Source organism: Methylocaldum gracile (genome assembly GCF_053646815.1).
In genome coordinates, this window is sequence record NZ_CM132196.1 from 1,537,876 (window position 1) to 1,767,082 (window position 229,207).

The 229,207-nt window shown below is 58.6% G+C and carries 205 protein-coding genes, 5 tRNA genes and 1 pseudogene (1 of these 211 cut by a window edge); 82 read left to right on the top strand and 129 right to left on the bottom strand.

Going from position 1 to position 229,207, the window contains the following annotated elements:
* The 10 genes from ACWJJK_RS06730 to ACWJJK_RS06775 form a co-directional block, all read left to right on the top strand.
* Positions 1–2,457, top strand: the 3' end of a protein-coding gene (locus ACWJJK_RS06730; protein WP_454128772.1) for a PKD domain-containing protein. 5,382 nt of this gene lie to the left of the window's left edge; only the last 2,457 of its 7,839 coding nucleotides appear in the window; its start codon lies off the left edge, out of view; it ends in the stop codon at positions 2,455–2,457.
* Positions 2,458–2,493: 36 nt separating this feature from the next.
* Positions 2,494–2,856 (top strand): hypothetical protein, encoded by a 363-nt coding sequence (locus tag ACWJJK_RS06735; protein ID WP_077730713.1) that lies wholly within the window; start codon positions 2,494–2,496, stop codon positions 2,854–2,856.
* A 121-nt stretch (positions 2,857–2,977) separates the two neighbouring features.
* Positions 2,978–3,961: an RHS repeat-associated core domain-containing protein gene (locus ACWJJK_RS06740; protein ID WP_077730712.1), complete on the top strand. Its 984-nt coding sequence runs from the start codon at positions 2,978–2,980 to the stop codon at positions 3,959–3,961.
* A gap of 2 nt (positions 3,962–3,963) precedes the next feature.
* Positions 3,964–4,254: a hypothetical protein gene (locus ACWJJK_RS06745; protein ID WP_077730711.1), complete on the top strand. Its 291-nt coding sequence runs from the start codon at positions 3,964–3,966 to the stop codon at positions 4,252–4,254.
* A 231-nt stretch (positions 4,255–4,485) separates the two neighbouring features.
* A complete protein-coding gene (locus ACWJJK_RS06750; RefSeq protein ID WP_077730710.1) occupies positions 4,486–5,388 on the top strand; it encodes an RHS repeat-associated core domain-containing protein in 903 nt (300 codons plus the stop codon).
* A 16-nt stretch (positions 5,389–5,404) separates the two neighbouring features.
* Positions 5,405–5,986, top strand: coding sequence for a hypothetical protein (locus ACWJJK_RS06755; RefSeq protein ID WP_077730709.1), 582 nt, complete (start codon positions 5,405–5,407; stop codon positions 5,984–5,986).
* Positions 5,987–6,077: 91 nt separating this feature from the next.
* A complete protein-coding gene (locus ACWJJK_RS06760; RefSeq protein WP_077730708.1) occupies positions 6,078–7,205 on the top strand; it encodes an RHS repeat-associated core domain-containing protein in 1,128 nt (375 codons plus the stop codon).
* Positions 7,206–7,281: 76 nt separating this feature from the next.
* On the top strand, positions 7,282–7,776 hold the full coding sequence (locus ACWJJK_RS06765; RefSeq protein ID WP_139841062.1) for a hypothetical protein: 495 nt from the start codon (positions 7,282–7,284) through the stop codon (positions 7,774–7,776).
* 83 nt (positions 7,777–7,859) lie between these two features.
* The gene (locus tag ACWJJK_RS06770) at positions 7,860–8,222 is read left to right on the top strand and encodes an RHS repeat protein (protein ID WP_077730706.1); all 363 of its coding nucleotides are present in this window, start codon (positions 7,860–7,862) and stop codon (positions 8,220–8,222) included.
* A 274-nt stretch (positions 8,223–8,496) separates the two neighbouring features.
* Complete coding sequence (locus ACWJJK_RS06775) at positions 8,497–8,853, top strand: hypothetical protein (RefSeq protein WP_077730705.1); 357 nt, start codon at positions 8,497–8,499, stop codon at positions 8,851–8,853.
* A gap of 318 nt (positions 8,854–9,171) precedes the next feature.
* Here the strand turns inward: ACWJJK_RS06775 and ACWJJK_RS06780 are convergent, their stop codons facing one another.
* The 6 genes from ACWJJK_RS06780 to ACWJJK_RS06805 form a co-directional block, all read right to left on the bottom strand.
* The gene (locus tag ACWJJK_RS06780; protein WP_077730704.1) at positions 9,172–10,593 is read right to left on the bottom strand and encodes an alanine/glycine:cation symporter family protein; all 1,422 of its coding nucleotides are present in this window, start codon (positions 10,591–10,593) and stop codon (positions 9,172–9,174) included.
* 563 nt (positions 10,594–11,156) lie between these two features.
* On the bottom strand, positions 11,157–14,477 hold the full coding sequence (locus ACWJJK_RS06785) for a PAS domain S-box protein (protein WP_454128773.1): 3,321 nt from the start codon (positions 14,475–14,477) through the stop codon (positions 11,157–11,159).
* An 866-nt stretch (positions 14,478–15,343) separates the two neighbouring features.
* The gene (locus ACWJJK_RS06790; protein WP_077730701.1) at positions 15,344–16,111 is read right to left on the bottom strand and encodes an alpha/beta fold hydrolase; all 768 of its coding nucleotides are present in this window, start codon (positions 16,109–16,111) and stop codon (positions 15,344–15,346) included.
* A complete protein-coding gene (locus ACWJJK_RS06795; protein WP_454128774.1) occupies positions 16,098–17,363 on the bottom strand; it encodes a glycosyltransferase in 1,266 nt (421 codons plus the stop codon). The genes ACWJJK_RS06790 and ACWJJK_RS06795 overlap by 14 nt, the downstream gene beginning before the upstream one ends.
* 5 nt (positions 17,364–17,368) lie before the next feature.
* Positions 17,369–18,205 (bottom strand): HAD-IIB family hydrolase, encoded by an 837-nt coding sequence (locus tag ACWJJK_RS06800; RefSeq protein WP_086134148.1) that lies wholly within the window; start codon positions 18,203–18,205, stop codon positions 17,369–17,371.
* Positions 18,202–20,664: a sugar phosphate nucleotidyltransferase gene (locus tag ACWJJK_RS06805; protein ID WP_077730698.1), complete on the bottom strand. Its 2,463-nt coding sequence runs from the start codon at positions 20,662–20,664 to the stop codon at positions 18,202–18,204. The genes ACWJJK_RS06800 and ACWJJK_RS06805 overlap by 4 nt, the downstream gene beginning before the upstream one ends.
* A gap of 221 nt (positions 20,665–20,885) precedes the next feature.
* Here ACWJJK_RS06805 and ACWJJK_RS06810 point away from each other — a divergent pair, with 221 nt between their 5' ends.
* The 3 genes from ACWJJK_RS06810 to ACWJJK_RS06820 all read left to right on the top strand — a co-directional run bounded on the left by ACWJJK_RS06810 (position 20,886) and on the right by ACWJJK_RS06820 (position 26,779).
* Positions 20,886–23,303 (top strand): sucrose synthase, encoded by a 2,418-nt coding sequence (locus ACWJJK_RS06810; RefSeq protein ID WP_086134149.1) that lies wholly within the window; start codon positions 20,886–20,888, stop codon positions 23,301–23,303.
* 137 nt (positions 23,304–23,440) lie between these two features.
* A complete protein-coding gene (locus tag ACWJJK_RS06815; RefSeq protein WP_086134150.1) occupies positions 23,441–23,950 on the top strand; it encodes a MarR family winged helix-turn-helix transcriptional regulator in 510 nt (169 codons plus the stop codon).
* A 309-nt stretch (positions 23,951–24,259) separates the two neighbouring features.
* A complete protein-coding gene (locus ACWJJK_RS06820) occupies positions 24,260–26,779 on the top strand; it encodes a mechanosensitive ion channel domain-containing protein (protein WP_156879805.1) in 2,520 nt (839 codons plus the stop codon).
* A 251-nt stretch (positions 26,780–27,030) separates the two neighbouring features.
* Here ACWJJK_RS06820 and ACWJJK_RS06825 read toward each other — a convergent pair whose 3' ends face one another.
* The 10 genes from ACWJJK_RS06825 to ACWJJK_RS06870 form a co-directional block, all read right to left on the bottom strand.
* Positions 27,031–27,582 carry a hypothetical protein gene (locus ACWJJK_RS06825; protein ID WP_156879806.1) on the bottom strand — a complete coding sequence of 184 codons (552 nt, stop codon included), beginning with the start codon at positions 27,580–27,582 and terminating at the stop codon, positions 27,031–27,033.
* Positions 27,583–27,762: 180 nt separating this feature from the next.
* Positions 27,763–28,998 (bottom strand): patatin-like phospholipase family protein, encoded by a 1,236-nt coding sequence (locus ACWJJK_RS06830; protein WP_077730692.1) that lies wholly within the window; start codon positions 28,996–28,998, stop codon positions 27,763–27,765.
* Between the two features lie 54 nt (positions 28,999–29,052).
* Positions 29,053–29,226: a YqaE/Pmp3 family membrane protein gene (locus ACWJJK_RS06835; protein ID WP_086134154.1), complete on the bottom strand. Its 174-nt coding sequence runs from the start codon at positions 29,224–29,226 to the stop codon at positions 29,053–29,055.
* Between the two features lie 252 nt (positions 29,227–29,478).
* Entirely contained in the window at positions 29,479–29,628 is a 150-nt protein-coding gene (locus ACWJJK_RS06840; RefSeq protein ID WP_156879807.1) for a hypothetical protein, read from the bottom strand.
* Between the two features lie 266 nt (positions 29,629–29,894).
* The gene (locus ACWJJK_RS06845; protein WP_454128775.1) at positions 29,895–30,128 is read right to left on the bottom strand and encodes a glycine zipper family protein; all 234 of its coding nucleotides are present in this window, start codon (positions 30,126–30,128) and stop codon (positions 29,895–29,897) included.
* A gap of 57 nt (positions 30,129–30,185) precedes the next feature.
* Positions 30,186–30,308 (bottom strand): hypothetical protein, encoded by a 123-nt coding sequence (locus ACWJJK_RS06850; RefSeq protein WP_276205397.1) that lies wholly within the window; start codon positions 30,306–30,308, stop codon positions 30,186–30,188.
* 19 nt (positions 30,309–30,327) lie between these two features.
* Positions 30,328–31,335: a formylglycine-generating enzyme family protein gene (locus ACWJJK_RS06855; protein WP_454128776.1), complete on the bottom strand. Its 1,008-nt coding sequence runs from the start codon at positions 31,333–31,335 to the stop codon at positions 30,328–30,330.
* A gap of 27 nt (positions 31,336–31,362) precedes the next feature.
* A complete protein-coding gene (locus tag ACWJJK_RS06860; RefSeq protein ID WP_454128777.1) occupies positions 31,363–33,717 on the bottom strand; it encodes an arylsulfatase in 2,355 nt (784 codons plus the stop codon).
* Positions 33,718–33,983: 266 nt separating this feature from the next.
* Complete coding sequence (locus ACWJJK_RS06865) at positions 33,984–34,730, bottom strand: hypothetical protein (protein ID WP_434113424.1); 747 nt, start codon at positions 34,728–34,730, stop codon at positions 33,984–33,986.
* Between the two features lie 90 nt (positions 34,731–34,820).
* On the bottom strand, positions 34,821–35,396 hold the full coding sequence (locus ACWJJK_RS06870; RefSeq protein ID WP_077730686.1) for a MarR family winged helix-turn-helix transcriptional regulator: 576 nt from the start codon (positions 35,394–35,396) through the stop codon (positions 34,821–34,823).
* Positions 35,397–35,894: 498 nt separating this feature from the next.
* On the opposite strand from ACWJJK_RS06870, the gene ACWJJK_RS06875 reads away from it, so the two are divergent.
* The 5 genes from ACWJJK_RS06875 to ACWJJK_RS06895 all read left to right on the top strand — a co-directional run bounded on the left by ACWJJK_RS06875 (position 35,895) and on the right by ACWJJK_RS06895 (position 41,125).
* The gene (locus ACWJJK_RS06875) at positions 35,895–37,259 is read left to right on the top strand and encodes a KamA family radical SAM protein (RefSeq protein ID WP_086134158.1); all 1,365 of its coding nucleotides are present in this window, start codon (positions 35,895–35,897) and stop codon (positions 37,257–37,259) included.
* A 607-nt stretch (positions 37,260–37,866) separates the two neighbouring features.
* The gene (locus ACWJJK_RS06880) at positions 37,867–38,691 is read left to right on the top strand and encodes a hypothetical protein (protein WP_454128778.1); all 825 of its coding nucleotides are present in this window, start codon (positions 37,867–37,869) and stop codon (positions 38,689–38,691) included.
* Positions 38,692–38,766: 75 nt separating this feature from the next.
* Positions 38,767–39,789: an HAD family hydrolase gene (locus ACWJJK_RS06885; RefSeq protein WP_454128779.1), complete on the top strand. Its 1,023-nt coding sequence runs from the start codon at positions 38,767–38,769 to the stop codon at positions 39,787–39,789.
* A gap of 402 nt (positions 39,790–40,191) precedes the next feature.
* Positions 40,192–40,803, top strand: a complete 612-nt coding sequence (locus ACWJJK_RS06890; RefSeq protein ID WP_156879812.1) for a hypothetical protein — start codon at positions 40,192–40,194, stop codon at positions 40,801–40,803.
* A 46-nt stretch (positions 40,804–40,849) separates the two neighbouring features.
* Complete coding sequence (locus ACWJJK_RS06895) at positions 40,850–41,125, top strand: sulfatase/phosphatase domain-containing protein (protein ID WP_454128780.1); 276 nt, start codon at positions 40,850–40,852, stop codon at positions 41,123–41,125.
* Between the two features lie 318 nt (positions 41,126–41,443).
* Here ACWJJK_RS06895 and ACWJJK_RS06900 read toward each other — a convergent pair whose 3' ends face one another.
* Together ACWJJK_RS06900 and ACWJJK_RS06905 are read right to left on the bottom strand one after the other, a co-directional pair.
* A complete protein-coding gene (locus ACWJJK_RS06900; RefSeq protein WP_077730680.1) occupies positions 41,444–41,785 on the bottom strand; it encodes a PadR family transcriptional regulator in 342 nt (113 codons plus the stop codon).
* A gap of 80 nt (positions 41,786–41,865) precedes the next feature.
* Positions 41,866–43,227, bottom strand: coding sequence for an APC family permease (locus tag ACWJJK_RS06905; protein WP_156879813.1), 1,362 nt, complete (start codon positions 43,225–43,227; stop codon positions 41,866–41,868).
* A 269-nt stretch (positions 43,228–43,496) separates the two neighbouring features.
* On the opposite strand from ACWJJK_RS06905, the gene ACWJJK_RS06910 reads away from it, so the two are divergent.
* The 3 genes from ACWJJK_RS06910 (at position 43,497) to ACWJJK_RS06920 (ending at position 46,366) form a co-directional block, all read left to right on the top strand.
* Positions 43,497–43,853, top strand: a complete 357-nt coding sequence (locus tag ACWJJK_RS06910) for a DsrE/DsrF/TusD sulfur relay family protein (protein ID WP_077730678.1) — start codon at positions 43,497–43,499, stop codon at positions 43,851–43,853.
* A 197-nt stretch (positions 43,854–44,050) separates the two neighbouring features.
* The gene (locus ACWJJK_RS06915) at positions 44,051–45,094 is read left to right on the top strand and encodes a cytochrome-c peroxidase (RefSeq protein WP_454128781.1); all 1,044 of its coding nucleotides are present in this window, start codon (positions 44,051–44,053) and stop codon (positions 45,092–45,094) included.
* Positions 45,095–45,682: 588 nt separating this feature from the next.
* Positions 45,683–46,366, top strand: coding sequence for a hypothetical protein (locus ACWJJK_RS06920; protein ID WP_156879815.1), 684 nt, complete (start codon positions 45,683–45,685; stop codon positions 46,364–46,366).
* A gap of 345 nt (positions 46,367–46,711) precedes the next feature.
* Here ACWJJK_RS06920 and ACWJJK_RS06925 read toward each other — a convergent pair whose 3' ends face one another.
* The 8 genes from ACWJJK_RS06925 to ACWJJK_RS06960 form a co-directional block, all read right to left on the bottom strand.
* A complete protein-coding gene (locus ACWJJK_RS06925) occupies positions 46,712–47,524 on the bottom strand; it encodes a substrate-binding domain-containing protein (protein WP_156879816.1) in 813 nt (270 codons plus the stop codon).
* Positions 47,521–49,311: a methanol/ethanol family PQQ-dependent dehydrogenase gene (locus tag ACWJJK_RS06930; protein ID WP_156879817.1), complete on the bottom strand. Its 1,791-nt coding sequence runs from the start codon at positions 49,309–49,311 to the stop codon at positions 47,521–47,523. The genes ACWJJK_RS06925 and ACWJJK_RS06930 overlap by 4 nt, the downstream gene beginning before the upstream one ends.
* A 183-nt stretch (positions 49,312–49,494) precedes the next feature.
* A complete protein-coding gene (locus tag ACWJJK_RS06935; protein WP_156879818.1) occupies positions 49,495–49,851 on the bottom strand; it encodes a c-type cytochrome in 357 nt (118 codons plus the stop codon).
* The gene (locus ACWJJK_RS06940) at positions 49,848–50,372 is read right to left on the bottom strand and encodes a c-type cytochrome (protein ID WP_156879819.1); all 525 of its coding nucleotides are present in this window, start codon (positions 50,370–50,372) and stop codon (positions 49,848–49,850) included. Before ACWJJK_RS06940 ends, ACWJJK_RS06935 begins: the two co-directional genes overlap by 4 nt.
* Positions 50,373–50,449: 77 nt before the next feature.
* Positions 50,450–51,463 (bottom strand): mechanosensitive ion channel family protein, encoded by a 1,014-nt coding sequence (locus tag ACWJJK_RS06945; RefSeq protein WP_077730670.1) that lies wholly within the window; start codon positions 51,461–51,463, stop codon positions 50,450–50,452.
* 101 nt (positions 51,464–51,564) lie between these two features.
* Entirely contained in the window at positions 51,565–51,750 is a 186-nt protein-coding gene (locus ACWJJK_RS06950; RefSeq protein WP_086133500.1) for a hypothetical protein, read from the bottom strand.
* Positions 51,751–51,756: 6 nt separating this feature from the next.
* Positions 51,757–52,290, bottom strand: coding sequence for a DUF421 domain-containing protein (locus ACWJJK_RS06955; RefSeq protein ID WP_077730668.1), 534 nt, complete (start codon positions 52,288–52,290; stop codon positions 51,757–51,759).
* A gap of 175 nt (positions 52,291–52,465) precedes the next feature.
* Positions 52,466–52,903, bottom strand: coding sequence for an amidinotransferase domain-containing protein (locus ACWJJK_RS06960; RefSeq protein WP_156879820.1), 438 nt, complete (start codon positions 52,901–52,903; stop codon positions 52,466–52,468).
* Positions 52,904–53,229: 326 nt separating this feature from the next.
* Here ACWJJK_RS06960 and ACWJJK_RS06965 point away from each other — a divergent pair, with 326 nt between their 5' ends.
* The gene (locus tag ACWJJK_RS06965; protein WP_086133502.1) at positions 53,230–54,834 is read left to right on the top strand and encodes an FAD-binding oxidoreductase; all 1,605 of its coding nucleotides are present in this window, start codon (positions 53,230–53,232) and stop codon (positions 54,832–54,834) included.
* 182 nt (positions 54,835–55,016) lie between these two features.
* On the opposite strand, the gene hpnR is transcribed toward ACWJJK_RS06965, so the two are convergent.
* Positions 55,017–56,570 carry a hopanoid C-3 methylase HpnR gene (gene hpnR, locus ACWJJK_RS06970; RefSeq protein WP_434130735.1) on the bottom strand — a complete coding sequence of 518 codons (1,554 nt, stop codon included), beginning with the start codon at positions 56,568–56,570 and terminating at the stop codon, positions 55,017–55,019.
* Between the two features lie 532 nt (positions 56,571–57,102).
* The gene (locus tag ACWJJK_RS06975; RefSeq protein ID WP_454128782.1) at positions 57,103–58,407 is read right to left on the bottom strand and encodes an alpha/beta hydrolase family protein; all 1,305 of its coding nucleotides are present in this window, start codon (positions 58,405–58,407) and stop codon (positions 57,103–57,105) included.
* Positions 58,408–59,671: 1,264 nt separating this feature from the next.
* Between ACWJJK_RS06975 and ACWJJK_RS06980 the strand changes: the two genes are divergently transcribed.
* A complete protein-coding gene (locus ACWJJK_RS06980; RefSeq protein WP_139841022.1) occupies positions 59,672–60,193 on the top strand; it encodes an acyltransferase in 522 nt (173 codons plus the stop codon).
* A gap of 22 nt (positions 60,194–60,215) precedes the next feature.
* Here ACWJJK_RS06980 and ACWJJK_RS06985 read toward each other — a convergent pair whose 3' ends face one another.
* The 10 genes from ACWJJK_RS06985 to smbP all read right to left on the bottom strand — a co-directional run bounded on the left by ACWJJK_RS06985 (position 60,216) and on the right by smbP (position 67,806).
* The gene (locus ACWJJK_RS06985) at positions 60,216–60,710 is read right to left on the bottom strand and encodes a hydrogenase maturation protease (protein ID WP_454128783.1); all 495 of its coding nucleotides are present in this window, start codon (positions 60,708–60,710) and stop codon (positions 60,216–60,218) included.
* Positions 60,707–62,002, bottom strand: coding sequence for a Ni/Fe hydrogenase subunit alpha (locus ACWJJK_RS06990; RefSeq protein WP_454128784.1), 1,296 nt, complete (start codon positions 62,000–62,002; stop codon positions 60,707–60,709). Before ACWJJK_RS06990 ends, ACWJJK_RS06985 begins: the two co-directional genes overlap by 4 nt.
* Positions 61,999–62,778 (bottom strand): NADH-quinone oxidoreductase subunit B family protein, encoded by a 780-nt coding sequence (locus tag ACWJJK_RS06995; RefSeq protein WP_347258197.1) that lies wholly within the window; start codon positions 62,776–62,778, stop codon positions 61,999–62,001. The genes ACWJJK_RS06990 and ACWJJK_RS06995 overlap by 4 nt, the downstream gene beginning before the upstream one ends.
* A 1-nt stretch (position 62,779) precedes the next feature.
* Entirely contained in the window at positions 62,780–63,613 is an 834-nt protein-coding gene (locus ACWJJK_RS07000) for an FAD/NAD(P)-binding protein (RefSeq protein ID WP_119629439.1), read from the bottom strand.
* A gap of 8 nt (positions 63,614–63,621) precedes the next feature.
* Entirely contained in the window at positions 63,622–64,719 is a 1,098-nt protein-coding gene (locus tag ACWJJK_RS07005) for a 4Fe-4S dicluster domain-containing protein (RefSeq protein WP_086133506.1), read from the bottom strand.
* 194 nt (positions 64,720–64,913) lie between these two features.
* Positions 64,914–65,876: a substrate-binding domain-containing protein gene (locus tag ACWJJK_RS07010; protein WP_454128785.1), complete on the bottom strand. Its 963-nt coding sequence runs from the start codon at positions 65,874–65,876 to the stop codon at positions 64,914–64,916.
* A 38-nt stretch (positions 65,877–65,914) separates the two neighbouring features.
* A complete protein-coding gene (locus ACWJJK_RS07015) occupies positions 65,915–66,469 on the bottom strand; it encodes a DsrE family protein (RefSeq protein WP_166642542.1) in 555 nt (184 codons plus the stop codon).
* A gap of 37 nt (positions 66,470–66,506) precedes the next feature.
* The gene (locus tag ACWJJK_RS07020; protein ID WP_077730658.1) at positions 66,507–66,971 is read right to left on the bottom strand and encodes a YgaP family membrane protein; all 465 of its coding nucleotides are present in this window, start codon (positions 66,969–66,971) and stop codon (positions 66,507–66,509) included.
* 105 nt (positions 66,972–67,076) lie between these two features.
* On the bottom strand, positions 67,077–67,286 hold the full coding sequence (locus ACWJJK_RS07025; protein ID WP_434130731.1) for a hypothetical protein: 210 nt from the start codon (positions 67,284–67,286) through the stop codon (positions 67,077–67,079).
* A 118-nt stretch (positions 67,287–67,404) separates the two neighbouring features.
* A complete protein-coding gene (gene smbP / locus ACWJJK_RS07030; protein ID WP_077730656.1) occupies positions 67,405–67,806 on the bottom strand; it encodes a small metal-binding protein SmbP in 402 nt (133 codons plus the stop codon).
* Positions 67,807–68,247: 441 nt separating this feature from the next.
* Here smbP and ACWJJK_RS07035 point away from each other — a divergent pair, with 441 nt between their 5' ends.
* Positions 68,248–68,667: a hypothetical protein gene (locus tag ACWJJK_RS07035; RefSeq protein WP_133717184.1), complete on the top strand. Its 420-nt coding sequence runs from the start codon at positions 68,248–68,250 to the stop codon at positions 68,665–68,667.
* A gap of 12 nt (positions 68,668–68,679) precedes the next feature.
* On the opposite strand, the gene ACWJJK_RS07040 is transcribed toward ACWJJK_RS07035, so the two are convergent.
* The 31 genes from ACWJJK_RS07040 to ACWJJK_RS07190 all read right to left on the bottom strand — a co-directional run bounded on the left by ACWJJK_RS07040 (position 68,680) and on the right by ACWJJK_RS07190 (position 101,292).
* Positions 68,680–69,582, bottom strand: a complete 903-nt coding sequence (locus ACWJJK_RS07040) for a sulfotransferase domain-containing protein (RefSeq protein WP_086133509.1) — start codon at positions 69,580–69,582, stop codon at positions 68,680–68,682.
* Positions 69,583–69,867: 285 nt separating this feature from the next.
* Positions 69,868–70,161, bottom strand: coding sequence for a hypothetical protein (locus ACWJJK_RS07045; RefSeq protein ID WP_077730653.1), 294 nt, complete (start codon positions 70,159–70,161; stop codon positions 69,868–69,870).
* Between the two features lie 71 nt (positions 70,162–70,232).
* Entirely contained in the window at positions 70,233–71,453 is a 1,221-nt protein-coding gene (locus ACWJJK_RS07050) for a cytochrome-c peroxidase (RefSeq protein ID WP_077730652.1), read from the bottom strand.
* Positions 71,454–72,530: 1,077 nt separating this feature from the next.
* Positions 72,531–73,208, bottom strand: a complete 678-nt coding sequence (locus tag ACWJJK_RS07055; RefSeq protein ID WP_156879826.1) for a hypothetical protein — start codon at positions 73,206–73,208, stop codon at positions 72,531–72,533.
* A 28-nt stretch (positions 73,209–73,236) separates the two neighbouring features.
* The gene (locus ACWJJK_RS07060) at positions 73,237–74,517 is read right to left on the bottom strand and encodes a hypothetical protein (RefSeq protein ID WP_156879827.1); all 1,281 of its coding nucleotides are present in this window, start codon (positions 74,515–74,517) and stop codon (positions 73,237–73,239) included.
* On the bottom strand, positions 74,514–75,290 hold the full coding sequence (locus tag ACWJJK_RS07065; RefSeq protein ID WP_156879828.1) for an outer membrane lipoprotein-sorting protein: 777 nt from the start codon (positions 75,288–75,290) through the stop codon (positions 74,514–74,516). Before ACWJJK_RS07065 ends, ACWJJK_RS07060 begins: the two co-directional genes overlap by 4 nt.
* 27 nt (positions 75,291–75,317) lie before the next feature.
* On the bottom strand, positions 75,318–76,544 hold the full coding sequence (locus tag ACWJJK_RS07070; RefSeq protein ID WP_156879829.1) for an FtsX-like permease family protein: 1,227 nt from the start codon (positions 76,542–76,544) through the stop codon (positions 75,318–75,320).
* A complete protein-coding gene (locus ACWJJK_RS07075; RefSeq protein WP_086133513.1) occupies positions 76,535–77,251 on the bottom strand; it encodes an ABC transporter ATP-binding protein in 717 nt (238 codons plus the stop codon). The genes ACWJJK_RS07070 and ACWJJK_RS07075 overlap by 10 nt, the downstream gene beginning before the upstream one ends.
* 59 nt (positions 77,252–77,310) lie before the next feature.
* Positions 77,311–77,982, bottom strand: coding sequence for an SDR family oxidoreductase (locus ACWJJK_RS07080; RefSeq protein WP_156879830.1), 672 nt, complete (start codon positions 77,980–77,982; stop codon positions 77,311–77,313).
* Positions 77,976–78,785: an SDR family NAD(P)-dependent oxidoreductase gene (locus ACWJJK_RS07085; RefSeq protein WP_077730645.1), complete on the bottom strand. Its 810-nt coding sequence runs from the start codon at positions 78,783–78,785 to the stop codon at positions 77,976–77,978. The genes ACWJJK_RS07080 and ACWJJK_RS07085 overlap by 7 nt, the downstream gene beginning before the upstream one ends.
* Positions 78,786–78,816: 31 nt before the next feature.
* The gene (locus ACWJJK_RS07090; protein ID WP_086133516.1) at positions 78,817–79,416 is read right to left on the bottom strand and encodes a tetratricopeptide repeat protein; all 600 of its coding nucleotides are present in this window, start codon (positions 79,414–79,416) and stop codon (positions 78,817–78,819) included.
* A gap of 49 nt (positions 79,417–79,465) precedes the next feature.
* Positions 79,466–80,995: an FAD-dependent oxidoreductase gene (locus ACWJJK_RS07095; RefSeq protein ID WP_454128786.1), complete on the bottom strand. Its 1,530-nt coding sequence runs from the start codon at positions 80,993–80,995 to the stop codon at positions 79,466–79,468.
* Positions 80,992–81,309 (bottom strand): hypothetical protein, encoded by a 318-nt coding sequence (locus ACWJJK_RS07100; RefSeq protein ID WP_434113379.1) that lies wholly within the window; start codon positions 81,307–81,309, stop codon positions 80,992–80,994. Before ACWJJK_RS07100 ends, ACWJJK_RS07095 begins: the two co-directional genes overlap by 4 nt.
* A gap of 3 nt (positions 81,310–81,312) precedes the next feature.
* Complete coding sequence (locus tag ACWJJK_RS07105; RefSeq protein WP_434113377.1) at positions 81,313–81,744, bottom strand: hypothetical protein; 432 nt, start codon at positions 81,742–81,744, stop codon at positions 81,313–81,315.
* Between the two features lie 11 nt (positions 81,745–81,755).
* Positions 81,756–82,943 carry a beta-ketoacyl-[acyl-carrier-protein] synthase family protein gene (locus ACWJJK_RS07110; protein WP_454128787.1) on the bottom strand — a complete coding sequence of 396 codons (1,188 nt, stop codon included), beginning with the start codon at positions 82,941–82,943 and terminating at the stop codon, positions 81,756–81,758.
* 14 nt (positions 82,944–82,957) lie between these two features.
* Positions 82,958–83,695 (bottom strand): MBL fold metallo-hydrolase, encoded by a 738-nt coding sequence (locus ACWJJK_RS07115; RefSeq protein WP_454128788.1) that lies wholly within the window; start codon positions 83,693–83,695, stop codon positions 82,958–82,960.
* Positions 83,688–84,431: a 3-oxoacyl-[acyl-carrier-protein] reductase gene (gene fabG, locus ACWJJK_RS07120; RefSeq protein ID WP_454128789.1), complete on the bottom strand. Its 744-nt coding sequence runs from the start codon at positions 84,429–84,431 to the stop codon at positions 83,688–83,690. Before fabG ends, ACWJJK_RS07115 begins: the two co-directional genes overlap by 8 nt.
* A 4-nt stretch (positions 84,432–84,435) precedes the next feature.
* Positions 84,436–85,644: a beta-ketoacyl-[acyl-carrier-protein] synthase family protein gene (locus tag ACWJJK_RS07125; RefSeq protein WP_077730638.1), complete on the bottom strand. Its 1,209-nt coding sequence runs from the start codon at positions 85,642–85,644 to the stop codon at positions 84,436–84,438.
* A 41-nt stretch (positions 85,645–85,685) separates the two neighbouring features.
* On the bottom strand, positions 85,686–85,955 hold the full coding sequence (locus ACWJJK_RS07130; RefSeq protein WP_077730637.1) for an acyl carrier protein: 270 nt from the start codon (positions 85,953–85,955) through the stop codon (positions 85,686–85,688).
* 41 nt (positions 85,956–85,996) lie between these two features.
* Positions 85,997–87,937: a thiamine pyrophosphate-dependent enzyme gene (locus ACWJJK_RS07135; protein WP_166642544.1), complete on the bottom strand. Its 1,941-nt coding sequence runs from the start codon at positions 87,935–87,937 to the stop codon at positions 85,997–85,999.
* 2 nt (positions 87,938–87,939) lie between these two features.
* A complete protein-coding gene (locus tag ACWJJK_RS07140) occupies positions 87,940–88,803 on the bottom strand; it encodes an ACP S-malonyltransferase (protein ID WP_454128790.1) in 864 nt (287 codons plus the stop codon).
* 68 nt (positions 88,804–88,871) lie between these two features.
* Positions 88,872–89,693, bottom strand: coding sequence for a 2-oxoacid:acceptor oxidoreductase family protein (locus ACWJJK_RS07145; RefSeq protein ID WP_077730634.1), 822 nt, complete (start codon positions 89,691–89,693; stop codon positions 88,872–88,874).
* 1,049 nt (positions 89,694–90,742) lie between these two features.
* Positions 90,743–91,138, bottom strand: coding sequence for a hypothetical protein (locus ACWJJK_RS07150; RefSeq protein WP_454128791.1), 396 nt, complete (start codon positions 91,136–91,138; stop codon positions 90,743–90,745).
* A gap of 474 nt (positions 91,139–91,612) precedes the next feature.
* Positions 91,613–92,761, bottom strand: a complete 1,149-nt coding sequence (locus tag ACWJJK_RS07155; protein WP_086133525.1) for a Fic family protein — start codon at positions 92,759–92,761, stop codon at positions 91,613–91,615.
* A gap of 44 nt (positions 92,762–92,805) precedes the next feature.
* Complete coding sequence (locus ACWJJK_RS07160; protein ID WP_454128792.1) at positions 92,806–93,765, bottom strand: hypothetical protein; 960 nt, start codon at positions 93,763–93,765, stop codon at positions 92,806–92,808.
* A gap of 50 nt (positions 93,766–93,815) precedes the next feature.
* Positions 93,816–96,854: a type I restriction endonuclease subunit R gene (locus tag ACWJJK_RS07165; protein ID WP_454128793.1), complete on the bottom strand. Its 3,039-nt coding sequence runs from the start codon at positions 96,852–96,854 to the stop codon at positions 93,816–93,818.
* A gap of 144 nt (positions 96,855–96,998) precedes the next feature.
* Positions 96,999–97,466, bottom strand: coding sequence for a GxxExxY protein (locus ACWJJK_RS07170; RefSeq protein ID WP_454128794.1), 468 nt, complete (start codon positions 97,464–97,466; stop codon positions 96,999–97,001).
* Positions 97,463–98,701, bottom strand: coding sequence for a restriction endonuclease subunit S (locus ACWJJK_RS07175; RefSeq protein WP_454128795.1), 1,239 nt, complete (start codon positions 98,699–98,701; stop codon positions 97,463–97,465). Before ACWJJK_RS07175 ends, ACWJJK_RS07170 begins: the two co-directional genes overlap by 4 nt.
* Positions 98,698–100,293 carry a type I restriction-modification system subunit M gene (locus ACWJJK_RS07180; RefSeq protein ID WP_454128796.1) on the bottom strand — a complete coding sequence of 532 codons (1,596 nt, stop codon included), beginning with the start codon at positions 100,291–100,293 and terminating at the stop codon, positions 98,698–98,700. Before ACWJJK_RS07180 ends, ACWJJK_RS07175 begins: the two co-directional genes overlap by 4 nt.
* Positions 100,294–100,347: 54 nt before the next feature.
* On the bottom strand, positions 100,348–100,680 hold the full coding sequence (locus ACWJJK_RS07185; protein ID WP_156879840.1) for an HVO_A0114 family putative DNA-binding protein: 333 nt from the start codon (positions 100,678–100,680) through the stop codon (positions 100,348–100,350).
* 435 nt (positions 100,681–101,115) lie between these two features.
* The gene (locus ACWJJK_RS07190; protein ID WP_454128797.1) at positions 101,116–101,292 is read right to left on the bottom strand and encodes a hypothetical protein; all 177 of its coding nucleotides are present in this window, start codon (positions 101,290–101,292) and stop codon (positions 101,116–101,118) included.
* Positions 101,293–101,295: 3 nt separating this feature from the next.
* Here ACWJJK_RS07190 and ACWJJK_RS07195 point away from each other — a divergent pair, with 3 nt between their 5' ends.
* The 5 genes and pseudogenes from ACWJJK_RS07195 to ACWJJK_RS07215 all read left to right on the top strand — a co-directional run bounded on the left by ACWJJK_RS07195 (position 101,296) and on the right by ACWJJK_RS07215 (position 102,707).
* Positions 101,296–101,496, top strand: a complete 201-nt coding sequence (locus ACWJJK_RS07195; RefSeq protein ID WP_454128798.1) for a hypothetical protein — start codon at positions 101,296–101,298, stop codon at positions 101,494–101,496.
* Positions 101,486–101,650: pseudogene (locus ACWJJK_RS07200) on the top strand (DUF2924 domain-containing protein); the annotation flags it as partial. The gene ACWJJK_RS07195 and the pseudogene ACWJJK_RS07200, both read left to right, overlap by 11 nt.
* 31 nt (positions 101,651–101,681) lie before the next feature.
* Entirely contained in the window at positions 101,682–102,068 is a 387-nt protein-coding gene (locus ACWJJK_RS07205; protein ID WP_434113358.1) for a recombinase family protein, read from the top strand.
* Positions 102,069–102,141: 73 nt separating this feature from the next.
* Positions 102,142–102,264, top strand: a complete 123-nt coding sequence (locus ACWJJK_RS07210; RefSeq protein ID WP_454128799.1) for a hypothetical protein — start codon at positions 102,142–102,144, stop codon at positions 102,262–102,264.
* Positions 102,261–102,707, top strand: a complete 447-nt coding sequence (locus tag ACWJJK_RS07215) for a hypothetical protein (RefSeq protein WP_086133532.1) — start codon at positions 102,261–102,263, stop codon at positions 102,705–102,707. Before ACWJJK_RS07210 ends, ACWJJK_RS07215 begins: the two co-directional genes overlap by 4 nt.
* A 248-nt stretch (positions 102,708–102,955) precedes the next feature.
* On the opposite strand, the gene ACWJJK_RS07220 is transcribed toward ACWJJK_RS07215, so the two are convergent.
* The 4 genes from ACWJJK_RS07220 to ACWJJK_RS07235 all read right to left on the bottom strand — a co-directional run bounded on the left by ACWJJK_RS07220 (position 102,956) and on the right by ACWJJK_RS07235 (position 106,010).
* Positions 102,956–103,031 (bottom strand) — tRNA-Ala (locus ACWJJK_RS07220).
* A gap of 588 nt (positions 103,032–103,619) precedes the next feature.
* On the bottom strand, positions 103,620–104,219 hold the full coding sequence (locus ACWJJK_RS07225) for an HD domain-containing protein (protein WP_454128800.1): 600 nt from the start codon (positions 104,217–104,219) through the stop codon (positions 103,620–103,622).
* Between the two features lie 111 nt (positions 104,220–104,330).
* On the bottom strand, positions 104,331–105,248 hold the full coding sequence (locus tag ACWJJK_RS07230) for a threonine ammonia-lyase (RefSeq protein WP_454128801.1): 918 nt from the start codon (positions 105,246–105,248) through the stop codon (positions 104,331–104,333).
* Positions 105,249–105,446: 198 nt separating this feature from the next.
* Positions 105,447–106,010, bottom strand: coding sequence for a hypothetical protein (locus ACWJJK_RS07235; RefSeq protein ID WP_454128802.1), 564 nt, complete (start codon positions 106,008–106,010; stop codon positions 105,447–105,449).
* A gap of 258 nt (positions 106,011–106,268) precedes the next feature.
* Between ACWJJK_RS07235 and ACWJJK_RS07240 the strand changes: the two genes are divergently transcribed.
* Together ACWJJK_RS07240 and ACWJJK_RS07245 are read left to right on the top strand one after the other, a co-directional pair.
* Positions 106,269–107,279 (top strand): PQQ-dependent catabolism-associated beta-propeller protein, encoded by a 1,011-nt coding sequence (locus ACWJJK_RS07240; protein ID WP_454128803.1) that lies wholly within the window; start codon positions 106,269–106,271, stop codon positions 107,277–107,279.
* A 784-nt stretch (positions 107,280–108,063) separates the two neighbouring features.
* Complete coding sequence (locus ACWJJK_RS07245; protein ID WP_454128804.1) at positions 108,064–108,186, top strand: hypothetical protein; 123 nt, start codon at positions 108,064–108,066, stop codon at positions 108,184–108,186.
* Positions 108,187–108,445: 259 nt separating this feature from the next.
* On the opposite strand, the gene ACWJJK_RS07250 is transcribed toward ACWJJK_RS07245, so the two are convergent.
* A complete protein-coding gene (locus tag ACWJJK_RS07250; protein ID WP_454128339.1) occupies positions 108,446–109,801 on the bottom strand; it encodes an ISL3 family transposase in 1,356 nt (451 codons plus the stop codon).
* Positions 109,802–109,857: 56 nt separating this feature from the next.
* Complete coding sequence (locus tag ACWJJK_RS07255; RefSeq protein ID WP_454128340.1) at positions 109,858–110,199, bottom strand: hypothetical protein; 342 nt, start codon at positions 110,197–110,199, stop codon at positions 109,858–109,860.
* A gap of 249 nt (positions 110,200–110,448) precedes the next feature.
* Between ACWJJK_RS07255 and ACWJJK_RS07260 the strand changes: the two genes are divergently transcribed.
* Positions 110,449–113,331, top strand: coding sequence for a leucine-rich repeat domain-containing protein (locus tag ACWJJK_RS07260; RefSeq protein ID WP_454128805.1), 2,883 nt, complete (start codon positions 110,449–110,451; stop codon positions 113,329–113,331).
* A gap of 217 nt (positions 113,332–113,548) precedes the next feature.
* Entirely contained in the window at positions 113,549–113,824 is a 276-nt protein-coding gene (locus ACWJJK_RS07265) for a hypothetical protein (RefSeq protein WP_086133537.1), read from the top strand.
* Positions 113,825–114,172: 348 nt separating this feature from the next.
* Here ACWJJK_RS07265 and ACWJJK_RS07270 read toward each other — a convergent pair.
* The 4 genes from ACWJJK_RS07270 to uvrC all read right to left on the bottom strand — a co-directional run bounded on the left by ACWJJK_RS07270 (position 114,173) and on the right by uvrC (position 116,831).
* Positions 114,173–114,246, bottom strand: a tRNA-Cys gene (locus tag ACWJJK_RS07270).
* A gap of 54 nt (positions 114,247–114,300) precedes the next feature.
* A tRNA-Gly gene (locus tag ACWJJK_RS07275) sits at positions 114,301–114,376 on the bottom strand.
* Entirely contained in the window at positions 114,367–114,990 is a 624-nt protein-coding gene (pgsA, locus tag ACWJJK_RS07280; RefSeq protein WP_077732488.1) for a CDP-diacylglycerol--glycerol-3-phosphate 3-phosphatidyltransferase, read from the bottom strand. The genes ACWJJK_RS07275 and pgsA overlap by 10 nt, the downstream gene beginning before the upstream one ends.
* A gap of 2 nt (positions 114,991–114,992) precedes the next feature.
* Positions 114,993–116,831, bottom strand: coding sequence for an excinuclease ABC subunit UvrC (uvrC, locus tag ACWJJK_RS07285; RefSeq protein WP_086133538.1), 1,839 nt, complete (start codon positions 116,829–116,831; stop codon positions 114,993–114,995).
* 447 nt (positions 116,832–117,278) lie between these two features.
* On the opposite strand from uvrC, the gene ACWJJK_RS07290 reads away from it, so the two are divergent.
* The gene (locus ACWJJK_RS07290; RefSeq protein WP_454128806.1) at positions 117,279–118,559 is read left to right on the top strand and encodes an MFS transporter; all 1,281 of its coding nucleotides are present in this window, start codon (positions 117,279–117,281) and stop codon (positions 118,557–118,559) included.
* 9 nt (positions 118,560–118,568) lie between these two features.
* Here ACWJJK_RS07290 and lplT read toward each other — a convergent pair whose 3' ends face one another.
* Together lplT and ACWJJK_RS07300 are read right to left on the bottom strand one after the other, a co-directional pair.
* The gene (gene lplT / locus ACWJJK_RS07295; RefSeq protein ID WP_077732485.1) at positions 118,569–119,729 is read right to left on the bottom strand and encodes a lysophospholipid transporter LplT; all 1,161 of its coding nucleotides are present in this window, start codon (positions 119,727–119,729) and stop codon (positions 118,569–118,571) included.
* The gene (locus tag ACWJJK_RS07300; protein WP_454128807.1) at positions 119,726–121,876 is read right to left on the bottom strand and encodes an AMP-binding protein; all 2,151 of its coding nucleotides are present in this window, start codon (positions 121,874–121,876) and stop codon (positions 119,726–119,728) included. Before ACWJJK_RS07300 ends, lplT begins: the two co-directional genes overlap by 4 nt.
* Before the next feature lie 145 nt (positions 121,877–122,021).
* On the opposite strand from ACWJJK_RS07300, the gene ACWJJK_RS07305 reads away from it, so the two are divergent.
* The gene (locus tag ACWJJK_RS07305) at positions 122,022–123,020 is read left to right on the top strand and encodes an alpha/beta hydrolase (protein WP_077732483.1); all 999 of its coding nucleotides are present in this window, start codon (positions 122,022–122,024) and stop codon (positions 123,018–123,020) included.
* Positions 123,021–123,092: 72 nt separating this feature from the next.
* Here ACWJJK_RS07305 and ACWJJK_RS07310 read toward each other — a convergent pair whose 3' ends face one another.
* Entirely contained in the window at positions 123,093–123,806 is a 714-nt protein-coding gene (locus ACWJJK_RS07310; RefSeq protein WP_454128808.1) for an autoinducer binding domain-containing protein, read from the bottom strand.
* 157 nt (positions 123,807–123,963) lie between these two features.
* On the opposite strand from ACWJJK_RS07310, the gene ACWJJK_RS07315 reads away from it, so the two are divergent.
* From ACWJJK_RS07315 to ACWJJK_RS07345, 7 genes are all read left to right on the top strand, one after another.
* On the top strand, positions 123,964–124,404 hold the full coding sequence (locus ACWJJK_RS07315; RefSeq protein WP_454128809.1) for a DUF4902 domain-containing protein: 441 nt from the start codon (positions 123,964–123,966) through the stop codon (positions 124,402–124,404).
* A gap of 85 nt (positions 124,405–124,489) precedes the next feature.
* Entirely contained in the window at positions 124,490–125,047 is a 558-nt protein-coding gene (locus ACWJJK_RS07320; RefSeq protein ID WP_454128810.1) for an acyl-homoserine-lactone synthase, read from the top strand.
* A gap of 203 nt (positions 125,048–125,250) precedes the next feature.
* On the top strand, positions 125,251–125,394 hold the full coding sequence (locus tag ACWJJK_RS07325; RefSeq protein ID WP_454128811.1) for a hypothetical protein: 144 nt from the start codon (positions 125,251–125,253) through the stop codon (positions 125,392–125,394).
* A 68-nt stretch (positions 125,395–125,462) separates the two neighbouring features.
* Positions 125,463–126,728, top strand: coding sequence for a radical SAM protein (locus tag ACWJJK_RS07330; protein ID WP_454129034.1), 1,266 nt, complete (start codon positions 125,463–125,465; stop codon positions 126,726–126,728).
* 10 nt (positions 126,729–126,738) lie between these two features.
* The gene (locus ACWJJK_RS07335) at positions 126,739–127,227 is read left to right on the top strand and encodes an N-acetyltransferase family protein (protein WP_454128812.1); all 489 of its coding nucleotides are present in this window, start codon (positions 126,739–126,741) and stop codon (positions 127,225–127,227) included.
* Positions 127,227–127,865 carry an ABC transporter ATP-binding protein gene (locus ACWJJK_RS07340; RefSeq protein WP_454128813.1) on the top strand — a complete coding sequence of 213 codons (639 nt, stop codon included), beginning with the start codon at positions 127,227–127,229 and terminating at the stop codon, positions 127,863–127,865. The genes ACWJJK_RS07335 and ACWJJK_RS07340 overlap by 1 nt, the downstream gene beginning before the upstream one ends.
* The gene (locus tag ACWJJK_RS07345) at positions 127,840–128,637 is read left to right on the top strand and encodes an ABC transporter permease (protein ID WP_454128814.1); all 798 of its coding nucleotides are present in this window, start codon (positions 127,840–127,842) and stop codon (positions 128,635–128,637) included. The genes ACWJJK_RS07340 and ACWJJK_RS07345 overlap by 26 nt, the downstream gene beginning before the upstream one ends.
* A gap of 469 nt (positions 128,638–129,106) precedes the next feature.
* Here ACWJJK_RS07345 and ACWJJK_RS07350 read toward each other — a convergent pair whose 3' ends face one another.
* From ACWJJK_RS07350 to surE, 6 genes are all read right to left on the bottom strand, one after another.
* On the bottom strand, positions 129,107–131,413 hold the full coding sequence (locus ACWJJK_RS07350; RefSeq protein WP_454128815.1) for a Tex family protein: 2,307 nt from the start codon (positions 131,411–131,413) through the stop codon (positions 129,107–129,109).
* A gap of 74 nt (positions 131,414–131,487) precedes the next feature.
* Entirely contained in the window at positions 131,488–134,166 is a 2,679-nt protein-coding gene (locus tag ACWJJK_RS07355; RefSeq protein ID WP_454128816.1) for a bifunctional acetate--CoA ligase family protein/GNAT family N-acetyltransferase, read from the bottom strand.
* A 7-nt stretch (positions 134,167–134,173) separates the two neighbouring features.
* Positions 134,174–135,370, bottom strand: a complete 1,197-nt coding sequence (locus tag ACWJJK_RS07360) for an iron-containing alcohol dehydrogenase (RefSeq protein ID WP_454128817.1) — start codon at positions 135,368–135,370, stop codon at positions 134,174–134,176.
* On the bottom strand, positions 135,367–135,981 hold the full coding sequence (locus ACWJJK_RS07365) for a DedA family protein (protein ID WP_077732479.1): 615 nt from the start codon (positions 135,979–135,981) through the stop codon (positions 135,367–135,369). Before ACWJJK_RS07365 ends, ACWJJK_RS07360 begins: the two co-directional genes overlap by 4 nt.
* Before the next feature lie 36 nt (positions 135,982–136,017).
* Entirely contained in the window at positions 136,018–136,677 is a 660-nt protein-coding gene (locus ACWJJK_RS07370; protein ID WP_077732478.1) for a protein-L-isoaspartate(D-aspartate) O-methyltransferase, read from the bottom strand.
* A complete protein-coding gene (gene surE / locus ACWJJK_RS07375; protein WP_077732477.1) occupies positions 136,674–137,429 on the bottom strand; it encodes a 5'/3'-nucleotidase SurE in 756 nt (251 codons plus the stop codon). Before surE ends, ACWJJK_RS07370 begins: the two co-directional genes overlap by 4 nt.
* A gap of 357 nt (positions 137,430–137,786) precedes the next feature.
* Between surE and ACWJJK_RS07380 the strand changes: the two genes are divergently transcribed.
* Together ACWJJK_RS07380 and ACWJJK_RS07385 are read left to right on the top strand one after the other, a co-directional pair.
* On the top strand, positions 137,787–138,713 hold the full coding sequence (locus tag ACWJJK_RS07380; protein WP_086133561.1) for a ZIP family metal transporter: 927 nt from the start codon (positions 137,787–137,789) through the stop codon (positions 138,711–138,713).
* Positions 138,714–138,725: 12 nt separating this feature from the next.
* Complete coding sequence (locus tag ACWJJK_RS07385) at positions 138,726–139,433, top strand: TMEM165/GDT1 family protein (protein ID WP_240502650.1); 708 nt, start codon at positions 138,726–138,728, stop codon at positions 139,431–139,433.
* A gap of 223 nt (positions 139,434–139,656) precedes the next feature.
* Here the strand turns inward: ACWJJK_RS07385 and ACWJJK_RS07390 are convergent, their stop codons facing one another.
* Complete coding sequence (locus ACWJJK_RS07390) at positions 139,657–139,860, bottom strand: type II toxin-antitoxin system VapB family antitoxin (RefSeq protein WP_077732474.1); 204 nt, start codon at positions 139,858–139,860, stop codon at positions 139,657–139,659.
* Between the two features lie 208 nt (positions 139,861–140,068).
* Between ACWJJK_RS07390 and ACWJJK_RS07395 the strand changes: the two genes are divergently transcribed.
* The 5 genes from ACWJJK_RS07395 to ACWJJK_RS07415 all read left to right on the top strand — a co-directional run bounded on the left by ACWJJK_RS07395 (position 140,069) and on the right by ACWJJK_RS07415 (position 145,051).
* Positions 140,069–141,577, top strand: a complete 1,509-nt coding sequence (locus ACWJJK_RS07395; protein ID WP_077732473.1) for a flagellin N-terminal helical domain-containing protein — start codon at positions 140,069–140,071, stop codon at positions 141,575–141,577.
* Positions 141,578–141,701: 124 nt separating this feature from the next.
* Entirely contained in the window at positions 141,702–142,091 is a 390-nt protein-coding gene (locus ACWJJK_RS07400; protein ID WP_168175539.1) for a flagellar protein FlaG, read from the top strand.
* 115 nt (positions 142,092–142,206) lie between these two features.
* On the top strand, positions 142,207–144,258 hold the full coding sequence (gene fliD, locus ACWJJK_RS07405; protein ID WP_086133545.1) for a flagellar filament capping protein FliD: 2,052 nt from the start codon (positions 142,207–142,209) through the stop codon (positions 144,256–144,258).
* A gap of 16 nt (positions 144,259–144,274) precedes the next feature.
* Positions 144,275–144,706 (top strand): flagellar export chaperone FliS, encoded by a 432-nt coding sequence (gene fliS / locus ACWJJK_RS07410; protein ID WP_077732470.1) that lies wholly within the window; start codon positions 144,275–144,277, stop codon positions 144,704–144,706.
* A 24-nt stretch (positions 144,707–144,730) separates the two neighbouring features.
* A complete protein-coding gene (locus ACWJJK_RS07415; protein ID WP_086133546.1) occupies positions 144,731–145,051 on the top strand; it encodes a flagellar protein FliT in 321 nt (106 codons plus the stop codon).
* A 57-nt stretch (positions 145,052–145,108) separates the two neighbouring features.
* Here ACWJJK_RS07415 and ACWJJK_RS07420 read toward each other — a convergent pair whose 3' ends face one another.
* Entirely contained in the window at positions 145,109–145,933 is an 825-nt protein-coding gene (locus ACWJJK_RS07420) for a cytochrome C assembly family protein (protein WP_077732468.1), read from the bottom strand.
* 94 nt (positions 145,934–146,027) lie between these two features.
* Between ACWJJK_RS07420 and ffh the strand changes: the two genes are divergently transcribed.
* Complete coding sequence (gene ffh, locus ACWJJK_RS07425; RefSeq protein ID WP_077732467.1) at positions 146,028–147,386, top strand: signal recognition particle protein; 1,359 nt, start codon at positions 146,028–146,030, stop codon at positions 147,384–147,386.
* A gap of 64 nt (positions 147,387–147,450) precedes the next feature.
* Here ffh and ACWJJK_RS07430 read toward each other — a convergent pair whose 3' ends face one another.
* The 13 genes from ACWJJK_RS07430 to ACWJJK_RS07490 all read right to left on the bottom strand — a co-directional run bounded on the left by ACWJJK_RS07430 (position 147,451) and on the right by ACWJJK_RS07490 (position 158,047).
* Complete coding sequence (locus tag ACWJJK_RS07430; protein WP_156879852.1) at positions 147,451–148,374, bottom strand: 2-dehydropantoate 2-reductase; 924 nt, start codon at positions 148,372–148,374, stop codon at positions 147,451–147,453.
* Entirely contained in the window at positions 148,371–149,069 is a 699-nt protein-coding gene (gene hda / locus ACWJJK_RS07435) for a DnaA regulatory inactivator Hda (RefSeq protein ID WP_156879853.1), read from the bottom strand. Before hda ends, ACWJJK_RS07430 begins: the two co-directional genes overlap by 4 nt.
* A gap of 85 nt (positions 149,070–149,154) precedes the next feature.
* Positions 149,155–149,754 carry an NAD(P)H:quinone oxidoreductase gene (gene wrbA / locus ACWJJK_RS07440; protein WP_077732494.1) on the bottom strand — a complete coding sequence of 200 codons (600 nt, stop codon included), beginning with the start codon at positions 149,752–149,754 and terminating at the stop codon, positions 149,155–149,157.
* Between the two features lie 73 nt (positions 149,755–149,827).
* Positions 149,828–150,175: an arsenate reductase (glutaredoxin) gene (gene arsC / locus ACWJJK_RS07445; RefSeq protein ID WP_454128818.1), complete on the bottom strand. Its 348-nt coding sequence runs from the start codon at positions 150,173–150,175 to the stop codon at positions 149,828–149,830.
* Between the two features lie 111 nt (positions 150,176–150,286).
* Positions 150,287–150,745, bottom strand: coding sequence for a CBS domain-containing protein (locus ACWJJK_RS07450; RefSeq protein WP_133717238.1), 459 nt, complete (start codon positions 150,743–150,745; stop codon positions 150,287–150,289).
* Between the two features lie 84 nt (positions 150,746–150,829).
* Complete coding sequence (locus tag ACWJJK_RS07455) at positions 150,830–151,633, bottom strand: undecaprenyl-diphosphate phosphatase (protein WP_133717239.1); 804 nt, start codon at positions 151,631–151,633, stop codon at positions 150,830–150,832.
* 9 nt (positions 151,634–151,642) lie between these two features.
* Positions 151,643–152,683, bottom strand: coding sequence for a tRNA pseudouridine(13) synthase TruD (gene truD, locus ACWJJK_RS07460; protein ID WP_086133551.1), 1,041 nt, complete (start codon positions 152,681–152,683; stop codon positions 151,643–151,645).
* A 3-nt stretch (positions 152,684–152,686) separates the two neighbouring features.
* The gene (ispF, locus tag ACWJJK_RS07465) at positions 152,687–153,163 is read right to left on the bottom strand and encodes a 2-C-methyl-D-erythritol 2,4-cyclodiphosphate synthase (protein WP_077732460.1); all 477 of its coding nucleotides are present in this window, start codon (positions 153,161–153,163) and stop codon (positions 152,687–152,689) included.
* Complete coding sequence (gene ispD / locus ACWJJK_RS07470; protein WP_454128819.1) at positions 153,151–153,864, bottom strand: 2-C-methyl-D-erythritol 4-phosphate cytidylyltransferase; 714 nt, start codon at positions 153,862–153,864, stop codon at positions 153,151–153,153. The genes ispF and ispD overlap by 13 nt, the downstream gene beginning before the upstream one ends.
* Positions 153,865–153,876: 12 nt before the next feature.
* Positions 153,877–154,233 (bottom strand): cell division protein FtsB, encoded by a 357-nt coding sequence (gene ftsB / locus ACWJJK_RS07475; protein WP_077732458.1) that lies wholly within the window; start codon positions 154,231–154,233, stop codon positions 153,877–153,879.
* 26 nt (positions 154,234–154,259) lie between these two features.
* Positions 154,260–155,543 (bottom strand): phosphopyruvate hydratase, encoded by a 1,284-nt coding sequence (eno, locus tag ACWJJK_RS07480; protein ID WP_077732457.1) that lies wholly within the window; start codon positions 155,541–155,543, stop codon positions 154,260–154,262.
* Between the two features lie 45 nt (positions 155,544–155,588).
* The gene (gene kdsA, locus ACWJJK_RS07485; RefSeq protein WP_086133553.1) at positions 155,589–156,410 is read right to left on the bottom strand and encodes a 3-deoxy-8-phosphooctulonate synthase; all 822 of its coding nucleotides are present in this window, start codon (positions 156,408–156,410) and stop codon (positions 155,589–155,591) included.
* Positions 156,410–158,047, bottom strand: coding sequence for a CTP synthase (locus ACWJJK_RS07490; protein ID WP_133717243.1), 1,638 nt, complete (start codon positions 158,045–158,047; stop codon positions 156,410–156,412). The genes kdsA and ACWJJK_RS07490 overlap by 1 nt, the downstream gene beginning before the upstream one ends.
* A gap of 235 nt (positions 158,048–158,282) precedes the next feature.
* Here ACWJJK_RS07490 and ACWJJK_RS07495 point away from each other — a divergent pair, with 235 nt between their 5' ends.
* Positions 158,283–158,570: a DUF4156 domain-containing protein gene (locus tag ACWJJK_RS07495; protein WP_168183759.1), complete on the top strand. Its 288-nt coding sequence runs from the start codon at positions 158,283–158,285 to the stop codon at positions 158,568–158,570.
* Here ACWJJK_RS07495 and tilS read toward each other — a convergent pair.
* The 4 genes from tilS to zwf (ACWJJK_RS07515) are packed head-to-tail and all read right to left on the bottom strand — an operon-like array spanning position 158,567 to position 163,247.
* On the bottom strand, positions 158,567–159,931 hold the full coding sequence (gene tilS, locus ACWJJK_RS07500; protein WP_454128820.1) for a tRNA lysidine(34) synthetase TilS: 1,365 nt from the start codon (positions 159,929–159,931) through the stop codon (positions 158,567–158,569). The two genes, ACWJJK_RS07495 and tilS, sit on opposite strands and share 4 nt — an antisense overlap.
* Positions 159,932–159,980: 49 nt before the next feature.
* On the bottom strand, positions 159,981–160,946 hold the full coding sequence (gene accA, locus ACWJJK_RS07505) for an acetyl-CoA carboxylase carboxyl transferase subunit alpha (protein WP_077732452.1): 966 nt from the start codon (positions 160,944–160,946) through the stop codon (positions 159,981–159,983).
* A gap of 31 nt (positions 160,947–160,977) precedes the next feature.
* A complete protein-coding gene (locus tag ACWJJK_RS07510) occupies positions 160,978–161,697 on the bottom strand; it encodes a dienelactone hydrolase family protein (RefSeq protein ID WP_077732451.1) in 720 nt (239 codons plus the stop codon).
* Positions 161,698–161,756: 59 nt separating this feature from the next.
* A complete protein-coding gene (zwf, locus tag ACWJJK_RS07515) occupies positions 161,757–163,247 on the bottom strand; it encodes a glucose-6-phosphate dehydrogenase (protein ID WP_086133558.1) in 1,491 nt (496 codons plus the stop codon).
* A gap of 158 nt (positions 163,248–163,405) precedes the next feature.
* On the opposite strand from zwf (ACWJJK_RS07515), the gene ACWJJK_RS07520 reads away from it, so the two are divergent.
* On the top strand, positions 163,406–163,996 hold the full coding sequence (locus tag ACWJJK_RS07520; RefSeq protein ID WP_454128821.1) for a DUF4202 domain-containing protein: 591 nt from the start codon (positions 163,406–163,408) through the stop codon (positions 163,994–163,996).
* 24 nt (positions 163,997–164,020) lie between these two features.
* Here ACWJJK_RS07520 and ACWJJK_RS07525 read toward each other — a convergent pair whose 3' ends face one another.
* Together ACWJJK_RS07525 and ACWJJK_RS07530 are read right to left on the bottom strand one after the other, a co-directional pair.
* On the bottom strand, positions 164,021–165,304 hold the full coding sequence (locus tag ACWJJK_RS07525) for an FCSD flavin-binding domain-containing protein (RefSeq protein WP_454128822.1): 1,284 nt from the start codon (positions 165,302–165,304) through the stop codon (positions 164,021–164,023).
* Positions 165,305–165,312: 8 nt separating this feature from the next.
* Positions 165,313–165,633 (bottom strand): c-type cytochrome, encoded by a 321-nt coding sequence (locus tag ACWJJK_RS07530; RefSeq protein WP_454128823.1) that lies wholly within the window; start codon positions 165,631–165,633, stop codon positions 165,313–165,315.
* A gap of 487 nt (positions 165,634–166,120) precedes the next feature.
* Between ACWJJK_RS07530 and amoC the strand changes: the two genes are divergently transcribed.
* From amoC to ACWJJK_RS07550, 4 genes are all read left to right on the top strand, one after another.
* Positions 166,121–166,906, top strand: a complete 786-nt coding sequence (gene amoC, locus ACWJJK_RS07535; protein ID WP_454128824.1) for a bacterial ammonia monooxygenase, subunit AmoC — start codon at positions 166,121–166,123, stop codon at positions 166,904–166,906.
* A gap of 139 nt (positions 166,907–167,045) precedes the next feature.
* Complete coding sequence (gene amoA / locus ACWJJK_RS07540; protein WP_086132856.1) at positions 167,046–167,789, top strand: bacterial ammonia monooxygenase, subunit AmoA; 744 nt, start codon at positions 167,046–167,048, stop codon at positions 167,787–167,789.
* A gap of 110 nt (positions 167,790–167,899) precedes the next feature.
* Positions 167,900–169,144: a bacterial ammonia monooxygenase, subunit AmoB gene (gene amoB, locus ACWJJK_RS07545; protein WP_086132855.1), complete on the top strand. Its 1,245-nt coding sequence runs from the start codon at positions 167,900–167,902 to the stop codon at positions 169,142–169,144.
* Between the two features lie 210 nt (positions 169,145–169,354).
* On the top strand, positions 169,355–170,134 hold the full coding sequence (locus tag ACWJJK_RS07550) for a TatD family hydrolase (RefSeq protein WP_347258160.1): 780 nt from the start codon (positions 169,355–169,357) through the stop codon (positions 170,132–170,134).
* Here ACWJJK_RS07550 and ACWJJK_RS07555 read toward each other — a convergent pair.
* The 3 genes from ACWJJK_RS07555 to ACWJJK_RS07565 are packed head-to-tail and all read right to left on the bottom strand — an operon-like array spanning position 170,131 to position 174,026.
* Positions 170,131–171,249 (bottom strand): aminotransferase class V-fold PLP-dependent enzyme, encoded by a 1,119-nt coding sequence (locus tag ACWJJK_RS07555; protein ID WP_454129035.1) that lies wholly within the window; start codon positions 171,247–171,249, stop codon positions 170,131–170,133. The genes ACWJJK_RS07550 and ACWJJK_RS07555 overlap by 4 nt on opposite strands.
* A 32-nt stretch (positions 171,250–171,281) precedes the next feature.
* Complete coding sequence (locus ACWJJK_RS07560; RefSeq protein WP_077732201.1) at positions 171,282–172,106, bottom strand: undecaprenyl-diphosphate phosphatase; 825 nt, start codon at positions 172,104–172,106, stop codon at positions 171,282–171,284.
* Positions 172,107–172,139: 33 nt separating this feature from the next.
* A complete protein-coding gene (locus ACWJJK_RS07565) occupies positions 172,140–174,026 on the bottom strand; it encodes a potassium transporter Kup (protein ID WP_077732202.1) in 1,887 nt (628 codons plus the stop codon).
* A gap of 785 nt (positions 174,027–174,811) precedes the next feature.
* Here ACWJJK_RS07565 and tpiA point away from each other — a divergent pair.
* The 9 genes from tpiA (at position 174,812) to ACWJJK_RS07610 (ending at position 182,376) form a co-directional block, all read left to right on the top strand.
* Positions 174,812–175,564: a triose-phosphate isomerase gene (gene tpiA, locus ACWJJK_RS07570; protein ID WP_077732203.1), complete on the top strand. Its 753-nt coding sequence runs from the start codon at positions 174,812–174,814 to the stop codon at positions 175,562–175,564.
* Positions 175,565–175,575: 11 nt separating this feature from the next.
* Positions 175,576–175,956, top strand: coding sequence for a preprotein translocase subunit SecG (gene secG / locus ACWJJK_RS07575; RefSeq protein ID WP_077732246.1), 381 nt, complete (start codon positions 175,576–175,578; stop codon positions 175,954–175,956).
* A 23-nt stretch (positions 175,957–175,979) separates the two neighbouring features.
* A tRNA-Leu gene (locus tag ACWJJK_RS07580) sits at positions 175,980–176,064 on the top strand.
* 74 nt (positions 176,065–176,138) lie between these two features.
* The gene (tgt, locus tag ACWJJK_RS07585) at positions 176,139–177,266 is read left to right on the top strand and encodes a tRNA guanosine(34) transglycosylase Tgt (RefSeq protein WP_133719027.1); all 1,128 of its coding nucleotides are present in this window, start codon (positions 176,139–176,141) and stop codon (positions 177,264–177,266) included.
* 24 nt (positions 177,267–177,290) lie between these two features.
* Positions 177,291–177,635, top strand: coding sequence for a preprotein translocase subunit YajC (gene yajC / locus ACWJJK_RS07590; RefSeq protein ID WP_077732205.1), 345 nt, complete (start codon positions 177,291–177,293; stop codon positions 177,633–177,635).
* Positions 177,636–177,703: 68 nt separating this feature from the next.
* Entirely contained in the window at positions 177,704–179,548 is a 1,845-nt protein-coding gene (gene secD / locus ACWJJK_RS07595; protein WP_086132783.1) for a protein translocase subunit SecD, read from the top strand.
* Between the two features lie 32 nt (positions 179,549–179,580).
* The gene (secF, locus tag ACWJJK_RS07600; protein ID WP_347258161.1) at positions 179,581–180,519 is read left to right on the top strand and encodes a protein translocase subunit SecF; all 939 of its coding nucleotides are present in this window, start codon (positions 179,581–179,583) and stop codon (positions 180,517–180,519) included.
* 244 nt (positions 180,520–180,763) lie between these two features.
* A complete protein-coding gene (locus ACWJJK_RS07605) occupies positions 180,764–181,654 on the top strand; it encodes a M28 family peptidase (protein WP_434113307.1) in 891 nt (296 codons plus the stop codon).
* Between the two features lie 11 nt (positions 181,655–181,665).
* Positions 181,666–182,376, top strand: a complete 711-nt coding sequence (locus ACWJJK_RS07610) for an HhH-GDP family DNA glycosylase (protein ID WP_086132782.1) — start codon at positions 181,666–181,668, stop codon at positions 182,374–182,376.
* A gap of 101 nt (positions 182,377–182,477) precedes the next feature.
* Here ACWJJK_RS07610 and mmoC read toward each other — a convergent pair whose 3' ends face one another.
* Both mmoC and hcp read right to left on the bottom strand, forming a co-directional pair.
* Positions 182,478–183,515 (bottom strand): aromatic/alkene monooxygenase hydroxylase FAD-binding subunit MmoC, encoded by a 1,038-nt coding sequence (mmoC, locus tag ACWJJK_RS07615; protein WP_077732208.1) that lies wholly within the window; start codon positions 183,513–183,515, stop codon positions 182,478–182,480.
* 224 nt (positions 183,516–183,739) lie between these two features.
* A complete protein-coding gene (gene hcp / locus ACWJJK_RS07620; RefSeq protein WP_454128825.1) occupies positions 183,740–185,404 on the bottom strand; it encodes a hydroxylamine reductase in 1,665 nt (554 codons plus the stop codon).
* Positions 185,405–185,516: 112 nt separating this feature from the next.
* Here hcp and ACWJJK_RS07625 point away from each other — a divergent pair, with 112 nt between their 5' ends.
* Both ACWJJK_RS07625 and ACWJJK_RS07630 read left to right on the top strand, forming a co-directional pair.
* Positions 185,517–186,206: a Crp/Fnr family transcriptional regulator gene (locus ACWJJK_RS07625; RefSeq protein ID WP_156881610.1), complete on the top strand. Its 690-nt coding sequence runs from the start codon at positions 185,517–185,519 to the stop codon at positions 186,204–186,206.
* Positions 186,207–186,704: 498 nt separating this feature from the next.
* On the top strand, positions 186,705–187,598 hold the full coding sequence (locus tag ACWJJK_RS07630; RefSeq protein WP_454128826.1) for an NAD(P)/FAD-dependent oxidoreductase: 894 nt from the start codon (positions 186,705–186,707) through the stop codon (positions 187,596–187,598).
* 49 nt (positions 187,599–187,647) lie between these two features.
* Here the strand turns inward: ACWJJK_RS07630 and ACWJJK_RS07635 are convergent, their stop codons facing one another.
* The 5 genes from ACWJJK_RS07635 to ACWJJK_RS07655 form a co-directional block, all read right to left on the bottom strand.
* Positions 187,648–191,085 carry a DUF748 domain-containing protein gene (locus ACWJJK_RS07635; RefSeq protein ID WP_077732213.1) on the bottom strand — a complete coding sequence of 1,146 codons (3,438 nt, stop codon included), beginning with the start codon at positions 191,083–191,085 and terminating at the stop codon, positions 187,648–187,650.
* An 888-nt stretch (positions 191,086–191,973) separates the two neighbouring features.
* Positions 191,974–192,762 carry a CpsD/CapB family tyrosine-protein kinase gene (locus ACWJJK_RS07640; RefSeq protein WP_077732214.1) on the bottom strand — a complete coding sequence of 263 codons (789 nt, stop codon included), beginning with the start codon at positions 192,760–192,762 and terminating at the stop codon, positions 191,974–191,976.
* Between the two features lie 109 nt (positions 192,763–192,871).
* Positions 192,872–194,623 carry a GumC family protein gene (locus ACWJJK_RS07645; RefSeq protein ID WP_454128827.1) on the bottom strand — a complete coding sequence of 584 codons (1,752 nt, stop codon included), beginning with the start codon at positions 194,621–194,623 and terminating at the stop codon, positions 192,872–192,874.
* A 17-nt stretch (positions 194,624–194,640) separates the two neighbouring features.
* Positions 194,641–195,960, bottom strand: coding sequence for a hypothetical protein (locus tag ACWJJK_RS07650; RefSeq protein ID WP_454128828.1), 1,320 nt, complete (start codon positions 195,958–195,960; stop codon positions 194,641–194,643).
* 75 nt (positions 195,961–196,035) lie between these two features.
* The gene (locus ACWJJK_RS07655) at positions 196,036–196,620 is read right to left on the bottom strand and encodes a polysaccharide biosynthesis/export family protein (RefSeq protein WP_454128829.1); all 585 of its coding nucleotides are present in this window, start codon (positions 196,618–196,620) and stop codon (positions 196,036–196,038) included.
* A gap of 331 nt (positions 196,621–196,951) precedes the next feature.
* Here ACWJJK_RS07655 and ACWJJK_RS07660 point away from each other — a divergent pair, with 331 nt between their 5' ends.
* Complete coding sequence (locus tag ACWJJK_RS07660) at positions 196,952–199,348, top strand: tetratricopeptide repeat protein (RefSeq protein WP_454128830.1); 2,397 nt, start codon at positions 196,952–196,954, stop codon at positions 199,346–199,348.
* Between the two features lie 88 nt (positions 199,349–199,436).
* On the opposite strand, the gene ACWJJK_RS07665 is transcribed toward ACWJJK_RS07660, so the two are convergent.
* Entirely contained in the window at positions 199,437–200,258 is an 822-nt protein-coding gene (locus ACWJJK_RS07665) for a hypothetical protein (RefSeq protein WP_454128831.1), read from the bottom strand.
* Positions 200,259–200,472: 214 nt separating this feature from the next.
* On the opposite strand from ACWJJK_RS07665, the gene mscL reads away from it, so the two are divergent.
* The 3 genes from mscL to ACWJJK_RS07680 all read left to right on the top strand — a co-directional run bounded on the left by mscL (position 200,473) and on the right by ACWJJK_RS07680 (position 202,070).
* On the top strand, positions 200,473–200,919 hold the full coding sequence (gene mscL / locus ACWJJK_RS07670; RefSeq protein ID WP_077732220.1) for a large-conductance mechanosensitive channel protein MscL: 447 nt from the start codon (positions 200,473–200,475) through the stop codon (positions 200,917–200,919).
* 8 nt (positions 200,920–200,927) lie between these two features.
* Positions 200,928–201,890: a cation diffusion facilitator family transporter gene (locus ACWJJK_RS07675; protein ID WP_347257865.1), complete on the top strand. Its 963-nt coding sequence runs from the start codon at positions 200,928–200,930 to the stop codon at positions 201,888–201,890.
* A 103-nt stretch (positions 201,891–201,993) separates the two neighbouring features.
* Positions 201,994–202,070, top strand: a tRNA-Pro gene (locus tag ACWJJK_RS07680).
* An 821-nt stretch (positions 202,071–202,891) separates the two neighbouring features.
* On the opposite strand, the gene ACWJJK_RS07685 is transcribed toward ACWJJK_RS07680, so the two are convergent.
* The 4 genes from ACWJJK_RS07685 to ACWJJK_RS07700 form a co-directional block, all read right to left on the bottom strand.
* Positions 202,892–204,157 (bottom strand): hypothetical protein, encoded by a 1,266-nt coding sequence (locus tag ACWJJK_RS07685; protein WP_454128832.1) that lies wholly within the window; start codon positions 204,155–204,157, stop codon positions 202,892–202,894.
* Positions 204,158–204,261: 104 nt separating this feature from the next.
* Positions 204,262–205,824: an MBOAT family O-acyltransferase gene (locus tag ACWJJK_RS07690; RefSeq protein WP_454128833.1), complete on the bottom strand. Its 1,563-nt coding sequence runs from the start codon at positions 205,822–205,824 to the stop codon at positions 204,262–204,264.
* A gap of 510 nt (positions 205,825–206,334) precedes the next feature.
* Positions 206,335–206,667, bottom strand: coding sequence for an EthD family reductase (locus ACWJJK_RS07695; RefSeq protein ID WP_434113284.1), 333 nt, complete (start codon positions 206,665–206,667; stop codon positions 206,335–206,337).
* Positions 206,668–206,782: 115 nt separating this feature from the next.
* On the bottom strand, positions 206,783–207,364 hold the full coding sequence (locus ACWJJK_RS07700; protein ID WP_077732236.1) for a TetR/AcrR family transcriptional regulator: 582 nt from the start codon (positions 207,362–207,364) through the stop codon (positions 206,783–206,785).
* 330 nt (positions 207,365–207,694) lie between these two features.
* Here ACWJJK_RS07700 and ACWJJK_RS07705 point away from each other — a divergent pair, with 330 nt between their 5' ends.
* Positions 207,695–208,159 (top strand): S1 family peptidase, encoded by a 465-nt coding sequence (locus tag ACWJJK_RS07705; RefSeq protein WP_454128834.1) that lies wholly within the window; start codon positions 207,695–207,697, stop codon positions 208,157–208,159.
* A 159-nt stretch (positions 208,160–208,318) separates the two neighbouring features.
* A complete protein-coding gene (locus ACWJJK_RS07710; protein WP_454128835.1) occupies positions 208,319–209,113 on the top strand; it encodes a hypothetical protein in 795 nt (264 codons plus the stop codon).
* A gap of 284 nt (positions 209,114–209,397) precedes the next feature.
* Here ACWJJK_RS07710 and zwf (ACWJJK_RS07715) read toward each other — a convergent pair whose 3' ends face one another.
* From zwf (ACWJJK_RS07715) to ACWJJK_RS07725, 3 genes are all read right to left on the bottom strand, one after another.
* The gene (zwf, locus tag ACWJJK_RS07715) at positions 209,398–210,873 is read right to left on the bottom strand and encodes a glucose-6-phosphate dehydrogenase (RefSeq protein WP_077732239.1); all 1,476 of its coding nucleotides are present in this window, start codon (positions 210,871–210,873) and stop codon (positions 209,398–209,400) included.
* 785 nt (positions 210,874–211,658) lie between these two features.
* On the bottom strand, positions 211,659–212,372 hold the full coding sequence (locus tag ACWJJK_RS07720; RefSeq protein WP_454128836.1) for a methyltransferase family protein: 714 nt from the start codon (positions 212,370–212,372) through the stop codon (positions 211,659–211,661).
* 27 nt (positions 212,373–212,399) lie between these two features.
* Complete coding sequence (locus ACWJJK_RS07725) at positions 212,400–213,308, bottom strand: alpha/beta fold hydrolase (protein WP_454128837.1); 909 nt, start codon at positions 213,306–213,308, stop codon at positions 212,400–212,402.
* Positions 213,309–213,798: 490 nt separating this feature from the next.
* Here ACWJJK_RS07725 and ACWJJK_RS07730 point away from each other — a divergent pair, with 490 nt between their 5' ends.
* The 3 genes from ACWJJK_RS07730 to ACWJJK_RS07740 all read left to right on the top strand — a co-directional run bounded on the left by ACWJJK_RS07730 (position 213,799) and on the right by ACWJJK_RS07740 (position 216,856).
* Positions 213,799–214,227, top strand: a complete 429-nt coding sequence (locus ACWJJK_RS07730) for a PRC-barrel domain-containing protein (protein WP_077732243.1) — start codon at positions 213,799–213,801, stop codon at positions 214,225–214,227.
* A 110-nt stretch (positions 214,228–214,337) separates the two neighbouring features.
* Positions 214,338–214,895, top strand: coding sequence for a DUF308 domain-containing protein (locus ACWJJK_RS07735; RefSeq protein WP_086133739.1), 558 nt, complete (start codon positions 214,338–214,340; stop codon positions 214,893–214,895).
* A 323-nt stretch (positions 214,896–215,218) separates the two neighbouring features.
* Complete coding sequence (locus ACWJJK_RS07740; RefSeq protein WP_454128838.1) at positions 215,219–216,856, top strand: reprolysin-like metallopeptidase; 1,638 nt, start codon at positions 215,219–215,221, stop codon at positions 216,854–216,856.
* Between the two features lie 138 nt (positions 216,857–216,994).
* On the opposite strand, the gene ACWJJK_RS07745 is transcribed toward ACWJJK_RS07740, so the two are convergent.
* A complete protein-coding gene (locus ACWJJK_RS07745; RefSeq protein ID WP_077732250.1) occupies positions 216,995–217,387 on the bottom strand; it encodes a diacylglycerol kinase in 393 nt (130 codons plus the stop codon).
* A 400-nt stretch (positions 217,388–217,787) separates the two neighbouring features.
* Here ACWJJK_RS07745 and ACWJJK_RS07750 point away from each other — a divergent pair, with 400 nt between their 5' ends.
* From ACWJJK_RS07750 to ACWJJK_RS07770, 5 genes are all read left to right on the top strand, one after another.
* Entirely contained in the window at positions 217,788–219,371 is a 1,584-nt protein-coding gene (locus ACWJJK_RS07750; RefSeq protein ID WP_454128839.1) for a SulP family inorganic anion transporter, read from the top strand.
* On the top strand, positions 219,368–220,240 hold the full coding sequence (locus ACWJJK_RS07755) for a hypothetical protein (RefSeq protein ID WP_210024222.1): 873 nt from the start codon (positions 219,368–219,370) through the stop codon (positions 220,238–220,240). Before ACWJJK_RS07750 ends, ACWJJK_RS07755 begins: the two co-directional genes overlap by 4 nt.
* 360 nt (positions 220,241–220,600) lie before the next feature.
* On the top strand, positions 220,601–220,954 hold the full coding sequence (locus tag ACWJJK_RS07760) for a BON domain-containing protein (protein ID WP_077732393.1): 354 nt from the start codon (positions 220,601–220,603) through the stop codon (positions 220,952–220,954).
* 253 nt (positions 220,955–221,207) lie between these two features.
* A complete protein-coding gene (locus ACWJJK_RS07765) occupies positions 221,208–223,598 on the top strand; it encodes a glycoside hydrolase family 65 protein (protein WP_347258114.1) in 2,391 nt (796 codons plus the stop codon).
* Positions 223,595–224,491, top strand: a complete 897-nt coding sequence (locus ACWJJK_RS07770) for a universal stress protein (protein WP_077732388.1) — start codon at positions 223,595–223,597, stop codon at positions 224,489–224,491. The genes ACWJJK_RS07765 and ACWJJK_RS07770 overlap by 4 nt, the downstream gene beginning before the upstream one ends.
* Here ACWJJK_RS07770 and ACWJJK_RS07775 read toward each other — a convergent pair.
* Positions 224,488–225,249, bottom strand: a complete 762-nt coding sequence (locus ACWJJK_RS07775; protein WP_133716539.1) for a beta-phosphoglucomutase family hydrolase — start codon at positions 225,247–225,249, stop codon at positions 224,488–224,490. The genes ACWJJK_RS07770 and ACWJJK_RS07775 overlap by 4 nt on opposite strands.
* A 453-nt stretch (positions 225,250–225,702) precedes the next feature.
* On the opposite strand from ACWJJK_RS07775, the gene ACWJJK_RS07780 reads away from it, so the two are divergent.
* Positions 225,703–228,879 carry a cation-transporting P-type ATPase gene (locus ACWJJK_RS07780; RefSeq protein ID WP_454128840.1) on the top strand — a complete coding sequence of 1,059 codons (3,177 nt, stop codon included), beginning with the start codon at positions 225,703–225,705 and terminating at the stop codon, positions 228,877–228,879.
* Positions 228,880–229,207: the final 328 nt, after the last annotated feature.

Sequence of the window (229,207 nt, forward strand, 5' to 3'; positions counted from 1 at the left end):
CCGGACGGCACGGTGCTCGATCGCCTGTTCAAGACCACTGGCGAGGAGACCGTCACCGCCCCAGACGGCACCCTCACCACAGTTCTGGAAGGCCCCGATCCACGCTTCGGCATGCAGGCGCCGGTGGCGGCTTCGACGACCGTGAAAACCCCGAGCGGTCTCACCGCCACAGTGACCAGGAACCGCACCGCCACCCTGGCCGATCCCAGTAATCTTCTGAGCCTCACCACCTTCACCGAGACCCGGACGGTGAACGGCAAAACGTCTCAAACGGTCTTCGACGCCCTCAGCCGGACCTTTACCGCCACCTCGCCCGTGGGACGGACCCTCACCACGGTCGTGAACGACCGGGGCCGACCGGTGAGCCGCCAAGTGCCCGAACTGGCGCCGGAGCAGTTCGTCTATGATGCCCGCGGACGGCGGCAAGAGGCGATCCGCGGCCAGGGCATAGACGCACGCACGGTGCATTACGACTACTACGCCGACGGCCCGAGCCAAGGCTGGCTCCACACCGTCACCGATCCGCTCGGTCGAACCGTGAGCTACGAGTACGACCTGGCCGGCCGGGTTACCCTCAAGACCCTGCCCGACGGCCGGTCCGTGCAGTTCGGCTACGATGCCAACGGCAATCTCACCTCGCTCCTGCCGCCGGGCCAGCCCGCGCACCTCTTCGACTACACGCCCCTCGACCAGACCGAGCACTACACCCCGCCCACGGTCGAGGCGGCGGACCCGGCCACCCACTACCAATACAACCGGGACAAGCAACTCACCCAGATCACCCGACCCGGCGGCGAGACCGTGACCTTCGCCTACGATGCGGGCGGACGGCTCCAGAAGGTGACGGCGCCCCACGGCGAGACCACCTACGCCTACGATTCCGCCGGGCGCCTGCAAGCCCTGACCGCACCGGGAAGCCTCGGGCTCAGTTATGCCTATGACGGCGCGCTCCTCACCCAAACCGCCTGGACCGGGTCCATCGCTGGCACGGTCGGCTACGCCTACGACACCGACTTCCGGATCAAGGACATCAAACTCAACGGCGCCGATCCCATCGCCTACGGCTACGATGCCGACAGCCTGTTGATCTCGGCCGGTGCCCTGACCCTGACGCGCCATGCCCAAAACGGTCTCTTGACCGGCACAGCGCTCGGGACGGTCACCGACAGCCTCACCTACAGCGGTTTCGGCGAGGTGCAAGGCTACACGGCCAATGTCGACAGCAGCCCCGTCTTTTCGACTGGCTACACCCGAGATGCCCTCGGCCGGATCACCCAGAAGACCGAGACCGTCAACGGCCAGACCGATACCACCGTCTACACTTACGACCTCGCGGGCCGCTTGACTGAAGTCAGGAGAAACGGGACCGTCCAGGCGACCTACGGCTATGACGCCAACGGCAACCGGACCCACCTCAATGGGCTCGAAGTCGCCAGCTACGATGCCCAGGACCGGCTCACGAGCTACAACGGGACCGCCTTTGCCTACACCGCCAACGGCGACTTGAAAACGAAAACGGTGGGCGGGCAGGTCACCGGCTTCAGCTATGATGTGTTCGGCAACTTACGGCAGGTGACCCTGCCGGGCGGTACGGTGATCGACTACCTGATCGACGGACGCAACCGACGGATCGGTAAAACGGTGAACGGCACCCTGGTCCAAGGTTTCCTCTACCAGGACGGGCTCCGCCCGATCGCGGAACTGCATGGCCAGAACCAGATCGTCAGCCGCTTTGTCTATGCCGATAAGGCCAACGTGCCGGCCTACCTGATCCGGGGCGGCAGCACCTACCGGATCATCTCGGATCACCTTGGGAGTCCCAGGCTCGTCGTCAACACGGTCGACGGCACCGTCGTCCAGCGGCTGGACTACGACGCCTGGGGCCAAGTCATCCTCGACACGAATCCCGGCTTCCAGCCGTTCGGCTTTTCCGGCGGCCTCTACGACCGCGACACCGGCCTGGTCCGCTTCGGCGCAAGGGATTACGATCCGGAAACAGGACGCTGGACGGCCAAGGATCCGATTCGGTTCGAAGGAGGCGATGCGAATCTGTATGCCTATGTTCTGGATGACCCGATAAATTGGATTGATGCTCTTGGGCTGGCAGGCGAAAAATTGCCGATCTCTCCGGGCAGTCTAGTGCTAGATTTACTATTTCACGTCAATGAATTAGGAAACGGTGAGCTTCCGGTTCAGCCCCCTGCTGGACTGCCACCTGATTGGATATTGAAGCCAACCAAAAAGGGAGGTGGACTCCAATGCATTAATCCAAACAACCCTCACGAGCGGTTCCGATTTATGCCAGGAAATCCTAATAGTCCAAATCCGGCTCAACAGAAGCCATATTTCAAATACACGAAAGATGGTACAGCTTACGATATTAATGGGAATCCCGTTAATACGAATTCCCCGGAAGCTCACATTCCTATAAACGAGTTTAAATTCCCATTCCCATGATTCAAAGAGAAGAATGGTCGTAAGAGGGTTTTTGCCATGATGGACAGAGAAAAATGGATTTCAGGGATCTTATCAGTCATTGGTAACATCGCAAATGCAGAAAAGCAGTATAGAGCATGGGTCCTTCATGAGAATATCTGTTTTCCCTCGTTAGATGAAATCTATTGCCAGATTTTTGATGACTACGATCTTGATAACCTAATTGATAACTATGCGGATCAATTTGGATTAACAAGCCAACAAAAAGTAAGCCTCAATAGATTAAGAAATCTTCTAAATAGTTTCGATTATGAGGCAATAGAAAATATTGATATAAAAGTTTTACTTGATAGCCAAGAGTGGAGTGTCATTACCCACTCTGCCTCTGAAGTTTTACACGAACTGAGCCAATGTATATGAGCTCGGGAGGAATGATCTGTGCAATTTGGCGAGCCAGCTCGCATAGGATGCGCCGAGGCACGAACCGCATCGATCGCGAACTTACGGTCATGACGCCAACAGCGACCTGTAAACGAAAACGGTGGGTGGCCAGGTCACCGCCTTCAGCTATGATGCGTTCGGCTACTTAAGACACGTCACCCTGCCGGACGGCACGGTGATCGACTACCGGATCGACGGCCAACACCGGCGCATAGGCAAGCAGGTGAACGGGACTCCGGTCCAAGGCTTCCTCTACCAGGACGGGCTCTGCCCGATCGCGGAGCTGGACGGTGAGAACCAGATCGTCAGCCGCTTCGTCTATGCCGATAAGAGCCACGTGCCGGCGTATTTGATCCGGGACGGCCACACCTACCGGATTATTTCCGATCACCTCGGCAGCCCCCGACTGGTCGTCCACACCGCAGACGGCACCGTGATGCAGCGGCTCGACTACGACGCCTGGGGCCAGATCATCCTCGATACGAACCCGGGCTTCCAGCCCTTCGGCTTTGCCGGCGGCCTCTACGACCGCGACACCGGCCTGGTCCGCTTCGGTGCGCGGGATTATGATCCGGAGACGGGGCGCTGGACGGCGAAGGATCCGATACGGTTCCGCGGCGGCGATAGTAATCTCTATGCCTATGTTCTGAATGATCCGATCAATTGGGTTGATCCTTTAGGGCTTGTTAACACCGATCCTGCCAGCCCTTTTGGCCCATTCGGTCCGGGAGGTGGGGGTGGCGGTGGTGGCGGCAGTGGTTTTGGCGCCGGTTTAGGGGGAGCTAAATTTGCGCCCCCTGCAAGTGCGCCAAGCGGTAGAAATGGATTTCCGTTACAAAATGCTCCATATCAACAAACTCGTAATCCGGATGCAGTTGTCAATGGTCGCCGGTATTGCGGACATGCACTAGATCAGATGCAGAATCGTGGTTTAACACCATCAGTTATTGAAGACACAATTAAGAATGGCCAACGTTCGCCAGATCCTATTCCCGATCGAACGAGAATTTACAACTCAGACAATAACATCACCGTAATAGTTGAGGGTAATGACGTTGTTACCGTAATTCCAGGGAAGCGATAGCTGTGAATGAACACGATATCCGGCAATTAGCATTAATGCATAAGCAGATTGACTCCTATACCAAAGGGACAATTGGCTTGAGCGCTTTGATAGGTGATCTTATTTTTTTGAGAGATGCACTATCGAAAGTGGAGTCAGATTGGGAGCATCAATTTACAAGTTGTATCTCAGATTTGGAGTCGGCATGGTCATATGCGCTTGAAAAAAATAATGGTGTTCTGGACTCCATTAGCGAAAAGGTTGTAAATGAAGCTCTTTTCAAGTTGCGTCAACTACTGGAACAGCCCGCATAGGTTGCGCTGAGGCACGAAGCGCATCGGTCGCGGAACTCAACGGCCAGAACCAAGTTGTCAGCCGCTTCGTCTATGCCGATAAGCCGGCGTAGATACTGTTATACGGGTCAAGCGCCATGAAGCCCGCGTAGGATGCGGTGACGCAGGAACCGCATCGTTCGAGTTCACGATCGATGCGCCTCCTTCGTCGGCACATCCTACGCGGGCTATGCCTACACCGCCAACGGCGACTTGAAATCGAAAACGGTGGGCGGGCAGGTCACCGGCTTCAGCTATGACGTGTTCGGGAACTTACGGCAGGTGACCCTGCCGGACGGTACGGTGATCGACTACCGGATCGACGGGCGCAACCGGCGCATCGGCAAGCAGGTGAACGGCACTCGGGTCCAAGGCTTCCTTTACCAGGACGGGCTCCGCCCGATCGCGGAACTGCATGGCCAGAACCAGATCGTCAGCCGTTTCGTCTATGCCGATAAGAGCCACGTGCCGGCGTATTTGATCCGGGACGGCCACACCTACCGGATTATTTCCGATCACCTCGGCAGCCCCCGACTGGTCGTCCACACCGCAGACGGCACCGTGATGCAGCGGCTCGACTACGACGCCTGGGGCCAGATCATCCTCGATACGAACCCGGGCTTCCAGCCCTTCGGCTTTGCCGGCGGCCTCTACGACCGCGACACCGGCCTGGTCCGCTTCGGCGCAAGGGATTATGATCCGGAGACGGGGCGCTGGACGGCGAAGGATCCGATTCGGTTTGCCGGTGGGGACACCAACCTATACGGATATGTATTGAATGATCCGATAAATTCTATTGATGCCGAAGGCACATTATCCCCAGCGGCAGCCATTGGTATTATTGCTACTGGCTATGCAATTTATAACGTCATAGATAATCTTATGACCGCACAAAATGCAGCAAAGAAAGCAAATGACGCAGGGAAACAAAGACATCAAGAGCTAGATAAGTTATTAAAAGGGGAGCCAAACAATGCTGAAAAAGCAGACGATAAATACCAAGATGCCACAAAGCAGCTAGCAAAAGATGCATCAGAATTCGGTGTTGCTAGCAAGAAGCTTGAATTCAATTTCGGTAACAAATTGCCAAAGATAGCCTCAAAGCGCTGCCCTTAATCTAAGCAATTAATTAATGAGCATGACAATTAACTCGAATTCTATCGCTAAGGTTTTGATCGTAATTGGGGTCGCGTTTCTAGTTAACTACTTTTCCAACCATATCTTAAGATATGGTTGGAAAATGTGGATAGGAAAAGAGATTTGTTGGCGTAACATAAAGCTATTTGTCGATGATGATTATTTTGTTTTCCCAAATACTGATTCATCTTTATTTTCAATTTCGAATGATCAGCCTATATTAATCGGTAAATTTGACACATCTAAAACAACCTTCCCTAATGAAAGCTATATTATGATTGGAGATGCAAAATTTGATATTGACCGATTATCAGAAGCATTAAGTAAGTTGTGTGCAAGAATAAACTGCGAGAACTATAAGAAATACTCCTATATTGAGAATGGCGTGCCTGTAACATGCATTCAGTTCGAAGGTACTTCAGAGACTTTGGATAATCGGCAGTTCCACGTATTTTGCAAAGTGCAAGCAAGCAAGATTTTAGTTGAGTATCACGGAAGTCAAGACAATTTTGATGAGTTCAAAACACAACAACAGCAGACTATAAAAGCTATTGCAACGAGCGTAATCAACCCGTAAAAGGGTTAGCCCGCGTAGGGCGAAATAGCGTACTCGCGTATCCCAATCGCAAACGGTTGTCCGGGGAGCGCCCGGATAACCCTTCCGCCGTATGAGAGCGGTCCATTCGGCGCATTACGCTGACGCTAATACGGTATCTACACGAGCTGAAGTCAGGCAGAACGGAGCCGTCCAGGCCACCTACGGCTATGACGCCAACGGCAACCGGACCACCGTCAACGGTGTCGAAGTCGCCACCTACGACGCCCAGGACCGGCTCACGAGCTACAACGGAGCCGCCTACGCCTACACCGCCCACGGCGACTTGACATCGAAAACGGTGGGCGGGCAAGTCACCGGCTTCCGCTATGACGGTTTCGGTAACTTAAGGCAGGTGACCCAGCCGGGCGGCACGGTGATCGACTACCGGATCGACGGCCAACACCGGCGCATCGGCAAGCAGGTGAACGGGACTCCGGTCCAAGGCTTCCTCTACCAGGACAGGCTCCGCCCGATCGCGGAACTGCATGGCCAGAACCAGATCGTCAGCCGCTTTGTCTATGCCGATAAGGCCAACGTGCCGGCCTACCTGATCCGGGGCGGTAACACCTACCGGATCCTCACGGATCACCTCGGTAGCCCCCGGCTCGTCGTTAACACGGCCGACGGCACCGTGATGCAGCGGCTGGACTACGACCCTTGGGGCCAGGTCATCCTCGACACGAACCCCGGCTTCCAGCCCTTCGGCTATGCCGGCGGCCTCTACGATCGCGACACCGGCCTGGTCCGTTTCGGCGCGCGGGATTATGATCCGGAGACGGGGCGCTGGACGACGAAGGATCCGATAAGGTTTGCCGGCGGGGACACTAACTTATACGGATATGTCTTGAATGACCCGGTGAATTGGATCGACTCGGATGGGCAACTTTTTCAGCAAATAGCGGCCGCTGTCGTTGTTATTGCTGCTGGAAAAGCAATTTATGATTTTATCGACGCGTACTCAGAAGGTATGCGAGACGCGGAACGCGTGAAGAAGGCTAAACGTGACGACGATGAAGTGATGAGCAACATTCTAGCGGGCAAACCAATCCCGAAGAATTATTGCCCAAATGCAACCTCTGATGCGATTAAGGACCTGACGAAATCAGCAGCAGACGCTGCGCTGAAAGGCGCACAGGTTCCTGGGACATATGCTGGAGGAGCTCTTGCTGACCCCGTCCCAACATTCAAAGACCCTTAAAGATCGCAACCAAATTTCTTGCTCTATGAAAATTCGGCGGAGTTTCGTTCTTCTTGTCGCAGTGTGCATAATTTCGTTGGCATCGTTTGACATCGACAGGAGTGCTTTATTTGTCCAGAAATATTTGAGGATATATGACACGATTTTCGTTGGAAGTGCTATTGTTAATCGTCCAAAAAACTGGGTAGTCTCATATTCAAAGGAAAAGAGCTCGAAACGCGGATTTATTTACGGTATTTTTCCTGCTATTAATGCTGACGAAGCGGTTGATGAAGTTATTTATGTTTTCGAGAAGGTCAGCGAACCTAATAAGAAAGTAATATTTTCTGAGCTTGGTCCTTCAATGGTCAGAAAAGCTAACGATGTAATGGTTATGCTTGAAAAGGAGCCAAGCCATAACCCTTATACTCGTGTTCAGGTGTTCGGATTTGATGCTATTCTTAAAAAAAATAATAGGAATTCTGAGAAGCAATATACAATTAACATTCCGGATCTTTCGGTATTTATCGTTACGGAATGTTTAGAAGATTTGCCGGAGTTTAAAATCACTGGTCAGAAGAATCTGCATTGAATGCGGTGAGCCACGAAGTGCCCTTCGATTAAACTCCGCATAGGCATCGATCGCGAACTTATACCTACACTGCCAACGGCGACTTGACATCGAAAACGGTGGGCGGGCTGGTCACTGGCTTTACCTATGACCTGTTCGGCAACTTAAGGCACGTCACCCTGCCAGCCGGCACGGTGATCGACTACCGGATCGACGGCCAACACCGGCGCATCGGCAAGCAGGTGAACGGGACTCCGGTCCAAGGCTTCCTCTACCAGGACAGGCTCCGCCCGATCGCCGAACTGGACGGTGAGAACCAGATCGTCAGCGCCTTCGTCTATGCCGATAAGGGCAACGTACCGGCGTACCTCATCCGGGGCGGCCACGCCTATCACATCATTTCCGACCACCTGGGGAGCTCCCCGCTCGAGCATTTTCATACCTACTGTACGGGTACTTGCGAGTAGGTCGGAAATCCTTTTCCGACGGTACAGTTGGGCCAACGGGTTCGTCGGCAAAGGATTGCCGACCTACGACTGTAGCACCCTGTAGGTCGGGAGTCCTTTCTCGACGCCACGCCCCGGCCGAGCGTCTGTCTATTTCAGCGTGCATCTCCAGCCGTCCGACGAAAACCAGGATGCAAGATTAACGAAAGAGTTATTCCGCTCGTACTGCCAAGATATACCAACACCCGGCAAGGTGTTTTTTACAGCGGATCTGGTCGGTAACGAACCGAGGAGCATGCCTATCGGCATCCGGATCGTCGAACAGGAGTTTACGGGCGGCGATGAAAGCGATGCTGAAAACTTCAAGGATCTGCGCACCATATCGGAGGTTCTCGCCAAAACTTATTCCAAAGGTGTCATCGAATCGCATTTTGACCTTGATACGAATGGGTATTACGCGATCTACCTGATCAAGGGTGGAACAGATGCCGTTCCGGAACAAGACATACTGAGAATCCCGCTCAATGTCGGCGCCGACTCCGGCGTAGAGCGCTTGACGACACGAATCGTAAGCCTGTTCGGTATCGCATCGGGCCTAGCGCTGATTGGCTTTGCGGCGTCTCGATATCGGCGAAGGCGCAAGACTCTGTAGATGGCCGTCCGAGGCCTTTCTTGAACGATGGATCGAAAGACGCGTTACCGATTTTGCAACACGGGTAACGACAATACCTATTAAGGTTAATGACGCGATCAACATCAGGTCTTCTCCCACGCATTTGGACGATTATGCAAAGGCAAAGGTTTGCATAAGGTCGAACGCCGCGCATTGATCAATCTCATCGTAATCTGCCGGCACTCGGCCAATTCCTGCGGACCGGCAAATACCGGTGGCGGCGAGGCCACATTCAGGTCTGATCGGCCGTTCTTGCTCGTTGACCGCTTTGGGCGAAACTTGCGAGCCGCCGTTCGGTCAGGTGCGGGGATCTCCCGATGTTGCCCGAGCAGACCGTCGCGCCTTAGGCGAAGACCTGGCGGCTGTTTCAGGCGCCGCGCTACTCTCAGGCCGGCTTTCCTGTTTGAAATAGCGGTTGGTTTCTGCCTTGATGACTTTCGACAGCAATAGGAGGCCGATCAGGTTGGGAATGGCCATCATGCCGTTCATCAGGTCGGAGAAGTTCCAGACGAATTCCAGGCTGGTGGTGGCGCCAACGATTACGGCGGCAACGAAGAAGATGCGGTAGATGCGGATGGAGCGCGGCCCGAACAGGTATTCCACCGCTTTTTCGCCGTAGTAATTCCAGCCTATCAGGGTGGAGTAGGCGAAAAGCGCCGTGGCGAGCGCGACGATGAAGGTCCCGGTACTGCCCAACGTTTCCGCCATGCTGGCGCTGGTCAGTTCTCCGGCACTGACGTCTTGCATCCATGGGTTCGCGGTGAGGATCACCAGGGCGGTCATGGTGCACACCACCAGGGTGTCGATGAAGGTTTGCGTCATGCTCACCAGCGCCTGCTTGACCGGACCGTCGGTGCGCGCGGCCGCTGCCGCGATGGGCGCCGAACCGAGTCCGGATTCGTTGGAGAACACGCCGCGTGCGATGCCGTAACGCATGGCGGTGGCGAGGGTGGCACCCGCGAAGCCACCACCGGCCGCGATCGGATTGAAGGCGTGGTAAAAGATCAGGTACAGCGCATGCGGAATTTCGGCGGCATTGAGGACCAGCACCACCAGCGCGGCGCCGATGTAGCCGACGATCATGAACGGAACCAGCAGCGAGGTGAACCGGCCGATGGAGCGGACGCCGCCCAGGATCACCAGTGCCGTCAGTACCATCAGCACCAGGCCCGTTGTGAGTGGAGTAATGTGAAAGGTGCTTTCGAGTATCCTGGCGGTGGAATTGGCCTGCGTCATGTTGCCGATACCGAAGGTGGCCAGCGCGGTAAAGACCGCGAACAGTCTGCCCAGCCAAGGCAAGCCGGCACCCTTGGCCAGATAGTACATCGGCCCGCCGCGCATGCCGTACTCTCCCTTTTCGCGGTACTTGACCGCCAGCACCGCCTCGGAATACTTGGTGGCCATGCCCACCAGACCCGTCAGCCACATCCAGAACACCGCGCCGGGACCGCCGAGGGTGATGGCCGTGGCAACACCGACGATGTTGCCTATGCCTACCGTGGCCGCAAGCGCCGTCATCAGCGCGGCGAAATGGCTGATATCGCCGGCGTGGCCGTGATCCTTCGCGAAGATAAGGCTAAAGGCTCGGGGCAGGGCGCGGAACTGCACGCCGCGCAGCAATATCGTCAGGTACAGCCCGGTTCCCACCAACAGGGCGAGCATGGGTGGTCCCCATACCCAGCCCGATAATGTGGCAATCAGCGTTTCGATTTCGCGCATGGATTTTCCTTGAAGGGTTTCGGACAGTATACGGAGGAATGCCGTTTCAAGGCTTATTCCATCCGACACTCAAGTGAACATTAGAGCGGCTGTCGGATTGGTTTACGGCTTGTGGGAGCGGGCTTTAGCCCGCGATGAAGCGATTATCGCGGGCTAAAGCCCGCTCCCACACTAGAGCGTTTTCCGAATCGGTGTAAGGGATTCGGATATGTAGGTCGGCAATCCTTTGCCGACGAACCCGTTGACCCAACTGCACCGTCGGGAAGGGATTCCCGACCTACTCGCGAGTGCCCGTACAGTAGGTATGAAAATGCTCTAAGGCCATTTGCAATCAATCATCACGTACGAATGGAAACTGCTCTAATCGCAGGGTGAGTTAGCCCCTCGGCTTCGCTCGGGACAGGCCCTTCGACAGGCTCAGGACAGGCTCCGCGTAACCCACCGGTTCGAGGCCGCTCGGTGGGTTACGGCCTCGCGGCCTAAACCCACCCTAAAAAAATCCTTATTGAAAGCGATGCGAGCACGGCGGCGGTCTTCGTTCTGACCATCGCCGTTAGGGGCGATCAGCGTCGGGTCCAGGCCAGCGGCAGGCGGACGACGAACTCGCTGCCTAGGCCGGGGCCTTCGCTCCTCGCTTCGACCGAACCGCCGTGCAACTCGACCAGGTGGCGCACTAGGGACAGCCCGAGGCCGAGCCCGCCTTGCGACCGGTCGATGGAACGGTCCGCCTGGGTGAACAGATCGAAGACATGAGGCAGCATTTCGGCCGAGATGCCGATGCCTTCGTCGCGGATGCTCACCACGGCATCCGGCCCTTGCCGCTCCGCCAGGAGCCAAACGTGTCCGCCCGCTGCCATGTACTTGGCGGCATTGTTAAGGAGATTCGACAACACCTGAGTGAGCCGCACCGGATCGGCGTCGAGGCACACGGGTTCCGGCGGGAGCGAAACTTCAAGCGTGTGGTTGCCGGCCTCGATGAGTGCCTGACTGGTCTCGACGGCATGGCCGATGATGGTCGCCAGATCGACCCGCTCCATTTTCAGGGCGATCTTGCCTTGAGTGATGCGCGATACCTCCAAGAGATCGTCCACCAGCCGGACCAGATGATTCACCTGCCGTTCCATCATCGTGAGCAGCGTCTGGGTGCGTTCCGTCGCAGGGCCCGTGCCGTCGGACTTCCGCAGCACGTGCAGACCGGTGCGGAGCGGCGCCAGCGGGTTTCTGAGCTCGTGAGCCAGCATCGCCAGAAACTCGTCCTTGCGGCGGTCGGCCTTGCGCAGGGTCTCCTCAATCAGTTTGCGCCGAGTGATGTCGTTGAAAAGAACCGCCACTTTTCTTTCGGATGGCGCGCCAATCCGAAACGCGTACACGTCGTAATGGCGATGAAGTTGCGCGGCGGAACTTTCGAAGCGCATCGGTTGGCCCGTCAGCGCGATCTTTCCGAAAATCTCGAACCAGTGTTCCTCCAGCAAAGGGGCGATTTCCCGTATTCGCCGGCCGACCGCGTCCCGAATTCCGGTCTGCCGCTCGAAAGCCGGATTGACGATGAGGAACCGGTAATCCACGGGTCTCTCGCTTTCGTCGAACAACACTTCGATGGTGCAGAAGCCCTCGTCCATGCACTCGAACAGAGTGCGGTATTTCTCTTCGCTCTCGCGCAACGCTTCCTCGGCCCGCTTGCGATCGATGAGATCGGCGGCTTGCCGGGCGAGAATATCCAACAGGCGCAAATCCCGCTCGGACGGCTGGTGCGGGCGGCGCCAGTGCGTGGAAATCATGCCCACCAGCTTGCCGCTCCGCGAGAACAGGGGCGTCGTCTGGCAGGCATGAATTCCGGTTTGCAGATATGTCGCGAGATCCTCGGTGCCCTGCATGAAATCGCAGTTCTCCAGGTCCGGCGCGATGACGCGCCGGCCCGTGCGCAAGGCCGCGCCGCATGTCGAATCCGAGGAGTCAGCGCTTACCCATTCCCAGAACTTTGCCGCTTGCGGATTGAACCCGCGGAACGCCAGCAGCCGAAGCTCGCCGCCGCGGCCGCGCTCGGGGTAGAGCATCTGCATGCTCGCGTATTCCGAGTGCATGATGTGCGCCGCCGCGTCGATGATTTTTTCGTAGAGGGCCTGGATGTCGTCCTCGTGAAGAAGAGCTGCGCTGATGCTCTGCAGGAGCCGAGTGTCCTGCAATTCCGCCTCGAGCTGGGCCCGGTTCTCGCGCAATGCTTCCTCGGCTTGTTTGCGCTCGGTGATATTGCTGGCGGCACCGAACCATTCGACGATATCGCCATCCGCACTCATCAGCGGAACCGCACGCGAAAACGTCCATCCCAAGCTGCCGTCCGCTCGTCGGACGCGATGCTCGAGCTCAAAAATGCTCTTGGTCCGGATGGCTTCTCCGATGGCGGCGACGACCTGCGGCTGGTCGTCCGAGGGAATGTATTTCTGAAGCCAATTTCGGCTCGGCTCTTCCGTGTCGGCTAGGAAATCCCGGCCGTAAAGCTGATACATCTCGGTCCAATCCGAGCTCATGCGATAGATCGTCTGGGAACTGGCCATCACCAGAGCGCGGAAACGCTCTTCGCTCTGGCAAAATGCTTCCTGAGCCCGTTTGAATTTCGTCGTCTCGCGCAGCGAAAAGACGAGGCCCGCAGTCGCTCCGTCGTTACCCTTGACGGGCGTCAGGCTCCAGTCCCAATAGGTGGTGCCGCGTTCGGGCTGATCGGGGAAAACGAAGGGCCTGTCCTTGTAAAACACTGCATCGCCGGAATCCCGGACTTTTCGGAAGATCGCCTCGTTTTCCGCGTTGGGATACAAGGCGAAATGGTTGTTGCCCACCATGTCCTCCGGTCTCATCCGGCAGGTTTCGGCATAGGCCGGATTGACCCAGACGAAGTTGAACTGCCGATCGAGAAAGACCAGCATCACATCGGTGGTCCGCAGGACACTATCCAGCAGGCTTTGCTCCCGTCGCAACGACTCCTCGACCTGCTTGCGTTCAGTGATGTCCTGGATGGTGCTGAGGAGAAGCGTCTGGCCGCCGATGCCGACCCAATCAACGTTGAGCGACAGAACGAGCCTGGCCCCGGACCTGGACTTGTGCGTGATTTCCACGTCGCGTACTGCCGCGCGCTGCCGGAGTTCGGAGGCTATCCGGCCCCGTAACCATACGTCCGGGATGCCCAGGTGCCCGCTGTTCTTGCCCAGCACCTCTTCCCGGTTGCACTCGAAGATCTTCAGAAACGCGTCGTTGACGGCTACGAGGGTCCGTTCGGGCATCTTCGTCAGCGCCATGCCGAAGGGGGTCTTGTCGAAGATGGCGGAATAACACTCCTCGCGCTCGCGGGCCGCGTCGGCTTCACGCCGGATGTGTGCCGCATCCGGGCGGGCCTCGGCCCCGGTTTCCCTCCCCCCTGCGTCGACGGGCGACGTCTCGGCTCGAGGCTCTTGTTCCGCCCGGACTGGCCCGGCTACATCTTCGACGTGGTGAATGATATAGAGGACGTCGCCATTTTCATCGAGCACCGGCGTGTTCGAGGATTTCGAGAAACGGCCCTCGAACCCGCCGCCCTGTTCGGGCCTGCGGATATCGTGCTGCCGCATGGCCTGGGCGTCGGGGAGGCGGTGCCGCAGCACGCGTTCAAACGAGGCCCGGCTGTTCGCCTCCGGCCCGAACGGGCTGTCGGGATTGTCGGGGAAGACTTCGAAGACCGGCCGCCCCACGATCTCCTCGCGCCGCTTCCTGGTTGCCCGCAGATAGGCGTCGCTAGCCGCCAGGATGGTGAAATACGGGCTGTCGGGTGCCAGCACCAAAATACAGGCCGGGACGGACTGGAAAAGGACCTGGAAGTCGGGGCGCGATGCCGGTATATCGCGCTCAGCCGTGCTCATGCTTTTCCCTCCTGCCGTTTCAGCGGACAGGGTTGCGGCTGGCAACGCCGGGTGGACAGCTGCGCGACCGGCCGCACCGCGAGCATGTCCGCCCCGGCCGGACGCGGTCGCCGTGCGCCGAAACCTCGGTGCATCACGTACGGCGTTCCGCCAGCGAGCGGGAAAGCCGGTGCAATGTCCGGCTGCATTGGGGCCAGGCCGGGGATAACGCGGCCCGGGACCCGGGGCGGTAGGGAAGCATTAAAGTTGAACATCACGGGAGCTACTTGGCACTAAGTTGCGGCGCACCCGCCGGATGGCTTTTCAAAAGTGCCCGAGGGCGAACAGGAAGAAGTGGAGGATCTGGAGCGGGGCCATCCAGTTCGGCTTTATTTCAGAGGCGTAATGGGTGCGCGCACATAGACCCGTTTCGGATGTCTTGCGGACGGCGACCGAACTATAGCCCACATCTTGAAACATCTTGAATTTTGAGGCGTTCCCTCGGCTCATTGGACGCGCCCATAGAAGTCGTAATCACCTTCATCAACCCTATAGAGGACCTCGAAAAACCGCCTTCCCGGCGGTTTTTCTCTTCGCCAAGCCCAAACGCGGTTTGGGCTTGGCTTACGTTTTCAACTGCTTACGCGGCTGAAAACGACGGGGCATCCCTGACCCGTACGAGCACCTCGAAGTTTTTCGAGGTGCCCTATAGCGATATTCATCTGAACGGGCGCTCATTTTCGCATTAGGCAGGACGCAAAAAAAGAGCCGATGGCTTTACGGTAATTGAACGGACGAGCATGGGGCGGGGAGTTCGCGTCACGGTTACATCCGCCACACGCGGCAGATTTCGAGGTCTGCCGCCGCAGTTCAGGTTTTTTGTGGCGTTACTCTTGAGTCGGTAAGCCGCGTTCAGTTTCCAAAAACCGTTTGATATGCGGAAGAACGAGATCGCTGCGGACGAAGCTTTCGGTATGCTTGAGACCGGGCAACGGGACGAAGGCGGCGTGAGCGATGTGTTTGGCGCATTCCCGGACGGCCGGATATCTCGCATCTTCCTCTCCGACGAGGAGCAGGCACGGCATGGCCATGGTCGGGAGGACGTCTTCCAGTGCCGGCCGCTCTTGCGCAGCGGCCGCGAGCGCCCGCAGGTCGTTGGCCAGCACAAGTGGCCTCAGCTCCGGCGGGATGCGCTGTTCCAGGACGGACTCGAGAGCGGTGAGGAAAGCTCCGGGGTCCGCGCCGTCGATGTGCCGGAAGGCGTCCCAGCTTTGGTCGGCATAGGGATGCGCTCCGACGACGAGCAGGGCGTCGACGCGTTCGGGCGCGTATTTCGCCATGCCGAAGCCAATCCAGCCGCCCATCGAAAAGCCGAGGAAGTTCGCTTTCGGGATCTTTAAGGCATCGAGCACGGCGACGACGTCCGCCACCCGGTTCGGCAGCGCATAGGCAGCCGGGTCGTGCGGCTTGTCGCTGGCGCCGTGGCCGCGGGCGTCGAGCAGAATGCACCGGTTATCGCGGCACAGTGCCCGGACATACCCGAACTGGCGCCACGCCTCGGAACTGCTGGTAAATCCGTGGTGCAGCACCAGCGGCGGTCCTTCGCCTTCCGCCTGGTAATGGATGCGAACGCCTTGGCTGTCAACGTAAGGCATGGGCGTCGTCCCGAATCGAGCGATAAACGTCCGCTATGGCGGACGCGACCGACGGCCAGGCGTAGCGGGTCCGGGCTCTTTCGGCCGCGGCGGCGCGCATGCGGCGGCGTTCGTTCTCGGGTGCCAAGAGGGCGTCGAGAATGCGGGCGGCGAATGCGGGAGGGTCCGCGGGATCGGCCAGATAACCGTTCACGCCGGGTGTAACGATATCGGTGGGTCCGCCGTGTGGCGTGGCGATCACCGGGGTTCCGGAAGCGAAGGCCTCGACCAGCACCAGCCCGAAAGGCTCATAAGGGGAAGGGCAGAGGAACAGGTCGGCCGCCGCGTAATACTGAAATAGTTCCTGATCGGTCAGGCGGTGAAACCAATGGATCGCGTCCGTGACCTGAAGCTCGTTCGCCCGCCCGAGCAGGGCGTCGCGATAGGCCGATTCGTCGGGCGAGGGCTTTTCCGGGCCGATCGGAATCAGGAAAGTCACGGTTTTGCCGGCGTCCCGCAGGGTTTTGACGACCTGGGGAATGGCCTCGATCAGCTCGAGAAAGCCTTTGCGGGGATCGAGCCGGCCGACCGTGAACAGCAGATAATCGGAGCTGAAGCCGAGCTGGCGTTGAAGCTTCGTCTTTTCCAGGCACAGGTGGAATGCTTCCGTGTCCACGCCTCCCGGAACGATGCGGACCTTCTCGGCGCTTGCTCCGTAGCGCCCCGTCAACGCGTCCCGCTCGGTCCGGCTGAGCGCGATGACGGCATCGGCCGCGTCCAGGATCTTTTTTTCCGCGCGGATTCGAACATCGTAGCGGAACTTCGAGCCGTCCGGGGTGGGATCGGGTACGCGGTCCCGTTTCAGGAGCCCCAGGGAGTGGCTGGTAAACAGCAAGGGCTTGCCGAGAGCGAGACTCGCCATGAGCGCGCTTGCGCCGCCGTCCCAATAGTGGCCGTGGATGGCATCGGCATGCCTCAGCCAGGTGGTCTGCCTGAATAGCGTATGCTCGACGAATTCCGCGAGATGGGGGCCCATGTCCTCCTTGCGGAGAAAGCCATCCGGCCCCATCGGATAGCGGAAAATCGTGGCGCCGTCGCAAATGTCCTGGCGCACCGCTTTCCCGCCCCAGCGGCGGGTGTAGACCCGAACCTCGTGTCCCTGGCGGGCGAGCTGTTCCGCCACGCGAGCCTCGTAAATGCATTGTCCGCCCGCATCCGGTTCGCCGGTTACGGCCAGGGGGTCGCTATGGGGGCAGAAGAAGGCAATCCGCATCGCTGCTACCGTTGGGTGTCTCGTTTGGCTTTCGAGCCGCTCGCAGCGAGCGGCCATAATCCGTAGTGGCGAAGTCCCTGGATGATGCCGTCGCCGTAGAACGCGTCGGCGATAAACAATCGGGCGCTATCGTTACGCTTTTGCTGCTCGGAAGCCTGAGCCCGGACGTCTGCCGGAGTATTGCCGACCAGAACGCCGCACACGCCCGAGAGCAGCGCGTCGAGATCGTTCCCGGAATCGCCCGCGAAGAAGATGCGGTCGCCGGCCAAGCCATAGCGCTCGGCGACGTACCACAAGGCGTGGGATTTCCCGGCATTGGCGGGAATGATGTCGAGCAAAGCCCGTCCGGAGGATTCCTCGATGCTGGAAATCATCTGCAAATCGTTTCTCACCGCCCGGACCCGATACATGATTTCCGCCAGCAGCTCCCGGCTGACTGGCTCCGGGTAATAGAAGCTGAACTTGTGCGGTCCTTGCTTTTGCGGCTCCTGAGGCGCCAGGCGCGAGATCCTGTAAAGCGACCGGCGCAAGGCTTCGCGGTCTAGCGGCGGTCCGAGCCGGCTTTGCCATTCGCGATCCTGCGCGCCCGTCTGATCGTAAACCTCGGTGCCGACGTTGCAGATCCACCAGGTCGGCTGCGGCAGCCGGAAAACGGCCTGTCCCTGTTTGGCCAGAGCCAGATAGCGTCCGCTGACGACGCAGATAGGGCAGTCGGCTTCGAGCAGAGTCCGAAGAAGCGCCTGGGTCCGCTCCAGGCAGCCGGAGTCCGGAAGTTTGCCGGTATTGGGCAGCAGCGTGCCGTCCAGGTCGGACGCGAATAAGAACGGAACGCCCGCGCTCATGGAATCAGACTCCGTACGCGCTGGCTGACCTCTTGTTCCAGTTGCACGAGCCGCGCGGTGTTGGACGCTTCCATGCTGATTTCCAATTGCGGGGCGTCCGCGCTCGGCAATACGTAAACCCAATCGCCGTCCAGATCGAGCCGCACGCCTTCGGGGGCGGCATTCATGCGAGCTTCCGGTCGTTGACTCAGTTCGCGCATCACGCGCCCGATGTGATCCCAGGGACAGTGTAGAATCAGGCGCCGGCAATGGCTGATCGGGATCTGGCGCTCGAAATCGTGCAGGGTCAGGTGTTCCCTGCCGAGGAATTCGAGCAGCCGAAGAGACGCCGCAACCGCGCCATAGCCGAGATAGAAGTGGACGAAATGCAGCCAAACGCCTTCGGATTGCATGGCTTTCTTGACGGCATTCAGTTGGGCCGCCGGCTCCTTGTGCGTAATGATCAGTCGCCGCACTCTGGCGTCCGCCAGCTCGGCCAGAAATTTCGGATGATCGGGCGGCAGGAAGACCGGCTCCTCGGGCGGAGCGCCGATGATGAAGGCTGCGGTCAGGAGCTCCTGCGTCCGTTCCGCCCGGTGTATCGTTCCCAATTCGTCGACCAAGGTCAGTTGTTCGCCGCTTCGCTCGATGATCAGGGCGATCTTCCGGTTGAGCCTGGCGATCTCCGCGATCGGTTCGTAGGGTATGGCGGAGACATCCGAATTTTCTCTACATTCGCTCTCGAGATGATGCAAGCCGTTGCTGCCGAGCAGGTCGCCGAGTATCCGCGCCAGATTGCCTTCCCGGCAGTAATGGAGTACGCGATCGACCCAGGGTTGGGTGGCGGATCGGCTGAGATGCTGGCGAAGGTGTTCGGCATATCGTTCGTCGACGCGGCCGGGATAAGTCAGGTTACCGACGTTCTCGATGGACACCTTGGGAAACTCGGCCCGGTAGAACATCGCTTCGATCTTGCGGCGCGCGCTGCGCAGCAAAGGCAAACCGTCGGTGTCGAAAAGCTCGATGACGGCCACGCTGGGGTGCTCGTCCGAAATGCGGATATGGACGCCGCCGCTCAAATGGCGGCCGAAGCAGGTGATGAAGCGCGTCTCCGGCAGGCTGGCCTCTTCCAGGTCGTCGATATTGACGCCCACCGCCAGAAGACCGGAGATGAACGCCCGCTTGATCAGCCGGGAGAATGGGTGCGCATCGCGGGCGACCGCCACTCGGGCGCCGCGCTGAATCCAGCTGCCGAAGGCCTTGCCCAGCGCCGCCGCATATTCCGGCGTGATGTGGAGATTGGCCAGGCCGCTGACGCCGCGCGATCCGAAAATCGAAGGACGCAGCAGCGATTCCCAGACCAGGTTTTCGCGTATCGTCGTGTTGCTGTTGATTTCCTTGTCGGGCCAGATCGAAACGCCGGGTATGACCACGACCTGGCGTCCGAGATGGCAGCGGGAGCCGATGATCGCGTCGTCGCCGATCTCGCAGCGGGCCTCGATGACGGTGCTGCCGCCGACGATGCAGTTGCGCAGGTCGCTCGACTCGCCGACGAACGAGTTTTTCATGACGATGCTGCGGTTGACGGTCGCCCTCGCGTCGATTTCGACGTCCGGCGCGATGACGGAATACGCGCCGATCTTGACGCCGGATCGGATCCGTACGTTGTCGCCTATCCAGCAGGGCGAGCCGAGCTCCGCGTCCTTGGCGATCCGCGCGCCGTCGCCAAGCCATATCCGTTCTCCGATGAGATTTCCGCCGAGCGGCAGACGGACCTTTCCGTCGAGCAGGTCCCAGTGCGACTGCTTGAGCTGATCCAGGGTGCCGATATCGCTCCAGTAACCTTCCGCGACATAGGCGAACAACGGAATCTCCTGTTCCAGGAGTTTCGGAAAAAGGTCGCTGGCGAAATCGTATGGAATGTCCTCGGGTATCGCCTCCAGGATTTCCGGTTCTATGAGGTAAATGCCGGTGTTGACGGTGTCGCTGCACAATTCGCTGAGGCCTGGTTTTTCCAGGAAACGGACCACGCGGTCGTCCTCGCCGGTTACGACGACGCCGAACTCGCCGGGGTCCGACACCCGTTTCAGGCACAGGCTGACTTTTGCGCCCTTGGCCTTGTGAAAGGCCCAAAAGGCTTCGAGATCGAAATCCGTCAGCGCATCGCCGGCGATGACGAGAAACGTCTCGTCGAGGAAATCCGCGCCGAGCTTGACCGAGCCGGCCGTTCCCAGCGGCTTGTGTTCCAGGGTGTAGTGCAGGTTCACGCCGAAATCGCCGCCGTCTCCGAAATGGTCGCGGATGGCGCGGGGCCGGTAATGCAGTGTTGCCAGCAAATCGGTGAAACCGTACGAGCAGAGATGCCGCGCGATGTGCTCCATGATCGGCTTGCCCAGCACGGTGACCATCGGTTTCGGTATGTTCTCGGTAATGGGTCTTAGCCGTACTCCCTGACCCCCGGCAAGAATGACTGCTTTCATGAATGATCTCCCGCACCGAGTTGGATCGATTTCTGATGATGGCTCATAATTTGATTTCAAAATGTTTGTTGGGATTTGTCAACCTCGTTGATTGCGGATGACAAGATAACCATATGTTAATGATATGGTGGGTGCGGACGAGGCTCCAGAATTGACAGGAAGTGCAAGCTGAATAATTATTTGACATCAAAATAAAAGAGACCGGATCAGTGGAAACGCTTATGACTGAAAAAACGCGGGGCGACGATTTGATCGTGCAATTGCGCGCGTTTCTGGACGCCAGCCCCACCGTGGGCCATCGGGTGCTCCATCAAATTCGAAAACTGGAGCGCGGTTTTTTGCAGCGTTCCGATCTCTGCGACGCTTTCGCCGACGTTTGCACCGCGGAAGATGCGCCCGAGGGGCTAAAGCAAACGCCCTTGGCAAAAACCATACGCTTTACTCAGGAGGCCGCGCTTAACGACGCCTGGGTCTATCTTGCCATCCGGCTTCGCATCGCCACCTGGCGCTATGTGCGCATCGCGCTCGAAGGGCTGACGGTCGAGGAGGTGACGGTGCAGGACTTTCTGCGTTTCAAGGAAGGCTTGGCGACGAGGCAGCACGATATAGACGAATGGCTGCTGGAAATCGATTTCGGGCCGTTCTCCCGCGAGTTTCCAAAGCTCCAGGAGGCGAGATCGATAGGCCGCGGCGTGGAGTTCTTGAACAAACATCTGTCCCGGCAACTGTTCGACGAATTGGGCGAGGGCGGCGAACGCATCTTGAATTTTCTGAGCATTCACTCGTTCCGTGGCCAGACCCTGATGCTCAACGAGCAGATCAGGAGCGTTCGCGACTTGCGCAGGGCCTTGCGCCAGGCCGACGACATGCTCGCCGGCCACGAGCCTTCGGCGACCTGGGAGGAAGTGGCGGCGGCCTTGCGCGCCCTAGGGTTCGAGACCGGCTGGGGGCGCGAGGTCTCTCGCATCCGCGACACCATGAGCCTGCTTCAGGATCTCCTCGAGGCGCCCGATCCGCGTGGATTGGAAACCTTTCTCGCGCGTTTGCCCATGGTCTTCTCGCTGGCGATCATTTCGCCGCACGGCTATTTCGGTCAGGCCAATGTGCTCGGCCGTCCCGACACCGGCGGGCAGGTGGTCTACATCCTCGATCAGGTGCGCGCCCTGGAGACCGAAATGCGTTCCCGCCTGTTCGAGCAGGGGCTCGACATCGAGCCGCAAATCGTGGTGGTGACGCGGTTGATACCGCAGGCGGAGGGGACCAGCTGCGACCAGCGGCTCGAGCCCATTTCCGGAACGTGCAACGCCCGGATACTCAGGGTACCTTTCCGCAACGTGTCCGGCGAGATCGTGACGCACTGGATTTCCCGGTTCGAGGTCTGGCCTTATCTGGAGCGTTATACCCTGGACGCGGAGCGCGAGCTGCTCGCCGAACTGGGCGGGCGTCCCGACTTGATCGTCGGCAACTACTCGGACGGCAATCTGGTTGCGACCCTTCTGTCGCAACGCCTGGGCGTGACCCAGTGCAACATCGCCCATGCCTTGGAAAAGACCAAGTATTGCCATTCCGATCTGTTCTGGCAGGATAACGAATCCCAATACCATTTTTCCTGCCAGTTCACCGCCGACCTGATCGCGATGAACGCGGCCGACTTCATCATCGCCAGCAGCTATCAGGAAATAGCGGGTACCCGCGACAGCGTGGGGCAGTACGAGAGTCACGCGGCGTTTACCATGCCCAAGTTGTTTCGGGTCGTGAACGGGATAGACGTCTATGATCCGAAGTTCAACATCGTTTCGCCGGGCGCCGATGCGGCGGCTTATTTCCCCTACACCGCCGCCGACCGGCGCCTGCCCCATCTGCATGCAGAAATAGAGGAGCTGATCTACGGCGAGGCGGAGAAGGCCGACGCACGCGGGGTCCTGCATGAGCGGGACAAGCCGCTGCTGTTCACCATGGCGCGGCTGGACCACATCAAGAACATCGCCGGACTGGTGGAATGGTTCGGCGCTTCCGAGAAGCTGCGCGGGGAGGCCAATCTGCTGGTGATTTCCGGTTACGTGGATCCGGAACGTTCTTCCGACACCGAGGAAATCGGACAGATCCGGCGCGTGCACGCCTTGTTCGACCGGTACGGGCTGGACCGGCAGGTGCGCTGGCTGGGCCTCAGACTGCCCAAAAACTTGGCCGGCGAGCTTTATCGCTACGTGGCGGACAGCCGCGGGGCTTTCGTCCAGCCGGCCTTGTTCGAGGCCTTCGGACTTACGGTGATCGAGGCGATGGCTTCGGGCCTCCCCTGTTTCGCCACCTGCTTCGGCGGGCCTTCGGAGATCATCGAGGACGGACTATCCGGCTTTCACGTCGATCCGAATCATGGCGATGCGGCGGCGGAACGCATCGCGCGTTTCTTTGCCAGAGCGCGCAACGAGCCGGAATACTGGGCGCGAATCTCGGAGGGAGCGCTCGCGCGGGTTGCCCAACGCTATACCTGGCAGCACTATGCCGAGCGGATGATGACCTTGTCCCGAGTCTACGGCTTCTGGCGCCACGTGACCGACTTGGAGCGCCGGGAGACCCAGCGTTATCTTCAGGCTTTATACAGCCTGCAATTCCGCCGTCTGGCCCAAGCCATGGCCTGATTTCGAGCACGTTTTAGCCTATGGGAATTAAAGAACAATTTGTAGGTCGGCAATCCTTTGCCGACAAGTCCGTTGTGTCGGCAAGGGATTGCCGACCTACCTCGGGCGCTACGCCAAACCGGAAAATGTTCTAGCGTATGGAAATTAACGAACAAGTATTGATAGAGCTCCGGCGCATCGTCCGTGCGCTCGATCTGCAATCCAAGCAGTTGCAAAAGGTGGGACTGACCGGCTCTCAGTTGATGGTTTTGCGCGCCTTGACGAAACAAGGGCCTTTGACGGCCAATCAACTCAGCCAGGCGGTCAATCTGAGTCAAGGGACGATCACCACGGTGCTCGACCACCTCGAACTCAAGGCCCTGATCCGGCGCGAGCGCAGCGCGGAAGACAAGCGGCGCCTGACCATCACCCTCACCGACTCCGGCCGGGAGGCACTCCGGCATGCGCCCTCGCTGCTGCATGTCGACTTCGTGGCCGCTTTCCGGCAATTGAACGACTGGGAGCAGACTCTCATCCTTTCCAGCCTGCAACGGGTCGCCGGCATGATGGATATGTCGCGCGTCAAGCCCAAGCCGGTTCACGATGCCGAATGCATCGAAGCGGGTTTGCGGTTCCTCACCGACGATGCCGAGGATGCGGGATGCTGACGAGCCGGCTGGTGGGGCGGCCTCTGGCCGCGGGTTAATCCGGGGCAGGGATGCCCCGGCGCGGCGACAAGCCGCGTGAGCCCAGGCCGGGCGTGTACCGGCCTGGGCGGCGGCCCGAAATACCAGGAGGGTATTTACGGGCCTGATTAATAAATTCCGCTCCCGAACATTATTGATCGGCCCCTGTTCAAGATCGTACGAGGTACTGCAACCCAAAACGCTTTGCAACATGTAGCGTCCGGCATCACGCCGTCACGCCAAACGCATTAATTCGAACCAATAAACGCTATCAAAATGGGGGGGTACTTAATGGGTCCTTCAAAAAGAACCCTATATCGATCCGTAATCGATTTGTCGCTGGGGATGCTCGTTTTCTGGCTGGCCCAATCTGCGCTGGCTCAGGAGACGGCTCAGCCGGCGCCGGGCGAGGCCGAGGCGGCGAAACCGGCTCTTTCGGCAGAAGAAGCCTTGAATCCGGTCGATCGCATCAAGGCCGGCCGACAAGAGGTGGCGTCCGCCATGGAGTCGGTCCGAAAAGCCATGGATGCGGGATCCGCATCCGGATCGGACAGGGCTGCCGTACTGAACCAGCAGCTGGAAACCCTGAAACAGCTCGATTCCGTCTTCGAGCGGCAGCTCGCGGCGCAGCAGGAAATCGAGACGCTGGCGGTCGAGGAGCGGAAATACCTGGAAGCTGCGAAAACGCTCGAGACCAGCGATGATCCGGTGCCGGTGAGCGAACTGGATAACGCGTCGTCCGAGTTGAGCGCACAAACGGCGCGCCTGTCCGCGTTGAGAGCCGCCGTCGATCAGGCTAACGCTCAGGTCGAGCAGGCGCGGGCGGCTGTGGCCGGGAAGCAAAAGGAACTGGCCGCCGACGAGGGCGAGAAGGCCGCTTCGTCAGACGGGGAGCCCGATTCCCTGCGTTTGCAATCGGCCCGGTGGGAACTTAAGCAGGCCGAGGAAACGCTGCGGCTCGGTGAATTGAACCTGGAAAGGGAAAAACGAAAGCTGACCGTTGCCGAAGCATCCGTGAAGCTGCTCGAACGGCGCCTGAGCCTATTGGCCGGCCGCGTACAATTCACCGACAAGGAGCTCGAGGAGCGGCTGCAGCAAATCGAGAAGGAAGAACTCGAACTGAAGCGCGAATTGAGAAGAATGGATGGCCAGCAGATCGCCAACGAAAGTCGTCTGCACGATGCGAGGCAGCGTATGGCGAACGCGCCCCTGGACAAACTCGGGGAGCTGTCGGAAGAGGTCGAAGCGCGGCGTTTGGCCAAGGAATCCTTGGAAACGAAGATTTCCGGTTTAAACAAGCGTGTGGAGCTGATCGGAACGTGGAATACGGCCTGGCGGCGGCGTCACGCCGTCATCAACGGTTTCGGCAAGCCCGTGGAATGGGTGAAATGGAAGGAGGAAGCGGTCGACGCCCTGGCCGCGCTCGATCAGACCGAACGCGCCGTGATTCTTTTGCTCCAGGACTGGAAAAAGCAACTGATCTCGATCGAGAACAAGCTTTCCAATTCGGAGCGCGACGGCGGAAGTTCCGCGCGCTGGCTGGAACAGCAGCACCAATCGGCGGAATCGCTGATCGACCACTTGCGCGATCAGGATGCTTATCTCGAAAAGACCCGCGGCCTGCTCCAAAAAGTCGTCGAGTCGGTCAACGACCGTACCGAGCACCGAAGCTGGCGCGAGCTGGCGGAGTTGGTCCTGGATACGGAATTGAACGGCAACCGCGTGCGCGACTGGGGTTTGGCGCTGGTAGCAGTGTCCGGGCTGTTCAGCCTGCTGGTGTTCGTTCGGAATTTTCTCATCTCAGCTTTGCAGCGTTATCTCGAGCGTCGGCAAAACGTTCTGATCGGCGAGTTCTTTGCCGGCGTCCGGCAAACCCGCACGGTCTTTTTGCTCATGGTCTCGGTGTTTGCGTCGACGCTGCTGCTGCGCCTGGATCCGACGCTCAGCGGCATCATACGCAAACTGACCATCGTCACGCTGCTCTTCCAGGTTTCCACCTGGGTGAGCTACTTCCTCAGAGTTTGGGTCTTCGACTATTTGGGCAAAAAAACCAAGCGTGACCAAACCAGCCTGGGAGCGCTGTCGATTTTCAATTCGCTCAGTCAACTGGCGGTCTGGTCGCTGGCGCTGCTGCTCGCGCTGCAAAATTTCGGCGTGGATATCACGGCGCTGGCGGCCGGTCTCGGAATCGGCGGCGTCGCGGTCGCGCTGGCGCTGCAACGGATACTGGGCGATCTGTTGTCCTCGCTGTCCATCGCTTTCGACAAGCCCTTCGTGGCCGGCGATTTCATCATTTTCGATCAGCTCATGGGAACGGTCGAGCACATCGGTATCAAGACCACCCGCATCCGCAGTCTCGACGGCGAGCAGATCATCTGCGCGAACAGCGATCTGCTGAATACCCGGATTCGCAATTTCAAACGCATGCGGGAGCGGCGCGTGGCGTTTCAAATCGGGCTCGTTTACCACACGCCATACGAAAAGCTGGTCAAGGTCCCAAGCCTATTGCGGAATGCCGTCGAGGCCCAGGCCAACGTCCGTTTCGACCGCGCCCATTTCAAGGCTTACGGCGAATTCTCCCTGCTGTTCGAAGTCGTTTACTACGTTCTGAGCGCCGATTACAACGATTACATGAACGTGCAGCAGGGCATCAATCTGATGATTTTCGAATCGTTTCAGAACGAGGGATTGCAGTTCGCGTTTCCCACCCGTGCCTTGTACCTGCAAGGCGTACCCCAAACCGGCGAAGCGGCGCTGTCGGCCCTCAAGTCCGGCGAAGGGAAAACGACCGCACAGCTGCGCGCGGGTTAACGGCTGGGCGATTCGGCGCTGCCGGCCAGCAGTACCCGATGCCGAAGCCGCCGGATCGCCGTCCAAAGCCGAGGCTGCCAGCTTTTCGCGGCTATGGACTCGTTCGTATCTCTTAAGCCTGTGCTCGGTAGCAGGTATCTTCGTCGGCAAAGGATTGCCGACCTACGAATGCTTGAATCAATTTACCGTAGCCGAAGGCGCCAGCGACTTCCGCCACGCCTGTTTTGTCGTACGAGCGAAATGAAAACGCTCTATCGAGCGGGATGATAGAGCAGGCTCGGATCGTGCAGGGCGTTTCCGATAATCAGGCTGGTGTGCCAGGTCGGGCGGTATCGCCGCGTATCGGCCAGATACCGGAGCGATACGCGGGTATCCTCGTCTTCTCTGGAAAACACCGCGACTCTCCCGGTCCTGGCCTGCTCTTCGGTCAGCGTCCATGCATCGCCCAGGCAAGCCCCGACGGCCTTCTTGCCTTCTTCGAAACTCTGCCGGGCAGCGGCTTCGTCGGTTTTGTTCCACAGGCAGTAATAATGTTCGTTGCCGCTCCATTTCCACACCTCGCAGGCCGTATCGGGAAAAATGCTTTCCGCATCCCAGCGGTCGCCGAGGCGGTGTATGCTCTTCGCGCCCTTGATGTTTTCGAAGCGATTGTCGGCCTCGGCGATGACCGCTTTCAGGCGGGAACAGGCGTCTCCTTCGGTCGCGGTTTCCCGCCCGCCGGGCTGGCTCGCGCATGAGACGGCCATTACGGCAAGCATCGGCAGAATCGCGCGCAAGCCAAAAGCACTGATTCGTACGCCCATGTCGTTCTCCTTTCCTAGAGCAGTTTCCATTCGTACGTAAGGATGGCCTTAGTGCGGGAGCGGGCCGAAAACCAATCCGACAGCCGCTCCAAAATCAATCAATCCGACCGCGACCGGAGCGCCCCGGTGCCGTCCGTTCGACTTGAATTCCGATGCCGTCGCGGCTTCCGAGCATTCCGCTCAAGGCGGCTCGGTGCGCCAACTCGAAGGATTCGCACCCATGCGTTCCCCGAGGTCCGCCAGGGCGTTCATCGTTTCCTTTACGAACACGCCCGGTTTCGGCGGCGTCCAATCGGCGGGAACCGAGATGACCCGGATCTCGACATCGGCGCCTCTCTTCAATTTCGAAATCTCGGCCAATGCGTAAAGATGGCGTAGCGCGTTGACGGTAGCCGACTGGGTCGCCAGGTTGGTGCTGCGGCGCATGATGGCGGCCCAAGTCTGCCGGGTGATTTGCGGCAGAAAACGGAACTGGTTGTTGAGGATGACCCAGTAACGCTGCTTGGGGATCGGCAGGTCCGGGTAAGTCTTCTTCCAGACCGCCGAAAAGCTGTCTTCGTCGTGCGTTCTCGCGCCATACAGGATATTTCCGGTCACGCCTCCATCGACATACAGCCGGCCGTCGATCTCGCGCGGCGGGAAGACGCCGGGCACCGCGGCCGACGCGAGGAGGATGCGGTGCACCCGATCCACGTCACCGGTCCGGAGAGCACTTCTCGCTTCCTCGACCACGTCCCAGGCGCGCATGTCCCCATCATCGAGATTGGTGGTATTGACCAGCAGCATACGGTTGCGCCTGCCTTCCCGGACGATGCGGTTCAGAAACTCCGAATCGATCGCTTCCGCGATATCCCGCTCCAGCCCCGGAATGCGGGTGAACGACGCGTAGCGCGGCAGGAAGAACAGAAGCCCTCGAAGTTTCACGATGTCCGGACGCGGTTCGCGGTACATATTCAGGACCTGATCGATGGTCCGCTCGGTTCCGAGAAAAGCGAACGGCGCGATCAAGGCGCCGGTGCTGACGCCGGTCACGACGTCGAATTCGGGACGTGCCATGGGCCCCTTCGGAACCCGTCCCCAGCCCTTGAGAAAGCCCGCGCCGAAGGCTCCCCAGTCTCCGCCTCCGGAGATCACGAGAGCGTCGATTACAGGCGGTTCGGATCTGACACCCAGGACATAGTCGTCGTACTCCTGCTTGGCCCGCGTGACGAGCCGCGGCGTGAATCCCTTGATTTCCGCGTTGACCAGACGGTCGCTGGCCTCTCGGGCGCTGAGCAGTTCCTGCTGCGAAAGCGACGGACGCAAGGCGGGACCGCAGCCCGCAGCCAGGATCAGCAGGACGAACAGCAGGCACTTGAAAAGGTTTCGGACACTCATGATCGCGAGCACGACGCGACCGACGATCAGGCTAGCCATCCTGCCAATGCCGGCGTTTTGGCGGATAACTCGCCGGTCGGCGGCCGTTTCCGGTCAACGAGTGAGGATGATGTAAAGAGCGTGAATGACGCCTGGGACGAAGCCCAGCATCGTCAGCAGAATATTCAGCCAGAAGGCGCCTGCAAGCCCGACTTCCATGAAGACGCCCAGCGGCGGGAGAAGAATGGCGAAGATAACCTTGAAAACATCCGTGAAGGTGACCGTCATGATAAGACCTCGCGTTGAAGTTCTGGAGGATTGAATGCAATCCGGTCAAGGCAATGCGAAGGGACTCTTTCGTTTTGACCGAAGCGGCGCCGAAAAAATTGCGTTCCAGCGTGCCTGAATCGGAACCCGAGCCGGCGCCAAAGCTTTCCCGGATGTATCGGTTAGGCTGACTATCAGCGTCCCGGCTGGCAAGGGCTCGAATTTTCGCTATCGCTGCATCGCTTTCCGACGAAGCGAGTGAAACTAGCCCCGTTATCCTGCGGCGCCGATAGCCGACGAAACGGCGCGAAGGATGACACGGTCGAAACGCTGCACGATACCGGCATCGAAACGGATGTTGATCCGCCAGGGCATATACGGCCGAATCCGATCCTTGCCAAGAAGGCATTGTCTTGCGGACATGGGGGCTTTGCGCTTGCGGCCATTATTGGTTGTCGAATGAAGGAGCGGAAATACGGGCATTAACGTATCCGTCGGAGCACGACGGGTTTCGCGCCGGACTCGCTTTCCTTGATCTTGCCCGATTCGAAGGGTATGGCTAATGCCGATGGACGTTCCTCGTCAAAGGTCGACGATCATTCGTTCGATCCTGTCCACATCGATATTCGAGTCGTCGGCGGCGCGGTGTTTTCCATCTTTCCCGGCATGCGTCCCGAGTGGCCCGGCGGTTACGGATTGGTTTGCGGTTGTGGCTGGCGTCCCTGCCGATAACCCTGCTCGTAAGCCCGTTGTTCGGACTGTTTGTGCTTGTCGTAGAGATAACTGCCCACCAGTCCGGTGCCCGCGCCGATGGCGGCGCCCAGGCCGGCGTTGCCGGCGATGGCACCGATCGCCGCGCCGGCGCCGGAAAACAGCACGGTCGCCAGGAGGATGGCTTTGGAAAAGAAGGTAGAGGCTCGCATGACAGCGCCCTCCATGGGTTGAAAAGCAGAAACTTCGGAAATCCTCGGTTGGACGCATCATGCCGCCGCCCCCATTCTCGCCAGCAGACCCAGCAGGATGAACACCCCGACCAGAGCCGGCGTCAAGGCGACCAGAAACCCCGGCATACAGCCCGGACGCTCGCCGACTCCGGCGATCACGCCGAACTCCAGGCTTCACTTACGGCTCGGTTTGGCCGGTTCTGCCTGTCGCCCGCACGATGCAGCGGAAGCCCACATGGCAGGTGGAGGTATCGACCGGTTCCGGGAAGCGGGCCGCCGGGCGGTAGCGGCGGCAGTAATTCTCCGCGCAGAGATGGGAACCGCCCTTGAGCACCTTGCGCGGAATCCGGATCACGGGCTCACAGGGATCGAAGCTAGCTTCCTCCCGTCCGCCGCGCGGATTCCTGGGAACGCAGCAGGCCGCTTGCCGCGCGGACGGGTGGCCGGGTTCGTACCAGTCGGCGGTCCATTCCCAGACATTGCCGATCGTGTCGTACAGGCCGTATTCGTTGGGCGGAAAGGCTCCCACCGGGGAGGTGCCCTCGTAGCCGTCGACGACGAGGTTTTCCCAGGGAAACCGCCCCTGCCAGTAATTGGCCAGCATCCTGCCCTCCGGCGCCAGTTCCTCGCCCCAGGCATAAGCTGCGCCGTCCAGCCCGCCGCGGGCGGCCCGTTCCCACTCGGCTTCAGTCGGGAGCGCCTTGCCTTCCCAGCGGGCAAAGGCCTCGGCGTCGGCAAAAGTGACGTGGACTACCGGATGCCGCTCCAGCCGTTCGAGGGAACTCTCGGGGCCTCGCGGATGCCGCCAGTCGGCGCCTTTCATGTAGGACCACCAATTTCCGATGTCGCGGAGATTCACCGGCCCCGGCGGCTTCACGAACACCAGCGAACCGGCGTAGATCATGTGCGGCAAGGCGCCGGGGTAATCGGCCGGATTCGGCGGGATTTCGGCGAAGGTGACATGCTCGGTGGCGGCCACGAAGCGGGCGAACCGCTCGTTGGTCACCGGAAAGCGGTCCATCCAGAAACCGTCCACCGCTACCCGGTGCGCCGGGGCTTCCTCGGGATAATGCCGGTCCGATCCCATCAGAAACGTGCCGCCGGGGATCCAGACCATATCGGGGAAGGGCGGCTCGGGGGCAGGGGAGGCGAAGCGGATCGCCGTCTTGGCTTCGGTGTGGATCATGGTTGAAATCCTTGTACCGTATGCCTTTCACTGCCGGGTGATGATCGCCCGCAATTCCGCCTCCTTGTCCTCGATCAGTTCGCCCGACACGTCCACCGTTACCCGGTTCAGCTTGCCGCTGAAGGCGAACGGCACTTCATATCGGGAGGTCACCGGAGACGCCGCGTCGTGGCCGCAGGTCAGCCCTTCGCCCAGGCTGATGAGAAGCGGTACGGTGACGGGAAGTTCGGCCTGTCCGACGAGTTTGCCGTCGATGTAGAGCTGGCCGCGGCCCGGCGCGCCTTTGCCTTGGGCGAGGTCGGGCCGGCCGGTGGGTTCGAACTCGAAGCGCAGCTCCGCCTTTCCCTGCGGTACCTCCGCGTCGGATTCGACCGCGAACTCCTCGGTGCCGACGTAGTTGTGCACGTAGCACAGCTTTTTGTCCTTGACGAAGAACGAGTACCCGCCGGTACTGCCGCCGTGGGCCAGCAGCACACCCTCGGCGCCATCGTGGATTTCTACCTCTGCGCTAATGCTGTGCGGCCGGTTGAGGACCTTCACCGCCACGTTATCGGGTACGGGCGAGGTATCGGGATAATAGATGTACCGCTGCCTGCCCCGGGTAAGCTGGGGACGTTCCTCGGCGAATCGCTGGGTGCCGCGGCTGTCGAGGGGCAGGACCTTGTATTTGCCCGCTTCGACATACCACATGGCGATCATTTCGATCAGTTTGTCCCGGTGCTGATCGGCCAGATTGCGGGTTTCGGAGAAATCTTCCGCCACGTGATACAGCTCCCAGCCGTGGGCATCCAGTTCGCGCAGTTTTTCCTCGGTAATCTCCATCTGTCCGAAGGACATTCCGGACTCGGCAAAGGAGGGCCCCGGAACGGGGCATACGGCGCGCCAGCCGTCGTGGTAGATCGATCGGTGGCCGAACATCTCGAAATATTGGGTGACGTGGCGGTTTTCCGCCTTCCCCTCGTTAAAGGTATGAGCAAAGCTCACGCCCTCGATGGGCGATTGGGCGACGCCGCGGATTTCCGCCGGCGGCTCGATTTGTAAGGCATCCAGTACCGTCGGCAGCAAATCGATGGCGTGAGCGTATTGCGGGCGGATTTCCCCTTTTGCCCGGATCCCTTTCGGCCAATGCACGATGAAAGGATCGCTGACGCCTCCACGGTAGGTTTCCCGCTTCCAGCGCTTGAACGGGGTGTTGCCCGCCCAGGTCCAGCCCCAGGGGTAATGATTGAAATACTTCGGGCCGCCCAGATCGTCCAGCGCCTTGAGATTGGCTTCCAACGACTCCGGCACATTGTTGAAGAACTTGTTTTCGTTGACCGAGCCGGTGGGGCCGCCCTCGGCGCTGGCGCCGTTGTCGGAGATCACCATCACCAGGGTGTTGTCCAACTCGCCCAGGCTTTCGATGAAATCCAGCAGCCGGCCAATGTGATGGTCGGTATGCTCCAGAAACCCGGCGAAGACTTCCATCATGCGGGCGTAGAGCTTTTTCTCGTCCGGCGTAAGGCTGTCCCAGCGGGCCACGTCGGGGTCGTGGCGGGATAGTTCGGTGCCCGGCGGAATAAGGCCCATGTCGAGCTGTTTTTGGTGGACCTTGTGCCGGTAAGCTTCCCAGCCGTCGTCGAACTGCCCCCGGTAGCGGTCGGCCCATTCTTTCGGCACGTGGTGCGGAGCGTGCATGGCGCCGCTGGCGAAATACAGGAAAAACGGCTTGTCGGGAGCCGCCTGCTTGGCATCGCCGATGAAACGGATGGCCTGATCCGCCAGGTCTTCGGTGAGGTGGTAGCCTTCTTCCGGCGTTTTGGGCGGTTCGACCGCGTGATTGTCGTGGACCAGGTCCGGGTAATACTGGTGGGTATCGCCGCCCAGGAAGCCGTAATACCGCTCGAAGCCCCGTCCCAGCGGCCAGCGGTCATAGGGCCCGGCGGCGCTGATCTGCTCCGCCGGGGTGAGATGCCATTTGCCCACCGCGAAGGTGTTGTAGCCCTGGCGCTGGAGAATCTCCGACAGGAAGCCGTTTTCGAAGGGAATGATGCCGTTCGCGCCCGGATAGCCCATGGAGCCCTCGGTGATGCAGGCCATCCCGTTGGAATGGTGGTTGCGCCCGGTCAGAAGACAGGACCGGGTAGGCGAGCACAGCGCGGTGGTGTGCATATTGCTGTAGCGAAGGCCGTTCGCCGCCAGCCTGTCGAGGTTCGGCGTCCGGATGGGCGAACCGTAACATCCGAGCTGGCCGTAACCGGTGTCGTCCAGCACGATGAACAGCACGTTCGGCGCTCCCGGTTTGGCCCACAGCGGCTCCGGCCATGCGGGCGAGGAGGTCTCGGGCGTGCGGCCGACGACGCCGGGAAAAGTGGTTCCGGGTTTGTATTCCTTCAAAGACATGTCGTGCCTCCACTTGCAATGCCTTGCGGGCGGTTTGGTCGATTTTGGGGACAGCGTCAATCCATCACGCGGTAGCTTTCCGCCCCGAGGTGTGAAATGCGGACGGCCCTAAGAAGATGACGAAATTGATCGGCACCGGTCACTGTTATCCATGGTTTCGCTCCTTGAGCCGGAAGTGCTGCGATCAAATGTTTATTTTTGTTAACGTCGACTGTAAATGACATCTGTACGAGCACGTAGTCATCTTCGACGCGGATGGCACGGGCTCAGTGCGCCTGGATAGGAACCCGAGCCGGCGTCAGAGCTCGTCCGGATGTATCGGTTAGGCTGACTATCAGCGTCCCGGCTGGCAAGGGTTCGAATTTTTGGAAATACAGCCAACCGGCCACCCACCCGCCGGGATTCAGCACCCCTTCGGGCAGGGCTCGCCGCATCATTTCGAGACTGGGCAAGTCGGACCCTTGCCAGTAATTCGAGTGGCGCGGGTTATAGGATTCATCGTGAGGAAAAGGACCTTCATGAGCAGGAACGGTGGGATAGAGCGGTTTTAGGTAAGGCGCCACATGGAAATCCCGAAAACCGAATTCCGGATCCACGATCGGCGGGTAGGCCACGGGAGTCAGCATCGGCAGCGTGCCGGGAACAACCGGCCCCCTGTCTTTCGCTTCGACCGGAAAGACCGGCAAGGCGGAGAACTCGTTCCCGGTGGGCGCCGCACGCACCTTGAAGTCGCTGTAGCGGATCAGTAGCGCGGTTTTGCTACGGTTGTCGATTTTTAAGTGTACGGGTGTGGTCTTGAACTCGATGGCTTTGGCTCCCGGCCACGATTCCGGCCGGGCGACGATCCGGACCGGGGAGATGTCGGACGCCACTTCTTTCTCGACCGGGCCGAGTTGCGCATAGTCAGGGATGGGTTTGACCACTGCCGCGTCCCGGCACGACATCAGCGGGACCGAGATCATGAACGTCGCTATCGCGGTGACGAGCACCGGATGCCGGCTCGGAAGTTCCATGTCCAAGACCTCTTTATTTTTTCGGGACTTACGAAAATTAGTCTCGATCCCGGCGGGAAAGTTCGAGCACGGATCGGCCAAGGCGCATCGCTAATCCGCCGTCTTTCGAGGCTTGCGCCGGCGCATCGTCGTTCTCGTCTCCGATTCGTGACCGCTTACGCCCAAAGGCTGCATGGCGGCTTGTTCGTCGCTGATCTGCATGGCCTCCACCAAAAGATCCAGGTTTCGGGTCAGCGAGATCAAAACCGGATCCGGCAATTCGGTCAGTGCCTGTAGCAACAGACCCTGCCGGGGTTCGGGAGTTTGCTCCACGAGGGCTTGCCCTGCTTCCGTCAAATAAAGGCGTACCACCCGTTGATCGGGATTGGTTCGTTCCCGCCGGATCAGCCCTTTCTTTTCCAGCTTGACCAGCAAATTGCTTACGGTGGATTGATGAACCGACATGGCTCGCGCCAGTTCCGACACTTTCATTCCGGCGTTATTCGACAACTCCGACATCGCCCAAAGCTGGGCGTAGCTGACTCCGCAGCACGATTCCACCCACTGCGAATGCTGTTGCACGGCACGGAAAATCAGGCGAAAGCGTTTGAGCGCTTCGTGGGGCCGTGCCGTCGGTTCGGCAATTTCCGGCGAATCTTCTTGCGGTCTGTATTCAATCGTTTTCATGTGTCCGTCATCAAAATCTATTTGGCGTGCTACGGCCTATTGCCGCTGCACGCTTCACTTGGAAGCGCCGGTTCTCTTTGCGGGCTTGCGGGAGAGAATGGTCGGAGTACGGACGGCGGTCCGGGACTCCCCGGATTCGACGGGCATCCCGACGTATATTTGCACAAATCATTTTTGTGCAAATATACTTACCCCCCCGTGAGAAGCTCCGACCATGTGCCGACGTGATGTGACAGTTTATTGCCCTCTGACGCACAGGACGTCGGGACATCGGGTTTCTCACGTTCTTACCAAGAGAGTCGTCTTCGTTAAGCGGGGGATGGTCGGAATAAGGGGGGACACCTTATCGGGTAGCCCGAATGCCGCGTTACCCGGTCGAAATCTTCCGTTGGCGGCTTTGAAGCCTCAGTCCTCAGCGAGTTGGAAACGCTCGAGTCCAGTGCACGTCTCAGTACCTGCTCCTTAACAACTATACCTAATTCTCGGCGGAAATATCTTATGAGTATCTCTCCCAAGAAAATCTTTACGGGATTCGATTCGACGCGCTACACGGCGTACAACCTCGGCAATTTTCGCGAAATCCCGCAAATGGCACGGCTCAGTGAGGAGCAATTGTTCGAAATCGAAGTCGTGGGGCGAGTGCTGCCCTTCAAGACCAACAATTTCGTGGTCGACGAACTGATCGACTGGGATAACATCCCCGACGATCCGATGTTCATATTGACCTTTCCGCAGCGCGACATGCTGTTGCCGCACCATTACGAGGAAATGGCGGAACTCGTGAAAGCCGGCGCGAGTCCGGCCCTGATCCGCGAGGCGGCGGACCGTATCCGCTTGGAGCTCAATCCCCATCCGGCGGGCCAGTTGGATCTCAACGTCCCTCATTTGAACGGCGAACCTTTGCACGGCATGCAGCACAAATACCGGGAGACCGTGCTGTTTTTTCCGAGCCCGGGCCAGACCTGCCACGCCTACTGCACGTTCTGCTTTCGCTGGCCGCAGTTCGTGGGACTGTCCGGCTTGAAGTTCGCGAGCCGCGAAGCGGAACATCTGGTCGCCTATCTTAAGGCGCACCCGGAAGTGACCGATGTGCTCTTCACCGGCGGCGATCCGCTGCTCATGTCGGCGCGGCGGCTGGCCGATTACCTGGAGCCGCTGATCGCGGCGGATCTTCCCAATCTGCGCCATATCCGGATCGGCACCAAGGCGCTCTCCTATTGGCCTTACCGCTTTCTCACCGACGCCGATTCCGACCACATGGTCGCACTGCTTCGGAAAGTGGCCGCCAGCGGCAAGCATCTGGCAATCATGGCCCATTTCAATCATCCACGGGAGCTGGAACCCCAGCCGGTCCGGCAGGCGATTCAGAGGCTACGCTCGACCGGCGCGGTGATCCGCACCCAATCGCCGGTGCTCCGCCACATCAACGACGACCCGGCGCTATGGGCGCGGATGTGGAATGCCCAGGTCGACCTCGGCTGCGTTCCGTATTACATGTTCTTGGCGCGCGATACCGGCGCTCAGCATTATTTCGCCGTGCCCCTGGTGCGTGCCTGGGAGATTTTCCGGGAAGCCTACCAGCGGGTGAGCGGCCTCGGCCGTACGGTGCGGGGTCCCAGCATGTCCGCCTGTCCCGGCAAAGTCCAGGTGCTCGGCGTCACCGAGGCGGCAGGCGAAAAGATCATCACGATGCGGTTTCTTCAAGGCCGGAATCCCGATTGGATTCATCGTCCGTTCTTCGCCGAGTACGACGACAAGGCGACATGGCTGGACGAACTCAAACCCGCGTTCGGTCAGCCGCAGTTTTTCTTCCAGGACGAACTGGAACGGATCTATCGTGAATGCCAGTTCGCTTCATCGTAGGTTTAGAGAACTGAAATCGACAGGGGCCCGGACTGCAGCAGGCCTGTTTCAGGGTCTCGTTCGCGGCAACGGTCCGGGCGGTCGGGAGCGGATTATTCGCCTTGGATATAGCTCGACTGCGCTGTCGACAAGGAAAATCGGACTGATGCAACATAATTCCATTCGACATTCGAGTGAACATTCATCGTAGGATGGGTAGAGCGAAGCGAAACCCATCGATGGTGGGTTAGCCCTTCGACAGGCTCAGGACAGGCCCTTCGGCTCCGCGTAACCCACCGATTGAAGATCGCTCGGTGGGTTACAGCGGACGCGAAGCGCAGTGATTGGCGGTCGGTCAGTGCTGATGTGCGCCTAGCCAATCCAATCCAACGAAAATGAATGCCTGACCGAAAGCGATTGGGAATAAGGGAACTGATTTATTAACCCGGCCTATATTTATAGGCCGGGTTAATCCGGGGCAGGGATGCCCCGGCGCGGCGACAAGCCGCGTGAGCCCAGGCCGGGCGTGTACCGGGCCTGGGCGGCGGCCCGAAATACCAGGAGGGTATTTACGGGCCTGATTAATAACCGTTGAGCCACGCAACAGAACTGGATAAGGAGATCCTGCATGACCGTCAACCCCGGCTTTTTTTCGTCTTACAAACCCTTGCCCCTTGTGGCGGCCTTGGCAGCGGTCCCAAGCTTCCACAGCGCGGCGGCGGAAAGCGACGCTAGCCAAAATCCCTGGGCCTTCAACCTCACGCTCTACGCATGGCTGCCCGGCGTGGACGGCAAGTTTTCCGCGGGGCCGTTCAACAAGTCGGTCGACTCCACCTTCATCGACATCGCCGAGGAGCTCAGGAACTTCCCGCTGGCCTTCATGGGGCGGCTCGAAGCGCATTACGAGCGGCTGGGGATCTATCTGGACGGCAATTATGTGGGTCTGGATTTCGTGCCCCGGTTCGATCGGGGCATCAGCAAAGGCTTGTCGAGCCAGTTGGGCGTCATGGAGTATGGTGCCATGTACCGCCTGTTCGGCCCTGCCGCCTCGGAACGCATCGCCCACTGGGACGAAAAACCGCGATCCAACACGCTCGAGCTCTATGCCGGCGGACGCACCCTCTGGCTGGACAATCAGGTCGAGTTCAGGGGCATCGGCAGCGCCTCGACCGGCAAGAGCTTCACCAGTCCGGTCATAGGCGCGCGGTTCACGGTGCAACTCAGCCCGAAATGGTTCGTCCTGGTGGACGGTAACGGCGGCGGCTTCGGCGTTGACAACATCGACTTCGCCGGATCCGTGCTGGGGCTGGTCGGCTACCGCACCACCCTGTTCGGCATGCCTGCCTCGATCGAGGCAGGCTACAAGGCCTTGCGACTGGACGTGAGCAAGCGCATCATCGAAACCGATGTGACCCTGAGCGGTCCGTTCCTCGGGCTGACGGGCTATTGGTAGACATCGAGACGGGTAGTTTGGGCATGCACTCATGTCCGACACGGATGGACTGAAGAATAATTGGAGACTCCACCCATGCACATCGTTCCTTCGTTCCGGCTCGTGCTTCAGCCGTTCGTTCTTTTCCTAGGTTTGATCCTGTTGATGAATGGAGCCGCCCTCGCCGAGAGGAAGGCCGCCGACCCGCTGCCGTCCTGGAACAGAGGCCAAACGAAGCAAGCCATCCTGGTGTTCGTAAAGAAGGTGACCGACAGGAAGAGCAGCGATTACGTTCTGCCCGCCGAACGCATCGCCGTGTTCGACAACGACGGCACCCTGTGGGCCGAGCAACCACTGTATTTCCAGGGACTGTTCGCGCTCGACCGGGTGAAGGCGCTGGCCCCGCAACATCCCGAATGGAAGGAGCGGCAGCCGTTCAAGGCCGTGCTGGAAAACGATCTGACGGCACTCGCGGCCCGCGGCGACAAGGGGCTGGTCGAACTGGTCATGGCCACCCATGCCGGCATGACCACGACCGAGTTCGCGGCCATCGTCGAGGACTGGCTGGCAGAGGCCCGGCACCCCAAGTTCGGGCGGTCTTACACCGAACTGGTCTACCAGCCCATGCGGGAACTGCTGGCCCACCTCCGCGCCAACGGTTTCAAGACCTACATCGTCTCGGGCGGCGGGATAGATTTCATGCGGCCTTGGGTCGAAAAAGCCTACGACATTCCGCCCGAACAGGTGGTGGGGAGCAGCATCGAGACGAAGTTCGAACTGCGCGACGGCAAGCCGGTGCTGGTAAGGCTGCCGGAGGTGGATTTCGTCGACGACCGGGCTGGCAAGCCGGTGGGCATCCACAAGTTCATCGGGCGACGGCCCATCGCCGCCTTCGGCAATTCGGACGGTGACCTTCAGATGCTTCAATGGACGGCGGGTGGCGAAGGGGCGCGGCTCATGGCGCTGATCCACCATACCGACGCCGAGCGCGAGTGGGCCTACGACCGCGAGTCGTCCGTCGGCCGGCTTGACCAAGCGCTAGACGAGGCGAAGACTCGCGGCTGGATGGTGGTGGACATGAAGCGGGACTGGAAGCGGGTGTTTCCATTTTCCGAGTGAGCCGAGTAATTCCATTCGGCATTCGAGTGAATATTCATCGTAGGATGGGTAGAGCGAAGCGAAACCCGTCGATGGCGGGTTAGCCCCTAGTCTCCGCTCAGGACAGGCTCCGCGTAACCCACCGATTAGAGGCCGCCCGGTGGGTTACGGCCTCGCGGCCTAACCCACCCTACAAAGTTGATTCCCCATTGAAAGATTGAAAGCAATTTTGAATAAGCGTTCGATGCGCACGCGTTCAAGGCCTGGACTGAGATCAATAACTCGTGTGCGGGTGTATCCAAGCGGGTGCGGTCTGCTATTACAGGACCGAGGTCCGTTAGAGGCTGATGTCGGGTTTGGCTATAACTTTCAAGCGGAATGCAAGACAAAGAATTAAGGAGTACAGGGATGGTCGAAGCTGGAATGAGACCGGCAACAAATCGTCCGAATTCAAGGCTGGGTTTGAGTCTGTTGTGGCTTGTAGCGGCGCTGGTGGCCGCCTGCGCGACGACGTACCTCAAGGATTCCTGGAAGGACCCGCAGTTCAGCGATGTGCCGTTTCGCAAGGTCCTGGTCATCGGGGTCAGCCGCAGCGATGCGAACCGACGTCTGTTCGAGGACGGTTTCGTACAGGCGCTGCGCACATCCGGAACCGAAGCCTCGGCGAGTTATTCGCTGCTGCCGGAAGAAGGCCCCCTGCCGAAAGAGAGAATCAAGCAGGCGGTTGCAAAAACCGGCGCCGATTCGGTGCTGGTCACACGGGTCCTCCGGGTGCAACGCAAGCTGGACGTCAGCCCCGGTTACGTCGGACCCGGTCCAGGATTTTACGGCTGGTACGGGGCAACCTGGGCGGCCGCGCCGGAAATCCACGCGTATGACGTTATGACCATCGAGTCGACGCTGTGGGGCATCAAGCGCGAGCAAGCGGTGTGGTCGGGAATCAGCGAGTCGATCGACCCGAAGGATGTCACCAAAGTGACCCGGGAGCTGGCTGAAGCGCTGATCGCCAAGATGAAGGAAGACAAGGTGTTGTGACCGACGCCGAAGCGGCTCCCTCTCGAATCGAGGACACCGGCCCCCCTTGGCCAGAAAGCGTATGGAAACCTGCGACGACGAGTTCCGTAACGAGAAGAACTCCAACCGGGAGGGCGCCTTCCGCATTCCGGTGTTGCTGCGCTGGCCCGGCAAAATCCCGGCGGGCATGGTCTCCAACGAAATCGTCCAGCACCACGACTGGCTGCCGACGTTTCTCGCGGCGGCGGGCGAGCCGGATATCGTGGAAAAGTGCAAGAAAGGCCACCAGGCGGCGGGCAAGACCTTCAGGGTCCATATCGACGGCTACAACCTGCTGCCCTAGCTGACCGGCCAGGAGGCGAAAAGCCTGCGCCAGAAGGCGGCCAGCTTCACCATCGATCAGGCCCTGGCGAAAATGAACGAAGGCGCCAGCGGCGCCGGGTGCTGAGCGTTCGCATATGCTGGAACTACCCCGCGGACACGGCCGAAGAACGCGAGAGAGACGCTCATGGGCGTGGCCGCGCTGCTGTTGCTTGTGGTTAAGGTCAGCATCCTTCTCATCGTCTTCGGCCTTGGCCTTTTCCGCAAATCCCAGAGGCGCTGGGTATCTGTTCCGTAGACCGGTGCGGCTGGTTCGGTGGCTGCCGCTGTTCACCCGATGTTACTCGGACGGGTCGGGCCTTCCGGCCGGTCCGAGATCACCCAGCACTTCTTCCACCAGTTCCCGCAGCTTGGGTTTGACCTCTTTCAAGGCGGTCCGGCCCTGGTCGGTGATCCGGTAGTACTTGCGTGCCTTGCCGCCCACCACGGTTCGCTCGACGCTGAGATAGCCCGCCTTCTCCAGGCCATGAAGAATGGGATAGAGCGTGCCGGGGCTCAGGCGATAGCCGTGGCGCTGAAGTTCCTCCAACATCGCTGCGCCGTAGAAGGGCTCCTCGGCGGCGTGGTGAAGCAGGTGGACTCGGACGAAGGCGAGGAATATGTCGTAATACAATTTGCTCATTCGTTTTCGATCATCGACCCGGCCCGCCGGCTGCCGGAAGGTGGAGCGTAGCGGCGTCTGGAGTGAGTCGGGTGCGGTGCCTAGCCGGATGATCGGCGTGATGCGCTGGAAGCGTCATGCCGCCGCTTCGCGACCGCGTGCCAGAGGAGACCGGCGGCAATAAGTCCTAAACCGGTCAGCCAAATCTGCCGCTCCACCCAGAACGCCAGGAACAGACACGCCAGTAATCCCAGTCCCGCGACCCAGGGCGGATAAAGCCGCTGCTCGGCAGGCAGCCGCAGCGCCGCGGCATTGGTCAGGGCATAGTAGATCAAGACGGTGAATGCGCTAAATGACCACGTCGTTTTGACATTGCCGATCAGCACGAGCCCGCCGATAACCACACCTACCGCCAGTACGGCCCAGTAAGGCGTCGTCTTGGCTTCATCGAGGCGTTCAAAAATGACCGGCATATCGCGGCGGCGGCCCATCGCCAGCAGCACGCGCGACAGTCCCAGAATCAGGTTGAGCAGCACGCCCAACATGGCCGTCACGGCACCGATCGCCAGAATGTGCGGGCTGAAAGGGATGGGAAACTGCCGCGAGGCCACGGCCAGCGGTGCGGCTTGTGTGCTCGTCGCACCCGTCGCCGCACCGCTCAGCCCCTCGGCTCCAGCGGCTCCGACGCCGACCGCCGCCACGGCGATATAGAGCACCATGGTCACGATCATGGTGAGGATGATCGCTGTGGGAATCGTGCGCTTCGGTTCGTGCACTTCCTCGCCCAAGGTAGCGATACGTCCATACCCCGTGTAAGCCACGAACATCAAGGCGGCCGCGTGAAACAATGCGCCGAGAGGGCCGGTCTCGTCCGCTCTGGGCGCGAAAAACGGCGTGAAGTTGGCGCCCGATGTGACCGACAAGCCGGCCATGACGAAGAAAAGCAGACTCAGCAGGGTCACCGAGACAATGACGACGTTGGTCACGTTTGAACGGTGGATGCCGCTCAGCGCAACCAGCGTGAGCGCTATCACCGCCGCCAGCGCCAGAAGGACCAGATAATCCTGCGAGAGGCCCAAGGCGCCCAGCGTGTAACCGGCGAAACCCAGGGCGGCGGTGGCAGCGGAGGCGGACTTGGCAATCAGGAACATCCAACCGGCGGTGAAGCCCAGCCAGGGATTGAGGTATTGATAGCCATACTCGTACGTGCCGCCGCTGACGGGATGGCTGGCGGCGAGTTGGGCGCTGCCGAGTCCATTGCAGATGGCAACCAGGGCCGCCAGCACGATAGCCAGAATGGCGGATGGCCCGGCGATGCCCGCCGCAATGCCGATGCTCACGAATACGCCCGTGCCGACCATGGCACCCAGGCCCATCATGATCGCACCGAACAATCCCAATCGCCGTTGGAGTCGAGGCGAGCCAGGGGCCTGTGTTGCTTGACGGATCCGTGGTTCGCTCATCGTTTCACCTCACGCCAGCGCCGGCGACCGTCAGGACCATTCCGTATCGAACGGATCGCGCGTCGAGTTCAGCACGGTGAGACGGGTCAAACGACTTCATGGGATGTTCTCCGATTGCATTCAGGTCCGAGGCGAAATCATACTATCGAAATCCGTTATCGGATATCGATAATATATCGTGCCGGGGTTGTGCGAGGCCCCGACAAGCGATATCTGTCTAAGGAGATAAATCGCTTTCTTGGCGGACACCACGAACGGAGGGATGGACGATGAAGGTACTCATCATTTTCAACAGGCCGCCCTATGACGGTACCGACGTGACATGGAATGGGCTGCGGCTGGCGGGGAAACTGCTTGAAGCCAGTCAGGATGTGCGTATTTTCCTGATAAATGATGCCGTCGACATGGCGCGGGACACTTGTAAAGTTCCGGAAGCTTACGACCAGGACCTCGTCATGATGCTCAAACAGTTGATCGCAAGAGGCGTTATCGTGAAAGTTTGCGGAACCTGCATGGCGCGATGCGGCATCCATAAGAACCAGCCTTACTACGAAGGCGCACGCCAGTCCACCATGGCCGAGCTTGCGGAATGGGTGGTCGATAGCGACAGGGTCATCACCTTATGAACTGCCGGCTCAACCATCGCGACGGCGGTCCCGCTGGGGAAACTCTGAACAAGTGGATTCCGTTCATGGTTCGACAAGCCTGTCCTGAGCCAAGTCGAAGGGCTCACCACGAACGGAATCCATACCTTACCGTTCGTCCTGAGCCTGTCGAAGGACTTAATCAGAGCTTCCCTAAAGGACGCGGCTCCGTTTCATCGTTGGCCCGCCGGACACGGGGCGTCCCCTGGGCAGCGGCTCTTCTCGCGGTTACGGTTCACGCCCAGGAGGCGGGGCAGCCTTTGATGGAAAAGGCCAAGCAGCTGTTCGAACCGCTCCCCAAGGATATGGCGACCGAAGAGTTCCCGACCGATCCCGCGCGTGTCGCACTGGGCCGGAAGCTGTTTTTCGATCCCCGGCTTTCCCTGGACGGCACCGTGAGTTGCCAGACCTGCCATCGTCCCGGCCTGTACGGAACCGACGCCTTGCCTAAATCGATCGGCGCCGAACATCGCCTGAACGCCCGCAACGCGCCCACCGTGCTCAATGCCGCGCTCCAGTTCAAGGCCCTCTGGATCGGCAATCGCGCCGACGTGGAGGACCAGGCCATGAAATCGCTGACGGGACAGACCAGTTTCGGCAATCCCGAAACTGCGGCCGTGATCCGGAAGCTCAAGGCGCTGGGCTACGAAGCCGAGTTCAAACAAGCCTTCCCGAACGATCCGGAGCCGGTGAAGCCGGAGAACTGGGGCAAGGCCATCGGCGCCTACGAGCGCACCCTGGTGACGCCGTCGCCCTTCGATGCCTATCTCAAAGGCGATGCCAAGGCCCTGACGCCTCAAGCGCGGAATGGCTTGAAGACCTTCATCGACCTCGGCTGCGTCTCCTGCCATAACGGGGTGGCTGTCGGTGGATCGGCATTCCGGAAATTCGGGATGTTCGGGGATTACTGGACGGAGACCGCCAGCCCGTCGATCGACGAAGGTCGTTTCAAGGAAACCCGGAATCCCGCCGACAAGTATCTCTTCAAGGTCCCGGGCCTCCGCAACGTGGCCATGACTCCGCCGTATTTCCATGACGGTTCGGTGGCCACCCTGCCGCAAGCGGTGCGCATCATGGGCAAAGTGCAACTCGGCAAAGAGCTCACCGACCAGGATGTCAGCGACCTGGTAGCCTTCCTGAACAGCCTGACGGGCGAGTTGCCCAGGGAATTTGCCACCGAGCCGGTATTGGCGCCACGGACCTTCTCGGCGACGCCGCCATGATTCGCAGGAAGACTCCTGCTGAACCGCTTAAAGCGTTTTCATCTCGCTCGTACGGCAAAACAGGCTTGGCGGACGTCGTTGGCGCCTTCGGCTAGGGTAGATCGATTCAAGCTTTCGTAGGTCGGCAATCCTTTGCCGACGAACCCGTTGGCCCAACGGCGGCGTCGGGAAGGGATTCCCGACCTACTCGCCAGTGCCCGTACAGTAGGTATGAAAACGCTCTAGCCAGCGACTTTATCGCTGAAAGGAAACTCACTTCATCCGACCACGCGCGGTCTTCAACCCGGTATCTACTTGTTGTCCGTTGAAACGGATTGCAGTCCCGGTCCGTTTCGATTTCAGGCTTCCACACGTCGGCTACAGATTCGAGGTTGCTCGAAGGTCGGAAGCCAGCTCAACGTCGTGGCGCCCATGGATTTCAACAGAGTCACGAATACCTCGGTGGATATTTTCGGACGCGCGCTTCCAACAGCCTGGAATTCCGCGGTTCCCTGATTGTCATACTGTTTCACGGCTGGTGAACCGTGTCCCAGTAGGGTTGCGATATCTCGCCAGGAACTCTGTTGTCTCTGTTCTAAGGAGCTGAACATGACTAGCAACTCTCTCGCCTTCCCACTTCGATTCTCCAGACTTGCATTTTCGGGCGCCTCCCTGGGTAGAACCCTGCTCAAGCGGTTGCGCGACACCGTGATCGGTGTTCCGGTCGCGGTCCTGCTTTTCACCCTGCAGCTAAACCACGCTGTCGCAGCACCGGCGGAGACCACTTCCTCCGGCTCGACAACAGTGCGGCTTGCGCCAGAGTTTGTGCAGGCGCTGAATGATCTCGGGGTCACGCCCGACGCCATATCACCGGCCCAGTTGCGGATGAACTCGGACGGGGTACGGGCCATCTTTCCGATTACAACGGGCGTGGTGGACCTCGAGCCTGTGCGCGCCGAGATAGACCACTCGGGCGGGCTCTCGCTCACGGCTGGCGACACCCGCGTGGAGCTTTCCAGCTTTATCATCGATCTGACCGGAGACCGGCCCGTCTTGACCGGTCTGGTGGTGGCGAACGACGATCTGGTTGCGCGCCTGCCCCTGTTCGACCTTTCCCTGGAGGCCGCGAAAGTCGATAGCGGCGACGATGTCCTAACGGTGGAGGAGGTCAAGGTCACCCTATCGGAGGAAGCCGCCAGTGCGCTGAACCAGCAGTTCGGCGTCCAGGCTTTCACGAAAGGCTTTCCGATCGGTCAAGCTAACGTGCGCGCCGTTCTCGGATCTGAGGACTAGACATACGGCACATCCGCTGACAGGCGGGTTCGCCGGGGGTTCAAACAGCCGGATCAGCGATGATTCGGCTGTTTTCTTTCTGTAAAAAGGGAAAGGGGATAGGCTTTGCCACCGAGCATTCGGGGAAACTAGGACGGTAGATTCGAGTTCCGATGCTGCCGCAAGGTGCTGAAGTGCCGAGGTCAGCAATCGACCGGTTTGAACCATCCAATCCACGTGAGTTGACTGTGGCAGAGCAACGTCCACTTCCTCCGACCGCGAGTGGTTTTCCACGAGGCATGTCGTCCCGACAAGGGAATTGCTGCATTCCCGGCCCAACTTGATTTCAATCCTTCTACACGCCGGCTACAGCGGCTCGACGAGCGGCACGCCGTATTCCTTCAACAACTTGTTGACTTGGCCGCGCTTCCTTGCCAGCGCTTCATCGAGCGCGGCCCGCAACGGCTCGTCGCCTTTTCGCACGCCCATCGCGATCGAAAATTCGAACGGCTGCGCTTGCGCCTCGGCGGGCGTCGGCAGGGGTACGACCTCTAGCTTGACCGGCTGGCGTTTGGCGAAGTAGCCCGCCAGCGGTCCCCAGGCGATCGCGACATCGACCTCGCCTCGGGAGACCGCCTCGATCAGGCGTGCCGGCGGATTGGGTTTCCGATAGTCGCCGTAAATGCTGTAGCCGACCACGTTCCGGATGATGCCGCGCCGTGCCAGGGCTTCGGCCGGGGGCGGATTGCTGTAGTCGTCGCCGATGAAGTGAAGACCGATCCTGAGCGTCCGAAGTCGCGGATCGTCGAGCGAACGCGGCGCGTAGCCGGCGTTCTTGCGGTATACTAGGGCGTAGCTGGAGCGGTAGTACGGTCGGGTCGTCAGGGCCATTTCGAATCCGCTAGGCACGCCCATGACCAGGTCGCAGCGCCCTGCGCTCAGCGTGTTCCGAAAGAAGCCACGGCGCTGTGCCCACCAGGTGTACTCCAGCTTGCGGCCGAGTTCGCGGGCCATGATCTTCGCCAGGCGATTCTCGAAGCCTTCGCCGCGCTGGTTGGAGAAGGGCAGGTTGTTGGGATCGGCGCAAATCCGCAGGATTTTCGTCCCTTCAGCGGCATAGGCGCTCGCGGCGACGCTCAGCGACAAACACAATGCCATCCGGCGCAAGCCTCCGATCATGGCTGCTCCTCCGGCAGCGCGAAGACGTATAAGGTGCCGCCTTCGCCCGTGACTTTGGGCAAGTCCTGCATCGCCCCGACGAAACCCAGTGCGCCGTACGGAACCTTGGGGTCCAACTCGCCCGACACCACCGCGCCGGACCAGCCGCCGACGCCCGCCAGCACCGCGACATATTGTTTGCCATCGGGGCCCCGGTAGGTGATGGGCTGGCCGATCACGCCTGAGCCGGTCCGAAACTTCCACAACTCCCGGCCGGTCTTTGCGTCCACCGCCTTGAACCAGCGGTCCATGGTCCCGTAGAACACCACATCGCCCGCCGTCGCCAGGGCGCCGCTCCAGGCCGGAAACGGCTCCTCGATGGCCCACACTTTCTTGTTCTGGACCGGGTCCCAGGCGGTAAAGAAGCCGCGGTTGCCGCCCGGTCCCGCCTTCATCGCGACTTCGGCGCCCACATAGGGCGTTCCCGCGATATAGCCCACTTCCATGGTTTTCATGTCGAAACAGAGGTTGTTGTGCGGCACGTAAAGAAAGCCCGTGCGCGGCGAATAAGCCATGGGCTGCCAGTCCTTGCCGCCCGGCGGGGCGGGGCAGATATCCTTCACGAACTTGCCGAGCTGCGGACCCTTTTCCAGAGCTAATTCCGCCTGACCGGTCTTCACATCGACGCGCTTGACCGTGTTGGTATAGACGAACGGCTCGGCGGAAATGATTTCGCCGGTCAGCCGGTCCATCACGTACATGTAGCCGTTGCGGTCGGCATGCACCAAGACCTTGCGATCCTGGCCGCCGATATTCAGGTCGAGTAGCACGTTCTCGTTGATGCCGTCGTAGTCGTAGAGATCGTGCGGATTCCACTGGTAGGCCCAGCGCGCCATGCCGGTGTCGGGATCGCGGGCGAACACCGAAGAGGTCCATTTGTTGTCGCCGGGGCGTTGCACGGCATTCCAGGGGCCGGCGTTGGAGGTGCCGTAATAGATCAGATCGGCTTCCGGGTCGTAGGAAATCCAGCCCCAGACCGTTCCGCCGCCGATTTGCCAGGCCGTCTCGGACGGCCAGGTGGTCGCCCCCAGGTTCTCGCCGGTTACGTAAGGCGGCTTGAAATCCGGTCCGATCAATACGTCCTTGTCCGGCCCCGTGCTGTACGCCCGCCAGAGGATCCGGCCGTTACGGGTATCGAGCGCGGTGATCCAGCCGCGCACGCCCATCTCGCCGCCGCTGTTGCCGACCAGAACCTTGTTCTTCACCACGATGGGGGCCATGGTCATGGTTTCGCCCATGGCGATTTCGCCCAGCTTGGTTTTCCACGCTTCCTTGCCCGTGGCCGCATCGACCGCCACGGTATGATTGTCCAGCGTGTTGAAGAAGATTTTTCCCTCGGCGTAGGCCGCCCCGCGGTTCACCACGTCGCAACAGGCCACGCCTTGCGCGGCTCGGCTGGGGTTCGGCTTGTACACCCACTTGATCGCGCCGGCCTGATTCAAGTCCAAGGCGTAGAGAAGATTGGGCCAGGGGGTGACGAGGTACATCGTATCCTTCACGACCAGCGGCGCCGCCTCGTGGCCGTTGAGCACTCCGGTCGAAAACACCCAGGCGACGCGGAGCTGTTTGACGTTGCCGGCGTTGATCTGATCCAGGCCGCTGAAGCGGGTATTGGCGTAATTCTTGGCGGCCATCACCCATTGGCCGTCGTCCTGAGAAAGGCGGACGACCTCGTCCGAAGCCGGGGCATTCGCCAGCCATCCCGAACAGGCGGCAGAAATCAGCAAACACAGCATCGATCGGATCATCCGGTCTCTCCTCCAGCTGTAGATCAACAATCCTTTGCCGGAAAGCCGGCTTGTCGACCCGCTGTGTCGGGAAAGGATTCCCGACCTACTTCGGGCGCGACGTTAATCGTAGGTCGGCAATCCTTTGCCGACAAATGCGCCGTGAAAGGATTCCCGACCTACATCGGACGCGGTCCCAGCCATTCAGCGCAGAGTCTGGAGATAGGCGAGCACCGCCTGCAATTCCGGGCCGGAGAGATCCATGGTCGGCATGAAGCAGCCCGGCTTTTGCGCCTGCGCATCCGCGATCCATCCTCCGAGATTGCCCACCGTATTCGGGAGCGTCCCCGCGCCGATGTAACGCCGGCTCATCAGATGGGTCAGGTCGGGACCCAAAATGCCATAGGCAGCGGTTCCGCGGACGGCATGACAGACGCCGCAACGCTCGATGAACACCTGGTAACCCTCACGTTCGAGCTGCGCCACGGAAGGCGCTGCGCCGGCATCGCCGGCCAGGCAGATCGCGAGCGCGACGAGGTGCTTGAGTACCGTTGCCTTCATCGTTGGGAGCCGCGTCCACGACCCGAATCGGGATGGGCCGGCTTTTCCGTCGAGCCGGCGTCCGGTGCGGGCGCTCCGCCGAGCGTTCGGATATAGGTCACCAGTTGCCAAATGGACTGCGGCGGCAAGGCCCGGCTCCAGGCCGGCATACCGTTGGGACGGCCTTGCGCGATGCTGAGATAGATCGCGGCGGGTTCTCCGCCGTAGATCCAGTCGCGGTCGCTCAAGGGCGGACCCATGCCGCCTCCGCCCAAGGGGGCATGACAACCGCTGCAATTCAGGCTGTCGAACAGCTTTCGTCCCTGCACGATGGCGCCGGCATCGTTCGCGTACGGATTCTCGATCGGCAGTCCGCGCCGCGGGACGATCGGATTGCCGGAGATGGGCACTTCCAGCAATTGGGCGGCGCTGGGGCGATGCAGCGGTCTCGCCCCCCATTCCTGGCCAAATACGGGAAATAACGCCGATGATGCCGCTGCCGCGGCCGAGCTCAACAATACAAGGCGCTTAATGCTTCCCATCTAAAGCGGCCGATAAACGATTGAGGCGGGCGATACCTCAAATTAGACGAAAACGACGCGTCTGTCGTTAGCGGATATTACGTATGATCGAACGCGCCGGCAGGCTGAATCCGCGACTCTTTCTCGATCCGAAGCGGCGGAACTCCCACGATCTCGAAGGTTGCCGAAGCGAGTTCGATGCCGGCCTGTTCGAAGCCCTGGAGGATGTCGCGGCTCAGCGCGTCCTTGGCTTCGCGAATGCCGCGGTCGCGCACGATGAAGCGCACGGTCAGCTCCAGCCAATTATCGGTCAGGCGGTAATAGACCCGCGGCCCGATCTCGGTCGGTTTCAGGAAATAGCGCCGCTGCATCTCTTCCAAGGCCTCCTGCCCGAGCTTATTGGTCGTGATCGTGTGGCGCAGGGCAGCTTCCGTGACGATGCGCTCGGCGCGTTCGCGGTCGGCCCGGTACGGAATCGGGAGGCTCAGTTCTTCCCAAATATAGGGGAAGTCGCGGGTGTAGTTGTAAACCGGCTCGTCGAAAATCCTGGCGTTGCTGACCGTGACCAGACGGCCGGTGTATTCCCGGCTTCGCACCCACATGGCCGGATCGGCAGCCTGCACCGACGGCGGCTGGCCCATTTCCATGATCGTCGTCTGCATGAAGCCCAAGGCCACCACATCGCCGCGCACGCCGCCCATGACGATGCGGTCGCCCACATGGAAGGTCTTGCCTCTCAAGATCACGAAATAACCCGCTGCCGCGGTGACCACCCGCTGCAGGGCGAAGGCGAGACCTGCCGTCACGAGGCCCAAGGCGGTGGCGAGCCGGGTCGGGTCGTTGAACCAGATGGAGGCGAGTCCCAACAACAACAGAAAGGCGGTAATGAGCTGGATCGTTTGGCGCGCCCAGAATTCGGTCTGCTCGTCGGGGCGGCGGCGGAAGATGAATTTCGAGCCCTGACGGATCGCCCATCGCAACAGAAAAATCATGGCGATCAGGAGAAGACTCATCAGGAGCTTCTTGCCGTTCTCGGCATTGATGCCGACCAGCCGAATCCCGAAAATTTCCACGGCCCGGCTAGGGCCCACCAAGCGAATGATTTCATCCATGTCGGCAGTTTCCTGTTCGCCTTTACGGTACCGACCGGCGACGGACGGTTTTTATCCGCATTGGCTCGAATCCGGAAAGACAGAGCCCGATCGCGCAGCCTTTATTCCCCGAACGGCAGTTCCAAGCCCAGCGCCCGCAGCACCACGTCGACCATAAGAAACATCCCGAATCCGACCAGCAGAATTCGCAGCACTCGGGGCAGCCAACGGCGAAACAGCGTTTCCAGCCTGGCCCTCCACGGCACTTGCCGGCCGGGCAGCAGCTTATGGATCAGCAGCAGAATCAAGAGAGGCTAGGCCGCGGTCGAGGTCTCGTGTTCGCTGCCGCGCACCCCCGCCAGGCTCGAAGCGCCGCCGGTGTCGATGTTTTGCAGGACGCTGAAGCTGCCGTCGGTTTCCAGAACCACCGCGCCCACTTGGTCGGGCGACGCGATCCCCTGGGTGCGGAGAGCCTGCAGGATTTCTCCCTCGGTAACCCGTTCCGCCTTGAGCGCCGCGTGCAGGAATTGGCCTCGATGGAACAGCAGGCGCGGTTCGTCTTTGACCATACGGCTTACCGTGCTGGACCGGGCCGACAGCCAGGCCAAAGCCCACTGAAGAAAGATGAGCAGGGCGAAGGCCAGCACGCCATCGGCCAAGGTCACGTTCTTCGTCAGCAACACCGTCGCCAAGGTGGAACCCAATGCCACGGTCACCACGAGGTCGAAGGCGTTGAGCTTGGACAGGGTGCGTTTGCCCGAGACCCGCAAAAGCAGCACCAGCAGGACATAGGCGCACACACCCACCACGCCGGTTCTCACGAGACTCATCCAATTGTCGAAAAACATAGTGCCTCCTTGCGGTAAGAAATCCTTAGAAATATTAATCAGGCCCGTAAATACCCTCCTGGTATTTCGGGCCGCCGCCCAGGCCCGGTACACGCCCGGCCTGGGCTCACGCGGCTTGTCGCCGCGCCGGGGCATCCCTGCCCCGGATTAACCCGGCCTATAAATATAGGCCGGGTTAATAACACTGCCGTTCGCCGCGTCGTCGAATGTCCAGGGTGGCGCAATGGAACGAACCGCCGAACGGCGCATAGCTCGCAAACGAGCAGGGAATCGGCTCGAAGCCGTGCCGTTCCAAGAGCCGTATCATCGACGGCTGGTCTTTTTCGACGATCATTCGCTTTTCGTCGATCGAGAGCACGTTGACGCTCAGCCAACGGCTGGACATGGATACGAGCTGTAGAAACGTGCTCGGCGTCGGATCGGGCTCGGGTGCGACCAGGATATCCCAAGACTTGAGCATCTCCGGAAGCCGGCCGACGTCGACGTATTCCGGATTGACCAGCAACCGGCTTTCCGCCAAAGGCAGAATGGTGGTGTCGATGTGCATGGGTTGCCGGCAGCGGCTTTCGATTTCGTGAACGCGGATAAATGCAACGTCTCTACCGTGATTCATGGGGTTTGCGCACAAGCCTCCGATGCCCTTTCTCGCCGGCCGATTGACATTTCACATTGCCGGAACGGAGGCCGTTCCACTATGCCTTATCGAAGTGACTCGGGCGGCATTGGATTGTTCCCTATGGCGGCATAGGTATCTGCACAATTTGTCACCCGGCACGGAAGGGTGGCTTTGGATGCTTGTGTAGATGCCTTGGTTAGGGCTGGCGGGACTATGTCTTAGCCGCGCGAAGGTTTAGAATCGATTCGGCGCTAACGGCAAGGATCGCCGGCGGGTGTTTCTTTCTCGGAAGTAATTGCACGTCTATCTGACATGGAGGTCCGATGGTGCATTCAATTCTAAACGCTACAGCGGCGGAGGCTCTGGCCATCGCCATTCGCAAACGTGTTCGCGGCGAGGTCCGGTTCGATTTCCGCAGCCGCGCGCTCTACGCGGCGGACGCAGCCGACTACCAGCAGATGCCGATCGGCGTGGTCATTCCGCGCGACGTCAACGACGTGGTCGAGACCGTTGCCGCCTGCCGCAAACACGATACGCCCATCACGACGCACGGGGGAGGAACCCGCTTGGCCGTGCCGTGGCGCAACTCCGTCGTGATCATCGACATGTCCAAGTATCTTCGGGGCGTTCTCGCCATCGACCCCTCACGGCAGCGGGCAGTCGTGGAGCCGGGATGCGCACTCGATTCTCTGCGGAGTAAAGCGGAGGAGCACCATCTGACCTTCGGTCCCGACCCATCGAACCACGTTCACTGCACTCTGGGCGGCATGATAGGCAGCAACGCGTGCGGACTGCACTCGGTCATGGCCGGGCATACCGCCGATAATGTCCACAGGTTGGACATCCTCACTTACGACGGGCTGCGCATGACCGTCGGTCCGACCTCGGAGGAGGATTTGGAGGCCATCATTCGCGGCGGCGGCCGGCGCGGGGAGATCTATGCCGGCCTAAAGGCGTTGCGCGACAAATACTCCGATACGATCCGGGCACGCTTTCCCAAGATTCCGCGCCGCCTCTCCGGCTATGCGATAGATCAATTGCTGCCCGAGAACGGCTTCAATCTCGCTCGCGCACTGGTCGGTACCGAGGAAACCTGCGTTATTGTCCTGCATGCGGAATTGCGCCTGGTGCCGAGCCCGCCCGTGCGCACGCTGCTGGTGCTGGGTTATCCGGACATTTTCCGGGCCGCCGACCACATTGCCGAACTCATGGCGTTCAAACCCATCGGCCTCGAAGGCATCGACGACTCGCTCGTCAGGTCCATGAAGGCCAAACAAATGCGCTTGGAGGAATTGCAACTGCTGCCTGCGGGGCGCGGCTGGCTGATCCTGGAGTTCGGAGGCGAAACGCAGGAAGAATCCGCCGGCAGAGCGCGGCAACTCATGGACGAACTGCGCTGCAAACCAGGGGCTCCGTCCATGAAGCTGCTGGACGATCCTCGCGATGAAGCCCGGATACGGAAGTTCCGGGAGGCCGGACTTACGGCGACTACCCATGGGGCGGGATTGCGGATGGTCCGGCCGATTTGGGAGGATGCGGCCGTGCATCCTCAGGATGTCGGTCCGTATTTGAGGGAATACCGGGCGTTGCTCGATAAATACGGTTATCGCTGTTCTTTGTACGGCCATTTCGGCGAGGGCTGTATCCACTATCGGATCGACTTCATCGCGCACGAACGCATCCGACATTGGAGGGCTTTCGTCGACGAAAAGACGGACCTTGTCGTGCGTTACAACGGTTCACTGTCCACCGAACAGGCCGACGAACCGGCACAAGCGGACCTTTTGCCCAAACTGTACGGCGACGCGTTGGTTCAAGCATTCCGCGAGTTCAAGGCGATTTGGGACCCGCAGAACCGGATGAACCCGGGCAGGGTGATGGATTCGTTCTCGTATGCGAGACCATTGCATCTGAGACGGGCGATGTGACTTCTAATGCAGGCTCCGGTTTTGCTGATGCTCGCCGTTGGCCGATCTCTTCTGCCATGGCTATGGCGACTGCAATAGCATTTTTCGGTTTGGTTGTAGAAAGGTTCGTCGGCAAAGGATTGCCTACCTACGCCTAAAACTGACGATATAGTAGGTCGGCAATCCTTTGCCGACGAACCGCGTCAGGACTCGGCCAAGGCCCCCGTTCGGCTTTCGTCGACGAAGCGCTCGGTAGCCTCGTCCAGCGCGCGCGGCTTGCGTTCGCGGATCTCGTGGACGTAAAGGGTTTGCGGCTTGAATTTCTGCTCGCTGCGTTCGGGCGGCAGGGACATCTCGTATTTGACCGGGCGCCGGTGGTCCGCCAGTTGCAGTTCCGGGTTGAAGACGCTGTTGAATTTCCACAGGCTTTTCAGGAAGTTGGTCTGGCCCCGCAGCAGACGGCGGAAGACGATGCCGGCCGCGCCTTTGAGGGATTCCCAGCCCATGTGTTTCAGATTGAGCACCTGCTGGGTTTTCACCAGTTCCGCGTAGAACTCGGGCAGCGGCAGCCGGGTGGGCAGGACGGCATGCTGGATGTCGAACAAACGGTAGTCGCGGGTGGTCAGCTTTCGTGATTCGGTGTGCCAGGTTTCGGTGCCGGGGTAGGGCGTGTTGACGCTGATGTTGACGATCTCCGGAATCTCCAGACACCACTGGCGGATGGTTTCGAAGCGGTCCCGGTCCCAATCGGGGTCGGCGATGATGTTGATGGCGACGGTGATCCCCAGGGAGCGGGCGAATTCGAGCGCCTCGAAGTTCTTGGACAGGCTCACCCGCTTCCGATAAAGAGCGAGACCGGCCTCGTCGATGGCCTCGACCCCGAGAAACATGTATTCCATGCCCAGCGTTTTCCAGAACCGGAACACGTCCTTGTTGCGGAGCAGCACGTCGCCCCGTGTCTCGAGGTAATACTCCTTCTTGATTCCGCGTCGGGCGATGGCTTCGCCGATTTCGAAGCCGTGCTTGTCCTGGATGAAAGCCACGTCGTCGACGATGAAGACGCCGGGTTCCCGGACGCGGCTCAGGTCCTCGACGATCTTCTCCGGGCTCATCACGCGGTAGCTGCGGCCGTAAAAGGTCCAGGCGCTGCAAAAGGAGCAGTCCCAGGGACAGCCGCGGGTGAATTCGACCGAGGCACAGGGATCGAGAGTGCCGAGGAAATATTTGCGGCGATGCCGCACCAAATCCCGAGCCGGGCTGACATCGTCGAGATCGGCCACGAAGCCGGGCGGCGGACCTTCGCCGTCGGCCGTGACGGCTCCCGGTACCTTATGCACCGAATCGCGGTCGTGCTCGATCGCCTCCAAGAGCTTCGGAAATCCGGCTTCGCCCTCGCCGCGCAGCACGCAATCGATCTTGCCCTCGCCGTGTTCCAGCAGGTCCTTGGCCGTGAACGAGGCGCTGTGCCCGCCGATGCAGACGAAGCTGTCGGGTAGCCGGTCCTTGGCGTCCTTGGCGAGATCGATCACTTCCGGAACATTGGCCAGGTAATTGAGGGCGAAGGCCACGACGTCTGGCCGCCAGGTTTCCAGCATCCGGTAGAAATCCCGGTGGGTCTCGACCTGAAGATCGATCAGGCGGACCGAGTGCCCCAGGCGGCGTGCCGATTCCGCCACCATTTCCAAACCTAAAGGCTCGAGACGGAGAAAGACCTTGGTGTACATCAGGGGACTGGGGTGGACGGCGAGAATTTTCATGGAGTGATCTCTTCTAGTTATTGGTTTGTCGATTCGTTCAGGAAAATCCTTGTTCCGCACCATCGGTCGGTGTCGGGTCAAAAGCAGACTATGAAATTTGGAGTCCATGTCAATGACGGAAATTCCTTTGAGGCGGCGCTCGCCATAAGAAAATTGTCATTCCGCCGGATTTCACGGGCTAGAGCGTTTTCCGAATCGGTGTAAGGGACTCGGATATGTAGGTCGGCAATCCCTTGCCGACGTATCGGCTCGGCGAAGGGCTTTGTCGGAAGGGTCGCGACTAAAGCGACCGTTTGCGATTGGAAGGGCAGCTCTGGCGCTCCCAGAGATGCCGTTTGCGATTGGAAGGGTCGCGACTAAAGCGACCGTTTGCGATTGGGAAGGGATTGCTGACCTACGTTCTCCCCTCCTGGAACGAATCCGTACACCGGGATAGAAAACGCTCTATGAGGGCACGGGGCGCGCGCCGGTCGAGCAGGTATTCGGTCACGGGCGCCGGCTGCGGCGAGAGATATCGCGGCACCGGCTCGGCCTATCTCTCGTCTGAACGGTCGCCCAGCAGCGGCTTCAATGTGGTCAGAATGTCCCGCCGGTTCTGCGTGTACCAGAGATTGCCGAGATGGCCGCCGCGGGGGTAAATGGTTGCGCGGTCGCCGAAGATCCGTTCGGCGAATGTCAGGTCTTCGCCGGACACGAGGAAATCATCCGCATTGTGCATGAGATAAACCTTCGGATTGTCGCGCAAGGCCGGCGCGATGCCTTTCAGTGATGACTCTCTGACCAATTCCTCGAAGCCGAGCTTCCGTTTGCTGGTCCGCTCCAAATGCGGCACCAGGACCCGTTCGAGATAGCTCATGAGGTCGTACGATCGGGCTTCTTCCAGGCGGGCGCTTCGATATCCCCAGGTAATCGGTGCCCGGAGAAATCCCATCGCCGGATGAACCAAGGCGCTGACGTAAAGCGAGCTTCCCACGGGCTGACGCAAGGTCCATCCGATCAGATAGCGTATTTTTTCATCGTCCAGCTTGAGACGCCGGTCCCAGTGGGCGAAATAATCGGGATCCTCGATGTCCCGGCTGAGGGCGGCACTGCCAGTGCCGATGGCGTAGGACTGGATGTTCGATCTCTGCGTTTCCGTGTAGCGAGCTTCCAAGTCCGCCAGCTGCTCAATTGTGCGGATCGCCCCGAGCAGATCGATGGGAGGGTTGATCAGGAGAGTGGCGTCGAAGCCGATTTTCTTTCTTTCCGAGTCGAGTTTGCTCAAATGGGCCGCGGTCAACGCGCCGTGGCTCATCCCAATCAGGCCGATTCGGGTAATTTCCGGATGAAATCGCTCGCGTACGGCGTTCAGAGCCGATTGCATGGCTCGGTACATGTCCTCGCTGTCCCTTTCGGTGAGGCCGGGCAAGGCCGAGCGGCTGGCACCCAAGGTGAAGTTCCAATGAAACGGGGAGGGCAGCGACAGCACTTGAAAACCATGGTCCGTAAGCAGCTGCGCGAGATAACGGGCGGCGCCCGAATAGGCGGAACCGCCGAATCCCGGCAGGAGAAACACCAGCGGCGCAGGTCCCGGATGCGGCGAATAGCGGATACGCAGTTTTCCTTTGCCTTCCAGCAGGTAAACACCGTTCCGGCCCGGAATCAGCTCCAGGTCCAAATGCTGGGTTTCCTCCCAGACATAGCGTTGTTCGCGGTCTTTCAGGATGGCGACGGTGGCGGTGGCGAGATAAGGATTCTTGTAGGGGTAGCGGTACGACGACTCGTCCACTCGTTTGGCGGACGCGATCTGGCAGATGCACAGCAACAATACGGCCGAGATTCCGCGCCATCGAAACATCGGATTTTTCCGGCGATATGGCATATCAGTCCTCGCTGAAGAAATCTGGCGTCTTCACGCCGGCCTGGTCCGCATGCAGCTTTACGCTTTGACTTAGGAGCCTGGAAACGGCAGTGGGCCGTTGTGGAGGATTGCGAAGAATCCCCCTGTCGCCTCTAGTGCACAGTGTTTGGTCCCGACTCTGGACCGAAGAGAACGTTCTACGCCTGGCCGGCTTATCCGGTATTGCCATGAGCAATCACAGGCGGCGCTTGCCGCCGGCACGTTCCATAACGTCCCACCGTTGACCGACAGGCGGCGATACCATCTGTGGAATTAGACCAGAGCGGGCATAACCGGTGCAACGGCGACGTGTGCGGCCCGCTGGGGTTAAGACCTGGTGGCGTTCGCTGCACCGAATTGGAAAACACTTGAGTCATCCACTCTGCCATGTCGGTTTGAACGACTGTCACCCATTCAAAAGCCACCCCAACCACCGGCGCATTCAAGCCGTCCGCCGGTGTGAACTTCGCCAGGCCGGGATTTCAATGAGGATGACGACATTCTCCCGCCAAAGCGTTCAGAACACGACCTCCTCCCCGAAGAAGCGCTGAAAAAGCCCTTTCGGGTTGGGAGGAGGTCGGGTAAGGGCTTTTCGATTAGCCAGTTACGCGCAGCGGTGGCTTCGGTGGACGAGTAATCGGCGCTTCCTTGGGCCGGAGGGCGGCTTGCCGGTCCGACCAACCCGGCGCGAGCGTCGTGCAGCAGCGTCACTCCCGCGAACAAGATGACTAGGGTCGTCACTTTCGCCCGACAAAACTGTCAGTACTCATCGCTCATGCGTTCGGGGTCATTCAGGTTTCATGCTTTCTTCCAGTTTTGCCTTTCCTGATTCATAGCGATTATGTCGTCCGAGCCCAAAGTGGAAAAGCTTGCTTCCGCTCAGTGGCACGGGATATGCCAGGACACTGGACGATCGCGCGCAAACCCGCGGCGATAGTAACCGAGTTAGCAAAGCGGCGACGCCAGAGACAGCGGGGAAAGGCGCCCCATGCTGGGATTACGGGCTGTGCCGCAGCGCAAGATGCCGTGACGCATCGTCGCGGGAAATGCGGGAACTCCGGAAAGAATGCGCAAATTCCGTACTGAATTCCGTGGCGACGAACCGTATCCGGTTGGCCGGTCGAATCTCAACGTTCCTTAGTTTGAACGGAACGCTCCTGTCTCGCTGTTTCGAATTACTAACAGGATTCGAAAACGCCATATCTGTATTTTAGGGGGGTTAATGAAAGTATTATTAAAAGTTTTACTAAACCATTTTTTTATTACTCTTGGTAATTCACTTCCAAGATACCTCTATTTCAATAAGATTCGACCAAGTTTTTATAGGATGGCAGGCTTAAATATCGAAAAGCGGGTAGTAATCACCGGGCCCCTTTCTTTGCGCGCAGATACTACGAATAAGATATTTATATCAGAAGGCACATATTTCAACAGCGAAACGAGATTTGGTTGTCAAGAGAGTGAAATACGAATCGGAAGGCACTGCCTGATCGGACCGCGGGTATCGATTGAGTCTGCAAGCCACGACGTTATTCACGAGGAGGGCAAAGGCAGAAGAGTCTTCACCAAACCTATAGTAGTGAAAGATAAAGTCTGGATAGGTGCAGGAGCGATTATTTTGCAGGGAGTTACGATCGGTGAAGGGGCGGTGATTGCGGCCGGAGCCGTTGTTCATAAAGACGTTCCGGACTACACGGTAGTCGGCGGGGTTCCTGCGAAGATACTGAAAAAAATTCAGGCATAAAGCTTTTGATTTGCCCAGGGCGTCAGGCTTTCATGACGAGTCCCGCCAGTTGCGTGATTTCGGACAGAACGGCCGCGACTAAGCCGGGGATCGCCATCGCCACCGGCGCGCTCAAACCGTCGCCCGGTCCGAATTCGGCATCGGCCGGGATTTCGACGAGCAGTATGATGACCTTGTCCGGCAGATCGTTCAGCGCCCGGCCCAGGGCCAGGGTTGCCGAAAGCCCGAAGCCGTGGCTGGAGCAGGGCTCGGAGCCGTCTTCGATCTGTTGCGCATCCAGGCGCCGGACCGAACCCGGCGCCGATCCGGATTGCGCGGCGTCGATCAGGATCGCGAGACTCGCGCCCCGCATGGCATCGAGGAGATGGTTGCCGACCGGGGCGCAGACCTCCGCCGATACGAGTCCCTCGGGCAGCGCGCGGAAGCCGTCCGACAGCATCAGGTTTTCCACCGTGATCCAGCCGAGTCGGTCGTCGCCGAAAGGCGAACCCAGCCCCAGAACGCGGACCGGCGTCATTCGCGAATCACCTTCAGCTTCAGGAAATGCGTGGCGCAGGAAATGCACGGATCGTAGTTGCGGATGACCTTTTCTCCGTGCAGCCGCAATTCGCCGTCGCTGCGGTCGAGTCCGAAGGCTTCGATCGAGCGGTGCAGGTCCTCGGCGATGCGGGCCTGGTTCTGGCTAGTCGGAGGGACGATGCGCGCCTTGAGGATTTTGCCGTCCTCGCCGACATCGTAGCGGTGCCAGAGCAGTCCGCGCGGCGCCTCGGTGCAGCCGAACCCGCTGCCGACGCAGGTATGGCCGGAGACGAACGGGACGTCCGGCTCATAATTCTCGAGCAGGCGTATGGCTTCCACGATGGCGAGGTGAATCTCGACGGCGCGCGCCAGCATGCTGTGGAATACGTTGCGGGAAGGGAAGGGGATGCCAGTTTTCGCCAGCGTGGAGCGCACCGGTTCCGGCAGCCGATCCCAGTTCAGGTTGAGCCGAGCCAGGGGACCGACCAGATAGGAGCGACCTTCCAGCAAGGAATATAGCGCGGTGGAATGGGGTTCCTGGTGCTCCTTGAAGTGATCTTCGTAGCGGTCGACGGGAATATCGAGTCCGGTGTCCGAAACGATGCGGCCGGAATAGAGCGGGTATTCGCTCGGGTGCCGCAGCGCCACGCTGACGAAGTCCTGTTGGTCTTGAGGCACATCGACACTCGCGGTCCAGGCGACCAGGTTTTCCGCATCCGGCAGAGCGGCTCGCAGCCGGTCCAAGAGCTTTGTCACCCGGTCCTTGGGCGGCGCGGAATGGAACCCGCCGAGCCGCGCGCCCACCGGATGCACCGAGCGCGCGCCGAACAGCCGGATCAGTTCGTTGCCGAGACTTTGAAGGCGCAGCCCGCGGCGGACCTCGTCCGGATAATCCCGCGCCATTTCCGGAGCGCTGGAGTATCCGAAGAAATCGGGCGCCGCCAGCAGGTGGATGTGCAGGCTATGGCTCTGAATCCATTCGCCGCAGTACATGGCCCGGCGCATGGCTTCTATCCAGGGCGTGGAGCGCCAGCCGAACAGGCTTTCCAGGGCCTGCACCGCGCTCATCTGGTAGGCCACCGGACAGATGCCGCAGATCCGCGCCACCATATCGGGTACTTCGAAGGCTTCGCGTCCTTCCAGGAACTTCTCGAACAGGCGCGGCGGCTCGCCAATGCTGAACTTCAGGTTCTCGATGCGGCCGTCGCGGATGTGAAGATCGAGGGCGCCTTCGCCCTCGACCCGCGCCAGGACGGGCACGTTGATCTTGATTTCCCGGCGCTCGTTCATGATTTCTCCCTCCAGCGCTTGCCGGCTTCGCGGAAGGCCTCGGCTTCGCTGTTGATGTAGCGGAAGCGGCGGGCGATGCGCTCTGCGGGCATGCCTTTCTGCTCGAACCAGCGGCCCCAGGAGTCGCCGTTGATGTTCTCCGCCGGTCCGTAGCAGCCGTAGCAGTCGCGGCCTATGCCGGGGCACAGCACGCCGCAGCCGGTGCGGGTGACCGGTCCCATGCAGTGCTGCCCCTGGGCCACCATGACGCAGACGATGTTTTTCCGCTTGCATTCCATGCAGATTTTTTCGTTTTCGTCCCGCGGCGGGGCGCCGAGTAGCAGCGAGCTCACCGTCGCCATGACCTGCCGGGTGTTGACCGGGCAGCCCCAGAGCTCCATGTCTACGGGCACATTGGCGGCGATGGGCGTCGCCGTGTCCAGATGGTCGATCTTCGAGGGATCGGAATAGACGTCGGCGAACCAGCGGGCGGCGTCCGCCTGGTTGCGCAGCGCCTGCAGGCAGCCCGAGGTGGCGCAGGCGCCGATGGGTACGAGGAAGCGAGTGTTTTCGCGGATGCGGCGGATGCGCTCCCGCTCTTCGTGGGTGGAGATGCTGCCTTCGATGAAGGCGAGGTCGGCCGGCGCATCGGGGTCGACGATGCCCGCTTCGGCAAAGTGCACCACGTCCGCCAGCTCGAACAGTTCCACCAGTTTTTCGCCGGCATTGAGAAAGGCCAGCTGACAACCATCGCAGGACGAAAATTTATGGACGGCGACGCGAAGCTTCTTGTCCATGTCAGAACCCCTTCTTGCCCAGGAGGGCCTTCAATTCGGGATAGGGAAACACCGGGCCGTTGCGGCACACGAAGGGCGCGCCGATCATGCAGTGTCCGCAATGGCCGATGCCGCAGTGCATGTTGCGCTCCATGCTGAGCCAGATGTTCCCGTCGGCCACGCCGCGCTGGCCGAGCTCGTAGATGGAAGCACGCATCATCGGCTCGGGGCCGCACAGGAAGACGATGGTCTGGCCAGGATCGATATGGGTCCGGTCGAACAGCGCCGTCACCAGGCCCTGATGCCAGGTCCAGCCGGGCTCGGCCACTTCCGCCGCCAAAAGCACCTGCGTATCCGGCAATTCCCTCCATCGCTGGTACTGCTCGTGCCAGATGAGGTCGTCGGAGCGTTTGACGCCTTGCATGATCAAGAGCCGCCGGAAGCGCTCGCGCCGCGCCACGATGTAGCGGATGACCGAAACCAGCGGCGCGCAGCCGAGCCCTCCGGTGATGAGCGCGACATCCTTTCCCTGAGCTTCGAGCAGAGGCCATCCGCGCCCGTAGGGACCGCGCACGCCGATCCGGTCGCCCGGCTGGAGCCGGCTCAGCGCGCGGGTGACGCGGCCGACGGCCCTGATCGTGTGGTCCAGCGTTTCCGTCTCGTCGGGATCGGAGACGATGGAAATCGCCACCTCGCCGATGCCGTACAGGTAAATCATGTTGAACTGGCCGGGTACGTATCCGTAGGCGCCTTGGGCGGCCGGATCGGTGAACCTCAGCTTCAGGGTGAAGATGGTCGGCGCCTCCTGGACGCGTTCGACGATTTCGGCTTCGCGCGGCAGATAAGGATTTTGCATGGGCCTCCTCAGCGGCAGATGGCCGCCAGTTCTTCCGTAATGTCGATCCCCACCGGACACCAGGTGATGCAGCGCCCGCAGCCCACGCAGCCGGAGCGCCCGAACTGGTCGTGCCAGCTGCCCACCTTGTGAGTCAGCCATTGGCGATAACGGGTGCGGGTATCGGGACGGATGGTGATGCCGTGGATGTAGCTGTGCCTCTGGGTAAAGCAGGAATCCCATTCCCGATAGTGTTCGCTGCGGCTCCCGTCGAGGCTCGGCACATCGTTCTCGCTATGGCAGAAGCAGGTGGGGCAGACTAGGGTGCAATTAGTGCAGGAAAGGCAACGCTGCGCCACCTCGTTCCAGCGGGGATGATCGAGACGGGCAAACAGCACGTCCTTGAGATTGCGTGACGGAACGCCCTTGACCTGCCGACGGCCGGCGTCCTCGATCTCCCGGTCGGTGGTTTCGATTTGTTCGGCGCTCGCTTTCTTGACCGGCAGTCCGGCGAGAATCCGCTCGCCCTTTTCGCTTCGCGCCTCGATCAAAAAGCCCTCGTCCAGCTCCGAAAGCGCGAGATCGTAGCCGTAGCTTGCCCGCGGTCCGTCGCCGGTCGAGGCGCAAAAGCAGTTGAGGGAGGGGTGGGTGCAATGGACCGCGATCAGGAACAGCTTTTGCCGCCGCGCCGTGTACCAGGGGTCGGGATGCTCGCCCTGCATGAAATGCCGGTCGTAGATGTAGAGCGCGGCCAGATCGCAGGCTCTGGCGCCGATGACGGCTACGGGTTCGGCTTGCGGCGATTCGCCGGCGAATTCGACGGACCCGTCGGCCTTGCGCTCCGCGGTCCAGAGCTTGTCGCGGCCGGCGAAGGTCAGCGGGCGCAGAGCTTGCGGTCCGTTGGCCCAGGCAAAGAAGCGCGGCTCGGCGGTTTGTTCCAGCCCGTATTGGCCCGGCGCTTGCCGGTCGTGGATACCCTGCGGCAGATCCTCGACGCCGGTAATCGGCTCGTAAACGATGGCGCCGTCCCTGACGCGCGGACCGATGCATCGATAACCGGCGGAAATCAGTTCGGACAAGAGTCTCGGAAATTCGCTCCGGGGCAGAAAGTTGCGTCGCTCGGCCATGGTTTGGACTTCCTGTTGCATTACCGCTTACCCATGGCAAGCGTGGCGTTCGGAGGATTGTAAATCGTTTCGGACATCCGTGAAACGATGAAACGGCGCAGACCGGTCTCTTACGAAAATAGACCAATGGGTCCCGAATGGACCGTTCACCCCGAGCGTATGGAAGGGTTTCAAGCGCCTAATGGGATTGGATCCTAGCGCGGTCTCGCCATGCTGTATTTCTCGAGAATGGATTCAGCCTCGTCGGAACGCAGGAACGCCAGCCAATCCTTCGCGGCACCCGGATTTCGGGCGTTCTTGGCGATGGCGGCGGCCTGTATGCCCTCGCGGTTGTGTTTCGGCGGGATCGGAACGAAGTCGATAGGATGGCCGATCATCATCTGGTATCGCGGCTCGCTGATCCAGGTCACCCCGGCGTCGACCTTGCCCTGCATGATCCAGAGCGGCGTCTGCCGATGATGAATTTCGGTCAGGAATGCGTCGCCCTTTTTCACCTTGGTATCGTAGATTTCCCGGACCAGATCCTCACCGCCCGCCTGCCGGAGAGCGGCTCTGATCTGCTCGGAAATGCCCTCGGTTTCCGGATCGGGATTGGCGAGCCGCACACCCGGCTTGCCGAGATCTTCCAGCGAACGGATGTCCTTGAGATTGCCTTTTTTCACCATGATGGCGAGGCGATTCTTAATGAAACGCACCGGCGGACCTTGCAAGACGCCCTGTTCGATCAGTTCGGCGATCCGTTTTTCTCCGGCCTGGACCACGTCGGGCTGGATCGACAGGGTAAGATTGCCCACGGTAATCGTGTTGTGGTCTTGAAGTTGTTTCACGATGACGCCCGGCGGAAGCGTTTCGTAGAAGATTCGTCCCCGGAGTTCGGGCTTTTGCCGCTCGAATGCGTCGACCAGTTCTTCCAGGGCGAAAAAGTAGTTGCCGCCGGCAAATACGACGAACTCGGCCGCAGCCGGATTGCCGTGGAAATCCGGCATGTTGTCGACTTCCGGCACCGTGAACACGACACCGGGATGGGCAGCGGGAGGCGTTTCTCCTTGCCAAGGCGGGAAGACGGCGGGCAATGCGGCGGTGGCCGAAGTATCCGCGCTCATGATCGACTCCGCGAACAGAAAGGCCGAAACGGCCAGCCAGAGGTGTTTCCACACGTCGGCTACTCCATCGGTTAAGAGGACGGCATGCTTCTTCAATCCGGAATCAGGGCGTACCCGTCCATCTGATACAGCGGGAGTACGGACAGAGCCGAAAGCGCCACCGTGATGTCCGGATTGACGTCGGCCGGCTCGAATTCCTTTTCCGCCAGAGCTTGCCCGCAGACGTAAAGCGTAACGCCGGCTTTCTTCAGCGCCTGGATCAGTTCCGTGTTGGGGTTTCCGTTGCCGAACCGGTTGCGGTAGCGTTCGTCCTTCAGAATCGCCGGGGTCGCCGAGCCGTGCACCACCAGAACCAGCTTCAGGCGTTCGATTGGCACTCCGGCCAGGGCGAAGGTGTTGATCAGCCGGGCCACGTGATCCAGCCCTTCGTTCGGCTTTTCGGGCGTCTCGGCACCTTGGGTGATGTCGAACAGCACCTTGTAAGTCCGATCCGGCGAAGGCCGCGCCGCCGCATCCGGATACGGCCGAACCTTGCCGTAGCCCCGAATGGCGGGGTATTCCCATCCGGACTTGGATTCCGCCGAAGCCTGGTCCATCGAGCTGCCGATTAGCAGACCCGCCAAAACGAAGGTCGTCCTTTTGGACATGCCGGTCTCCTTTTCGGGAACGGTAAAGAAGCGGAGCTCAGATCTCGACCGCCCGAGACACGGTGTCGGCATCGCGGGCGGCCTGACCTCCCGCAATCGACTCGAAGTCGCCTCGGAGTGCCTTCAGTGCGTATTTTTCCCGGTCGATCTCGCGCCGTGTGCGGATGCCGAGCCGACGGAACACGGAAACCGGCGGACACCAGCCTTGCAGCGCGTGTTGAAGGAGGAAGCCGGCGACGCCGGTCGAAAGCCATAGCCAACGGCGGCTGTGTATTTGGGACAAGGCCAAGCCGGCGAGAGAAAAACTGGCGGCATTGGCTTCCAATACCCTCTCGATGTCCCACTCCCGGTCCAGCGCATCGATGCGGCGCGTCAGGGTTTCCCGGCTCGTACCGGCGTACTGGCTAATAGTCGCGCGAATTTCGTCGTCGATGCGCGCGTTGATGTCCGGGGGCGTATGCCGTCGGACCCGATCGGTTTCATAAGGCTGAATTGCAGTCATCTTCGATCTCCTCGGATGTTTTTCGCTCCGGGATCGCTTAGCACCCATCACCACAGTCTGTGTGGTCCTCCCGTGCGGGTGGCGGGATCTCGGATCAGTCTGGCCTCAGAATTTGGTCGAGGTTACGCCCTCGAAGTAAAGGGTATCTTCGTACGCGGTGACGCACGCTTGGCATCCGCATTGCCCCAAGCAGGGGTCCGGGCATTCCGGAACGCATGTGCAGACTTCCCAAAAGCTCTGATCGTTGGTAAAGGGCCCCTTGTAAATGCCATCCGGCCGATAGCGTTTCCTTCCTTCTTGGGTGGGTATCTTCATGAGTTTCTCCCATATCAATCGTAGCCGCCGAGGTGGATTCAAACGATAGAATTTGCACAAACGGGTTTTCTGCCCGTTCCCTCGGGGAATGGTTAGGGCGAGGGTGAAAGCGCGCACGCTATTTTGCTGCTCTGAGGTGATCGATGGCCTCTTGGGCCGCTTGCCGCGCCATCTCGGCTTGATCCGCGTCGCTATGCTCGATGGCGCTATCCAGGCTTTTCAATGCCGCCGTCAAATGCTCGTCGAACGTGGACTGGGTCAATGCGGCCTCCACGTACGTCTTGGCGAGTTTTGCGTGCTCGCCCACGCCTTTGGCGTCGCCCTTCTCACCGGCGAGTACCGCGGCTTCGGAGTGTTTCCAGGCTTCCTTGATGTGCCGCTCCTTCGTGAACACGCGCCCCTTTTCGTCTTTTCCGGCAATCCCGGCTTGAGCGTGCTGTATGGCTTCTTCGGCTATCGCGGCGTTGAGGTTGAGTCCGAATAATGACACTAGGAGACCGATAAGCATCTTGCTGCGCATGTGGCTCCTCCTTTGAGCCCTATCGGCTCGAAAAAAAAGCTCAAATTTAACAATTAGTAAGTCGGAAGACTCTTACAGTTGCTAAGGAGTTTTACGAACAGATGCTTCGCGGATCGGATATGCGACAATCATCCCGGCGCGGGTTGGGAGAATTTTGATGATCGATGAGGCGCGGAGATTGACGAGCCAGGGAAGGGAAAGGTTCTGCTATTCTGCCCTACGAGCTGTGCTCTGGTCGAAGCGAAAACAAATCAGACCGAGTTAAAGCGCTAGCCGGCCAAACCATCCGGAGCTATTCGCGTTGTCGGCATAATTCGGCGTGATCGCGTGCAATGCGGGCGCCCGCTGGCCATGGGCCGATAAGAGGTCCAGAATCGCCGTACGGGATCACGGCTTCGGATCTTAGCTCTGCAAATTGAATATCCTGCCACAGGAGACATTATGAATCGTAAAGTTGGGGGTGATAGGCCGGCACGGCCGAACGGTCGTATTCTGGCCATTGTGTGCTGCCTTCCTCTCGCGGCGTGCTCCCTCATCACAGTGCACACGCCCGGGGGCAATACACGCACGATGAACCAGCGCGAGTTCGCGGAATACGTCGAGCACGTTTTTCGCTATCACAACCAAGTCGTCAACGAACTCATCGAACTTTCGGGCACAAGCGACGATATCGATGATGAGGACGCCGCCGAGCTCGCGAAAGAAGAGGCTCATATGCTTCAAGTCTGTGCATCTCTCAACGACGTCGTTTCCGAGTCCATGACCGGGCAGGACACCGATTTTCAGGCCAAAATGCGGCTTGTCGACGCGGTTCCCGAATGCGAGGCGGCAACCCGCAAAGTGGAAGACCTGTTGCCTTAAGAGAGGGAAAGGTCAGGTCTCTCCCGATGCGAGCCAACGGGCGCAGTCGGCGCCCAATTCCGCGACGGCGCGGGACTCATACTCGTTCACATCGTCCGCCGTGAGAGTATCCGTCCAGCGGCCGTTCGTTCCCTTGTTGATGAAAACCCGAGCGCCTCCGTCCCAGAAGACGCCTCCCAGCGGAGCGCTTTTCGGCGCATTCTGCTTCATCCAGTCGAAGGAGCAATGCTCGACGATGGCTCCCCAGTTCGATTCGTCTACGGAGATGTCGAGGAAGGCGGCGATGCGGCGTATCTGGCCCGGCAGATCCCGTTTCAAATCGGCGAAATGGACCAGCATGACGTTGGGCATATTCCTGATGCTCCACCAGCTGCGGACGTTTTCCCAGAACGGCCAGAAAGGATAGCCGTCCCGATCCATCCAGTCGCGCCAATATTGCCGGACATCGCTGGTCGGCGGCTCGATCGGAGGACCCACGCGTCCGGGCGTGTCGTTCAAGGCTTCGTACCAGGCCCGATTGGCATTCGCGTGGTGGTTGTACAGACTCCAGACCACGTCCCGCCCGTCGCGTCCGATGTAGATGTACTTGGCGCGAGGCGAGAATACGAGGGCGTCTACCGGCAAGTGTGTCTTGAGGAAACGCCTATGGGTCTGCGCCTCCACGACCGGCAGCTTTTCCGCTTTAGGCGGTACGCGCAGATCGAGCCACGGCGACATGGTCGCGACCTCGATACCCGGATCGCCGCCGAAGAGCAGTTGGCCAACGATCTGCTGCATCCAGGTCGTACCGGATTTCCCGTAAGTCGCGACGACGATGTCGTCATCCCGAAATGCAAAGTCATTCCAGATCGTGGAATCGAAATGATGATTGTGGATCTCGCGAGCTTTTTTCGGCCATTCAACCGTCTGCGCCATGCGTTCATGTCTCCGGGGTGATTTTGGTTCTTCGAGAAGCGACTTTCCGATCTATTATTCAGGCCCGTAAATACCCTCCTGGTATTTCGGGCCGCCGCCCAGGCCCGGTACACGCCCGGCCTGGGCTCACGCGGCTTGTCGCCGCGCCGGGGCATCCCTGCCCCGGATTAACCCGGCCTATATTTATAGGCCGGGTTAATAGGCGAAGTCGGGTTCAGCGCCAACGACGTATTTTCCTAAGGTAAGCCTAATGACGATCGCTGAGCAACTCGTGCGTGTCGATTCTCACCGAATCAAGGCGGCGACGCACGATGCAAAACCTTTCGCCTCTTCGGGCAGTTCGGCGCGTTCGGCCGGGAGAGTGGGATCGGAAAGCGTAAACGACCCGGCCATCTTCGGGCTGGCGCCGGTTGTGTCTACGCTTCCCGCGATGTTGAAGGAATAGGACTTCCCGGCCGGCAGAAAGCCGATACATCCTTCGATAGTGTTTCCGGTACCCGCACTGTGGACTATGGCGAATGAGCTCAGGAGAGCGAGACTTCCAACGATTCCGATCGTGATCAAGATAAGATTTTTCATATTTCTTCTTCTTTTTTGATGACTCGCGAGGCGGTCACCGAGCCGCGTCAGCGGCCCGGTGGACGACCAAGTTAGGGGTGGTATCCATCCGACAGTGTCTTCAGAAAAGCGACGATCGCATCCTCCTGATCGTCGGTCAGATGAAGATTGCCCAATTCGTCGGTGTTTACATTCACGGGAACTTCCGGTGCCGGCCAGCAGTCTTGAGCCAGCGCATCCGCTTCCGTCGTGAACGGATTGAGACAAGTCGGTTTGGCATCCCGAGTGTTGTAGAAATGAACGATCCCTTTCAAGCTCTTGAAATACCCGTTATGTGCAAAAGCCTTGACGAAACCCTCATACGGCCGCTTGTCGACGTTGCGCAGCGTGGGCACCTTTTGTTTGCCCAGGTTGGCCGGTGCAAATTGCTGATAATCCGAGCGGTTCGCCAGGAATTCGCCGAGACCGAGGTCGATCCAGCCAAAACCCGCGGCGTTGAACTCGGACTGGGTATAGAAGGGGTTGTCGGGATTGCGGGGCACGCCGATGTTGTCATAAGTGAAGTCGGTGAACAGCGGCGGCTGGCCGTTGGGACCCGGATCCACGACATGGCAGTTCACGCATTTTCCTTTGCCTTTAAATAGGTTAAGCCCTTTCTTCTCTTGCTTGGTCAGTTTGACCACGCCTTTTAGATAATAGTCGTATTTCGAGGTAAAGGCGTTCGACTCGGGCGAGGCCTCGAAGTCGGCGACGGAGCGCGCGATGCGGTCGAAAGCGGCGTCCACGTTGTCCGGATCGCAGGCATCCGATCCCCAGACTTGCTTGAAAAGGCTCGCGTAGGAGCTGCCGCAAACTCTCGAAACGACATCGGCCGGCGCGGCCAGGGCTTGCTCCAAGGGATTGAGGAAAGGGCCTTGTGCCTGGTCCGCGGCCGGGTTGCCCAGTTTTTCGCCAGTGGCGCGGCCGTCCCAGAAGTTGCCGCCGATGAATAATGCGTCCTTCTTTTCGATTACATAATGCAAGACCGGGCTGGGGGACGCATAGGCCGAACTGGGCGGTTTGCGGTTGCCGAATCGGCCGCTTATGGAACCCTCATACACCGTCCCGGCTGCGTTGAGCGCGGAGTCGGGGCCGGTCCAGCCCGCCTCGGGCGCGTGGCAGGCAGCGCAGGCCTGGTTGCCGTTGACCGATAGATTTTCGTCGAAGAATATGGACTTTCCCAACTCCTCGGATGGCGTCAATGCCTGCGTCACAACGGGCTCTGCCATCAGGCACAGGCTTAGCGCGTAAATGGTGACCGTCTTCTTGCTCATGTAATCTCTCCTCCTGTTTGAGATCATCCGACTACGTTGTACGTCAGCCGAATCCAAAATGTGACAGACGCTCAAGCGTCGGCCGATTTGTCCCTCTCCAATACCGCTTACCTCTATCGAGCATCGCACCGATTTGGCCCTTCACCGGTCTGCCGGCCACACTCGACAGCCGGTCTCGGGCCGATACGTCAAACCGCCGGCACTTGTCGGGTCACTTGGGCGTAGGTCAACTCGACGGAGCTAGAAAAAACGAGCTGAACGGCTGGTCCGGAATTGCAGCTCGAACAAGCTGGGAACGCCGCAATGAAAGCGAAATTTTCCGGTGCGATACCGCGCTAGGAAACGCCCAAAGAGCATGACGGTCAAGTCGGTGAAATACGGAAAACCTTGTAGGACTAGGCTTACACGCCAAACCCCCTCAAGTGAAGCCGGCTGGACGGGGAAATCTTTCCTGACATGACCCGGCGGGAGACATGGCGGTGGATCGGCAAGGGATTGCCGACCCACCGCTTATTTTCGCCTACATATTGAAGCGCGGCGATTGCCCAATCCACTCTGCCAGGCGTTAGGTAAGCTCTGAACAAGTGGATTCCGTTCATGCCCTTCGACAGGCTCAGGAGAGCGTTCGACAAGCCTGTCCTGAGCCTGTCGAAGGACTTAATCAGAGCTTCCTTAGTGAAAAATGCCCACTAAAGACACGATTGCGATGGGAAAGGCAGACGTGCCGCAGGCGATCACTCGTCGCCAAAAATTGGTCGTTTTGGTGACGAGGGCGCCCCAAAGGTTTTGGTAAAAAGGGCGGCGCGACCGCGTGGAAGCCTAAGTACATTCAGGGAAGTCTTGCGGCATACGCACCACTGCAGGAGAAATCCGCCAATCGAACTAATTTGTCGAGATTCCGCAAAAGTGTATGGAATGTACTTAGAGCGTTTTTCATCCCGGTGTACGGCTTCGTGTCGGGAGGGAAGAACGTAGGTCGGCAATCCCTTGCCGACTTATCGGCTCGGCAAAGGGTTTTGTCGGCAAGGGATTGCCGACCTACCTGTCGGGCGCTCTGACACCCAATCGGAAAATGCTCTAATGGTTCGGCGGCGTCTGGGCTAATGCCGCGATTTCCCGTTTCGCCCGCTCGACGCCGTCGGGGTCTGCGTTCAGCGCGACGATCCGCTGCCAGTAGTCCGTCGCGGCTTGCGGGTTGTTCCGCAGGGCTTCGATGCGGGCCGCCGTCTCGAAAAAGGCGGATCGGGCCGACGGCGGGTAGGCATCCGGTCTCGCCTCGATCTGTTTTTCCAGGCGTGCCCGGGTATCGAGGGCACGTTGCATGGAACCGTACATGTCGACCTCGGCGTCCGTATTCATCTGCACGAGCAGCACCGTGAAGTCGTCAGGCGCCTTTTGGGCGGCTTCGTCGAGGTCCTTCAGACAATCCCACACCAAATAGAGTTTTTCCATGCCGAGCAGCCAAGGTCCGGTTCGGCCGGCGATCTTGCACTCGTTAGCCGCGAACCAGGCTTTCGCCGTCATATCGTCCGGATTTTCCTTGACGAGTTCCCGGAGCAGCGCGTCGGCCTCGTCGATCCGATTGTGCATGAAGTCCAGGCGCGCCAGTTCCAGTCGACTGTCGTAGTCGATCTGATGCTCGATCGCCCGGCGCAGCTCGATATCCGCCGAGGACCACGGCGTCTCCGGAAATTCCTTTCCGCAGCCGCCGATGAAGGCGGCCGCCGCCACGGCAAGCACTGTCTTTTTTTTCATCGTGAACACCTTCAGGTAGTTATCGAAATCAAAGGTAAAGGGCGAACCCGGAATACACGACGAAACCGAAGGGGATATCTTGGGTTTCCGATCCGGATGCGCCGCCGTAGTATTGGCCGCCCATGAGAATGGCCGCCCGGTCGAGTATCGGGTAACGCAATAATCCGCCGAGCAACACGCCCTGATCCTCGATTCCGTAACGGAGGAAGGCGCGGGCGTCCAGGTCGCCGATCAAATGGCTGTCGGAGATGCGGGCGAACAGATAGTGGCGCTGCATGCGGCCGAGCAGCGTGTTCGCCGTGCCCAGGAATCCGCCGGCCGCAGGCCCCAGGGGGGAGTCGAGCAGCGGCGTGCTCGATCCGGCGGCGTCTTCCAACCGGTCGAACTCCCCTTCGCTATAGCCTTCGCCGTTGTACAGATATTCCACGATAACGTTGACCAGGCTTTCGGTCGTGTACTGTCCGCCCAGTAGGAATTGCGGCCGCCATTCGCGTCGGTCGTCGCGGTCGAATACATAAAAACTCTCGGTTCCGCCGGGCAGGTCGATGCGTCGCGGCAGCGCCGTCCGGCGGCGGTCGCGCACGCTGAATTCGCCGTGCAGTTCGAGCTTGTCGCCGATCGCGGCCGAATAAGATCCGCCCACGAAATTCATGTCTCCGATACGGGCATAGGTGAGCGCCGCGTCGCTGCTGGTGAACTGCTTGCGCAGGCGCAGGGCGTAGGCCCACTCGTAGCGGTTATCCGGTCCGTAGACTTTTTCCCGAGACTTATGGTTGAGCGTGTAGGCGCTGGCGCCCCAGCCGTCCTCCCCGGTCCAGTCGAGGCTGGCGTAGACCTCGCCGTTCCGCTTGTACGAGAAAACCCGGTCTTCGAAATTCAGCTCCTGGTCCTGGAACGGATTGCTGGGGTTCCAGATGTAGCCGGGACCCCACTTGAAAATGTCGACGCCCCCGCTGAGCACCACGTTGTCGGAAACGTTCCAGTCGAGCGCCGCCGACTGCGTGTAGAAGTCCGCATCCCCATCCGTGCTGCGTATCCGTTCCTGTCCCCAGAAATCGCCCCTGAGCGTGAAGGGGCCAGAGCCGTAAATGGGCGACAGGCGCAGCCCCAGGATGCCCGTGTGTGCCGGGAAATCCAGAATCCGCCCGTCCGGGTTGAAGGGCGTGTCGGCACGGGGCGGCGCATACTGCCACGCGGCCTCGGCCTGTCCGCGAACACCCACACCGCCCAGGTCGAAGGCCGAGGCCGAGGGGCTGCATGAGGCTGCCGTCAGCATGAGAGCGATTGCGCCGTGGCGGGTCGATTTCATCTCAGCCTGCTGAGCGCCGACACGGTGAACCGGGAAACCGGGAGTTCGGTGACCTTGAACTGCGAATATTCCATGATGGTCTTCTTGCCCGCGCTCAAGGGGTTCTGGATCTCGATGGTGACCAATTGCTCCTTGCCGCCCAAGTCGGGAAGCTTCTCATAGCGCGTATAGCGCGCCGTTTTGAGCAGCTTTCCGGTAGCCGCGAAAAACTCCGCCTGGTAGGGCATGAAGTTCTTCTCCTGTATCCAGAGGTGCAGTTTGTCGTAGGTCGCGAGACTGTCGGGCTTGGCCTTCAGTTCGAGGACGTGGCAGGGGATGTCGTCCACGGTTTCGCGCCTCAGGTAGGTCGGATCGTAGTCGCCGGAAAAATCGGTACTGGCGACGTCGCCGTTGGAGGCTTCGCCCAGCAGCCGCTGCTGTGGCGTGATGCGAATCGGCTTGCTGCTCAAGGGCGAGTGGAACCAGAGATTGCTCTGATCCATCAGGAGCGCTTTGCCCCGCTCGCTGACCGGATCGGCGTAGATGATCAGCGAGGTGTGGGCATTCAGGATCTCGGCCTTGAGCAGAAAGATCTTTTCGGCCTCGTCGGGCTCGATGCTGCGCAGCTTGAGTTCGAAAGCAAACGACTTGCCTTTGAAATTGCGGTATTCGTCGGCTTTCCGAAGCAATTCGACCGCCGACGGGGTGTTGCTCTTAGGCATGTCTTCGGCCGCCACGGAAGCGGACAAGGCCAGCAGCAGAGCGCCGGTCACGAAGGATAAAACGGATTTCATGGGTGCTTCCTCACGAATGGGTAGTGATCAAACGTATCTCAGAGCATCGACGATGGATTTCCGAGCCGCCTGCATGGCCGGCACCAGGGTGGCGAACAGGGCGATCAGGGCGACCGCGCCGACCGAACCGGCCCAGATCCAGGGAACGTACGCGATGCGGAGCGGATAGCCCTTGGATGATCCGGGAGGCGGCGGCATCATGATCTCGAGGGCATTCAGCGAATAGGTCAGGGCGATGCCTGCGAGGACGCCGAGTACGGCGCCGAGGACGGCCAGCATCAGGCCTTCGGTCAGGAACTGCCGGACGATGCCGCCGCGATGGGTGCCCATGGCGCGCAGCGTGCCGATCTCGGCGGTGCGCTCCATGACCGTGACGATCATGGTGTTGGCCACGCCGAACACCACGACCACATAAATCACCAGATTGATGAACAGGAAAAAGCCGTCGTATAGATCGACCACCTTCTGGTAGAAGGTGGCCAGCTTATGCCATTCGATCCATTCGATGCCGAGGTCTTGCGCCCGGCTGCGGTCGGCCACGTCCGCCACCACCGCGTCCAAGGCCATGGTCTCGTCCAATAGCGCCACGACGGTGTCGACCGACTGGGTATTGAGAAGTTGCTGCGCGTGCGGGAGCGTCATCATCATGGCGGCATCGTCGTATTCCTTGGCGAAGCTTTGGAAGATGCCCTGGACCGTCACGTCGACCGCATTCATCACTCCGTTGACGGTGGACGCGAGTAGCGAGAGCTGGTCGCCGACCTTGACGTTGAGCGCCTGAGCCAGACCTTCCCCGAGCAATACGCCCTCGGGTTCCTCCTCGTCCAGATCGGTGCCGTCGATGATCGTCAGCGCCGAGTTGATCAGCGTTTCCGTCTCCGGGTCGACGCCGCGCACGATGGACGCCTGGCTATTCTTTTCGTTACCCAGGAGCGCGGTAAACTCGAGCCTGCGCGAAGTCATTTGTACGTGGGGGTTGCTCTCCAGGAGCGCCTTGACCCGTTCGGCCTGCTCCAGCGGCATGCGGTAGCGGTCGGGGTCTTGCCTATGGTTCGCTTCGTAGCCCGCGCGGTGGATTTGGAGATGCCCGTACTGGCTGCGAATCACGGATTCCCGAAGGCCAATATAATTGGCCTCGACGAAACCGCCGAACAGGATGATGCCGGTGACGCCCGAGAGAATCGTCAGTAGGGCGAACAGCGAACGACGCTTGTGGCGGAGAATGTTGCGCCAGGCAACCTTGATCAGAAACATGCCGCCGTCCTCCCCTGAGTTCCCGCCGTCGCGTCGTTCTCGATCTTGCCGTCCCGCAGCAGGATGCAGCGTTCGGCATTTTCCAGAAGTTCCCGGTTATGGGTGCAGATGATCACCGTCGAGCCCTGCTCGCGAGAGAGGTCCAGCATGAGCTGTATGATCGCTTCGCCGGTAGTGGAATCCAGATTGGCCGTCGGCTCGTCCGCGATGAGAAGGCGCGGATGATGGACCAGCGCGCGGGCGATGGCGACCCGCTGTCGCTGCCCGCCGGAAAGCTCGTTCGGATAGTGTTTGGCGTGTCCGAGCAGCCCCACGGCCTCGAGCATGCCTTCGACCCGGCTGCGGCGTTTCTTGGCGCTTTTCTCGCCGTTCAGGAGCAAGGGATATTCCACGTTCTCGAATACCGTCAGCACCGGCAGCAGATTGAAATTCTGAAAAACGAAGCCGATGTAGCGCGCGCGGAAGTCGGCTAGCGCCCGATCGTCGGCGGAGGCGACATCGCGTCCCGCGACGACGATACGTCCCTGATCGAAGCGGTCGAGACAGCCGATGATGTGGAGCAGCGTCGATTTTCCGCTGCCCGAGGGGCCGCCCAGGAACAAGCGCTCGCCTTCGTTCACGGCGAGGGAAACGCCGCGGAGCGCATGCACCTGGCTCTCGCCGAGCCAGTAGGTCTTGTGCAATTCGCTTATTTGAATGAAGCCCATAGGTTTTTCGTTCTCGTGTGATTCGCTCGTGGTCTTTGAAACTCGCGGCATTCCCGTGTCTAGATGATCAAACCGTCATCCACCCGCAGCACTTGCCCGGTCATCCAATGGCCGCCGCGAGCGAGATGCAGGATGTTGGCGGCGAGATGGCCCGGATTGCCATGCCTGGCAAGCCCCATCACCTTGAACAACATCTGTTCGTGGACCGTGAGCTGGACGCCGGTGTCGATGCCCTCGATGAAGCCATGACAGAGGACGTTGACGGCGATCCGGTAGCGGCCGAGTTCCTTGGCCAGACATTTGCTCATGCCGATCAGCGCGCCGCCCGCGGCGGACCCGGCCAGGAAGCCTTCGCGCCCGCTGCTGGCGGCGTCGTCGCAGATCACGATCACGTTGCCTTCGACGCCGTCTTTGGCCATTCTCGGCGCGAGCGCCCGTACCGCGAGGAACAGCCGCTGGCTCGCAGTTATCGTTTCCGTCAACACGCGATCGGGATCGGGCTCGGCCGAGGCTTGGCGCATGCGGTCGAGAAAGACCAGCGCATCGATTCCGCCGAGCGCTGCGTGCGCCGCTTCGGCCGATCGTTCCAGACGTTCCGTCGCCGATTCGGCATTCGTCGCGTCCGATTCCTCGGAGTGGTGGACCGTGGCGCCTTGCGCGGCCAGCATGTCGGCGAGTGCGCCGGCGTAGGTTTCGCGCCCCAGGAGCCAGATACGGGGATGGCTTACCATGTGACCAGCCCCCCCGTGACGTTCAAGACCGTTCCGGTGATGAAGCCGGCTTCGGCCGAGGCAAGGAACAGGGCGGCACCGACCAGATCATTAGGGGTGCAGCTGCGCTTGATCGGCGTGCTGCCCATGATCGCGGCGCGCACCTGGGGTTTCATGACATCGGCGATGCCGCCGTCGAGGACCTGCGGCGCGATGCAGTTGGCGGTCCAGCCGCGGCCGGCGATTTCCCGCGCCAGTCCCTTGGTGTAGGCGATGACCGCGCCTTTCGCCGCCCCGTACAGCGAACGCATGGGTTGTCCCACCAGGCCGGTGATCGAGGTGATGTTGATGATGCGGCCGTAATCTCCGGCGGCGCATCTGCGCCGCATTGCCTCGCACAGGTAGACGACCGGCGCCAGGTTGCCCCGCAGCATGAGGTCCGCATCGCGTTCGGTCAGCATCATGATCGAATCGTCGCGCGCCGTGCCGATGCAATTGATCAGGACGTCCACGCCGCCCAGCCGATCGAACGCGCGATCGAACAGGTTTTCCGCCGCTTCGCGGTCGGTCAGGTCGGCCTGCGCCGGAAAGGCGCGGGACTGTCCCCGCTCCGCGTTGATACGCTCGGCCAAGCGCTCGGCGGGGCCGCTGCTCCGATGGTAATGCAGGCAGACCCGCGCGCCCGCGTCGGCGACGGCTGCGGCGATCGCGGCACCGATGGCGCCGCTGGCGCCGGCGATCAGCACGCGGCGCCCGGCGAGCGATGCCGGGCCCGATGCGGTGACGGAGCCGCCCGTCGCTCGATTGGTGTCTGTATTCGGCATGATGAGTCGATGTCCTTCCGATGCGTAAGCTTTAGCGGTTTTCGGCGAGGATTTTCTCCGCCTCGGCGAGCTTGCCGCGGGCGTCCGCCAGGTGCTCCGCCGGGCACTCACGGGATTCGCACAGCGCGAGATAATGTTTGAAGTCGACCACGGCGAACGAGGTTCGCTTCAGGAAGACCGGCAGCTCCATGCTGTTGTAGGCGCGGGTCAGGCGTACAACCAGATTGTCGGGATCCTTCTGCACGGCCTTGTCGAGCAGGCGCGTACCGGATTTGACGAAAAAGGTCTGCTTGCCCGGATCGGTTTCGAACAGGGCCTTCATGGTGATCACGCTGCCCAGCCAGCCGGCCACCTCCTGATCCTCCGGGTGCAGCTTCTGAGCCTTCTTCAGATACTGCTCCGCAGTCTCGACCCGCTGCTTGTCGGGTGCGGTGCGGCTGATCTGATGCAGGATGATGCCTGCGGATTTCAATGCCTCGAAATCGTCCGGGTTTTGGCGCAGGGCGGTTTCATATTTCGCCAGCGCGTCTTTAGCCTCGGCGCCCTTGAGGTAGATTACGTCGGCCGCGAAGCCGTGGGCGCTGATGGATGCGAGCACAAGTACGGAAAGCAGTCGTTTCACTGACATCATGGTTCACTCTCTTCTGGATGGTTGAACGGGATACGGCGATAGAAACCGGCTAGATTTCTTCCAAGACAATTCGGGCATCGCTGCTGGCCTCCATGCCCGTCCATACGGCGGAATAAAGTCCCGCGATGCCGAACGAGTCGCTGTGCGCGAAGACGACGTTGCCGAACGGCTGCTTGGCGGCATTCAGGACTTCGTCCATGCCGGGCGTACACCCGACCATCGGGTGTCCCCAGCGGTGGAGCCGAACCGTCTCGATGGCGCCGCGGCTTCGGGGCAGGATGGCATTGAGATCGCCGACGATGCGCGCCGCGAGCTGCTTGGCCGAGCCGCCGAACAGTTCGATGCGGCCCGCGCTGCCGGGATACGGGACGTACACGGTCAAATGGCTCGATCCTTTCGGATCGCGATTGCTGCGAAGCCAGTCGGCGGCCACGATGAAACGGCTGAACCTCGAGGCGCTCGCGGTCTCGAAGGCGGGGGCGACCCGTCTCGACAGTTCCACCTGGGCGACCAGGTAAGCGTTGTAGCGAAACCGGTCGTAGACGTCCGGCCGCTCCTCGCGCAAACCCACCACGGCGTGCTTTGCGAACACCTTGGGGACGGCCATCACGGCGCAACGGGCCTCGATGGTTTGCAGCGAACCGTCGTCCGTGCATCCCGTCACCCAAACCTTGCCGTCCCGACGGTTCTCGACCCTGATCGCGGTGAATCCGGTCATCAAGGCGTTCGGACGGATCGCTTCGCAGCGCTCGCGCAGGATATCGGAGATGGCTCCATGTCCGCCGGGCAGGGTATAGGCGGGCGCCGGGAGATTCGAAAGCAGGTAGAGGGCGATCCAGGCGGAGACGTCCTCGCCGGTTTCGCCGAGACGGGAGCTCAGCATCAGTTTCAGGAAATGGTTCACGGCCTCCGGGTAGTCTTTGTCCGCGAGATACCGGCTCAGCGTGACGCGGTCGAGCTGGCGGATGTCCGCCCGATTGTCGGCGCGCGGAAAGAATATCCCGTCAATGGGGTGACGTAGCGCCGCCAGATCGTCGCGCACGCGGCGGAACCCCTCGCGCTCCCGCTTCGAGAAGGGCAGGTGGCGCCAGCCTTCTGCCAAGGGGTCTTCGACCAGGCGGCCGCGGACATGGTAGGCCAGTCTGGGACCCAGAACGGGCTCGAACGGCACGTCCAGTTCCCGGAAGAAATCAATGAAGGGGGCCACCGGGCCCTGGCTGACCAGCGCTCCCAAGGGGTAATGAATGCCGCCGCTTTGCCGGCGCCGCGAGTTGCCGCCGAGAGCGTCCTCCTTTTCGACCAGCAGGCAATCATACTCGCCGAGCCGATACAGTGCGGTCAGCCCCGAAATGCCGCCCCCCACAATGACGATATCCTTGCGCAGAGAAGGCTCGGGGACCTTGAAGGAAACGCCGTCCCGAACCTGATGCGTGACCCCGAAGTGGTCGACTTCGTCGAAGGCGTTCGGAAGCCTGACGAGGTTCGGCCGGCCTTTGGCGTCGACGCGGAAGGTCGCCCCGGCACCCAATCCGAGTCCCCCGAGGACGGCCAGTGCTTTCAATGCGGAACGACGGTTCATGACGAAAACTCGACCACAAGGTCCGCTTTGGCGACCAGGACGCCGTCCTGATTGACGAAGCGGCAGGCGACTTCAGTCGGCAGGCGATCGCTTCCGGTAGGCACGCATTCCACCTGAACGGTCTGGGACGGCAGCACCGGTGCGGGAAACTTTTGCCGCACGATGCGGCGTATGCGGCAAGGACGGCCGTAGGTCTCGGTCAGAGCCTTGCGGGCGAAGGCGAGCAGCAACACGCCCGGCAGTATGGGATTGCCGGGAAAGTGGCCCGTGAATACCGGTTGTTCGCCGGAGACGACATAGGATTTCGTAGTCATGGCTCAAGCTCCCGTGACCGTGAGCCTGCCGGCGGCGACGACGGCGTCGCCCTGAAGTGCCCGGAAGCCGCCCCGGCACAGCCCGCCGAAGCGGGCTTCGATGCGGACTTCGATACGGATGTCCCGTTCCGGATCGGCGGGTGCATTGAACTCCACTTGCTCGAATCCGAGGAGCAAATGGCGGGCGTCCTCGCGCGATTCAGGGCGATCCGCGCCGGTGGCGAGCACCACGCCCATGATCTGCGCGGCGCTTTCCAGCACCAGTTCGTCGGCGAGATCGCGCCCGGTCCAGTCGTTCCATAGGATCCGGTCCTCGGCCAAGGTGACGTGACCGGTCCCGGCCGCGCCCGGTGTCTCGATGTCGATGTAGTTCGGCATCAGGATGGGGTGACGGTGAGGCAGGAGGGATTCGATGTCGGAACGTTCGAGTCGCATGGCTCTGGGTCCTATGCCGCGCAGTCGCAGCCGACGACCACGGAGACGTGGCTGCCGCCGACGCCCGATCCGTGGTGCAGGAAGCGGGATACCCGCTCCCGTGCCGTGCTGTAGTTGAGAAGGGAGGCAATGCCTTCGTCGTAGTCCACGCCCTCGTTCATCGCCGGGACGACTCCGCGCTGGGCGCAAGCGATGCCCAAAGCCAGGCGCAGGACGCCGGAGGCGGCGAATTCGCCGGTATAAGCCTTGATCGCCGAAACTCTCGCCGAGGAGTCGCCGAGCGCCTGCCGCCAGACCTCCGCGTCCGAGCGATCCAGGTTTTTGCCGCCGTTGGCGGGGCTGGATACCCAGTCCATATCGGCGAGTTCGCACCCGGCTCGAGTCAGCGCCTGATCGATCGCCGCGACGGCCCCATCGGAATCGTGGCGGAACGCGTCCTTGGCCGACGATCGCAGGCCGATGCCTTCGATGGTTCCGAGAATCTTCGCCCCGCGCTCCAGCGCGGCTCGTTCGGTCTCCAACAGCAGGGCTGCCGCGCCCTCGCCCAGGGCGAAGCCGGAACGGCGGCGGGCGAACGGGTAGGAATCCTTGTCGCCGGCCAGGCCCAAATCGTGGAAGGCTTCCACCAGCGCCGGGCTGAGCTCGTCGGCGCCCACCACCAGGATGCGTTCGGCGAGTCCCTGGCGGAGCATCATGGACGCGTACAGGAGCGCGTATTCGCCGCTGACGTCGACGCCGGTGACGGTGGAGTTGGGACCGGCCACGCCGAGCTCGATCGCGGCGAGGCCGGCGCTGGCGTTGTACACCGTGGTCGGGAAATGGGCGGGGCTCAGGGTCTTGATGCCGTCGCGCAGGAACTTCTTCTGATGCTCCACGACGCTGTTGAGGCCGGAAAAACCGGTTCCGACCAGGAGACCGCAGTCCCGGCGCAGGTCCGACGGCAGCTCCGCGTTAGCTAGCGCCTGGCAGCCGGCCGCGATGGTGTAGCAATTGATCGGGTCCATCCGCCGCGCCTTCTTCGGGTTCAGGTAATCGGCGACATCGAATCCCTGAACGGCGCCGAGGCGGCGTTCGGGCCCGAAGCGGTCGGTCTCCGCGAGTCCGGTCTTCCGCTCGGCCGTAGCCCGGACGGCTGTATCGACGTCGGAGCCCAAGGGACTCACGATACCGATGCCGGTAATGACGATCTGATCAGTCATGACGAATAACTCCGTTAAAAAGGTGTTAGGTTGCCGCGCCGGGGATCGAACCATTCGCCGTGGCCGGGCACGACGAAGTCGGCCTCGGCGACACGGCGGCGGGAGGCCAGGAGCCGTTCCCGATCGTGGACGATCAGATGATGGTCGATGCCCGTGGCGAGAAAGTCGTCCAAGGACAGCACCGCATCGCCGGCGATCATGCAGGCGCCCTGTTCGGTGTCCACCCAGAGGCCCATCTGGCCGGGGCAATGACCGGCCAGGTCCACCGTGGCGACGTGCGGCGAGAGCTGCTCGCCGGGGTCGCAGAGATGGAATTCGCATGCACGGTCGGACGATTCGAAGTCGTAGCGCGAATCCGTGGCGAGACGCAGGAATTCGCGCAGAAACACCGGCGCGATGAGCTCATGGCTCTCCTTGAGGAAGGCCTTGTAAGCTGCGCGGTCTTCCCGGTAGCGCATCAATTCGCACACGAATCGATATTCCTGTCGGGGGACATGAATCCGCCATCCCCGGCACTCGGGGGCCAACGCTTTGTAATGGTCGAAATGCAGGTGCGTGAAATAGGCGTCGGTGATGCCGTCCAGACCGAAGCCGACCACGCCGCGCAAGACCGCGTCGAGTTCCGCCGCCGTGGCGAAGTCGCCGTCGTCCACCAGGAAGCGCCGCGGCCCGTCGACGACCAGGGTCGCACTGGCGCGAAGCGTCAACCGGGTGGGGCGGTTCAAGCGGTAGACCCGCGCGTTCTCAGACACTGAGACCTCCGTCCACGACGATCACCTGGCCGGTCATGTAGCTGTTTTCGGGCGACGCCAGAAAGCAAGCGACACGGGCGACTTCCTCCGGGGTTCCGGCGCGGCCCATGGGAACCGACTTGATCAGCGGCTCAAGCTGTTTCGGATTCATGCCGGCCAGCATGTCGGTGTCCACGAATCCGGGCGCCAGCGCATTGACGCTGATGCCGTAGCGGGCCAGTTCCTTGGAGAGCGAGCGGGTCATGGCGATGACGCCACCCTTGGAGGCGGCATAGTTGGCCTGCGCCGGCGTTCCGATCAGGCCGCTGATCGACACCACGTTGACGATACGCCCGAAGCGCCGCCGCATCATGTCCTTGACGACGGCGCGGGACACCAGAAAGGTGCCTTTCAGATTGGTGTCGACCACGTCGTCGAAGGCCGCCTCCGACATTATGGCGAGAAAACTGTCGCGCAGTATGCCGGCATTGTTGACCAGGACCTCGATCGGTCCGAGATCGCCGGTCACCGCCTCGACCATGGACTCCACCTCGGCGGCCGTCGCCACGTTCGCCGGATAGGCGCGGGCGGTTCCGCTGGCCTCGTGGATTTCCCGGCAGAGTTCTTCCGCCTTGTCGCGGTTGCTGGCGTAATTCACGGCCACTTTGCAGCCCGCCTCCGCGAGCGCTTTGGCGATGGCGCGGCCGATGCCGCGCGAGGCGCCGGTCACCAGCGCGACCTTGTCTTCGAATCCCATGATTTCACCCTTCATAGCGTCTGAAAATCAAAGAGGTGTTATTGCCGCCGAAGGCCAGGGAATTCGACATGGCGTATTCCATCGCGTGATTGCGGGCCCGATTCGGCACGTAGTCGAGATCGCATTCGGGGTCCGGCGTCTGGTAGTTGAGCGTCGGCGGGGCGAACTGGCCTTGCAGGCTCAGCACCGTCGCGGCGGCTTCGATGGCGCCGGCCGCCGACAGCGTGTGGCCGATCATCGGCTTGATCGTACTCATGCAAAGCCCGTCGGGTTTTTCGCCGAAGACGCGCTTGACCGCGGCGGTTTCCGACTTGTCGTTGAGCTGCGTGCCGGTGCCGTGGGCATTGATGTAGCGTATCTGTTCCGGCTGTACGCTCCCTTTCCGGAGCGCCATATCCATCGCGCGGGCCATGCCGTCCCCTTCGGGATGGGGGGCGGTGATGTGGTTGGCGTCCGAGGTCAGGCCGTAAGAAACGAACTCGGCAAGGATCGGCGCCTTGCGCCGCAAGGCGTAATCCATGTCCTCCAATACCAGTACTGCCGCCGCCTCGCCGAGGACGATACCGTCCCGGTTCAGATCGAACGGCCGACTCAGCGTCGGACTCAAGGCGCCGAGCGCGTTGAAACCGGACAGGGTCACGTAGGAGGCCGCCTCGACTCCGCCGGCGAGCATCACGTCGGCATAGCCCTCGCGGATGAAATCGGCGGCGTAGCCCAAGGCGGTGGCGCCGGACGAGCAGGCCGTCATGATGCTGCTGCGCGGCCCCTGGAAACCGAAATAGGCGGCCACCACATTGCCGGCGTTGTCCGGATTGGTGGTGAGCAACCGGGACGGGCGCCTCGGTTCATGCCGAATGGCGCGGGTCACGTAGGCTTCCGTGTCGGCGACCGCTCCGCCGCTCCCGAGAATAACGCCCGTTCCGGCGCGAACTACCGAATTGGCCGGGAGGCGCGCCGAATCCACGGCTTCCTGGGCGGCGGCCAGGGCATACAGATCGACCGACGAATAGTGCTTTCTCGCGCGGCTTCCGATACCCGCCGGGACCTCGAATCCCTCGATCTTGCCGAGCTGATTCGAGGCGAAGCCCTCGGTGTCGTGCCAGCGGTTCTCCTTCACCCCCGAGCGGCCGAGCCGGAGCGAGGCTTCGAACTGGCTGGCGTTATTGCCGATCGGGCTGACTATCCCTATGCCCGTGATAGCGATGCGTTTCATGGATACTCCCCTGCGGACTTAACCGGTAGCTTGTGGCGAGCTCAGGCTTTTGCCGCGATCAGCTGACCGATGTGGTCGGCCAGAGTGTTGAGGGTACGGAAGTGGGCTTGCACCTCCTCGTCCTGTTTCAGCTTCACGCCGAAGGTCTGTTCCACGCCGAGCACGATGTCGATCACGTCGATGGAGTCGATGTTCCATCCTTCCGGATCGAACAATCCGTCATCGTCGCCCGCATTGATCGCGGCGATATCCATGTTCAGGCGGTCAGCGAAGATGTTTTTCAGTTCGGTCTTGATTTGCTCGTTTTGCATGGCTTTTTTCCTCGTTTGGGGTTAAGAGTGTTAGAAGACAGTCAATGGGTCTCTTTTTCGAACGCGTTCAACAGCTTTCGAATCGGCGGAATCGCGCGGAGCCTTCTGATCACCCGATGCCACGGCACCGGCGCGATCATCCGCGTCAGAACGGAAGACTTGAAGGACAGGGTTCTCGGGATGATGGCGTGCTCGGGACACGACTGCGAACACAATCCGCAGCCGATGCATTCGGTCGAAATGGCCACTGAGTCCAGCCGAGCGGTTTGTCGGTCCCAGGACGGCACGATGGCCGGGCAATCGACCTTCAGGCATTCCCCGCACTGGGTGCAAAGATCGGTTTTGATCGTGTACCGGTAATTGGTCGGCCCTTTCCGCGGCAATCCCTGCACGCAGTCGCCTTTGACCACCATGACGGACAGGCGGTCGGACGCCAGGAAGGCATCCAGGGTGGATTCCAGCTGATCCACGTCCAAGGCATCGACGACGGCGAATTCGGGCACGCCCAGTGCGTGTAACAGGCGCTCCCAATCGTCACGCTTGAGCGGCCGATTGGTGAGCTGGAAGCCGGTCATGGCCGTTCCGGCATTGTCCAGGATTAGGATGGTTCCCGGTATCTTCGCCGTCACGGCGGTCAGTAGCGACGGGATGCCGGAATGAAAGAAGGTCGAATCCCCGATCACGGCGATGCAGGAGCGCGCCGCCTCCGGACCCATGGCGGCAAGGTAGCCCTGCAGGATGCCGAGGCTTGCCCCCATGCACAGATTCGCATGCAGCGCTCCATGGGGTTCCAGCGCACCCAAGGTGTAGCAGCCGATGTCGCCGACCACATAAAGATCGCGCTTGCCCAGCGTATAAAAGATCCCGCGATGAGAGCAGCCGGCGCAAAAACCGGGGGGGCGGGGCGGCAGCGGAAGTCCGGAGTGGCTTTCCGGCGTCGTAACCTGGTGCCGGATCGGGATGACTTTTCGCTTGTGGCCGATCCGTTCCTGCAGACGTTCCGCGATCTCCGGGATGTCCGGACTCTCGAGATGTTTAAGGGAAAATTCGCCGACCCCGTCGAAATGGGGACGCGCGGCGACGTTGACGCCCAGGGCGCGGATGCGCTGTTCCAGGAAGCGGCTCGATTCCTCGACCACCAGAATGCGGTCGCAGCGGGCGGCGAACTCCAGGATCGCTTCTTCATTCAAGGGGTAGCTCATGCCGGCCTTTAAAATCGGCGCCCGCCCCTCGAACAGTTCGCGGACGGCATGATAGGGAAAGCCCGTCACCACGATGCCGTAGGGATATTTTTCCAGGCGTTCGGCCGGCATCAGGGTTTGCATGAACCACCGGCTCCAGTGTCCGTTGGCCAAGCGGTCGATTCTCCGCACCAGATCCTTGTGCCGGGCCGGGACGAATGCCGGCAGCAACAGGTACTTCTCTATCGGGGCGGCGAAGCCCAGATTCGGGAGAACTTGGCGTCTCGCTCCCATCACCGTTCTGGATGTGCCGTAGCAGATCGGGGTCGTAACCCTCACCACGACGGGGACGTCGAACTGCTCGCTGATTTCGAAAGCGAGTCGCGGAAAGATCAGCGCCTCGTCGATATCGGAAGGTTCGAGCACGGGGACGTGCGCCGCCTGGGCAAGCTGCCTGGTGTCCTGCTCGTTCTGCGAGGCCTTGGCGCCCGGATCGTCGCCGACGACGATGACCAGTCCGCCGCGGGTGCCGGTGTAGGCGACGTTGAAGAACGGATCGGCCGCCACGTTCAAGCCCACGTGCTTCATCACCGCCAAGGCGCGCTGCCCGGCATGGGCGGCGCCGATGGCCGCCTCCAGGGCGACCTTCTCGTTGGCCATCCATTGGGTCTTGATTTCGGGAAAGCGCAGGAGGCCTTCCACGACCCCGGTGACCGGCGAGCCGGGATACGAACCCACGAACGCGGCACCCGCTTCCCATGCGCCGCGCGCAACCGCCTCGCAACCGTTGAGAAATGCCATGTTCAAGCCCTCGCTTCGGATCGCTTCGTCTTGCGCAGATGGTCGACGTACCGCACCGGGGTATCCGGGGCGTTCCATCGGGCTATCTGGCTCAATACCCGGCTGGGACCGACTTCCACAAATTCGCGGTAGTGCTCCGAACGGAGATTTCGAACCAGTTGTTGCCACAACACGGTTTGGCATGGCTGGCGCGTAAGCGTGGCGAAAACTTGATCGGCGGACAGCAGCCGCTCGCCGGTGATATGCGACCACAAGGCATGTACCGGCGCAGCCACGGTCAAGCCCAGTTCGGCAGCCCGCGCGGCGACTATTTCGGCGACGCGCCACATGCGGATCGAGTGGAAGGGGATACGGGCATCGATGTCGTCCCGGCGAATCAATGTCCCCTCAAGAGTGCGGCACAGCTGCTCGATGTCTTGTTCGCTCCCGTACACCACGATCTGGTAAGCGCTGTTGATCGCGAGCACTTCCACGGAGAAACGGTGGGCGAGACTATGGGCCCCGATGGGGGTGTTGGTGGTGATGACCGAGATTTTTCCGGTGTTCTCCGCGAATTCGTCCCAAGCGACGCTGAACATCGCCTGAAGCCAACCGAACGACATTTCTTCGGTCAATGAACAGGCAGCCACCGCTGCGGCGTAAAAACCCAGGCTATGGCCGCAACAGCCATAGTTCGCGTCGGGGCTGGATTGCCGTACGACGCGCCACCACAGGAGGTTGAGAGCGTGTATCCGCAGCTGGTGCAGGTTTTCGCGCTCCCGATCGCTAGCTCCGTGCTCGGTACCGAGATCGCAGCCGACCAGCTCGCTCCAAGCGGCCAGGAGCTCTTCCGACCACGGATGGTGAATCCGGAATTTCTCGATCATGCCGGGGTAATCCGCCCCCAAACCTGGAAACATGTAGCAACAAGGCATCGGTCGATTCTCGGTTCTGATTAAACGTTGGCTTCGGCGAGTTCCGCTTCGCCATATTCGGGGTGGACGCAGTCGGATGATTTTTGAGGATTGGAGAGAGGCTTATTGGATGCTTCGCTGTAGAACCGCAGGAAACCCCATTCCATCGCCCGGATGTTCTTGTGCGCGGTACGTGGCGCCAAAGCACCGAAGGCGAGCGTCTTGGCGCGTTGGATGTCGAGGTCGAAGGCGGCGCAGAAGAATCCGAGCATGGCGCTGGATGCATAAACCGCTTCCATGCGCTCGGATAGATGCCATTGCGCCAGGGGAATCAGCACGCAGTGAGCGCCTCGCCCTTCCAGTTCGCGCAGGATTTCCTGCGTGTCGGCGTAGGCGTACTGCTGGAGCCCGCCACAGATGGTTTCGATGCGTACATCGGAAAGAAGGCACCAGGAGCCGGGCCGCAGCCGGTCGCGATACCGAAGCGCCTCAAGGGGTTCCAGGCCGATCAGGATGTCTACGTCCGATACGGCCAGGGACGGCGCGCACACCGAACGACCAGCGATCAGCGTGGCGGCGGTGCTTGCGCGGCGTTGCGCCACACCGCGCTGCTCCGCCGTACACACATGGCAGTACCGGTCGGCGATCAGGTCGCGCAGTCGCCGGGTCAGGTTGGCCACACCTTGTCCGCCGATACCTACCATGAGGATGCGAAGATCCTCTGGCAGTTCGCCGGGATGGAAGCGGTACGCTTCTGCCGTGTTCTCGGGGTCCGATGCCGACTGGCCACGGTCTTCCCACTGGATGAACTTGTTCCAGTCATTCCGAAGGCGCACGGCGGATGGACGTCTCGCTATGCTCATTTCGCATGCTCCTCTTCATATTGAAGTTCGTTTTCGTTCCTCACAATTTCACATCGGGTAAACGCTCCAAGGAGCGGCTAGAGAGTTGTCTCTCCGTCCGTGTGTTCTTGTTGAGGAGTTCTTAGGCGCAAGAGTCTATAGGGTGGGATGTTAATTAAATGTGACATATTCACGCGATAGCACGCGTTGTTGCGCCACGGCCGCCTGTAGGGCTTTTCCAAAGGCAATGCCGATGAGCCTACGCAGGTTGATCAAGACCGGTCGGCGAACGGCGTTGAGGACCGATATGTACAGACAGACACCGTTGGACGTTTTGCCGGTTCCAGGCGAGTGCCTCGTGCGCTAAGTACATTCAGGGAAGTCTTGCGGCATAGACAACCTGCAGGACAACCCCGCCAACCAAGCCAATCTGTCGAGATTCCGCAAATATTTGAGGAATGTACTTAGAGCGTTTTCATCGCGCTCGTACGGCAAAACCGGCTTGACGGAAGTCGTTGGCGCCTTCGGCTCGGGTGAATGGATTCAAGCATTCGTAGGTCGGCAATCCTTTGCCGACGAACCCGTTGGCCCAACGGCACCGTCGGGAAGGGTTGCGGCTAAAGCGACCGTTTGCGATTGGAAGGGCAGCTCTGGCGCTCCCAGAGATGCCGTTTGCGATTGGAAGGGTCGCGACTAAAGTGACCGTTTGCGATTGGGAAGGGATTCCCGACCTACTCGCGAGTTCCCGTACAGTCGGTATGAAAATGCTCTAAAAACAAAAAAGAGCTTCTGAAAGGCCTAGAATCTCTTGCTGAATCCGACATGGCGAAACGAAGTACCGCTGAGGCGCGGAATCGCTTCATGAAAATACGGTAGCGCCACGAAAAATGAGCGATACAGAAGGGAAGGCAAGCGATCGCAGCGTATTGAGTCGCCGCGCCATAGCGGCTTGATATGGCTGTGCGAGTCAAAACGCGGCGAACAGGTAGTCCAGTGCCGGACAGAAACAAGAATGGGTTGACACCGCAACTTGTCAGCAGACTTTCCGCCGGCACTGCGTCTTCGACAGCTTACTTCTGTATGGGAACAGCATTCAAAACGGAAAAGTCCGAGGCTTGAATCTCGGCGACGCCGCTGAGCCTGGTATCGGTCCCTGTGGCAGTGAGCCAGCAGGAATAGGCCAGGTTGCCCTGGATCGGCGCGACAAAAGCGCAATACGTGGCAGGTTGAAGTTCGGCGTCACAAGTGTCGCTAGAGGGAGCGACGGTCTCGTTAGTGTTCGTGAATATCTGGCGTTGCGTGATTGTCACCGGGGACAAGCCGTAATTGAAGATTCGGCAACTGATATTCCCGCCTACAGAGCCGGGACCACCATAGGCCGGACCTCCGGCGAAGATTTCTGCCTGTGCGGTTCCGCAGAAGCCGATCAGACTAGCAAGCGCAGCAAATGTAAGACGAACGTTCATGGCAATCTCCTTTGCTCACTAACGATGGGTCCTATAAAGGGTTGCTTTGGTTAAACTCGGGTGAATTCAATTAGTCAAACGCGGCAACCCTTAGCAAAGCTATCTAAATAGCATCGTTGAGCCGGTCCGTATATCGGTAAGATTACAGCGAAGTTAATTTAATGAATCAGGGACAAAAGCATCTGGCCGGCACCCTGCGAGATCCGCAGAGCCTCAAGTTCTATGCCCTACGAGTCGACCTTTGCAAAATGGCCGATGGAGCGATCCGAATGGGACATCGAATACGCGCGAAGCGTCAATGAGGAAGTGTTGGACGAAATGACGCGTGTGCTTTGACTATGGACCGCGAGTCAAATTACGAAAGCCTGACCGCTTCTTGGCTTCGTGTCATATGGTGGTGGATGGTTGACCGCAGGAATGGTTCCTCGGTCAGCCATTTCGAACCGGTGCAAACTGATGCGAATTCCCGCGTAATCACCGCGACAGCAGCTCGATGTAGGGCTGGTAGCTGTAGCTCCGATTCGTCTTCTGGCCGGTCATTTCCGTCACGATGCCCAGGTCTTCCAGCACCTTGACGGCCGCAGTGGCAGTCGGAAAGCTGGTGTCCAAGCTTTTCCGCACCCGCTCGATGGTGAAGCGCGGCATCATCGGCAGCATTTCGAACAGCCGGTAGCTGGCGGGCCCACCCTTGGGTGCTTCGAGTAGGCGGCGCCGATCCGCCGCGATCAGGCTAGCGATTGCGATGATGCTGCGCTCGGCGTCACTGGCGGCTGTTGCCACGCCTTCGAGGAAGAACGCGACCCAGGACTCCCAGTCGCCCTCGGTGCGGATGATCGACAGGCGCCGGTAATACTCGGCCTGATGTTGCTTCAGGTAGCCGCTCAGGTACATCAGTGGCTCGGGCAACAGGCGCCAGTGTTCGAGCAGCGCTGCAATTAGGAGGCGTCCGATACGGCCATTGCCGTCGAGGAAGGGGTGGATGGTTTCGAACTGGGCATGTGCTAGCGCAATCCTCACCAGAGGCGGGAGCGTGCCAGCCTCGCCGTGAATGAATTGCTCCAGATCGCCCAGCAGACCTGCCACCCGGTCGGCCGGTGGCGGCACGAAAGCCGCGTTGCCCGGCCGAGTGCCGCCGATCCAGTTCTGGGAACGCCGCAGTTCACCGGGCTGCTTGCCGGCACCTCGCACCCCGTCCAGCAGGACACGGTGGGCCTCACACAGGAGGCGCACGCTGATGGGCAGCCGGTTGGGATCGCGCAGGTTGTCCTGCACCAGTCGAAAGGCACGCAGATAGTTGGTGACTTCCTCGACATCGTCCGTGTTGCTGACGGCGAATCCCGCTTCCTCGTCGAACAGGTCGGTCAATGTGGCCTGGGTACCTTCGATTTGCGAGGTGAGCAGGGCCTCCTTGCGGATCGCGCTGTACAGCAGCCAGTCAACTGATGGCACGAGCCCCGACACCCCGGACAGACGGGCGAGCGCCAGCTCTGCCTGATGGTTCAGGTCGGCATACGCCTCAGGCGCTAGCGCAGGCGCGGCGGGCGGCAGGGGATGCGGGACGAAGGCCCGAACCGATTCGCCCAGCGTCGTCGAGATGGCGTAAGTGCCCGTAGTCCGATTCATGGTGAAGACATCTTTAATGCGAGCTTTCTGTATTAAAGCATTCTTTAATACGAAGCGCCAGCATTAAAGCACCCTTTGATCAGAGAGCCTGCCGCCGACTTACCCACCCGAACTGTCAAGGATGCCTTGACGGTTGCCGGGCGGTACTGCTCCAAGAATCGGCTACTTGTCGCGACCGGCCACTGCCGCTTCCGCATCACGTACTGCCTGTCTGCCCAGGCAAACTGGAAGAACTCTTTCATGTCTGGCACCTCTGCCGCGCCGGATTGAGCGGTGCGATTGACCGCCCACGCGCTGTCACAAAGCGAGTCGAGCACATCGCGCAACGCGGCGATCAGGGTAATCAGTGCGTAGATGGCGTACTTGGCGGCAGTGTCCAGTTCCGAGGCTCGGACGTGCAGTGGCGCAACATCCATTCGTTGCTGGTTGAGATCGCTCATCAGGCTGGCTGCGACATTTCCAAACGCAATGCTCGCTATCCGTCCGTTCATCTGCGCGCGTTCGCGTTCTCGCGTCGTGGCCTGCGTTTGCATGATCTGGCTCGCAATCTCGCCCCATCGCGCGATGGGGTCGACCATTGTCTGATGCCTGTGGCCAGTCAACTTGTTGATGTTGGAATAGCGCCCGCCGGGGTGAGCGAAATCGTCAAGAAAGCCCAGGATCACGATTGGCAATGAATCGGATTGAAATCCATCCAGTGCGGTCACGTTGCGCGAAGAGCAGACGGCCTTTGCGGCGTCGAAGAGGGCACGAAGCTTGTGTCCATAGCCCTCGACAGTTTTGCTGTCGGGAGGAACCAACTGGTTGCGCGCCATATGGTCGAGGATCAAGACCAGCTTCAACACCCGCTCAAACCCGATCGATAGTTCGAAGAAGGCCGAATAGAACAGTCCCTTCTTGTCCCCCAGATTGGCGCGACGCAGGGCCGTCAGGCCATTGCAGAGGCAGGCTTGGGCCAGCAGCCCCTCCTGTTCCAAGAGGTACCATGTCGGGCTGAACAGCATTAAGCCCCCTCCCTCTCGTTGCACGTCGCTGAGCCGAAATCCATAGGCAATTAACTCACCAGCCCGAAATACCGCTCGAAGAAGGCGGCCAGTTTGTCCAGCACGGTCTGCTTCTTGCGCCCGTGGCCGTTATCCTTCGAGAAGCGTGACACCGGCGGCAGTATCTTGGTGATGGCGGTGCCGGCGGTCGGGATGGCGCCGTCGCGGAAGGCGTTGTCGATGAAGGCACGGGCTTCCTTGGCGTTCAGGTTCTCGTCCTGGATAATGCGCTCCAGTTCCTCGGCCTTTTTGGCCACCACAAAGGCCTGCCACTGGGCATCCACCTTGCCCTTGGTGGACACGGCTTCCACGAATTGCTCGATGAGGTCCTTCTTGTTGCGCAAACTCGGGCTGGCATTCACGGCGCGCTCGATATTGGCGCGGATTTCCTTGTCCTCGCCCGTGCCTTTTTTCTTCAGGTACTGCTCCACCAGCATCAGGATGTAATCGACGTTGATCTCGACCTGTTTGATCAGCTCGATCTCGAACACCACGTCGTCGTTGATGCTTTCCTTCTCGGCCTCCGAGGCGCTGCGGAACTCGGCGTACAGGTTGAGATACAGGCTCTGGTAATCCTGGAAGTCGCGTTGGCTCAAGATTTCGTTGCCTGCGAAATCGTCGAATGCCGTGAGAATATTTTTCAGTCGCAAGATCGAGCCAAAGAGCTTGATAAACGCCTTCTGTGCCGCTTCGCCGACGATGGCCTGGCCGAGCGGAAATTTCTCAATCAACTCCTCGATCCGCTTCTGGTACTCCTTGTAGTACTCGGCGTAAGGCTTCAACAGCACGATGCCCTTGGCGTCCTTGTTGCCGAACAGGGCCAGGGCATCGTTGGTGGCGTCCTCCAGGTTGCGGAAGGAGACGATGTTGCCGTAGGTCTTGACCGAGTTGAGGATGCGGTTGGTGCGTGAATAGGCCTGGATCAGGCCGTGGGCCTTCAGGTTCTTGTCCACCCATAGGGTATTCAGCGTGGTGGCATCGAAGCCGGTCAGGAACATGTTGACCACGATCACCAAATCCAGCTCGCGGGTCTTCAGGCGTTGGGACAGATCCTTGTAGTAGTTCTGGAACTTGTCGGCGGAGGTGTCGAAGCTGGTGCCGAACAGGGCGTTGTAGTCCTGTATCGCGGCCTCCAGGAAATCGCGCGCGCTCTGGTCCAGCCCCTCGGTTTCGAATTCCTCTTCGCCCAGCAGGCCATCGGGATCGTCCTCGTTGGCGGCGAAGCTGTAGATCAGACCGACCTTCAACTGTTGCGCTGCCGGCAAGGCCGCCTGCTGGGCCTTGAATTCACTGTAGTAGCGCCGGGCGGCGTCGATGCTTGCGGTGGCGAACAGCGAATTGAACCCGGCCAGCCGCTTGCCGTGCATCTTGTAAGAGGCGGCGCGCTTGGTCTTCTGGTCGAAGTGCTCGCGTATGTAACCGACAATCTGGCCGATGCGCTCCGGCGCCAGCAGTGCCCGCTCGGTGTCGATGGCGGGCACCTGCTTGTCCTTGATGTGATCGGAGGTCTTGATGGTGTTGATGTAATCGATGCGAAACGGCAACACGTTCTTGTCGTTGATGGCATCGACAATGGTGTAGGTGTGCAGCTTGTCGCCAAAGGCCTGCGCGGTGGTGCGGCGCAGCGGGTTGCCGCCGCTGCCCGCGTTTTCCGCAAAGATCGGCGTGCCGGTGAAACCGAACAGGTGATAGCGCTTGAACACCCGGGTAATCTCGGCGTGCATGTCGCCGAACTGGCTGCGGTGGCACTCGTCGAAAATCACCACCACATGCTGGTCATAGACCGGGTGCTTTCTGTTGTTGGCCACGAAGCGGGACAGCTTCTGTATGGTGGTGATGATGATGCGGGCGTTGGGGTCTTCCAGCTGCTTCTGCAGCACGGCGGTGGAGGTGTTGGAGTTGGCCGCGCCCTTCTCGAAGCGCTCGTATTCGCGCATGGTCTGGTAGTCCAGATCCTTGCGGTCCACCACGAACAGCACCTTGTCGATGCCGGCCAAGCCGCGCGCCAGTTGCGCCGCCTTGAAGCTGGTCAGCGTCTTGCCGCTGCCGGTGGTGTGCCAGATATAACCGCCCGCCGCCACGCTGCCGAGCTGCCGGTGATTGGTGCTGGTGGCGATGCGCTGCAGGATCTGCTCGGCGGCGACGATCTGATAGGGCCGCATCACCAGCAGCTTGCGATCCACGTCGAACACGCAGTAGCGGGTGAGCACATTCAGCAGCGAGTGCTTGGCGAAAAAGGTTTTGGTAAAGCCGTCCAGTTCGGTGATGGGCCGGTTCTTGGCATCGGCCCACCAGCTGGTAAAGGCGAAGCTGTTGGAAGTCTTGCTCCTGCTGCGTTTGCTGCGCTGTTCGGCCAGGTGGCCGTCGCGCACCGTATTGCTGTAGTACTTGGTCAGGGTGCCGTTGCTGATTACGAACAACTGCACATACTCGAACAGGCCCGATCCGGCCCAGAAGCTGTCGCGCTGGTAGCGGTTGATCTGGTTGAAGGCCTCGCGGATGTCCACGCCCCGGCGCTTGAGTTCCACATGCACCATGGGCAGGCCGTTGACGAGGATGGTCACGTCGTAGCGGTTGGCGCGGGGACGCTCCGTCGCACCGCCGATGACCTCGTACTGGTTGATCACCTGCAGGCGGTTGTTGTGGATGTTCTGCTTGTCGATCAGGTAGATGTTCTTGGTGCTGCCGTCGTCGCGCTTGAGCAATTGCACATGGTCTTCCTGGATGCGCGCGGTTTTCTCGACGATGCCGTCATTGGCCCCGGCGATGCAGTTGCTGAAAAAGCGTTGCCACTCGGCATCGGAAAAGCTGACCTTGTTAAGGGCTTCCAGCTGCAGGCGCAGGTTGACCACCAGCGCCGCTTCGGAGGTCAGGGCCAAGTAGTCGTAGGCCTGCTTCTGCAACTGGGCGATAAAGTCCCGTTCCAGCGCCGCCTCGCTCTGGTAGCTTGCCTCGCGCACGCCCTGCTCGGGCACGAACTCCGCCACCACCGTGCTCTCGCTGGAGAGCGCAATGGGTTCGTAGCGATGGGGCTTGAGGTCTTCGCTCATGATTCCGTCTCGGGCTTTTGGTGCACGCGAAGGCGCAGAAAAAGACATCGTTCACGCGAAGACGCGAAGGCGCGAAGAGAGACATCTATCTTCGTTTTAAAAAGTCCCTGGCTACGGCAAATCAGCCCGATCAAAACCCGTTCGTTATTCATTCCGTTTTACCCTTAGCGCCTTCGCGGCTTCGCGTGAGACAAAGTTTTCCGAATGATTGTTGACGACTCGCTTCAAGCCGTCTTTCAGTAAAGGCGCGCCGAAGTTGATGAGCAGGCCAAGCGGCAAGTCCATCAGTCTCAGGTAGGTCAGCAGTTGCTTGGGATGCACCGGGTGAATGTTTTCGACCGACTTCAGCTCAACGATCAACTGACCATCCACCAGCAAATCCAACCGGAAACCCTCATCGAGCCGGATGTCCTGATAATCGATGGGGACAGGTTTCTGTCTCTCTACTCGTAACCCTCGCTGTTCAAGCATGCGGGCCAGCACCGCCTCATAAACGGACTCCAGCAGACCCGGCCCCAAGTCCCGATGAAGCTGCAACGCGGTATCAACCACCATCGAGGCGACTTCCTCGACATCCCTTCGCGACTTCGCGCCTTCGCGTGAGTCCCTCATGCGGCCTCCCTGAAGCTCAGCAGCCGGTCGCGGTAGTGCTCGTACTGCTGGCGACGGGCCTTGATCTCGGCGGGCAGACCGCTGGAGAGGTCGTTTACCAGCGCGTCGAATTTATCCAAGATGGCGACGATACGGGCCTGTTCTTCCAGGGGTGGGATGGGAATCGGATAACTCTTGATGAGCCCAGAGTTCAAGTCGGCACGAGCGCCCTGACCATAAGCCTTGAGCCGCTCATATTCATTGCTTACCCAATGAAATACGTATCGGTAGTTGGCCTGTGCCGGGTCAATCTCCAAATTGCAGCAGTGTTGATTGGTGGTCAGCGGAATCTTATTGATTGCAGACCTGGCAGCAGTCGCGCCTGATATGGCCACGATTACGCAGTTGGCCGGAATCCACTTTGCTGCTGATTCTTTCAGGCCCTTCTCGGTGATCTTGATTTCCGTATCGTGAATATCCGTATACCTGACTTCCTGAGTACGTAGCCAAGGAATATCGCCACCGTAGTAATCCGGGCGAGTCGACAGCGGTGTTCCGCCAGACGAAACCGATTTACATATCTCACCCAAGGTCGCCCACCTTACCCTTGCTTGCTTGCTTGCGCCGCTCATGCGCTCATCGAAGCTGAGCAGCGCGTCGCGGTAGTACTGGTACTGCCGCCGACGCGCCTCCAGCTCCGCCTCCAGCTCCGCCTCCAGCATGGTGAAGGTGTCCAGCACCTTCACGATCTCGCGCTGCACTTCGAGAGGTGGTATGGGAATTCTGATCTTTGCAAGGCTCTTGGCTGAAACGTCTATGACCTTCGTGCCGGTCGCGTGCTTCTTCTTCTCGGCGAAGAAACGCGGTGTTTGCAAGTAGTAGGAAAGGTACTTCGCGTCTTGGCTGTGCTTCAGCACCGTGGCATGCCCGCCAGTGACAATCTGGGCGTCGCCAAGCCAGGCCACAGCCTTGCAAACGTCCTCTATGTTCTCACTTGTGTTTGTGATGACCAGATCGCCGGGATCGACCTTGGCAAGTTTCTTCGCCTTTTCTACAGAAATGAACGACTTCGTTTCCGTCGTCCAGATACCGTAATCGGTGTAAATCTGACCGTAGTGGATGCAACCTACTCCTGATTCTACGAAGTCAGATTTCGGCATCCCATTACCACGAACCAGGTCACCAAAATCACCGATGGCTTTGAACTCCACGCCCTCCGGGCACAAACGCGCGAGGAGATCATTAATTCTGCTCATGCCTTCGCTCCTTCCAGATCCGCCACGATGGCATCGATGGCGGTGCGCAGTTCCGCCTGCCGCGCGACGATGCGGGCGATCTCGGCATTGAGGGTTTTGATATCCACCGCCTCGCGGGTGTCCTGCTGCTCCACATAGCTGGAGACGGCGATGTTGTAGCCGTTCTCGGCGATGGCGCTGTTCTCCACCAGCCGCGCGAAGTGGTCGATGTTCTCGCGCCGGGTGAAGGCATCGAGAACCTTCTGCTGATGCGCCTCGGTGAGCTTGTTCTTGTTGCCGCTGCGGGTGAATTCGCTTGATGCGTCGATGAACAGAGTGGCGTTGTCGCGCTTGGATTTCTTCAGCACGATGATGCAGGTGGCGATGGTGGTGCCGAAGAACAGGTCCGGCGGCAACTGGATCACCGCGTCCACGTAGTTGTTGTCGATCAGGTACTTTCGAATCTTGGCTTCCGCGCCGCCGCGATAGAGCACGCCGGGAAATTCGACGATGGCGGCGGTGCCGTTCACCGCCAGCCAGCTCAGGATGTGCAGGGTGAAGGCGAGATCGGCCTTGCTCTTGGGCGCCAGCACGCCGGCCGGGGCGAAGCGCGGATCGTTGATCAGGAGCGGGTTGGCGTCGCCGTCCCATTTGATCGAATAGGGCGGATTGGAGACGATGGCCTCGAAGGGCTCGTCGTCCCAGTGCTGCGGGTCGGTGAGCGTGTCACCGTGGGCGATGTCGAATTTCTCGTAGTTGATGTCGTGCAGGAACATGTTGATGCGGCACAGGTTGTAGGTGGTGAGGTTCACCTCCTGCCCATAGAAGCCCTGGCGCACCTTGTCCGGCCCCAGCACCTTGGCGAATTTCAGCAGCAGCGAACCGGAGCCGCAGGCCGGGTCGTAGACCTTGTTGACCTCGGTCTTGCCCACCACGGTGAGGCGGGCCAGCAGTTCGGAGACTTCCTGCGGGGTGTAGAACTCGCCGCCGGACTTGCCGGCGGTGGAGGCGTACATCTGCATCAGGTATTCGTAGGCGTCGCCGAACAGGTCGATGCTGTGGTGGGAGAAACGGCCACTGCCGTTGTTGCTGGCGCTGCCAAGAGGCAAGTCGCCGATGGCATCCAAAAGCTTGACCAGCTTTTCGTTGCGCCTGGCCACGGTGGGTCCGAGCTTGCTGCTGTTCACATCCAGGTCGTCGAACAGGCCCTTGAAGTCGTCTTCGCTGTCCGAACCCTTGGCGGAGGCCTCGATGTCGACAAAGATGCGCGAGAGGGTTTCGTTGAGGTTGGCATCCTGCCGGGCCCTGGCGCGCACATTGGCGAACAGCTCCGAGGGCAGGATGTAGAAGCCCTTTTCCTTCACCGTCTCCAAACGGCCGAATTCGGCATCTTTGTCGCTGAGGGTCGCGTAGTCGAAATCCTTGTGGCCGGCGCGGCGCTCCTGTTCATTGAGATAGCCGGTGAGGTTCTCGGAGATGAAGCGGTAGAACAACATGCCGAGCACGTAGCTCTTGAAGTCCCAGCCGTCGACGCTGCCGCGCAGGTCGTTGGCGATGCGCCAGATGGTCTTGTGCAGTTCGGCGCGTTCGGTTTCTTTGGTGTTGTTCGTCATTCGGGCCTTCTGCCAGTCGATTGCGTGCTGTTGTTGGTTATTGGGCGCGCCGGATCAATCCAGCACGACCAGAAATTCGGTGGCCAGCGCCTCCGGGCGCACGGCGCGGGTATCCGGGCTGCGGTGCAGCTTGACCAGGCCGTAACCCTCCAGATTGCGCAGCGTGCGCGACAGATTGCTGGCCGCGCGGCCGGAGAGTTCAGCCAGTTCCAGTACCGTGCGGGGCTGCTTCTCCTGCATCAGGCGCAGCAGTGCCCGGTTCTCGTCCGACAGCACGCCGGCCAGCTGGCGCCATGACGCGAACCAGACCGTGGGCGTGGGCGCTTCGCTGTGGCTGGAAGCCTGGTGGGCCCGTTTATCCGAGCGGATGCCGACGACCGTGCGCATGAATGCTCTCCCCCTGTGTGCCGTTGATGCTATCACGCGAGCATCGTATCGGACAGCCGCAGCCTCGAATTTATTCCGGGCCTGCACAAATCCGCCGGGAGCGGATTTGGACAGCCGGAGGCTGGCCGCGAAGCGGCAGGCCCCAGGGACGGGGCCTGCAAACCTCGGTTTGCACCCTGACGGTGGAGGGGCAGCGCGCTCGCGCCCCCCGTATGCGAATCCGGCCAGGAAGGACCCGTATGCTTGGACGAGACATCGTTCCCATGCCCGGCCAGCCATTGGCATCGAGGGAGGTGAGCATTCCCGATGCTCACCCACTCTCTTTAGAGAGGAAACGCCGGGAACCGGAAAAGTGGCGCCGTTGCCGGGCTTGCGCGTTCCCACCCCGGTCCGGGAACGTTTGTGGCCGGGAACGGATGCTTGCTCCGGGGATGCTCACGCCTGACCCGGCTGGCTCGCGTTCGCGCGCTTCAGATGCCCGGTGACGAAGGGGGCCTCGCCGCTGGTCATGGGGCCATCGGGCACGTCGAGCCACTTCACCAGCTTCGAGCCATCGGCCATGGCCATGACCAGTTCCTCCCGGTCGAGCAGCGTGCCGACCCGTTCGGCCAACCGGTGCTTGCCGATGGCGGCCTTGAGTGCGGGCAGCAGATCGACGTCGGTCTGGCGGGCGCGGATCTGGGTGCGCAGGGCATCGTCGCCGAGATCGAACTGCAGGAGCAGTTGCCGGCCTTCATCGGCGTGATCGCCCGGGGCGGCACGGCGCCCAGCATTCCAAGATTCGCGTACCCGGACGCGGCGTGGAATGCCACCTGATGCCCGGCACAGTGACTGGTGCGCGAATGGGACGAGTGAGCACCGCGTCACCGTGACGGCCGATGGTCTCTACGAGCTGAACGGCCAGCGCTTCAAGAGCCTGTCCGCGGCGGCGCGTCACATCACCGGCACGCAGTGGTCGGGGCCGAAGTTCTTCGGGCTCAAGCCGGGCAAGGGAGGCAGCGATGAGTGCAGCCATCCAGGCCTCGCCCAAACGCTGCGCGGTCTACTGCCGGGTCTCCAGCGACGAATGCCTCGACCAGTCCTTCAACTCCATCGACGCGCAGAAGGAGGCCGGCCATGCCTTCATCAAGAGCCAGCCCCACGAGGGCTGGATCGCGGTGGCGGACGACTACGATGACGGCGCCTTCTCCGGCGGCAACATGGAGCGGCCCGCGCTCAAGCGCCTGCTGGCCGACATCGAAGCGAGCCGCATCGACATCGTGGTGGTCTCATCCGCGACAAGATCGCCGCCAGCAAGGCCAAGGGCATGTGGATGGGCGGGCCGCTGCCGCTGGGTTACGACGCGCAGAACCGCCTGCTGGTCATCAACGAGGCGGAAGCGACGGTAGTGCGGCGCATCTTTGCGGACTTTGCCCGCGCCCGCTCGACCACCCACATGGTGCGCAACTACTGATCGAGCGCGTGCAGATCGGCGACGACGGGCTGGAGATCCTCTGGCGCGACGCCGGCTGGGCTGAACTGATCGAGGAGCTGCGTCCCGGCAGCATCGGTGCGGAACTCGCGGAAGTGGAGATGATGGTATGACGCGGATTCGGCAGACAGGCGAGGCGACAATCCAGAACCGCATCGACGGCGATGCGGTGAAGCTGTCCACATTCATCCCGCTCAAGATCCGCAAGCGCGGCGTGCGCAAGGTGGTGATCCGCCCGGACGGGGAGAGCACACGACCCTCCAGCCGCAGCCAGCACGACAACCCGCTGCTGGTGGCGCTGGCGCGGGCCTTCTACTGGCAACAGCTGCTCGACGACGGCGTAGTGGTCAGCGGCACCGATATCGCCCAGCGTGAGGGACTGCATCACTCAACCGTGAACGAACTGCTGCGCCTGACCTTCCTGGAACCCGCCATCATCCAGGCCATTCTGGCTGGCAAGCAGCCGCGCTGCATGAGCCTGATCTGGTTCCAGCGCAACCCCCTGCCGCAGGACTGGATCGAGCAGCGGCGGGTGATCGACGGGTTCGATGCGTAGCGGTTTCTCGGCAAATCGGTGGCCATGGTTGACCGCAGAAAGGCCGCGCCAAACCCGCGAAATCACTGGTCTCTGCGCCGCGACTACCCGCAGGGCAAACAGAGAAAAGAGACTGGGCTGGCAGGAAAATGGGGCGTTTCGGGGCATCTGGGCGCGTTTGCACCCGCAGGGCATTCGCCCGGAATCCCGCGCCATGTGGGGATTTCAGGCAAGAAAAAGGGCCTGGAGACTATCCAGGCCCTGGGTATTGGTGGACCGGAGGAGGATCGAACTCCCGACCTCTGCATTGCGAACGCAGCGCTCTCCCAGCTGAGCTACCGGCCCAAGTGCAAAAAAGACAAGGCTAATCGTTAAATACAATACTCCTTCGACATCCTTCTTTTCAACCTTGCTGCACGACTCCGGCTCACCGGTTGCTCTCGGCCGGAGACGAACGTGCTGATCGTGGGCATTGGTCAAACAAGAAAAGCATGTCTTTTGCCCATTGATCAATAGCCAGAGCATTTTCATACCTAGTGTACGGGTACTCGCGCGTAGGTCGGGAATCCCTTCCCAATCGCAAACGGTCATCCGGGGAGCACCCGAATGACCCTTCCAATCGCAAACGGTCATCCGGGGAGCACCCGAATGACCCTTCCAATCGCAAACGGTCGCTTTAGCCGCAACCCTTCCCGACGGTGCCGTTGGGCCAACGGGTTCGTCGGCAAAGGATTGCCGACCTACGAAAGCTTGAGTCGATCTACCCTGGCCGAAGGTACCAACGACTCCTGCCAGGCCGGTTTTGCCGTACGAGCGAGATGAAAACGCTCTAAGTGCCTATCTCAGTAGGCCGTTCGCCCTGAGCCCTTCGACTCCGCTCAGGACAGGCCGGTCGAAGGGTTTCGGGGACCTACTGGGATAGGCTCAAAATCGCTATTCTTTGCCCGGAAGCAGATAATCCCGCTCCACCGCCTCGTCGATTAGTCCTCGGGCATAGTCCCATAGCGCGGTGGAACCGGCGGCGATGCGGGCATTGGCCGCCAGCACCTGGTCCGCGGTGACGCCATGGTGCCGCCAGGCGCGGCCTTCGGTCAGGAAGTTGTGCAACAAAGGCATGAGTCGATCTAGAGACGCCGCAAAGCGGGCTTCGGTCGTCTCGCCCATTTCAAACTCTTCCCACAGCGCCCGCAGTTCCGCCGCCTGATCGTCCGGCAACATCCCATAAATCCGTTCGGCCGCCTGCCGTTCCCGTTCGGGCTTGCTGACGTTTCCCGCGACATCGTAGATCAGAACGTCGCCGGCATCGATTTCGACCACGTCATGGAGCAGCAGCAGCTTGACGACCCGCGCGAGGTCGAGGCCCATGTCGGCGTTGGCGTGCTCGGCGAGCACCAAGGCCATCAGCGCGACATGCCAGCTGTGCTCCGCCGAATTCTCCCGGCGCGAGCCGTCCGCCAGCCAGGACTGGCGAACGATGGTCTTGAGTTTGTCCAACTCGACGATGAAGCCGATTTGCCGTTTCAGTCTGTCCATGGGGAATCTCTACAAGGGGATTGATGGAGGATCGTAGGATGGGTAGAGCGGAGCGAAACCCATCGGAATCGAAAGCCTCGCAATGATGGGTTTCGCTCCGCTCTACCCATCCTACCGCAGCAACGTCCGATAAAGCTCCCCATCCACATTCCCGCCGCTGATCACACAACAGACCGACTGTCCGCGGAAGCGTTCCGGTTCGGTCAGCAGAGCGGCCACGGCGAGGGCGCCGGTAGGTTCGGCCTTGAGATTGGCGAGTTCGAACAACAGCTTGACGCCCTGGGCAATCGAGGCTTCCGGTACCTCGACGATGCCGGCAAGTCCCGTATGCAAAATTTCCCAGTTGCGCCGGCCCAGGCTCAGGGTGCGCGCGCCGTCGGCGAGGGTTTGCGGTTCGGATTCGTTAACCACGATGCGCCCGGCTCTCAGAGAGCGTGCGGCATCGTTGCCCAGCAGCGGTTCCGCGCCGATCACGGGCGTCGATCGGCCGGCGCGATGCAGTCCCGTGATCAGACCGGCAGCGAGGCCGCCACCGCCCACGGGCGCGACGACCGCGTCGAATAGGTCGCCCAGAGCGGCAATTTCCTCTCCCAGGCTGGCATTGCCTTCGATTACCAACGGATCATCGTAGGCGCTGGCAACATAGGCATCGGGGCAGTCTGCGGCGAGTTCCGCCAGCCGTTCGGCCCGGCTTTTCACGCTTGTGTCCACTTCGTCTATCGTACCCCCGTATTCCCGCACCGCGTCCATTTTGACCCTGGCCGAAGTCGCCGGCATGACCACCCGGCAGGACTTGCCTAGCAGCCCGCAGGCATAGGCCAGCGCCTGTCCGAAGTTGCCGGACGACGCGGCGATGATCTGCCGTTGAGGGACTTTCGAAGCAAGATGGTAGGCGGCGCGGAACTTGAAACTGCCGGTGTGCTGGAAGGTTTCGCTGACCAGGGTAAGGTTCGCACCGACTCTTCGGGAGAGACGCGGCGCTGCGATTACGGACGTGGGATGCAGGACTGCGTTGAGGGATTGCGGCATCGTGGATACGTATTTGATTCAGGGCTTGGAATGATCTGCGGACCGGTCTGTTTGCCTTCGGTTCGTAACGCGTCGCCCCATCGCGCTGTGTCGCGATGGAAACGTTTCGACGGCACCCTAGACCTATCGCAGTAGACCGTTCGCCCTGAGCCTGTCTAAGGGCCTATCGTGAACCTGTCGAACTGTCTCTGATCGGTTCTAAGGCGACCGCTTCAAACTCGTCATCTGCTGCAGTGCTTCCCGGTGACCGAGCCGGCTTTGGCGCAAATTGACATACCATTGGCAATAGGCGCCGTAATTGCCGACCACACTGGCCTTGGCCACATCGGTCATGCCATCCAGCAGGGTCAGGAGAGATTCGCGGATATTCTGCTCTGCCAGCAGGTCCCGTGTTTGTACGGTTCGGTTGGCGACCATCCGTCGGTCTTCCTGCGTGAGCTTGGCGAGGAGTTTGATGCGTTGCTCGTATGCCGCCACGTCGCCGGGCGTCGGCCGATAGGAAGAGTCGTCGCGGTGTTCCTGAAGTGCCAGCCATTCGGCTGCGACATCCTTCTCCGCCAGGTTCAGGAATTTTGCTTTGCGCAACTCTGCCAGTCGGTCGGAGCGCGTCAATGGCGATTCGACAGCGGCGGGGATGTTCTGGCTAGAGGAAGAATCCGGACTGTCGCATCCGGCTGCGACGATGACAAGGCCCATGGCGATCACCGGGTTGCTGAGCTCCCGGTGCGGCTTCGTACCGCGAAAGGGTTTTGATTGAGTCACCGGCTACTCCGAAAAGTTGGCGTCAGATCAGAGCGAAAAGGTTACCACGGCGAGCGCGAAATCCTGGTGCGGAAGGCATCGGGAATGTCCTTGCTTCGAAAATAAAGGATATTTTCCTTGCATCTTCGGGAGAGTTACCCGACATCCCTCGTGGGTCGCGACCGTATCGACGGGTATTCTACCCGGATGCCTGCAGCTTACCGCCATCGCTCATGCGGTGGTAACCACCCTTTTCCTTTTGTTTCGAATACGTCCGACATGTTCCATAAAAATTGCCCATATCTGTTGCGCCTGCCGCAAGCTTTCCGCCTACAAAGACTCGTTCCCTGCATACTCGCCTCGGCCGTGATATTGCCCGCCCATGCAGACTCCGTTTTTGTAACCCTGGAGAAGGACAATGCCGTAGTCGAAGTGGATGGGGTCACCGGCGAAGTCCGGCGCACGGTTCCGGTAGGCAAGCGGCCCCGAGGTATCCTGGCCGGGCGCGATGGCCTGAAGATTTTCGTGGCAACCAGCGAGGGCAATGCGATCGCTGTCCTGGATACCCGCACTCTGGAACCCGTCGGCCGATGGCCGGTCGACAAGGACCCGAAAACCTTCACGCTGAACCCCCTCGAAACCCGCTTGTTCGCATCCAACGACGACGACAACCAGCTGACCGTGGTCGATGTCGAATCGCGCCAAGTGTTGAAGCGCATTCCCATAGGCAAGGAACCGGAGGGTGTTTCGATCAGCCCCGATGGGCGTTGGGTCGTCAGCACCAGCGAAGCCGACAATACCGCCACGTGGATCGACACCACCAGCCTGGAGCCGCTGGAGCGAACGCCGGTCGACCCGCGACCTCGCTACTCGCGCTTTACCGATGACGGTGAACAGCTCTGGGTCAGTTCGCATGACGGCCAGTCTCTGACGATTATCGAAACGGCAACGAAGCGTCCGATCAAGACAATTACCTTCAAGATTCCCGATGTCGCGGACCGTGATATCGGAGCCGTGGGTATCCGAATCGACCGGGATCGCCGCTATGGTTATGTTGCTTTGGGCCGGGCCAGCCGGGTCGCCGTCATCGACGCCCGTACGCTCGAAGTGGTTCGGTACATTCCGGTGGGACAAAGGGTCTGGAATCTCGAATTCTCGCCGGACCAAAAGCGGCTTTATACCGCGAACGGACTCAGCAACGACCTCTCCATCATCGACCTCTCGACCTTCGTCGTAACGAAGACGGTTCCGGTCGGAAACGGTCCCTGGGCGATTGCCGTGCTTCCGTAACTCGTTCGGAGCTTTTCCCACAGTTCATTCGTGACAGCGCCGTGCGTTGCCCGGTTCCGTCACGATTGGGAACCTTCTTCAGTTCAGGCGTCTTTTCCCCGTTTATCGCACAGATTCCGCATTCGTCGGGCGTCTGGGGGAAGCCGAGGACCGTCTTTTTTCGGCGGATCGTAGACTTACAGTGAACGGCGCCCCGCTAACTCAAGCATGGTCGGAAACTAACGCTCTAAGCCATCGAACGTTAGTCAAACAATGAAAGCGTGACTCCTATTAACCCGGCCTATAAATATAGGCCGGGTTAATCCGGGGCAGGGATGCCCCGGCGCGGCGACAAGCCGCGTGAGCCCAGGCCGGGCGTGTACCGGGCCTAGGCGGCGGCCCGAAATACCAGGAGGGTATTTACGGGCCTGATTAATAATTAATCTCCGCAACTGCAACCGCTATCGCTGCCTGAGCCGTTATCCCCTGAACTGCAATCGACGCTTGAGGAAACTGAATCACTGGGTTGTGACCAAGAGTTAGAGCTCGAATCATAACTACCGCTGTTCCAGTGCGATCGGCGCTTTCTACCCGTCCTGATCGCAAACCAAAGCAGCGAGAGCAAAAACGTAATAAGCAGCCCCGTTCCGACACCCATTGATACCCCCTAGCGATTGATTATCTGATTCTGTATCTCACAGAATTTAAAGGATAGTCGCTGGCGAATTGGAAAAAGTACCCGGCCGACACCCCCAAAGATCCGCTGATTATCACGCTCCATGCCCTACGGGCGGGCCTCTGCAAAATGGTCAACGAAGGCAAAATCGAACTCGAAGAAGCGATCCGGATCTGGGACATCGAGCACGCGCGAAGCGCCAGTGAGCGGCTGGTGGATGATATGAAGCGCGGCCGGAAACGTACGCTTTGAACCATCGGGCATTAGCCAAATAACTAAAGCCTGCCCCCCCTCTCAAGCTCTGGCTTGGGAACTCATACCTCGGAAGCTCTAACTTCACGACCATACGGTCGGCATCGATCATCCTTTCTTCCCGGAGTTTCGTAGTTGGGTTGACGCTTCGTGGAAGTCCAGCCTGTCCGCTACGTATCTTTATCTATACTTCTTCGTGCCTAGCCTCATTGTGAGGCGCTACTAATTTTGGGTATCCGTAATACGCGGTTGAAAACGATCATAGCTCGCCTAATTCGATCATCCGTGTCAGTGTTGATATATCAACGCCATAGTTTTGAGGCTCTTGTGTTGATGCCTCCTCAGCCAATCTATCAGGCAAGTCATAACCTATGGCCTCATCTGGCGGTATGAGCGGTCGCCTTGATTTACTAGGTTTTCGCTCAAATTTCGGCCTATTGTTCTCGTATTTGAACGCGCCCTCGGCGAATAGGATCTTTGCCCTAAGAGCTTCAAAGCTATACCCCCGCCCAAGCCTGTCCGCTGATCGAATTAGATTGTTGAGTGATTCCGTGTAAGCGTTCGTTATGGGTTGATCGAAATAATTCAGGATGTACGGTTTCCAGTTCGACCAGGCGCGAATGAGATCAGAGAACGCTCTATAGGTCTCAGGCGTGATAGCTTGATACCAGGCTTCGTATTGATTTAGGGCCTGAGCCGAACCAACGGCTGTTTCGTAAATGCCATAGAACTCTTCCTTGAGCCTGTAGGCCGCACCGAGATCCGGGTAATTGACCGTCCAACCATCGAGCAGTAATCTCTCTCGATCATTCAGATCCCGCTCGCGCTTCAGCAATACAAACCGGTCATGCATTAGCCCACGGCGCTGCTTAGTGGTTAACTTTTCTCGCAGGGATTTCCTGATGCGCTCAACGGCATCATTCGCCATCCTGACAACATGAAACTTGTCGATAACGATGAGTGCGTCTGGAAGCACCAGCTGCACGGCGTCACGATATGGCGCCCACATGTCCATAGCCACGAACTGAACTCGCGCCTTATCCTGTAAGCCGTAGAGATAGTTCACGACCGTCTTTTTGTCGCGATTGGGCAGCAAGTCAACGATGGTGTTGCTGCGGATGTTCGCAATGACGCATCGCGGCTTGATGAGGTGGATTTCATCGATCCCCATCCATTTCGGCGTTTCAAAGCGGATCGTCTTCTCAGTGTCGGTTATGTAGTCCTTGAAGATCCCGCGTATCGTCCCTTCCGTGACTCCCACTTCGTCGGCAATGCTGGCAAACGTACGCTTAATCGCCTGCTTGCCGATCCACGCCACCAAGCGTTTCGTCATCGACCGCCGCTCGTTGACCTCGGGTAGAATCTCTGAAAAGGTCTTATTGCAGCTGCGGCACAGCATGCGCCGGGTATTGATATAGATTCCGACTCGACGACCGTGCATGGGTAGGTCTTTAACAACCTGCTCACGCCGACCAAACCCTACCAGGCTTGTAGATCCGCAACTAGGGCACGAGCCTGGCGGTGCTTTTACCTCCGCATTGATGTGGTAGTCGTGGTCATCATGATCCACGGATTTCACAGCGTATTGAGGCAAATTAAGTATGTTGGCTGGCATGTTAGCGCTGTCCCGAGAATACATCGCGCCCGCCGAAAAACGGGCGCGGCAATAAATCATCCTTCCGCATATCGTTCATCTTCGATCTCAACGCCGCCGCGCCCGAAATCGACCCGAACCGCAAAAGTTCCGACATACTCGTTAACCTGAGCTTCGCAGATCAAAAACGGCATGGGGAATTGCCCAGAGTGAATTCCACCGATTGATGTGTTCACCATGCGGGTTTCTATCCGCAGCATGCGAACTTTCGGGATCTCGGTTGACCTAGATGACATGTACCATTTCGTCCGCATCAACTCTTCCGTGGCCTCCGCAAGTGCAATCTCAACTAATCCGCAAGCTACCTCCGCGCCAGCTTCGGGAACTCGAACCGTTGTCGTTTTTCTGTCTCGTGCCATCGTCGTATCCTCTTGTTGTGCATCAACCGTACATTACGATTTCAGTATAATGAACCAACAAGAGAAGTCAACCGTAAAATACGATTTTATCTAATCTATTAGATTTTAGACTGAACAGAGAGATCAACCACTAATTACGGATACCTCTAATTTTTTGCGCTCATGCGTAGCGTCCATGCTGCAGGACTGGGGGATTGCCGCATTTAGCGGCTTTTTTCATGGCAAAGGCGCCATTCAGGAGAGTTGCACATGCGCTGTTCAAGATTTTTCTTTGGTATTCAGAGTGCCTCTATAGCTACCATAACTATTTTTAGTTGCTTTGCCTCTTTTGCGGCGCAGGCGGCAACTCCTTTGCCATCCATGGCAGACCCAAATCTACAAAACTGCCTAACAGAACAGGCCAATCGTAACGGTTGGCAGTACGTTGAGCAGGTAGTCCAGTTGGAGTGTCCCGGTCGGAATATCATTAGATTGGAAGGATTGGAGGGGCTTTTCAGTCTTACTGAGCTCGACTTGAGCAAGAATAATATTCAGGACGTCTGGCCACTCGCTTCACTGCAAACCTTAACCAAGCTTAATCTCTCCGGTAATTCGACTCTGGCCATTTGGCAGGTGCGCCCGGTGATCGACATGAACCGGGGACTAAGCAGCTTGGGACTCAACGGCATCGAGATCGGCTCGTTTGACAACCTCGGGCCGCTGATCAATTGGGAGACGGGCGAGCCTTACGCCTTGACGGAGCTGGATCTGGGCAACACTCACCTGACCGATCCCAACGGCGGCAAGAGCCTCGACTTCCTGATGCCGTTTGGCAGCACGCTGACCCGCCTCAATGTCGCCGACAATGGCATTAACAATATCCAGGTCTTGGGAAGCTGGAACTGGAACCTGAATAGCCCGAATTTCAGCCAACTCCGAGAGCTGGATCTATCGAACAATGCTCTTATCGAGGTAGTCCCCCTCACGTCGCTACACAATCTGACTAAGCTCAATCTTTCCGGCAACCGTCGCGTGGCGCTCATGCAAGTGCGCCCGGTGATCGACATGAGTTGGGAACTAACTAGTCTAGGGCTCAACGGCATCGAGATCGGCTCGTTCGACAACCTGGGACCGCTGACCAACCCGCATACCGGTCAGCCCTACGCGCTGGCGGAATTGGATCTAGGCAATACCCACCTGACCGATCTCAACGGCGGCCATAGCCTCGACTTTCTCATGCCGTTTGCCGGCACGCTGACCCGGCTCAACGTCGCGGGCAATGGCATCGATAACATTCAGGTCTTCGCGAGTTGGGGATCGAACGGTCCAAACTTCAACCAACTCAAAGAGCTGGATCTGTCGAACAATGCTCTAGTGGACGTCTGGCCGCTTAGTCCGCTGCACAATCTGACCAAGCTCAATCTCTCCGGTAATCAGAACCTTGCCATCTGGCAGGTGCGTCCCGTGATCGACATGAACCAGGGATTGACCAGTCTGGGGCTCAACGGTATCGAGATCGGCTCGTTCGACAACCTCGGGCCGCTGACCAACTGGGAGACTGGACAGCCTTATGCTTTACAGGAACTGGACTTGGGTAACACTCATCTGACCGATCTCAATGGCGGCAAGAGCCTCGACTTTCTCATGCCGTTTGGCAGCACACTGACCCGGCTTAACGTCGCGGGCAACGGCATTGACAGCATCCACGTCTTGGGAAGCTGGGGTTCTTCGTACAACCCGAACTTCATGCAACTTAGGGAGCTGGACCTGTCGAATAACGCCCTGATTGATGTAGCCCCTCTCAGCGCGCTGCATCAGCTGACTAAGCTCAACCTCTCGGGCAACCAGAGCCTGGCTATCTGGCAGGTGCGTCCGGTGATCGACATGAACCGGGGATTGACCAGCTTGGGACTCAATGGCATCGAGATTGGCTCATTCGACAACCTCGGGCCGCTGATTAATTGGGAGACCGGCAAGCCCTACGCCTTGGCGGAACTGGACCTGGGCAACACCCACCTGACTGATCCCAACGGCGGCAAGAGTCTCGACTTCCTGATGCCGTTTGGCAGCACCTTGACTCGGCTCAACGTCGCCGGCAATGGCATTAACAATATCCAGGTCTTTGCCGGCTGGGGACCGAACGGCCCGAACTTTGTCCAGCTCAAAGAGCTGGACCTATCGAAAAACGCCCTGGTGGACGTCTGGCCCCTCGGCCCACTGCACAATCTGACCAAGCTCAACCTCTCGGGCAATCCAAACCTCGCCATTTGGCAAGTACGCCCGGTGATCGACATGAACCGGGGGCTGACCAGCCTGGGGCTCAACGGTATCGAGATCGGCTCATTCGATAACCTCGGACCGCTGACCAACTGGGAGACTGGACAGCCTTATGCTTTACAGGAACTGGACTTGGGTAACACTCACCTGACCGACCTCAATGGCGGCAAGAGTCTCGACTTTCTCATCCCGTTTGGTGGCACGCTGACTCGGCTTAACGTCGCGGGCAACGATATCGATAACATTCAGGTTTTTGCGAGTTGGGGATCGAACGGTCCAAACTTCAGCCAACTCAAAGAGCTGGACCTATCGAAAAACGCCCTGATGGACGTCTGGCCGCTTAGTCCGCTGCATCAACTGACCAAGCTCAATCTCTCCGGCAACCAAAGCCTTGCCATCTGGCAAGTACGTCCCGTGATCGACATGAACCGGGGGCTGACCAGCCTGGGGCTTAACGGTATCGAGATCGGCTCGTTCAGCAACCTCGGGCCGCTAACGAATTGGGAGACCGGTAAGCCTTACCCTCTGGTGGAATTGGATCTGGGCAATACCCATCTCACCGATTCCAACGGCGGCAAGAGCCTCGACTTCCTCATGCCGTTTGGCAGCACGCTGACCCGGCTCAACGTCGCGGGCAACGGCATCGACAATATTCAGGTCTTCGCGAGCCCAGGCCCGAATGGCCCAAACTTCAGCCAACTCAAAGAACTGGATCTGTCGAGCAATGCTCTAGTGGACGTCTGGCCACTCACTCAACTGCACGCTTTGGGGTACTTAAATCTCGTCAGCAACGACCAGATCGGATGCAATGATCTGGATATGCTGGTGGCGGCTCTTCCCTCCACCCTTATTCAGCGTCCGACAATATGCCAATAATCTGGATACGTTGATGATAGAGCTCTCTGCCACTCTGATTCAGCCATGGATATATCTTGAGAGCCATCATGTAAGCACCAGTGCGGTGAGGCAGAAAGCGATGCAATAGCGAGCGAGTCTTGTAGTTCGCAGCATGCTAGATACCCGGCTGGCACCCCGCGGCCGGGTTTCTTATTGAAGCTGGGCTAAAAGCGGGAGCTGATTTGGCGATCGACGAATGAAAGCGCTTTTGATTTTGATGCTGGCCGTATCCTTCGGCCTCCGGGCCGAAGAAGGCTGGGTCAACTACTACAAAGATCCGCAAAAGGCGGCGGAATGGGAAAAGCACTTGGCCGACACCCCCGAAGATCCGCTCATCATCAAGCGCCATGCCCTACGAGCCGGCCTTTGCAAAATGGTCAACGAAGGCAAGGTCGAACTCGAGGAAGCGATCCGGATCTGGGACATCGAACACGCGCGAAGCGTCAATGAGCGGCTGCTGGCTGCTGGATGAAATGAAGCGCGGCCGGAAACGAATGCTCTAACCATCGAGCCTAAGGCAAATAACCAAAGCCTGACTCCTTTACAAGCATTCGTAGGTCGGCAATCCTTTGCCGACGAAGACGCTCGGCCTGACGTGTCGTCGGGAAAGGATTCCCGACCTACTCGCTGACGGATCGTAGCCACGGTACCCCCCTTGAACTGGCGTCGACGGACTTTTTGTCCGCTTCCGTGTGGTTTCTGCCACACCTGAAGCGATTTTTGTCCGATTTTTACCTGTTTTTGGTGGGTATTGGCAATAAAAAATATCGGCGGTATCGCGCCGATATCTTGATATCTATATGATTTTGGTGGGATTTTATGGAGGCTGAGGTCGGAATCGAACCGGCGTCCACGGCTTTGCAGGCCGCTGCATGACCACTCTGCCACTCAGCCTAAGTGGGCTTGCCAAAGTAAAAAGCCGCGTCTCTTATCGCGGCTTTCTGAATTTGGAGCGGGAAACGAGACTCGAACTCGCGACCCCAACCTTGGCAAGGTTGTGCTCTACCAACTGAGCTATTCCCGCGTCGTGCTGTTGAGAGTTGGAATTTTAGGTATCACTGGAGGCTTTGTCAACTCTTCGTTATCGCCTTTGAGCACTGGCAGTGCGGCCTTCAGATAATTGACCATCGACCAGAGCGTCAGTATGGCGGATATCAGCAGAAACAACTGCCCGAGGTTTTTTAGAAAACCTAGCCAGACATCCATGCTCAGCAGGAGCGTGACTATCGCGAGCATCTGGGCGGTCGTTTTCCATTTGCCCAGCCAAGATACTTCCACGCGCTTGCGCTGTCCGACTTCCGCCATCCATTCGCGCAGAGAGGCGATCGTGATTTCGCGTCCGATGATGACCGCGGCAGCGATGGCTACGTAAGGACTGGGGTCGGCCTGGACGATCAAGACCAGCGTGACGGCCACCATCAGCTTGTCGGCGACGGGATCGAGAAATGCCCCGAAGCGGGTGGTTTGGCTCATTTTGCGGGCCAGATAACCATCCAACCAGTCGGTTACGGCGGCGACTGCAAAAATCAACGCGCAGGCGATGTGGGCGCCACTCCACGGTAGATAGAAAAAGACGACCAGGACCGGAATCAACACGATCCGAAGTAACGTCAAGTTGGTGGGGAGATTCAACTCCATGTTCAGCTTTCTCTCTCGTGGAACGTTTCATAAATGCGCTTTGCCAATTGAGCGCTGATGCCTTCGACGCTGCTCAGGGCGTCCACGCCGGCACGGCTGATTTCCCTGAGGCCGCCGAATTGCCGCAACAGTTGCTGGCGCCGCTTCGGACCCAGTCCCGCGATATCGTCGAGAGTGGACTGTTTTCGGGCTTTGGCGCGTCGTTGACGATGCCCTGTGATGGCGAAACGGTGGGCTTCGTCGCGAATCTGCTGAATCAGTAGCAGGGCGGGCGAGTGGCTGGGCAGAATGATGGCATCGGACGAGCCCGCCGGGAAGAGGGTTTCCATTCCCGGTTTACGATCGGGACCCTTGGCTACTCCGACAGTGCGAATGCTATTCATTCCGAGTTCGCGCAAAACCTCGCGCACGGCATTGACCTGGCCTTTTCCGCCGTCGATGAACAGGATGTCCGGCGCTTCGATCTCGCCTTGCTTGATTCGCTGATAACGCCGCGAAACCGCTTGCGCCAGGGCGCCGTAGTCGTCACCGGGCGTAACGCCCTCGATGTTGAAGCGGCGGTAAGCGGATTTGACCGCACCTTGCCGGTCGAACACCACGCAGGATGCGACGGTTTGGTCGCCCTGGGTATGGCTGATGTCGAAGCATTCCAGGCGTTTCGGCGGTTCCGGGCAATGTAGGGCCTCGCCCAGACTGAGAAAGCGCGCATACAGGTCCTGCCGATTCGCCAATTTCGCATTCAAGGCGTTCTCGGCATTGATGAGCGCCAGCTGCAGGCGTTTCTGACGTTCGCCGCGGAGCCGCGCCGCGATCTGCACGGCATGGCCGGATTGGCTGGCGAGCACTTCTGCGACTAGCTCGGCATCCTCGATCGGATGGCTGATGAGGATTTCTCGGGGAACCTGTTTCCCAAGGTAAAACTGAGGGATGAACGCCGCCAGGATGCTGCCCGGATCGTGCTCCTCCAGCATGCTGGGGAAGTAGGCGCGGTCGCCGATTTGCTGTCCGCCGCGAATGAACAACATCTGTACGCAGGCGACGTTGCCCTTGATTGCGCAGGCGATGATGTCGATATCGCCGTGTTCGCCGTGTACCGCCTGTTTTGCCAAGACCGTTCTCAGACTCGCGATCTGGTCGCGATAGCGCGCCGCTCGCTCGAAATGGAGATCGGCCGCGGCTTTTTCCATGCGTCCCGCCAAATCGTCGATCAGCCGCTTGCCGTTTCCCTCCAGGAACATGACGGTATCCTGCACGTCCTGGGCGTATGTTTCACGATCGATCAGATCCACGCAGGGCGCGGTACAGCGTTCGATTTGGTATTGCAGGCAGGGGCGAGAGCGGTTTTGGAAGTAAGAATCCTGGCACTGACGCACGGGAAAGATCTTCTGCAGCAACTTTAAGCTTTCCCGCACCGCGCTGGCGCTCGGATAAGGCCCGAAGTAGCGGCCGAGCTTGCTCTTGGCGCCACGATGGAAGGTAATGCGAGGAAAAGGCTGATGGGTCGAAACATAAATATAAGGATAGCTCTTGTCGTCGCGCAGATTGATGTTGTAGCGCGGCTTGTGGCGCTTGATGAGCTGGCTTTCCAGAAGGAGCGCCTCGCCCTCGGTGTGCGTCACCCTCACGTCGATCGAGCATATCCGTGCCACCATGGCTTGCTGCTTGGGCGAACAGTCTTTGCCCGAAAAATAGCTGGATACCCGCTTTTTCAGGTTTTTCGCCTTGCCGACGTAAATCACTTCACCCTTGTCATCCAGCATCCTGTAAACACCAGGTAGCTGGGTCAGAGTTTCGAGGAAAGCTTTGATGTCGAAGGACGGGGCGTCTTCGCGCAAATTCATGACAGATAGGCCGATTCGTCAAGAAGAGAACATTATAATCCCGAACGGGCAAGGGCACGCAGTTCGACAGTCTGTCGCCTTACCTCAAGAACAATGGACGTACAGGCCGAGCGCTGCAGAATCAAGCAAAGGAAACCGCAAGACGGCGCGACAATAAAAACGCCGGATCTTCCATCTTTCAAGCCGTGACAGCGATAATGGTCAATCAGCTTCATCGGCGTGATTCTGCTGTTTTGCATGGGATTGCCTTGGGCCAGAGCGGCGCAATCGGAACGTGTTTTAATAAAGACCACCGTTCATTCTGATCGTGCCCGTTGCCGGGCGGAAAAAGCATTTGTCGATACAGGTGATATTCCGCCGGGTTCATCCGTTTTTCCGTGAAAAAATGACGGCGGAATTCTAAGAAAGAAGTGATCGTCGCTTTTGTTTACTCACTCTAATACCAATATGGATATTTCCGACTCGACTTCGCTTCGCTCCCGCGAACGAGCGTGGGCTCTCTACGACGTGGCGACCTCGTCGTTCGCCACGACGGTCATGGCGGCTTTTTTTCCGGTCTTTTTCAAGCAGTTTTGGGCGAGCGGGCTGCCGGTGACGGAAAGCACCTTTTGGCTGGGGGCGGTAAGTTCTGTAGGCGCTTTGGTCGCGCTGGTTCTGGCGCCGGTGCTCGGATCGCTGTCGGACGCCGGGGGATGGAAGAAGCCTTTGCTCGCCCTTTGCGCGTTCATCGGCATTACCATGACCGCAGGACTCTTCTGGATCGAGCAGGGAGCCTGGGAATTGGCGCTTACCCTATTCGGCCTCGGGCTCGTGGGGTTTTCCACCGGAATGGTTTTTTACGACGCGCTGTTGCCTTCGGTGACGATTCCCGCCCGCTTCGAGCATGTATCCGCCTTCGGGGTGGGGATGGGCTATCTCGGCGGTGGCGCGCTCTTCGCCGTCAACATTCTGATGACGCAAAAGCCGGAGTGGTTCGGTCTTGCGGATGCGTCCGCCGCAGTCCGAATGTCGTTCCTGTCCGTGGCCGTATGGTGGTTCGTGTTCACCCTTCCTTTGCTGTTCGTCGTTCGGGAGCCGCTTCCCCGGTGTGCCAGCGGTGCCAACGCCGTCAAGTATGGGTTGATGCAGCTTCGGGAAACCTTCCGGCATGTCCGGCGGCTGAAGATCGTCATGCTGTTCTTGGGCGCTTACTGGCTTTACATCGATGGCGTGGACACCATCGTCCACATGGCGGTGGACTACGCGCTGGCGATCGGCTTCGATGCCGGCGGGCTGATGTTGGCCTTGCTCATCACGCAAGCCGTCGGCGTTCCGGCAACGCTCGCTTACGGCTGGCTCGGTCAGCGCTTCGGCGCCAAATCCGGCATTCTCGCGGGACTCGCGACGTATGCGTTGCTGGTGGTTTGGGGTTCCGTCATGAGCCGGCAGTGGGAGTTTTACGGGATCGCCGTGGGCATAGGCTTGGTCCAGGGCGGGGTTCAGGCTCTCAGCCGAGCGCTTTACGCGCGCCTCATTCCGAAAGAAAAGTCCGGCGAATTCTTCGGTTTTTTCAACCTGCTCAGCAAGTTCGCGGCGGTTCTGGGTCCCGTGCTGGTGGGGATCGTCAGCCATGCCACCGGCGAACCGAGACTTTCGATACTCTCCTTGCTGGTGCTCTTTACCCTGGGCGGCGCGCTGCTCTGGAATGTCGATGTGGCCGAAGGCGAACGGCGCGCCGCGGAGTTGTAGGTAGGCCTGCTACACCGCCGGTTGCCGCGGCAGGCACCAGGAAACTAGCACCGTCATGGCCAGGACAACCACGCCCAGGGCGAGAATCGCAGCCACCGGGCCGATGCCCTGAGTCGACGCGAAGGTATAAATCCCCATGCTCACCAGCATCGCGGCGTTCTGAAAGAAATTCTGGACCGCCACGGCACCGCCGCTGCCGACGGTATGATGACCGATCTGCTGGATCGCCGCGTTAAGCGGCACGACGAACAGGCCGCCGGCGATGCCGATGGCCAGCAGCGTCGCTCTGGCCGGCCACAGGCTATCGACACCGGCCAGGAGCAGAAAAAATAGGCTCAGCGCATACGCGGCAAGCCGTGCACGCCGGATGTGCTCCAGGGGAATTAGGCGCGGGACTATACCTGAGCCAATGACGATGCCGACGGCGAGAAACAGGGTCAGCTGCGCGATTTCCCCCGCGGTTTGCGTATCGAGCACTTGCGGCGCCCAGGTTACGAGAATAATTCTCAGAGTGGCGGCAGAGGCCCAGAACAAGCTCAGGGCGATTAGAACTAACCGGGCACGTTCTGATTTCAATAGCTCTTTGATTACGTGCACCAGTTTGGTCAAGGACGAACCGGGGCGCGCGCCGCGTGCCGGCAGCTTGGGCAAGAGGAGCGTAACCCCGGCGGAAATAACATAAAACGCGATGATCGAGCTCAGCGCCAGATCGATCGAGGCATCGGCGAGCTTTGCTCCGATCACGGTGCCCAGCAGGATCGCGGCGATGGTCGCGCCTTCGATCCAACTGTTGATCCTGACCAACCGCGTGTGATCGGCCAATTCTGGCAAGATCCCGTATTTGGCGGGGCTGTAGGTTGCCGCACCCACGCCGACGACGGCATAGCCGATCAGAGGCTCGACGCCGAGCAGTATCAGAAGTCCGCCGAGTGCCTTGACGACATTCGCCAAAATAAGAACCTTCGGCTTCGAATGCCGGTCGGCGAACGCTCCGACCCAGGGCGTCAGCATCACGAACGCCACCAGGAAAACGCTTTGCAGGGCCGGGACATACCAGGGGCCGCGATCACCGCTTTGCAGCACGATGGCGATGACCGTGAAGAGCATGGCGTTGTCCGAGAACGCGGAGAGAAACTGCGCAGCGATCAGCGAACGAAGTCCCCGGTTCATGATTCGCTCCCTTCCCGGACGAACCCGGTAAGCGCCGGATAATCCACCTTGCCGGTGGCAAGCAGGGGCAGTTCCTTGGGCACCCGGATATCCTTGGGCAGACAGAGTTCGCCGACACCTTCCTGCTGTGCTCGGGCTGTTAGTTCGGCGCGATCGGCGTTCCGGTACTCGGTGGCGAGTACGATCTTTTCGCCTTTCTTGGGGTCGGACAGCGCAACCGCCGCGTGCCGCTGTCCCGGCCAAATCCGCGCGGCCAGCTCTTCGACCGCGTTAAGCGACACCATTTCCCCGCCGATCTTGGCGAACCGTTTGACGCGGCCGAGAATGCTGACGAAACCTTCCTCGTCGATGCGGACGATATCGCCGGTGTCGTACCAGCCGAGTCCATATTGCGAGGCGGGCGGCTCGAGTTCGCCCGAATGCCCGGGGCGGAGATAGCCCAGCATGACGTTGGGGCCGGTCACGTGGAGGCGCCCTCCCTCGGTTACGCCGGGAACCTCTTCCAGCCGCCATTGGATGCCGGGGAAAAAGCGCCCCACCGTGCCTTCCCGGTAGTACATGGGCGTATTGGCGGATAATACCGGCGAAGTTTCCGTGGCCCCGTAGCCTTCCAGTACGCGGAGTCCGAATTTCTCGGCCCAAAGCTTGCGGGTATCGGCTTGCAGTTTTTCCGCGCCGGCGAAGACATAGCGCACGCTATAAAAATCGTAGGGATGGGCATGCTTTGCATAACCGTGGAGAAAGGTATTGGTGCCGAACAGGATCGTGGCGTTGATGTCGTAGGCCACTTCGGGAATGATTCGGTAATGCAAAGGCGAGGGATACAGGAACAGGCGCATGCCGGACAGCAAGGGCAGCAGCGTGCCGGCGGTCAAACCGAAGGCGTGAAAGACGGGCAGAACGTTGAGGATGACGTCCTGGGCATTGAAATCGAAGCGTGCGGCGAGCTGTTCGCGGTTGGAGAGGAGGTTGGTATGGGAAAGCATGACGCCTTTCGGTTCGCCCTCCGAACCGGAGGTGAACAGAATTACCGCCGGATCATCCGGGTTGCGCCGGCCGCGGTACCAGTAATCGGCGGTGAGCGCGGCGAGGAAAGCCCTGAGCTTGTCCCAGGCGCCCAGCTCCCGGCCCAGGTCTTCGAGATAGATCACCCTCGCTTTTTCCGACAAAGCCTCTACGGATTCCTCCAATTTCGCCGTGGCGACGAAACGACGGGCCGTGACCACGGTCTTGATTTTCGCCGTGGCGCAGCTCGACAGGAGATTGCGGGTGCCGGCGCTGAAATTCAGCATGGCGGGGAGGCGCCCGTGAACTTGAAGCCCCAGGAATGCGGCTACCGTACCGCTCAGGTTGGGCAGCAAGAGACCGACCGCTTCGCCGTCTTCGGTTTTTTCCGCCAGTTTGCGGCCCAGGGCGAGGACTTGTGCGATCAGCCGATCATAGCTGAGGGGTTTCCGCTGTACGTCCTCGAGCACGCAATGCCCGCCGCCGTGAGTCCTCCGTGCATCGAGCAAGGCCGAGAACACCGTCCGCCGGTAATTGCTCGTCTCGAACATCATCTCGCTCATCAAATCGGACAACATGAGCCCGACCTGATGCCGCCGCTCGGGACCAGTGATGTCCGACGGCGGACTGACTTCGCGAGGCGGCAGAATGTTCAGCGTGATAGGCGGAAACCAGCGCAGCCGCACCACCCCGTGCAGACGGGAAAATATGGTGTATTGAGTGCCGTCGATTCGGATCGGCAGAACCGTTGCGCCGGATTTTTCGGCGATCAGCCCGGCGCCGTCGTAAATCTTCATCAAGGCTCCGGTCACCGTGATGCGTCCTTCCGGAAAAATCACCGCTTTGCGGTCCTCTTTCAGATAATGGGTCAGGGCCTTGACCGACAGCGGCTGGGTGGGGTCCATCGGAAACACCTTGGCGAACCTGAGAGCCGGCCGCACCCACCAGTGCTGGGCGATGTGGGTATTGATCGCGAATGTGACCTCGTCCGGCAGAAAGACCCACAAGAGTATCGGGTCGAGGTAGGACGAGTGATTGGCGGCGATCAGGACTCGAGCCCCCGCCTTTTGGTAGTTTTCGAGACCGACGACTTTGACGCGGAACAGCCGGGCGAGAATCCAGCGAAGCATTATTTTTATCATGGTGTTCACCTCCGAGGAGAAAGTCTAGGTCAAAAATGAACAGTGTTCAATATATTCCAGTGCGGTGAACAGGTTGATGCGCAACCTCGGCAAACCGCCGCAATCAAAGGTAATATAGGGCCCGTCCGCAACTCTGATACCCGTCATGACTCTGAAAACTCTTCGCCTGTCTTGCTTCGTGCTTTTTCCATGTCTGCTGCTCGGTGGCTGTACGCCGCTCATCCATCCCTCGGGACCCGAACATGTTGAACCGCAGCTCCGTAAGGCCCATTTCGTCGCTACGGATGGCGCCGTTTTGCCGGTGCGATCCTGGCTTCCTCACGATGGCAAAGCCAAGGCGGTGGTCGTGGCGCTCCACGGTTTCAACGATTACAGCAATGCTTTCACCATGCCCGGCCGCTATCTGAGCGAGCACGGAATTGCCTTGTACGCCTACGATCAGAGAGGCTTCGGGAATGCGCCGGGACGGGGCCTCTGGGCCGGAATGGATGCCTATGTCGACGATCTGAGACAATTCACGCGACTCGTCGGCAAGAACCATCCGGGCAAACCGGTTTATATCCTCGGCGAGAGTATGGGCGGAGCCTTGGCGATTGTTGCGACGGCATCGGAACGGCCTCCGCTGGCCGATGGGATCATTCTCTCGGCACCGGCCGTGTGGGGCAGGAGCACCATGCCCTGGTATCAACGGGCCTTGCTTTCGATTTCGGTAAGTACCGTGCCCTGGCTTCAGTTGACCGGGGAAAGCCTCGGGATTCTCCCTTCCGACAATATCGAGATGTTGCGCGGTCTCGGTCGCGATCCCCTGGTCATAAAGGAGACGCGAGTCGATGCGATTTACGGGCTGGTCAATCTCATGGACGAGGCGCTTTCGCGAGTTGAGCAGCTGAATAAAGAGGTTTTAGTCCTCTATGGCGAGCACGACCAAGTGATCCCCAAAGAGCCCGTTTCCCTAATGCTGAAGAAGCTGTCGAAAACCGGGACCGCCCGTGTCGCGCTTTACGAGCAGGGTTACCATTTGCTGCTGCGCGATCTGAGCGCCGCCAAGCCTTGGGCCGATATCGCGGCGTGGGTTGCGGATAGGTCCAAACCCTTGCCGTCGGGAGCCGACAGGCGGAACATGCTGGCTTTCCTCAATCCTTGAGGACGTGAGGTATGGGTGAAACCGCATACACACAGGTATCCCACGGATCGGCACTTGAGCATTTTAAGACAGTCAATATAACAGCCCGAAAACCGCCGCCAAAATTACGGCCGCAGTTTTGTTGGCTGCATTCAGCTTGGCCATGGCATTGCTGACGTGGAAGTTAACTGTGCGCTCCGAAATATTGAGGATGTATGAGATTTCGCCAGATGTTTTGCCTTCGGCTGTCCACCGGAGAACTTCCAGCTCTCGCTCCGATAATCTTGCTCCGACTGCCGGTATCAGCTTTGGGGTTAAGCATCGCGACATACCGAGATGAGCTATCTGGGTAAGCCAGACCATTTTGAGCTCTTTGTTCTGAAGTTCAACTTCGGAAAGCGGCTCGCATGAACGCGCCAACGTCAACATGCCCATCACTCCGTTTGCGTCGCGGCTGGACTGTGCCCACCCAAACCGGAGTCCGAACGACCGGGCGTCGTCCCACAGCTCATTTGCGGCGGCGAATAGGTTTTCCGACCACGTGATGGGCAAATGGGAACGTAAGCCGTGGCGCACTGTCGGATCAACGCCGAGATAATTTTTCTCTCGATACCGTGTCTGCCATTCAAACGGATAATTGTTAAACATCATGGTCTTAGGCTGCGAGAAAGGAAACGGCATGCGCAACCCGTAGGCACAGTAATCAAAGCCCAATTCACGTGCAAACGAAGCGAGCACTTCAAAAAGTTTCTGCTCGCATTGAACGGAGAGCAATGCGTGAAGCTGATCTTCTTGCCATGTCTTCATGCTATGGTCCTTTCAAAGACTTGATCTCGTCAATATCGCTGAATCGTTTGCTAGGACGCGAATCGTCCCGGCAGTCCTTATCGTGTGCGCCGTAAAACTTGACACTATCGCTGTGTGGCAGGGGCATATAATGTGTCCTCCTTCACACTGAAGGGGAATGATAATAAATTATCAAGCCGACGCCGAGATCCGGGATGCAGTCCGAACCGCCATGGTTACTCTTTGCAAAGACGGCTATGTGCGCTTGACGTTCGAGACCTTCCGCAACCTTCCACTCTTCCACCTACTATCCTGCCTTGATGAGGATAACCCAGTTTTATCTTCGGAAGGCGCCATTTTGACGATGATCTCCGGCTACACCGAGTGGATCAGCACTACTACACCGGCCATCACTCTAGGGTGGGACTGGCAACTCACAGCATCACGAGGGCAGGCTCTATGCGTACGGATCGGCGAACCCCGCAGCAACGTCATGCTCGTGGACGCCCAACAGGATGACTTGGGAACAGTAAAGACAGCAAGTCTACTCAAGACGGCGATTGACCAGTTGTCCTGGCAAGATGCCGTTGTCAGGAGTTTCAGCAATCCCGGCCCATAACTAGCTGTTAAAGTTGACAGTTACATCAAGGTTTCGCAATGCCGTGTAATTTCCCCATATTTGTAATGGATTATGGAGATGCGGTATGCGTGTGGTGTCAAGTGCTCCAGAGAGGCTTCCGGACGGTTTGTATTCGAAAATTGCCCACTATGGCCACAAGGTGTTTGTCGAGCAGCTGGGTTGGTCGCTACAAACCCAGAACGGTGTAGAGCTGGATCAGTTTGACCGATCAGATACTGTGTATGTCGTGGCGCAGGATGACGATGGTTGTATCGTAGGCTTCGCGCGGCTTCTCCCAACCACTCGCCCCTATCTCTTGGGGGAAGTGTTCCCCCAACTGCTCAATGGCTTAGCGCCGCCTTGCTCTCCGGATGTATGGGAGCTTTCGCGTTTTGCGGCGGTTGACTTCAATAGCCGGGCCACTTCGGTATTGAGACAGTTTTCTTCGCCCATTGCCATCGAGTTGCTTCAACAATCGATCGCATGCGCGGCGACGCATGGCGCGAAGCGATTGATCACCGTGTCCCCGATCGGTGTGGAGCGGTTGCTCCGCAGAGCAGGATTTCACGCACGCCGATTAGGTCCGCCAATTGTAATTGATGGATCTCCAATCGTTGCGTGCTTGATAGAAATTGGCGATTAGTCCCTGCGCGATGCGAAAGCCAGTTACTGGTGATGTTGGAACCTGCTTATTCATTCCTGCGGCTGCCGACTCACAAATATAGAGCGCAGAGCAGCCCATGCCGTCTTACCGGCAATTTATTGCTGCCATAAGGCAGCGGTGGCTGCCCCGATCGGCCCCAACGGGGTAGCCATATTAACTGAGGGGCAATTAGGAGAAATGACATGACGAACGATATCAACAACGGCTCGATTGATTATCTGTCCGATACACTGGCACCGGAGGTGATTCAGTTCTATCAGACTAACATCGCGACGGAGATGCGTCCTCAGGGGCAGCAAATGTGGGGCGAAGCCGTCCAGTACTGATGCCACATCGGGCGGGGCTTTTGCCCCGCCCGTTTTTCGGATCAAACAAAGGATGTCTTGTGAGCACAATGCAATACTATGTGATTCAGCAGGGGAAGAAATCACTGATCCTCACCAAGCGGCCCTACACTTGGTTCAGCGTGGATCAACGTTACTGCAGTGATGTCGTTAGACTGTTATATGAAGGTTCGGAGAAGCTCAAAAACCTGTTTGCACAAAACGAGGTGGCGTGGATTCAACCTTCGCCTAGGCACTTGGCAATGTACCCTGTCATCAAGCTGACCAATCGCTGCAATCTGAACTGTTCTCATTGCTACATCGAAGCGCACGACAGCATGCTTGGCGGCAAGTGCGACCTGCAGTACGAGGATATCGTACACTTTATCGATTATGTCAAAAGGCTTGGTGGTGATCTCGGAGAGCCAACCTTGACGGTTCAACTTTTCGGTGGAGAGCCGACCTTACATAAGCAATTTTCCGAAATAGTACGGTATTGTCGCGATCAGCAGTTGTATGTTCGAGTTTCAACTAACGCCGCAAATGTTAAGCTCTTTCAGTCTGGGCAATATGACGAACTTTTCATGGACCGCATGGTGGAGTGGCGCGTATCTTTAGAATCACATATTCAGGAAGTCCATGACATCATCAGGCCTAGCAGTTACCACAAGGTCGTTTCCAACCTACGCTATATGGCAGAACGGAATGCTAACATTTCTGTCAAAACTGTGGTCGGTACCCACAATTTCGAGCATTTCGAAGATATTATATACTTTTGCCGAAACATTGGGGCGACGGATTATCTCTACTCGCCGCTAAGTTTGACTGGGGCCGCACTCAAGAACGGATTGGCGAACCGGATAACGACATTGATGATAAATAAGAAGGTAATCGATGTTGTTGAGCGGGACGGAGCGGTTGCCCCATTCCTTAGAGCATCGCCATTGGCACGATACCTCAAGCTTATCTATCTCAAGGAAAGCAGTGTCCTTCCGAGGGTCCAATATTTCGTTAACCACGATGGCCGAATTTGTCCTCAGGACAACCTTTACGAGAGTCCGCAGTTTCACTTTGGCGACATCCATAAGCGAGACTACGCATATGACATCCTCGTACAACATCAAAAGCGATTTGAAACTGACCTTATTGCGTGTCAGTCCTGCCCGGTAGAGCCATACTGTCCGAAGGGCGACTATGCTCAAATGGCAGCGGACGACGGGAACATAACTAAACCGTTTAGTGTGTGTGACGATATCCGCGAAGTTATCTACTATTTGATGTCTCTGGGTGACCGGGGGCTGGCACTGACCGAGGCCTTTTATGGAAGCTCGACCTGATCGACCAATTATGCAGTCGAAGCAGCATGGGAGTTTTGTTGTGCGTCCGATGGTGGCCGAGGACGAACCGGCTGTCCGAGACATCTACGACGCCGCTACTGCGGATCTTCGGCAAGTCTACGCACCGAGATGCGGGATTTTTGGCGATAAGGAAGAAGTCTCACAGCGGCTTGTCGTGACTGAGATGGGCGTTGTACTTGGTGTCGTCGAATATATCGACCAACCCGATCAAGTGTATGTACGCGCTTTAGCCGTGGCCCGACGGCATCGCCGTCAGGGAGTGGCCAAATGCCTAATGTCGGGTGTCGAGGAACTTGCAAAGAACGCACATAAACAGGCCATTGTACTGCGTACGGTGTCAGAGACTGGGAACGTGGAGATCTTTTCGCGGCTCGGCTTTTCTGAGGTAAATCGTGAGCAAACGAATCGTTTCGTAGCCACAAACGGCAGTGACGTGCATGTTGTCGAGATGCGTCGATGCATAGGAGGGAAAAGCTGATGTTGTCAGCAACTCCATCTATCCTGCGCTTAGAGAGCGTGCGCGCGGCTCATGTCAGTGCCGAGTCTCTTAATGCAAAAGGGGGAGAGTGCGTCATATTGAGTGGACGCTCCGGTAGCGGAAAGACTTCACTGCTCCGGGTGCTGGCTGATCTCACATCTTGGGAAGGGAACATCGAAATTGATGGACTAAAGCCGGATGAGATATCTCCAGCACGGTGGCGGCGGCAAGTGGCGTACGTCCCTAGCGTTAGTCAGTGGTGGTATGAATGTGTTAGAAAGCACTTTCCGTTGGAAGTGGAGGTGCAGCCCCTTCTTGCGGCGGTTCGCCTGCCTGCGCACATAATGGAATGTGCACCGCGGGACCTCTCCGTTGGCCAGCTGCAGCGCCTCGGGCTCTTGCGAGCAATGGTGTTGGAACCACGAATACTGCTTCTCGATGAGCCTACCGCCAATTTGGATCCGCAATCGCGTCAGGCAGTTGAAGTACTGCTTATGCGATGGCTTAGCTGTCAAAGGCTTATCATCCTCGTAACGCATAACGCGCAGCAGGCATCGAGGCTGGGTCATCGGCACTGGGTTGCGGTAGATGGGAAGGTTTCGGAGGTTACAGATGAACTCTGCTACCTTGCCGGTTGATAGCCTTCTGGTTCCGTTTGCTGTAGTGTTAATGATCGCGGCCTACTCGAGCCGCCTCACCAGGTGTGATGGGGTTGCGCTTACGGTAGCCGTCTTTCGGATGCTTCTGCAGCTCACAGCGGTCGCGTTAGTACTCAAGGCCCTCTTCGAAGGCACATCCGCGCTCGCAGTTGGCGGTTTCGGCGTCCTGATGTGCTTGGCAGCCGCTAGGGAGGTATCGCATCGGCTCAACGAGAATGTAGCACGTCGGACTAGGTGGCTGATCGGCCCTGTGCCCCTAATCGCTAGTAGTCTGCTTTTTACGATATTGGCTGTGTTTGTGACGTGGAGATCTGTATCATGGAGCTTACCGCAGACGTTGATTCCAACCTTCGGAATGCTCCTTGGTAATTCACTCACCGCAATTGCCTTAACTGTTAACCTTGTGCAGCAATATGCGAGTGACCGACACCTAGTTATTGAGGCACGCTTGGCGCTTGGACAGCCAGCCTCGCTAGCTGCGAGCGACGTGCATCGTGATGCTTTGAGGTTCGGTCTTTTCCTTCCTCTGACGAACATGCTCGCAGCATCGGGTATTGTGATGCTTCCAGGTGTTATGACAGGACAGATATTGGGCGGGATGGATCCTGTCGAGGCTGCTAAGCAACAAATTTTCATTCTTCTGCTGGTTACTGGTGCGGCAGGTGTTGGCAGCCTTCTGGCGGCGCACTTGGCGGTTCGGTCGCTGTTTGATGCGCGGCAGCGACTTGTAATTGCTGTTCAAGGCAGGTGAGCCAGCATTAGATCAGTGGCAGCAAATTTGAGATAGGTTGGAAAAAGCGGATACTTAGGTTTTTGGGGAAACTCTAAATAAGTCCACCCCCAGATCGCTCCCCGATGAAGCATCTCGGACTCAGCGGTCCCGGTTTGTTAAGAAGCCGAAGCTGAGCAGGCGTCAGAAATTTTTCCAGGAGATCACGCAAGCGATTCCTCAGGCTGTGTGGACGAGTCGGATTGTACTGCGCGCTATCCGACAGCCGGTCCGGGGACGGCGGCCGTTCAATCAGGAGATGATGCAGCGCATCCGCCTGATGCGGCTGTGGTTCGGCATTTCTACCCGGCCACAAAAGCCGCGTTGCATGACATCCTGATACTGCGGGAGTTTGCGGGGCTGGACGCGAGTGAGAAGGCTCTGCTGGATGAAACCACATGTCGATATGAGTCCCAGCGGAAAGCCATTGCACCGGAAACAACGCTGACCATCAGCCTTTCCGGAGTGCTTTGGCCAACGCCTCCGCCATGGCGCTTTGCGGTTTGGGGGAGGATTCCGGCCGAGGCTTCTTGGCTCTTGGCTCGACCGATTTGGTCGAGGGACTAGACGATCCTCGCTCCGATCGGGGAGTGGCCTCCGCATCCTTTTTCATCGACAAACCGATGCGGCGTCTCGGTACGTCCACTTCCAGCACTTTCACTTTCACCACGTCTCCCGCCTTGACCACCTCGCGCGGGTCTTTGACGAACTTGTCTGACAAGTGCGAGATGTGGATCAGGCCGTCCTGGTGCACGCCGATGTCGACGAAAGCGCCGAAATTGGTGACATTGGTGACGACGCCTTCGAGCATCATGCCGGGTTTGAGGTCCTCGATCTTGTCCGCGCCTTCCTTGAACTGTGCGGTCTTGAATTCCGGACGCGGATCGCGGCCGGGCTTTTCCAGCTCGCGCAGAATGTCGGTGACGGTCGGAAGGCCGAAGCGTTCGTCGGTGTAATTCTCGGCGTTGACGCCGCGTAGGAAGGCCGCGTTGCCGATCAATTCGCGGATATCCTTGCCGGTGGTGCCGATGATGCGTTCCACCACCGGATAAGCCTCGGGGTGCACGGCCGAGGTGTCGAGCGGATTGTTCCCGTTCATGATGCGGAGAAATCCGGCCGCCTGCTCGAAGGTTTTTTCTCCGAGTCGCGGGACTTTTTTGAGATCTTCGCGGCTGTTGAAAGCGCCGTTCTGGTTTCGGTATTCGACGATGTTCTGGCTGATGGTCTGGGACAGTCCGGAAACGTAACGGAGCAGCGAAGCCGAAGCCGTGTTCACGTCGACGCCCACGGCATTCACGCAGTCCTCGACCACCGCGTCGAGGCTTTTGGAGAGCTGCGACTGGTTAACATCGTGCTGGTATTGGCCGACGCCTATGGCCTTGGGTTCGATTTTTACCAGTTCGGCCAAGGGGTCCTGCAAGCGGCGGGCGATCGAAACGGCACCGCGCAGTGAGACGTCGAGATCCGGGAATTCCTTGGCGGCCAGCTCGGACGCCGAATAAACCGATGCCCCCGCCTCCGACACCATCACCTTGGTGATATTCAATTCGGGATGGCGCTTGATGAGATCGCCGACCAGCTGATCGGTCTCGCGGGAGGCGGTGCCGTTGCCCGTGGCGACCAGTTCGACGCCGTGCTGGGCGATCAGCCGGGCCAGCGTTGCGATCGATTGATCCCACTGATTTTGCGGCACGTGGGGGTAAATCGTCGCGGTTTCCAGCAGCTTGCCGGTTTTGTCCACCACCGCGACCTTGACGCCGGTGCGTAGCCCCGGATCCAGGCCCATGGTGGTGCGGGGGCCGGCGGGCGCCGCGAGCAGCAAATCCTTGAGGTTCTTGGCGAAAACCTGAATCGCCTCGGCTTCGGCGGCTTCGCGGAGGCGCTGCTTGAGGTCGAGGTCGATGCGGGTCAGGATTTTGACTTTCCAGGCGTAATGCACCGTGTCGGCCAGCCAGCGGTCCGCGAGCCGCCCTTTGTCGGCGATGCCGAAGGTCCTCGCGATCAGGCTTTCCGCGGCTTTATGCGCGGCGTCCTCATCCTTGCCGACTTTCAGGGCCAGGTCCAGCACGTCCTCGTTGCGTCCCCGGAACAGGGCCAGCGCGCGATGGGACGGGATCTTCGCGATAGGCTCGGCGAAATCGAAATAGTCCCGGAACTTCGCTCCGGCCTGTTCTTTCCCATCGGCGACCGTCGAGGCGAGGATGCCCTCGTTCCAAATTCGTTCACGCAGCTCGGCCAGAAGCCCGGCGTGCTCGGCGAACCGTTCCATGAGGATTTGCCTTGCCCCTTCCAGCGCCGCCGCGACGTCGGGAACGCCTTTGTCCGCATCGACGTATTGCTGTGCTTCCGTCTCCGGTACCAGGGACGGATCGCCAAGCAAGGCGTCGGCCAGGGGTTCCAGACCGGCTTCCCGCGCGATTTGGGCCTTGGTGCGGCGTTTGGGTTTGTAGGGAAGGTAAAGGTCTTCCAGCAGGGTCTTGGTGTCGGCGGCGAGAATGGCTTGTTCCAGCTCCGGAGTCAGCTTGTCCTGTTCTCGGATGCTGTCCAGGATGATCTGGCGGCGGTCCTCGAGTTCGCGGAGATAAGAGAGCCGAACTTCCAAGGTTCTGAGCTGGGTATCGTCCAAACCGCCCGTCGCTTCTTTACGGTAGCGCGCGATAAACGGCACCGTAGCTCCTTCGTCCAGCAGGTCCACGGCTGCCTGGACCTGTCTTTCTCGGACGCCGAGCTCTTCAGCGATACGGGCGATGATGTTCATCAACAAACCTCAAGAGTGGGAAAAGGGGTAAAAGTTTAGCATTCGCGGATGTATCCAAAAATCCGCGGGCGGATTCACAAGGGCTTTTCGGCGATGACGATGGTGGGGTCGTCGGTCTTGGTATGGCAGGTGAATGCCAGCCGTTTCATTAGGCCGAGCATTTTGACGTTGTTCGCCAGGATTTCGCCCCGCAAAGATTTGAGCCCCATCTCGCGAGCGGCGTCGATCAGGCAGGACATCAGCCGTGTACCCAACCCACGGTGCTGCCATTCGTCGGCAACCACCAGGGCGAATTCGGCGGTTTCGCCATCCGGATTGGTGAAATAGCGCGCCACGCCGAGTTCCGTTTCTTCGGCCCCGGAATCGACGATGGCGACGAGCGCCAGTTCGCGGTCGTAATCCAGCTGAGTCAAACGTATCAGCATGTCCTGACTCAATTCCTGCAAGGCGTTCATGAAGCGGAAGAATTTGGCCTCGGGCGAAAGCTGCTTCACGAAACGCTTCTCGATTTCCGCGTCTTCGGGACGGATCGGCCGAATGATGATGTTGGTGCCGTCGGCGAGCTGATACTGTCTAATCAAGTGGCCGGGATAGGGGTGGACAGCCATGTGCCCGTAGGGCCGGCGTCCAGGCTGCGGCTCATGCACCGCAATGCGGGCATCCAGGGCGAACACGCCTTGGTCGTCCGCCACCAGAGGATTGATGTCCATCTCCTTGATCTCGGGGAGTTCGCAGACCATCTCCGAGAGCCGCAGCAACACTTGCTCGATCGCCTCCAGCTTGACCGGCGGGAGGTTGCGGAACTGTCCGAGCAGCCGTGCGACACGGGTTTGGCCGATCATCGTCTGGGCGATGTGCTCGTTGAGCGGGGGCAGGGCGACCGCACGGTCCTTGAGGATTTCCACCGCCGTGCCGCCCGAGCCGAAACTCACGACCGGGCCGAAAATCGGATCGTCGACCACGCCGACCAGCAGTTCCCGGCCGTTGCGGTTACGGTACATCTTTTCGACCGTTACGCCCTCGATCCGTGCGTTCGGCCTTCGGGCTTGCACCGTCGACACCAGATCGTTATAGGCGTTCCGCACCGTCTGTGCGCTGTTGATGTTGAGCCGGACGCCGTCGACATCGGACTTGTGGGTGATGTCCGGCGACAGGATCTTCAGCGCGACCGGAAAGCCCAGGTATTCGGCCGCCGATAACGCCTCGTTGGGCGAATGGGCGTTCAGCGCCGGCGGCACGGGAATGTCGAAGGCGCGCAGAACGGCGCGGGTCTCGAGCGAGGATAGCAGCGTCCGCCGTTCCGCCAGGGCGCCCTCGATGATGAGGCGGGCGCCGGTCAGGTCTGGCATCTGGTGCGAGGCCAACGGCCCCGGCACCTGCATCAGCATCTGTTGGTTACGGTGATATTCCGCCAGATAGCCGAACGCTTCGATGGCGCTCTCGGGGTTCGCGAAGGTCGGAATCTGATGTGCGGTAAACAGTTCTCGCCCTTTTTGGACGTAGGTTTCTCCCAGCCAGCAGGTGAGTATCGGCTTGCGGCTCTGTTCGGCGGCGCGAATGACGGCCTCCGCGGCTTCCGTGGGATCGGTCATGGCCTGCGGCGTGAGCAACACCAGGGCGCCGTCCACGCTTTCGTCGGCCAGACAGACCTCGACGGCCGCCCGATACCGTTCGGGGGTGGCGTCGCCCAGGATATCGACGGGATTATTGTGCGACCACTGTTTGGGCAGCACCGCGTTCAGCTTGTCGAAGGTCGGTCCGCCCAGTTCGGCGAGCCGGATGCCTTGCTCGACGGCCCGGTCGGTTGCCATCACCCCCGGTCCGCCCGCGTTGGTGATGATCACGAGGCGATTGCCTCGAACGCGGTGCTGGGTCGCGAGGAGCTGGGCGGCGGCGAAAAGCTGTTCGATGGTGGTGGCCCGAACCACGCCGGCCCTTTGCAGCGCGGCGTCGAAGACATCATCCGAACCGACCAGCGCGCCGGTGTGCGACATGGCCGCTCGGGAGCCTTCGGCATGGCGGCCGGCCTTGATCACGATCACCGGCTTCATGCGAGCCGCGGCCCTGAGCCCGCTCATGAAACGCCGCGCATCACGCACGCCTTCCACGTACATCAGGATGCTGCGGGTTTCGGGATCGAGAGCGAGATAGTCTAGGATGTCCCCGAAGGTGACATCGGCTCCGGCGCCCAAGGACACCATGGTCGAAAAACCGATGCGATGGGCGCTCGCCCAGTCCAGAATCGCCGTGCAAAGCGCTCCCGACTGGGAGACCAGGGCGAGCGAACCCGGTTCCGCGACATTATTGCTGAAAGTGGCATTGAGGCCGACCGAAGGGCGCATCAGCCCCAGGCAGTTGGGACCGAGAATCCGGAGCCCATAGCGCTTGCCTTCTTCCAGCAAGGCCCGCTCCAGCATTCGGCCGTTGCCCTCCTGTTCGGCAAATCCCGCCGAAATGACGATGGCGGCCTTGACCCCTTGTTGGCCGCAAGCGCGGATGATGAGGGGGACGGTGGCGGCCGGCGTTGCGATGATCGCGAGATCCACGTGTTCCTTCACCTCTTCGATCGACGAGAAACAGACCTGATCCCGGACCAGTTGATACTTGGGATTGATCGGGTAGATCGGGCCTTGAAAACCGCCGTCCAAGAGATTTTGATAGATCCGCGCGCCGACCGAGTCGGGCAACTCGCTGGCCCCGAACACGGCTATGGACTTCGGGCTGAACAAATGCTCGAGGTAATGGCGTGCCATATCGGCCTCAGATTCTGGTGAGGAGGATTTCGCCGATTTCGCCGTCGGTGAGCGTTACCGGATTGGTCTGCATGCTGGTGCCGCGGGCGTTGGCGACGATCTTAGGGATGTGCGCCGATTCCACGCCGAAATGGCCGAGGCGCTTCAGAGCCAGCCGTTCGGTCCAATCGTGCAACTGTTCGACCAAGGCGTTGCAAGCTTCCATCTGGGTTTTGAAGCCATGGCCGGTCAGGAGTTCGGCGATACCGGCGTATTTCTTCAAGGCCGGATTCTCCGGAGCTCTCTCCCGCAGCGCGCGGATATTGATGGCCGTGGCTTCGGCGAGCAGGGTGCCGCAGGCGAGGCCGTGCGGGATCGGATAGAAGGCGCCCAGCGGCGCGGCGAGCCCGTGTACCGAGCCCAGTCCCGCCTGTGCCAGGGTGATGCCGGACACGAGCGATGCATAAGCGATGGCGCTGCGACCGGCTCGGGCTTGCTCGCCGTCGCCGCGTTGCAGGGCCGCGAAGAGGCCGTCGCGAAACGCTTCCATTCCGCTTTTTGCCAAAGCATCGGTCATAGGATTGGCGCGCGCCGAGACATAGGATTCTAACAACTGGGTGAACGCGTCCATGCCGTCGGCGGCGATCAGGTCCGGCGGGCAAGTGTCGAGCAGATCGGGATCGACGATCGCGTATTCGGGAACCAGGCAGTCATGGCGGAACGATTTCTTGAAGCCGTGCTCGCCGCGCACGCTCAAGACGGCGTTCTTGGTCGCTTCGCTGCCGGTGCCGGCGGTGGTGGGCACGGCGATGAACGGCGTAGCAGGTCCGGTGTAAGGAATGTTACGGCCTACGCCCTCGAGGTGATCCATGACCGAATTGCCGTGGGGCAGGAGTCCCGCGATGGCCTTGGCGGCGTCCAGCACGCTGCCGCCCCCGATGGCGACCACCAGGCCGATGTTGCGGCCATGAAAGGCGGCGACGGCATCGTCCACCAACTGCGGCGTGGGCTCGTCACTGACGGTCATGTGTTCGAAGATCATGCCCTGCTCGGTCAGGTTATCCGTCAGCCAGGGCCAGCGCGACGACGAGCGGAAGGAGCGCACTCCGGTGACGAGCAGCGCTTTGTGACCGTAGGAGCGAGCCAGTTTCGGCAGTTCCGCCAATTGGCCGGAACCGAAAAGAATGCGGGGAAGGCGGGAAATCGAAAATACGGGGATAGTCATGAGTGCGTCTGGCTGCGGGTCCTGCGGCGATGGATCGCGACATAAATTCCAACCAGGACGATGCTGAATATGATCACGTCGATGACCGCGTGTTCCGAATAGCGCGCGATCAGCTCCTGGTTTTCACCGATGAAATAGCCGATCCAGCTGAGCACCGATACCCAGATCCCCGCCCCGAGCAGCGTGTAAAAGCTGAACTTGAGATGATTCATGTTGGCGAGGCCGGCCGGTAACGAGATCAGATGTCTCGCTACGGGCAGGAGGCGGCCGACGAAGGTGGAGATTTCACCATGTGCCAAGAAAAACTTCTCCACACGGTTGAAGTGCTCCTCGGTAATCCAGACGTATTTGCCGTATTTGATCAGGAGCGGCCTGCCCAGCCAGCGCGCGACGAAATAGTTGGCGTAAGCCCCGACCAGGCTTCCCGCCGTTCCGCTGAGGATCACCAGGGTCATGTCCATCTTGCCCTGCTGGGCCAGATAGCCCGCGGGCGGCATGACGATTTCGCTGGGGATGGGGAAAACCGAGCTTTCCATGGCCATCAGCAGAAAAATTCCGGTGTAGCCCATCGCGCCGATGGTCGTCACCAGCCAATTGATCAGTTCATGCATCGGGAATTCCTTAATCCTGAAAGAGAGGGCTGTTTGTCAAAGCAATCCGCCTTGCAGAGGCACGAAGCTGACAGGTTCGATGATTTCCGCCTGAAACCCGACTTCCGTGCGCGTAATCCGCTGTAGAAACTGCTCGCGTCCGTCGCCGATGGGTATCACCATGACACCACCCCGTGCCATTTGGTCGAGCAGTGGCTGCGGCAGCTCCGGCGGTGCCGCGGTGACGATGATGCCGTCGTAGGGCGCGTAATCGTCCCAGCCCCAGCCGCCGTCACTGTGCTTCATGCGCACATTGCGCAGGTGAAGATCCTGAATGCAGCGGCGGGCGCGCTGCTGAAGGGGGTAAATGCGTTCCACCGAATGAACCCGCTTTACGAGTTGCGCCAATACAGCGGTCTGGTAACCCGAGCCGGTGCCGACTTCGAGCACCTTGTCCAACGGGCCTTTTTCCAGCAGCAGTTCGGTCATGCGAGCCACGATATAAGGCTGGGAGATCGTCTGGTTGAATCCGATCGGGAGCGCCGTGTCTTCGTACGCACGGCTCGCGAAAGCCTCTTCGACAAAAATATGTCTGGGCGTTTCCAGCATGACGGCTAGCACAGACTGATTGCTGATTCCTTGTTCCTTCAATCGGCTGACCATGCGCTCCCGCGTTCTGCGGGAGGTCATGCCGATACCCTGAAGCCGACGGTTCATGGAATAACCTCACGCGGAAGCCAGTCGGCCAATCGCTGAAGACTTTCGTAACGGGTCAAATCGATTTGCAAAGGTGTGACGGATACGTAGTTGTTGCGTATGGCGTGAAAATCGGTGCCGGGTCCGGCATCTTGCTCCGGACCGGCGGAGCCGATCCAGTAGATCTCGCGCCCGCGCGGGTCGGTCGTCCGGATCACGGGTTCGGCCTTGTGGCGCTGGCCCAGACGAGTGGATTGGAAGCCACGAAGCTCTGTCAGGGGAATATCGGGCACGTTGACGTTCAGTATAGTATCGGCCGGCAAGGGGTGTTCCTGGATCTGTTTGAGCAAGGTGACGGCAACTTGGGCTGCCGTGTCGAAGTGCTGCGGATTGCTCGACGCCAAGGAGACCGCGACCGCCGGAAGCCCCAAAAAACGCCCTTCGGTGGCTGCCGCCACCGTGCCGGAGTAGATAACGTCATCTCCCAGGTTGGAACCGTGATTGATGCCGGCGAACACCATGTCCGGCTCCTCATGTAACAATCCCGTGATAGCCAAATGCACGCAATCGGTCGGTGTGCCGTCGATCTTGATGAAGCCGCTTTCGGTTTGGCTGACGCGCAAAGGTCTGTCCAAGGTTAGCGAATTGCTCGCTCCGCTGCGGTTTCGTTCGGGGGCAACAACCGTCAGTCGCGCCCGTTGCCCCAGCGCATTTGCCAAGGCGATCAGTCCTTGGGCGGAATAACCGTCGTCGTTGCTCAACAATATATGCATCAGGCATGCTCCCCCTATTCCTTGACCATTTTACACAAGAACCGGGCCAGTCGGCGCATCTGCTGCGATAGGCGGCTGATGGTCGGCGGGTACAGCCGGCTTCAACTATCGATAACAGATAAGGGGAATTGCGGCATTGGCGGCTCTGCCTTGACGCTGGTTAACGAATCCTCGACGATTGCAAGATTGTCATGGAAGTCGTCACCCCGGCAGGGATTGCCGGGGTCCAGAGGCCATGGATGGCAGAGGCGGATCACATCCCTGTGCCCTGGATTCCGGCAATCCCTGCCGGAATGACGGCAAGAAAAATGTATAGATATGGTCCATCCGAACTTACCCCACCAAGGATTTCATCCGATGAACTCGCAACGTTTGAATATGCTGGCCGAGAAGCTCCGCGCCAACGCTCTGTATCAGAAATATGCTCGCCTGCCGACGCTAGCTCAAAAGCTTATCCTGGTGAGCTCGATCACTTTCCTGACGACCTTGTTTCTGGTCGTGATGTATTTCTTTGTCGATCCGATCATCGCCATGGGGGCCTTCGCCAGCATTCTGGCTGGATTGGCCACGGGATTCGGTGCCTTGCCCGCTCTACTGTTCAAGGATGTTTCCAGCAGGACCCTTTATCTGATGCTGGGCGGAGCCGCCGGCGTGATGCTGGCAGCCACGGCGTTCTCGCTTATCGTTCCGGGCATCCAGGCCGGCAATCAGCTGTGGCCGGGTCTCGGTGTGTACGTGGTTGCGGCGGGGGTCATGATCGGCGCGGTTTTTCTGGTATTGGCGGATAGTTGGCTGCCGTATGAGCGGTTTCTGGGCGAAAGCCGAGAAACCTTCGACTCGCTGCGAAAGATTTGGCTCTTTATCGCCGCGATCGTCATGCACAACCTGCCGGAAGGCATGGCCGTCGGCGTAAGTTTCGGTTCCGGCGACTGGCACAACGGAGCAGCCTTGGCGATCGCGGTCGGTCTGCAGAATATCCCGGAAGGCTTGGCGGTGGCGATGCCGCTGGTGGCCTTGGGCTATCGGCGGCAACAGGCGGTATTGATCGCGACCTTGACGGGGCTGATCGAGCCGGTCGGCGGCTTTCTCGGCGTTGCCGCAGTCACGATGTTCTTGCCTTTATTGCCTATCGGTATGGCGTTCGCCGCCGGAGCCATGCTGTTCGTCATCAGCGACGACATCATTCCCGAAACCCAATCCCAGGGCAAAGCGCGCTATGCGACCTTTGCGCTGATGTTTGGCTTCATCATCATGATGATTTTGGACAACCTGATCACGACCTGAGTATCCGACCCTGTGGCTTGCAATCTGATTAACGAAGTAGGGGTGTGGCTGGATCGAAGCCTGCCGGCGATCGACTGGGCACGGTGGTGGGCGTCGTCGGGTACCGCGTTCGCGCTGGTCGCAGCAGCCGAGTTCGGCGACAAAAGCCAGCTGGTATGCATGACTTTGGCTGTGCGGCACCGGCACTGGCCTATTCTGCTCGGCGCCGTGTTCGCTTTTGCCGTCTTGAATCTAGTCGCCGTAGTCTTCGGAGCGGCGGCAGCCCGGTGGCTGCCCGATTCCGTGGTGTCCCTGGCGGTCGCTCTCTTGTTTGCGGTCTTCGGCGTGAAAGCTTTGCTTTTTAGGGAGGAAGAGGAGGGCGAGTTCATCAAGGCAAAAACCGGTCACGGCATCTTTTTGACGACCTTCCTGATGATTTTCCTTGCCGAATTCGGCGATAAAACTCAACTGGCGGTCGCCGGTTTAGGTGCGGCAGCACCGCCTGTGCCGGTTTGGCTTGGCGCCACCGCGGCTCTGGGCGTGACGTCCGCGTTAGGGATTTGGGCAGGCGCCACACTGCTCCGGAAGACGCCTCAGCGGGCGCTACATATCGCTAGCGGTTTGTTGTTTCTGGGATTCGCGGTTTTTGCGGCGTCCAGAATAGTGCCCGAGGAGTTATGGAGCTGGCTACAAAGCAGCTTCGATCGATTCGTCTCCACCGTTCGAGAACTGTTTTCATAACGCGCCGACAGCCGAAGTCGTTTCAGTCCGGGCTGCCGGTCAAGCCAGAGCTGTAGGATGCGGTGAGCGAAGTGAACCGCATCGTTCGCGATCTGGTCAGGCCAGATTCAATTCCTCCACCACGATACGCCGCCATCCAGTATTCGGCGGAACTGTTCCGTAGCGGGGTTTCCCCTTTGCCGTAGGAGATCGATCCATACCGAAGTATCCGCCAAATACATGCTTAGCTCTGCTCGGCGCGCAGTGTCTTGGAATCGTAGTTCGGGTCGATTTCCACCGTAGCGATCAAGTCCCGAACGTCCTTCCGTTTTCGATTGGCCACGAACTCCCGGAGTGCCCGCTCGACCAGTTCACGCTTAGTCTTGGCATCGGAATACTTGAAAGCCTCTCTGACCTGCTCGTCGTTAAGAACGATGTTCGTACGCATATCAATACACCTCCTGGGGTGTATTTTGGCGCCATGCCGGAGGCGAAGTCATAGGAAACAGCGCATCTTGGCCATAACTTAAGGCCGACAGAAAAACCTTTAAAGTTTCCGCCGTGGTGTCCGATAACGTTTACGAGAGTTGAATGCACAGCGCTGATGTCCTTGAGCTCGTCGATTTGAAAAATCCTAAAAGTTGAAGGAGACGATCATGTCCCAAGTGATTAATACCAATATTTCCTCGCTTAACGCTCAGCGCCAGTTGCTGAAGTCATCCAACGCGATGCAGACTGCAATGCAACGCTTGTCGTCCGGTGTGCGCATTAATAGCGCAAAAGACGACGCAGCCGGCCTTGCCATTGCAGACCGGATGACCGCGCAAATTAAAGGTTTGAATCAGGCCGCCCGAAATGCCAACGACGGCATTTCCATCGCGCAAGTCGCCGAAGGCGCCTTGGGAGAGGTCACGAACGCGCTGCAGCGTATGAGGGAACTGGCCGTACAATCCGCCAACGATACCAATACCGCGACCGATCGTGCTTCCCTGCAGAAGGAAGTGGCTCAGTTGCAGCAGGAGATTACCCGTATCGCCACTCAAACCCAATTCAACGGAAAAAATCTGCTGGATGGCTCGTTCACGAGTGCGAAATTTCAGGTTGGTGCGTATGCCGATCAGACGATCAGTTTCTCGATCGGGAACAGCAAGGCGACCAATATCGGATCGAACAGTCTCACCAATACGACGGGTACTGCGGTAGAGGCGGCGGCGGCAAGTGCTGATAAGACTGCTTTGACCGCTCTCAACCGTGTTGCGGCACAAAATCTAACGGTTACCGGGAATATCGGGTCCGCGACCTTGGCCGTAGCAAACAATGATTCAGCCAATGCGATCGCGACGGCTGTGAATAACGCCACGGCATCCACGGGCGTAACGGCAACGGCGCTGACTAAAGCAACTCTTTCCGGTCTAGCCGCTGCCGGTACGTTGACGTTTAATTTGTATGGTTCGAACAGCAGCGCCGTTGCGATCTCGGCAAACGTCTCCAGTACTGGCGATCTCACTTCGCTGGCGGAAGCCATTAATGGTGCGGCGGCAAGTACCGGTATCACCGCAGAACTGGATGCTTCGAGAAGTTCGATCACGCTGAGCCAAGCCGAAGGTTACGATATTGTCATCGAAGACTTTTTAAATAGCGCCGGCGCGGGCGGTACTATCAATTTCCAAGGCTTGAACGCTGACACCGGGGCAACGGAAGGTGCCGCCGCTACCTTGGGCGCAGCGGTGGGAACAGACTCTAGTAAAGTGGTCGGAACCCTCATGTTTAGCTCCGCAAGCTCGTACACCGTCACCACGGATACGACGGGTACCTTGTTCAGTGCAGCGACGAATGCAAGCACTCTAAGTGCAGTGGGAAGCATTAACGTCGGTACTCAGTCGGGGGCAAACTCGGCTATTAAGTCTGTCGATGGTGCACTCGCTTTCGTTGACGACCTCCGCGCCACCCTGGGCGCTGTCCAAAACCGCTTCAGCTCAGCGGTAGCCAATATGCAGGCCACTTCGCAAAACATCAGCGCCGCAAGAAGCCGTGTGTTCGATGCCGATTTCGCGGCTGAAACGTCCGAGCTGAGCCGGAATCAGATCCTGCAGCAGGCCGGTACGGCAATGTTGGCACAGGCGAATGCCTCAACCCAAAACGTGCTCTCGCTGCTTCGGGGTTAATTTCCGAGCTGGCTAAACCGGAAAGCGGGAACACTGAGGCGTTCCCGCTTTCTTCTTCGAGCAATAGGAGATCGATATGGAAGCCCCGATAGCTTTAGGCAATGTAACGGCTCTGAAGCCGAACATGGTGCGCCGCCAGACGGCAGACGAGGTGGGCTCTGAAACCCTCGCCGCAGCGGGAAGCACCGGGGCGGTAGAGCAGGTTTCTACGGTTAGGGCGGTTCCCCCGGCTTTGGCCGCCGAGGCGTTTGCTTCCTCGGGAAGAGAAGGAGAGAAGCGGCAGGACGAAGTCGCCCATGCCGTGCGCAATTTCAACGAATTTTTTCAAATGGTGCGGAGAACGGTCCAGTTTTCCATTGACGAAGATTCGGGCCGAACGATAGTGCAAGTCAGGGATGCCGAAACCGATGAACTTATTCGCCAAATCCCCTCGGAAGAGATTTTGCGACTCGCAAAACATTTAGACGAATTCAAAGATGGATTTAAAGGCATGTTGTTGAAAGAAAAAGTGTGAGTTTGGAGGGTTTGTCGGTTCGGCTGACGAGTCCGCGCGGCCGAATCGGTCCAAGCGTAAGGCGCGGATATATCCTTATCGGGACAGAGCGGCAACAGGCAAGGCGGAGGGTTTGATGGCAGGTATTACATCGACGGGGCTCGGATCCGGCCTCAATATATCCAGCATGGTCAGCCAATTGGTGCAGGCGGAGCGTGCTCCGTTCGCTGCCCGTTTGGATCGGCAAGAAGCCGAGATCCAATCCAAGATTTCCTCGTTTGGAAATTTCAAGAGCGCTTTATCGGCTTTTCGGGATAGCCTCTCGGCGTTGAAAAACCTGAGTAGTTTTCAAAAGATCGGCGCAACTTCCAGCGACAGCAGTATTGTCAGTGCTTCGGCGGAAAGCAATGCCGATCTGGGTAATTACAAGATCGAGGTCAAGCAACTCGCGCAGAGCCACGCACTGGCAACCGGTTACTTCGCATCGGCCAACGCAGTGGTTGGAACCGGGACTTTGACGCTGAAATTCGGCACTACGGACTATACGCCGCCGGTGGATGCCACCCCGGGTAGTTATAACGGATTTACCCAAAATCGCGACAAAGGCACGCTGACCCTTGAGATCGACTCGAGCAACAATACCCTCAGCGGCATCCGAGATGCTATCAACAACGCCAAGGCCGGAGTGACTGCGGTTATAGTCAACGATAGCGGCGGTTCTCGCCTTGTACTGAATTCGAGTGAAACCGGCGCCGAGAACAGCTTGCAGATCAGCGTAGCCGATGATGATGGAAATTCGGTCGACGCCTCAGGCCTGTCCGTCCTGTCTTTTAATGCCGCCGCTGCTAACCTCCAGCAGACCCAGATGGCGTTGGACTCGAAAATCGCTATCAATGGACTTGAGGTTACCAATGCGAGCAACACGATCAAAGATGCTCTTAAAGGGGTGACGTTAAATCTTCAATCCGCTCAATCCGAGAAGATCGTCAATGTGTCGGTCAGCCAGAGCAATGACGACATCAAAAAGCTTATAGAAGGTTTCGTAAAAAGTTTTAACGAATTGGCAAAGACGGACCGAAGCTTAACCGGCTATGACGCAGCCCAGAAAGCAGGCGGAATTTTACAGGGCGATCCCACGGTACGCGGCGGTATGGGGCAGCTTCGCTCGGAACTGGGACGATTTATCCAAGGTCTCGAAGGTTCGGCGAAAACCTTGGCCCATATAGGAATCCGAACGCAAAGAGACGGCACCCTCAATTTGGACAGTTCCAAGCTAAACGAGGCGCTAAATGCGGATCGGAGCAGCGTAGCCGCTTTGTTTGCGGCTATCGGGCGTCCCACGGATTCCGGGGTGATATATTCCAGCAATACCGTCGATACCAAGCCGGGAACTTATGCGGTCAATATTACCCAAGCAGCTACCCAGGGCTTTCTGAACGGCGGTGCCGTCAATTCATTGGTGGTGGACGGCGACAACGACACCTTCAAGATCAAAGTCGATGGGGTCTTGTCGGCAGATATCACCTTGACGCAAGCGACCTATAGCAATCATGCGGCTCTGGCGGCAGAGATTCAATCCCGCATCAATGGCGACAGTGCCCTCAAAGCAAAAGGTATTTCAGTCGGCGTGAGTTATGACGATGTCAACAATCGATTTGTCATTCAATCCAAAAATTATGGCTCGGAGTCTCAAGTTGAAATCACGCAGGTCGATATTAATAGTGAAGCGACCTTGGGATTAAAGCTCGCCTCTAGTTCGACGGAGGGCACCGGGGGCATGGATGTCGCCGGAAGCATCGGAGGTTTGGAGGCAACGGGCAAAGGGCAAGAATTGACCGCAACGGCGGGCGATGCCCAGGGGCTTAAGCTTCTGATCTCGGATACCAAGACCGGCGACCGGGGCGAGGTTGGTTTTTCCCGTGGGCTGATAGAACGACTGGACAAGGTGCTTGCCGGATTGTTGGACAGTAAAGGAGCCATAAAGGCGCGTACTGACGGTCTGGAAAAGAATCTCGAGAAAATTCAAGAAAGCCGAGAGCGTTTAGAGAGTCGAATGAGTGATTTCGAAAAGCGTCTTCTGGATCGATTCAATAAGATGGATGCTCTTTTGGGGCAGTTTCAGAGTATCAGCAGTTATTTGAGTCAGCAGTTGGCCGCTTTGCCATTGGCTAACCAAAACAAGAAATAAGAAGAGGTTATACGCCATGAGACCCGCTCAGTTTGCATTGAATCAGTATCGGCAAACTACCGTGCAGGCGAGTGCCGAGTACGCCGATCCGCATACTCTGATAATGATGCTTTTTAATGGGCTGAACGAAAAAATTTCCGTTGCCAAGGGCGCGATACAAAGGGGGGAGCTCGCCGAGAAGGGCCAAGCCATCGGCCGTGCAATTGAAATCGTCGGCTACCTCCAAGCCTGTCTGGACTTGGATAACGGCGGCGAAATCGCGGTAAATCTGGATCGACTTTATACCTATGTTACCGAGCAGCTGTTTTACGCCAGCGCGCAAAACGATCAGAGTGCCCTGGACGAAGTCGGCGGTTTGATAAAGGAGATCAAGAGTGCTTGGGAGGCGATACGAGAGCCGGTTCCGTCTCAGACTGTTGAAAACAGGTTAGCTTCAGCAAGCTTTTAATCGTCCGAGACCGGGTATGCCGCGATGTCAGATCTGACGCCCGAAACCGAGAAGCTTCTTGCAATGTGCCGTTCGATCCTAACGGCGGCCGAAGGTATGGAGTGGGAGAGGGTTGCTCGGCTGGAGAGGGAACGGATGCCCCTGATTGAGAAACTGTTTTCGCCGGCCAATCTTGAGAAAAGCGATAACGAGTCTTTGGTTCGTTTAGTCGAGGAAGTGCAGACCATCGACGGGAAGGTTATGTCTTTGATTGAGGCGGAAAGAAACCAAGCTGCTCAAGAACTACGCATGCTCAGAAACTCCCGGCAACGCGAGCAAGCTTATCGATCGGCTGAAAATGAGTGAGTTCAAAGAGTCCGGACACGCACTCGCATTCCGGGACCAGGGTCGGTGTCCGCACCATCAAGCCCGGTTCAATATCCATTCCAATACCATCTTGCTGCCGAAATAGGCCAGCATTAGCGACACAAAGCCTCCTAGCGTCCAGCGGATAGCTATGGTTCCCCGCCAGCCGTAGCGAGCTCGTCCGATCAGTAGTACGCCGAACAAGACCCAGGCAAGGATGGACAGCACGGTCTTATGGGCCAAATGCTGAGCGAACATGTCTTCCAGAAAAATAAAGCCTGTGAGCAGTGACACGCTAAGAAACACGAACCCGGCCGCAATCAGCTGAAACAACAGGGATTCCATGGTTTGCAGAGGCGGGAGCGAGCGTAGCAAGAGGTCGGAATGGTGGCTGCGCAGCCGCCAGTCCTGAAACGCCAGCAGCGCTGCCTGAAAGGCGGCAATATTGAGAAAACTGTAAGCGAGCATGGAGACCACGATGTGAATGGTCAAAGGCCAGGAAAGGTCTTTCACCGTGTGAACGCTCTCCGGGATGCTGAGTTTTAGCAGGAGGACCAGCGCGGCCATCGGAAAAATCACCATCCCGAGTTTATCCACCGGTTTCGCGAGAGCCGTCAGGAGCAAGATGGCTACGATCACCCAAGCTACTAACGACATCGCGCTCAGAAAGCTGAGGTTGAGTCCTTCGTTAGTCTGAAAGCCGCTGGTGAGCGCAAGCCCGTGCAAAACGGCGGCGAACCAACCGAGTGTCAAGGGTTTCAACCGCCGAAGCGTGGGTGTCTCCATGGCCGCATAGTCGTTCTCGCGCAGCGAGCGAATCAGGGTAAGAGCGGCAGCGACATAAGTGGCGATCGCCATGGCGCCAAACAGCGTAGAATTCATTTAAATCATGTCCTCCTGAGCTCTCTAGTCTGGCATAATGGCCGATCAAGATGAAGTAATCTGGGTATTTCCATAGCCCGTAGGATTAAGAGCCATGTTTGACAACCTTACCGAACGTTTAACCCAATCGCTCAAAAAAATTCGCGGTCAGGGCCGATTGACCGAGAGCAATGTTCAGGACACCTTGCGAGAGGTGCGTATGGCCCTCTTGGAAGCCGATGTGGCTCTACCGGTCGTCAAGGATTTCATCGAGCACGTCAAGACACGCGCCTTGGGGCAGGAAGTTCAGTCCAGCCTTACGCCCGGGCAGGCGCTAGTGAAGATCGTCAATGAAGAATTGATCGCCATCATGGGCAGTGCCCACGAGCGGCTCAGTCTGGCGACGCAGCCGCCGGCGGTGATTCTGATGGCAGGTCTCCAAGGCGCCGGTAAAACCACCACGGTTGCCAAGCTGGCCCGCTGGCTCAAGGATAACGAGCGCAAGTCCGTAGTGGTCGCGAGCGCCGATATCTATCGTCCGGCCGCTATCGATCAACTGCAAACTCTTGCCGCTGAGGTGGGCGCCGATTTTTTTCCGAGCGATCCGACGCAGAATCCGGTGGATATCGCTCGCAACGCCGTCGAATATGGCCGGAAGAAATACAAGGATGTCGTCATTATCGACACGGCCGGCCGTCTTCATATCGATGACGAGATGATGGAGGAAATCAGACAGATTCACTCCGCCATCAACCCGATCGAAACGCTGTTCGTGGTCGATTCGATGACCGGTCAGGACGCCGCCAATACCGCGAAAGCATTCGGCGACGCACTTACCCTGACCGGTGTCGTTCTGACCAAAACCGACGGCGATGCCAGAGGTGGCGCGGCGTTGTCGGTTCGCCACATTACGGGCAAGCCCATCAAATTCTTGGGTGTGGGTGAAAAGACAGCTGCCTTGGAACGTTTTCACCCCGATCGAATCGCGTCCCGAATCTTGGGCATGGGCGATGTCCTGAGTCTGATTGAGGAGGCCGAGCGCAAGATCGATAAGACGAAAGCCGAAAAACTGGTCAAGAAGATTCAGAAGGGCAAGTCTTTCGACTTGAACGACTATCGCGATCAACTGCTGCAGTTGAAGAATCTGGGCGGCGTCGCCGCAATGTTCGACAAGCTTCCCGGCATGGCAAACGTGCCGCAGCACGTGAAGGAAAAAGTGAACGACAAGGAAATGATTCAGCAGATCGCCATCATCAACTCGATGACCAAGCAGGAACGGGCATTTCCGGATGTGATCAACAACTCGCGAAAACAGCGCATCGCAAAAGGCGCGGGCACGGATATGCAGAACATCAACCGTCTGCTCAAGCAGTATGATCAGATGCAGAAGATGATGAAGAAATTCAAGAAGGGCAATCTGATGAACATGCTGCGAGGGATGAAGGGCAATCTAGGACGGGGGATGCCGTTTTAGGGCGATTCTTGATTTGGCATCACGCCCGCCTCGCGCGGGCGTAATTTCGATTTGTGGCAGCAAGTTATCCGGTTCGACGGCTCAAATCTCTGAGCTTCATCAAAGCATAAACCGATTCAAGATGGGGAATCGGCACGCCTGCGTTCCATCCCGCCCTCACGGCATTACCTAGAATGGCCTCCGTCTCCATCGGCCGACCGGCCTCGAAATCCAGCAGCATACTGGTCTTGTATGGCGGCATCTTGTAGGTGCTCTCGATGTTTTTATCGACGGTATCTTCGGGCAACGAATATCCCGTGGCTTTGGCGATCAGGCAAACCTCTTCCATGATGGCCCGAACGAAAGACTCTTGAGTCGAGAGTATGTCATTCGTGCTGAGCCCCGCGGAGAGGACCGACAGCGGGCTGAAGGGCGCGTTCCAGACGCATTTTTGCCAGCGGGCGGCAACGATATCCTCGGAGGCGACGCATGTAATGCCGGATCGCTCGAATACGCTACAAAGCGCCAGAGCTTTTTCCGAAAGCCCCTGCGGATAATTGCCCAAGGCTAGCCGGCCGTAAGCCTGGTGCCAGATTTTGCCGGGTGCGGTGCGGGTGACGCATATGAATGCGAGGCCGCTGATCAGTTCGTTATCGGGAAAGGCTTTCGCGATTTCGTCTTCGATGTCGATGCCGTTGGAAACGAGAACGATGGACGTGTCGGGTCCTACGGCATCTTTCAGAAGGCTGATGCGATCGGCGTTTTCGACCACTTTGATGCACAAGAGAACGTAGTCGGGCTTTTCGGTCAATTCGGCCGCGTTGCGTACGACGGTGTGGGGCCGGAAGTGATAAGCGCCCAGTTTGGTGTCGCTCGTAATGTCTATGCCATGGGCTTTCACATGCACGTAGTCGGAACGGGCGACCATCGAAACTTTCGCGCCCTGCTTGGCGAGCAGTGAACCGTAAAAGCTGCCGACCGCTCCTGAACCTATGACGAGTACATTCATGTCGTTTCTTCCAGATAGTTCTTCAGAAAAGGAATCGTGAGCTTGCGTTTTGCGGCTAGGGTCGCGTGGTCCAATTCGTCCAGCAAGCGCTTCAAGGAGGAAAGATCTCGGTGGTAATGAGAAAGCAAGAAACGTCCGACTTGCGGCGACAGATCTAAGCCCAGCGAGCGGGCATGGGCGCCCAGAACGATTAGTTTATCCTCGTCGTTCAATGGTTGCAGGCGCAAGGTTAATCCCCAGCCTAAGCGGGTTTTGAGGTCGGGCAAACGGATCGCAAGTTCGGCGGGCGGCACGCCGGCAGCGGCAATGAGGCGATTGCCGTGGTCTCGCAAACAATTGAACAAATTGAATAAAGCTCGTTCCCAGGCATCGTCTCCGGCGACGGAATCGACATCGTCCAGGCAAACCAGATCCTGATGCTCCAGGCCATCGAGCACGCCGGGACCGTACTCGCGGAGGCCGGATAGCGGCAGATAAGAGACCGACAAGCCGCTTTGACACGCTTCCCGACAGCAGGCATTGAGCAAGTGGCTCTTGCCGGTGCCCGGTTCACCCCACAAAAAAATCAGCGTTTCGCCCCGACCGCTGGCGGCATGTTTTAGATGAGCGACGATTTCGGCGTTGGCTCCCGAGTGGTGTTGCAGAAAACCCAGTTCGGGATTGAAAGCGAAGCGCAGGGGGAGTTGCTCCGCCATGAGTTCAAAAATGTTTAACCGTCGCGGCGTATTGCAGCATATCCGAAAGCAATCCGTCGAAAGCGTCAGTCAAGACCACTAGGAGTTACTTCACTTGGGCGCCTTTCAGCGCCAGCGCCACACGCGCCAAACGGGCTCCGAACGCCCGACACAGTTTCCGCTCTTCGTCGCTGACCGCGTTGTCACTCCCGGTGTGCCGGCTGGGTCCGTAGGGCGTTCCGCCGCTGGTGGTTTCGAGAAGCGCGCTTTCACTGCTGGGGATCCCGACCAGAACCATGCCATGGTGGAGCAGGGGCAATAACATGGTGATCAGCGTCGCTTCTTGGCCGGCGTGCATGGACGAAGTGGCCGTGAAGACGCCAGCCGGTTTACCGGATAATGCGCCCGAAAACCACAAGGAACTGGTACTGTCGATGAAATATTTGAGGGGCGCCGCCATATTGCCGAAGTGCGTAGGGCTTCCCAAGGCCAGCGCATCGCAGTTTTTCAGATCGTCGATCGTTGCGTAAGGCGGACCGGCTTCAGGAATAGTCTCCTCGGTGGCCTGGCAGACCGGCGATACTTCAGGGACGGTACGAATCTTGGCGACGGCGCCGGGAACTTCCTCGACGCCTCTCGCGATCAGATTGGCCATTTCGGCCGTGGAACCCCAACGGCTATAGTAGACGATTAGAACTTCAACCATGAAAAGGACGAAACACGTGAGAAAAGAGGTGCGAGCCAAAGTGACTCGCCAAGGTATTGAGATCTCGCCGGTCTTAAAGAATCTTTAAAACGTTCTCCGGCGGACGTCCGACGGCCGCCTTCTCGTTTGCCAGCACGATTGGCCGCTCGATGAGGATCGGGTTTTCCACCATGGCGCCTATCAATGCTTTGCGATCCAGATCAGGATTATCCAGCCCGGCGTCCTTATATGCCGCTTCGCCTTTGCGCATCAAGTCGCGGGGCTCCATGCCCAGTTTGGCCAGAATGGTCTCCAGCTCGGATGCGCTAGGAGGTGTTTTCAGATATTCGATTACCGTGGGCTCGATGCCTTTACTCTTGAGAAGCTCAAGCGTAGCGCGGGATTTACTGCAGCGGGGGTTATGGTAAATCGTAACAGTCATGGCTATAGCTCTCGAAGTCGATCGTGACGCGTCGAAAGGTTGCGGTTCATCAAATGACCGGCGGATTGCTCGTGCTTGGTTTTGCCGGTCCTAATTGGAAAGCTTGATCGTTTAACCGAGACCGCCGCGCGTTTTTTGTTCCCGTTCCTGCTCTTTGCCGATGATTTTAACCAGTTCGGTAAGTTCGCCGGCGAGTATCTCGAGGAGATCGTCGCTGGTCAGAATGCCGGCCAGCAAGCCTTGCTGATTGACGACGGGGATGCGGCGAACACCCTTTACTCGCATTCTCTGCAAGGTTTCCCAAAGTCCGTCTTCTTCGCGGGCCGTTATCAGTTCGTAGCTCATGATATCCCCGACGGCGACTGCATTCGGGTCCAGTTCCGCGGCAAGAATTTCCACGACGAGATCGCGGTCGGTCACGATGCCGACGGGTTTCGCTCCTTCCGATGAGTCCTCTACGACTACGGCGCTGCCGACGTGAAACTCGCGCATCAGTTTGGCCGCTTCGATGATCGAGTTTTCTTTTCTTAGGATGACCGTATCGCGGTTACAGAATTGTCCAACAGACATGATGATCCTTTGCGCTGTAGATTGATGGAGGATTTGTATTTTAACCGTTTGAGTGGCCGGTTGCAGGAAAAACCGCCGGTATCGCTAACCGGGCAGGAAGATGTAAAGCAGCACGCCGCCCAAAATCAGCCGATAGATCACGAAGGGTAACATGCCGATACGATCGAGGAGTCTCAGGAACCAGTCAATGGTAATGTAGGCAACGATACCGGAGAGCAGCGCTCCGAGGGACATGTTCCACCAGGATACCGTCTGGTCGGATTCGAATAACTCGTATGCCTTGAGTAATCCCGCCAATGCCGTTACCGGGATCGACAGCAGAAACGAAAATCGGGCGGCAGCTTTGCGATCCAGGCCGCGGAACAAACCGCCGGTGATCGTGATACCCGATCGGGATGTGCCGGGAATCAGCGCCACGGCTTGAAAGAGACCGACTATCAAAGCATCTTGCCAGTTCATGTCGGCATCGGTACGTCGTTCGGCGCTCACTTTTTGCGCCAGCCAAAGTACCAAGGCGAACACTATCGTGCTAGCGGCGATGACCAGCGGATTGCGGAGCTGGGTCTCGACATAACCGTTGGCCGCCAGCCCCGCGACGCCCGCCGGAATCGTCCCCAGAATTACGTACCAAGCAAGTTTCGCATCCGTGCTCATGCCCTTTCCGGAGATCGAACGAAACCAGGCTCCGGCCATATCGCGCAGAGCGCCCGCGTAATAGACCACGACCGCGGTCAGCGTTCCGATGTGGACGGCGACGTCAAAGGCCAAGCCTTGATCATGCCAGCCGAAAACCACCGGCATCAGGATAAGGTGAGCGGCGCTCGAAATGGGCAGAAATTCGGTCAGCCCTTGCAAGAGAGCCAGGTAATACACGTGATGGCAGTCCATGAGGATCCTTTAATCGTCTGAAAAACCGGTGTCGATCAGTTCCCGCAGAACGGCGGTCGCGTAAGCCCCGGCGGGCAGCGCGAATCGCAAATGCATGCTGCTCGGGCCGGACCGTTCCCACTGAAATCCGTCCGGGCAAAGTCGCAGCGGCCGGCGGGCCATCTCGACGCCGAAATCTTCGAGACCGCGGCAGAGAACCGGCTCTTCCTCGGCTGCGGCCGTCTCTATGGCCAGTGCCTCATCGGTAACGGCCGGTGTACCTTTGCCCCAGAGCGCGCCGCTTGGATGAATTTCCTTGGCCTCAAGCCGTTGCGTGATTTCCGGAGTAATAGCGTCGGGCTTAAAAAAACTGCGCGAGTCGGGAAACATGAAGGCATCGCCGGTAACCGCGCGATCCCAGACGTCTCGGCTTATCCGCTTGGCGAGGATGCCGTTGAACAAATGAGAACGCGCGGCAGACAAATAAAGCCCGCGACGGTGAGCGTCCACCCGCCCGAGCGTACCCGCGAAAAGAGCCGATGCCTTCGCAAGGTTCTGTCCCTCGCGGCCGAACCGTTGCGTTCCAAAATAATTGGGAACCCCACATTCGCCGATCTGTTTCAGGCGTCGTTCCAATAGCGGGATGTCGCATTTCAATTCGCGAACGGCGATTTCGAAACGATTGCCGGCTGCCGCGCCTTTTTTTAGCTTGCGGCTGTTGCGCCGGACTTCGAGTATGCGGAGGGAGGGGGATTCAAGTTGCCTCCAGTCCGGTTCGGCCTTGCCCGGCAGCCATACGCTGAACCATTGAATGGTCTTGCCGTGGCGGTCCTTAAGGCCCGCGTAGCCTATGTCCCGTGTCGGGATTCCGGCAAAGCGGGCCAGTTGGCGGGCGACGTAGTCGGTATTTTCGCCGCGTTTTTCGATGCGCAGAAAAAAGTGTTCGCCCTGGTCGGAAGGCTCGAAACCCAGCAGTTCCTCGACGACGAAATCTTCCGGCGACGTCTTGATAATGCCGGTTCCGATTGGCCCGCCAAAGGCGTAGGGCAGGGCGGCGGTCGAATCGCCCATGGCTTAATTTTTCTGAAGGAGCGTTACCGCATAGGCGGAGATGCCTTCGCCCCGGCCTTCGAAGCCCATGCCTTCGGTCGTGGTGGCTTTGACGTTGACCGCGTCGTGCGCAATGTCGAGGTCATCCGCGATGGTTGTGCGCATTTTTTCGATATAGGGCGCGAGCCGCGGCTTTTGTGCGACGATGGTCAGATCGACGTTGACCACGGTGTAGCCGCGTTCGGTGATCTTGGCGTGAACCTCGCGGAGCAAAACCCGGCTGTCTATGCCCTTGAAACTGGGGTCGGAATCCGGGAAATGCCGACCGATATCGCCCAGTGCTGCCGCACCCAATAAGGCATCGCACAAGGCGTGTAACGCAACGTCTCCATCCGAGTGCGCCGCGAGGCTCTTTTCATAATCGATGGCTACGCCCCCCAGGACCAGTTGGCCGCCATCTTTGAACCGATGTGCATCGTAACCTTGACCTATTCGTAGCATTGTCGCTCCAGGTAAAAAGCCGCCAGAGGAAGATCCTCCGGCCGCGTAATCTTGATATTGTCCGGGCGTCCTTCCACGATCTTCGGGCGCAATCCTCGAAGTTCGAGAGCGCTGGCTTCGTCCGTCACGATCAGTTTCCGTTCGGCAGCATCGGTCAGCGCATGCTTGAGCATACGAAAGCGGAACATCTGTGGCGTCAGCGCGCGCCAGATCCGGCTGCGGTCGATGGTTTCGACGATTTCGCCCGCCTCTGCGCCTTTCAGGGTATCCGTGACCGGCAGTGCCAGTATGCCGCCGACTTCATCGTTCCTAAGCCGATCGATCAGTTTTTGAACATCGCTGATCGTGATACACAGCCGAGCTGCATCGTGCACCAACACCCAGTCGTCCGGTTCGGCCACGTTCTCGAGACTCGTTAAGGCGGAAAGCACGGAGTCGGCACGCTCCTTACCTCCGGGGGCGACCCGGATCTTGGGATGGGTAGCACAAGGTAGATCGGACCAATAACCATCCTCGCTCCCGAGAGCCACGACGACGCCGGCCAAGACATCGATCGCCAGCAACCGCTCCAGGGTATGCTGCAATACCGGCTTCCCCAGGACTTGAAGGTATTGCTTCGGTACGTCGACCCCCATGCGTTTACCCACGCCGGCTGCAGGGACAATGGCCCAGAATCGATTATTTCGGCAGGTGTCGGTCATGGACAACAGATGCTAACGAGGCCTTTCGGTCTTTTGTGGCGTAGTTTTCCGCTCCGAAGGCTTTGGTTGCGGCGATCGGTCGTGTGTCTTGTTCTTAGGCATTTCGATCACTTGGACGAAAGTCTCTCCCTGCTTGATCATCCCCAGTTCTTGGCGAGCCCGTTCTTCGATGGCGTCCGTTCCTTCCTTCAAATCTCTGACATCGGCTTCCAGCGCCGCGTTACGTTCGCGCCGCTTTTCGCCCTCCTCCGTGAGCTTTTCGATACGGTCCTGCAACTCCTGCAATTCGGCGATTCCGCCATCGCCCAGCCACAGTCGGTACTGGAGCAGGGCGATCAACACCAGCAAGAAGACAATCAGCTTTTTCACACTGTCGTCGGACGGCGTCCCGCCTTTCAGAGCGCTTGACGGAAGGCGCTGCGGCCGGTGTACCGGGCTTTATCGCCCAATTGCTCTTCGATCTTGAGAAGCCGATTGTATTTGGCGACTCTATCGGATCGGCTGAGAGAGCCGGTTTTGATTTGTCCCGCGCAGGTGGCCACGGCGAGATCCGCGATAGTGGTGTCCTCTGTTTCGCCGGAACGGTGCGAGACGACAGCCGTATATCCGGCCTGGTGGGCCATGGCTATGGCTTCCAGGGTTTCCGTCAAGGTACCGATTTGATTGACCTTGATCAGGATGGAGTTGGCGATCTTGGCCTCGATGCCCTGTTTCAGGATAGCGGGATTCGTGACGAAAAGATCGTCGCCTACCAGCTGAATGCGGCTCCCCAGCCGATCGGTCAATAGTCTCCACCCGTCCCAGTCGTCTTCGGCCATGCCGTCTTCGATGGTGATGATGGGATATTTGTCGACCCAGGCAGCAAGATAGTTCGCGAACTCGTCCGAAGTGAACCGTTTATTCTCGGATTCCAGCGTATAGACGCCGTCCCGGTAAAACTCGGAGCTGGCGACGTCCAGGCCGAGATAGATGTCTTTTCCCGCTTTATATCCTGCCCGTTCTATCGCTTCCAGGATGACGCCGATGGCGGATTCGTTGGACGGCAGATTCGGCGCGAAGCCGCCTTCATCGCCCACGCCGGTGCTCAGGCCCTGTTCGGCCAGTACCTTTTTCAGAGCGTGGAAGACTTCGGCGCCGTAGCGGAGAGCTTCCCGGAAGCTGGGCGCGCCGACGGGAAGAATCATGAACTCCTGCATGTCCACGCTGTTGTCGGCATGCGCGCCGCCGTTGATGATGTTCATCATGGGGACCGGCAACAGGAACTCGCCGCTGCGGTTGAGGTACGCGTAGAGCGGCTTGCCGGCATCGGTCGCCGCGGCATGGGCGGTCGCCAGGGAGACGCCGAGAATGGCATTGGCGCCCAAGCGGCCTTTGTTGTCGGTGCCGTCCAGTTCGATCATCTTGCGGTCGATGGCCGCCTGGTCATCGGCGTCCATGCCCAAGACGGCGGACCGGATCGCTGTTTTGACGTTCTCGACCGCTTTCAATACGCCTTTGCCCAGATAGCGGGTTTTATCGCCGTCCCGAAGCTCGATGGCCTCTCGGGTTCCGGTGGAAGCGCCGGACGGCACCATGGCGGAGCCGGTTGCTCCGGAGTCGAGTATGACCTCTGCGGCGACTGTGGGATTGCCTCTGGAGTCGAGCACCTCGTGTGCCCGCACTTCGGTGATTTTGCTCATCGGTTCCGTTCCTCTGGTATCGGAGTGTCGTTGTAATAATTCCGTCTAGACCATTCCGCGTTGTTTGACGATGCGGTCTATTTCGACAAGCACCTCTAAGAGCTCCTTTATGCGAGCCAAGGGCCATGAATTGGGGCCGTCGCTCTTCGCTTTGTCCGGTTCGGGGTGGGTTTCCATGAACAGGCCGGAGATGCCCACCGCCAGGGCGGCCTTGGCCAAGGTCGGTATGAATTCCCGTTGCCCTCCGGAAGCCGTGCCTTGACCGCCGGGCAGCTGCACCGAGTGGGTGGCGTCGAACACCACGGGACAGCCGGTCTCGCGCATGATGACGAGAGAGCGCATGTCGGAGACCAGGTTGTTGTAACCGAACGAGACGCCGCGCTCGCAGACGAGGACCTGTTCGTTGCCGACGGCTCTTGCCTTGTTGGCTACGTTTTTCATGTCCCACGGGGCCATGAATTGGCCTTTCTTGATATTGACCGGCTTGCCTTGCGCACAGACGTCCTGAATGAAGTTGGTTTGCCGGCAGAGAAACGCCGGTGTCTGCAACACATCGACGACGGCGGCGACTTCGCCTAAAGGGGTATCCTCGTGGACGTCGGTCAGCACCGGTACGCCGATGGTATCCCGTACCTTTTCGAGAATGCGCAGTCCTTCCTCGAGGCCGGGGCCGCGGAAACTTTCGTGCGACGAGCGGTTCGCCTTGTCGAAGGAGGATTTATAGATAAAGGGAATGCCGAGGCTGGATGTGATTTCCTTGAGTGTTCCCGCGGTCTCCAAGGCGAGTTGCTCGCCTTCGATGACGCAGGTGCCGCCAATCAGGAAAAACGGCCGGTCCAAGCCGACTTCGAATCCGCACAGTTGCATCAGTTCGCCTTCTTGTTTTGATGATATTCGGCGGCGGCGCGCACGAAGCCCGTGAAAAGAGGGTGGCCGCCACGCGGGGTGGACGTGAATTCCGGATGAAATTGGCAGGCGAGGAACCACGGATGATCGGGGATCTCGATCATTTCCACCAAGCGGCCGTCCAGGGATTTGCCGCACACCCTGAGTCCTGCGTCCTCAAGGGATTTGAGATAGCGGTTGTTGAACTCGTAGCGGTGGCGGTGGCGCTCGTTGATGACGTCCTTGCCGTAGACTCTATGGCCCAGGCTGCCGCTGACCAGCCGGCATTTCTGGCCGCCCAGACGCATGGTGCCGCCCAGATCGGACTTTTCGTCCCGATGCTCGATCGTGCCGGAGTCGTCCTGCCACTCCGTAATCAGGGCGATGACCGGATGCGGTGTTTTCGGCAAGAACTCCGTGCTGTGGGCGCCTTCCAGTCCCGCCGCATCGCGCGCGAATTCGATGACCGCCACCTGCATCCCTAAGCAAATGCCGAGATAGGGGACTTTCTTCTCGCGAGCGTACTTGACCGTGGCGATCTTGCCTTCGACACCCCGTTCGCCGAAGCCGCCGGGCACCAGAATGGCGTCTACGCCTTCCAGCGAGCCGGTGCCTTTGTCCTCGATTTCTTCCGATTCGATGAATCGGATTTTGACCTTGGTCCTGGTCTGAATGCCGGCATGAATGAGCGCTTCGGTCAGCGATTTGTAGGCGTCGGAATGATTGACGTACTTGCCTACCATGGCGATCGTCACTTCATGGCCGGGATGCTCCAGGGCATCGATCACTCTCTGCCATTCGGAGAGGTCGGCCGCGCCGGCATCGAGTTTGAGTTTTTTCACGACGATATCGTCCAGCCCCTGTTCGTGCAGCAGCAGCGGAATTCGATAAATGGTGTCGGCATCGACGGCGGAGATGACGGCATCTTCCCCGACGTTGGTGAAGAGTGCGATCTTTGTTCGCTCGGCCTTGGGGATGATCCGGTCCGAGCGGCAAATCAGAACGTCGGGCTGAATGCCGATGGTTCGGAGTTCCTTCACCGAGTGCTGGGTGGGCTTCGTCTTGAGCTCGCCGGCGCTCGCGATGTACGGAACGAGGGTGAGATGAATGAACAGGCATTTGTCATCGCCCAACTCGACTCGCATCTGGCGCGTGGCTTCCAAAAAGGGCAGCGATTCAATGTCGCCGACCGTCCCTCCGATTTCGATCAGGGCCACGTCGTAGCCTTCCGCGCTGAGCCGGATGACGCGCTTGATCTCGTCCGTGATATGGGGGATAACTTGCACGGTCGCTCCGAGGTATTCCCCTCGTCGCTCCTTGCGGATGACATTTTCGTAAATCTGCCCGGTGGTCCAACTGTTGACCTTGCCCATCGTGGTGCTCAGGAAGCGCTCGTAATGGCCAAGGTCCAGATCGGTTTCGGCGCCATCCTCGGTAACGAAAACCTCGCCGTGCTGAAACGGGCTCATGGTGCCCGGATCGACATTGATATACGGATCGAGTTTGGTCAGTGTAACTTTAAGACCGCGGGCCTGCAGGATTGCGGCAAGCGACGATGCGGCAATGCCTTTGCCCAGGGATGAGACGACTCCGCCGGTAATAAAAATATATTTGGTCATTCAACGATGGGTAAATTTAGGCTGCGTAACGATCGCCGAGGCAGCGGCCGTCGCGTCGGACGTCAAAAGGATTTGTCAGCATATTCTACTCAACCTGTGGATCGGAGTCACCGCCCAGGTTGTTTACAATCGAATATTGAATCGCACTAACATGGTGAAAATACAACGACTAATGCGGAGACGTTATTTGATGAATGGGGCGAGATTACTCACGATTGTTTTTGGGGTGGCGATAATGTCCATGGTCTCCGGGTGCACATGGGTAGAGCTCAAGCCGCAGGGCGAAAAGATTCGTATGCTCACGCCGCCCGAAGTTGGGCGCTGTAAATTTTTGGGGCGTATCACGTCGAATACGGCGGCGACCATCGGTATCTTTGCCCGCAGCAAAGATACCGTACAAGAGGAAGTTGAACGTCTCGCCCGCAATAACGCGGCGGACATGGGGGGAGACACCATCGTGCCGACCGGCCCCCTGATCGATGGTGAGCAGTCTTTCAATGTTTACCGCTGCATCAATCCTTAATTAGCCGAAGGCAGTGCGCCGGAAAAATTCTCCGGCGCGTGCCACCGGATCACGATATTAAAGTCGTTCGGTTGCCCGGCATAAGAATCGGACACCCACCATCCCGCCACTGCGGCTAGCTCGTCGCCGATGTAGATCAGCGGTGTTCTCTCCCGGATCCAAGGTGTAATGCCGGCTTCCTGAAACAGTTTTTTCAGATCGTGGGAGCCTTCGCGGCCGGGCAGGCGTAGCGATTCGCCGCCTTGCCGGTAGCGAACGGTGATTTTGCCGGCTCGCCATGCCGTTAACGAGATGCCGGCTCGTTTTTCAGTGGTGACGCTGAGGTCGCCGTTCCCGTCCGGCAGATGGAGTGTCGTAGCACCATCCCATGGAATGACTCTATTCGGATGGAAAGGCGAAGCGGCCGGCATCAGGAAGATCTCTCCCCGATAGCGCCGAATCTCGCCTTCGCTCCACCGGATTACGGGATTTCGGTCCGGTCTGGCGTTCAGCGTTTCGTTCAAAACCCTATCAATAACGCGAGTCGAAGGCATGCGGAAACCGCGGCTCCGCAGCCACTCGCGCAGAATCAGGCGGCGGTCCGCTTCCGAACACGGTCTCAGCCGATCCAGAAGAAGCGTGTTTCGCAGCGGATGAATAACGGACTTCAGCAAGTCCGCGGCAAGCGAGTTCAGCAGCGTTTGCGCTTCAGCACAATGTTGGGCCGTGCGGACCAGCGCGTCCTTGGTCGCCGGCCAGCGGTTTTCGAGCAAGGGGATGATCTCGTGGCGTATGAAATTGCGGTCGTAACTCAAGTCGCGGTTGCTGGGGTCTTCGATCCAGGTCAGCTCGTGTGCTTGAGCGTACTCGCGGAGCTGTCCGCGGGAAAAAGACAGTAACGGCCGCAGCAGAAATCCTGGGCCGAAGGCGGTGCGTTCCGGCATGGCGGCAAGGCCGGCGATACCCGCTCCGCGAAGCAGTTGGAGCAATAGCGTCTCCGCCTGGTCGTCCCTATGCTGTGCGGTCAACAAGACCTCGCCGTCGGACAGAAGCGCGCGCAGGGCATCGTAGCGCGCGTTTCGCGCGGCTTCCTCTGGACTCTCGCCGGGTTTCGCGGCGGCGTTGACCCGTAACAGACGGAACGGAATTCCAAGCATCCGGCAGCTCGCTTCGCAAAATTCGGCCCATTCTTCGGCGGCTGTTTGCAGGCCGTGATGGACATGTACGGCAGTAAAGCGGAGGTTCGGATCTTTGGCTTTCAGTTCCGCACAGAGATGAAGCAAAACGAGCGAGTCGAGTCCGCCGCTGTACGCGATCCAGTAGCGGGATGCCGGCGGCTGGCGAGATAGGATTCGATCGAGTGTTTCGGTACAAAGGCTCATCTAAGCCGTGAAGTGAGGGGCGGTGATTATCCGCCCCGCATCAATGAAGCTAGGCTACGGCTTCCTCGAAAATGCCGTAGCTCATCAACCGCTCGTAGCGCTGTTGCAATAAGGTCTCGATGGGCGTGCGACGCAGCTCTTCGAGATGCCGTTTTAGTGCCGCTTTCAAATTATCGCCGGTTTGCTTGCGGTCTCGATGGGCGCCGCCCAACGGTTCGGGAACAATCTCATCGATGAGTTCCAGTTCCTGCAGCCGATCCGACGTAATGCCCATGGCTTCGGCCGCGAGCTCGGCCTTGTCCGCGCTTTTCCAAAGAATGGAGGCGCAGCCTTCCGGCGAAATGACGGAATAGGTGCTGTACTGAAGCATCAACAGGCGGTCGCCCACACCGATAGCCAGCGCGCCTCCCGAACCGCCTTCGCCCACCACGGTACAAATGATCGGGGTGCGCAGTTTGGACATTTCGAAAAGGTTGCGGGCGATGGCCTCGCTCTGACCCCGTTCCTCTGCGCCGATGCCGGGATAGGCGCCGGGCGTGTCGATAAAGCAGAGGATAGGTAAGCGGAACCGCTCGGCGAGATGCATCAACCGCAGCGCCTTGCGGTAGCCTTCGGGCCGCGGCATGCCGAAATTGCGGTAGATCTTTTCCTTGGTATCGCGGCCTTTTTGATGGCCGATGATCAGAACCGGCTGTCCGTCGAGTTTGGCGAGTCCACCCACGATTGCCGGATCATCGGCGAATCCGCGATCCCCATGAAGCTCGTGGAACTCATCGAACATCAGGTCGAGGTAGTCCAGCGTATACGGACGCTGGGGATGGCGGGAAATCTGCGATATCTGCCACGCCGTCAACGAGGAGAATACCGATTCGGTCAGCTTGCGGCTTTTTTCTTCAAGCCTCGCAATTTCCTCGCTGATGTTGATTTCATTGTCGAATCCGACGCGCTTGAGTTCTTCGATTTTGGCTTCGAGTTCGGCAATGGGTTGTTCGAAATCTAGGAATTTCAGGTCCATTTGTCGTTTTTTTAGGGTGCACGGAGAAGGCCTAGTTTAACACCTCGGCAAGGAAATTCCGCAGACTCTCCCAAGAGCGGCGATCGGCGGTCTCGTCGTAAACCGTACCGAACGATCGATCGTTTGCCATGGGATTGGTGAAGGCGTGCAGGGTGTTACCGTAAATATGGATTTGCCAGTCTGCCTCGGCTTCGGTCAGTTCTTTGGCCAGATTCGCCGCCTGATCGGGTGGTGCCATGGGGTCGTCGTGGCCGTGCAGCACGAGAACCTTGGTCTTGATTTTATTGCCTTGAGTATTGCCCGGCGGCAAAAATAAGCCGTGGAAGCTGACAACGCCGCGCAGATCGGCGCCGGTGCGGGCAAGGTCCAGCACGCATAGGCCGCCGAAGCAAAAACCCATGGCCGCGATCCGTTTGGGATCGACCTGGGGGAGCTTGCGGACGGTTTCCAGAGCTGTGGTGATGCGGTCCTGCAACAGGCGGCGATCATTCATGAGCGGATTCATCAGCCGTGCGTTCTCCTCGGGGCCGCTTCCGATGATGCCTTTGCCATACATATCGAGTGCAAACGCGGCGTAGCCCAGTTCGGCCAATTTACGAGCCTTGTTGCACACGAATTCGTCCCTGCCTCCCCAGGCATGAGAGATCAATACGGCCGGCAAAGGCTGAGGGCGCTTATTGTCATACGCGAAAAAGCCTTCGAGCTGAACGTCGTTATGGCTGTAGTCGATGGCTTGAGTTGTAACGGCCATTAAGAAGGTCTCCAAAAGTATCGAATGAATTAGGCAAATAGCTTAAAGGATCGTCGGTCTTAACGAGGTGCATCCCCGGTCGAGAAAGAATGCCGCCATTGCTGATCCTCCCGCTCGAAGATGCGGTCGGCTTCCTCGGGGCCCCAGGAGCCGGCGGGATAAGTGTGGATGAATTCCCGCTCTACCGACCATGTTCTTATGATGGGATCGACGACTCGCCAGGCCCATTCCACCTCATCCGAGCGCAGGAACTGAGAGTGATCGCCGCCGATGACGTCGAGCAGAAGGGACTCGTACGCGTCCAATTGATAACCGGCCTGATAACAGGTGCTGGCATCGAGTTGAGTGGTTCGGGCGCGCATGCCGATGCCGGGTTCTCGAACCTGAACCTCGGCGCGAATGCATTGCTCGGGCTGTATGCCCATCAGCAGCCAATTGGGGGGCAGCGCCTCGATCTGGGTTTCGCGAAACAATTGCTGCGGCGGGTGCTTAAAGCGTATCGCGATGAGAGAACTGTTCCTCGCCAAGCGTTTTCCCGTCCGCAAATAAAACGGTACATTGCGCCAGCGCCAGTTGTCGATATAAAGCTTCAGGGCGGCATACGTTTCGGTCGTGCTTTGCTTGTCGACCTGCTTTTCGTCGAGATATCCGGGCACCTCCTGGTTGTCGATGCGCCCGCGAGCATATTGCGCACGGAAGGCGTGAGCATGGACCGCAGCCTTTGGGATGGGGCGAATGGATTTCAGCGCCTTGACCTTTTCGTCCCGGATCGATTCGGCGTCCATGGTCGCCGGAGGTTCCATGGCTACCAAAGCCAACATCTGCATCAGATGGCTCTGGATCATGTCGCGCAGCGCGCCGGCGGTTTCATAGTAGTCCGCCCGGTCTTCGATTCCCGCCGATTCGCTGTGGGTGATCTGCACGTGGTCGATGAGGTTGCGGTTCCACAACGGTTCCCACATGAGATTCGCAAAGCGGAACACGAAAATGTTTTGCACCGTTTCCTTACCTAAGTAGTGGTCAATCCGAAAGATTTGATGTTCCGTAAAGTTGCGGTGCAGGCAGCGATCGAGGACTTGTGCGTCTTCCAAGTCATAGCCGAACGGCTTTTCCACCACGAGACGGCGCCAGCCGGCGACTTCCTGGTTGAGTCCGCTAAGCGCCAAATAGTCGGCCGCCGCTTTGTATTCGGACGGCGGAAGCGAAAGGTAATACACGTGATTGGGCGGAAACTCGGGGCCAGTGTCCAGGACTTGCCTTAGCTGTACCGATGAGTCCGTATCGCCGATGTCCGCCGAAAAGAAATGCAGGCGGTTGCTGAAGCGCTCAAGAGCGTCCCGGTCGAGTGTGCTGCCCAAACGCTCTTCTAGCCATTTGGATACCTCGTCTCTCCAATGGGAATTATCCCAATCCCGCCGGCCGACACCTAAGACGACCATCGCCGCGGGCAGTCGGCCTGCCTTGTCCAATTGGTACAGGGCAGGCATCAGTTTGGTGCGGGAAAGGTGGCCGGTAGATCCAAAAATAGTGAAGACGCACGCGTCGAGCATCGTTTCCTCCCGGCGAATCGATCATGCCATGGATGATACTGTTTAGCCCCGTTTCCGCCAATGCGTGAACCGGTTGAAATGGCTTCATTGCCTTTGAAATCAGGATTTGATAAGTAGTTTCCCAGTATTTCAAATTTCAACTTGGACTGAGTATTTCGATGAACGAAGATCGGCTGGATCGGGTGCTAGTCTTAATAGACGAAGCTAATGCACAGGGCCCTAATAGTGAGGTTTGGCGAGGCGAATCCTATCCCAAGGAATTGCTTTACGGGATGCGCATGACGGAATGGCTTGACCGCCTCTATCCCGATGCGCCGGATTTGCTGCACATCGCCGCGCGCGGGCAGCACATTCGACGTTGGGAGGTTCCCCGGCAGACCTACCCGGACACGCGCGAGGGGTATCTGCAATGGCGCAGCTATCTATATGGTTTTCATGCCGATTGTGTTGCACAGCTTATGACACAAGCTGGATACGATCCGATAGACATCGAGCGGGTCCGCAAAGTTCTTCAGAAACGCGGTTTGAAAAACGATCCGGACGTTCAATCGATCGAGGACGTCGCGTGCCTCGTGTTTCTCGATTACTACTTTGTCGCCTTCGCGGCGATTCACGATGAAGAAAAGCTGATCGGTATCGTCCGCAAGACCTGGAAAAAGATGTCCGAGCACGCGCGGAGCCGCGCATCGGAGCTGGAATTTCCGGAGTCTGTCCGGGCGCTGCTCGCAACGGCTTTGGAAGCGGCATAGGCAGCAAGCGCCAAATGGCGGAGATTACCCGAAGGCGTCAGTGGCGATGATTTTCTGCCAGCTCCGGGCATGCTCGGCTTCTTTCCGCCGATCGCCGTTCATGGGTGTTTCACCCGTCGACACGGCCTCGAGCTGCTTCTCGGTTGGCGAATACTTGTACACGCCGGTGATCGAGATTGCATAATCCGGCTTTAAAAAGCTATAGCAGTGGTTGATCAGGCTTGGATGACCCGGTTTGCGGTCTTGCAGAAGATCAATTACCGCCGCGGCGCAGATCTTGGCCTGCGAGTTGGCGGCAAATGCCGATTTGGGCATGGGCGTTGCCGTACAGGCATCGCCGATAATGTGCACGTAAGGTGCCAGCGGCGATTCGAAGGTGAGCGGATCGATGGGGCACCAGCCCGATTGATCGGTCAGCCCCGCCTGATGCGCGAGTTTGCCGGCCTTTTGCGGCGGGATCACGTTCAAAACATCCGCACGGTGCTCGTCGAACTCAGTGAAGACGACGCGCGATTGCGCATCTACCCGTTCTATCTTTCCTTCCTTTTCCGCCGAGATCCATTCCACCATTCCTGGATAAAGCTCTTCCCAGCCTTGGAGGAAGAGCGATTGTTTGGAGAATTGGGTTTTCGCATCCAGAATGAGCACTTTGGAGCGCGGTTTGTAACGCTTCAAAAAATGCGCTATCAGTGACGCACGCTCGTAAGGTCCCGGCGGACAACGATACGGATTGGCGGGTGCCGTGATCAGAACCACGCCACCGTCAGGCATGGCCTGCAATTGGCGACGCAGAAGTGTGGTCTGTGGCCCTGCTTTCCAGGCATGAGGAGCCAACAGACTGGCAGTCTCGTCGTAACCGTCGATGGCGTCCCAGCGGAAATCGATGCCCGGTGCGACGATTAGCCGATCGTAAGGCATGGCCGATCCATCCGCCAATGACACGGTGCGCCGAACAGTGTCGATAGTTTGGGCTTCGGCTGTTACCGTTTGAATTCCCTGAACGTTCCTGAGGATGTCATATTTCCGACGAAGCTCATCGGGCTGCTTTAGGCCGGCGATAACTTCATTCGATCCGGGGCAGGACAAGTAATTAGCCTGTTGCTCAACCAAAGTGACTTCAAGTTCCGGATTGAGCAGCTTGAGGTACTTCGCAGCGGACGCTCCCGCGAACCCGCCGCCGACTACCGCTACGCGGGCTTTTTCGCGTCGTGATCCGGTGCTGGGATGGTTTACCGAACAGCCGACTGTTCCAAGCGCCGAAATCGCCCCGGCCCACTTGATGAAACTTCGTCGGGAAATTGGTGCCATGCGTTCTCCTAGCGATGATTTTTGAAGAACCGGGCTAACTCTAGGAAATCTTGATATTGATATCCCCTTGCAATGCGGTCCATCACCGTGGCTGAGCGGTAACCCGTCTTAAATTCCTGCATTGTGCGGATGAATTCGGATTCGGGGATGCCGCTAATCGCCGGAATCGAGCCCATACCTTGGCCCGATGCGCCATGGCAACCGGTGCAAGCGAGGGCGATTCGGGCGAAGCCCGGGCGCTCAAAATTGTCGCTGAATGCAGCTTGCGGAATCGAAAGTGCGAGCGCACCGGCGTATGCAGACACTTGCAGAATTCGGGTCAGTCGCATATCTGGCCTATTTCGCGGAGAGGGCATCAAGTTAGCGTACATCGCCGAGGCACATTTGAGAATCATGTTGCCTATTGAGCATTTTGAGCATTGGGCTCTGATGCGATGTCCGCTAGAACTGCTGACTATCGTCCGGTCCGTTTGTTTGCAATGAGCGGTTGCCTCTGCTTGGGCACGTTCGAATCAGTCGAGCGCCTTGAAAGCGTCGAGTGACAAGTCTTTGGAAAGGTTTTTTAAGTCACCAATTAAAACAATAGGTTGCGCTTATAAACGACGCTTTTTAGCGATGTAAATATGTATTCTTTCATAGATAGACTGTTCCTTGACAAGGCATGAATGAGTGATAGACTGCAACGCACCCTAGGAGTGGGGCATTTTGTCGCAGGGGCCCTTGGGCCAGGGGCAAGAATGAAGAAGACAAGGATGCACGACGAGGTAGCGGGGCGGCGACGCACCGCGAATGAGTACTAACTTTGGAGGTAAAACTATGGCTGCAACAACAGTTGGTGGCGTAGCAGCGCAAGACAAGCCGCTTTTGGACATGAAGTGGCTGACCTTTGCGTTCATGCTGTACACGGTCTTTTATATGTGGGTTCGGTGGTATGAAGGGGTCTACGGCTGGTCCGCCGGTCTGGATTCGTTCGCACCGGAATTCGAGACGTACTGGATGAACTTCCTGTACACCGAAATCGTACTGGAAGTGGTCACCGCCTCGGTTCTGTGGGGCTACCTGTGGAAGACCCGTGACCGCAACCTGGCGGCACTGGCTCCGCGGGAAGAACTGCGCCGGAACATGACGCACCTGATTTGGCTGTTTGCGTATGCATGGGCCATTTACTGGGGTGCGAGCTACTTCACCGAGCAGGACGGCACCTGGCACCAGACGATTGTTCGCGACACCGACTTCACGCCGTCGCACATCATCGAGTTCTACCTGAGCTATCCGATCTACATCATCACGGGTGGTGGCGCGTTCCTGTATGCGCATACCCGCCTGCCGCACTTTTCGACGTCGAAAGGCTTGTCGCTGGCGTACCTGATTCTGTGGACCGGTCCGTTCATGATTCTGCCGAACGTTGGCTTGAACGAATGGGGTCACACCTTCTGGTTTATGGAAGAGTTGTTCGTAGCGCCCTTGCACTACGGCTTCGTGATCTTCGGCTGGCTGGCATTGGCCATCATGGGCGTGTTGCTGCAGATCTTTGCTAGCTTCTCGAACTTGATCGGCAAGGAAATCTGTGAAGCGGTGGATCAAGGTCTGATCGCGAAATAAGTTTGGACGGGTTGCGGCGGAGCGGCGACGGTAGCTACTATCGATCGGCGCGGCCGCTGCGACCGGCACTGGACGTGACGATGACCGCCCGGCGGGCGGTCATCTAAAACGACAATAAATGAACTTTTGGAGGTAACTCATGAGCGCACTTCAATCTGCGGTTCGGTCTCATGCCGAAGCAGTGCAAGTCTCCAGGACCATTGACTACCTGGGGATCTTCATTTTCTTCTTTGTAGTGTGTGGTTCGTATCACATTCACGCCATGTTGACCATGGGTGACTGGGACTTCTGGTCGGACTGGAAAGACCGTCGTCTGTGGGTCACGGTGACCCCGATCGTGTTGGTGACCTTCCCGGCGGCGATCCAAGCGTGGGCCTGGGAAAAGTTCCGCAACCCCTGGGGCGCGACCATCGCGGTGTTGGCGTTGCTGTTTGGTGAATGGGTCAACCGCTACTTCAACTTCTGGGGCTGGACCTACTTCCCCATCAACTTCGTATTCCCGGCGGTTCTGGTTCCGGGTGCGATTTTGCTCGACACCTTCCTGATGCTTTCGGGCAGCTACCTGTTCACGGCGATCGTGGGCGGTATGGCGTGGGGTCTGGTGTTCTATCCGGGCAACTGGCCGATGATTGCGCCGCTGCACGTGCCGGTGGAATACAACGGCATGCTGATGTCGATTGCCGACATTCAGGGTTACAACTATGTCCGTACCGGTACCCCCGAGTACATCCGCATGGTTGAAAAAGGCACCCTGCGTACCTTCGGTAAGGACGTAGCGCCGGTATCGGCTTTCTTCTCGGCGTTCATGTCGATCCTGATCTACTTCATGTGGCACTTTGTGGGCCGTTGGTTCTCGACCATTCGGTTCTTGAAGCAGACCTAATCGGGACCGGAATCGGACGTACAAGCAAAACGCACCCAGCCTTTGAAGCGCCCTGACACGGGGGCTTGAGAGGCGGGTACAACAGAATAGACTCGAGAGAGGAAGAACCTATGAAACTACTCAAAGACAGGATCGCCAAGTGGTCCATGGTCGGTTTGCTGGCCACGTTTGCCGCGACCAGCTTCTACGCGCCGAGCGCCTCGGCCCACGGTGAGAAATCGCAGGCGGCGTTCATGCGTATGCGTACCATCCACTGGTACGATCTGAACTGGTCGAAAGAGAAGGTGAAGGTCAACGACACCGTCGAAATCACCGGTAAATTCCACGTGTTCGAAGGCTGGCCGGAAACGGTCGCCGAGCCCGATACCGCGTTCTTGAACATCGGTATTCCGGGTCCGGTCTTCATCCGCAAAGAATCGTACATCGGTGGCCAGTTGGTGCCGCGTTCGGTGCGCTTGGAGATCGGCAAGACCTACGAGTTCAAAGTTGTGTTGAAAGCGCGCCGTCCGGGTGACTGGCACGTGCACACCATGATGAACGTCGAAGGCGGTGGTCCGATCATCGGCCCCGGCAAGTGGATCACGATCGAAGGCTCCATGAGCGAATTCAAGAACCCGGTGACCACCCTGACCGGTCAGACCGTGGATCTGGAGACCTACAACGAAGGCAACACCTACTTCTGGCACTTCTTCTGGTACGCCATTGGCGTCGCCTGGATCGTGTACTGGGTCCGTCGTCCGGCCTTCTTGCCGCGCTACCTGATGGTGGAAGCGGGCCGTGCGGACGAGCTGGTCTCGGCGGGTGACAAGAAAGTGGCGATGGGCTTTGCCGCGGCGACGATCCTGATCGTGATCTTCGCGATGTCGAGCGCCAACAGCAAATACCCGATCACCATTCCGTTGCAGGCCGGCACCATGAGAGGCATTCAGCCGATCGAAATGCCGAAGTCGACGATTTCGGTGAAGGTTGCCGACGCCACCTACCGGGTACCGGGCCGTGCGATGCGCATGAAGCTCACCGTCACCAACAACGGCAACAAGCCGGTGCGGTTGGGTGAGTTCTACACCGCGTCGGTGCGTTTCCTGGACAGCGATGTCTACCGCGACACCACCGGTTATCCGGAAGACCTGTTGGCGGACGATGGGCTTGAAGTGAGCGACAACAGCCCGCTGCAGCCGGGTGAGACGCGGACGATTGACGTTACCGCCAGCGATGCGGCGTGGGAAGTCTATCGTTTGTCCGACATCATCTACGATCCGGACAGCCGCTTTGCCGGTCTGTTGTTCTTCTTTGACGATGCGGGCGGCCGTCAGGTCACCCAGATCGACGCTCCGCTGATCCCGTCCTTCATGTAAGACCAAGGGGGCGCCGGGTCCCGGCGTCCTCAAGGCTTTACGACCGACGGTCGGCACTGAAAAGCCCTCCTTCTCTGAAGGAGGGCTTTTTTCTATTGATCAGGTATCAGATAGACTCGGATCTAGACCAAACATGCGCTGTCTAGAGAACAGAGATAGCTAACTTGGTTGACGTTCGTCCATTTCTTAAGAGGGCGCAGTATTTCCCTTATGTTCATAGATTCTCATTGCCATCTTGATCGCCTGGATTTAACGCCTTTTGAGGGTGAATTCGCTTCGTTTATGAGAGAAGCGCGAGCGCAGCAGATCGAACACATGCTGTGTGTATCCATCGATCTTGACAGCTACTCCGAAATGCGCCGTTTGGTGGATGGATACGACGATGTCTCAGTATCGGTTGGTGTCCATCCTAACGAGCAGGTTTCAAGAGAGCCGAGTGTCGAAGAGCTTGTCGTCCTCGCGGAAAATGACAAGGTGGTCGCTATCGGTGAGACCGGTTTGGACTACTACCGGAGTTCGGGCAGCCTGGACTGGCAGCGTGAGCGGTTCCGGCAACACATCCGAGCCGCCAAAATCGTTGGTAAGCCGTTAATTATTCACTCGCGTGAAGCCAAGGACGACACAATCAAGGTGCTGAAGGAAGAGGGGGCAGATCAAGTCAGTGGTGTGTTCCATTGTTTTACCGAGGATTGGGAGACGGCGCGGCAGGTCCTGGATCTGGGGTTTTTTATCTCATTCTCGGGGATCGTCACTTTCCGGAACGCTCAATCGATACAAGAGGTCGCCAGAATGATTCCGGAAGATCGTTTCTTGATCGAAACGGATTCGCCATACCTTGCTCCGATCCCGTTTCGTGGAAAACCGAATTATCCTTTTTATGTAAGACACGTGGCGCAGTGTGTCGCAGAACTGAAAGGAATTTCTATCGAGCGCGTTGCAGAGCTCAGCTCGGACAACTTCTATCGGTTGTTTCCAGGAGCTCGAGCCTAAGCGCGTAGCACGATATCGACCGCTCGTTCGAGCGCATCTAGGGGCGTATAGAAATGGGGCGAGAAACGGATGCCGCCGCCCCGCAATGCACAGACAACGCTATTTTGATTCAGGTGCTGATAAAGCCGTTGGTTTTCCAGAGATCGGTGGCGGAACAGCACGATGCCTGAACGACGTTCGGAAACGCTGGATGAGAGGAGTTCCAGTGCCGGGTGATTCATGATCGTTTCGACCAAGTAAGCGGTTCGCTCCAACAGTAAGGTTTCAATTCTTTCTATGCCGGTTTCCGATATCAGCGAGAGGCTGGCGGACAGCGCATGTATTCCCAGCATATTGGGGCTGCCGCATTCGAAGCGACGGGCGTTCCGTGCCGGAAGCCAAGACCGGTTATCGTAATCCCCAGCGTTCTCAACCATGTGCCAGCCGTATTGCATTAGACCCAGCAAGCCTCTCGCACGCGGCGAGGTATAAAAAACACCTAGCCCTTCCGGTCCGAACATCCACTTATGACCATCAGCCATGACAAAATCTGCGTGGCACCTTTGTACGTCGAAACGCAATGCCCCTAAGCTTTGAATGGCGTCAATGCAAAATAAAATCCCTTGGTCGCGGCAGAACCGGCCGATTTTGTCCATATCGAGGCGTAACCCCGAAGCGTATTGAACAGAACTGACGGTGATAAGCTTTGTGTGTTCGTCGGCTAGCTCAAACAAGGCATCTTCAGGCGTGCGAGCGGCATTTAGATCTGCCTCTTTGAGCTCCACTCCTCGATCGCTTAGTGCTTGCCACGGAATTCGATTTGACGGGAACTCCTCGTTGCTGGAGACGATATTGTCGCCGGGTTGCCAGTCGAGTCCAAAAGCCACGAGCGAGATCGCCTCGGAAGTGTTCTTGACTAAAGCGATATCGTCCGTGGACGGCGCATTGAGCAAGTCCCTTAACTGTTCCCGCAATAAATCTTCTTGTTTCACCCATTCCAAGTAACGGGACGCACCGTATCGGGCGTTTTCCTCTGCGAACTGGCTTACCGCCAGGGCCGTCCGCAAAGGCCAAGGTGCCACGGCCGCATGATTCAAATAGATTAAGTCCGGGGACAATGGAAATTCGGGGTGCATCTGGCTGGAAACCGGGCAATGAAATCGTTGAATCAGAGCGAAACAGTGAGTCCGGTCGTCGACAGAAAATAGACCAATACCAATGAGCCGAACAGTATTCGATACCAGGCAAACGCTTTGAAACTGTGTCGGGCGACGAATGCCAGCAACGCTCGAATAACCAGCCAAGCGCTGAAAAAAGCCGCAACGAAACCGGCTGCCAACATCTCCAGGTCTTCAGGTCTCATGATATCGAGATTCTTGTACAGGTCGTAGAAAGTGGCGGCGAACATCGTCGGAATAGCGAGAAAGAACGAGAACTCCGTCGCAACTGACCGTGACATGCCGCTCAGCAACCCACCCATGATCGTCGCGCCCGCTCGAGATACGCCCGGAAACAAGGCAAGGCTTTGAGCTAAGCCCACTTTGAGCGCCACATGCCAGGTCAACTCGTCGACGTGCTCGACATGATGAGTCCGGCGCCGGCTTTCGATCAACAGAATCACGAGGCCGCCGAGTATCAGCGCCCCGGCTACGGTAATCGGGTTGAAGAGCTGAGTCTTGATGGTTTTGTGAAGAAAAAGACCGAGTAGAGCTGCCGGCAGAAACCCGATCAAGACATTAAGCGCGAAACGGAATGCGGCTGGATCCGAGAATAGCGACCCGGACACGCGAGTAATGCGCTGCCGGTAATGCCAAACGATGGCACAAATCGCCCCAAGCTGAATAAATATGTCGAACGTTTTCGCCCGTTCCCCGGTGAAAGACAATAGATCATTGGCAATGATTAAATGACCGGTACTGGAGATCGGAAGAAACTCGGTGGCTCCCTCCAAAATACCAAGCACGATTGCCTTCAAATAAAGGGGAATGTCCATAAACTTCCTTAAGTAAAAATGCTTAAAACTCAATTACAGCATGCGTTGTACGCCCAGTTCAACGACGCGATCGGGCGGAATCCGGAAAAAACTTACAGCACTGCTCGTATTGCGGGACATGCCGATGAACAGCTTCAGGCGCCAAAGCGGCATTTTCGGAACCGTGCTGGGAATAATGGTTTCGCGGCTGAGGAAAAAGGTCGTATCCGAGATATCAATGTCAAAATCTCGACTGCTTGATTTAAGGACTCGTGGGATATTGGCCGCTTCCATGAATCCATAATGTAGATTGATTCTAAAAAAGCCTGCGCCGAGGCGGCGGATTTCGCGGCGTTTTTCGGGAGCTACGCGGGGAACGTTTTCGGTAGTGACAGTCATAAGCACGACAGTCTCGTGCAGTACCTTGTTGTGTTTTAGGTTATGCAGCAACGCGGGTGGAATGCCTTCGCGGCTGCTCGTCATGAATACGGCCGTGCCGGCGACGCGCAACGGAGGATTATTGACGATTTCGGCTAAGAATTGATCAACTTGTACCGAGTCTTCGCGTAGGCTCTCCCGGAGAAGATCGCGGCCGCGTTTCCATGTCGTCAGGAGCGTAAAGGCGATAAGCCCGATGACTAACGGGAACCATCCGCCTTCAAAAATTTTCGCTGCATTAGCGACCAAGAAGGCCAAGTCGACGGTAAGGAATCCAAAAGCCAGCATGCCGCTAATGATCGGATTCCACTTCCATAAGCTGTACACCACGACGAAAGCCAAAATCGTATCGATGGCCATCGTGCCGGTGACGGCGATGCCGTAAGCGGCCGCTAAGTTGGATGAAGACTGAAACCCTAGAACCAATCCGATGATAGCGACCATCAATGCCCAGTTGATCCAAGGAATGTAGATCTGACCCTTTTCCTCTTCAGAGGTGTATTGAATGCCGAGCCTAGGGCAGAAGCCCAACTGAATCGCTTGAGACGTAAGGGAAAAGGTTCCAGAAATTACCGCTTGGGAAGCGACAATTGTGGCTATCGTAGCTAGGCCGATCATGAAAACCAGCGCCCCGCCAGGAACAAGGAAATAGAACGGATTTTGAACCGCCGACGGATTTTGGATGAGAAGAGCCCCCTGGCCGAAGTAGTTCAGCATCAGTGACGGAAGGACGAACAGAAACCATGCCTTGCGAATCGGTTCGCGGCCGAAATGTCCCATATCCGCATACAATGCTTCGCCGCCGGTAACGGCCAGCACCACCGCTCCCAAGATCAAAACGGAAGGCCAGCCATGCGCTGCAAAGAAGTGAAAGGCATGTACCGGATTCACGGCAGCTAAAACGGCTGGACTTTTTATCAAACTGAGCGTGCCAAAAACTGCGAGACTACAGAACCAAATTGCCATAATCGGCCCGAATAGCGCACCGACGCCCGCGGTCCCTTTTCGTTGAAAAGTGAAAAGCCCTATTAGGACTGCAAGAGAAATCGGAACCACATAGGAATGAAGCTCCGGCTGAAGGACTTTGAGTCCTTCGACTGCACTCAAGACCGAGATGGCCGGCGTGATCATCCCATCGCCGTAAAATAGCGATGCGCCTATCAATCCGAGCCCGATCAGTAAAAATCGGAAGCGGGTACTTATTTCCGCCTTCTGCTGGACAAGGGATATCAGGGCCATGATACCGCCTTCGCCTTTGTTATCCGCTCGCATGATGAAGATGACGTACTTCAACGATATGACGATCAGAATGGCCCAGAAAATAAGCGACAAGATGCCGAGGACATTTGCCGGCGTTGGTTCTAGCGCCAGAATGCCGCCGAAGCACTCTTTAAGTGTATAAAGCGGGCTGGTACCGATATCGCCGAATACGATGCCCAGCGCGGCGATCACCAAACTTTTTTGTTCTCGCGATTGAGATGGGGCTAGGGTTGCCGAATTCATAGATTTTCTCCGTCGCCGACGCGAAAAGAGCATGTGCTTTGTTTAGGACACCTTCCGATACGGGTTGCGCTAATTCGTGCGTGATCCTTCCTTCATAGATGAGACGGCCAAAGGCTATCGGTGTGCTGCCGGTAGGCAACTGGTGTGTTCGAGCGGGAGCGGGCACTAGCGAATGCGCCCGTGCGCGTCGGCTCAGGTTCAGCATCGGCAATCAAATTCGCCAAATAGAGAAAGAATAGCTTTCGTCATTCGGGAGGGGCGTTTTCCGCTTGAACGCAGTTCATGCACGACTACCTCTGCTATGGAAATGCAGATGCACGATCGCTCAGATTAGGCGGTGAAGTATAGGCAGGCAGGCGAAATATCGTAGCTCAACAAGTTTGATCATGCCTCGGCTCCATCCAATCGCATTTTTCGAGCATAAAGATTAAGCGTTGGGGTAAAAAGCTGTAATGTCGCGCTAAAAGGCTTTAGAAAAATAGCGAAACGTCTCTTGCCCATGTCCATTGGGCAATATCGGGGGATGTTACCTGAGGCTTTCGGTTTACTGAACCACCAGAGAGTCTCATCCAGTGAATAGCAATTTTCTATGAGCGAAATTCTGGGCTGGTTGTAAAAAGTTGTGGGAGCTTAATCCAATAGACCGAGAATGTTGAGTAAGACTCTAGAATATTCTTATAACTTTTTGATAAGCGCAGGCACGCAGACCGAATATAGATCCTTTCAGCTTGAAAAACAGGCTCTGAGTCATTAAGCTTCTACGGTTTTACAACAAGGAGCGCTCAATGGTTCGTCGTCCTCTGGTCGTCGGAAACTGGAAGATGAACGGCACTCGAGAAAGTAAAAAAACATTGCTGACGAACATTCTTTCCGGCATTTCGGAAACCGCTCCGGCAGAGGTCGGTGTATGTGCGCCTTATGTATTCATACCCGAGGCAGCCGAACTGTTGGAAAACAAAGCGATTTTGCTTGGCGCGCAAAATGTAGCGGATGAGGACGAAGGCGCCTATACGGGTGAAATCTCCGCGCCCATGTTGCGTGAGTTCGGGTGTGACCTGGCTATCGTCGGGCATTCGGAGCGGCGACTGCGGTACGGAGAGTCCAATCAACTGGTGGCTGCGCGTTATAAAAAAGCGCTCGATCACGGTCTTACGCCAATCTTATGCGTGGGTGAGACTCTGGAGCAGCGTGAACAGGGTAATACATTTACTGTCATAGACGAGCAGTTGGAGGCGGTGTTTGATATGGCTGGCGTTGAATCGCTGGCAAATGCGGTGATCGCTTACGAACCCGTCTGGGCTGTCGGGACCGGGCGAACCGCGACAGTCGAGCAAGTGCAAGAGATACACGAATATTTGCGGCGAAAGATTTCGGAGCGGGAACCCGAAGTATCGGCTTCAGTCCGGATTCTATATGGCGGTAGTGTAAAGCCCGAAAATGCCCGTACCTTGTTCGGTATGCCCGACGTGGACGGTGGATTAATTGGCGAAGCGTCCTTGGATGCCGAGTCCTTTCTCTCGATATGCCATTCGGTTTAGGTGAAGTTTTTATGTATCAGGCATTGACAATTATTCATGTCGTGGTCGCCTTGGCGGTCATCGGATTGGTGCTTCTTCAGCAAGGCCGGGGCGCCGATGCCGGAGCGGGCTTTGGCGGTGGAGCGTCTAATAGCCTGTTCGGTGCACGGGGCGCAGCTTCGTTTTTGTCTCGCACGACCGCGGTGCTGGCTACACTGTTTTTTGTGACCAGTTTGAGTCTTGCGTACTTGGCAGATAAACAGGATAATAAACAAGTTGATATCATTGATGGTCCTGGTTTGGACCCGTCTCAACGCGATCTTCCTCCGGTAGTGGAAGAGCCGCCAGCAACTGACAAGGCCGATTTGCCCGATAGCGCCGATACGCTTCCGCCGGCAGAGCAAGAGAAATAGCCAACCTTGTTAGACCATGTTTAGCCGATGTGGTGGAATTGGTAGACACGCCATCTTGAGGGGGTGGTGACGCAAGTCGTGTCGGTTCAAGTCCGACCATCGGCACCAATTACGTCGATTCGAGATGGCCTGCCTATTTCAGATAGTCAGGCCTCTTTTGTTTTTGCACATCTAAAAATCCGATGGAGTTTATCGTAAGCAGCACTGACGGCAGGGCCCGACGGGGCGAGCTTATCTTTTCGCGCGGAAACGTGCGGACTCCGGCATTCATGCCCGTCGGCACCTACGGCACCGTCAAGGCAATGACGCCTGAAGAGCTCAAGGAGCTTGGCGCAGAGATCGTGCTGGGAAATACCTTTCACCTGATGCTCCGCCCTGGTACCGACGTCATCCGCCGCCACGGCGATCTGCATGATTTCATGCATTGGGATCGCCCGATCCTGACCGACTCCGGTGGATTTCAGGTGTTCAGCTTAGGTGCTATGCGCAAGATTACCGAGGCCGGCGTCCGGTTTCGCTCGCCGGTGGATGGCAGCGTCACGTTTTTGGGCCCCGAGGAATCGATGGCGGTTCAGCGGGACTTGGGTTCGGATATCGTGATGATCTTCGACGAGTGTACTCCTTATCCCGCTAGTTACGAGCAAGCCGCCGATTCCATGCGTCTTTCGCTCCGCTGGGCCGAACGGAGCAAAGATGCGCATGAGGGTAATCCGTCGGCTTTGTTCGGTATCGTTCAAGGCGGCGTCTACGAAGAACTCCGGTTCGAGTCGGTAGAGGGCTTGAAGAATATCGGATTCGACGGGTATGCCATCGGCGGTCTTTCCGTGGGCGAACCCAAGGAAGACCGGGCGCGCATTTTGAATTCGCTGTTGCCGAACATGCCATCCGATAGACCCCGTTACTTGATGGGAGTCGGTACTCCAGAGGACATCGTCGAGGCGGTGCGGCTCGGCATCGATATGTTCGACTGCGTTCTGCCGACACGTAATGCCCGCAACGGTCATCTGTTCACGCGTCATGGCGCAATCCGCATCCGCAACAGTTGCTATCAGAACGATACCCGCCCGCTGGATGACGAATGCCGTTGCTACACCTGCCGAAATTTCAGCCGGTCCTATCTCCGCCATTTGGACAAATGCGGCGAAATTCTAGGGTCTCGGTTGAATACCATACACAATCTTTACTATTACCAGGAGCTTATGGCCGGCCTCAGGCAAGCGATCGAGGACAACAGGCTGAGTGAATTCGTTGCCCGGTTTTATGAGCAACGAGGAAAAGGCGAGGTTTTGTGTAATAATGCCGCGTTTTAAAAGAAAGATAAGCAAGGACCAAATATGAGTTTCTTCATTTCCGACGCATTTGCTCAAGCCGCGCCGGCCCAGCAAGAGCCGGGGTTGGCTGGTCTTATTCTACCGCTGGCTATATTGCTGATTTTCTTTTTCTTATTTGTTCTCCCGCAGCAAAGACGGGCGAAAGAGCAAAAAAGAATGATCCAGTCGCTGACCAAAGGGAGCGAAGTCGTGACCAATGGCGGGCTGCTGGGTAGAGTAGCGGATTTGGACGATAACTTCGTTCAGTTGGAAGTGGCTGATAACACCTACGTATACGTTCAGCGCCATGCCATAGCATCACTGATGCCGAAGGGTACCTACAAGGCTAAGAAAAAGGCCGAAAAATAAAACGGCTAAGCAAGTTAATTCAACGGCGGATGCACTATACCGAGCATCACGCCTCATAGGCAGCTATCATGCGAAACCGCTTTCCACTGTGGAAAAACCTTCTGATTATCGCCGTATTGGTGTTGGCGACGATTTACTCGCTGCCCAATTTTTTCGGCGAGGATCCGTCCGTTCAGCTTTCGCCTTTGCGGAGCGCTAAGCTGGACGAAGCTACTCGTGTTCAAGTCGAAAAACTGCTGACCGACGCCGGGATGCAACCGAAGTCGTTGGAATTGTCTGAGAAGCGGCTTCTGGTGCGTTTTACCGAAACCGAGACCCAGCTCAAAGCGGCCGATTTGCTCACCGGATCGCTGGGAAATAACTATACGGTAGCACTCAACCTCGCGCCGTCGACTCCGGATTGGCTCAGAGCGATCAGCGCCCAACCCATGTATCTGGGATTGGACCTTCGGGGCGGCGTGCACTTTTTGATGCAGGTGGATATGGACGCGGCCGTCCGCCAGGCTGAAGAGCGTTATGCGGAAGACATTCGTTCACTTTTGCGCGAAAGCAAAATCCGTTATCTCTCCGTCGATAGAAGTAACCAGACCATCGAAGTGAAGTTCCCGGACGGCCAAACGCTGGCCCAGGCCAGGGATGTCATGCAGCGAGAACTTCGCGGTTTGGAGCTCGGCGAGGACGGCACCGTGATGCGCGCCAGATTGTCGGAACCCGAACGCCGGGAGATCCGTCGTCTGGCTGTGGCGCAAAACATCACGACCTTGCGTAATCGCATTAACGAACTTGGCGTCGCCGAGCCGGTGATTCAGCAGCAGGGCGAAGACCGCATCGTGGTACAGCTCCCCGGCGTCCAGGATACCGCCCGCGCCAAGGAGATTCTGGGGGCCACCGCGACGCTGGAGTTTCGCTTGGTGGATACCGAGCACAGCGCCCAAGGCCTGGAAGAGGGCAAGACGCCGTTGGGCGCCAGGCTCTACCAGGATCGAAGCGGCAGGCCCATCTTGCTGCAGCGTAAGATCATCGTGACCGGCGATCAGATCGTGGATGCTTCCTCCGGGCTCGATTCTCAGTCGGGTTCTCCGGCCGTGTTCGTGACACTGAACGGCATAGGCGCGCGCAAAATGGCCGATGTTACGCGCGAGAACATCGGCAAGCCGATGGCGGTCGTCTATATCGAAACCAAGACGGAAACCAGAGAAGTGGAAGGCCGGAAGGTGGCCACCAAGAAAAAGGTCGAGGAGGTCATCAACGTCGCGACCATTCGGGACCGCTTCAGCAAGCGCTTCCAAATTACCGGTCTGGATAGTACCGAAGAGGCGCGCAATCTGGCCTTGCTGCTGCGTGCAGGAGCTTTGGCCGCGCCGGTGGACATCGTCGAGGAACGAACCGTCGGCCCCAGCTTGGGTAAGGAAAATATCGAGCAGGGTACCCGTTCGTTCATCATCGGTTTTGCCCTGATTGCTGCTGTGATGATCCTCTATTACAAGGTGTTCGGGATCATCGCCAATATCACCTTGCTCTTTAATGTCGCTTTGATTTTGTCGATTCTGTCGTTGCTCCAAGCGACATTGACCTTGCCGGGTATCGCAGGCATCACCCTGACCATAGGTATGGCCGTAGACGCCAACGTGCTCATTTACGAGCGCATCAAGGAGGAGCTGCGTAACGGCAATTCCATTCAGTCCAGCATTTATGCCGGATTCGAGCGCGCGTTCGGCACCATTTTCGACTCCAATATCACGACGCTTCTTGCGGCGATCATGTTGTTCAGTATCGGCTCTGGTCCCGTGAAGGGGTTCGCCGTGACCTTGACGATCGGGATTTTGACGTCGATGTTCACCGCGGTGATGTGTACGCGGATGCTGGTCAATTTCGTCTACGGCCAGCGGCGAGTCGCCAAACTGTGGATCTGAGTCCGATACAAAGAATTCAGGAGATTTGATCAGTGTCCGATACTAATACTCGCGGCTACGCAATCGACTTCATGCGCTGGCGCGTGCCTGCGGTTGTCCTGTCCGCCGTGGTCAGCCTCGCGTCGATCATCGCACTTGGCTGGCAAGGCTTGAACTTCGCCATCGATTTTACCGGCGGCACCATTGTCGAAGTCGGTTATCAGGAACCGGCGAATCTCGAGGAGGTGCGTCAGCAGCTGAAAGAAGCCGGTTTCGCCAATCCGATAGTGCAACATTTCGGAACGTCCAAGGAGGTTCTGATCCGTCTCGCCCCGCAAGCGGAAATCACGAGCACCGATCTGAGGACGCGAGTCATGGAGGCGCTCCGCAAGAATCCGGAGGTTCAAGCCGAACTCCATCGCATCGAATTCGTCGGACCCCAGGTGGGCGAAGACCTCGCCGAAAGCGCCGTGGTCGCCTTGCTATTGGCGATACTCGGGATTCTGGTCTATGTCGCGTGGCGTTTCGAATATCGCTTTTCGTTCGGTGCGATTCTGGCCACCATGCATGATATCACCGTAATCCTGGGCGTGTTTTCCATTCTGCAGTTGGACTTCGATCTGAGCGTACTGGCCGCCGTCCTAGCCATCTTGGGCTATTCGCTCAACGACACCATTGTGGTATTCGACAGAATTCGCGAAAACTTCCGGAAAATCAGGCGCGGCGAGGTTTTGGACGTCATCAACCTGTCCATCAACGAAACGCTGAGCCGTACCCTGATGACCTCCTTCCTAACCTTACTGGCCTGTATTTCGATGGCCATATGGGGTGGAGAAGTGCTTCGGAACTTCGCTCTGGCCCTGATCGTCGGCATCGTGGTGGGGACCTATTCGTCCATCTACGTCGCCAGCGCATTGGCCTATCGGTTGGGGATCAGCCGCGCGGATCTTCTGTTGCCGGAGAAGGAAGGGGCGATTGATAACCGTCCGTAAGTGCATTTGAATCAGACGAAAAAGGCCGCTTCGAGCGGCCTTTTTTGTGCGCAACTTTTTTGAATTCTCTTCAATCGAATTGGAGAAGCTCCCGAGCGACATGTCCTTCTCCACAAGGTGCCGCAAACGGCAACGGCCGATGCAGCCGGGGGAAGTGACGCCCTTATTCGTTGGAAGATAAGGGAAGCCTGATTTCAGGTTTTCGTGTCGTAAGAGCCCCGTGGACCCGTTATAAGACACCCTTATGAGGGACCGGCAAGCGATGGAAAAGGTGGCCGATGCATTGAAAATGCACGTTTACACTTTGGCCGATCAAATAGGCGAGCGAAACCTGATGCTGCCGGAGGCCTTGCATGCCGCCGAGCGCTACATCGCGGGGCAATGGGAAGCCCAGGGTTATCCGGTAAACCGGCTCGCCTATACGGTGAAAGGGATCGAATGCGCCAATCTTGAGGCAGAGCGGCATGGAACCCGTTATCCGCTCGATATCGTCTTGATCGGAGCCCATTACGACACCGTATTCGGAAGTCCCGGTGCGGACGACAACGCCAGCGGCGTCGCGGCGCTGCTGGAGCTGTCGCGCTTGTTCATGAGCTCCGAGCCGGAAAAGACCGTCCGCTTTGTGGCCTTCGTGAACGAGGAAGCGCCGTTTTTCGCGGGACGCCATATGGGCAGCCTCATTTACGCCAAAGCCGCCAAGGAGCGGGGCGATCGGATCCGCTTCATGGTTTCGCTCGAGATGCTGGGATGCTATTACGATACACCCAATAGTCAGCGATATCCGGTGCTGCTCAAGTACGTTTATCCCGACCGCGCCAATTTCATCGCCTTCGTGTCCAACCGACATTCTCGGAGCAGTTTGCTACGCCTCGTGCGTGCATTTCGCCGGAATTCGGAATTTCCGATCGAGCATCTCGCGGCTCCGTTCTTCGTGCCCGGCGTTGCGCTCAGCGACCACTTTTCCTTCTGGAGGCAGGGCTATTCGGCGATCATGGTGACGGACACGGCCTTTTATCGAAATCCCTGGTATCACACTGCCGGCGACCGGCCGGATAGGCTTCATTACGAGTCCTTTGCAGCGGTCGTCCGAGGCTTGTATCTGGCGCTGCTGGATTGTGCAAATGGCGCATCCTGAGGTGGTGAGGCATGACCGAATTGGCTCAAACGGAAACCGAGCATTTGTCGCCCGCCGATTTGGTTGCCGCTCGCCGCGGCCGCTTTTCCGCCGAACTGGGTATCGATGTCGCCGGGCTGGATGACGGCGAACTTTTCAGATGGCTTCTTGCGGCCGTTTTGTTCGGAGCGCGCATTTCCGAACGGCTGGCGGCGCGCACTTACCGGGCTTTCGCGGAGAGGAAGCTGACGACTCCCGAAGCCATTATCGAATGCGGCTGGAACGGATTGGTGGCGGTATTGGATACGGGCGGGTATACCCGTTATGACTTTAAGACCGCCACCAAGCTCCTAAACCTGTCGCGGTCCTTGCTGGACGACTATCAGGGAAGTCTCAACAGGCTGCATGCGAAAGCGGAATCCGCGGAGGATCTCGAACGAAGGTTGATCGCTCTGGCGAAGGGTATCGGACCCACGACGGTCAATATCTTCTTGCGCGAACTGCGCGGAGTCTGGGCCAAGGCGGCACCGGCTCTATCCGATCTCGCTGTAGATGCCGCCGAGGCGCTGGGTTTTCTGCCGGAGGGGGAATGCGAGAGCCGCTTCGCGGCAGCGCGATTGCAGGCGCTTTGGGCGAGGGCCGGCGGGTCTGCTCGCGATTTCCCGGACTTCGAAACCGCACTGGTCAGGGAAGGCATCTTATTGCGGCGGGCGAAGGCGCATAGCGGTAGATCGGCCCGTTGATGATTCATTGCTCAGTCGTTCGATTAGACCTGGGGGAGTGAGTAATCGATATCGCCTCGCGCGAACGATGGGAAGGTCGATTCCGCGAGTGGACCGGCTCTTCAGTTCGAAGGCAAGAACCTCTCGCTGAAGATGTGTTCATCGGAGATTCCGAAAGCGCGCGCCGTCTCCGCCGCAGCATCGATTAGCGCGGGCGGGCCGCACAGATAAAGATCCGGCGCCGGTCCGCCTTGTTCGAGGTCGCGCCGTAGCGCATCGACCGGGGTGCCGCGAAATCCGGCCCATGACGGCTCCGGATGCCACACGCAAAGCTCGATTTTAAGCCGAGGCAGAGCCTCGGTGAGTTCCCGAAGCGTGTCCAGGCAGAACAATTCGGCTTCGCGATTGACGCCGAAATAGAGCCGCGCCGGTTGCGGTTCCTGCAACTCGGCCATATGGCGCAGCATGGAAAGCAAAGGCGCCAAGCCGGTGCCGCCCCCGACGAAATAGCGAGGCCGTAGGCTCTGCGCCTGCAGCACGAAATGGCCGCTGGGGCCGCGCACGTCGATGCGCTGGCCGGTCTTCGCCTCCCGCTCCAGATAGGTGGAGAATGTTCCGCCCGGCTGCAGCCGGATCAGAAACTCCAGCTCTCCGGTCCAGTTGGATGTATTGGCGATGGAGTAGGCGCGGCTGATGCCGGAATCGGGAATTTCCAGACTCATGTACTGCCCCGGTTCGAATTCCGCGGCCTGTCCGCCGCTGCTGTCCGGCTGCAGCCGGAGCAGCAGGCGTACGGTGTTTTCGGCAATGGGCGCCAACTCGACGATTTCGGCGGGGCGGCTCGCCAGCGCTTCGAAGCGGATGCGGTCGAAATCGTAAGGCGCTTCGAGCGAAAGGTCGCTTTGCGGATGGGCCCGGCACAGCAGCAGGTCGCCGCGAGCCGCGGCGTCCGGGGGCAGCGCCTGCGGATTATAGCTGTCCAGATGGTAATCGCCGTCGACGCGGGTACAGAGACAGGCGCCGCAGCCGCCGTCCCGGCACAAGGATGGAAGTACGATGCCTTCCTCCTCGGCGGCGGCGAGAAGATTCTGTTCGGTTTCGCAGGTGAAACGAACCTGCTGCCCGTCGCGGGTGGTGAGCGTTATGACGTGGTTGGTCATGGGTTCTCCAATGGAAAGTCGTGATCGCCCTGAGAGCAAATCGATGGGAGCGGGCTGTAGGGTGGGTTAGGCCGTGAGGGCGTAACCCACCGAGCGACCTCGAATCGGTGGGTTACGCGGAGCCGAGGGGCTAACCCACCATCGATGGGTTTCGCTTCGCTCTACCCATCCTACGATTAATGTCCATTCGAATGCTGAATGGAATAAGCCCTTTCTTCAAACGTTCAGGCTGCCCGGTGAAGCGCTGCCTCGATGTCCGCTTCGGCAGTAGTGATCGGTTTCAGGTCGAAGCGTGCCGATAGCTGCTCCAGGAGCGCAGGCGTCAGAAATGCGGGCAGGCTCGGTCCGAGTCGGATGCCCCGAATGCCGAGCGAAAGCAGGGTCAAGAGCACGGCCACGGCTTTTTGTTCGAACCAGGACACCATGAAGGACAGCGGCAAATCGTTCACCCCGCAGTTGAAGGCTTGGGCCAGGGCACTCGCGATTTGAATGGCGGAATAGGCGTCGTTGCACTGACCGATGTCCAGGAGGCGCGGAATCCCGCCGATAGCGCCGAATTCGTGCCGGTTGAAGCGGTACTTGCCGCAGCCTAGAGTAAGAATGACGCTGTCCTCGGGTACGCGGTCCGCCAGATCGGTGTAGTAATTGCGTCCCGGCACTGCGCCGTCGCATCCGCCGATCAGGAAGAAGTGGCGGATGGCGCCGGTCTTGACGGCATCCACGACTTTGTCGGCGACGCCTAGCACCGTGTTGCGGGCGAATCCCACGGTAATGGTTTGTTCCGGGGCATCTTCCTGAAAACCGGGGAAAGCCAGGGCCGCTTGAATGACCGGCGAGAAGTCGCCGTTGGCGATGTGACGTACGCCGGGCCAGCCCACGGGGCCTGCGGTGAAGATGCGTTGCCGGTAGCGGGGTTGGGGCTCGACCAGGCAATTGGACGTCATCAGGATCGCACCCGGGAATTCGGCGAATTCGCGGGTTTGGTCCTGCCAGGCCCCACCGTAATTGCCGACCAGATGAGGATAAGCGCGCAGCTTGGGATAAGCATGGGCCGGCAGCAGTTCGCCGTGGGTGTAGACGTTGATGCCCATGCCCTTGGTTTGTTCCAGCAGCGCTGCCAGGTCTTTCAAGTCGTGGCCGCTGACCAGGATCGCCTTGCCTTTGACCGGCGTCATCCGCACGCTGGCCGGTTCGGGATGCCCGAAACTGCCGGTGTTGGCGGCGTCCAAGAGTTCCAGCGCTTTCAGATTCAGTTGGCCGACGGCTAGCGCCTGGTTTACGAGCGCTTCCGCGTCGATGGGTTCGCCGGCTAGAAAATCCAGGATTTCCTCGAAGCGGGCATAGAGTTCATCGCTTTCGTAGCCGAGCACATGGGCATGGTGGGCGTAGGCGGCGACTCCTTTGAGCCCGTAAAGAATCATTGCTCTGAGGCCAATAATATCGTCGCCCACTTGTTCGCGGCCGGCGGTTACGGCGGCCGATGCTGCCAGCATCAACAAGCCGTCCATGTCGTCTACCGGCTGCCAGGCGGCGGGGCCGGCCAGAACTTCCGGCGCAGTGCCTCGATCCCGAGCGGCTTCTTCGTAGCGAGCCTTGATTCGGTCGCGCAGGCGTGCGGCCTCCTGAATCATGGCGATGAACCGGGCAGGGTTGAAGTTGACGTTGGTCAGCGTCGTGAACATGGCATAGAGTATGAACCCGTCCGCCTCGCGGTCGGAGATGCCGAAAGCACGCGCGCGGCGGGCATACTGGGCGATGCCTTTTATCCCGTAAATCAAGAGGTCTTGTAGATCGGCAGTGACTTGATCTTTGCCGCAGACGCCTTTGGCGCTGGCGCAGCCGTTGCCGGAATCGGTGCGGGTGGTTTGTTCGCATTGATAACAAAACATGGCTTTTTTCCTTTGAATAGACGGTCAAATCGATTCGGACGGTGAACAACATAACGACCGCCCATTCGTTTCTCCTTGACCTAGATCAAGCGGTTTTTCGTGGGAGATTTGCATGAAGAAATCCGTACCCGACTGGCTGTACAAGCACCTGCTGTTCGCCGAGCTGGAAGAACCTCAATTGACCCAGGTGATCGCCGCCGCGCTTCCGGTTTGGCTAGAGGCGGGAGAGGAGCTTTTCAGCCACGGCCAACGGGCTAGCCGTTTCTATATCTTGGAAACGGGGACGATTCAGCTTTACCGTCTTTCGGCGGCGGGCGAGGAGAAGGTCATCGAACTCATTCAGCCCCGCCAGTCTTTCGCCGAGGCGGTGATGTTCATGGAGGGCAATCTTTATCCGGTAAGCGCCCGCGCAATTGTTCCCAGCGAGCTTTGGGGATTCGACATGAAAGTCTTCCGGACCGTGTTGCAGACTTCGCCCGCCGTCTGCTTTCGACTGCTAGGCCGTATGAGCCAGCGCCTTCACCAACTGCTGCAAGAAATCGACGAGCTGACGCTGCAGAACGCCACGATGCGGGTCGCACAATACCTACTCAGGTCCGCGCCCGACCAAAACTGCACGTGCTACAGCGTGCAGTGGGAAACGCCTAAGCAGGTGCTGGCTTCGCGCCTTTCGGTGCGCCCGGAGACCTTTTCCCGCATCCTGCAGCAATTGGTGCAGGCCGGAATGATCCAGGTTCACGGTAAAACAGTCGAAGTGCTGGATGCGGCGCGTTTGAGGAACTGGGCGGGACAAAGCGACTAAGTACATTCAGGAAAGTCCTACGGCATACGAACCGCTCATTGCGCAGAATTGCCAGGGATTCGATTGGATGGGTCGAAACACGCTGGGCGACTTGAAGTCATGCGGCCGTGGTTTCGAAACGTTCGTAGTACATCGCTTTGCGCGGAAGTATTCGTCGGCAATCCTTTGTCGACGTGTTGCACTCGCGTTCCGCGAAACTTTCTGGGATGTACTTAGAGCATTTTCATACCTACTGTACGGGCACTCGCGAGTAGGTCGGGAATCCCTTTCCGACACCACGTCCCGGCCGAGCGTCTTCGTCGGCAAAGGATTGCCGACCTACGAATGCTTGAATCAATTTACCGTCGCCGAAGGCGCCAACGACTCCTGCCAGGCCTGTTTTGCCGTACGAGCGAGATGAAAACGCTCTAATCGCCCTCAAGGAACGGCCGAGTTCGGTTGGTAGTCTCACTCTCGGAGGCGCGGACTACCGGCGGATATACCACACGTGAGGCGGATATGGACGATGCGGCACTCGATTGTCTGATCGTAGGAGCGGGGCCCGCGGGCCTCACGGCGTCGATTTATCTCGCGCGCTTCCGCCGCAGGATCAAGACCGTTGATGCCGGTTCCAGCCGGGCATCGCTGATTCCGATCTCGCACAATTATCCGGGCTTCCCGGACGGAATTTCAGGGAACGACCTGCTGATGCGGTTTCGTGCCCAAGCCGTACGATACGGCGCGAGCATCGATTCCGGTCTGATCACTCGGATCGAAAAGATCGAAGGCGGGTTTGCGGCAAGCTGTGGCGACGACCGGTTCACGACGCGGACGGTATTGCTCGCGACCGGCGTGGTCGATATCGAGCCGGTTCTGCCGAACCTGAAGGACGCGATTCGCAGCGGATACATAAGGCATTGTCCGATCTGCGACGGCTACGAGGTTATCGACAAAAAAGTTGCGGTGATCGGGTTCGGAAAAGGGGGGCTCAAGGAGGCGCTGTTTCTGAAGTGCTACACCGGTGATCTGACCCTGCTGACGCTTGGAAAGGATATGGCGCTCACCTACGAAGATCGGGAAATCCTGCGAAACGCTCGAATCCGGGTAATCGAAGAGCCTATCGAGGAGGTGTGCTTCGAGCAGGGAAAAATCGGAGCGATACGAATGGAGAGCGGCCGGACCCATAATTTTGATACCTTGTATTCCGCATTGGGCGCGGCGATTCGGTCGGATCTGGCCGTTCAGGTCGGCGCGGAGTGCGACCCGGAAGGCCATCTCATCGTCGACGATCATCTCCGCACTTCGGTGCCGGGCTTATATGCGGCAGGCGACGTGGTCAGCGCCCTCAACCAGATCAGCGTCGCCACGGGCCATGCGGCTATCGCGTCTACGACGATTCATAACAGTCTCTGAGGCGCGGCGTCGGCCATCTTCATTTGTCTCGCCTCCACCCGATTTTCGTTTAGCCGCCCACCGCGCCCAGTTCGAGCCGCGCCGGAACTTTTCCGTCGATGTTGTCCGACGTGGATTCGGCTTTTCCGATGCCGATACGAGTGCGATCGACTCCGGGGAGGCCGATCAGCTCTTGCTGGATCGCTTTCGCCCGGCGATCTCCCAGAGCTTCGAGCTCGGACGTCGATATTGGGGCGGCGGTATTCACCAAATTCTCGAACAGGCGTTCATAGAAATCCTGGTCCTCGCTACCCCGGCCTAAAAGAGCCAATATTCTGCCGACTCGCTGAGGTTTCCTTCCGGTCTTCTTTTCGTAAGCGGCCTGAAGCTCTTCCAGCGCCTTGGGGCCTCCTCGCTCGATCGTGAGGTCTTCCAGAGCGCGCTGGGTCTTGGCATTGGTGAACGCCAGAGGTCCCGGATCTTCTCCAGGTTTAAGACCCAGATCCAGTTTCTCCGCGACGGCCTGCCGCACGTGTAGCGATCTTAGCGCCTCGCCGTCCCGTTTGGGGTCGAACCGGCCGTGTATGGTCAACTTGAGCATGGGGCGTTTTTCCATTGCTTCGGCGACCTTTTTGAGCCTTTCCCGCTCCGGAGGCGGCAAGGCATCGCTGCCGGGCTCGAACAGCACCGTGTCGGGGTGTTCCTCGCCGCCCGCGAACACCGAACCGATCATCCGAAAGGGTGCGGTTGCGGCTTTTTGCAGTACGGTGACGAAGGCCTCCCAAACCACTTTCCCGTAGCGGAATTTGGGACTGTCCACATCGCCTTCCACGGGGACCGAGACGTTGATTTGGCCTTGGCTGTCGGTAAGTACCGCTACCGCGAGATCCAGCGGCAAGGAAACGGCATTGGGGCTTTCGATGCGTTCACCCAAGGTGAAATTGTCCAAAACGATCTTGTTCTCGCTTTTCAGCATGCTGTCTTCGATCTTGTACTCGAGATCGAGGTCGAGCTTGCCGGATTGTATTTTGCGTCCGGCGAATGTCGCGCTGTAAGGCGAGAGAGAGGTCATCGAGACGTTACGGAAGACCACCGTAATATCGCTGAACTTTTTTTGCTGCATGGGATTCAGCGCACCGTCGACCTTGACCGATCCAAATTGATCGACGCGCCCGGTGAATGCCAGATGCGTCCGGCCGGAAGCCGCCGTCGAAATATCGGTGATCGTCCCGTCGAAGTCGTGGACGAGCGTGGAAAAGGGAATGACCAGGCTCAGATCGCTGAAGTCGACGACACCGTCGTTGACGCGGACGCGCTCCACCGTGACCGGAAACGGTTTTTTCGAATCTTGCTTCGATGTTGTCTTGGGCGAGGGCGCTTTCTTCGCAGGAGTCTTCGGACTTTGTTCCTTGAATATGGCGGCAAGATTCGTCGAGCGGTCCTCGAATATCGTGATCTTCGATCCCGGCTGATCGACTCGCACTTCCTGGATCGAAAGACGGTTCGGTTCGAGCGAAAAATCGATCTCGTTTGCCGAAAGCTTCTTCCATGACAGAAAAGGCTTTCGGCTTTCGGTCTCGATCAACAGAAGGTCGAAGACGCTGAGGACGCCTTTGCTCTTGACCGACGGGCCTTTCGGAGTCCGGGTGAAATCCACGTCCACGGCGGTGGACAAGTCGCCGCTTTCGAGCTTGAGCTTAGCGAATTTGGCGACCACGGGGTGCAGCGCCTTCAGGTTTACCCGGTCGACCTGAATCTTGGCTTCCGCCCGATCGCCCGTGGGAGATGCGGTGCCGGTCGCCTTCAGCGCGCCACCTTGTTTGACCTTGAGGTTGGTATCGAACTCGACCGGTGTCTCGCCATCGTTGGTGATGCTCTTGAGGCCGATATTGATGTCCTCGAAATCGTAGGCGACTTCGGAAGAGAAGCTATGGTCGACGACGCCGAGATCGAATCCCTCCAGTGTGAATGTGTTGAGCGCGAAGTGCCACGGCTGTCCCTTGGATTCGGCAGGGGCTTCGGCAGCAGGCGTTTCCGCGCCGGTATCGCCCGACTTAGGCGCGAAGAGTTCGGCCAAATGAATGGTACCGGTCTTGTCGCGGACGACTTGAGCCTTGCCGCCTCTAAGTGCGGCCCGTCCAATGGTTGCCTCGCGCTTTTCGAGGCCCACTTGCCCTTCCGCCAGTTCGAACTGATCCCAAGCGGCCAAGGGATCGGAAGAATCAGGTTCGGTAAGGGCGATTCCGTTCAGAACGGCCGTCAGCCCGTCGAGATTTGCTTTGGGCGTACCCGCGCCGACTTCGGCCGTGGCCTTGAGATCGAGACCGAACCGGTCGACCGAAACGACATAAGGCGACCGGCGGCTGGCATCGGCATAAGCGAGACCGACATCGGCGATCTTGAAATTTTCGACCGCCAGCTTCCAGGGGGGGGCGGGCTCGGCGTCGGGCGGCGGATCGGCCGGATTCGAAGCGGTACCGTTCGCGTCCTCTTTCACCAGATTCTGCCAGTTCAACGACCCGGTTGCGTCGACCGATGCGTTGACCTGGCCGTTCTGGATGATGAAGGAGGGTACGTTAAGCGATCGGCTGGCCAGGTCGAAACTGGCATTACCGGCTTCGATCTTCTCCAAAGCGAGGATCGGATCGGCCGTATCGGGCATGGCGAAGCGGAGCCCTGACAGCGTCAGCCCCAGATTGGTCACCGACAGATCGGTCTTTTCGGGGCTCTGGCTATACCGATAATGCGCCGACAACGCAGCCCGGCCGGACGGTTCGGCCAGATTGAGGCGGTCCCGGAGGAATTTCCAGGGGAGCGCCAAGTTGAAAGCGTCGAGCCGTACGTCGCCGTCGGAAAGAATCGGTTCCAGCGAAAGATTTCCCCGCCATTCGAGAGTTCCGCCGTCCGGAAGCTTGAAAGCGAGTTCATAAGTGCCGGTTTTCTCCGGCAGGGTCGTGAGCGTATTGAGCTCCAAATCGATCGGACTCACCGTTTCCGTTATGTCGGCGTCCTTCGAGTAATCGGCGTATTCCACCGAACCGCTCGTCAATGCGAGATGCTTGACCAGAAGGCGGGGCAGGGGCTCGTCGGGCTTTTCGGGTTCTTCGGACTTTGGCGCGGCTTCGGCGATTTTGGCCAGATTGAGTTTTCCGTCTTGTTCGACTATCGCCCTCAGTGAAGGGGCTTCAAGGCGGAAATCGGCAAGCGTCCACGCACGCCGAAATATGCTTTCCAATTCGAAGTTGACGAACAATCGGGCAAATCGAAAGACGGATTGGCCATTCGAGTCATTCAGGTTGAAATCCTGGGCTTCGAAAGTGAATGTGAACGGATTGAAGGCGACTTTGCCGACGGAAGCATCGCGCTTAAGCTGCTCGGCGGCGATTTTGGGAACATAACGCTGCACGAGATAGGGGACGAGTGAAAACCCGGCAAGCGCATAAAGCATGAGCGCTGCCGTGACGGTTAGTATCCACGGGTTTCTAGCAATTCGGACCAGCCGATTCATGCGGATTAAAACTCCCTAGCTCAGGTTTGGCGGAGCGTGACGGCTAAAGTGTAGTATCAAGGATGTAAGCCGTTAATTTTCCGCCGCCGACAAGCTCTTTGTCTCGATTTGATAACACCTGCCTCCGAAAAGGTATTGTTATATTGGACCAGGATAAGCGAGAAGCTTCTTCCGGCGTCAGCGGGAAATTCGGAGCGTATTCTTGCTCCTCGCAGCCGCCAGGAAAAAGAGCTACGATTGACCTTCCGGCGAAGTAAATGACTTGCGGGAATATGAATTGAAAGACACCTATCCAGCCCTTTCGGAGTTGGCAGAATACTGCCGCGACACGTCTATGCGGACGTTTTTATAATAAGACGAGCGTTAAGAGCTTATGTTATATTTTTTCAGCCCATGTCTCGAGCATCTGCTGGAATCAGTTGCTAACTAATTAGGTGTTGCCGCGTGGTTGGACCTGTTGGTAACGCTAGACAGTAGAAAAATTAAGCCATGTATAAAGCTGATCGTGTCTTCTGGGAACGTAATAGTACAACCGGGAGAACCGAATGGTTCTTTCTGACGCGGGAAGGCGTAATGGGGCCTTATGAATCCGAGATATTCGCGAGAAAATCGCTCGACGAGTTTAAAGATCGCTGCGCACTGGTCGGAAATAATGTGCACAGATCCGCCGATTCGAATAGTCATTTCGAACTCGTCCGAGACGGAAACGGTTTAACGATCCGGAGAATGGAACCGGAAAAGTCAAGTTGATATTGGCCCGTGAAGCTATTCGACTTTGGCACCCGTAAGCGTCAAGAAACTGCTTGAATAGCATTAGGCAAAAAACTCCTCTCCCTCGCCAGCCAAGGCAAAGGATATAAAGTCCGGCGTAAGCTTTGGTCTCGGCGACTATTCCACCGAGCCGTTTTCCGCTTTATTCAAGACCAGACCGACCAGCGCGGTGTCTTGAAGAGCCGCTATGGCTTGGGAGAGTTCGTCCTGCGTCGTTTTCCCTTCCTCAACGACTAATACCACGGCATCGACATAAGGCGTAAAAGACAACGCGTCCGCCGTTCCTAAGTGGGGAAGGTCGAATATGACAAATCGCGACGAATAGCGCTGCTTCAGTTCTTTCACCAGCTGTGCCATTTTCGGCGAGGCAACGAGTTCCGAAGAATTAAATATCGGCCGTTTCCCCGGCAGAATGACAAAACGGCCTATGCCTTTCGGATTGATCAGGATTTTCGATATGGGAACGTTGTCCATCAAGTGATCGCTTAAGCCCGCGACCGGGTCGATTCCCAGATAACGATGAATGGTGGGATCTCTGAGGTTGGCATCGGCCAGCAGTGCGGTTTGGTGAGCCTCGAGGGCGATGCTGAGCGCGAGGTTGATGGCGGTGAGACTTTTTCCGCAGCCCGGCCCGGGGCTGGTTATCGCCAGGGTGTTCCAGCCCTGTTCGCGCATTTTATGTAGGACCCGGGTACGGAGGATTTTGTACGCGTCCACGAAGGCACAGGGGCTATAGCCGGCGATAACGCGTTGGCGGCGCAGCAACTCCCTCGAGAGCGTTACGGTTCTGGTTTGCGTGTACTGGATGTTTTCCAATGAAACCAGATCCGCCTTGGGGATTTGTGGGCTGGCCACTGCGGAATCCTGGTGCTGCTGTTGTCCGAATGCTCTACCGATGCTTTCCATAGTTATATCCTTCCCTGGTTAGGTTGGTTTCGGGAACCGGCCGATCCGTCGTCAGTGTCGAAAGCGGCCGATTCAGGTGATGGTTGCAGCGCAACCGAATCTCAGAAGCTCAGCTTAAAAGCGAATCCATCTTGCGTAAACCCCTGAACCACAGGACGTCCAGCGGTATCCAGAGCCAATGGACCAGAGCCAAAATCAGCAGGATAAAACCGAGGCCCGCCAACATGCCGACGCTCCTCATTTTCTGCTGCTGTGAGATATCCTCATCGGTTTCGAAGTAGGGGATGACGGCAAGCGGCGGTCCGCCGGCCAGCCCCGTTATCAATTTCGCTCCTCGTATGGACTTGTCCATGTTTTCAATCAGCAGCACGTAACCGAATCCTCCCGCGATCGCCAGCATCACGCCAAGAAAAGCAATCGCAGGCCGGTTCGGTTTGATCGGTTTCTCGGGCAACAGCGGAGGCTCGATAATGGAAAACCGCTCACCCTTGCTTTTTTTCTCGAGCTGCTCGGCCACTTCGGCTTCCATCGCCTTGGCCCTCAGCTCGCGGTAACGGGCGGTGGCATTTTCATAATCCCTGAACAGCTCCAGGTATTGCCGTTCCACTTTGGGGCTTTGCAGCAATCGGCTTTCGTATGCGCCGAGTTTTGCCTTGACTTCCTCGCGCCGCTGTCTCAGAACCCGCAAATCCTGAAGAGTGCCGTCACGCTGGGCTTGCAGCGTAATGTAGGCAGGATTTTCGGGCTGGCTGGCTGCAATGTCCCGGACTGCGCGGGTCGTTTGCGCCTTTCTCAGTTCCGCCTCCAATGCGGAAATCTGTTTTCTTAAATTGACGATGTCCGGGTGATTTTCGGAATATTTTTCCCGGAGCGACGCTAACTGACCGTCCAGCTGGGCGAGATGCTTGGCCATTTCCAACCCGCTGTCCGAGTCGCCTGCATCCATTTTGAGCGAAGCGATTTCCAAGCGAGCTTTGACGACGTCGGGGTGTTTGTCAGAATAGCGGCTTACCATGGCCAAATACTCCGTCTTGAGACTCTTCAACCGGTCCTGAGGGCTCAGAATGCGCTCTCCGGTTGAAGAGATGACCGGAACATCGGGTTTTATTTGGGCCAATTGGCCATCCAGATAGAATTTCCGATCTTCGAGGGAAAGAATTTCATTGTCAATCTGCATTAATTCGCGCTCGGTTCTATCCATGAGCTCGATATTGATTTGTTTCTGTTCGGGCAGGCTGTTCAGGTTCTGCTCCTTGAAGTCGGCCAGTTTTTTCTCCAAGACCGAAACATAATCCCCCATCTGCCTGGTTTCTTCCTTGAGGAAATCCGAGGTTTCAGCGGTCCTTTGAGTGCGAGTCTTGAGGTTTTCCTCCAGGTAAAGCGAAGTGATTTCGTTGGCGACGCGCTGGGCGAGATCCGGATTGCGGCTATCGTAAGCCAGCGTGAAGGCAATCGTTGCGGTAGACGGCCTGCCGGTACGAGGGTCGATAATGTCGGCACTGATCGTGTCCAGTGCTATATCGTCACGCATTCGCTTGATGATTTCCTCTTCCGTTAGCCGTTGCCGCGCGTCGGCGTATAGGTCGAACTTCTCGATAATTTTGTTCAGGTTGCTGCGCGTCATGACCCGCTGGCTGATCATTTGCAGCCGCTGCGTGGCATAGGTCGTGATGGTCGAGCGTACCAACTCGGGCGGTATTTCCTGTTCTTCGATCAGAATCGTTGCGGTGGAGCGGTAAGTCGGCGGAAGCAGGACGGCGAGCAAGAGGGTCAGAAACAAGATGCCGGTCAGAATTGCCGCAAATTGGGATTTGCTGCGCTTGAACCCGGCCATGTAGTCGTGAAGTCCTTTTTCTTCCATGATTCCCTCGCTATCGGTCAGTACTGTAGCTTATCCCATCGATAGCGGATGGTCAGATAAGCGGCGTGTGATTCGGGAATATTCGAGATGACATCGATCTCCTGTCGACTGTACTGATACGACGCGATCGCTGACCAATTTTCGCTCCAATTCCAGATCAGTTCGCTCCTGGCACGAAAAAGTTGGCGATTGAGCTCTACGTTGCGCTGGTCGGCTGTCTTGCGGTCCGTGTAAGAAAATTGAGCCGAGCCGGTCAGTGTCGGCGTAAATTTGTGCTTTCCAGTTAGCGTGACCGTATCAGCCTCGATCAAGTTCCCGTAAATGTTCGGGCTGACCGTGTGCGCATAGTCGAGGTTCAGTTCGTCCACTTCGAAGCGCTTGGTTGCGCGCGCGTCTATCAGATAAGTCAAAGAGCTGCTGCTGATGTGCTCACCATCATCGAGTATCGGATCACCGAACGCAGTTCTGAAAATCGTTCGGGAGCCGGCTTCGGTCTTGTTGTATTGGCCGCCGGCGGCAAGGCTGACGTCGAATGTTTCGTCGATGGAATAGGAGAATCCGACGATGGCCGTGGCGTAATCGATCATGATTTCTTCAGTGCGATTTTCATATGTTCCGGGAACACGGAATATTTGGAAATCCAAGGTTCCTGGGATGAAAGTCGTGCTTTCCGGTGCCGAATAGCTCGTGTAGGAGAACGAACCATTCATCTTTAAGTATTCGCTGTATTCATGAACCACACCGACCGAGCCGAAATGGATTTGATAATGAGGAAAGGCGGTATTGTCTTTGTTCCGATATTCGGTGTTGTCATATTGATAGTTCAGACCAAGCCGGGTGTCTTCGCTCAAATAATATGTCCACGACGGGTTAATCGTTTGCCTGTTTCTCCTGACTTGCTCGAATACCAGATCGTTGGTTTCAATGAACGAAGTTCGGCTCGAATCCCTGATGTAATCGCCTCGAAGAGCGAATTGGCTACGCTCGGTGACGAAATAACTGCCGGTCAAGGAAACGAATTGATTCAGGGTATTCAAGCCCTTTTGATCGTAAAAATAATTGTCGAGACGGATACTTCCGTCGAGCTTCCATATTTCTTCAGCGGCTGAGAATTGTGTGTTCAGGCCGAGTTTCGTGCCCCAGACATCGGTATGTGGGCCGGGTGTGAGAAAGATATTGGTGTTGTACTCCTCTTCCACGTTGGCATCCGCTTGGAAGGTATATTCCACTGCATTGACGTCCGTTGCGATAAGTAATCCGATGATCCACGTGATGTAGAGTGGAGGGTTTCCTCGTCCTTTATTGCTTATGGCGTTGACCGGTTTTGCGTTATGCATGGCTGTCAGAGCCAATCAAACGAGTCGGCAGCGTCAGGAATTTCGTCGATCGATACAGGGATAACTCGTGCGACATCACGGAACCACTACAACGTCTCCTCTTTGCAGCAGGATGTCTTGCTCCAACGCGTTTCCATTGGCGACTTCATCGTAGTCGAAGGGTAACGCCACCTCCTTTTCGCCTATCCGGCGTATGATCTTGATATCGTCATCGTCGGCAAAAGGCGTCAGGCCGCCAGCCATCGACAACGCCTGCATGACCGAAACCTGATTCGGGGTAACGAATTCACCGGGCTTGTTGACTCTGCCAACCACATAAATCTTGTGGTTCAAATTGATGACAGCGACACTGACTTCCGGCTCGGCAAAGAATTCGGAGAGTCTTTTGGCGATTTCGGATTTGATCTGACGGACGGTCAGACCTCCCGCTGCCAACTCACCGATTAAAGGAAAGGTAATTCCGCCATCGGGACGTACCAAGGTCTGCTTCGTCAGCCCGTCTTCTTTCCAGACGGAGATCTCCAGAACATCCCCGGCGCCGACGATATAATCGGGAGGCACGGACGCCGATGAGTCGACCGATAAGGCGGGAGCCTGAGCAGCGGATACCGAGAAGGCGAAGTGAAGGGTAAGCGCAAAAGCCAAAAATCCATTTTTCATATGCGCATCTACACGATGTTACGAGAGACCGGACGGATGAATCGGTCCGTATCCCATGGACCATGACCGTATGTAACGGTATAGTCGGAGAATACTACAGCTTATTACATTTTTCACGCCCGTAACAATCCAGATTGTGGAAGGAGATGGAGCCAAGGAGATGGCTGCAATCTCTTTCGCTTTACAAAGTTGTTGTCATCAGGACTCGCGGAGCGGCGCTGTGCCCGCACGCCCCAGGGAAACCTGGCGAATTTCCGGAAGTCCGCTGTATCGTGCTCGAGATCGAGAAATCGAGCTGATTTCAACCGCAAAAATATTAGGGACGATATCCATGCTGATCAGGACATTAGCTTTCTTAGGTCTCTCACTGAGTGTAATCAACGTTCTGACCGGGTGCGGCGGTGCCGAAGAGCGCAAGGCGGAGCATCTGGAGCGAGGCAAAAAATACCTCGAAGAGCGGAACTTCGATAAGGCCAAGATCGAGTTCAAAAACGTCTTGCAGATCGATCCCAAGGTCTCCAAGCCCTACTTCTATTTGGGGCAAATAGAAGAAGCGCAGAAGAATTGGCGAGATTCCTTTGCCCTCTATCAAAAGGCCGGCGAGCTCGATCCGAACGACCTGGACGTCAAAGTCAGGCTGGCGAAACTTTATATGCTGGGCAAGCAGCTCGATAAAGCCGACGCTCTGTTGAGTGCCGTTTTGAGTGTTAAGCCCGAGGATATCGATGCAAGAATGGTGAAAGCGGGTTTATCGACTCTCAAAGGCGATCAAGCCGCTGCTATCGACGAACTCAGCCGCATCACGGCGGAGCAGCCGTCCCGCGCCGAGGCGTTTTTCGTTTTGGCGATGCTTCACAGTCAACGGAACAACCTCGATGAAGCCGAGAGAGTCTTAGAGCAGGGAGTAAGCGCCAATCCGGGCGATACCTCGCTGCAATCGGGGCTGGCCAAGCTCGCCGCTCAGATGAAAAAGCTCGAAAAGGCTGAAAATATCTATAAAGAGATGATATCCGGCGATCCCGCCAACCTGGAGCACCGGAAACTATTGTCCGAATTCTACATTCGACAAAAACGCTGGAGCGACGCGGAGCGGGTCTATCGCGAAGCCATTCAGGCCAGCCGCGACGACAGTCAGCGTTACATCTTGCTTGCGGAATTCTTGGCAAAATCCGGCAAATCCGACGAGGCGGTCACCGAGCTTGCCGAAGCGATCGAGGCTTATCCAGAAAAACCGGACCTGCGCTTCGCCTTGGCGAGGCTTCACGAGCAACGCAGGGAAGCCGATAGAGCAGAGCGGCTCTATCGAGAGATCATTGCCTTGAAAAAATATGCTCCGGATGCCTTGAAAGCGAAAAACCGTTTGGCCTTGCTCGCTTTGGCCGAAGGACAAGTCGACAAGGCCGCTACATGGATCAATGAAGTTCTGGAGGCGAATCCGGGGGACCGCCAAGGGCTCTTGCTACGGGGGCGCATTGCCTTATTCCGCAAGGATGGCCAAAAGGCGGTCGCGGCCTTCCGCTCGCTGCTCAAAGATCAGCCCGATTCGTGGGAAATACTCAAGCTGTTGGCCGCTGCGCATACGCTCGACGGTAAGCCGGTGCTCGCGCAAGAAAGTCTCGAGAAAGCCGTGGCGGCGAATCCCGATAAATTCGAGGCATACAAGAATCTGATCGACTTTTTGGCGGGGCAAAAGAATTACTCGTTAGCGCTGGAAAAGATCGACGAGTTCCAAAAACGGAACTCGGCTAGTCTGGATGCGCTGGTGCTCAAGTCGGAAATTTTGGCGGCAGCCGGGAGGACTGCGGAGCAGGAGACGGTTTTGAAGCGGATCAAAGCGGAGTTTCCGGAAAATCCAACCGGAGGCTTCCTTTTGGGCAAGCTTTATCAGAGCCAGAAAAAATATGACTTGGCATTGGCCGAATATGAGGAATCGCTTGGAAAATCCAAAAACGATTATGAGATTCTGAAAGCGATTTTTGGAAGTTATGTCGAAAAAAGGCAGGCCGAAAAGGGCGTGGAACGAATCACCAATGTTCTCAGCAACAATCCGAAACATGCGGGTGCCCACCAATTGCTGGGATTGTATTACCTGGGCGAAAAGCAAGAAATGGAAGCCGTCAAGTTTCTGAACATGGCCATTCAGTCCAACCCCCGTTGGTTGCTCCCTTATGCAAATCTCGGCGCTTATTACGAACAAACGGGCAGACGGGACCTGGCGCTCAAAACCTATCATCGGGCACTCGAAGCACTGCCTGGGGAACCCGCCGTCCTCATGAACTTGGCGCGGGTCTATGAAATTTCCGGGGACTATGAAAACGCGATCAAACAGTACGAAACCATTCTCAAGCTAAACCCCGGGAACATGCTCGCCCGGAACAATCTTGCCAGTTTGCTGAGCCTTGACCATTCTCGGAAAGACAAGCTCGATCGGGCTTTCGAGCTTGCGAAGGAGTTCGATAAGACCGAGGAGCCGGTGTTCTGGGACACGCTGGCTTGGATCTATTACCAAAAGGGTGCGTACGAAAAGGCTTTGCCTTTACAGTTGAAAGCCGCCGAGAAATCTCCGGACGTGCCGATTTACCAATACCACCTCGGTATGATTTACCTCAAGAAAGGCGAGCGTGCGGCAGCTGTGGAGCATCTTCAAAAAGCGGTGAACTCGGGCAAGGAGTTCGTCGGTTTGGAAGATGCGCGAAGCGCATTGATCTTAGCCACAGACGGCGGTTGAGGCGTATCCGGGTTCGGGGTCAATGCTCCAAACCCGGATTCCCACCACGGTGGTCAAAGCCGAATCGTTCGGTCGGAATGCGAATGGGCTACCGCCAAAGCGTAAGCTCTTGCGGCTGATAACCGGAAGGCACCTGCGGACGATCGTCGGGGGATATCGAGTCGGTTATCCGGTTCAGAGCCATAACGGTGGGATGCTTGCCGGAAAAGTCCACCATTTCGACCGGAACGCCGGCCAAATCGCTGAGTTCGATCGGCGGTAGCGATATTCCGAACTGGCTCGCGAAGCCTTGTGCTTTTGCGGCTATTCGCTGAGTGAAAGCGAGCAGCGAGCGAATCGTTGCGTAATCATCCGTGGATAACTGCATCGATGATGGATTCGCGAGGCATACTTCTGCCAGCTTGGTCGCCCCCTTCAGTACGTCCAGCTGTTCGCAGCTGATGCCGGCCACTTGCTTGGCCCGTCCCGTCTTTACGAGGCGCGAGTCATTCGCCGGATTTTCGGCGGAACCGAGCTGGTCTATGGAGATCCCTCCCAGCATGTCCTCCCATTTAGCTCGTTGCTTCGGTGACAGTTTCTTGAGTTGATCGCCCAAACCTTGAAGAACCGGTTGAAGATCCTGGGTTTGACGAGCAATCCGATCGATCTTTTCTTCGGTTATCGGCGTGAACTGCTGCTTCTTGTGGTCGATCAAGACCAGCTGTTCATTTGCCCGCTGATAAAAAATGTCCAGATTGCGATCGCCGCCGGCGCCTTTGACCATAACTTGGCCATCTTTGACGACAACCGGTTGAACAGACCTCTTTTGTCCTTCTTCCACGTTGAATTCGATAGTGCTATCCGCATTGGAAGGAGAGAGCCAAACGAGATTGGCTACTAGGGCCAGATTGAAAAATTTTCGATATTGCATACGGAGATTCCGGAGGTGTTCGCTTACCGCTCGATAGACGAATCGAAGCTGTCGTGTCCTCGTCTAAATGCGGCAAGCAAATAATGGATGTCTAACTCAGGTTAGAATGGAACGGTAGAACGCATTGTGACATGCGTATTCGACTTGCGACAATCGGCGGGGTGATTTTAGGATTGCGTCAAGACGTAACCAGTTCCATAAGGAAGATAACCAGATGTTAAAAGAATTCAAAGAATTCGCCATGCGTGGCAATGCCGTCGATATGGCGGTGGGCATCGTTATCGGGGCTGCTTTCGGTGCCATCGTAAAATCGTTGGTGGACGACGTCATCATGCCGCCAATTGGTTTGTTGTTGGGGAATGTCGATTTTTCGAATCTTTTCGTCGTACTCAAGGATGGTGCAACAACCGGCCCGTACGCGTCTCTGGCTGAGGCCAAGCGGGCTGGAGCCGTTACCATCAATTACGGCGTTTTCTTCAATTCGGTAATCAGTTTTTTGATCGTGGCTTTCTCGATTTTCTTGCTGGTCCGGAGCATCAACAAATTGCGGCGTGAAGCGCCGTCTGCGGCTCCGGCTACAAAAGAGTGTCCCTATTGCCTGTCGGCAGTCGCACTGAAGGCGACACGCTGCCCTCAATGCACATCCGAGCTTAAGTTATAGGTCAGGCCGTGGCGGGCGGACACACGCATGTTCATGTCGATACGATCGGAGGGCGTGCAAAATTCCGATTGGGACTCTCGGCCGCTCTGACCATCGCGTTCGTCATCTTTGAAGTCCTGGCGGGGCTGATTGCGAACAGCTTGGCGCTATTGACCGATGCGGCACACAACCTGACGGATGTTCTTGCATTGGTGCTGTCATGGTATGCGCTTCATTTGGCCGAGCAGCCGTCCCATGCCGGAAAAACCTTTGGTTATCATCGTGTCGGCATTCTTGTCGCCCTCATTAATTCCACGACGCTGACCCTGATTTCGGCTGGAATATTTTATGAGGCCTACGAACGTTTCGTGTCTCCGCCGCCCGTTGCCGCCGACATCTTGATCGCCGTCGGCGCTGCGGCGTTCGTCGTCAATGTCGTAACGGCATGGTTGGTCAGCCACGGCGCCGAGCACGATTTAAACATCAGGAGCGCCTTTATTCACTTGCTGGGAGACGTATTTTCGACGGCCGGAGCGGTCCTCGCCGGCATCGGAATCTGGTTTACCGGCTTTTATTGGCTCGATCCCTTGGCCAGTGTCCTGATCGGTCTGCTCATCCTCTGGAACGCTTGGGTGATCTTGCGAGAGACCGTCGACATTTTATTGGAAAGCACGCCTCGCGATATCGAAATGAGCTCCATGGTGCGCGATCTTCTTCAAGTCGAAGGCGTAAAGGGCGTTCATGATCTCCATGTTTGGAGCATCTCGAAAAGTTTTCGCTTTCTATCGGCGCATATCGTCATCGACGACGTTCTGATCAGCCAGGCCGCGTTAATACAACATGAAATCAAGGAGATGATCCGGAGCAATTACGGCATCGGTCATTGCACCTTACAGCTCGAGTGCGAAGGATGCGATCCGGATTCCCTGTACTGTGACATCAATCATTACGGCCGCCATCAACACGCCGATAACCATCATGCCGCAAGGTGAGCGGATTGAATAAAGCCGCACCGCCGGTTTGAAACCAACTACGCGATCGGCGATTCTCGGATTTTGCTTAGAATTCATAAACGCGGTATTATTGTCGCCTTCACGGGGCGTAGCGCAGTCTGGTAGCGCACCTGTATGGGGTGCAGGTGGTCGGAGGTTCAAATCCTCTCGCCCCGACCAATCAAAACAAAGGCTTATCGAGCATGTCGGTAAGCCTTTTTTCGTTTGGGCTCCAATTTTAGGAGCCTTTCCCGATAAACCAGTGGCGTGCCCGGTGAGGTAAGCTGGAGCAAGTGGACACCCAAGTTTCATACCATGAGACGGAATGTCGACGGGCAAAGTTACCAAATCGAACCTTTGGATGAGTGTGCCCTGCCGGGCGCACCATAAAAAAAGACCTACTCGAAAGTAGGTCTTTTTGAAGGGAGGATCACGTACTAGTTATAGCTGTGGGGATACGGCTGTATTCGATAATTTCTGGGAATCCCCGTCAGGCGAACTTCCACATCCCGTTAGGCCAATAGCGGCAACGACGAGACAAACCGCAGCAAGTAGCTTCTTCATGATTCCCTCCGCATTAAGTATCAGTAATTAACTAAATTAGCCATTAATGACGCTACTTATATCGCCTATTTCAGGCGTAATTTGTTTACCAGTTCACGGCCACTTCCGTCAAGACGATATTTTCGATCAGATGGCTGTCCCAAAGTTCCTTCGTCAAGCATCGCGCTGGCGAACGGTCTTCTCTTGGAAGGCTTTCTCCTTGGAGCCTATCCCAGTAAGCCGTTCGCCCTGAGCCCTTCGACTCCGCTCAGGACAGGCCGGTCGAAGGGTTTCTTGAGCCTACTGGGATAGGCTCTTGGTCCGGAAGACATATGAGACTGCCTTTCTTCCTTTCGGTACGACCGTCATCAGTCGGGCATTCGGCCGAAAAGGGCGTAGTGCTTGCCAGAACATGGCTACGGTGGGTTGAATCGTCCGATTTTCATTACCCGGAATGGTCATTGGCTCTGATATTTCTTAACCAGATCTTGGATCTCGTTCACTTCTTCTCTATGAGCTTGACGATAAAGCTGATGAGCTTCGCGGATACTCGCCAGGTGCTTTTCGATATTCTCGGAAGTCAGCAAAACGCCGAAATCGTCAGCGATCCGACGATTCGGATCCGAGTAATTCAACACGCGATCGAGCACCAGGTCACCCAGCTCTTTCCGATAGTGAGAAGATTCCCAAAACCACCGCATCATGGTTTCCTTGTCACCCAAGGCCGGTACAGCCTCCATGGTATAGGTATTGAAACCGGAAAAGTCCCATAGAGGGAAGGGATTGCGTCTGCGTTCCCGTGCGACCTCTTCGTTGAGTCGGACGATCTCTCTTTTCCAAGTCTCCCATTCGTCCCAAAGCCCCGTGCCGGCCGTCAGTACCCATTGGCGTGCGTGAGCCGGGGAAATCAGAATATGGAATTCAATCTTGCTCCGGTGAGCCTCTTCAAGAATCCTTCGGAAATAATCGAATGTATTTATGCTTCCGTCTTCCGAAACAAAATCGAATTTCTTGTGTGGCCTCGGGAAATACAGGTGCGTCACGTAATTCAGTTCGCTATAAAGAGCCGCTTCGTGCCGTCCTCCGTGCATCATCATGATCGCTTCTTTATCGGGCTGTTCCACTTGTCCGCGCGGCAGAATCACGTTATCCCGATTGGTCTGTTGAAACAGGGTCTTGAGGCTTGCTGTTGTGGCATCAACCGATGCCAAGGTTTCCAGCAGGTCCGTGGTTATAGCAATATTCCGTTTGGCCCCGTGAACATCCGACGAGAGTCGTTCCTCAGTGAAATCCGGAGCATTAGGTCTGTAGGCATTGAATTGGAAGAAGTCGACGGCCAGTACGACTTTCTTTAATCGTCGTTCTGCATTGGCATGCTGAAAGTAGCGCAAATTTTCATAGATAGTCGCTCCATTCAACGCGAGGTTGTAAGTGTTAAATTCGGGGAACAGCGCCGGATGCTCCGGATCAAGGCCGTGTTCGGTGCGAGAGCTGCCGATGACCAGTACGTCGGGTTTTCGTGCTCTAACCGCGTGGGCCTTGGTCAGCCGCAGATGCTTGAATAACTCCGGCTTATTGGCATTTATCCCTTCCCAGCTTGGAGACCCGAAAATGGAATAAGGGTCTACCAGGTAATTCATCAGGATGATTACAGTCAAGAGAACAACGGCACCGATACCGATCGTATCGAGATAAGCCGCGAATTGGCGTTCGCTTGGCGTCACTGGGCTCCTGCCCAGAAGCCGAGAGGAGATCGTGGCGGGCCCGGCAGATCGGAGTCGGGACAAAAGGGAGGAATCGGGCTTCGCGGCGGGTTTATTCACGGATCTCAGAATTGAAAGTAGAGAAACTCGCTCACCTTGGTGAGGCTGAGCACGTCGAACACGAAGAGCAGCATGGTGAGGTTGGCCCAGATTACCGTCGGCCGCCATTCCATCCATCTCCAGCGAAGGCGCTGGATCTCGCCTTTATAGGTTTCGAATGCCGGGTGATAGTTGCGCATGAGTTGCTGGGTGTTGGGCAAAAACAGAACGAATATCGTCAATACCAACAGCCATGCACCAGCCATCTCGGGTTTCGCGCCGGCCACGTGCGCAAAAATCCCATCGAACGTGACACCCACTCCCTGCAGCCACTCGCCAAAGCGCCCGAGAACCCGAAGGGCTTCCGGTTCCAGCGACACGCCGTTGGCTCCGATCATTCCGAGCCATATGCTCTTCGTACCCGTAATCGTCTCCGCGCGAAAGGGCACCCAGGCGGCGATCACCGCGACGAATGTCAGCGTCCAGCCGAATGCCTTGCCCATCCGGCTGGTGGCAGCCCGACCGCTGAACAGCGATCGCCAGACATGATTGACGATGAGAAAGAATCCATGCAGCCCGCCCCACACCACAAAGTTCCAGCCGGCGCCGTGCCACAGGCCGCCGAGCAACATTGCGATCATGAGATTGGCATGGCGTCTTGTCGGGCCCTTCCTGTTGCCGCCGAGAGGAATGTAGATATAGTCCCGCATAAAACGGGAGAGTGTCATGTGCCAGCGCCGCCAGAAGTCGATGATATTGGTCGATTTATAGGGCGAATTGAAGTTGAGGGGTAGCCGAATGCCGAACATCCTGGCTAGCCCGATGGCCATGTCGGAATAGCCCGAGAAGTCGAAGTAGAGCTGAAGGGTGTAGGCCAGGGCGCCCGCCCAGGCCTCGAAGAAGGTCAGCGCAATGCCGCTATCGGCCGCATGGAATGCCGGCGTGGCATAGGCGGCGACGCCATCGGCCAGCACCACTTTCTTGAAGAGGCCGATGGTGAAGATGGTGAAGCCGACGGCATGGCGTCGGACGCTCAGTTGATAGAGGTCATTCCGGGCGAATTGCGGCATCATTTCCCGGTGATGCACGATGGGACCCGCGATCAGCTGGGGAAAGAAGGTGACGAAGAGACAGAAGTGGAGAAAGTTATACTCCTTGGTTTCCCCTTTATAGGCGTCTACGAGATAGGCGATGGTCTGAAAGGTGATGAAGGAAATGCCGAGGGGCAGGATGATGGTCTCCACGCCGAGAATATCGCCGAATATGAAGTTGATGTTGTCGACGAAGAAGTTCGCATACTTGTAATACCCGAGGAGCGACAAGTTGGCGGCAATACCGAAAATCAATAGCCATTTTTTCTCAGAGGAATGACCTTCGCCGCTCAGGGAAACTCCAAGCGCGTAGTTGAACAAAATGGAGGCCAAGAGTAAGCCCAAGTAGGCCGGATTCCACCACGCGTAGAAAAAGAGCGACACACCGATCAGCCAGGCGATGGCAACCCGGTGGTGGCCGCGGCTTCCGATGGCAAAGAAGACGAACAGAGAAATGGGGAGTAATAAGAAAATAAACGGATAGGAGTTGAAGAGCATCGGAGTTGCTTGATTCGACGTGCGGGACTAAAGGGCTTTGATCGGTGATCGACTCCCTACTCGATGTCCACATCCCGCTGGATCTCCCCGGACGAAGGTGAGCCCGGAATTCTCTACAAATAAATACTGCTTGTAAGACGGCAAAAGCCATCAAAGTTCCGCCTGCTGCTCAAGCGATGCCTCCCCAAGCATCGCTTAACGGAAACCTAGCCTATCCGGAGCTCAGCCCGAGAGCAAGACCGATCGGTGTGCCTTATAAGAGCAAATTAGAGCGGTTTTCCTGGGGTCGTAAGGCATAGCGCACTATCTGGACCAACCGCCCACATCGGAGGCGGTGATCGTGTCGAGGGACTCCTTCAAAGCCGCTCGTAGCGGGATTTGAAGCGCACCGGGCTTCCGGGCTGATTGGGGTCAGCGTAGCGGGTGGTTATCATCCTCAAATATAGTTGATCGATCGTTCAACAAAAGTGGCAAAAAAGGGGCGCCTGCGGTCGGCGCCCTGACCGGGTTTTACGGGGCATCGAAGTGGAAAGTCTCACTTTCTGCAATCAGAAAGATCGGCGTGCCGCCGGTCGAGATGTCGACGGCGTGGGCGAGTGTTTCCTTACCGCCTTCCGACTGCGCGCAGGCTTCCAGCGCCGCCATGGACGGAAAGAACACCTCGGCAATACGGTAGAAGGGCGCTGCGCCCTGGGGTGATCCCAGTACCCGGGTGGCGATGAACTTGGTTTTTCCGCCGAGCTTTTCCACGGCCATGGGAACATGCTCCTCTTGATAGCGCTTCTCGAAAGCAGCGATATCGGCGGGCGTTGGGTAAATCACCATGAATTTGACTTCGGACATGTCGTTCTCCTTGAACTGAAGTTGGAAAAAAAGATTATCGAAATCTAGGGTTGCTGATTGGCGATTTCCTCCTCGGTATATTGATGAACGATCAGTCAAAAATAGGCCGAAAAAATCAGTCGAGCACGGAGAGGCCGACGGCGACGATGTCGGCCAGGACTTCCCGTTCCGGCCGCACTTTGCCGATAACCAGGAGTCCTTGCAAAACGCTGGTCAGATAGCGGGACAGCGCTCGGATATCCGCCTCCTCCCGCAGTTCGCCCGCCTTCCGCATCCGTTCCAACGTGCGCCGAAAGCCTTGTTCGAGCCGCTCCAGGCAACCGCCCACCTTGGCCGCCGTGTCCGGGCAGGACAAGCCACGTTCCACCGCGGAGTTGGTCACTAGGCACCCGCGCAGGGGACCGGCCGTGAGGATGTGCTCGATCACGGTGGCGAAGAAAAAACGGATCGCGGACTTGCCTGAAGGTTCGCTGTCGAGCAATTCCAGCAGGCGCTGGACCACCACATGGTTGTAGCGGTCCAGAACTTCCAGGAACAGCGCCTGCTTGTTGCCGAAGGCCGCGTAGAGGCTGCCTCGATGCAGTCCGGTGGCATCGACCAGGTCCTGGATCGAGGTGGCTTCGTAACCTTTCGACCAAAAGGTCTCCACGGCTTTATCCAGGACGTGCTCGTAATCGAATTCGCGGGGTCGGGCCAAAGGAGACTCCTCGTATTCAGGTTGTAGCTAAGGCTAGTCTTTATTGAATAGTTGGTCAATAACAATCGACCGGTATATTGCCATAGGCGATGTGAAATTCGGAACGATCCGGGCGTAAGCTTCTGATCATCGGCCTCCTGGAAATGAGGCTGAACTTGCTGCTTCCGAACCGGAGGCGAGGGAGGAGGGGATTACTGCGGCACGGGAAGCCATAATAAATTTCCCTAAGCTCGTATGTTCAAATTGGAAACTCTCCCTTCGGAAAAGGGCGAAAATGAAGAGACCGATGCGTCCGACTATATTGCTTGGCGTGGTGATTGGATCTTTAGCATGGACGGCGCGGCAGACGTGAATCACACGCTTGCACTCAGCGTCGTCCAGGTTCATGCCTATCCAAGGGACGGCAAGGCCTTTATCGGCTCCGGCGTGGTCCTCGATCAAAATCTGGTGGCCACGAACTGCCATGTCACGCGGCACGCCAACGCGGTCGTCGGGAAGGATGCGTTACGCTTTCGCGCCGCCAGCCAGCGTGCCGATTTGAAACACGAGCTGTGCATTCTCGATGCGCCGGGAATGCAGCTGTCGGCTGCGAGCCTGGGGACCGCATCCGGACTCTCCGTCGGCGACCCGATATATCGGTACGGTTATCCGCGGGCTATCGGCATCGCCTTCTACTTTCACGCCGCGTCCACGCTTGCCGACCGACCTCGATCCATCGCAGGTGCGGCATGGGGACCGGAAGTATTGAAAACTGCGGTATCCTGTCGTTCTCTCATTGCCGAAGGCATCCCTTAAGGAAGCTCTGAACAAGTTGATTCCGTTCATGCCCTTCGACAGGCTCAGGAGAGCGTTCGACAAGCCTGTCCTGAGCCCTTCGACTCGGCTCAGGACAGGCCTGTCGAAGGACTTAATCAGAGCTTCCTTAACGCCGTTCACCGCCGAAAAGGGGACCTCATGACTATCAGTAATTTCCGGCGTTTTGCCCGCTATATCGGCATCGACTATTCCGGCGCTCAAACGCCGACCGCTAGCCTGAAGGGGTTGCGCGTCTATCTGGCGGAACGGGAAGCGCTGCCCGTGGAAGTGCTGCCGCCGCCGGGCCCGCGCAAATACTGGAGTCGGCGCGGCATCGCCGAGTGGCTGGTCGAGCGCCTGTCGGAAGGCCAGCCAACGCTGGTCGGCATCGACCACAGCTTTTCCTTTCCGCTCCGTTATTTCGAGGTTCATCACCTGCTGCCCGATTGGCCCGCCTTCCTAGACGATTTTCAGCGGCATTGGCCGACCGACGAGGACCACACTTATGTCGACTTTATCCGCGACGGCCTTCGCGGCGATGGCGCCGCCCGCACCGGCAGCCCCCGCTGGCGCCGTCTTTGCGAGGAGCGCGCCAGGGCGAGGTCGGTGTTTCATTTCGACGTGCAAGGCTCGGTCGCCAAATCCACCCATGCAGGCATTCCCTGGCTGCGGTACCTCCGGCGGCGACTGGGCGAGCGAGTGCATTTCTGGCCTTTTGACGGCTGGGCCATCCCGCCCGGCAAGTCGGCCATTGCCGAGACATATCCCTCATTGTGGAAGAATGTGTATCCGAGCGAGGGCCGCACCCCCGACCAGCACGACGCTTATACCATCGCTGCGTGGCTACGGGAGGCCGACGACGATGGCCGCCTGCAAGGTTTGCTCGAACCCGTGTTGACACCCCCGGAGCGTGCCGTCGCTGGAGTGGAGGGTTGGATACTCGGAGTAGGGTAGAGAGTCAGCTCAGGGGCCAACATCACCCACTTTGGCGATGTTGCTTTACGAAGGTCGCCGACGACGGCATCCCCTGCGAAAGCCGGAATTTCGTTCCGGCTTTCTTCATTCGAAACGGATGTCGTCGCTGGCCGGGAAAATCACCCAACTTGCTCTGCAAGCCGTTCATTCGGCAGCCTTTGCGGCTTTGCCGCCGTTGATGGCGGTGCATCGCCGTGGAATTCGCCGGAATCGTTTGCAAGCACGGGGGCTCGCATCCGCAAAGCGGTTCTTCAGCCCCGGTCTCAATCGTCCTCGTGCCAGCGATGGCCGCTGCGCGACAGCAGTTCCGCAGAGGCGGCGGGGCCCCAGGTGCCGGCTTTGTAGGCTTCCGGACCTTTGGGATCGGCGGCCCAGGTATTGAGGATCGGTTCGACCCAGCGCCAGGCCATCTCCAATTCGTCCTGGCGCACGAACAGCGATTGGTTGCCGCGGATGATATCGAGCAGGAGACGTTCGTAGGCTTCTTCGCGGCGTTCGCTGAATTTGCTGGTGAAATCGAGGTCCAGGGAGACCGGCCGCAATTCCATCGAATGGCCTGGCCGCTTGGCGTTCAGATAAAGGCGGATCGATTCGTCAGGTTGAAGGCGGATGACCAGTTTCGCCGGGGCGCGGGACCCGTTGCGGGGCAGCGGAAAGATGTGGTGGGGCACATCGTGGAAATGGATCACGATGTCGGCCAGGCGGGTGGGCAGGCGTTTGCCGGTGAACAGGTAAAACGGAACCCCGGCCCAGCGCCAGTTGGCGATTTCCGCCTTGATGGCGACGAATGTTTCGGTCTTGCTGCCGGCGGGGACGCCGCTTTCTTCGAGATAGCCGGGCACCGCCTGGCCGCCGCAAATGCCGGCGCGGTATTGGCCGCGCACCGTGTTGACCTGGACATCCTCCGGGGTGAAGGGTACCAGGCATTCCAACACCTTGAGTTTTTCGTTTCGGATCGCGTCGGAGTCGAGGCTGGAAGGCGGTTCCATGGCCACGAAGCAGAGCAGCTGCAGCAGATGGTTCTGCACCATGTCGCGCAGCGCGCCGGTACCGTCGTAGAATCCGGCGCGACTGCCGATCCCGACTTCCTCGGCGATGGTGATTTGGACGTCAGTGATCCATTGCCGGCGCCACAGCGGTTCGAACAGTGCGTTGCCGAAACGCAGCGCCATCAGGTTTTGTACCGATTCCTTGCCCAGGTAGTGGTCGATGCGGTAGATCTGCTTTTCCTGATAGTGGCGGCCGACCGCCACGGTGATGGCGTTGCTGGAAGCGAGATCGTGGCCCAGGGGTTTTTCCAGCACCACCCTGGAATTTGGCCCGTTGAGTTTCTGCCGTGCCAGGCTTTCGCAGATCATGGAGAACAGCGACGGCGCCACCGACAGGAAAAAGACGTTCACTTCGGCCGGGGTTCTTTCGAGCAGGGCCTTCAACGCGGCATATTCTTCCGGATTCTCGGCGTCGATCCTTTCGTAGATCACCCGCCGACGGAAGGCTGCCCAGATTTCGTCGTCCCAGTCGGCCTTCGGCAGGAATTGTCGGGCCTTTTCCTCGGCGATCGCGCGATAGTCTTCCACGGTATAGTCTCGCCGTCCGAGACAATAGAAATAGCCGGCATCTCCCAGCTGGCCGTTCTTATAGCTCTGGTACATCGCCGGCAACAACTTGCGCATCACCAGATCGCCGGTGCCGCCGAAAAAAACCAAGTTGAAGGATTGGGGGAAAGGGAGCTCACTCATTGTTTGAATCCTCGTAGGCCGGGTAGGGTTACAAGAGGGACACGCAAAAAAGTCGGTCAAAGCAAATCCCGCCCCTTGCCAGCCGGGATCGGGGGTCTGATGCGACTTTCAATCTACGAGCGATGGCCAAAATGCGCTTTCGCGATTTTGCGCCAGGCACAATGAGTATACCGCGCATGGCACCGCTCCCTGGCGGACAGCGTCGGCAAGAAATTATAAGAAATTCAACCGTCTAATGCGGAGTCTGGGCCTGGATGGTAAGGGGCCTTGCCGTAGATGTCAACGTAGCTTCCGGTTTGACAGATTCGCGCTCGAACCTTCTGCAGCCGTTGAAGTCGTATTTCTAACTTGGCTCATCCCCAGTCCGGGGAGTCAAGCGGTCCTGATATTGCGGCGGCAGCAGGTCGCCCGGTTGTTGGAGAATCGTCATGGCTCATGAAGAACGACCGAAGTCACCTGAATCCACGGAGTCGAACGGTCCGGGTGGAGCGGGGGCGGGTAGGCAGCCCGTTGAACCGGCGACGGAGCATGAAAAGAAAGAGGAAACTGCCTCTTCGCCGGCGGGCAAAGCCGATTCGTCCGGTCGGCAGACTCGCAAGGCTGACGTCAACATCGCACCCGAATCGCGTGTCGGGGCGGCCGGGGCGCGCGAGGACAGCGAAGCGGGAGGCGCTTAAATGTCGGGCAAGTACCGCTTCATCGACCGACGCACCGCGTCTACGGCGGTTTCAGGTCTCGGACCAAGCGTTCCTCATCATCCGCATCGGGCTGTGTTGCGTATCCCATTAGACGGACACTTTGGGAAGACGAATGGCGGACTTCTCTTGCGGCAGCCCGCCCAGCCGAAGCAGGGATGAAGCCGAGGGAAAAAAGAACGGTGTTCCGCTCGATCGATACGCTTCATAGGGTTCGCCGTAGGCCGCTAGCAAACGGGCTTCCTCATGTCGCGAACCCAGATAGGCATAGGCTGTGGCGATCAGATTGAATGCAAGGCCGTTCGCCGTCAGACGCGGTGTCAGCCAAAGGACCGGCACGGCCAAGGCATTGAGCGGATGCCGCATCAAGCGGAACGGGCCTTCTGCCTGCATTCTCCCGTCCGAACCGAGAATGGGGCCTTGAGCTTCGGGTTCCGGCGGCACTGTCTGAGCGCCTTTCCACCAAGCCTTCAAGCCCGGCAGACCCAGCATTCTCGCGGGACCGATCTGGCCGACGGCGGCAGCGGCGTAAGCGGCGATTCCGAGGCGGAGCAGCCGTATCAATGTGGCTGGAGGGCCTTCCAGGGCATAGAGGGTCCTGTCGGGGAGCCGCTTGATGTATCGAGCGAGCATGGCCACCGAGGCGAACGAGGTCGCCACGTAAAAGGGACGATACCAGACCCGTCGCCGGCGTTCGCCGATGAGGTTTGCCGCTGTTCGCTTGGCGGGGCGGCTGGCTAAGAGGCTGTGCACCGCACAAAATGCCAGCGTAGCGACCGCTGTTCGTGCAACGTGTTTCCACATACGCATTCCTCCTGTCGGTGTTTCATTTTAGGCGCGGGAATTCGCCGCACGGGTCGGCTCCGGTCGTTCTGCATCTGCCATTTGCAGAAACCGGTTCAAGGCCGCCGCCACACGTTGCGGTTGCTCGACTTGAGCGGTATGGCCGCAGCCGGGTAGAACTTCCAGCCGCCCACAGGGTAAACGTTCCACTGCGGATTTGCCGTGCCGAACCGGGAAAATCCGGTCGCCGTCGCCCCACAGCACGAGTGTCGGCATTTTCAGCCTATGGAGTTGGTCGAGCACGATTTCGGATTCGCGTTGCCCCCATAAGGTATTGGCGGCCCGGAGGGTGAGCAGAGTCGCCTCCAAATAGCCCGGGAGCAGGGCCATCCGAAAGAGCCGGTCGTACCAGGCCCGCGGTATCGACCAAGGCTTGGCGAACAGCAGTTGCGACAGTCCGACCGACCACTGCCACGCCCCGAGAGGGGTCTTGCACCAGGCTGTGAGGAATTCTCCGGTTCCGGGCACGATCTGACCGCATATCAAGGGGTTTATCTCATGCCCCAATCCGGCGCTGCTGATGAGCGCCAAGGCGGATACGCGTCCCGGATGTCGAAGCGCCAAATGCACGCCAATCAGCGCGCCAATCGAATTACCGATGATGCTCACGCGCTTCAGGCCAAGCCGATCGAGAAAGGATGCGACGAATGCCGCAAGACAAGCAGGCGAATAATCGATGCGCGGCTTATCGCTGCCGCCGAATCCCGGCAGGCTTGGCGCGTAAAGAGTATGGGCGGATGCCATTAACGGCATGATCCAGCGCCATGTATGAGCACTGTCCGCCGTCCCGTGGAGCAATAACACCGGCGAACCCCGCCCCGCCGCCAAATATTCGGTGGCAATAGGTCCGTGGGAGGTGCTGACGGTCAGCCGGTATTCCTGAGGGGTTCCATCCACGATGACGAGCCTTGGCCTAAATTGTCTAATTTACGCGATGGCTCCATAGCTGCCCATTCGGAGTAATTCCTATAGCGGCGGAGAGCATTGTGCGAAGAGGCCCTGATCCAGGGCCTCTTGATGGCGAATCCGCCGATACCGCCATATACGCTAACGAGCAAAGACGCAAGCGGTTCGGTATCGAAATTGCGGCCGAGTAGGAGGGGATTTTTCCCGCGGAGACCGTGTCAGATTTAGGATCAGGCACGGCTATCCGGAAATCGATCGGGATAAACACGGAGGATGATGTGCCGACCGTGCAAGCAGCCGGTGTTCATCGCAATGGTGTTCACGGGATTCTGATCGATGAGGAAGCGCCGCTGACTGGGGCAAGCCGGTATAGGAAAAGGTTGCTCCCAGCCGCAAGGCCAGGCACGGACTGCGCCGTCAGTGTTTGCTGTCGCACCCAGCCGAGCATGTTGAAAAACCCGTAATTATCAGGAGTGAAGTTATGGAACTCAAACTTGCAAGAACCCTTGTCCTGTCCACACTTTGCGGCTTCGTGTGGGCCGCCGGATCTACCGCACAGCCACAGGAGGGCGCGCCGGTTGCGGGCGAGGCCACGTTTGGCACGACGGTCATCCAGCATGAACTCATCGCCAGGGGCTGGCGGGCCTCGAAGCTGATGCGCGCGAATGTCTACAACGAGAACAATCAGAAAATCGGCGCAATCGACGATTTCATCGTGAGCCCCGATGGATCTTTATCGGTCGCGATCGTGGATGTCGGCGGTTTCTTGGGTATGGGGGCTCATCGTGTCGCCATACCGGTACAACAGTTTCAACCTATCGGGGACAAAACCGACGTATCCAAACTCGTTCTGCCTGGAGCCAGCAAGGACGCGTTGAAGGCGTTGCCCGAATTCAAGTACACCCGGTAACCGCAATACCGGCGCGGGAGCGGTGTTCCAGCCGCGGATGACGCTGGATTGCCGATATCCGCGGCTTTCCGCGCGATCTTTTGAATCGGCAGCCTGAGTGAGGACACATCATGAGGGAATTACTTGAGCAAGCTTGGTGGATGCTCGCCGTAAGAGGGATCATTGCCATTCTCTTCGGCGTTTTCGCCCTTATCTGGCCCGGCCTGACGCTATTGTGGCTGGTTGTCCTGTTTGCCGTCTATGCGTTTATCAGCGGCGGGTCGGCGGTCGCCGCCGCCGTGACGAACAGGAAAAGGGACGAAATCTGGTGGTTGATCCTGCTGCTGGGTCTGGTCAGCATCGGCGCCGGGGTGATCGCCGTTATTCATCCGGCCCTGACGGCGCTGGTGCTTGTACTCCTCATCGGCGCGAACGCGTTGGTGACGGGCGTGCTTGACGTGGCGACGGCCATTCGTTTGCGCAAGGTGATCGAGGGCGAGTGGTTGCTGATCCTGGAGGGGGTTGTCTCCGTCCTGTTTGGCGTTCTGGTGTTCCTGTTTCCCGGAGCCGGCGCACTGGCTCTGATCTGGCTCATCAGTTTTTACGCGCTCGTCACCGGAGCTCTGTTGCTCACGCTGGCTCTTCGTGCGCGTGCGTGGGTGAGGAGCGAGGCCTTGCGGCACGCCTGATCGATGCGCCTGTTGAAACCCGCGCATCGTCTCGCCGGCTTCCGTAACGCCGCACCTAAGCAAGCCTCGACAAGCAATGTCGCCGTTCTTTGAGAAATGTCGATCAGTTCGATGGACTTCGCACTTTCGGTTCCGGGGCGCGTCATGGCTGATCGGCTTTTCCGGCTTGAACGGACCGATCAATCTCTTACCGCGCAGCGGCTATCCCTGATACGCGGAATCCTCTCCGGGAAATGCAGATGGCGTTCCTATTGACCTGCACTTTTGTGTGTTTGTAGCATCGGTCAATCGTTTCGGGTAAGTGCAAGCTTTCGGAGGGATCCATGACATCGCGGCTCAAGTCGGTCCTATTGGCTTTAGGAATGGGGACTGCGGCATTTTTTGCGGCATCCGTCGAGGCGGATGAGTCCAACCGTGGTTCGGTGATCGAGACATCGACCGCTCTGACCATCGACGCGAATGGACTCCATCTCGCTGCGCACAATCGCAGGTTGGATACGCTCCTGGCCGAGCTGGCGCAGAACAGCGGGATTGAGTTCGTTCGTCCGGAGGGCTTGGAGGATCATCCGGTCACGGCAAGGGCCGATGCGGCCGACTGGGCGTCGATTATTCGGGCGGCGTTGCAGGGGTTCAACCATGTGGTCCAGTTGAACCGGGCCGGGACGATCGAACGTGTCGTCATCACCGGGCTCAACGGCGACGGGGCGGATTCGGGGGTGCCCGGTCCGAGCCTTTTCACTGAGGTTGGCGCGGTGAAGAATTCGACCCGGAACACTCTTCCCCCCGACTTGGCCCAACTGCCCCGGAAGGCAGTTCGACCTATCCGCCTCGATCGGGCGCGAATGATGGCGATGAAGTTTGGCGAGGAATTGCCGTTGAGCCTGCCGAGCGGACAGCAGGCGTTCGTTCACGACAACCGCTACGCCCACGAAAACGGTGATATTACCTGGGTCGGATATCTCAAGGCCGACGGTCAGGCTTTTCGTGCGGTGATGACCTTCGGGGAGACTGGTGTCCAGGGGCAAATCTCGACGCCCGAGGCGCTTTATCAGATCGCGCCGGGCAGCGGACAGCACCAGTGGCTGGTCGATATTCAGGCGGCGGGACTGAGCCATTCGCCGCATCACAGCCCGGAACCGGTCCCTGCTTGGACGTCTGGGCCGGCTATCCAAGGCGACAAACCCGAAGACCCAGAGGTCACCCAAGCGGCAGACGCCGCGTCCGGCGGACCAACGGCAAATCCCGACAGCGGCGCTTCGACGCCGACGACCATCGACCTGCTGGTGCTTTACACTCCCAAGCTCGCCTCGGGCAAGGCGATCACCCGCATTAACCAGTTGATCGCGCTGACCAATCAGTCCTTTGTCGATAGCCGAATCGCAATCAGTCTGCGGCTGGTGAAATCTTTGCGGGCCGATTATCCCGAGGCCATCGACAATGGGACGGCGTTGCGCGATCTGACGCTCGGCCGAGGCGTTTTTCGGAACGTCGTCACCTGGCGGCGGGAATCCGGCGCCGATCTGGTCACGCTGATCCGACCGTTCGAACACACTGCCCAAAAGGGCTGCGGCAGCGCCTGGCTGAACGGGGCCGATGGACAGCCGCTTTCGTCGAATCACGCGTTTTCGGTCGTCAACGATGGCCGAAGCGGCCTGTATTACTGTTCGGACTACGCGCTGGCGCACGAGTTGGCGCATACCATGGGAAGTGCGCATGACCGCGTCCATGCGGGTGTCGGAGGTGTTTTCCCCTATTCCCATGGGCATAGCGTTCCGGGATCCTTCGGGACGATCATGAGTTATACCCACCCCCGGTTGGGTCTTTTCTCCAATCCACATATCTCGCAGTGCAGGGGCACGCCGTGCGGGCTGGACGCCGCCGGTCCCGCAGCGGCCGACAATGCCCAATCGCTAAACGCGGTGCGCGCGCTCGTGGCGGGCTTCAGGCCGGCCGTTCGCTAGAGCGTTTTCAGATCGGATGTAGGGCGACTTGGGCGCTTTACATCTCCCTCGAGAAGCGATCCGACTCGTCGTCGGAAAACGATTCGGGCTCATGGCTAGACACGCTAGCTTGCTTCGGCCCGAACCGCTGCCGGCGGTTCAATCGGGATAGACTAAGTACCAGATTCGGCTGACCTCGGTCAGGAAGACCACTAGCCACATCAGTATGCTGATTCCGGCTGCAGCCGCCGCGATGTCCTTGATGACCTTGATTTTAAAGTTTTCCCGGTCCTCCACGAAATCGCAGAGTGCCTCGATAGTGGTGTTGAGCATCTCGACGATCAGCATCAGGCCGGTTGTCACCATGACCAAAAGAAAGTCGATCCACTGACGGAAATAGAAGCACACGGAGAGGACGATCACGGACAAGACGACTTTGTAGGCTACGCTAAAATCGTAGAAGATGGCGTAGCGCAATCCCGACAGCCAAACCTTCAATTTCCGGAGCGGGCTGTAGCCTTCTTCGCCGGTACCGAAAAATTTATGGCGCATTCTTCTTAGATCGTGTCGATGTTCGCTTTGGTTCCGAAGCGTCGCCGCTGAAAGGTTGATGAAAGGTTCGGACGATAGAATGGCGATCAAGTATGCTCGCGCCAGCGTGGGGTAGTCCGTAGAACGGTGCGTCGCGGCTATGGCTGTTGTCGTAGCCGCTGCGATTCGATCTTGCTGCAGCTACCGGGGTGTTCCCCTTTCAGCTCGAATTCGCCATAGGGATATGATTTGGTGGGATGCATCAGTGCTTGATTCGCCTTCCGAGCACACTCGTCCGGATTTATACGGCGTTACAGCGCGCCGAGAGCGGAGCCGGCGGATGGGGTCGTCTCCATGGAAAGGGCATAGCGCCCCATCGGACTCTGCGAGCTGATTTACCCGAACAACGAGGTGCTGCCTAATGATACATAAGCATTTTCACTATTATCTGAGCCATCTGCGGAACGACATTCCGGCGGGCGTCGTCGTCTTCCTGGTCGCCCTGCCGCTGTGCCTGGGGATCGCACTCGCCTCGGGCGCCCCGCTGTTCGCCGGCATCATCGCGGGCATCGTCGGCGGCGTGGTGGTCGCCTGGGCCAGCGGCTCGCAACTGAGCGTCAGCGGCCCGGCCGCGGGGCTCACCGTGATCGTGTTCAACGCCATCGACAAGCTGGGCAGCTTCCAAGTCTTTTTGCTGAGCGTCGTCCTCGCCGGCGGGCTGCAACTGCTCCTGGGCTTTCTCCAGGCCGGGGTCATCGGCGCCTACTTCCCCTCGGCCGTGATCAAGGGCATGCTGGCCGCCATCGGCCTGATCCTGATCCTCAAGCAAATCCCGCACGCGGTCGGCTACGACGCCGATTTCGAGGGCGATGAAGCCTATGTCCAGGCCGACGGCCACACGACCTTCTCCGAACTCGCCTATTCGCTCGAAGCGATTTCGCCCGGCGCGGTGATCGTGAGCACGGTCGCCATCGGCATCATGCTCTTGTGGGAGACCCGCCTCTTCAAACAGAATGCGGTTTTATCCCTGATCCCCGGTCCCCTGGTCGCGGTCCTCTGGGGGGTGGCGTTCAATCTGCTCTCGCAACACTTCCTACCGGCCTTCGCGATCGCGAAGGAGCACCTGGTGAGCCTCCCGGAGATTCAGGGCGTCGCGGGCTTCTTCCAGCAGTTCACCCTGCCCGATTTCAGCCAGTGGGCCAATCCCGAGGTGTACACGGTGGCGGTCACCATCGCCATCATCGCGAGCCTCGAGACGCTCCTGAGCCTCGAAGCGGCGGACAAGATCGACCCCTTGAAACGCATCGCCCCGACCAATCGCGAACTGAAGGCCCAAGGGCTCGGCAATCTGCTCAGCGGCTTGATCGGCGGCTTGCCGATGACGGCGGTGATCGTCCGGAGTTCCGCCAACGTGAACGCGGGCGGCCGCACCAAGATGGCCTGCTTCATCCATGGCGTTTTGCTGCTGTTGAGCGTGATGTTCATCACCCGCTACTTGAACCTGATTCCCTTGGCCTGTTTGGCGGCGATCCTGCTCCTGACCGGCTACAAGCTGGCCAAACCCAAGCTGTTCAAGGAGATGTACGCCAAGGGGGCGAGCCAGATCATTCCGTTCGTGGTCACCATCGTCGCGATCCTCGCGACCGATCTCTTGAAGGGCATCGCGGTCGGCATGGTCGTCGGTCTCTATTACGTCATTAGAACCAACTTCCAGGCGGCGATCACCCTGACCCAGCACGGCAACAATTATCTCTTGCGCTTGCACAAGGATGTGTCTTTTCTCAACAAGGCGCTGTTGCGGGAGTATCTGAACCGGGTGGGCGAAAACGGGTATGTCATCATCGATGCCACGCGGGCGCAATTCATCGATCAGGACATCCTCGAAACCATCCACGACTTCGTGGCCGCGGCCTCGGACGACAATATCACCGTGGAACTGAAGAACCTCAATGGCAACTCCGGATTGATACCACCAAAGCAGGCCATCCCCGTCGGCGTTTTATGAAATTGGAGGAAAACGGTCGGGGACAGCGGATCGACTACCAGCCGGTCGGTCGGCTTCCTTGGATCGGAAGTCGTGCGACGATAGCGGTTTCGAGCCTGATCCCGGCATTACGGCGATCGAGAATTCCGATTTGCAGCGGCACGCTTTCGATATTCGTTTTGCTAATGGTTGCCTCCGGGGCTTACGGAAACATCTTCGAAGACGGGGAGAACGGTGATGCCGCTCTGAGCAGCGAGAGGCCTCACATTCCCGAGCCGATGGTGTTCGATTTGGTCAGGCCGCTGGGCGTGCAGCAGGGAGAGTTCGAGACCAATGTTCTGGCGGGGCACTCTCTGAGAAACGGAGAAACGGATTGGGCACCGGAACTGGAATATGCGGTCCGGGACGGCTTGGCGGTGGAATTCGAACTTCCTTTTGAAAACCTATCGATAGCCGAATACAAGCTGGCGGTACAAGGGACTCTGGGAACGCTGTTCGGACGCCGCTTCATTCACGGTTGGCAGGCCATCGGGCGCTATGACCGGCATCACGACGGCTATTCCGCCGACGCTCTTTATCTCGCCGGCTATCGCTGGGACCACGCGTTCAGCACCTTCAACATGGCGGGGCTCAGATGGTCCGGTATCGATCGGCGCAATAAATTGGCAGGTATCGTCAATACGAGCTGGTTCTACGGTGTCTCCGATCGCGTGACGTTGGGCATCGAACTGGACAATGAAATCGCATCGCGCTGGGGCTATCTGTTGATGCCGCAGATGCATCTGGACTTCACGGATCACGCCACTCTTCAACTCGGAGCCGGCCCATCCCGCCTGCCGGGTCAGCCTACGGAGTGGATGGCGGTCTGGCGCATGATTTTCGCGTTCTAAAGCCGATTCGATTCGGACTAGAGGCGAAATTTCAGAAGATGAGGCCACTGCCGATCGATCGGCAGCCATCCGAAATCGACGCCGCTTCAGTGGACAAGAAAATAGCCTGTTCATCCTGACCGTCCCGGCTTTTATCTGCTTTGCCATTTGGGTTAAGCCGCTACGTATCCAACTGCCTTTCCAGGCTGAAAAAATCGTTTGAGCCATGATTTTTCGTACGAATTCGCTGTCGTACCTTTAATGAGGCCAAATCCTGTCCGATCGCGAAAAAAGGGTAGGGCATACCCTTTGGGAAAATCTCGGCGGGTCAGCCTCAGCCGAAAGGAAGTATTTTCTGATTCCCAAGGAGGGTACAAGATCATGATTACGCGCAAATCCGTCTTAGCATCTCTCGTGGCTATCGCCGTTGCCGGTTATTTCGGATCTGGGGTCATGGCTGCGCCGGACGATCCGATGGACTCGATTCTGGCCGAAACCGCCGGGGGATACATGAGCGACACGGCGATTACCGCCAAAGTCAAATCGGCATTGCTGGCGGATCAGAGCACGAGCGGCCTCGCCATTCAAGTCGAAACCAACAAAGGTGTCGTGCAGCTGAGCGGTTTCGTCGACAGCGCGGCCGAAAAGGAGCGGGCGGCAGAAATCGCCAGTGGCGTCGAGGGCGTTAAAGATGTCAAGAACGACATCCGGGTAGGCCGTAAGGAGACTCCTTGAGGGCTGAAGTAGAACGGGACGGGACAGCATCGAGAGTCGATTTGGATCGGATGACGGTCCATCGGCGGTGGATTCCCGTCCCGGCAGTCATTCGGAGCGCCGACCGCCGTGGCGGTCGGCGCTCTCTTTACTCCATGGGGCGGATCTCCGCCTTAATTCGTCAACATCGGATCGAATCGCCGACGGGGCATTCATCCTTAAACTGGGCGAAAGCCGAACCGGATAGGCCTGTTCGGCGCATGCATACTCTTGGGTGTTCCGCTTTCTTCTCGTCATGAAAGATCACCGGGTTAACACGGCACGAACAGGTGCTTCCTGTTTTGGTCCCACGGACGATCCGCTATGGCGAATCGAGGAAGAGGGTTTCAATCTGGCGCGGGAGCACGAAATCGAGTCGTTGTTCGCGGTTTCGAATGGCTATGTCGGTTCCCGCGCGTCTCTCGCGGAAGGAAGCCCATTGTCGGATCCCGCAACGTTCATCGCTGGAGTTTACGACACCGATTCATCCGCCCAAGGTGATCCCGTTCCGGAACTCGCCGCGGCTCCCGATTGGATGCAGCTGAGCTTGCTGATCGGCGGACAGGAGTTCCGTCTCGATCAGGGCGGTTACCTTTGGCACCGCCGCGTGATCGATATGCGGCACGGTATTCTGTGGCGCGAATTTGACTACCGGGCGGGGAACGAAGGGCTGATTCACGTACGTGCCTGCCGTTTGGCTTCGCTTGCCGACCGGCATGTTCTCTTTCAGTGCATACAACTGAACGCGGAAAACCAGTTTCCCCGAATTCATCTCCGGGCGCTGACCGAACCGGAGGTCGAACGTCCCGGCCGGGTACGTCTAACGCCAGAACCCTGTCCGCCTTCGGAAATTGGCCCCGATTCGCCCTATCTGCTCGAGCTGTGCACGCGAACCACGCAAATCAAGGTCGTGGTCGCTACCGCGGGCCGACTGCGGATCGGCGGCGAGGTCGTCCCGCCGCAAGTCGAACCGCTGCCGGACCGACGCGTCGAGTCCTGGGAGCTGGATATCGAGCCGGGGAAAACTTATCGGTTCGACCGTTTGGTCGTGATCTACACCTCGCGGGAGACCGAGCGACCGGCCGCCATGGCTGCGGACCATTTGGGGAGGCTGTTGAATTCCGCTCCGGAAGACGTGATCGATGCTCACTCGCGGGCTTGGGAAGAGCGCTGGCGGGAAAGCGACGTCGAAATCGAGGGAGACGAGGCATTGCAGAGGGCCGTGCGGTTCGCATGTTATCACCTGATCGGGGCCGCCAACCCGGAAGACGAGCGGGTTTCCGTCGGTGCTCGGGCTCTGACCGGCGAAGCCTACAAAGGCCACGTCTTCTGGGACACCGAAATCTTCATGCTGCCCTTCTACATTTTCACCCATCCCCCTTCGGCACGGGCACTCCTGATGTATCGGTATCACACTTTGCCGGCCGCACGGGAAAAGGCGCGTCGGCTGGGCTACCAAGGAGCGCTGTACGCCTGGGAATCGACCTACACCGGCGAAGAGACCACGCCGGGTTACAGCATAACCCCCGACGGCGAGATCAAGCCCATTCTCAACGGCGTGCTGGAGCACCATATCAGCGCCGATGTCGCTTATGCCGTTTGGCAATACTGGCAGGCGACCGCGGACGAGGCGTTTCTTTTGCAAGCCGGTGCGGAGATTCTGTTCGAAACCGCACGATTTTGGGCGAGCCGGGGCCTTTTGGAGGAGGATGGAAGCTATCACATCCGGGAAGTCATCGGTCCCGACGAGTATCACGAGGGCATGGACGATAACGCTTTTACCAACCTGATGGCGCAATGGAACCTGGAACGTGCCGCAGAGGCGGCGCGCATCGTCGCCGATCGGTGGCCGGATCGCTGGCTGGAGCTTGCGCGCCGCCTCGATGTAAACGAGGACGAACCCGAGACGTGGCGGGACTTGGCGCGGCGAATGTATACCGGGTTCGATCCGAAGACAGCGCTGTTCGAGCAGTTCAAGGGGTACTTCGAACTGGAAGACATCGACCTCGCCCGATACGGTCCCCGTATCTTGCCGATGGATATGATTCTCGGGCGAGAGCGGACGCAGTTGAGCAAAGTCGTCAAGCAGGCCGATGTCGTAATGCTGATCTATTTGTTCTGGGACCGGTGGTCGCCCGAGGCGCGTAAGGCCAATTTCCGCTATTACGAGCCGCGTACCGCCCACGGAAGCTCCCTGAGTCCGTCCATTCATGCCGCCGTGGCCGCTCGGCTGGGCGATATCGAAACCGCCATGCGCTACTTCCGCCAGGCCTCGGAAATCGATCTTACCAACAATATGGGAAACGCAGCGGGAGGCGTTCATGCCGCGGCGCTAGGTGGGTTGTGGCAGGCCGTGGTTTTCGGCTTCGCGGGATTGAGCGTGCGGTCGGACGGGTTGGGCTTTACGCCCCACTGTCCGCAAGAATGGCGAGCGCTCCGTTTTCGGTTGGTTTGGCGGGGCGTCTGCCTGCACGTGGACGTTAGGCCCGAAACCGTCGAAATCGTCGCGGAGTCGGGCGAGCCCGTGGTAATTCAGGTAGGGGACGCGTCGCCCGCGCGGTTCGTATCCGGCCAGCGCGTTCGCTGGAAACTGGTTGAAGGAGTCTGGAAGGAGGTTTCAACATGAGCGATGAGCGTGCGGAAAGGAACACGGTCGTATTGCCGCTCGATACAACGTCCCGGTCCGCTGCCATATTGCCGGTCGCGAAGACCGTCATCCAACTCGCGGAGGCAACCCCGTGCGTTGTGCAAACCGAATGGCCGACAAGTTCTCTTCCGGAGTTGAAGAAGAAATTTCCCAGCCTGAAAGCACTGCTCAAACATGCCATCATCGCCCCGATGCAAGGGCAGCCGGCCGAGGGGATTGTCCGTGCGGCTACGGAGTGGCGCAGCCTATGCATCGTCATGGCAATGCACGAGGGCAAGAAGATGCCCGATACCGGGCTCGATTCCACTGCCGAAGGGGTTCTTCGGGAGATGCCTTGCCCGGTCGTGCTGGTGCCGCCGGAACGCGAGCCGACGCCGTGGCGCATTCGGCAAGTGGTACTGCCCCAGGATGGTACGCCCGAGACCGCCCGAGCGCTGGGTCCGGCCATCACGCTTGCCGGGCGCACTGGCGCCAGTTTGTTGGTCCTGCATGTGTCCGGTGCACATGCCCCTCCGCCGCAGGAACCTGGCACATTGACCGCACCCCAATATGTCGATCAGCCCCAGCATGAATGGCCCGCCTGGGCACAGGAATTTCTGGAGCGGGTAAGATACTTGTCCGGAGAACCGGTTAAGGGCGGAATTCGGATGTTCATGGCGCGCGGCGAGCCCGGTCCCGAGATCGTGCGCTTCACCCACAGTCGCGGGGCCGATCTGATCGTTCTGTCATGGCATGGCGAACTGGCGCCGCGTTGCGCTCTCACCCTGCGCTACGTGCTCCAGTATGCGCCATGCCCGGTCCTGGTTTTGCCAGAGAGCCGCGAACAATCCGGCTTGCCTTTTCATCCCCGATCGGGCGAGAGGACGTTCTAGTCCGTGCTCAGTTCGACGAGGTCCGCCACCACAATATCCGCCCCCGCCGTTTTCAGGGCGTCTGCATGGCCGGTTCGGTCGACGCCGACGACGCAGCCGAACCCTCCTCTGCGACCTGCTTCGACTCCGGCGATGGCGTCTTCCACAACCACCGCGCGGGGTGGCTCAACGGCGATCCGCCTGGCGGCCTCGAGAAAGGAATCCGGCTCCGGTTTGCCGCGCAAACGCATTCGTTCCAAGTCGATCCCGTCGACCCGCGTATCGAACAAGTCGCTCAACTGCGCCGCCTCCAGGACTTCGGCACAGTTCCGGCTTGCCGACACGACGGCCGTCGCGAACTTCTTCGCTCTCAGTTCATGAATCAGGTCGACGCTCGATGGATAGATCTCGGCACCGCGGCTCCGGAGGAGTTCCAGATAGAGGACGTTCTTCTTGTTGCCGAGCCCGCAGACGGTCTCTCGGTCCGGTCCATCGCCAGGCTCGCCGTAGGGAAGCGCAATGCCGCGCGAGGCCAGAAAGGCGGCTACGCCGTCGTAGCGAGCCTTGCCGTCGATGTAAAGCCGATAGTCCGAATCTGCATCGAAACTACGCTGGGGCTCTCCGACACGAGCCGCGTACCGCTGCAGAAAGTCGTCGAAAAGAGTCTTCCACGCGATTTTGTGGAGCGTCGCCGTTTGCGTGATCACGCCGTCCAAGTCGAAGATGACGGCATCGTAATCTCTCCGCGTGATCGCGTGCGAGGACGAGCGGATATTCATAACACCTCCGTAGTGCCTTCGAAAAAACTTCCGTATATCGATTGGACCTCAGGCAATGGGAAATCTGACAAGAAAGCGGTGTGCGCCGGAAAAGTGCCGCACGACAATTGAATCGCATTGTCTTGGGCGGCAAACTGTTCGAGCACCGGACTCTGGGTAGAACGACGGCAGGCCGCGCCGCAGACCGGTAATCCTAGAAACGGCAGTTGACCGCTTCGATGCACCAGAAAAGCCTTTCAAGTCTTAACCGTCACCGCTTCTATCCGCTTCACCGTTTAGGTGAGGCCGCTACGCACCCGATTGCACGGCGGGCGGGCCGCCTGGCGGCGTTGCTCCTTCTTGCGGGGGACGGCCCCGCGGCGGCGTCGCGCCTTGCCAGCCGTCCCGCCCGCCGCACACTCGGACGCGTCCAACTGCCGTTTCTAGGATAATTCCAATAATAAGGAGCACCTGATGAGTGATACGACCAGCGATTCGCCGGAAAAGACGGGTGAAGTCACCGCTTGGCACAATATTTCGGCGGAACAGTCGATAGAACGCCTGGAGACCGACCGGCGGCATGGGCTTTCCGAAGCCGAAGTCCGCGAGCGGCTGGCACGCTTCGGCCCGAACCGCCTGCCGCCGGCCCGCAAGCGCAGCGCCCTGCTGCGGCTACTGTCGCAGTTCAACAATCTGCTGATTTACGTTCTTCTCGCGGCGGCGACGGTCACCCTGTTGCTGGGGGATTACGTGGACACCGCCGTGATCGTGGCCGTCGTGGTGCTCAATGCCTTTATCGGCTTTATTCAGGAGGGCAAGGCCGAAGCGGCTATCGAGGCGGTGCGAAACCTGTTGTCGCCCTCCGCCGCGGTGCTGCGGGAAGGGCGCAGAATGACGGTTCCGGCCGAACAATTGGTGCCGGGCGACCTGGTGCTGCTGCAATCCGGCGATAAAGTGCCGGCGGACTTGCGCCTGGTCGAGGTCCGAAGCCTGCGCATCGACGAAGCCGTGCTTACCGGCGAATCGGTGCCGGTAGAGAAATCCGTGGCGCCGGTGGCTCCCGATGCGCCGGTGGGCGATCGGCTGTGCATGGCCCATTCCGGCACGCTAGTGACATACGGACAAGGCATAGGCGTGGTGGCCGCCACCGGCACGGCCACCGAAATCGGCCGCATCAGCACGATGCTGGCGGAGGTCGGCGCTTTGGTCACGCCGCTGCTCAAAAAGATCGAGCAGTTCGCCCGGTGGCTGACCGCCATCATCTTGGGCTCGGCCGCGGCGACTTTTGCTTTCGGCTGGCTGACCCGCGGTCTAGGGCTGGAAGAGATGTTCATGGCGGCGGTGAGCCTGGCGGTCGCGGCGATCCCGGAAGGCTTGCCGGCTATCGTCACCATCACATTGGCGGTCGGCGTGCAGCGCATGGCGCAGCGGAACGCCATCCTGCGCAAGCTGCCGGCGGTGGAAACCCTGGGTTCGGTCACCGTGATCTGCTCCGACAAGACCGGTACTCTGACCCGCAACGAAATGACCGTGCAGACGTTGGCGACGGCCGAAGACGAAATTCAGGTGAGCGGCGCCGGTTACAGTCCGCAGGGCGGCTTCAGCCGGGGCGATGCCGAAGTATTCGCGGCGGATTTGCCCCACCTCTTGGATCTGGCCCGTGCCGGGCTGCTGTGCAACGACGCGGCCCTCCACGAGGAGGACGGAACCTGGCGCCTGGAAGGAGACCCCACCGAGGGCGCTCTGGTGACCTTGGCGTACAAGGCCGGATTGAATCCCGCGTTCGAGCACGAAGCCCTGCCGCGCATCGATGCCATCCCTTTCGAATCGCAGCACCGCTTCATGGCCACTCTGCACCGCGACCATTCCGGCCATGGATTGATCTTCCTGAAAGGGGCGCCGGAAGTGGTGCTGGAGCGCTGCAATCGGCAGCGCCGCGAAGGACAGGACGAGCCTATCGACCCCGCGCTTTGGCACCGAAGAACGACCGAGATCGCCGCCCGCGGCCAGCGGCTTCTGGCGCTCGCCATAAAGCCTTTGACCGAACCGCCCGGATCCCTGACCTTCGAAGACACCGAAGGCGGCTTCACCCTGCTCGGGGTGGTCGGCATGATCGACCCGCCGCGGCCGGAAGCGGTGGATGCCGTGGCCCGCTGCCAAAGTGCCGGCATAAGGGTCAAGATGATTACCGGCGACCATGCCGCGACCGCCAGCGCGGTGGGCACGCAGCTCGGCATCGGCGACGGCGCGCGGGCATTGACCGGCGCGGAGATCGAGAAGCTCGACGACGAGGCTCTGCGGAACCAGGCTAGGGAGGTCGAGGTGTTCGCGCGAGCCAGTCCGGAACACAAGCTGCGCCTGGTGAGAGCCTTGCGTGAGGAAGGCCACGTGGTATCGATGACCGGCGACGGCGTGAACGACGCCCCGGCGCTCAAGGCCGCCGACATCGGCGTGGCCATGGGGCAGCGGGGTACCGAGGCCGCCAAGGAAGCCGCCGAAATGGTGCTGGCCGACGACAATTTCGCGACCATTGCCACGGCCGTGGAGGAAGGGCGTACGGTTTACGATAACTTGCGCAAGACCATCCTGTTCACCATGCCCACGAACGGCGGCGAAGGCGGGGTGATCATCATTGCGATCCTCCTGGGTACGGAGCTACCCGTCACCCCTCTGCAAATCCTCTGGATCAATCTGGTGACGGCAGTGACTCTGGCGCTGACCCTGGCCTTCGAACCGCCGGAAGGCGATTTGATGCAACGTCCGCCGCGTCCGCCCCGCGAACCGCTGGTGACGCGTTACATGCTGTGGAGGATCGCCTACGTCTCGCTGCTTCTGGTCGGAGCGACCCTGGGACTGTACAAATGGGAAATCGGCCAAGGCTCGTCGGTGGAGTTGGCGCGCACCGCGGCGGTCAACGCATTGGTTGCCGGTGAACTGGTCTATCTGATCAACAGCCGCTTCTTCCTGGCTCCGAGCCTTTCGTTGCGCGCCTGGTTCGGCAATCGATACGCCATTCTGGCCATTGTCATATTGATCGGTTTGCAGTTGGTGTTCACCTATGCGCCGTTCATGCAGAGCGCCTTCGGTGCCCGCGATCTGAGCGGCGAAGCGTGGCTCCGGATTGCTGGCGCGGCCTTGGCGGTTTTCCTGGTCGTCGAGCTGGAAAAAGCGGTCGTTCGCCGGCTCGGGAAACCGGTATTGGGCAAGCCCGTGCGGCCCGTGGCGCCGGAGATCCGACCGGCGCGCCTTTGGGATCGGGTCGCTGCGGTGTTGGCCGGCCTGTTCGGGCTTGTCCTGCTTTGGCAGCTGCTGGAGGTTTCGGGACGCCTTTACGCCTTGGCGGCGGGTGCCCAAGTCGGTCCGATTACGACTATCGGAATGATTCTCGCGGTTTTCGCCGCCTTGTTGTCCTTGGTGTTGATCGTAGAGGCACTGCTCGGCATCAAAGCGAATAAGGGATCGTTGACGGCGCTGAAATTGCTGATTCCGGCGCTGCTTCTGGCCGTCGCTTGGCACGCGCCGCTGTATCCGTTCGAACCATGGCACCTTCCTTGGCTGCTCGCGGCGAGCACGACGCTGGTCGTCTTGGGAATCGCTTATCTGATCCTGTCGCTGATGGTTCGCCGGACCGGCCCGCCCGATAGCCTCTAATCCCGATCGGCATTCGAGTGAACATTACATAGGCGGGTTAGCCCCTCGGCTCCGCTCGGGACAGGCCCTTCGACAGGCTCAGGACAGGCTCAGGACAGGCTCAGGACAGGCTCAGGACAGGCTCAGGACAGGCTCAGGACAGGCTCAGGACAGGCTCAGGACAGGCTCAGGACAGGCTCAGGACAGGCTCAGGACAGGCTCAGGACAGGCTCAGGACAGGCTCAGGACAGGCTCAGGACAGGCTCAGGACAGGCTCAGGACAGGCTCAGGACAGGCTCAGGACAGGCTCAGGACAGGCTCCGCGTAACCCACCGACCCTTCGACTTGG

Bases quoted from the DNA above. Each gene is read 5' to 3' on its own strand.
- ACWJJK_RS06735 (WP_077730713.1), top strand. From the start codon at position 2,494: ATGATGGACAGAGAAAAATGGATTTCAGGGATCTTATCAGTCATTGGT.
- ACWJJK_RS06755 (WP_077730709.1), top strand. From the start codon at position 5,405: ATGAGCATGACAATTAACTCGAATTCTATCGCTAAGGTTTTGATCGTA.
- ACWJJK_RS06760 (WP_077730708.1), top strand. From the start codon at position 6,078: ATGAGAGCGGTCCATTCGGCGCATTACGCTGACGCTAATACGGTATCT.
- ACWJJK_RS06775 (WP_077730705.1), top strand. From the start codon at position 8,497: ATGCCTATCGGCATCCGGATCGTCGAACAGGAGTTTACGGGCGGCGAT.
- ACWJJK_RS06780 (WP_077730704.1), bottom strand. From the start codon at position 10,593: ATGCGCGAAATCGAAACGCTGATTGCCACATTATCGGGCTGGGTATGG.
- ACWJJK_RS06785 (WP_454128773.1), bottom strand. From the start codon at position 14,477: ATGAGCACGGCTGAGCGCGATATACCGGCATCGCGCCCCGACTTCCAG.
- ACWJJK_RS06790 (WP_077730701.1), bottom strand. From the start codon at position 16,111: ATGCCTTACGTTGACAGCCAAGGCGTTCGCATCCATTACCAGGCGGAA.
- ACWJJK_RS06795 (WP_454128774.1), bottom strand. From the start codon at position 17,363: ATGCGGATTGCCTTCTTCTGCCCCCATAGCGACCCCCTGGCCGTAACC.
- ACWJJK_RS06800 (WP_086134148.1), bottom strand. From the start codon at position 18,205: ATGAGCGCGGGCGTTCCGTTCTTATTCGCGTCCGACCTGGACGGCACG.
- ACWJJK_RS06805 (WP_077730698.1), bottom strand. From the start codon at position 20,664: ATGAAAGCAGTCATTCTTGCCGGGGGTCAGGGAGTACGGCTAAGACCC.
- ACWJJK_RS06810 (WP_086134149.1), top strand. From the start codon at position 20,886: ATGACTGAAAAAACGCGGGGCGACGATTTGATCGTGCAATTGCGCGCG.
- ACWJJK_RS06815 (WP_086134150.1), top strand. From the start codon at position 23,441: ATGGAAATTAACGAACAAGTATTGATAGAGCTCCGGCGCATCGTCCGT.
- ACWJJK_RS06820 (WP_156879805.1), top strand. From the start codon at position 24,260: ATGGGTCCTTCAAAAAGAACCCTATATCGATCCGTAATCGATTTGTCG.
- ACWJJK_RS06825 (WP_156879806.1), bottom strand. From the start codon at position 27,582: ATGGGCGTACGAATCAGTGCTTTTGGCTTGCGCGCGATTCTGCCGATG.
- ACWJJK_RS06830 (WP_077730692.1), bottom strand. From the start codon at position 28,998: ATGGCTAGCCTGATCGTCGGTCGCGTCGTGCTCGCGATCATGAGTGTC.
- ACWJJK_RS06835 (WP_086134154.1), bottom strand. From the start codon at position 29,226: ATGACGGTCACCTTCACGGATGTTTTCAAGGTTATCTTCGCCATTCTT.
- ACWJJK_RS06840 (WP_156879807.1), bottom strand. From the start codon at position 29,628: ATGTCCGCAAGACAATGCCTTCTTGGCAAGGATCGGATTCGGCCGTAT.
- ACWJJK_RS06845 (WP_454128775.1), bottom strand. From the start codon at position 30,128: ATGCGAGCCTCTACCTTCTTTTCCAAAGCCATCCTCCTGGCGACCGTG.
- ACWJJK_RS06855 (WP_454128776.1), bottom strand. From the start codon at position 31,335: ATGATCCACACCGAAGCCAAGACGGCGATCCGCTTCGCCTCCCCTGCC.
- ACWJJK_RS06860 (WP_454128777.1), bottom strand. From the start codon at position 33,717: ATGTCTTTGAAGGAATACAAACCCGGAACCACTTTTCCCGGCGTCGTC.
- ACWJJK_RS06865 (WP_434113424.1), bottom strand. From the start codon at position 34,730: ATGGAACTTCCGAGCCGGCATCCGGTGCTCGTCACCGCGATAGCGACG.
- ACWJJK_RS06870 (WP_077730686.1), bottom strand. From the start codon at position 35,396: ATGAAAACGATTGAATACAGACCGCAAGAAGATTCGCCGGAAATTGCC.
- ACWJJK_RS06875 (WP_086134158.1), top strand. From the start codon at position 35,895: ATGAGTATCTCTCCCAAGAAAATCTTTACGGGATTCGATTCGACGCGC.
- ACWJJK_RS06880 (WP_454128778.1), top strand. From the start codon at position 37,867: ATGACCGTCAACCCCGGCTTTTTTTCGTCTTACAAACCCTTGCCCCTT.
- ACWJJK_RS06885 (WP_454128779.1), top strand. From the start codon at position 38,767: ATGCACATCGTTCCTTCGTTCCGGCTCGTGCTTCAGCCGTTCGTTCTT.
- ACWJJK_RS06890 (WP_156879812.1), top strand. From the start codon at position 40,192: ATGAGACCGGCAACAAATCGTCCGAATTCAAGGCTGGGTTTGAGTCTG.
- ACWJJK_RS06900 (WP_077730680.1), bottom strand. From the start codon at position 41,785: ATGAGCAAATTGTATTACGACATATTCCTCGCCTTCGTCCGAGTCCAC.
- ACWJJK_RS06905 (WP_156879813.1), bottom strand. From the start codon at position 43,227: ATGAGCGAACCACGGATCCGTCAAGCAACACAGGCCCCTGGCTCGCCT.
- ACWJJK_RS06910 (WP_077730678.1), top strand. From the start codon at position 43,497: ATGAAGGTACTCATCATTTTCAACAGGCCGCCCTATGACGGTACCGAC.
- ACWJJK_RS06920 (WP_156879815.1), top strand. From the start codon at position 45,683: ATGACTAGCAACTCTCTCGCCTTCCCACTTCGATTCTCCAGACTTGCA.
- ACWJJK_RS06925 (WP_156879816.1), bottom strand. From the start codon at position 47,524: ATGATCGGAGGCTTGCGCCGGATGGCATTGTGTTTGTCGCTGAGCGTC.
- ACWJJK_RS06930 (WP_156879817.1), bottom strand. From the start codon at position 49,311: ATGATCCGATCGATGCTGTGTTTGCTGATTTCTGCCGCCTGTTCGGGA.
- ACWJJK_RS06935 (WP_156879818.1), bottom strand. From the start codon at position 49,851: ATGAAGGCAACGGTACTCAAGCACCTCGTCGCGCTCGCGATCTGCCTG.
- ACWJJK_RS06940 (WP_156879819.1), bottom strand. From the start codon at position 50,372: ATGGGAAGCATTAAGCGCCTTGTATTGTTGAGCTCGGCCGCGGCAGCG.
- ACWJJK_RS06945 (WP_077730670.1), bottom strand. From the start codon at position 51,463: ATGGATGAAATCATTCGCTTGGTGGGCCCTAGCCGGGCCGTGGAAATT.
- ACWJJK_RS06955 (WP_077730668.1), bottom strand. From the start codon at position 52,290: ATGTTTTTCGACAATTGGATGAGTCTCGTGAGAACCGGCGTGGTGGGT.
- ACWJJK_RS06960 (WP_156879820.1), bottom strand. From the start codon at position 52,903: ATGAATCACGGTAGAGACGTTGCATTTATCCGCGTTCACGAAATCGAA.
- ACWJJK_RS06965 (WP_086133502.1), top strand. From the start codon at position 53,230: ATGGTGCATTCAATTCTAAACGCTACAGCGGCGGAGGCTCTGGCCATC.
- hpnR (WP_434130735.1), bottom strand. From the start codon at position 56,570: ATGAAAATTCTCGCCGTCCACCCCAGTCCCCTGATGTACACCAAGGTC.
- ACWJJK_RS06975 (WP_454128782.1), bottom strand. From the start codon at position 58,407: ATGTTTCGATGGCGCGGAATCTCGGCCGTATTGTTGCTGTGCATCTGC.
- ACWJJK_RS06980 (WP_139841022.1), top strand. From the start codon at position 59,672: ATGAAAGTATTATTAAAAGTTTTACTAAACCATTTTTTTATTACTCTT.
- ACWJJK_RS06985 (WP_454128783.1), bottom strand. From the start codon at position 60,710: ATGACGCCGGTCCGCGTTCTGGGGCTGGGTTCGCCTTTCGGCGACGAC.
- ACWJJK_RS06990 (WP_454128784.1), bottom strand. From the start codon at position 62,002: ATGAACGAGCGCCGGGAAATCAAGATCAACGTGCCCGTCCTGGCGCGG.
- ACWJJK_RS06995 (WP_347258197.1), bottom strand. From the start codon at position 62,778: ATGGACAAGAAGCTTCGCGTCGCCGTCCATAAATTTTCGTCCTGCGAT.
- ACWJJK_RS07000 (WP_119629439.1), bottom strand. From the start codon at position 63,613: ATGCAAAATCCTTATCTGCCGCGCGAAGCCGAAATCGTCGAACGCGTC.
- ACWJJK_RS07005 (WP_086133506.1), bottom strand. From the start codon at position 64,719: ATGGCCGAGCGACGCAACTTTCTGCCCCGGAGCGAATTTCCGAGACTC.
- ACWJJK_RS07015 (WP_166642542.1), bottom strand. From the start codon at position 66,469: ATGTCCAAAAGGACGACCTTCGTTTTGGCGGGTCTGCTAATCGGCAGC.
- ACWJJK_RS07020 (WP_077730658.1), bottom strand. From the start codon at position 66,971: ATGACTGCAATTCAGCCTTATGAAACCGATCGGGTCCGACGGCATACG.
- ACWJJK_RS07025 (WP_434130731.1), bottom strand. From the start codon at position 67,286: ATGAAGATACCCACCCAAGAAGGAAGGAAACGCTATCGGCCGGATGGC.
- smbP (WP_077730656.1), bottom strand. From the start codon at position 67,806: ATGCGCAGCAAGATGCTTATCGGTCTCCTAGTGTCATTATTCGGACTC.
- ACWJJK_RS07035 (WP_133717184.1), top strand. From the start codon at position 68,248: ATGAATCGTAAAGTTGGGGGTGATAGGCCGGCACGGCCGAACGGTCGT.
- ACWJJK_RS07040 (WP_086133509.1), bottom strand. From the start codon at position 69,582: ATGGCGCAGACGGTTGAATGGCCGAAAAAAGCTCGCGAGATCCACAAT.
- ACWJJK_RS07045 (WP_077730653.1), bottom strand. From the start codon at position 70,161: ATGAAAAATCTTATCTTGATCACGATCGGAATCGTTGGAAGTCTCGCT.
- ACWJJK_RS07050 (WP_077730652.1), bottom strand. From the start codon at position 71,453: ATGAGCAAGAAGACGGTCACCATTTACGCGCTAAGCCTGTGCCTGATG.
- ACWJJK_RS07055 (WP_156879826.1), bottom strand. From the start codon at position 73,208: ATGAAAAAAAAGACAGTGCTTGCCGTGGCGGCGGCCGCCTTCATCGGC.
- ACWJJK_RS07060 (WP_156879827.1), bottom strand. From the start codon at position 74,517: ATGAAATCGACCCGCCACGGCGCAATCGCTCTCATGCTGACGGCAGCC.
- ACWJJK_RS07065 (WP_156879828.1), bottom strand. From the start codon at position 75,290: ATGAAATCCGTTTTATCCTTCGTGACCGGCGCTCTGCTGCTGGCCTTG.
- ACWJJK_RS07070 (WP_156879829.1), bottom strand. From the start codon at position 76,544: ATGTTTCTGATCAAGGTTGCCTGGCGCAACATTCTCCGCCACAAGCGT.
- ACWJJK_RS07075 (WP_086133513.1), bottom strand. From the start codon at position 77,251: ATGGGCTTCATTCAAATAAGCGAATTGCACAAGACCTACTGGCTCGGC.
- ACWJJK_RS07080 (WP_156879830.1), bottom strand. From the start codon at position 77,982: ATGGTAAGCCATCCCCGTATCTGGCTCCTGGGGCGCGAAACCTACGCC.
- ACWJJK_RS07085 (WP_077730645.1), bottom strand. From the start codon at position 78,785: ATGCCGAATACAGACACCAATCGAGCGACGGGCGGCTCCGTCACCGCA.
- ACWJJK_RS07090 (WP_086133516.1), bottom strand. From the start codon at position 79,416: ATGATGTCAGTGAAACGACTGCTTTCCGTACTTGTGCTCGCATCCATC.
- ACWJJK_RS07095 (WP_454128786.1), bottom strand. From the start codon at position 80,995: ATGAACCGTCGTTCCGCATTGAAAGCACTGGCCGTCCTCGGGGGACTC.
- ACWJJK_RS07100 (WP_434113379.1), bottom strand. From the start codon at position 81,309: ATGACTACGAAATCCTATGTCGTCTCCGGCGAACAACCGGTATTCACG.
- ACWJJK_RS07105 (WP_434113377.1), bottom strand. From the start codon at position 81,744: ATGCGACTCGAACGTTCCGACATCGAATCCCTCCTGCCTCACCGTCAC.
- ACWJJK_RS07110 (WP_454128787.1), bottom strand. From the start codon at position 82,943: ATGACTGATCAGATCGTCATTACCGGCATCGGTATCGTGAGTCCCTTG.
- fabG (WP_454128789.1), bottom strand. From the start codon at position 84,431: ATGGGATTCGAAGACAAGGTCGCGCTGGTGACCGGCGCCTCGCGCGGC.
- ACWJJK_RS07125 (WP_077730638.1), bottom strand. From the start codon at position 85,644: ATGAAACGCATCGCTATCACGGGCATAGGGATAGTCAGCCCGATCGGC.
- ACWJJK_RS07130 (WP_077730637.1), bottom strand. From the start codon at position 85,955: ATGCAAAACGAGCAAATCAAGACCGAACTGAAAAACATCTTCGCTGAC.
- ACWJJK_RS07135 (WP_166642544.1), bottom strand. From the start codon at position 87,937: ATGGCATTTCTCAACGGTTGCGAGGCGGTTGCGCGCGGCGCATGGGAA.
- ACWJJK_RS07140 (WP_454128790.1), bottom strand. From the start codon at position 88,803: ATGATCGAGAAATTCCGGATTCACCATCCGTGGTCGGAAGAGCTCCTG.
- ACWJJK_RS07145 (WP_077730634.1), bottom strand. From the start codon at position 89,693: ATGAGCATAGCGAGACGTCCATCCGCCGTGCGCCTTCGGAATGACTGG.
- ACWJJK_RS07150 (WP_454128791.1), bottom strand. From the start codon at position 91,138: ATGAACGTTCGTCTTACATTTGCTGCGCTTGCTAGTCTGATCGGCTTC.
- ACWJJK_RS07155 (WP_086133525.1), bottom strand. From the start codon at position 92,761: ATGAATCGGACTACGGGCACTTACGCCATCTCGACGACGCTGGGCGAA.
- ACWJJK_RS07160 (WP_454128792.1), bottom strand. From the start codon at position 93,765: ATGCTGTTCAGCCCGACATGGTACCTCTTGGAACAGGAGGGGCTGCTG.
- ACWJJK_RS07165 (WP_454128793.1), bottom strand. From the start codon at position 96,854: ATGAGCGAAGACCTCAAGCCCCATCGCTACGAACCCATTGCGCTCTCC.
- ACWJJK_RS07170 (WP_454128794.1), bottom strand. From the start codon at position 97,466: ATGAGGGACTCACGCGAAGGCGCGAAGTCGCGAAGGGATGTCGAGGAA.
- ACWJJK_RS07175 (WP_454128795.1), bottom strand. From the start codon at position 98,701: ATGAGCAGAATTAATGATCTCCTCGCGCGTTTGTGCCCGGAGGGCGTG.
- ACWJJK_RS07180 (WP_454128796.1), bottom strand. From the start codon at position 100,293: ATGACGAACAACACCAAAGAAACCGAACGCGCCGAACTGCACAAGACC.
- ACWJJK_RS07185 (WP_156879840.1), bottom strand. From the start codon at position 100,680: ATGCGCACGGTCGTCGGCATCCGCTCGGATAAACGGGCCCACCAGGCT.
- ACWJJK_RS07205 (WP_434113358.1), top strand. From the start codon at position 101,682: ATGAGTGCAGCCATCCAGGCCTCGCCCAAACGCTGCGCGGTCTACTGC.
- ACWJJK_RS07215 (WP_086133532.1), top strand. From the start codon at position 102,261: ATGACGCGGATTCGGCAGACAGGCGAGGCGACAATCCAGAACCGCATC.
- ACWJJK_RS07225 (WP_454128800.1), bottom strand. From the start codon at position 104,219: ATGGACAGACTGAAACGGCAAATCGGCTTCATCGTCGAGTTGGACAAA.
- ACWJJK_RS07230 (WP_454128801.1), bottom strand. From the start codon at position 105,248: ATGCCGCAATCCCTCAACGCAGTCCTGCATCCCACGTCCGTAATCGCA.
- ACWJJK_RS07240 (WP_454128803.1), top strand. From the start codon at position 106,269: ATGTTCCATAAAAATTGCCCATATCTGTTGCGCCTGCCGCAAGCTTTC.
- ACWJJK_RS07245 (WP_454128804.1), top strand. From the start codon at position 108,064: ATGGTCAACGAAGGCAAAATCGAACTCGAAGAAGCGATCCGGATCTGG.
- ACWJJK_RS07250 (WP_454128339.1), bottom strand. From the start codon at position 109,801: ATGCCAGCCAACATACTTAATTTGCCTCAATACGCTGTGAAATCCGTG.
- ACWJJK_RS07255 (WP_454128340.1), bottom strand. From the start codon at position 110,199: ATGGCACGAGACAGAAAAACGACAACGGTTCGAGTTCCCGAAGCTGGC.
- ACWJJK_RS07260 (WP_454128805.1), top strand. From the start codon at position 110,449: ATGCGCTGTTCAAGATTTTTCTTTGGTATTCAGAGTGCCTCTATAGCT.
- ACWJJK_RS07265 (WP_086133537.1), top strand. From the start codon at position 113,549: ATGAAAGCGCTTTTGATTTTGATGCTGGCCGTATCCTTCGGCCTCCGG.
- pgsA (WP_077732488.1), bottom strand. From the start codon at position 114,990: ATGGAGTTGAATCTCCCCACCAACTTGACGTTACTTCGGATCGTGTTG.
- uvrC (WP_086133538.1), bottom strand. From the start codon at position 116,831: ATGAATTTGCGCGAAGACGCCCCGTCCTTCGACATCAAAGCTTTCCTC.
- ACWJJK_RS07290 (WP_454128806.1), top strand. From the start codon at position 117,279: ATGGATATTTCCGACTCGACTTCGCTTCGCTCCCGCGAACGAGCGTGG.
- lplT (WP_077732485.1), bottom strand. From the start codon at position 119,729: ATGAACCGGGGACTTCGTTCGCTGATCGCTGCGCAGTTTCTCTCCGCG.
- ACWJJK_RS07300 (WP_454128807.1), bottom strand. From the start codon at position 121,876: ATGATAAAAATAATGCTTCGCTGGATTCTCGCCCGGCTGTTCCGCGTC.
- ACWJJK_RS07305 (WP_077732483.1), top strand. From the start codon at position 122,022: ATGACTCTGAAAACTCTTCGCCTGTCTTGCTTCGTGCTTTTTCCATGT.
- ACWJJK_RS07310 (WP_454128808.1), bottom strand. From the start codon at position 123,806: ATGAAGACATGGCAAGAAGATCAGCTTCACGCATTGCTCTCCGTTCAA.
- ACWJJK_RS07315 (WP_454128809.1), top strand. From the start codon at position 123,964: ATGATAATAAATTATCAAGCCGACGCCGAGATCCGGGATGCAGTCCGA.
- ACWJJK_RS07320 (WP_454128810.1), top strand. From the start codon at position 124,490: ATGCGTGTGGTGTCAAGTGCTCCAGAGAGGCTTCCGGACGGTTTGTAT.
- ACWJJK_RS07325 (WP_454128811.1), top strand. From the start codon at position 125,251: ATGACGAACGATATCAACAACGGCTCGATTGATTATCTGTCCGATACA.
- ACWJJK_RS07330 (WP_454129034.1), top strand. From the start codon at position 125,463: ATGCAATACTATGTGATTCAGCAGGGGAAGAAATCACTGATCCTCACC.
- ACWJJK_RS07335 (WP_454128812.1), top strand. From the start codon at position 126,739: ATGCAGTCGAAGCAGCATGGGAGTTTTGTTGTGCGTCCGATGGTGGCC.
- ACWJJK_RS07340 (WP_454128813.1), top strand. From the start codon at position 127,227: ATGTTGTCAGCAACTCCATCTATCCTGCGCTTAGAGAGCGTGCGCGCG.
- ACWJJK_RS07345 (WP_454128814.1), top strand. From the start codon at position 127,840: ATGAACTCTGCTACCTTGCCGGTTGATAGCCTTCTGGTTCCGTTTGCT.
- ACWJJK_RS07350 (WP_454128815.1), bottom strand. From the start codon at position 131,413: ATGAACATCATCGCCCGTATCGCTGAAGAGCTCGGCGTCCGAGAAAGA.
- ACWJJK_RS07355 (WP_454128816.1), bottom strand. From the start codon at position 134,166: ATGGCACGCCATTACCTCGAGCATTTGTTCAGCCCGAAGTCCATAGCC.
- ACWJJK_RS07360 (WP_454128817.1), bottom strand. From the start codon at position 135,370: ATGACTATCCCCGTATTTTCGATTTCCCGCCTTCCCCGCATTCTTTTC.
- ACWJJK_RS07365 (WP_077732479.1), bottom strand. From the start codon at position 135,981: ATGCATGAACTGATCAATTGGCTGGTGACGACCATCGGCGCGATGGGC.
- ACWJJK_RS07370 (WP_077732478.1), bottom strand. From the start codon at position 136,677: ATGAACCGTCGGCTTCAGGGTATCGGCATGACCTCCCGCAGAACGCGG.
- surE (WP_077732477.1), bottom strand. From the start codon at position 137,429: ATGCATATATTGTTGAGCAACGACGACGGTTATTCCGCCCAAGGACTG.
- ACWJJK_RS07380 (WP_086133561.1), top strand. From the start codon at position 137,787: ATGAACTCGCAACGTTTGAATATGCTGGCCGAGAAGCTCCGCGCCAAC.
- ACWJJK_RS07390 (WP_077732474.1), bottom strand. From the start codon at position 139,860: ATGCGTACGAACATCGTTCTTAACGACGAGCAGGTCAGAGAGGCTTTC.
- ACWJJK_RS07395 (WP_077732473.1), top strand. From the start codon at position 140,069: ATGTCCCAAGTGATTAATACCAATATTTCCTCGCTTAACGCTCAGCGC.
- ACWJJK_RS07400 (WP_168175539.1), top strand. From the start codon at position 141,702: ATGGTGCGCCGCCAGACGGCAGACGAGGTGGGCTCTGAAACCCTCGCC.
- fliD (WP_086133545.1), top strand. From the start codon at position 142,207: ATGGCAGGTATTACATCGACGGGGCTCGGATCCGGCCTCAATATATCC.
- fliS (WP_077732470.1), top strand. From the start codon at position 144,275: ATGAGACCCGCTCAGTTTGCATTGAATCAGTATCGGCAAACTACCGTG.
- ACWJJK_RS07415 (WP_086133546.1), top strand. From the start codon at position 144,731: ATGTCAGATCTGACGCCCGAAACCGAGAAGCTTCTTGCAATGTGCCGT.
- ACWJJK_RS07420 (WP_077732468.1), bottom strand. From the start codon at position 145,933: ATGAATTCTACGCTGTTTGGCGCCATGGCGATCGCCACTTATGTCGCT.
- ffh (WP_077732467.1), top strand. From the start codon at position 146,028: ATGTTTGACAACCTTACCGAACGTTTAACCCAATCGCTCAAAAAAATT.
- ACWJJK_RS07430 (WP_156879852.1), bottom strand. From the start codon at position 148,374: ATGAATGTACTCGTCATAGGTTCAGGAGCGGTCGGCAGCTTTTACGGT.
- hda (WP_156879853.1), bottom strand. From the start codon at position 149,069: ATGGCGGAGCAACTCCCCCTGCGCTTCGCTTTCAATCCCGAACTGGGT.
- wrbA (WP_077732494.1), bottom strand. From the start codon at position 149,754: ATGGTTGAAGTTCTAATCGTCTACTATAGCCGTTGGGGTTCCACGGCC.
- arsC (WP_454128818.1), bottom strand. From the start codon at position 150,175: ATGACTGTTACGATTTACCATAACCCCCGCTGCAGTAAATCCCGCGCT.
- ACWJJK_RS07450 (WP_133717238.1), bottom strand. From the start codon at position 150,745: ATGTCTGTTGGACAATTCTGTAACCGCGATACGGTCATCCTAAGAAAA.
- ACWJJK_RS07455 (WP_133717239.1), bottom strand. From the start codon at position 151,633: ATGGACTGCCATCACGTGTATTACCTGGCTCTCTTGCAAGGGCTGACC.
- truD (WP_086133551.1), bottom strand. From the start codon at position 152,683: ATGGGCGATTCGACCGCCGCCCTGCCCTACGCCTTTGGCGGGCCAATC.
- ispF (WP_077732460.1), bottom strand. From the start codon at position 153,163: ATGCTACGAATAGGTCAAGGTTACGATGCACATCGGTTCAAAGATGGC.
- ispD (WP_454128819.1), bottom strand. From the start codon at position 153,864: ATGACCGACACCTGCCGAAATAATCGATTCTGGGCCATTGTCCCTGCA.
- eno (WP_077732457.1), bottom strand. From the start codon at position 155,543: ATGAGCAAAATCACCGAAGTGCGGGCACACGAGGTGCTCGACTCCAGA.
- kdsA (WP_086133553.1), bottom strand. From the start codon at position 156,410: ATGCAACTGTGCGGATTCGAAGTCGGCTTGGACCGGCCGTTTTTCCTG.
- ACWJJK_RS07490 (WP_133717243.1), bottom strand. From the start codon at position 158,047: ATGACCAAATATATTTTTATTACCGGCGGAGTCGTCTCATCCCTGGGC.
- ACWJJK_RS07495 (WP_168183759.1), top strand. From the start codon at position 158,283: ATGTCCATGGTCTCCGGGTGCACATGGGTAGAGCTCAAGCCGCAGGGC.
- tilS (WP_454128820.1), bottom strand. From the start codon at position 159,931: ATGAGCCTTTGTACCGAAACACTCGATCGAATCCTATCTCGCCAGCCG.
- accA (WP_077732452.1), bottom strand. From the start codon at position 160,946: ATGGACCTGAAATTCCTAGATTTCGAACAACCCATTGCCGAACTCGAA.
- ACWJJK_RS07510 (WP_077732451.1), bottom strand. From the start codon at position 161,697: ATGGCCGTTACAACTCAAGCCATCGACTACAGCCATAACGACGTTCAG.
- zwf (WP_086133558.1), bottom strand. From the start codon at position 163,247: ATGCTCGACGCGTGCGTCTTCACTATTTTTGGATCTACCGGCCACCTT.
- ACWJJK_RS07520 (WP_454128821.1), top strand. From the start codon at position 163,406: ATGAACGAAGATCGGCTGGATCGGGTGCTAGTCTTAATAGACGAAGCT.
- ACWJJK_RS07525 (WP_454128822.1), bottom strand. From the start codon at position 165,304: ATGGCACCAATTTCCCGACGAAGTTTCATCAAGTGGGCCGGGGCGATT.
- ACWJJK_RS07530 (WP_454128823.1), bottom strand. From the start codon at position 165,633: ATGCGACTGACCCGAATTCTGCAAGTGTCTGCATACGCCGGTGCGCTC.
- amoC (WP_454128824.1), top strand. From the start codon at position 166,121: ATGGCTGCAACAACAGTTGGTGGCGTAGCAGCGCAAGACAAGCCGCTT.
- amoA (WP_086132856.1), top strand. From the start codon at position 167,046: ATGAGCGCACTTCAATCTGCGGTTCGGTCTCATGCCGAAGCAGTGCAA.
- amoB (WP_086132855.1), top strand. From the start codon at position 167,900: ATGAAACTACTCAAAGACAGGATCGCCAAGTGGTCCATGGTCGGTTTG.
- ACWJJK_RS07550 (WP_347258160.1), top strand. From the start codon at position 169,355: ATGTTCATAGATTCTCATTGCCATCTTGATCGCCTGGATTTAACGCCT.
- ACWJJK_RS07555 (WP_454129035.1), bottom strand. From the start codon at position 171,249: ATGCACCCCGAATTTCCATTGTCCCCGGACTTAATCTATTTGAATCAT.
- ACWJJK_RS07560 (WP_077732201.1), bottom strand. From the start codon at position 172,106: ATGGACATTCCCCTTTATTTGAAGGCAATCGTGCTTGGTATTTTGGAG.
- ACWJJK_RS07565 (WP_077732202.1), bottom strand. From the start codon at position 174,026: ATGAATTCGGCAACCCTAGCCCCATCTCAATCGCGAGAACAAAAAAGT.
- tpiA (WP_077732203.1), top strand. From the start codon at position 174,812: ATGGTTCGTCGTCCTCTGGTCGTCGGAAACTGGAAGATGAACGGCACT.
- secG (WP_077732246.1), top strand. From the start codon at position 175,576: ATGTATCAGGCATTGACAATTATTCATGTCGTGGTCGCCTTGGCGGTC.
- tgt (WP_133719027.1), top strand. From the start codon at position 176,139: ATGGAGTTTATCGTAAGCAGCACTGACGGCAGGGCCCGACGGGGCGAG.
- yajC (WP_077732205.1), top strand. From the start codon at position 177,291: ATGAGTTTCTTCATTTCCGACGCATTTGCTCAAGCCGCGCCGGCCCAG.
- secD (WP_086132783.1), top strand. From the start codon at position 177,704: ATGCGAAACCGCTTTCCACTGTGGAAAAACCTTCTGATTATCGCCGTA.
- ACWJJK_RS07605 (WP_434113307.1), top strand. From the start codon at position 180,764: ATGAGGGACCGGCAAGCGATGGAAAAGGTGGCCGATGCATTGAAAATG.
- ACWJJK_RS07610 (WP_086132782.1), top strand. From the start codon at position 181,666: ATGACCGAATTGGCTCAAACGGAAACCGAGCATTTGTCGCCCGCCGAT.
- mmoC (WP_077732208.1), bottom strand. From the start codon at position 183,515: ATGACCAACCACGTCATAACGCTCACCACCCGCGACGGGCAGCAGGTT.
- hcp (WP_454128825.1), bottom strand. From the start codon at position 185,404: ATGTTTTGTTATCAATGCGAACAAACCACCCGCACCGATTCCGGCAAC.
- ACWJJK_RS07625 (WP_156881610.1), top strand. From the start codon at position 185,517: ATGAAGAAATCCGTACCCGACTGGCTGTACAAGCACCTGCTGTTCGCC.
- ACWJJK_RS07630 (WP_454128826.1), top strand. From the start codon at position 186,705: ATGGACGATGCGGCACTCGATTGTCTGATCGTAGGAGCGGGGCCCGCG.
- ACWJJK_RS07635 (WP_077732213.1), bottom strand. From the start codon at position 191,085: ATGAATCGGCTGGTCCGAATTGCTAGAAACCCGTGGATACTAACCGTC.
- ACWJJK_RS07640 (WP_077732214.1), bottom strand. From the start codon at position 192,762: ATGGAAAGCATCGGTAGAGCATTCGGACAACAGCAGCACCAGGATTCC.
- ACWJJK_RS07645 (WP_454128827.1), bottom strand. From the start codon at position 194,623: ATGGAAGAAAAAGGACTTCACGACTACATGGCCGGGTTCAAGCGCAGC.
- ACWJJK_RS07650 (WP_454128828.1), bottom strand. From the start codon at position 195,960: ATGCATAACGCAAAACCGGTCAACGCCATAAGCAATAAAGGACGAGGA.
- ACWJJK_RS07655 (WP_454128829.1), bottom strand. From the start codon at position 196,620: ATGAAAAATGGATTTTTGGCTTTTGCGCTTACCCTTCACTTCGCCTTC.
- ACWJJK_RS07660 (WP_454128830.1), top strand. From the start codon at position 196,952: ATGCTGATCAGGACATTAGCTTTCTTAGGTCTCTCACTGAGTGTAATC.
- ACWJJK_RS07665 (WP_454128831.1), bottom strand. From the start codon at position 200,258: ATGCAATATCGAAAATTTTTCAATCTGGCCCTAGTAGCCAATCTCGTT.
- mscL (WP_077732220.1), top strand. From the start codon at position 200,473: ATGTTAAAAGAATTCAAAGAATTCGCCATGCGTGGCAATGCCGTCGAT.
- ACWJJK_RS07690 (WP_454128833.1), bottom strand. From the start codon at position 205,824: ATGCTCTTCAACTCCTATCCGTTTATTTTCTTATTACTCCCCATTTCT.
- ACWJJK_RS07695 (WP_434113284.1), bottom strand. From the start codon at position 206,667: ATGTCCGAAGTCAAATTCATGGTGATTTACCCAACGCCCGCCGATATC.
- ACWJJK_RS07705 (WP_454128834.1), top strand. From the start codon at position 207,695: ATGGACGGCGCGGCAGACGTGAATCACACGCTTGCACTCAGCGTCGTC.
- ACWJJK_RS07710 (WP_454128835.1), top strand. From the start codon at position 208,319: ATGACTATCAGTAATTTCCGGCGTTTTGCCCGCTATATCGGCATCGAC.
- zwf (WP_077732239.1), bottom strand. From the start codon at position 210,873: ATGAGTGAGCTCCCTTTCCCCCAATCCTTCAACTTGGTTTTTTTCGGC.
- ACWJJK_RS07720 (WP_454128836.1), bottom strand. From the start codon at position 212,372: ATGTGGAAACACGTTGCACGAACAGCGGTCGCTACGCTGGCATTTTGT.
- ACWJJK_RS07730 (WP_077732243.1), top strand. From the start codon at position 213,799: ATGGAACTCAAACTTGCAAGAACCCTTGTCCTGTCCACACTTTGCGGC.
- ACWJJK_RS07735 (WP_086133739.1), top strand. From the start codon at position 214,338: ATGAGGGAATTACTTGAGCAAGCTTGGTGGATGCTCGCCGTAAGAGGG.
- ACWJJK_RS07740 (WP_454128838.1), top strand. From the start codon at position 215,219: ATGACATCGCGGCTCAAGTCGGTCCTATTGGCTTTAGGAATGGGGACT.
- ACWJJK_RS07745 (WP_077732250.1), bottom strand. From the start codon at position 217,387: ATGCGCCATAAATTTTTCGGTACCGGCGAAGAAGGCTACAGCCCGCTC.
- ACWJJK_RS07750 (WP_454128839.1), top strand. From the start codon at position 217,788: ATGATACATAAGCATTTTCACTATTATCTGAGCCATCTGCGGAACGAC.
- ACWJJK_RS07755 (WP_210024222.1), top strand. From the start codon at position 219,368: ATGAAATTGGAGGAAAACGGTCGGGGACAGCGGATCGACTACCAGCCG.
- ACWJJK_RS07760 (WP_077732393.1), top strand. From the start codon at position 220,601: ATGATTACGCGCAAATCCGTCTTAGCATCTCTCGTGGCTATCGCCGTT.
- ACWJJK_RS07770 (WP_077732388.1), top strand. From the start codon at position 223,595: ATGAGCGATGAGCGTGCGGAAAGGAACACGGTCGTATTGCCGCTCGAT.
- ACWJJK_RS07775 (WP_133716539.1), bottom strand. From the start codon at position 225,249: ATGAATATCCGCTCGTCCTCGCACGCGATCACGCGGAGAGATTACGAT.
- ACWJJK_RS07780 (WP_454128840.1), top strand. From the start codon at position 225,703: ATGAGTGATACGACCAGCGATTCGCCGGAAAAGACGGGTGAAGTCACC.